Origin of the sequence: Mycobacterium sp. 2YAF39, assembly GCF_052114565.1 — a bacterium.
Lineage (GTDB): Bacteria > Actinomycetota > Actinomycetes > Mycobacteriales > Mycobacteriaceae > Mycobacterium.
This window is the reverse complement of the sequence record NZ_JBFREZ010000006.1, coordinates 1-225,486: the sequence shown is the minus strand read 5'-3', so window position 1 is coordinate 225,486 and position 225,486 is coordinate 1. Positions and strand designations below refer to the sequence as shown.

Annotated in this window: 221 protein-coding genes, 1 tRNA gene and 3 pseudogenes (1 of these 225 only partly in view); 123 read left to right on the top strand and 102 right to left on the bottom strand. The window is 65.9% G+C overall.

Annotated features, from left to right (window positions below; all coding sequences use genetic code 11):
* A protein-coding gene (locus tag AB4Z42_RS18800; RefSeq protein WP_442010903.1) for an HAD-IB family hydrolase crosses the window boundary here: on the bottom strand, window positions 1–685 show its 5' portion. Its footprint begins 173 nt before the window's first position; only the first 685 of its 858 coding nucleotides appear in the window; its start codon is at window positions 683–685; its stop codon lies off the left edge, out of view.
* 473 nt (window positions 686–1,158) lie between these two features.
* Here AB4Z42_RS18800 and ssd point away from each other — a divergent pair, with 473 nt between their 5' ends.
* The 7 genes and pseudogenes from ssd to AB4Z42_RS18765 form a co-directional block, all read left to right on the top strand.
* Window positions 1,159–2,229 carry a septum site-determining protein Ssd gene (gene ssd, locus AB4Z42_RS18795; protein ID WP_442010721.1) on the top strand — a complete coding sequence of 357 codons (1,071 nt, stop codon included), beginning with the start codon at window positions 1,159–1,161 and terminating at the stop codon, window positions 2,227–2,229.
* Entirely contained in the window at window positions 2,226–3,392 is a 1,167-nt protein-coding gene (locus tag AB4Z42_RS18790) for a TadA family conjugal transfer-associated ATPase (RefSeq protein ID WP_442010720.1), read from the top strand. Before ssd ends, AB4Z42_RS18790 begins: the two co-directional genes overlap by 4 nt.
* Window positions 3,389–4,183, top strand: a complete 795-nt coding sequence (locus tag AB4Z42_RS18785) for a type II secretion system F family protein (protein ID WP_442010719.1) — start codon at window positions 3,389–3,391, stop codon at window positions 4,181–4,183. Before AB4Z42_RS18790 ends, AB4Z42_RS18785 begins: the two co-directional genes overlap by 4 nt.
* Entirely contained in the window at window positions 4,180–4,764 is a 585-nt protein-coding gene (locus AB4Z42_RS18780; protein WP_442010718.1) for a type II secretion system F family protein, read from the top strand. The genes AB4Z42_RS18785 and AB4Z42_RS18780 overlap by 4 nt, the downstream gene beginning before the upstream one ends.
* Before the next feature lie 6 nt (window positions 4,765–4,770).
* Window positions 4,771–4,989 carry a DUF4244 domain-containing protein gene (locus AB4Z42_RS18775; protein WP_442010717.1) on the top strand — a complete coding sequence of 73 codons (219 nt, stop codon included), beginning with the start codon at window positions 4,771–4,773 and terminating at the stop codon, window positions 4,987–4,989.
* Between the two features lie 41 nt (window positions 4,990–5,030).
* Window positions 5,031–5,312, top strand: a complete 282-nt coding sequence (locus AB4Z42_RS18770; RefSeq protein ID WP_442010902.1) for a TadE family type IV pilus minor pilin — start codon at window positions 5,031–5,033, stop codon at window positions 5,310–5,312.
* Window positions 5,313–5,322: 10 nt separating this feature from the next.
* A pseudogene (locus AB4Z42_RS18765) lies at window positions 5,323–5,652 on the top strand (Rv3654c family TadE-like protein); the annotation flags it as partial.
* Here the strand turns inward: AB4Z42_RS18765 and AB4Z42_RS18760 are convergent.
* Together AB4Z42_RS18760 and AB4Z42_RS18755 are read right to left on the bottom strand one after the other, a co-directional pair.
* The gene (locus AB4Z42_RS18760; RefSeq protein WP_442010716.1) at window positions 5,643–6,626 is read right to left on the bottom strand and encodes a PAS domain-containing protein; all 984 of its coding nucleotides are present in this window, start codon (window positions 6,624–6,626) and stop codon (window positions 5,643–5,645) included. The pseudogene AB4Z42_RS18765 and the gene AB4Z42_RS18760 overlap by 10 nt on opposite strands.
* Before the next feature lie 308 nt (window positions 6,627–6,934).
* Entirely contained in the window at window positions 6,935–9,277 is a 2,343-nt protein-coding gene (locus tag AB4Z42_RS18755) for a DEAD/DEAH box helicase (protein WP_442010715.1), read from the bottom strand.
* Window positions 9,278–9,552: 275 nt separating this feature from the next.
* Here AB4Z42_RS18755 and AB4Z42_RS18750 point away from each other — a divergent pair, with 275 nt between their 5' ends.
* The 3 genes from AB4Z42_RS18750 to topA all read left to right on the top strand — a co-directional run bounded on the left by AB4Z42_RS18750 (window position 9,553) and on the right by topA (window position 13,382).
* Complete coding sequence (locus AB4Z42_RS18750; RefSeq protein WP_006243848.1) at window positions 9,553–9,756, top strand: cold-shock protein; 204 nt, start codon at window positions 9,553–9,555, stop codon at window positions 9,754–9,756.
* Between the two features lie 125 nt (window positions 9,757–9,881).
* Window positions 9,882–10,460, top strand: a complete 579-nt coding sequence (locus AB4Z42_RS18745; RefSeq protein ID WP_442010714.1) for a hypothetical protein — start codon at window positions 9,882–9,884, stop codon at window positions 10,458–10,460.
* Window positions 10,461–10,595: 135 nt separating this feature from the next.
* Entirely contained in the window at window positions 10,596–13,382 is a 2,787-nt protein-coding gene (topA, locus tag AB4Z42_RS18740) for a type I DNA topoisomerase (RefSeq protein ID WP_442010713.1), read from the top strand.
* On the opposite strand, the gene AB4Z42_RS18735 is transcribed toward topA, so the two are convergent.
* Window positions 13,379–13,990 (bottom strand): dihydrofolate reductase family protein, encoded by a 612-nt coding sequence (locus tag AB4Z42_RS18735; RefSeq protein WP_442010712.1) that lies wholly within the window; start codon window positions 13,988–13,990, stop codon window positions 13,379–13,381. The genes topA and AB4Z42_RS18735 overlap by 4 nt on opposite strands.
* A gap of 60 nt (window positions 13,991–14,050) precedes the next feature.
* Window positions 14,051–15,658 (bottom strand): adenylate/guanylate cyclase domain-containing protein, encoded by a 1,608-nt coding sequence (locus AB4Z42_RS18730; RefSeq protein ID WP_442010711.1) that lies wholly within the window; start codon window positions 15,656–15,658, stop codon window positions 14,051–14,053.
* A gap of 92 nt (window positions 15,659–15,750) precedes the next feature.
* Here AB4Z42_RS18730 and AB4Z42_RS18725 point away from each other — a divergent pair, with 92 nt between their 5' ends.
* Both AB4Z42_RS18725 and AB4Z42_RS18720 read left to right on the top strand, forming a co-directional pair.
* Complete coding sequence (locus tag AB4Z42_RS18725; protein ID WP_442010710.1) at window positions 15,751–16,959, top strand: DNA polymerase III subunit delta'; 1,209 nt, start codon at window positions 15,751–15,753, stop codon at window positions 16,957–16,959.
* 85 nt (window positions 16,960–17,044) lie between these two features.
* A tRNA-Thr gene (locus AB4Z42_RS18720) sits at window positions 17,045–17,120 on the top strand.
* A gap of 7 nt (window positions 17,121–17,127) precedes the next feature.
* Here AB4Z42_RS18720 and AB4Z42_RS18715 read toward each other — a convergent pair.
* From AB4Z42_RS18715 to galE, 3 genes are read right to left on the bottom strand one after another with little or no spacing between them, the layout of a single operon-like run.
* Window positions 17,128–17,505, bottom strand: coding sequence for a carboxymuconolactone decarboxylase family protein (locus AB4Z42_RS18715; RefSeq protein ID WP_442010709.1), 378 nt, complete (start codon window positions 17,503–17,505; stop codon window positions 17,128–17,130).
* Window positions 17,506–17,531: 26 nt separating this feature from the next.
* On the bottom strand, window positions 17,532–19,316 hold the full coding sequence (locus AB4Z42_RS18710; protein ID WP_442010708.1) for a hypothetical protein: 1,785 nt from the start codon (window positions 19,314–19,316) through the stop codon (window positions 17,532–17,534).
* On the bottom strand, window positions 19,313–20,290 hold the full coding sequence (galE, locus tag AB4Z42_RS18705) for a UDP-glucose 4-epimerase GalE (RefSeq protein ID WP_442010707.1): 978 nt from the start codon (window positions 20,288–20,290) through the stop codon (window positions 19,313–19,315). Before galE ends, AB4Z42_RS18710 begins: the two co-directional genes overlap by 4 nt.
* Window positions 20,291–20,353: 63 nt before the next feature.
* Between galE and AB4Z42_RS18700 the strand changes: the two genes are divergently transcribed.
* On the top strand, window positions 20,354–22,135 hold the full coding sequence (locus AB4Z42_RS18700; protein WP_442010706.1) for an N-acyl-D-amino-acid deacylase family protein: 1,782 nt from the start codon (window positions 20,354–20,356) through the stop codon (window positions 22,133–22,135).
* A 1-nt stretch (window position 22,136) separates the two neighbouring features.
* Window positions 22,137–22,739: a TetR/AcrR family transcriptional regulator gene (locus AB4Z42_RS18695; RefSeq protein ID WP_442010705.1), complete on the top strand. Its 603-nt coding sequence runs from the start codon at window positions 22,137–22,139 to the stop codon at window positions 22,737–22,739.
* Here the strand turns inward: AB4Z42_RS18695 and AB4Z42_RS18690 are convergent.
* From AB4Z42_RS18690 to AB4Z42_RS18680, 3 genes are read right to left on the bottom strand one after another with little or no spacing between them, the layout of a single operon-like run.
* A complete protein-coding gene (locus tag AB4Z42_RS18690; protein ID WP_442010704.1) occupies window positions 22,708–23,973 on the bottom strand; it encodes a hypothetical protein in 1,266 nt (421 codons plus the stop codon). The genes AB4Z42_RS18695 and AB4Z42_RS18690 overlap by 32 nt on opposite strands.
* The gene (locus AB4Z42_RS18685; RefSeq protein ID WP_442010703.1) at window positions 23,970–25,304 is read right to left on the bottom strand and encodes a M1 family metallopeptidase; all 1,335 of its coding nucleotides are present in this window, start codon (window positions 25,302–25,304) and stop codon (window positions 23,970–23,972) included. The genes AB4Z42_RS18690 and AB4Z42_RS18685 overlap by 4 nt, the downstream gene beginning before the upstream one ends.
* Window positions 25,301–29,227 (bottom strand): Pls/PosA family non-ribosomal peptide synthetase, encoded by a 3,927-nt coding sequence (locus AB4Z42_RS18680; RefSeq protein WP_442010901.1) that lies wholly within the window; start codon window positions 29,225–29,227, stop codon window positions 25,301–25,303. The genes AB4Z42_RS18685 and AB4Z42_RS18680 overlap by 4 nt, the downstream gene beginning before the upstream one ends.
* A 294-nt stretch (window positions 29,228–29,521) precedes the next feature.
* Between AB4Z42_RS18680 and AB4Z42_RS18675 the strand changes: the two genes are divergently transcribed.
* Together AB4Z42_RS18675 and AB4Z42_RS18670 are read left to right on the top strand one after the other, a co-directional pair.
* Complete coding sequence (locus AB4Z42_RS18675) at window positions 29,522–30,550, top strand: TerC family protein (protein ID WP_442010702.1); 1,029 nt, start codon at window positions 29,522–29,524, stop codon at window positions 30,548–30,550.
* 46 nt (window positions 30,551–30,596) lie between these two features.
* Window positions 30,597–30,992 (top strand): hypothetical protein, encoded by a 396-nt coding sequence (locus AB4Z42_RS18670; protein WP_442010701.1) that lies wholly within the window; start codon window positions 30,597–30,599, stop codon window positions 30,990–30,992.
* Here the strand turns inward: AB4Z42_RS18670 and AB4Z42_RS18665 are convergent.
* Window positions 30,974–32,125: a serine hydrolase domain-containing protein gene (locus AB4Z42_RS18665; protein ID WP_442010700.1), complete on the bottom strand. Its 1,152-nt coding sequence runs from the start codon at window positions 32,123–32,125 to the stop codon at window positions 30,974–30,976. The genes AB4Z42_RS18670 and AB4Z42_RS18665 overlap by 19 nt on opposite strands.
* A 115-nt stretch (window positions 32,126–32,240) precedes the next feature.
* Here AB4Z42_RS18665 and AB4Z42_RS18660 point away from each other — a divergent pair, with 115 nt between their 5' ends.
* Together AB4Z42_RS18660 and AB4Z42_RS18655 are read left to right on the top strand one after the other, a co-directional pair.
* On the top strand, window positions 32,241–32,474 hold the full coding sequence (locus tag AB4Z42_RS18660) for a hypothetical protein (RefSeq protein WP_442010699.1): 234 nt from the start codon (window positions 32,241–32,243) through the stop codon (window positions 32,472–32,474).
* The gene (locus AB4Z42_RS18655; protein WP_442010698.1) at window positions 32,453–33,004 is read left to right on the top strand and encodes a hypothetical protein; all 552 of its coding nucleotides are present in this window, start codon (window positions 32,453–32,455) and stop codon (window positions 33,002–33,004) included. The genes AB4Z42_RS18660 and AB4Z42_RS18655 overlap by 22 nt, the downstream gene beginning before the upstream one ends.
* Before the next feature lie 4 nt (window positions 33,005–33,008).
* On the opposite strand, the gene AB4Z42_RS18650 is transcribed toward AB4Z42_RS18655, so the two are convergent.
* Window positions 33,009–33,524, bottom strand: a complete 516-nt coding sequence (locus AB4Z42_RS18650; protein ID WP_442010900.1) for a 2-oxo-4-hydroxy-4-carboxy-5-ureidoimidazoline decarboxylase — start codon at window positions 33,522–33,524, stop codon at window positions 33,009–33,011.
* 93 nt (window positions 33,525–33,617) lie between these two features.
* Window positions 33,618–34,106, bottom strand: coding sequence for an inorganic diphosphatase (locus AB4Z42_RS18645; RefSeq protein WP_442010697.1), 489 nt, complete (start codon window positions 34,104–34,106; stop codon window positions 33,618–33,620).
* Between the two features lie 83 nt (window positions 34,107–34,189).
* Here AB4Z42_RS18645 and AB4Z42_RS18640 point away from each other — a divergent pair, with 83 nt between their 5' ends.
* From AB4Z42_RS18640 to AB4Z42_RS18615, 6 genes are read left to right on the top strand one after another with little or no spacing between them, the layout of a single operon-like run.
* On the top strand, window positions 34,190–35,044 hold the full coding sequence (locus tag AB4Z42_RS18640; protein ID WP_442010696.1) for a DUF6159 family protein: 855 nt from the start codon (window positions 34,190–34,192) through the stop codon (window positions 35,042–35,044).
* 26 nt (window positions 35,045–35,070) lie between these two features.
* Window positions 35,071–36,450, top strand: coding sequence for a D-alanyl-D-alanine carboxypeptidase/D-alanyl-D-alanine endopeptidase (gene dacB / locus AB4Z42_RS18635; RefSeq protein ID WP_442010695.1), 1,380 nt, complete (start codon window positions 35,071–35,073; stop codon window positions 36,448–36,450).
* A complete protein-coding gene (locus AB4Z42_RS18630) occupies window positions 36,438–37,508 on the top strand; it encodes a zinc-dependent metalloprotease (RefSeq protein ID WP_442010694.1) in 1,071 nt (356 codons plus the stop codon). The genes dacB and AB4Z42_RS18630 overlap by 13 nt, the downstream gene beginning before the upstream one ends.
* The gene (gene tilS / locus AB4Z42_RS18625; protein ID WP_442010693.1) at window positions 37,487–38,449 is read left to right on the top strand and encodes a tRNA lysidine(34) synthetase TilS; all 963 of its coding nucleotides are present in this window, start codon (window positions 37,487–37,489) and stop codon (window positions 38,447–38,449) included. The genes AB4Z42_RS18630 and tilS overlap by 22 nt, the downstream gene beginning before the upstream one ends.
* Window positions 38,450–38,489: 40 nt before the next feature.
* Window positions 38,490–39,053, top strand: a complete 564-nt coding sequence (gene hpt / locus AB4Z42_RS18620) for a hypoxanthine phosphoribosyltransferase (protein ID WP_442010899.1) — start codon at window positions 38,490–38,492, stop codon at window positions 39,051–39,053.
* Between the two features lie 18 nt (window positions 39,054–39,071).
* Complete coding sequence (locus tag AB4Z42_RS18615) at window positions 39,072–41,291, top strand: molybdopterin-dependent oxidoreductase (RefSeq protein WP_442010692.1); 2,220 nt, start codon at window positions 39,072–39,074, stop codon at window positions 41,289–41,291.
* On the opposite strand, the gene AB4Z42_RS18610 is transcribed toward AB4Z42_RS18615, so the two are convergent.
* Window positions 41,288–42,043: an SIMPL domain-containing protein gene (locus tag AB4Z42_RS18610; RefSeq protein ID WP_442010691.1), complete on the bottom strand. Its 756-nt coding sequence runs from the start codon at window positions 42,041–42,043 to the stop codon at window positions 41,288–41,290. The two genes, AB4Z42_RS18615 and AB4Z42_RS18610, sit on opposite strands and share 4 nt — an antisense overlap.
* Before the next feature lie 24 nt (window positions 42,044–42,067).
* Window positions 42,068–42,979, bottom strand: a complete 912-nt coding sequence (locus AB4Z42_RS18605) for an alpha/beta fold hydrolase (RefSeq protein ID WP_442010690.1) — start codon at window positions 42,977–42,979, stop codon at window positions 42,068–42,070.
* A gap of 83 nt (window positions 42,980–43,062) precedes the next feature.
* Here AB4Z42_RS18605 and ftsH point away from each other — a divergent pair, with 83 nt between their 5' ends.
* From ftsH to AB4Z42_RS18550, 11 genes are all read left to right on the top strand, one after another.
* Window positions 43,063–45,405, top strand: a complete 2,343-nt coding sequence (gene ftsH / locus AB4Z42_RS18600; RefSeq protein WP_442010689.1) for an ATP-dependent zinc metalloprotease FtsH — start codon at window positions 43,063–43,065, stop codon at window positions 45,403–45,405.
* A 27-nt stretch (window positions 45,406–45,432) separates the two neighbouring features.
* Window positions 45,433–46,041 (top strand): GTP cyclohydrolase I FolE, encoded by a 609-nt coding sequence (gene folE, locus AB4Z42_RS18595; RefSeq protein WP_442010688.1) that lies wholly within the window; start codon window positions 45,433–45,435, stop codon window positions 46,039–46,041.
* 8 nt (window positions 46,042–46,049) lie between these two features.
* Entirely contained in the window at window positions 46,050–46,853 is an 804-nt protein-coding gene (folP, locus tag AB4Z42_RS18590; protein WP_442010898.1) for a dihydropteroate synthase, read from the top strand.
* Entirely contained in the window at window positions 46,846–47,229 is a 384-nt protein-coding gene (folB, locus tag AB4Z42_RS18585; protein ID WP_442010687.1) for a dihydroneopterin aldolase, read from the top strand. The genes folP and folB overlap by 8 nt, the downstream gene beginning before the upstream one ends.
* Window positions 47,226–47,738 (top strand): 2-amino-4-hydroxy-6-hydroxymethyldihydropteridine diphosphokinase, encoded by a 513-nt coding sequence (gene folK / locus AB4Z42_RS18580; RefSeq protein WP_442010686.1) that lies wholly within the window; start codon window positions 47,226–47,228, stop codon window positions 47,736–47,738. Before folB ends, folK begins: the two co-directional genes overlap by 4 nt.
* Window positions 47,738–48,214, top strand: a complete 477-nt coding sequence (locus AB4Z42_RS18575) for a DUF3180 domain-containing protein (protein ID WP_442010685.1) — start codon at window positions 47,738–47,740, stop codon at window positions 48,212–48,214. Before folK ends, AB4Z42_RS18575 begins: the two co-directional genes overlap by 1 nt.
* A gap of 76 nt (window positions 48,215–48,290) precedes the next feature.
* On the top strand, window positions 48,291–49,568 hold the full coding sequence (locus tag AB4Z42_RS18570; RefSeq protein ID WP_442010684.1) for a DUF6779 domain-containing protein: 1,278 nt from the start codon (window positions 48,291–48,293) through the stop codon (window positions 49,566–49,568).
* An 89-nt stretch (window positions 49,569–49,657) separates the two neighbouring features.
* Window positions 49,658–50,581, top strand: a complete 924-nt coding sequence (locus tag AB4Z42_RS18565; protein ID WP_442010897.1) for a Rossmann-like and DUF2520 domain-containing protein — start codon at window positions 49,658–49,660, stop codon at window positions 50,579–50,581.
* Window positions 50,581–51,513, top strand: a complete 933-nt coding sequence (panC, locus tag AB4Z42_RS18560) for a pantoate--beta-alanine ligase (RefSeq protein ID WP_442010896.1) — start codon at window positions 50,581–50,583, stop codon at window positions 51,511–51,513. Before AB4Z42_RS18565 ends, panC begins: the two co-directional genes overlap by 1 nt.
* Window positions 51,513–51,920, top strand: coding sequence for an aspartate 1-decarboxylase (gene panD / locus AB4Z42_RS18555; RefSeq protein WP_442010683.1), 408 nt, complete (start codon window positions 51,513–51,515; stop codon window positions 51,918–51,920). Before panC ends, panD begins: the two co-directional genes overlap by 1 nt.
* Window positions 51,921–51,924: 4 nt before the next feature.
* Window positions 51,925–52,740: a type III pantothenate kinase gene (locus tag AB4Z42_RS18550; RefSeq protein ID WP_442010682.1), complete on the top strand. Its 816-nt coding sequence runs from the start codon at window positions 51,925–51,927 to the stop codon at window positions 52,738–52,740.
* A gap of 6 nt (window positions 52,741–52,746) precedes the next feature.
* Here the strand turns inward: AB4Z42_RS18550 and AB4Z42_RS18545 are convergent, their stop codons facing one another.
* Window positions 52,747–53,982 (bottom strand): alanine racemase, encoded by a 1,236-nt coding sequence (locus AB4Z42_RS18545; RefSeq protein WP_442010681.1) that lies wholly within the window; start codon window positions 53,980–53,982, stop codon window positions 52,747–52,749.
* 23 nt (window positions 53,983–54,005) lie between these two features.
* On the opposite strand from AB4Z42_RS18545, the gene lysS reads away from it, so the two are divergent.
* The 6 genes from lysS to AB4Z42_RS18515 all read left to right on the top strand — a co-directional run bounded on the left by lysS (window position 54,006) and on the right by AB4Z42_RS18515 (window position 60,566).
* Window positions 54,006–55,514, top strand: a complete 1,509-nt coding sequence (lysS, locus tag AB4Z42_RS18540) for a lysine--tRNA ligase (protein WP_442010680.1) — start codon at window positions 54,006–54,008, stop codon at window positions 55,512–55,514.
* A gap of 99 nt (window positions 55,515–55,613) precedes the next feature.
* Complete coding sequence (lsr2, locus tag AB4Z42_RS18535; RefSeq protein ID WP_442010679.1) at window positions 55,614–55,955, top strand: histone-like nucleoid-structuring protein Lsr2; 342 nt, start codon at window positions 55,614–55,616, stop codon at window positions 55,953–55,955.
* Window positions 55,956–56,209: 254 nt separating this feature from the next.
* Window positions 56,210–58,750 (top strand): ATP-dependent protease ATP-binding subunit ClpC, encoded by a 2,541-nt coding sequence (clpC1, locus tag AB4Z42_RS18530; protein WP_442010678.1) that lies wholly within the window; start codon window positions 56,210–56,212, stop codon window positions 58,748–58,750.
* A 214-nt stretch (window positions 58,751–58,964) separates the two neighbouring features.
* The gene (locus AB4Z42_RS18525; RefSeq protein ID WP_442010677.1) at window positions 58,965–59,189 is read left to right on the top strand and encodes a CbtB domain-containing protein; all 225 of its coding nucleotides are present in this window, start codon (window positions 58,965–58,967) and stop codon (window positions 59,187–59,189) included.
* A gap of 22 nt (window positions 59,190–59,211) precedes the next feature.
* A complete protein-coding gene (locus tag AB4Z42_RS18520) occupies window positions 59,212–60,018 on the top strand; it encodes a CbtA family protein (RefSeq protein ID WP_442010676.1) in 807 nt (268 codons plus the stop codon).
* Window positions 60,015–60,566, top strand: coding sequence for a histidine phosphatase family protein (locus AB4Z42_RS18515; RefSeq protein WP_442010675.1), 552 nt, complete (start codon window positions 60,015–60,017; stop codon window positions 60,564–60,566). The genes AB4Z42_RS18520 and AB4Z42_RS18515 overlap by 4 nt, the downstream gene beginning before the upstream one ends.
* Here the strand turns inward: AB4Z42_RS18515 and AB4Z42_RS18510 are convergent.
* Together AB4Z42_RS18510 and mhuD are read right to left on the bottom strand one after the other, a co-directional pair.
* Window positions 60,563–61,930 (bottom strand): serine hydrolase, encoded by a 1,368-nt coding sequence (locus AB4Z42_RS18510; protein WP_442010674.1) that lies wholly within the window; start codon window positions 61,928–61,930, stop codon window positions 60,563–60,565. The genes AB4Z42_RS18515 and AB4Z42_RS18510 overlap by 4 nt on opposite strands.
* On the bottom strand, window positions 61,911–62,234 hold the full coding sequence (gene mhuD / locus AB4Z42_RS18505; RefSeq protein ID WP_442010673.1) for a mycobilin-forming heme oxygenase MhuD: 324 nt from the start codon (window positions 62,232–62,234) through the stop codon (window positions 61,911–61,913). Before mhuD ends, AB4Z42_RS18510 begins: the two co-directional genes overlap by 20 nt.
* 25 nt (window positions 62,235–62,259) lie before the next feature.
* Between mhuD and AB4Z42_RS18500 the strand changes: the two genes are divergently transcribed.
* Window positions 62,260–63,030, top strand: coding sequence for an alpha/beta fold hydrolase (locus tag AB4Z42_RS18500; RefSeq protein WP_442010672.1), 771 nt, complete (start codon window positions 62,260–62,262; stop codon window positions 63,028–63,030).
* On the opposite strand, the gene AB4Z42_RS18495 is transcribed toward AB4Z42_RS18500, so the two are convergent.
* A complete protein-coding gene (locus AB4Z42_RS18495; RefSeq protein WP_442010671.1) occupies window positions 63,004–63,255 on the bottom strand; it encodes a hypothetical protein in 252 nt (83 codons plus the stop codon). The genes AB4Z42_RS18500 and AB4Z42_RS18495 overlap by 27 nt on opposite strands.
* Window positions 63,256–63,326: 71 nt before the next feature.
* On the opposite strand from AB4Z42_RS18495, the gene AB4Z42_RS18490 reads away from it, so the two are divergent.
* Window positions 63,327–64,307 carry a helix-turn-helix domain-containing protein gene (locus AB4Z42_RS18490; RefSeq protein ID WP_442010670.1) on the top strand — a complete coding sequence of 327 codons (981 nt, stop codon included), beginning with the start codon at window positions 63,327–63,329 and terminating at the stop codon, window positions 64,305–64,307.
* Between the two features lie 54 nt (window positions 64,308–64,361).
* Here the strand turns inward: AB4Z42_RS18490 and AB4Z42_RS18485 are convergent, their stop codons facing one another.
* Together AB4Z42_RS18485 and AB4Z42_RS18480 are read right to left on the bottom strand one after the other, a co-directional pair.
* On the bottom strand, window positions 64,362–65,720 hold the full coding sequence (locus AB4Z42_RS18485) for an adenylate/guanylate cyclase domain-containing protein (protein WP_442010669.1): 1,359 nt from the start codon (window positions 65,718–65,720) through the stop codon (window positions 64,362–64,364).
* Window positions 65,721–65,733: 13 nt separating this feature from the next.
* On the bottom strand, window positions 65,734–66,603 hold the full coding sequence (locus AB4Z42_RS18480) for an A/G-specific adenine glycosylase (protein ID WP_442010668.1): 870 nt from the start codon (window positions 66,601–66,603) through the stop codon (window positions 65,734–65,736).
* On the opposite strand from AB4Z42_RS18480, the gene AB4Z42_RS18475 reads away from it, so the two are divergent.
* Both AB4Z42_RS18475 and AB4Z42_RS18470 read left to right on the top strand, forming a co-directional pair.
* Entirely contained in the window at window positions 66,602–67,222 is a 621-nt protein-coding gene (locus tag AB4Z42_RS18475) for a carbonic anhydrase (RefSeq protein WP_442010667.1), read from the top strand. The genes AB4Z42_RS18480 and AB4Z42_RS18475 overlap by 2 nt on opposite strands.
* 93 nt (window positions 67,223–67,315) lie before the next feature.
* On the top strand, window positions 67,316–68,080 hold the full coding sequence (locus AB4Z42_RS18470) for a hypothetical protein (protein ID WP_442010666.1): 765 nt from the start codon (window positions 67,316–67,318) through the stop codon (window positions 68,078–68,080).
* On the opposite strand, the gene disA is transcribed toward AB4Z42_RS18470, so the two are convergent.
* From disA to AB4Z42_RS18455, 3 genes are all read right to left on the bottom strand, one after another.
* Entirely contained in the window at window positions 68,077–69,195 is a 1,119-nt protein-coding gene (gene disA, locus AB4Z42_RS18465; RefSeq protein WP_442010665.1) for a DNA integrity scanning diadenylate cyclase DisA, read from the bottom strand. The genes AB4Z42_RS18470 and disA overlap by 4 nt on opposite strands.
* A gap of 10 nt (window positions 69,196–69,205) precedes the next feature.
* The gene (gene radA, locus AB4Z42_RS18460; protein ID WP_442010664.1) at window positions 69,206–70,588 is read right to left on the bottom strand and encodes a DNA repair protein RadA; all 1,383 of its coding nucleotides are present in this window, start codon (window positions 70,586–70,588) and stop codon (window positions 69,206–69,208) included.
* A gap of 68 nt (window positions 70,589–70,656) precedes the next feature.
* Window positions 70,657–71,220 carry a hypothetical protein gene (locus tag AB4Z42_RS18455; RefSeq protein WP_442010663.1) on the bottom strand — a complete coding sequence of 188 codons (564 nt, stop codon included), beginning with the start codon at window positions 71,218–71,220 and terminating at the stop codon, window positions 70,657–70,659.
* A gap of 260 nt (window positions 71,221–71,480) precedes the next feature.
* On the opposite strand from AB4Z42_RS18455, the gene carD reads away from it, so the two are divergent.
* The 4 genes from carD to rlmB are packed head-to-tail and all read left to right on the top strand — an operon-like array spanning window position 71,481 to window position 74,816.
* Window positions 71,481–71,969 carry an RNA polymerase-binding transcription factor CarD gene (carD, locus tag AB4Z42_RS18450; RefSeq protein ID WP_014210625.1) on the top strand — a complete coding sequence of 163 codons (489 nt, stop codon included), beginning with the start codon at window positions 71,481–71,483 and terminating at the stop codon, window positions 71,967–71,969.
* A 5-nt stretch (window positions 71,970–71,974) separates the two neighbouring features.
* Window positions 71,975–72,454 carry a 2-C-methyl-D-erythritol 2,4-cyclodiphosphate synthase gene (gene ispF, locus AB4Z42_RS18445; protein ID WP_442010662.1) on the top strand — a complete coding sequence of 160 codons (480 nt, stop codon included), beginning with the start codon at window positions 71,975–71,977 and terminating at the stop codon, window positions 72,452–72,454.
* Window positions 72,455–72,474: 20 nt separating this feature from the next.
* Complete coding sequence (gene cysS / locus AB4Z42_RS18440) at window positions 72,475–73,875, top strand: cysteine--tRNA ligase (RefSeq protein ID WP_442010661.1); 1,401 nt, start codon at window positions 72,475–72,477, stop codon at window positions 73,873–73,875.
* The gene (gene rlmB, locus AB4Z42_RS18435; RefSeq protein WP_442010660.1) at window positions 73,875–74,816 is read left to right on the top strand and encodes a 23S rRNA (guanosine(2251)-2'-O)-methyltransferase RlmB; all 942 of its coding nucleotides are present in this window, start codon (window positions 73,875–73,877) and stop codon (window positions 74,814–74,816) included. The genes cysS and rlmB overlap by 1 nt, the downstream gene beginning before the upstream one ends.
* On the opposite strand, the gene AB4Z42_RS18430 is transcribed toward rlmB, so the two are convergent.
* The 5 genes from AB4Z42_RS18430 to AB4Z42_RS18410 form a co-directional block, all read right to left on the bottom strand.
* A complete protein-coding gene (locus AB4Z42_RS18430) occupies window positions 74,813–75,616 on the bottom strand; it encodes an SGNH/GDSL hydrolase family protein (RefSeq protein WP_442010659.1) in 804 nt (267 codons plus the stop codon). The two genes, rlmB and AB4Z42_RS18430, sit on opposite strands and share 4 nt — an antisense overlap.
* A 105-nt stretch (window positions 75,617–75,721) precedes the next feature.
* On the bottom strand, window positions 75,722–76,441 hold the full coding sequence (locus AB4Z42_RS18425; RefSeq protein ID WP_442010658.1) for a TMEM165/GDT1 family protein: 720 nt from the start codon (window positions 76,439–76,441) through the stop codon (window positions 75,722–75,724).
* A gap of 306 nt (window positions 76,442–76,747) precedes the next feature.
* A complete protein-coding gene (locus AB4Z42_RS18420) occupies window positions 76,748–77,989 on the bottom strand; it encodes an SLC13 family permease (RefSeq protein WP_442010657.1) in 1,242 nt (413 codons plus the stop codon).
* Window positions 77,980–78,900, bottom strand: a complete 921-nt coding sequence (locus AB4Z42_RS18415; RefSeq protein WP_442010656.1) for an MBL fold metallo-hydrolase — start codon at window positions 78,898–78,900, stop codon at window positions 77,980–77,982. Before AB4Z42_RS18415 ends, AB4Z42_RS18420 begins: the two co-directional genes overlap by 10 nt.
* A gap of 17 nt (window positions 78,901–78,917) precedes the next feature.
* Window positions 78,918–79,316 (bottom strand): VOC family protein, encoded by a 399-nt coding sequence (locus AB4Z42_RS18410; RefSeq protein WP_442010655.1) that lies wholly within the window; start codon window positions 79,314–79,316, stop codon window positions 78,918–78,920.
* Between the two features lie 59 nt (window positions 79,317–79,375).
* Here AB4Z42_RS18410 and AB4Z42_RS18405 point away from each other — a divergent pair.
* Window positions 79,376–80,417, top strand: a pseudogene (locus tag AB4Z42_RS18405) (CobW family GTP-binding protein).
* Here the strand turns inward: AB4Z42_RS18405 and AB4Z42_RS18400 are convergent.
* Both AB4Z42_RS18400 and bluB read right to left on the bottom strand, forming a co-directional pair.
* Window positions 80,414–81,178 carry a LamB/YcsF family protein gene (locus AB4Z42_RS18400; RefSeq protein WP_442010895.1) on the bottom strand — a complete coding sequence of 255 codons (765 nt, stop codon included), beginning with the start codon at window positions 81,176–81,178 and terminating at the stop codon, window positions 80,414–80,416. The pseudogene AB4Z42_RS18405 and the gene AB4Z42_RS18400 overlap by 4 nt on opposite strands.
* Window positions 81,166–81,840, bottom strand: coding sequence for a 5,6-dimethylbenzimidazole synthase (gene bluB, locus AB4Z42_RS18395; protein WP_442010654.1), 675 nt, complete (start codon window positions 81,838–81,840; stop codon window positions 81,166–81,168). The genes AB4Z42_RS18400 and bluB overlap by 13 nt, the downstream gene beginning before the upstream one ends.
* A 30-nt stretch (window positions 81,841–81,870) precedes the next feature.
* On the opposite strand from bluB, the gene AB4Z42_RS18390 reads away from it, so the two are divergent.
* Window positions 81,871–82,677 carry a sulfurtransferase gene (locus AB4Z42_RS18390; RefSeq protein ID WP_442010653.1) on the top strand — a complete coding sequence of 269 codons (807 nt, stop codon included), beginning with the start codon at window positions 81,871–81,873 and terminating at the stop codon, window positions 82,675–82,677.
* Here the strand turns inward: AB4Z42_RS18390 and AB4Z42_RS18385 are convergent.
* Genes AB4Z42_RS18385 through AB4Z42_RS18375 form a run of 3 tightly spaced genes read right to left on the bottom strand, consistent with a single transcriptional unit; the run spans window position 82,651 to window position 85,251 of the window.
* A complete protein-coding gene (locus AB4Z42_RS18385; RefSeq protein WP_442010652.1) occupies window positions 82,651–83,526 on the bottom strand; it encodes a metal ABC transporter permease in 876 nt (291 codons plus the stop codon). The genes AB4Z42_RS18390 and AB4Z42_RS18385 overlap by 27 nt on opposite strands.
* Window positions 83,519–84,331, bottom strand: a complete 813-nt coding sequence (locus AB4Z42_RS18380; protein WP_442010651.1) for a metal ABC transporter ATP-binding protein — start codon at window positions 84,329–84,331, stop codon at window positions 83,519–83,521. Before AB4Z42_RS18380 ends, AB4Z42_RS18385 begins: the two co-directional genes overlap by 8 nt.
* Window positions 84,332–84,339: 8 nt before the next feature.
* Window positions 84,340–85,251, bottom strand: a complete 912-nt coding sequence (locus AB4Z42_RS18375; protein WP_442010650.1) for a metal ABC transporter solute-binding protein, Zn/Mn family — start codon at window positions 85,249–85,251, stop codon at window positions 84,340–84,342.
* Window positions 85,252–85,348: 97 nt separating this feature from the next.
* Here AB4Z42_RS18375 and AB4Z42_RS18370 point away from each other — a divergent pair, with 97 nt between their 5' ends.
* Window positions 85,349–86,449, top strand: coding sequence for a LacI family DNA-binding transcriptional regulator (locus tag AB4Z42_RS18370; RefSeq protein ID WP_442010649.1), 1,101 nt, complete (start codon window positions 85,349–85,351; stop codon window positions 86,447–86,449).
* Here the strand turns inward: AB4Z42_RS18370 and otsB are convergent.
* Complete coding sequence (otsB, locus tag AB4Z42_RS18365) at window positions 86,446–87,195, bottom strand: trehalose-phosphatase (RefSeq protein ID WP_442010648.1); 750 nt, start codon at window positions 87,193–87,195, stop codon at window positions 86,446–86,448. The genes AB4Z42_RS18370 and otsB overlap by 4 nt on opposite strands.
* Before the next feature lie 3 nt (window positions 87,196–87,198).
* Window positions 87,199–87,804 carry a cholesterol catabolism transcriptional regulator KstR gene (gene kstR, locus AB4Z42_RS18360; protein WP_260992074.1) on the bottom strand — a complete coding sequence of 202 codons (606 nt, stop codon included), beginning with the start codon at window positions 87,802–87,804 and terminating at the stop codon, window positions 87,199–87,201.
* A gap of 263 nt (window positions 87,805–88,067) precedes the next feature.
* On the opposite strand from kstR, the gene AB4Z42_RS18355 reads away from it, so the two are divergent.
* Window positions 88,068–90,173, top strand: coding sequence for an acyl-CoA dehydrogenase family protein (locus AB4Z42_RS18355; protein WP_442010647.1), 2,106 nt, complete (start codon window positions 88,068–88,070; stop codon window positions 90,171–90,173).
* On the opposite strand, the gene AB4Z42_RS18350 is transcribed toward AB4Z42_RS18355, so the two are convergent.
* Both AB4Z42_RS18350 and AB4Z42_RS18345 read right to left on the bottom strand, forming a co-directional pair.
* A complete protein-coding gene (locus tag AB4Z42_RS18350; RefSeq protein ID WP_442010646.1) occupies window positions 90,170–90,718 on the bottom strand; it encodes a hypothetical protein in 549 nt (182 codons plus the stop codon). The genes AB4Z42_RS18355 and AB4Z42_RS18350 overlap by 4 nt on opposite strands.
* An 87-nt stretch (window positions 90,719–90,805) precedes the next feature.
* Window positions 90,806–91,885, bottom strand: a complete 1,080-nt coding sequence (locus tag AB4Z42_RS18345; protein WP_442010645.1) for a 2Fe-2S iron-sulfur cluster-binding protein — start codon at window positions 91,883–91,885, stop codon at window positions 90,806–90,808.
* 152 nt (window positions 91,886–92,037) lie between these two features.
* Between AB4Z42_RS18345 and hsaA the strand changes: the two genes are divergently transcribed.
* From hsaA to hsaB, 4 genes are read left to right on the top strand one after another with little or no spacing between them, the layout of a single operon-like run.
* The gene (gene hsaA, locus AB4Z42_RS18340) at window positions 92,038–93,222 is read left to right on the top strand and encodes a 3-hydroxy-9,10-secoandrosta-1,3,5(10)-triene-9,17-dione monooxygenase oxygenase subunit (protein WP_442010644.1); all 1,185 of its coding nucleotides are present in this window, start codon (window positions 92,038–92,040) and stop codon (window positions 93,220–93,222) included.
* 12 nt (window positions 93,223–93,234) lie between these two features.
* Window positions 93,235–94,125 (top strand): 4,5:9,10-diseco-3-hydroxy-5,9,17-trioxoandrosta-1(10),2-diene-4-oate hydrolase, encoded by an 891-nt coding sequence (gene hsaD / locus AB4Z42_RS18335; RefSeq protein WP_442010643.1) that lies wholly within the window; start codon window positions 93,235–93,237, stop codon window positions 94,123–94,125.
* The gene (gene hsaC, locus AB4Z42_RS18330) at window positions 94,122–95,021 is read left to right on the top strand and encodes an iron-dependent extradiol dioxygenase HsaC (protein ID WP_442010642.1); all 900 of its coding nucleotides are present in this window, start codon (window positions 94,122–94,124) and stop codon (window positions 95,019–95,021) included. The genes hsaD and hsaC overlap by 4 nt, the downstream gene beginning before the upstream one ends.
* Entirely contained in the window at window positions 95,022–95,585 is a 564-nt protein-coding gene (gene hsaB / locus AB4Z42_RS18325) for a 3-hydroxy-9,10-secoandrosta-1,3,5(10)-triene-9,17-dione monooxygenase reductase subunit (protein WP_442010641.1), read from the top strand.
* On the opposite strand, the gene AB4Z42_RS18320 is transcribed toward hsaB, so the two are convergent.
* Window positions 95,582–95,833, bottom strand: a complete 252-nt coding sequence (locus AB4Z42_RS18320; protein WP_442010640.1) for a fibronectin-binding protein — start codon at window positions 95,831–95,833, stop codon at window positions 95,582–95,584. The genes hsaB and AB4Z42_RS18320 overlap by 4 nt on opposite strands.
* A 194-nt stretch (window positions 95,834–96,027) precedes the next feature.
* On the opposite strand from AB4Z42_RS18320, the gene AB4Z42_RS18315 reads away from it, so the two are divergent.
* A complete protein-coding gene (locus AB4Z42_RS18315; protein WP_442010639.1) occupies window positions 96,028–96,195 on the top strand; it encodes a hypothetical protein in 168 nt (55 codons plus the stop codon).
* A 23-nt stretch (window positions 96,196–96,218) separates the two neighbouring features.
* Here AB4Z42_RS18315 and AB4Z42_RS18310 read toward each other — a convergent pair whose 3' ends face one another.
* Window positions 96,219–97,163, bottom strand: coding sequence for a LysR family transcriptional regulator (locus AB4Z42_RS18310; protein ID WP_442010638.1), 945 nt, complete (start codon window positions 97,161–97,163; stop codon window positions 96,219–96,221).
* Window positions 97,164–97,271: 108 nt separating this feature from the next.
* On the opposite strand from AB4Z42_RS18310, the gene AB4Z42_RS18305 reads away from it, so the two are divergent.
* From AB4Z42_RS18305 to AB4Z42_RS18290, 4 genes are all read left to right on the top strand, one after another.
* Window positions 97,272–98,645, top strand: a complete 1,374-nt coding sequence (locus AB4Z42_RS18305; protein ID WP_442010637.1) for an MFS transporter — start codon at window positions 97,272–97,274, stop codon at window positions 98,643–98,645.
* Window positions 98,642–99,388: a 3-hydroxybutyrate dehydrogenase gene (locus AB4Z42_RS18300; protein WP_442010636.1), complete on the top strand. Its 747-nt coding sequence runs from the start codon at window positions 98,642–98,644 to the stop codon at window positions 99,386–99,388. Before AB4Z42_RS18305 ends, AB4Z42_RS18300 begins: the two co-directional genes overlap by 4 nt.
* The gene (locus AB4Z42_RS18295) at window positions 99,385–101,280 is read left to right on the top strand and encodes an acetoacetate--CoA ligase (protein ID WP_442010635.1); all 1,896 of its coding nucleotides are present in this window, start codon (window positions 99,385–99,387) and stop codon (window positions 101,278–101,280) included. Before AB4Z42_RS18300 ends, AB4Z42_RS18295 begins: the two co-directional genes overlap by 4 nt.
* A 232-nt stretch (window positions 101,281–101,512) precedes the next feature.
* Entirely contained in the window at window positions 101,513–102,916 is a 1,404-nt protein-coding gene (locus AB4Z42_RS18290; protein WP_442010634.1) for a DUF222 domain-containing protein, read from the top strand.
* Here the strand turns inward: AB4Z42_RS18290 and AB4Z42_RS18285 are convergent.
* Together AB4Z42_RS18285 and AB4Z42_RS18280 are read right to left on the bottom strand one after the other, a co-directional pair.
* Window positions 102,913–104,067: a pyridoxal phosphate-dependent aminotransferase gene (locus tag AB4Z42_RS18285; RefSeq protein WP_442010633.1), complete on the bottom strand. Its 1,155-nt coding sequence runs from the start codon at window positions 104,065–104,067 to the stop codon at window positions 102,913–102,915. The genes AB4Z42_RS18290 and AB4Z42_RS18285 overlap by 4 nt on opposite strands.
* Window positions 104,067–104,804 carry a phosphate/phosphite/phosphonate ABC transporter substrate-binding protein gene (locus AB4Z42_RS18280; RefSeq protein WP_442010632.1) on the bottom strand — a complete coding sequence of 246 codons (738 nt, stop codon included), beginning with the start codon at window positions 104,802–104,804 and terminating at the stop codon, window positions 104,067–104,069. The genes AB4Z42_RS18285 and AB4Z42_RS18280 overlap by 1 nt, the downstream gene beginning before the upstream one ends.
* 48 nt (window positions 104,805–104,852) lie before the next feature.
* Between AB4Z42_RS18280 and AB4Z42_RS18275 the strand changes: the two genes are divergently transcribed.
* A complete protein-coding gene (locus AB4Z42_RS18275; RefSeq protein WP_442010631.1) occupies window positions 104,853–105,668 on the top strand; it encodes an alpha/beta fold hydrolase in 816 nt (271 codons plus the stop codon).
* On the opposite strand, the gene ipdE2 is transcribed toward AB4Z42_RS18275, so the two are convergent.
* The 4 genes from ipdE2 to fadD3 are packed head-to-tail and all read right to left on the bottom strand — an operon-like array spanning window position 105,665 to window position 110,243.
* Complete coding sequence (gene ipdE2, locus AB4Z42_RS18270) at window positions 105,665–106,606, bottom strand: acyl-CoA dehydrogenase IpdE2 (protein WP_442010630.1); 942 nt, start codon at window positions 106,604–106,606, stop codon at window positions 105,665–105,667. The two genes, AB4Z42_RS18275 and ipdE2, sit on opposite strands and share 4 nt — an antisense overlap.
* Complete coding sequence (locus AB4Z42_RS18265; RefSeq protein ID WP_442010629.1) at window positions 106,603–107,556, bottom strand: acyl-CoA dehydrogenase family protein; 954 nt, start codon at window positions 107,554–107,556, stop codon at window positions 106,603–106,605. Before AB4Z42_RS18265 ends, ipdE2 begins: the two co-directional genes overlap by 4 nt.
* Before the next feature lie 9 nt (window positions 107,557–107,565).
* Window positions 107,566–108,708, bottom strand: a complete 1,143-nt coding sequence (locus tag AB4Z42_RS18260; protein WP_442010628.1) for an acyl-CoA dehydrogenase family protein — start codon at window positions 108,706–108,708, stop codon at window positions 107,566–107,568.
* A complete protein-coding gene (gene fadD3 / locus AB4Z42_RS18255) occupies window positions 108,708–110,243 on the bottom strand; it encodes a 3-((3aS,4S,7aS)-7a-methyl-1,5-dioxo-octahydro-1H-inden-4-yl)propanoate--CoA ligase FadD3 (RefSeq protein ID WP_442010627.1) in 1,536 nt (511 codons plus the stop codon). The genes AB4Z42_RS18260 and fadD3 overlap by 1 nt, the downstream gene beginning before the upstream one ends.
* A gap of 47 nt (window positions 110,244–110,290) precedes the next feature.
* On the opposite strand from fadD3, the gene ipdE1 reads away from it, so the two are divergent.
* The 7 genes from ipdE1 (at window position 110,291) to fadA6 (ending at window position 117,357) form a co-directional block, all read left to right on the top strand.
* Window positions 110,291–111,442, top strand: coding sequence for an acyl-CoA dehydrogenase IpdE1 (gene ipdE1 / locus AB4Z42_RS18250; protein ID WP_442010626.1), 1,152 nt, complete (start codon window positions 110,291–110,293; stop codon window positions 111,440–111,442).
* Window positions 111,439–112,227, top strand: coding sequence for a (5R,7aS)-5-hydroxy-7a-methyl-1-oxo-2,3,5,6,7,7a-hexahydro-1H-indene-carboxyl-CoA reductase (gene ipdF / locus AB4Z42_RS18245; RefSeq protein WP_442010625.1), 789 nt, complete (start codon window positions 111,439–111,441; stop codon window positions 112,225–112,227). The genes ipdE1 and ipdF overlap by 4 nt, the downstream gene beginning before the upstream one ends.
* A gap of 80 nt (window positions 112,228–112,307) precedes the next feature.
* On the top strand, window positions 112,308–112,973 hold the full coding sequence (locus tag AB4Z42_RS18240; RefSeq protein WP_442010624.1) for a response regulator transcription factor: 666 nt from the start codon (window positions 112,308–112,310) through the stop codon (window positions 112,971–112,973).
* Window positions 112,970–114,001, top strand: a complete 1,032-nt coding sequence (locus AB4Z42_RS18235; protein ID WP_442010623.1) for an ATP-binding protein — start codon at window positions 112,970–112,972, stop codon at window positions 113,999–114,001. The genes AB4Z42_RS18240 and AB4Z42_RS18235 overlap by 4 nt, the downstream gene beginning before the upstream one ends.
* Entirely contained in the window at window positions 113,998–115,569 is a 1,572-nt protein-coding gene (locus tag AB4Z42_RS18230) for a DUF4153 domain-containing protein (protein WP_442010622.1), read from the top strand. The genes AB4Z42_RS18235 and AB4Z42_RS18230 overlap by 4 nt, the downstream gene beginning before the upstream one ends.
* A gap of 32 nt (window positions 115,570–115,601) precedes the next feature.
* Entirely contained in the window at window positions 115,602–116,216 is a 615-nt protein-coding gene (gene kstR2 / locus AB4Z42_RS18225) for a TetR family transcriptional regulator KstR2 (RefSeq protein WP_442010621.1), read from the top strand.
* The gene (fadA6, locus tag AB4Z42_RS18220) at window positions 116,209–117,357 is read left to right on the top strand and encodes a steroid 3-ketoacyl-CoA thiolase FadA6 (protein ID WP_442010620.1); all 1,149 of its coding nucleotides are present in this window, start codon (window positions 116,209–116,211) and stop codon (window positions 117,355–117,357) included. The genes kstR2 and fadA6 overlap by 8 nt, the downstream gene beginning before the upstream one ends.
* Here fadA6 and AB4Z42_RS18215 read toward each other — a convergent pair whose 3' ends face one another.
* The 5 genes from AB4Z42_RS18215 to AB4Z42_RS18195 all read right to left on the bottom strand — a co-directional run bounded on the left by AB4Z42_RS18215 (window position 117,358) and on the right by AB4Z42_RS18195 (window position 125,268).
* Window positions 117,358–118,473, bottom strand: a complete 1,116-nt coding sequence (locus AB4Z42_RS18215) for an NDMA-dependent alcohol dehydrogenase (RefSeq protein ID WP_442010619.1) — start codon at window positions 118,471–118,473, stop codon at window positions 117,358–117,360.
* 57 nt (window positions 118,474–118,530) lie between these two features.
* Window positions 118,531–119,448, bottom strand: coding sequence for an alpha/beta fold hydrolase (locus AB4Z42_RS18210; protein WP_442010618.1), 918 nt, complete (start codon window positions 119,446–119,448; stop codon window positions 118,531–118,533).
* A 120-nt stretch (window positions 119,449–119,568) separates the two neighbouring features.
* The gene (locus AB4Z42_RS18205; RefSeq protein WP_442010617.1) at window positions 119,569–122,439 is read right to left on the bottom strand and encodes an MMPL/RND family transporter; all 2,871 of its coding nucleotides are present in this window, start codon (window positions 122,437–122,439) and stop codon (window positions 119,569–119,571) included.
* A 10-nt stretch (window positions 122,440–122,449) separates the two neighbouring features.
* Window positions 122,450–123,811, bottom strand: coding sequence for a hypothetical protein (locus AB4Z42_RS18200; RefSeq protein ID WP_442010616.1), 1,362 nt, complete (start codon window positions 123,809–123,811; stop codon window positions 122,450–122,452).
* Between the two features lie 14 nt (window positions 123,812–123,825).
* A complete protein-coding gene (locus AB4Z42_RS18195; RefSeq protein WP_442010615.1) occupies window positions 123,826–125,268 on the bottom strand; it encodes a condensation domain-containing protein in 1,443 nt (480 codons plus the stop codon).
* Window positions 125,269–125,428: 160 nt separating this feature from the next.
* Between AB4Z42_RS18195 and AB4Z42_RS18190 the strand changes: the two genes are divergently transcribed.
* Together AB4Z42_RS18190 and AB4Z42_RS18185 are read left to right on the top strand one after the other, a co-directional pair.
* A complete protein-coding gene (locus tag AB4Z42_RS18190) occupies window positions 125,429–127,117 on the top strand; it encodes an ATP-binding protein (RefSeq protein WP_442010614.1) in 1,689 nt (562 codons plus the stop codon).
* Window positions 127,099–127,800 carry a response regulator gene (locus AB4Z42_RS18185; protein ID WP_442010613.1) on the top strand — a complete coding sequence of 234 codons (702 nt, stop codon included), beginning with the start codon at window positions 127,099–127,101 and terminating at the stop codon, window positions 127,798–127,800. Before AB4Z42_RS18190 ends, AB4Z42_RS18185 begins: the two co-directional genes overlap by 19 nt.
* Here AB4Z42_RS18185 and ipdC read toward each other — a convergent pair.
* Genes ipdC through echA20 form a run of 4 tightly spaced genes read right to left on the bottom strand, consistent with a single transcriptional unit; the run spans window position 127,763 to window position 131,259 of the window.
* Window positions 127,763–128,824, bottom strand: a complete 1,062-nt coding sequence (gene ipdC, locus AB4Z42_RS18180; RefSeq protein ID WP_442010612.1) for a (3aS,4S,5R,7aS)-5-hydroxy-7a-methyl-1-oxo-octahydro-1H-indene-4-carboxyl-CoA dehydrogenase — start codon at window positions 128,822–128,824, stop codon at window positions 127,763–127,765. The genes AB4Z42_RS18185 and ipdC overlap by 38 nt on opposite strands.
* The gene (gene ipdB, locus AB4Z42_RS18175) at window positions 128,821–129,564 is read right to left on the bottom strand and encodes a cholesterol ring-cleaving hydrolase subunit IpdB (RefSeq protein ID WP_442010611.1); all 744 of its coding nucleotides are present in this window, start codon (window positions 129,562–129,564) and stop codon (window positions 128,821–128,823) included. Before ipdB ends, ipdC begins: the two co-directional genes overlap by 4 nt.
* Entirely contained in the window at window positions 129,564–130,463 is a 900-nt protein-coding gene (ipdA, locus tag AB4Z42_RS18170) for a cholesterol ring-cleaving hydrolase subunit IpdA (protein WP_442010610.1), read from the bottom strand. Before ipdA ends, ipdB begins: the two co-directional genes overlap by 1 nt.
* Window positions 130,464–130,500: 37 nt before the next feature.
* A complete protein-coding gene (gene echA20, locus AB4Z42_RS18165; protein WP_442010609.1) occupies window positions 130,501–131,259 on the bottom strand; it encodes a (7aS)-7a-methyl-1,5-dioxo-2,3,5,6,7,7a-hexahydro-1H-indene-carboxyl-CoA hydrolase in 759 nt (252 codons plus the stop codon).
* A gap of 64 nt (window positions 131,260–131,323) precedes the next feature.
* Between echA20 and AB4Z42_RS18160 the strand changes: the two genes are divergently transcribed.
* Genes AB4Z42_RS18160 through AB4Z42_RS18150 form a run of 3 tightly spaced genes read left to right on the top strand, consistent with a single transcriptional unit; the run spans window position 131,324 to window position 134,042 of the window.
* Window positions 131,324–132,097, top strand: a complete 774-nt coding sequence (locus AB4Z42_RS18160; protein ID WP_442010608.1) for an SDR family oxidoreductase — start codon at window positions 131,324–131,326, stop codon at window positions 132,095–132,097.
* Window positions 132,098–132,114: 17 nt separating this feature from the next.
* Window positions 132,115–133,020, top strand: coding sequence for an SDR family oxidoreductase (locus AB4Z42_RS18155; protein ID WP_442010607.1), 906 nt, complete (start codon window positions 132,115–132,117; stop codon window positions 133,018–133,020).
* A gap of 11 nt (window positions 133,021–133,031) precedes the next feature.
* On the top strand, window positions 133,032–134,042 hold the full coding sequence (locus tag AB4Z42_RS18150) for a TAXI family TRAP transporter solute-binding subunit (protein WP_442010606.1): 1,011 nt from the start codon (window positions 133,032–133,034) through the stop codon (window positions 134,040–134,042).
* Window positions 134,043–134,046: 4 nt separating this feature from the next.
* Here the strand turns inward: AB4Z42_RS18150 and AB4Z42_RS18145 are convergent, their stop codons facing one another.
* The 5 genes from AB4Z42_RS18145 to AB4Z42_RS18125 are packed head-to-tail and all read right to left on the bottom strand — an operon-like array spanning window position 134,047 to window position 137,183.
* Window positions 134,047–134,490 (bottom strand): nitroreductase family deazaflavin-dependent oxidoreductase, encoded by a 444-nt coding sequence (locus tag AB4Z42_RS18145; RefSeq protein ID WP_442010605.1) that lies wholly within the window; start codon window positions 134,488–134,490, stop codon window positions 134,047–134,049.
* Window positions 134,491–134,499: 9 nt separating this feature from the next.
* On the bottom strand, window positions 134,500–135,168 hold the full coding sequence (locus AB4Z42_RS18140; RefSeq protein WP_442010604.1) for a mycothiol-dependent nitroreductase Rv2466c family protein: 669 nt from the start codon (window positions 135,166–135,168) through the stop codon (window positions 134,500–134,502).
* Window positions 135,165–135,620, bottom strand: a complete 456-nt coding sequence (locus AB4Z42_RS18135; protein WP_442010603.1) for a nitroreductase family deazaflavin-dependent oxidoreductase — start codon at window positions 135,618–135,620, stop codon at window positions 135,165–135,167. The genes AB4Z42_RS18140 and AB4Z42_RS18135 overlap by 4 nt, the downstream gene beginning before the upstream one ends.
* A gap of 10 nt (window positions 135,621–135,630) precedes the next feature.
* Entirely contained in the window at window positions 135,631–136,020 is a 390-nt protein-coding gene (locus AB4Z42_RS18130) for a hypothetical protein (protein ID WP_442010602.1), read from the bottom strand.
* Window positions 136,020–137,183 (bottom strand): steroid 3-ketoacyl-CoA thiolase, encoded by a 1,164-nt coding sequence (locus AB4Z42_RS18125; protein WP_442010601.1) that lies wholly within the window; start codon window positions 137,181–137,183, stop codon window positions 136,020–136,022. The genes AB4Z42_RS18130 and AB4Z42_RS18125 overlap by 1 nt, the downstream gene beginning before the upstream one ends.
* Window positions 137,184–137,314: 131 nt before the next feature.
* On the opposite strand from AB4Z42_RS18125, the gene AB4Z42_RS18120 reads away from it, so the two are divergent.
* The 6 genes from AB4Z42_RS18120 to AB4Z42_RS18095 are packed head-to-tail and all read left to right on the top strand — an operon-like array spanning window position 137,315 to window position 143,301.
* Entirely contained in the window at window positions 137,315–138,559 is a 1,245-nt protein-coding gene (locus AB4Z42_RS18120; RefSeq protein WP_442010600.1) for a cytochrome P450, read from the top strand.
* Window positions 138,560–138,576: 17 nt separating this feature from the next.
* A complete protein-coding gene (locus AB4Z42_RS18115; protein WP_442010599.1) occupies window positions 138,577–139,575 on the top strand; it encodes an acyl-CoA dehydrogenase family protein in 999 nt (332 codons plus the stop codon).
* Window positions 139,576–140,739 (top strand): acyl-CoA dehydrogenase FadE29, encoded by a 1,164-nt coding sequence (gene fadE29, locus AB4Z42_RS18110; RefSeq protein WP_442010598.1) that lies wholly within the window; start codon window positions 139,576–139,578, stop codon window positions 140,737–140,739. It begins immediately after the preceding gene.
* The gene (locus AB4Z42_RS18105) at window positions 140,736–141,707 is read left to right on the top strand and encodes a bifunctional MaoC family dehydratase N-terminal/OB-fold nucleic acid binding domain-containing protein (protein WP_442010597.1); all 972 of its coding nucleotides are present in this window, start codon (window positions 140,736–140,738) and stop codon (window positions 141,705–141,707) included. Before fadE29 ends, AB4Z42_RS18105 begins: the two co-directional genes overlap by 4 nt.
* Before the next feature lie 41 nt (window positions 141,708–141,748).
* The gene (locus AB4Z42_RS18100; RefSeq protein ID WP_442010894.1) at window positions 141,749–142,135 is read left to right on the top strand and encodes a MaoC family dehydratase; all 387 of its coding nucleotides are present in this window, start codon (window positions 141,749–141,751) and stop codon (window positions 142,133–142,135) included.
* Window positions 142,135–143,301: a lipid-transfer protein gene (locus tag AB4Z42_RS18095; protein WP_442010596.1), complete on the top strand. Its 1,167-nt coding sequence runs from the start codon at window positions 142,135–142,137 to the stop codon at window positions 143,299–143,301. The genes AB4Z42_RS18100 and AB4Z42_RS18095 overlap by 1 nt, the downstream gene beginning before the upstream one ends.
* A gap of 12 nt (window positions 143,302–143,313) precedes the next feature.
* Here AB4Z42_RS18095 and AB4Z42_RS18090 read toward each other — a convergent pair whose 3' ends face one another.
* Both AB4Z42_RS18090 and kstD read right to left on the bottom strand, forming a co-directional pair.
* Window positions 143,314–144,174 (bottom strand): MaoC/PaaZ C-terminal domain-containing protein, encoded by an 861-nt coding sequence (locus AB4Z42_RS18090; RefSeq protein WP_442010595.1) that lies wholly within the window; start codon window positions 144,172–144,174, stop codon window positions 143,314–143,316.
* Window positions 144,174–145,856 (bottom strand): 3-oxosteroid 1-dehydrogenase, encoded by a 1,683-nt coding sequence (gene kstD / locus AB4Z42_RS18085; RefSeq protein WP_442010594.1) that lies wholly within the window; start codon window positions 145,854–145,856, stop codon window positions 144,174–144,176. Before kstD ends, AB4Z42_RS18090 begins: the two co-directional genes overlap by 1 nt.
* Window positions 145,857–145,928: 72 nt before the next feature.
* On the opposite strand from kstD, the gene AB4Z42_RS18080 reads away from it, so the two are divergent.
* The 5 genes from AB4Z42_RS18080 to AB4Z42_RS18060 all read left to right on the top strand — a co-directional run bounded on the left by AB4Z42_RS18080 (window position 145,929) and on the right by AB4Z42_RS18060 (window position 151,365).
* Window positions 145,929–146,714 carry a 2-keto-4-pentenoate hydratase gene (locus tag AB4Z42_RS18080; RefSeq protein ID WP_442010593.1) on the top strand — a complete coding sequence of 262 codons (786 nt, stop codon included), beginning with the start codon at window positions 145,929–145,931 and terminating at the stop codon, window positions 146,712–146,714.
* 13 nt (window positions 146,715–146,727) lie between these two features.
* A complete protein-coding gene (locus AB4Z42_RS18075) occupies window positions 146,728–147,657 on the top strand; it encodes an acetaldehyde dehydrogenase (acetylating) (protein ID WP_442010592.1) in 930 nt (309 codons plus the stop codon).
* On the top strand, window positions 147,654–148,709 hold the full coding sequence (gene dmpG / locus AB4Z42_RS18070; RefSeq protein ID WP_442010591.1) for a 4-hydroxy-2-oxovalerate aldolase: 1,056 nt from the start codon (window positions 147,654–147,656) through the stop codon (window positions 148,707–148,709). The genes AB4Z42_RS18075 and dmpG overlap by 4 nt, the downstream gene beginning before the upstream one ends.
* A 63-nt stretch (window positions 148,710–148,772) precedes the next feature.
* Window positions 148,773–150,869, top strand: coding sequence for a RecQ family ATP-dependent DNA helicase (locus tag AB4Z42_RS18065; RefSeq protein WP_442010590.1), 2,097 nt, complete (start codon window positions 148,773–148,775; stop codon window positions 150,867–150,869).
* Window positions 150,870–150,951: 82 nt separating this feature from the next.
* Window positions 150,952–151,365, top strand: coding sequence for a hemophore-related protein (locus AB4Z42_RS18060; RefSeq protein ID WP_442010589.1), 414 nt, complete (start codon window positions 150,952–150,954; stop codon window positions 151,363–151,365).
* A gap of 52 nt (window positions 151,366–151,417) precedes the next feature.
* Here the strand turns inward: AB4Z42_RS18060 and AB4Z42_RS18055 are convergent, their stop codons facing one another.
* A complete protein-coding gene (locus tag AB4Z42_RS18055) occupies window positions 151,418–152,326 on the bottom strand; it encodes an IclR family transcriptional regulator (protein ID WP_442010588.1) in 909 nt (302 codons plus the stop codon).
* Between the two features lie 85 nt (window positions 152,327–152,411).
* Here AB4Z42_RS18055 and AB4Z42_RS18050 point away from each other — a divergent pair, with 85 nt between their 5' ends.
* Genes AB4Z42_RS18050 through AB4Z42_RS18040 form a run of 3 tightly spaced genes read left to right on the top strand, consistent with a single transcriptional unit; the run spans window position 152,412 to window position 155,462 of the window.
* The gene (locus tag AB4Z42_RS18050; RefSeq protein WP_442010587.1) at window positions 152,412–153,539 is read left to right on the top strand and encodes a hypothetical protein; all 1,128 of its coding nucleotides are present in this window, start codon (window positions 152,412–152,414) and stop codon (window positions 153,537–153,539) included.
* A 1-nt stretch (window position 153,540) separates the two neighbouring features.
* Window positions 153,541–154,317, top strand: a complete 777-nt coding sequence (locus AB4Z42_RS18045; protein ID WP_442010586.1) for an SDR family oxidoreductase — start codon at window positions 153,541–153,543, stop codon at window positions 154,315–154,317.
* On the top strand, window positions 154,317–155,462 hold the full coding sequence (locus AB4Z42_RS18040) for a sulfotransferase family protein (protein ID WP_442010585.1): 1,146 nt from the start codon (window positions 154,317–154,319) through the stop codon (window positions 155,460–155,462). Before AB4Z42_RS18045 ends, AB4Z42_RS18040 begins: the two co-directional genes overlap by 1 nt.
* Before the next feature lie 3 nt (window positions 155,463–155,465).
* Here the strand turns inward: AB4Z42_RS18040 and AB4Z42_RS18035 are convergent, their stop codons facing one another.
* Window positions 155,466–156,107 (bottom strand): sensor domain-containing protein, encoded by a 642-nt coding sequence (locus AB4Z42_RS18035; protein WP_442010584.1) that lies wholly within the window; start codon window positions 156,105–156,107, stop codon window positions 155,466–155,468.
* A 119-nt stretch (window positions 156,108–156,226) separates the two neighbouring features.
* On the opposite strand from AB4Z42_RS18035, the gene AB4Z42_RS18030 reads away from it, so the two are divergent.
* From AB4Z42_RS18030 to AB4Z42_RS18015, 4 genes are read left to right on the top strand one after another with little or no spacing between them, the layout of a single operon-like run.
* The gene (locus AB4Z42_RS18030) at window positions 156,227–157,618 is read left to right on the top strand and encodes an MFS transporter (RefSeq protein ID WP_442010583.1); all 1,392 of its coding nucleotides are present in this window, start codon (window positions 156,227–156,229) and stop codon (window positions 157,616–157,618) included.
* Window positions 157,599–158,357, top strand: coding sequence for an SDR family oxidoreductase (locus AB4Z42_RS18025; protein WP_442010582.1), 759 nt, complete (start codon window positions 157,599–157,601; stop codon window positions 158,355–158,357). The genes AB4Z42_RS18030 and AB4Z42_RS18025 overlap by 20 nt, the downstream gene beginning before the upstream one ends.
* Entirely contained in the window at window positions 158,354–159,010 is a 657-nt protein-coding gene (locus AB4Z42_RS18020; RefSeq protein ID WP_442010581.1) for a bifunctional 4-hydroxy-2-oxoglutarate aldolase/2-dehydro-3-deoxy-phosphogluconate aldolase, read from the top strand. The genes AB4Z42_RS18025 and AB4Z42_RS18020 overlap by 4 nt, the downstream gene beginning before the upstream one ends.
* A complete protein-coding gene (locus AB4Z42_RS18015) occupies window positions 159,007–159,966 on the top strand; it encodes a sugar kinase (RefSeq protein WP_442010580.1) in 960 nt (319 codons plus the stop codon). The genes AB4Z42_RS18020 and AB4Z42_RS18015 overlap by 4 nt, the downstream gene beginning before the upstream one ends.
* Here the strand turns inward: AB4Z42_RS18015 and AB4Z42_RS18010 are convergent.
* Genes AB4Z42_RS18010 through AB4Z42_RS18000 form a run of 3 tightly spaced genes read right to left on the bottom strand, consistent with a single transcriptional unit; the run spans window position 159,956 to window position 162,417 of the window.
* A complete protein-coding gene (locus AB4Z42_RS18010; protein WP_442010579.1) occupies window positions 159,956–160,735 on the bottom strand; it encodes an IclR family transcriptional regulator in 780 nt (259 codons plus the stop codon). The genes AB4Z42_RS18015 and AB4Z42_RS18010 overlap by 11 nt on opposite strands.
* Before the next feature lie 51 nt (window positions 160,736–160,786).
* Complete coding sequence (locus AB4Z42_RS18005) at window positions 160,787–161,257, bottom strand: hypothetical protein (RefSeq protein ID WP_442010578.1); 471 nt, start codon at window positions 161,255–161,257, stop codon at window positions 160,787–160,789.
* Entirely contained in the window at window positions 161,254–162,417 is a 1,164-nt protein-coding gene (locus AB4Z42_RS18000; RefSeq protein ID WP_442010577.1) for a Rieske 2Fe-2S domain-containing protein, read from the bottom strand. The genes AB4Z42_RS18005 and AB4Z42_RS18000 overlap by 4 nt, the downstream gene beginning before the upstream one ends.
* 99 nt (window positions 162,418–162,516) lie before the next feature.
* On the opposite strand from AB4Z42_RS18000, the gene AB4Z42_RS17995 reads away from it, so the two are divergent.
* The gene (locus tag AB4Z42_RS17995) at window positions 162,517–163,047 is read left to right on the top strand and encodes a gamma carbonic anhydrase family protein (protein ID WP_442010576.1); all 531 of its coding nucleotides are present in this window, start codon (window positions 162,517–162,519) and stop codon (window positions 163,045–163,047) included.
* A gap of 24 nt (window positions 163,048–163,071) precedes the next feature.
* Here AB4Z42_RS17995 and AB4Z42_RS17990 read toward each other — a convergent pair whose 3' ends face one another.
* Window positions 163,072–163,554, bottom strand: a complete 483-nt coding sequence (locus tag AB4Z42_RS17990) for a hypothetical protein (protein WP_442010575.1) — start codon at window positions 163,552–163,554, stop codon at window positions 163,072–163,074.
* 25 nt (window positions 163,555–163,579) lie between these two features.
* On the opposite strand from AB4Z42_RS17990, the gene AB4Z42_RS17985 reads away from it, so the two are divergent.
* Window positions 163,580–164,560, top strand: a complete 981-nt coding sequence (locus AB4Z42_RS17985; protein ID WP_442010574.1) for an MOSC domain-containing protein — start codon at window positions 163,580–163,582, stop codon at window positions 164,558–164,560.
* Here the strand turns inward: AB4Z42_RS17985 and AB4Z42_RS17980 are convergent.
* The 6 genes from AB4Z42_RS17980 to AB4Z42_RS17955 all read right to left on the bottom strand — a co-directional run bounded on the left by AB4Z42_RS17980 (window position 164,557) and on the right by AB4Z42_RS17955 (window position 169,815).
* Window positions 164,557–165,060, bottom strand: a complete 504-nt coding sequence (locus AB4Z42_RS17980) for a hypothetical protein (protein ID WP_442010893.1) — start codon at window positions 165,058–165,060, stop codon at window positions 164,557–164,559. The genes AB4Z42_RS17985 and AB4Z42_RS17980 overlap by 4 nt on opposite strands.
* 201 nt (window positions 165,061–165,261) lie before the next feature.
* The gene (locus tag AB4Z42_RS17975) at window positions 165,262–165,678 is read right to left on the bottom strand and encodes a nuclear transport factor 2 family protein (RefSeq protein WP_442010573.1); all 417 of its coding nucleotides are present in this window, start codon (window positions 165,676–165,678) and stop codon (window positions 165,262–165,264) included.
* Between the two features lie 3 nt (window positions 165,679–165,681).
* Window positions 165,682–166,560, bottom strand: a complete 879-nt coding sequence (locus AB4Z42_RS17970; protein WP_442010892.1) for a TIGR03619 family F420-dependent LLM class oxidoreductase — start codon at window positions 166,558–166,560, stop codon at window positions 165,682–165,684.
* A gap of 5 nt (window positions 166,561–166,565) precedes the next feature.
* Window positions 166,566–167,747, bottom strand: coding sequence for a thiolase domain-containing protein (locus tag AB4Z42_RS17965; RefSeq protein WP_442010572.1), 1,182 nt, complete (start codon window positions 167,745–167,747; stop codon window positions 166,566–166,568).
* A gap of 2 nt (window positions 167,748–167,749) precedes the next feature.
* Window positions 167,750–168,811, bottom strand: coding sequence for a thiolase domain-containing protein (locus tag AB4Z42_RS17960; RefSeq protein WP_442010571.1), 1,062 nt, complete (start codon window positions 168,809–168,811; stop codon window positions 167,750–167,752).
* A gap of 11 nt (window positions 168,812–168,822) precedes the next feature.
* Window positions 168,823–169,815 carry a Zn-ribbon domain-containing OB-fold protein gene (locus AB4Z42_RS17955; protein ID WP_442010570.1) on the bottom strand — a complete coding sequence of 331 codons (993 nt, stop codon included), beginning with the start codon at window positions 169,813–169,815 and terminating at the stop codon, window positions 168,823–168,825.
* Between the two features lie 58 nt (window positions 169,816–169,873).
* Between AB4Z42_RS17955 and AB4Z42_RS17950 the strand changes: the two genes are divergently transcribed.
* From AB4Z42_RS17950 to AB4Z42_RS17940, 3 genes are read left to right on the top strand one after another with little or no spacing between them, the layout of a single operon-like run.
* On the top strand, window positions 169,874–170,905 hold the full coding sequence (locus tag AB4Z42_RS17950; protein ID WP_442010569.1) for an LLM class F420-dependent oxidoreductase: 1,032 nt from the start codon (window positions 169,874–169,876) through the stop codon (window positions 170,903–170,905).
* Window positions 170,906–170,960: 55 nt separating this feature from the next.
* Window positions 170,961–171,680: an acetoacetate decarboxylase family protein gene (locus AB4Z42_RS17945; protein WP_442010568.1), complete on the top strand. Its 720-nt coding sequence runs from the start codon at window positions 170,961–170,963 to the stop codon at window positions 171,678–171,680.
* Window positions 171,677–172,891 carry a cytochrome P450 gene (locus AB4Z42_RS17940; RefSeq protein ID WP_442010567.1) on the top strand — a complete coding sequence of 405 codons (1,215 nt, stop codon included), beginning with the start codon at window positions 171,677–171,679 and terminating at the stop codon, window positions 172,889–172,891. Before AB4Z42_RS17945 ends, AB4Z42_RS17940 begins: the two co-directional genes overlap by 4 nt.
* 5 nt (window positions 172,892–172,896) lie before the next feature.
* On the opposite strand, the gene AB4Z42_RS17935 is transcribed toward AB4Z42_RS17940, so the two are convergent.
* A complete protein-coding gene (locus tag AB4Z42_RS17935; protein WP_442010566.1) occupies window positions 172,897–173,697 on the bottom strand; it encodes a crotonase/enoyl-CoA hydratase family protein in 801 nt (266 codons plus the stop codon).
* Window positions 173,698–173,766: 69 nt separating this feature from the next.
* On the opposite strand from AB4Z42_RS17935, the gene AB4Z42_RS17930 reads away from it, so the two are divergent.
* Together AB4Z42_RS17930 and AB4Z42_RS17925 are read left to right on the top strand one after the other, a co-directional pair.
* Window positions 173,767–175,419, top strand: a complete 1,653-nt coding sequence (locus AB4Z42_RS17930; RefSeq protein WP_442010565.1) for an acyl-CoA synthetase — start codon at window positions 173,767–173,769, stop codon at window positions 175,417–175,419.
* Window positions 175,419–176,540: an NAD(P)H-dependent flavin oxidoreductase gene (locus AB4Z42_RS17925; protein ID WP_442010564.1), complete on the top strand. Its 1,122-nt coding sequence runs from the start codon at window positions 175,419–175,421 to the stop codon at window positions 176,538–176,540. Before AB4Z42_RS17930 ends, AB4Z42_RS17925 begins: the two co-directional genes overlap by 1 nt.
* Window positions 176,541–176,592: 52 nt before the next feature.
* On the opposite strand, the gene AB4Z42_RS17920 is transcribed toward AB4Z42_RS17925, so the two are convergent.
* A complete protein-coding gene (locus AB4Z42_RS17920) occupies window positions 176,593–177,312 on the bottom strand; it encodes an LpqN/LpqT family lipoprotein (RefSeq protein WP_442010563.1) in 720 nt (239 codons plus the stop codon).
* A 147-nt stretch (window positions 177,313–177,459) separates the two neighbouring features.
* Between AB4Z42_RS17920 and AB4Z42_RS17915 the strand changes: the two genes are divergently transcribed.
* On the top strand, window positions 177,460–177,858 hold the full coding sequence (locus AB4Z42_RS17915; protein ID WP_442010562.1) for a VOC family protein: 399 nt from the start codon (window positions 177,460–177,462) through the stop codon (window positions 177,856–177,858).
* On the opposite strand, the gene AB4Z42_RS17910 is transcribed toward AB4Z42_RS17915, so the two are convergent.
* From AB4Z42_RS17910 to AB4Z42_RS17885, 6 genes are all read right to left on the bottom strand, one after another.
* Window positions 177,795–178,523, bottom strand: coding sequence for a helix-turn-helix domain-containing protein (locus tag AB4Z42_RS17910; protein WP_442010561.1), 729 nt, complete (start codon window positions 178,521–178,523; stop codon window positions 177,795–177,797). The two genes, AB4Z42_RS17915 and AB4Z42_RS17910, sit on opposite strands and share 64 nt — an antisense overlap.
* A gap of 10 nt (window positions 178,524–178,533) precedes the next feature.
* On the bottom strand, window positions 178,534–179,439 hold the full coding sequence (locus AB4Z42_RS17905; RefSeq protein WP_442010560.1) for a glycosyltransferase: 906 nt from the start codon (window positions 179,437–179,439) through the stop codon (window positions 178,534–178,536).
* 203 nt (window positions 179,440–179,642) lie between these two features.
* A complete protein-coding gene (locus tag AB4Z42_RS17900; RefSeq protein ID WP_442010559.1) occupies window positions 179,643–180,254 on the bottom strand; it encodes a TetR/AcrR family transcriptional regulator in 612 nt (203 codons plus the stop codon).
* A 112-nt stretch (window positions 180,255–180,366) separates the two neighbouring features.
* Window positions 180,367–181,887, bottom strand: coding sequence for a long-chain-fatty-acid--CoA ligase FadD17 (gene fadD17 / locus AB4Z42_RS17895; RefSeq protein ID WP_442010558.1), 1,521 nt, complete (start codon window positions 181,885–181,887; stop codon window positions 180,367–180,369).
* Window positions 181,884–182,990, bottom strand: a complete 1,107-nt coding sequence (locus AB4Z42_RS17890) for an acyl-CoA dehydrogenase family protein (RefSeq protein WP_442010557.1) — start codon at window positions 182,988–182,990, stop codon at window positions 181,884–181,886. The genes fadD17 and AB4Z42_RS17890 overlap by 4 nt, the downstream gene beginning before the upstream one ends.
* Before the next feature lie 17 nt (window positions 182,991–183,007).
* Window positions 183,008–184,189: an acyl-CoA dehydrogenase family protein gene (locus AB4Z42_RS17885; RefSeq protein ID WP_442010556.1), complete on the bottom strand. Its 1,182-nt coding sequence runs from the start codon at window positions 184,187–184,189 to the stop codon at window positions 183,008–183,010.
* 159 nt (window positions 184,190–184,348) lie between these two features.
* On the opposite strand from AB4Z42_RS17885, the gene AB4Z42_RS17880 reads away from it, so the two are divergent.
* The 12 genes from AB4Z42_RS17880 (at window position 184,349) to AB4Z42_RS17825 (ending at window position 196,193) form a co-directional block, all read left to right on the top strand.
* On the top strand, window positions 184,349–184,540 hold the full coding sequence (locus AB4Z42_RS17880; protein ID WP_442010555.1) for a ferredoxin: 192 nt from the start codon (window positions 184,349–184,351) through the stop codon (window positions 184,538–184,540).
* Window positions 184,541–184,552: 12 nt separating this feature from the next.
* Entirely contained in the window at window positions 184,553–185,470 is a 918-nt protein-coding gene (locus AB4Z42_RS17875; protein WP_442010554.1) for a 3-oxoacyl-ACP reductase, read from the top strand.
* A gap of 272 nt (window positions 185,471–185,742) precedes the next feature.
* Window positions 185,743–186,504: an MlaE family ABC transporter permease gene (locus AB4Z42_RS17870; RefSeq protein ID WP_442010553.1), complete on the top strand. Its 762-nt coding sequence runs from the start codon at window positions 185,743–185,745 to the stop codon at window positions 186,502–186,504.
* Window positions 186,504–187,358, top strand: a complete 855-nt coding sequence (locus tag AB4Z42_RS17865; RefSeq protein ID WP_442010552.1) for an MlaE family ABC transporter permease — start codon at window positions 186,504–186,506, stop codon at window positions 187,356–187,358. The genes AB4Z42_RS17870 and AB4Z42_RS17865 overlap by 1 nt, the downstream gene beginning before the upstream one ends.
* A gap of 11 nt (window positions 187,359–187,369) precedes the next feature.
* On the top strand, window positions 187,370–188,560 hold the full coding sequence (locus AB4Z42_RS17860) for an MCE family protein (RefSeq protein WP_442010551.1): 1,191 nt from the start codon (window positions 187,370–187,372) through the stop codon (window positions 188,558–188,560).
* Entirely contained in the window at window positions 188,560–189,594 is a 1,035-nt protein-coding gene (locus AB4Z42_RS17855) for an MCE family protein (protein ID WP_442010550.1), read from the top strand. The genes AB4Z42_RS17860 and AB4Z42_RS17855 overlap by 1 nt, the downstream gene beginning before the upstream one ends.
* On the top strand, window positions 189,587–190,633 hold the full coding sequence (locus tag AB4Z42_RS17850) for an MCE family protein (RefSeq protein WP_442010549.1): 1,047 nt from the start codon (window positions 189,587–189,589) through the stop codon (window positions 190,631–190,633). The genes AB4Z42_RS17855 and AB4Z42_RS17850 overlap by 8 nt, the downstream gene beginning before the upstream one ends.
* Window positions 190,630–192,045, top strand: coding sequence for an MCE family protein (locus AB4Z42_RS17845; RefSeq protein WP_442010548.1), 1,416 nt, complete (start codon window positions 190,630–190,632; stop codon window positions 192,043–192,045). Before AB4Z42_RS17850 ends, AB4Z42_RS17845 begins: the two co-directional genes overlap by 4 nt.
* Entirely contained in the window at window positions 192,042–193,253 is a 1,212-nt protein-coding gene (locus AB4Z42_RS17840; RefSeq protein ID WP_442010547.1) for an MCE family protein, read from the top strand. The genes AB4Z42_RS17845 and AB4Z42_RS17840 overlap by 4 nt, the downstream gene beginning before the upstream one ends.
* On the top strand, window positions 193,253–195,016 hold the full coding sequence (locus AB4Z42_RS17835; RefSeq protein ID WP_442010546.1) for an MCE family protein: 1,764 nt from the start codon (window positions 193,253–193,255) through the stop codon (window positions 195,014–195,016). Before AB4Z42_RS17840 ends, AB4Z42_RS17835 begins: the two co-directional genes overlap by 1 nt.
* Complete coding sequence (locus AB4Z42_RS17830; RefSeq protein WP_442010545.1) at window positions 195,016–195,705, top strand: mammalian cell entry protein; 690 nt, start codon at window positions 195,016–195,018, stop codon at window positions 195,703–195,705. Before AB4Z42_RS17835 ends, AB4Z42_RS17830 begins: the two co-directional genes overlap by 1 nt.
* Window positions 195,705–196,193, top strand: a complete 489-nt coding sequence (locus AB4Z42_RS17825; RefSeq protein ID WP_442010544.1) for a mammalian cell entry protein — start codon at window positions 195,705–195,707, stop codon at window positions 196,191–196,193. Before AB4Z42_RS17830 ends, AB4Z42_RS17825 begins: the two co-directional genes overlap by 1 nt.
* Here AB4Z42_RS17825 and AB4Z42_RS17820 read toward each other — a convergent pair.
* From AB4Z42_RS17820 to AB4Z42_RS17805, 4 genes are all read right to left on the bottom strand, one after another.
* Window positions 196,180–197,646, bottom strand: coding sequence for an alpha,alpha-trehalose-phosphate synthase (UDP-forming) (locus tag AB4Z42_RS17820; RefSeq protein WP_442010543.1), 1,467 nt, complete (start codon window positions 197,644–197,646; stop codon window positions 196,180–196,182). The two genes, AB4Z42_RS17825 and AB4Z42_RS17820, sit on opposite strands and share 14 nt — an antisense overlap.
* Window positions 197,647–197,811, bottom strand: a complete 165-nt coding sequence (locus AB4Z42_RS17815; protein ID WP_170311127.1) for a hypothetical protein — start codon at window positions 197,809–197,811, stop codon at window positions 197,647–197,649. It abuts the gene before it with no gap.
* A gap of 52 nt (window positions 197,812–197,863) precedes the next feature.
* Window positions 197,864–198,247 (bottom strand): intersectin-EH binding protein Ibp1, encoded by a 384-nt coding sequence (locus tag AB4Z42_RS17810; protein ID WP_442010891.1) that lies wholly within the window; start codon window positions 198,245–198,247, stop codon window positions 197,864–197,866.
* A gap of 120 nt (window positions 198,248–198,367) precedes the next feature.
* Window positions 198,368–198,718 (bottom strand): intersectin-EH binding protein Ibp1, encoded by a 351-nt coding sequence (locus AB4Z42_RS17805; protein WP_442010542.1) that lies wholly within the window; start codon window positions 198,716–198,718, stop codon window positions 198,368–198,370.
* A gap of 295 nt (window positions 198,719–199,013) precedes the next feature.
* Between AB4Z42_RS17805 and AB4Z42_RS17800 the strand changes: the two genes are divergently transcribed.
* Window positions 199,014–199,937, top strand: coding sequence for an enoyl-CoA hydratase (locus AB4Z42_RS17800; protein WP_442010541.1), 924 nt, complete (start codon window positions 199,014–199,016; stop codon window positions 199,935–199,937).
* A 45-nt stretch (window positions 199,938–199,982) separates the two neighbouring features.
* Window positions 199,983–200,825: an SDR family oxidoreductase gene (locus tag AB4Z42_RS17795; protein ID WP_442010540.1), complete on the top strand. Its 843-nt coding sequence runs from the start codon at window positions 199,983–199,985 to the stop codon at window positions 200,823–200,825.
* On the opposite strand, the pseudogene AB4Z42_RS17790 reads toward AB4Z42_RS17795, so the two are convergent.
* Window positions 200,822–201,828, bottom strand: a pseudogene (locus tag AB4Z42_RS17790) (IS481 family transposase). The gene AB4Z42_RS17795 and the pseudogene AB4Z42_RS17790 overlap by 4 nt on opposite strands.
* Before the next feature lie 115 nt (window positions 201,829–201,943).
* Window positions 201,944–202,426, bottom strand: coding sequence for a hypothetical protein (locus AB4Z42_RS17785; protein ID WP_442010539.1), 483 nt, complete (start codon window positions 202,424–202,426; stop codon window positions 201,944–201,946).
* A gap of 295 nt (window positions 202,427–202,721) precedes the next feature.
* Between AB4Z42_RS17785 and AB4Z42_RS17780 the strand changes: the two genes are divergently transcribed.
* The gene (locus tag AB4Z42_RS17780) at window positions 202,722–203,393 is read left to right on the top strand and encodes a phosphatase PAP2 family protein (RefSeq protein ID WP_442010538.1); all 672 of its coding nucleotides are present in this window, start codon (window positions 202,722–202,724) and stop codon (window positions 203,391–203,393) included.
* On the opposite strand, the gene AB4Z42_RS17775 is transcribed toward AB4Z42_RS17780, so the two are convergent.
* On the bottom strand, window positions 203,347–204,837 hold the full coding sequence (locus tag AB4Z42_RS17775) for a bifunctional phosphatase PAP2/diacylglycerol kinase family protein (protein ID WP_442010537.1): 1,491 nt from the start codon (window positions 204,835–204,837) through the stop codon (window positions 203,347–203,349). The genes AB4Z42_RS17780 and AB4Z42_RS17775 overlap by 47 nt on opposite strands.
* A 61-nt stretch (window positions 204,838–204,898) precedes the next feature.
* On the opposite strand from AB4Z42_RS17775, the gene AB4Z42_RS17770 reads away from it, so the two are divergent.
* Entirely contained in the window at window positions 204,899–205,552 is a 654-nt protein-coding gene (locus AB4Z42_RS17770; protein ID WP_442010536.1) for a L,D-transpeptidase family protein, read from the top strand.
* A gap of 3 nt (window positions 205,553–205,555) precedes the next feature.
* Here the strand turns inward: AB4Z42_RS17770 and AB4Z42_RS17765 are convergent, their stop codons facing one another.
* Window positions 205,556–206,014, bottom strand: coding sequence for a nuclear transport factor 2 family protein (locus AB4Z42_RS17765; protein WP_442010535.1), 459 nt, complete (start codon window positions 206,012–206,014; stop codon window positions 205,556–205,558).
* Window positions 206,015–206,131: 117 nt separating this feature from the next.
* Here AB4Z42_RS17765 and AB4Z42_RS17760 point away from each other — a divergent pair, with 117 nt between their 5' ends.
* Entirely contained in the window at window positions 206,132–207,874 is a 1,743-nt protein-coding gene (locus AB4Z42_RS17760) for an Hsp70 family protein (protein ID WP_442010534.1), read from the top strand.
* A gap of 3 nt (window positions 207,875–207,877) precedes the next feature.
* Here AB4Z42_RS17760 and AB4Z42_RS17755 read toward each other — a convergent pair whose 3' ends face one another.
* The 5 genes from AB4Z42_RS17755 to AB4Z42_RS17735 are packed head-to-tail and all read right to left on the bottom strand — an operon-like array spanning window position 207,878 to window position 213,559.
* Window positions 207,878–208,993 carry a DUF7159 family protein gene (locus tag AB4Z42_RS17755; RefSeq protein ID WP_442010533.1) on the bottom strand — a complete coding sequence of 372 codons (1,116 nt, stop codon included), beginning with the start codon at window positions 208,991–208,993 and terminating at the stop codon, window positions 207,878–207,880.
* Window positions 208,994–209,044: 51 nt separating this feature from the next.
* Window positions 209,045–210,313 (bottom strand): amidohydrolase family protein, encoded by a 1,269-nt coding sequence (locus tag AB4Z42_RS17750; protein ID WP_442010532.1) that lies wholly within the window; start codon window positions 210,311–210,313, stop codon window positions 209,045–209,047.
* A gap of 34 nt (window positions 210,314–210,347) precedes the next feature.
* Complete coding sequence (locus AB4Z42_RS17745; RefSeq protein ID WP_442010531.1) at window positions 210,348–211,154, bottom strand: class II aldolase/adducin family protein; 807 nt, start codon at window positions 211,152–211,154, stop codon at window positions 210,348–210,350.
* Window positions 211,151–212,731, bottom strand: a complete 1,581-nt coding sequence (locus tag AB4Z42_RS17740) for a class I adenylate-forming enzyme family protein (protein WP_442010530.1) — start codon at window positions 212,729–212,731, stop codon at window positions 211,151–211,153. The genes AB4Z42_RS17745 and AB4Z42_RS17740 overlap by 4 nt, the downstream gene beginning before the upstream one ends.
* A gap of 42 nt (window positions 212,732–212,773) precedes the next feature.
* Entirely contained in the window at window positions 212,774–213,559 is a 786-nt protein-coding gene (locus tag AB4Z42_RS17735) for a FadR/GntR family transcriptional regulator (RefSeq protein WP_442010529.1), read from the bottom strand.
* Between the two features lie 141 nt (window positions 213,560–213,700).
* Here AB4Z42_RS17735 and AB4Z42_RS17730 point away from each other — a divergent pair, with 141 nt between their 5' ends.
* On the top strand, window positions 213,701–214,387 hold the full coding sequence (locus AB4Z42_RS17730) for a hypothetical protein (RefSeq protein WP_442010528.1): 687 nt from the start codon (window positions 213,701–213,703) through the stop codon (window positions 214,385–214,387).
* 9 nt (window positions 214,388–214,396) lie between these two features.
* Here AB4Z42_RS17730 and AB4Z42_RS17725 read toward each other — a convergent pair whose 3' ends face one another.
* Window positions 214,397–215,176 (bottom strand): SDR family NAD(P)-dependent oxidoreductase, encoded by a 780-nt coding sequence (locus AB4Z42_RS17725; protein WP_442010527.1) that lies wholly within the window; start codon window positions 215,174–215,176, stop codon window positions 214,397–214,399.
* A gap of 109 nt (window positions 215,177–215,285) precedes the next feature.
* Between AB4Z42_RS17725 and AB4Z42_RS17720 the strand changes: the two genes are divergently transcribed.
* Both AB4Z42_RS17720 and AB4Z42_RS17715 read left to right on the top strand, forming a co-directional pair.
* Window positions 215,286–217,418, top strand: coding sequence for a protein kinase domain-containing protein (locus AB4Z42_RS17720; protein ID WP_442010526.1), 2,133 nt, complete (start codon window positions 215,286–215,288; stop codon window positions 217,416–217,418).
* A gap of 12 nt (window positions 217,419–217,430) precedes the next feature.
* Window positions 217,431–218,759 carry an FAD-dependent oxidoreductase gene (locus AB4Z42_RS17715; protein ID WP_442010525.1) on the top strand — a complete coding sequence of 443 codons (1,329 nt, stop codon included), beginning with the start codon at window positions 217,431–217,433 and terminating at the stop codon, window positions 218,757–218,759.
* Between the two features lie 10 nt (window positions 218,760–218,769).
* Here the strand turns inward: AB4Z42_RS17715 and AB4Z42_RS17710 are convergent, their stop codons facing one another.
* Together AB4Z42_RS17710 and AB4Z42_RS17705 are read right to left on the bottom strand one after the other, a co-directional pair.
* Window positions 218,770–219,144: a DUF2752 domain-containing protein gene (locus AB4Z42_RS17710; protein ID WP_442010524.1), complete on the bottom strand. Its 375-nt coding sequence runs from the start codon at window positions 219,142–219,144 to the stop codon at window positions 218,770–218,772.
* A 53-nt stretch (window positions 219,145–219,197) separates the two neighbouring features.
* On the bottom strand, window positions 219,198–219,518 hold the full coding sequence (locus AB4Z42_RS17705; protein ID WP_442010523.1) for a CD225/dispanin family protein: 321 nt from the start codon (window positions 219,516–219,518) through the stop codon (window positions 219,198–219,200).
* A gap of 224 nt (window positions 219,519–219,742) precedes the next feature.
* Here AB4Z42_RS17705 and AB4Z42_RS17700 point away from each other — a divergent pair, with 224 nt between their 5' ends.
* Entirely contained in the window at window positions 219,743–220,444 is a 702-nt protein-coding gene (locus AB4Z42_RS17700; protein ID WP_442010522.1) for a DUF427 domain-containing protein, read from the top strand.
* On the opposite strand, the gene AB4Z42_RS17695 is transcribed toward AB4Z42_RS17700, so the two are convergent.
* The 3 genes from AB4Z42_RS17695 to AB4Z42_RS17685 all read right to left on the bottom strand — a co-directional run bounded on the left by AB4Z42_RS17695 (window position 220,441) and on the right by AB4Z42_RS17685 (window position 224,181).
* Window positions 220,441–222,387: a SpoIIE family protein phosphatase gene (locus AB4Z42_RS17695; RefSeq protein ID WP_442010521.1), complete on the bottom strand. Its 1,947-nt coding sequence runs from the start codon at window positions 222,385–222,387 to the stop codon at window positions 220,441–220,443. The two genes, AB4Z42_RS17700 and AB4Z42_RS17695, sit on opposite strands and share 4 nt — an antisense overlap.
* A 235-nt stretch (window positions 222,388–222,622) precedes the next feature.
* On the bottom strand, window positions 222,623–223,042 hold the full coding sequence (locus AB4Z42_RS17690) for a hypothetical protein (RefSeq protein ID WP_442010520.1): 420 nt from the start codon (window positions 223,040–223,042) through the stop codon (window positions 222,623–222,625).
* 128 nt (window positions 223,043–223,170) lie between these two features.
* Entirely contained in the window at window positions 223,171–224,181 is a 1,011-nt protein-coding gene (locus tag AB4Z42_RS17685) for an AbrB family transcriptional regulator (protein ID WP_442010519.1), read from the bottom strand.
* Between the two features lie 121 nt (window positions 224,182–224,302).
* On the opposite strand from AB4Z42_RS17685, the gene AB4Z42_RS17680 reads away from it, so the two are divergent.
* Window positions 224,303–225,277 carry a TauD/TfdA family dioxygenase gene (locus AB4Z42_RS17680; protein ID WP_442010518.1) on the top strand — a complete coding sequence of 325 codons (975 nt, stop codon included), beginning with the start codon at window positions 224,303–224,305 and terminating at the stop codon, window positions 225,275–225,277.
* Window positions 225,278–225,486: the final 209 nt, after the last annotated feature.

Sequence of the window (225,486 nt, the reverse complement as noted above, 5' to 3'; positions counted from 1 at the left end):
TGCGCAGCGTGCGATCCGGGTTTACCACGGTCGGGTGTCCGACCACCTCGAGCATGGGCAGATCGGTGACCGAGTCGGAGTAGGCGTAGCAGTGCTCGAGCGCGTATCCCTCGCGTGCGGCGAGTGCGCGAATCGCCTCCACCTTGCCCTCGCCGAAGCAGTAGAAGGCGATCTCTCCGGTGTACTTGCCGTCGTCCACGACCATCTGGGTTGCCATCGCGTGGGTGGCCCCGAGCGCACGGGCGATCGGAGCGACAATCTCCTCGCCAGAGGCCGAAACCACGACCACATCGCGCCCGCACAGCTTGTGGTCGGCGATGAGTTCGGCCGCCTCGGCGAACACGAGTGGATTGACGATGTCATGCAGGGTTTCGCCGACGATCGACTTCACCTGCTCGACATCCCACCCCGTGGCCATGTTGGTCAGATAGGAGCGCATCCGATCCATCTGATCGTGATCGGCGCCCGACATCAGGAAGAGAAATTGTGCGTAGGCGGACTTCAAAACGGTCCGACGATTGATTAGCCCTTGATCGAAGAAAGGTTTGCTGAAAGCCAATGTGCTCGATTTGGCGATGACCGTTTTATCAAGATCAAAGAAGGCGGCTGTCCGGACCGGACGATTTGCCCGCGGCGTAGTTTGCGGAGCACTGGACCCCTCTGCCCCGGGGTGCGATGCGGCCACAGCACCAGCATAGGGGCGGCGGGGTGACACGAGGCGAGAGACGCTTCGAATTGACAGCGCACGACACGTGTCGGTGACTGCATTTTTCCTGCTCTACCGGTGCTTTCAATCACACGTGGCTCTTGCGCCAATCCATAGCCGCGTGTGTATAGTGAGAATCACTCGGCTTATGCTGAGTGTGCATCAGCCCGACCCCCCGGGGCTGATACACGACGACCTCCGCCTCCTCCCCCCCTGGCGGGGGTCGTCCCTTTTTCGGGGGGAGTCTTCGTCTTACGGATATGCCTTCTTTTGGCAAGCCTGTTCCTTCCTCTCTCCAGCGTTCGCCTTTCGGATAGGTCGCCCGAAACGCGGTGGTTGCGGAATCTGATTTTCGTTGCGCGCACCCGCCCGGCTATCCCCATATCGGAGTTCATCCACAGAGCGGCTCGCGACGATGGCGCAGTGTCTGCGACGCCGCGCATGGTGAGCCCATGGGATCTGCCGCCGGAACTCTCGTCCTGATCGGCGACGCCGAGCTGCGCGACGATGTCGATCGCATCAGCGCCGCGGCCGGCGTCCATGTCGTGCACGCGGCCGAACCGTCCGGCCGCAAGGTGTGGACGGGCGCGGTCGCCGTCCTGCTCGACCGCGATGCGGCCCACCGGTGTGCGCAGCGGGCCCTTCCGCGGCGCGGCGGCGTCTTCCTCGTCTCGCAGGCGCAGCCCGGCCCCGCCGACTTCCAGGCGGCCATCGCGGTCGGGGCGCAACAGGTGCTCACCCTTCCCGCCCAAGACGCTGAACTCATGGCTGAACTTTCCGAGGCGGCCGAAGCAGCTATGCAGGACGGTCCGCGCGGCGCGGTTGTCGCCGTCATCGCGGGGCGCGGCGGGGCGGGCGCGTCGATATTCGCGGCGGCGTTGGCGCAGACGGCTTCGGACGCCGGCGATGCGCTGCTGATCGATGCGGACCCGTGGAGCGGCGGCATCGACCTGCTGCTCGGTATCGAAGCCGACTCCGGGCTGCGCTGGCCGGATCTGATGCTGCAGGGCGGACGACTGAACTACACGGCGTTGCGTGATGCACTTCCGCGGTACCGCGGCGTGTCAGTGCTGTCGGGTGGTCGCGGTGGCGATATCGACGCCACACCCCTTGGCGCTGTGGTCGACGCGGGTAGTCGCGGTGGCGCAACGGTGGTGTGCGATGTGCCGAGACGCTCGACCGCCGCCGCCGAAACCGCGCTCGAATCGGCTGATCTCGTGCTCGTGCTGGCTCCCGCCGACGTGCGTTCCTGCGCGGCCGCCGAAGGCGTTGCGCGCTGGGTGTCGACCGTCAACCCCAACGCGGGCGTCGTGGTGCGAGGCCCTGCACCGGGAGGCTTGCGGCCGGCCGACGTGTCTGAGATCGTGGGTCTTCCGCTGCTTGCCTCGATGCGACCGCAGGCCGGTATCGCCGAGAGCCTCGAACGTGGGGGTCTGCGGTTGCGCCGTCGGTCCCCACTCGCCGGCGCCGCTCGCCGGGTGATGTCGGTGCTCCAGCAGCACCCGGTGGTGAGCGCGGCATGAGTGCATCGCTGATCGAACGCGTCCGTGAGCGATTGGCCGCCGAGTCGACACCGCTGCGCCCGACTGCCGTCGCCGCTGCGATCCGTGCCGAGTCCGGCGGGCTGCTGGGGGACGCCGAGGTACTCAGCGGACTGCGGGTGCTCCAGACCGAACTCACCGGTGCAGGCGTGCTGGACCCGCTGCTGCGGGCGGACGGCACCACCGATGTCCTGGTCACCGCGCCCGACTCGGTGTGGGTCGACGACGGCAACGGGTTGCGCCGCACGTCGATTCGGTTCTCCGACGACGACGCAGTGCGGCGGCTGGCGCAGCGACTGGCGCTGTCGGCCGGTCGACGGCTGGACGAGGCACAGCCCTGGGTCGACGGCCAGCTGACCGGGTTGGGAAGCGGGCAGTGCACCGTCCGCCTGCACGCTGTGCTGTCGCCGATCGCGCCCGCTGGCACGTGCCTGTCGCTACGGGTGCTGCGTCCGGCCACCCAGGACCTGGCCGCCCTGATGCGGACGGGAACCATCGAGGCGCCTGCGGCGGGGCTGCTCGACGACATCATCGCCGCGCGGCTGGCGTTCCTGGTCTCCGGCGGCACCGGTGCCGGGAAGACGACTTTGTTGGCGGCGATCCTGGGCGAGGTTCCGGTGCACGAGCGCATCGTCTGTGTGGAGGACGCCGCCGAGCTGGAACCCGCACATCCGCACCTGGTGAAGCTCGTCGCGAGGTGCGCCAACGTCGAGGGCGTCGGTGAGGTCACCGTGCGCGACTTGGTCAAGCAGGCATTGCGGATGAGACCGGATCGGATCGTGGTCGGTGAGGTGCGTGGCGCCGAGGTGGTCGACCTGCTCGCCGCACTCAACACCGGGCACGACGGCGGGGCGGGCACCCTGCACGCGAACAGTCCGGCCGAGGTGCCTGCCCGGCTCGAAGCTCTTGCCGCGGTCGGTGGCCTCGACCGAGGTGCATTGCACAGTCAGCTCGCGGCGGCCGTACAGGTGCTCATCCACGTCAGCCGCGATCACGACGGCAGGCGGCGGCTCAGCGAGATCGCGGTGCTCAGCGCGGCAGGCGACGGCCGAGTGCGCGCAGAGACCGCTTGGCGCACCGGAAGCGGGTTCGATTGCGGGGCTGAGCAATTGCGCAGACTTGTGCGTGAGCGGCGGTCGGGATGACCGTTGCTGCAGTGGCATTGGCTCTCGCCCTGATGACGGCCGAGCGTCCCGGGCGCCGCCTTCGTGCGCGCGGACCCGCTCATCGAAGGGTCTCGGCAGTCCTCCCCAGCGCCTGGGCTGTGGTCCCGGTCGTGGCGCTTGCTGTCGTGTTGGCTGTGACCACCTCGGTCGCGGTCGTTGCCGCCGCGACCATGGTCGGCGCGACTTTCGAGGTTCGTCGGAGGAGCCGGCGGCGGCGCCGGGTCCGTACTGCCGAAGCAGTCGCGCTGCGCGGCGCGCTGGACACCCTGGTCGGGGAATTGCGCGTCGGAGCGCACCCCGTCTCCGCGTTCGGTGTCGCCGCCGATGAGGCCGACGGTGTCGTCGCCGCGGCCCTGCGGACCATCGCGGCGCGAGCCCGGCTGGGCGCCGACGTCGCCGCGGGCATCCTTGGCGTGGCGCACCGCTCATCGATGCCCGGGCAGTGGGAGCGGCTCGCGGTGTGTTGGCAGCTCGCGCAGACCCACGGCCTTGCCATCGGGACGCTGATGCAGACCGCGCAGCGCGATCTGGTTGAGCGGGAACGATTCTCGTCCCGAGTCGATGCCGGAATGGCGGGAGCGCGCGCCACAGCCGCGGTGCTGGCGGGCCTTCCCGGCGTCGGAGTCGGGCTCGGCCAGCTGATCGGTGCTGATCCGTTGGACTTTCTGCTGTCGGCGGGATTCGGTGAATGGCTATTGGTCATCGGGGTGCTGCTCGCGTGCACCGGACTGCTGTGGTGCGACCGAATCACCAGCGGGGTAATGAAATGATCTGGGCTGCAGTGCTGTTGGCCGCTGCGATGCTATTGGGTACCGACAGATCGCGAGCGCGGGTCCATGCGAGGACGCTGGGACTGCGGGCCGAAGTGCGGCCGGCAGGATCTGCCGTCTCCGCCGCGGACCCTCTCGCCGTCGCGTCGACTCTGGAGGTGCTGGCCGCGTGCCTGCGCTCGGGAATGGCTGTGTCAACGGCGGCAGCGGCGACGGCGCCGTCCGCGCCCCCGGAGCTAGCGCGAATCTTGACCCGTGCCGCGGACCTGCTCGCGCTCGGCGCCGATCCGGCGTCGGCATGGTCGGATGCCACTCACCATGTGAGTGGCGAGGCCGAGGCCCTGCTGCGTCTGGCGCGGCGGTCGGCGTCCTCGGGCGCCGCTCTCGCGCAGGGAGTCGCCGAGTTGGCCACGCAGGCCCGCGACGGCGCCGCGGACGCAGCTCGTGCCGCTGCCGAACGGGCGTCGGTCCTGATCGCGGGTCCGCTGGGGCTGTGCTACCTGCCGGCGTTCGTGTGCCTGGGCATCGTCCCGGTCGTCGCGGGGCTGGCAGGTGATGTTTTGCGTTCTGGTGTGTTCTGACGAGTGATGGGAGGAAATCGATTGATACGCAACTGGGTTCGTTCAGTCACGACGAGGATGAACATGCTGGTGGTGGACGAAAGCGGCATGTCCACCGTCGAGTACGCGATCGGCACGATCGCGGCGGCGGCGTTCGGCGCGATTCTGTACACCGTGGTGACGGGCGACTCGATCGTGAGCGCATTGACCAACATCATCACTCGCGCGCTGAACACCAACGTCTAGGCGGCGAGGTCGGCGGTGCCACGGTCGAGGCGGCGTTCGGCATCGCCGGCCTTGTCGTCGTGTTGCTGGTGTGCGTCTCCAGCCTCACCGCGGTGTCGATGCACCTCCGATGTGTCGATGCAGCCAGGGAGGCGGCGCGGCTGGCCGCACGGGGCGACGACGGATCGGACGCCACACGCGCGATCGCGCCGGACGGCGCGGCGGTACAACTGCGGCGCGACGGCGAAAACGTCATCGCCACCGTCTCAGCGCACTCGGCGTTCCTGCCCGGGCTCACCATCGCAGGACGCGCGGTCGCCGCGTTGGAACCGGGTCAGCGCTGATGCGGGCTCGACCACTCCGGTGGCCGTCGCGATGATGGCAGTGCTGCTCGCGATCACCGTCGCCTGCGTGTACCTCGGCTCGGCGGCCGTTGCGCGACACCGGGCCCAATCAGCGGCCGATCTCGCCGCCCTTGCGGCGGCGGGGCGGCTGACGGAGGGCCGCGACGCCGCATGCTCGCACGCCGTCGCGCTGGCGCAGAGGATGCATGCGACGCTCGTGGAATGCTCCGTGATCGGCCTCGATGTCGTTGTCGCCGTTGACGTCACCGCGACACTGGGCCGGCTGGGATCAGGTACGGCTCGAGCCATCGCGCGGGCGGGCCCGGTCGATCACGGTTGACGTAACGTCGCCAATCCGGCGAAGACACCGTCGTCGAGTTCGACGCGGTTGATCGTCACGTGCACAGGCGTCCACCCGCCGTCGTTGGCCACCATCCGCAGGGTGGCCGACGTGCTACCGGTGGCGAATTCCTGTGTCATTCTTGCCATCTCGGCGCGATCATCCGGATGCACCGTATGGTCGCCTGCCAGACTCGCGCGCCAGTCGAAGAACGGGACCGGATCGTCGAGCCATTTCAGCAGCGTCCAGTTCGTCAGGTCGAGAAGCGCGCGATAGGCCCCAGGCTGCGCCAGTCCGTTGAGGATGCGCTGAGCCAAATAGTCGTGACGATCCGATTGGCCGTCACTTTCGCCGCGCCAGTTCATAGCTCGAAGGATCAGCCGCTGACTCCCGTCGTCCTGCTCCTCGGCCAGCACCCGGGCCACGAAGCCGATGGTGATCGGCTCGCCGCGATGGTCGGTGACGTCCCAGGAATTGCAAAGTGTCTGTCCGGGCTCGCGCGTGATGGTCATCGACAGGACGCTGGCCTCACTCGGATTGAGGTCGCGTTTGGGCAGATCCTCGGCGAACGCCCTGCCGTGCGTCACCTGGCTGTTGGGTGCCCACCCCCCGTTGTGTAGAGACTCAGCGGTGTCGGTGGCGGTGCCGCTGGTGAGGTCCCAGAGAAGTGGGCCGGGAACCGGACGGTCGGGCGGCTCCATGTCGGGCGGACCGATCCACACATGCACGCCGTGGATTCGTCCGTCGGACATCTGGATGACCTCGGTGCGGATCACGCGGTCGTTCTTCGGTGTGATGCTGCTCAGACCCTGGCCGGCGCGCACGGTCTCGCCGATAGCGGTCTGAATCGCCATCAGGTGCGGATTTCGACGTAGAAACGCACTGACCGGAACCATGTTCTTGGTTCGGCCACCTTGGGCGACCACGACGGGTTCGCTGCCCAGCGTCTCCACGAGCAGCCAGTCGTGGTTCATGAAAGGCATTTTAGGGCCGGATCGTCGGCCATCCACAGCCAGCACTCAGCTACGGAATCAGTGGTCTTGCGCATTTTAGACCCCATTTGGCGATATTTTCGCAGACGTCAGCAAACTATGCAAAAGTTGCGATACCGGCTCTCACAAGGTAGTTTGCAGCTGCACCCGACTTGTCCGGGATTGGGAACGGATCGCGTTGTCCGGCCGTTCACCGCATCCGTGGTGGTGGGCGTTTCCACAGTTCACTGCTCAGCCGCGGGCCCGTGGGGGCGACCGTACGAGGGGTCGGTCGCCCCCCGCGGGCAAACTCAGTGCGCCACGTCGCCGAGTTCGTTCAGAACCAGTCGCAGCACCTTGATCGCGCCCTGCTTGTCGAGTGGGTCGTTCCCGTTGCCGCATTTGGGCGACTGCACGCACGACGGGCACCCAGACGGGCACTCGCACGACTCGATCGCCGCCGCGGTCGCCGCCCACCACGTGTCGATCCTGCGGAAGCCGCGATCGGCGAATCCGGCGCCGCCGGGGTAGCCGTCGTAGACGAATATCGTCGGCAATCCCTGCACCGGACCGATCGCCGTGGACACCCCGCCGATGTCTCCGCGGTCGCAGCTGGCGACCAGAGGCAGCAAGCCGATGGCCGCGTGTTCGGCCGCGTGCAGCGAGCCGGGCACCCGTAGCGGCTCTATCCCGTTGTCCTGCAACGCCTCAGGTGTGATGGTGCACATCACCGCGGTCGTCTCCAGGGTGCGTGTCGGCATGTCGAGTTCGACGAAGTCGATGACCTCACCGGTCAATCCGCGGCGCAGATAGCCGATCACGGTGTTCGTCACGGACACCGGCACCAGTCCAACTGTCACCGGCCCGTAGGTCTTTCGTTCGCCCTCTCCGGTGACGGCGATATCGGTCAGCTCGCGGGCGAAGGTCGTGTACCCCGGGTCCTCGGCGTGGACGAACGCGACGCCGTCCTCGAAATCGAGCGAGTCGACGACATAGCTCTCGCCCTGGTGCAGATAGACGGCCCCGGGGTGAACCGACGCCGGTGCCTGGCCGGCGCCCGCACTGCCCAACATCCGACCCGTTCCTGCTTCCAGAATCGCGATCTGGCCGCCCGTCGAGCCGCGGATGTCCACAGCCGGATGCGGATCCACGCCGGGAGTCGCGAAGTAGCCGGTGGGTCGTCGGCGCAGCAAGCCGTCGTCGACGAGCGACTCCGCGACCGCTTCGGCATTCCACATCCGCACCTCCGCTTCGGTGAGCGGCAGTTCGGTGGCGGCGCAGAGAAGCTGCGGTCCAAGGACATAGGGGTTGGACGGATCGATGACGACACGCTCGATCGGCTTGTCCAGCAGTGCCGAAGGGTGATGGACGAGGTAGGTGTCGAGGGGGTCGTCGCGGGCGATCAGCACGATCAGTGCGCTCTGCCCCCGACGGCCCGCGCGGCCCGCCTGCTGCCAGAACGATGTCACCGTCCCCGGAAATCCCGCCAGCACGACGGCGTCGAGGCCCGCGATGTCGACCCCGAGTTCCAGGGCGTTGGTCGTCGCCAGGCCCCGCAATTCGCCGTCGGCCAGTGCGCGTTCCAACGCGCGTCGGTCTTCGGCCAGATAGCCCGCCCGATAAGAGGCCACCTTCTCGGCGAGCTCCGGCGCGAGTTCCTCCAGCCGTGCGCGCGCGCCGAGCGCCGTGAGTTCGGCGCCTCGGCGCGAACGCACGAACGTCAGCGTGCGCGCGCCCTCGGCGATCAGATTCCCCATCACCCGTGCGGCGTCCGCGCCCGCCGAACGTCGTACCGGAGCGCCGTTTTCACCGAAGACGTCGTCGAGCAGCGCCGGCTCCCATAGCGCGACGGTACGAGCGCCCTGCGGTGACCCGTCCTCGGTGACCTCGGCGACGGTTTGCCCGATCAGCTCTGAGGCGGTGATCGCCGGTGCCGCGGTGGTGGCACTGGCGAAGATCACCGTTGGCGTCTCGCCGGTTGCCGAATAGCGAGTGCTCAACCGCAGCAATCTGCGCAGCACCATGGCCACGTTTGACCCGAAAACACCTCGGTAGTAATGACATTCGTCGATGACGACGTATCGAAGGTTGCGAAGGAACACCGCCCAGCGCGCGTGGTTTCGCAGCAGCGAGAGGTGAATCATGTCGGGGTTGGAGAAGATCCACCGCGACCGCTCCCTGGCAAAGCGGCGCACTTCGGTTGGGCTGTCGCCGTCATACGAGCTCGGGGCGACGTCGCGCAGCGTGGGCACCGCTTCGGTGAGCGCCACCGCGGCGCGCAACTGATCGTGGCCGAGTGCCTTGGTGGGCGACAGATAGAGCACCCTGGCGCGCGAATCAGCCTTGAGCGCCGTCAGTACCGGCAACTGGTATGCCACCGACTTACCGGATGCCGTGCCTGTGCTCAGCACGACGTGGCGGCCGGCGTGCACAAGGTCGGCGGCGGCGAGCTGATGCGACCACGGCGCCTCGATGCCGCGATCAACAAACGCCTGCACCACATCTGGATCGGCCCACTGCGGCCAGTCCAGTCGGCGTCCTTGCCGCGGAGGGAGATCGGCGACGTGTCGCAGGGGGTCGTGTCCGCCGGGACTGGCGCCGTCGACCGCGCAAGCGAGCAGCTCGCGGCCGAAATCCGCCTCCGATCCCGACATGTACGACCCTCCTCACACCTCTCGGAGTGAATTGTTCCCCAATCGATTGCTCCTCCACTGTCGCCGCAGCGCAGAACGTGATTGACTGACGGCGGTCGCAGCTTCTGTGTTCGTGTATATGCACTCGCAGGATCGACGTTGCGCCCGCGGTTCCTGCGAGGGTTGTAGGTCGGGTCAAGTTCCGGCGACTCCACGAAGGTATGGCGGTCGGAACGGGCCCGGTACACCGGAAGTCGGTGAACCGTACCCGGTATAAGAGAAGGAAAGTACGAGAGATGCCACAGGGAACTGTGAAGTGGTTCAACGCGGAAAAGGGTTTCGGGTTCATCGCTCCCGAGGACGGCTCCGCCGATGTGTTCGTCCACTACACGGAAATCCAGGGGAGCGGCTTCCGCACCCTTGAGGAGAACCAGAAGGTCGAGTTCGAGGTTGGCCAGAGCCCCAAGGGCCCGCAGGCCACAGGCGTTCGCGCCGTCTAACCGACATACCTAGAGGAAACCCCCCGCACAGCTCCGACAACGAGCGCAGCGGGGGTGTTTTCGTTTGTGGGGTCGCCCGGCCCGGCGAAGTCTCGGTCGGGCGGTCGGGGGCTTAGTGTCGAACCGTGAGCCAGCTGTCTTTCTTCTCGGCCGAGTCGGTGCCGCCTGCGGTGGCCGACTTGACCGGAATGCTCGCCGCACCGGGTCAGGTGGTGCTTGTGGGTTCGGGGGCTCGGCTGTCGGTTGTGGTGGAGGACCTGTGGCGCGCTGAGGCGCTCGCGGAGATGATCGTCGAGGCAGGCCTGGTGCCCGAGATCGCCCGCACCGACGAGAACAACCCTCTGGTGCGCACTGCCGTGGATGCTCGCCTGGTCGGTATTGCGGGCGATTGGACGCGTGGCGCGGTCAAGACCGTCCCGCCGCAGTGGTTACCCGGGCCACGGGAGTTGCGTGCCTGGACGCTGGCAGCAGGCACCCCGGAGGCCGATCGCTACCTACTTGGTCTGGACCCCCACGCGCCCGACACCCATTCGCCACTCGCGTCGGCCATGATGCGGGTCGGGATAGCTCCGACTCTGATCGGGACCAGAGGGTCCCGTCCAGCGCTGCGGATCAGCGGTCGTAGGCGGCTATCGCGCCTGGTAGAGAACGTGGGGGAACCCCCGGGCATCGTGGACGCGTTTGACCAGTGGCCCCGCCTCTGACACGCAGGAACCGGGGGGCCAGTTTGCGTCGGCTCGCGCAGAGTGCGAAATTGTCAGTTGCCGACGAGGCCTTGTCGAACGCTGAGTGCGGTTCGGGGCGTTGTAGGCAGCAGAAGAAGTGGAGCGTAGGCACTGGTGGCAGACGGGGACAGCGGCCGTAATGGCAACGTGCGGCGACTGGTCATAGTCGAATCGCCTACCAAGGCGCGCAAAATAGCTGGTTACCTGGGCTCCAATTACATTGTGGAGTCGTCCAGGGGACACATCCGCGACCTGCCGCGAAACGCCGCCGACGTGCCCGCCAAGTTCAAATCGGAGCCCTGGGCGCGCCTCGGCGTGAACGTCGAAGACGACTTCGAGCCGCTCTACATCATCAGCCCGGAGAAGAAGAGCACCGTCGCCGAGCTGAAGGACCTGCTCAAGGACGTCGACGAGCTCTATCTGGCCACAGACGGTGACCGCGAGGGTGAGGCCATCGCGTGGCACCTCCTGGAGACACTGAAGCCCCGCATCCCGGTCAAGCGGATGGTGTTCCACGAGATCACCGAGCCGGCCATCCGGGCCGCCGCAGCGGATCCCCGGGATCTGGACAACGATCTGGTCGATGCGCAGGAGACCCGGCGCATCCTGGACCGGTTGTACGGCTACGAGGTCAGCCCGGTGCTGTGGAAGAAGGTCGCGCCGAAGCTGTCGGCAGGCCGCGTGCAGTCCGTCGCGACCCGCATCATCGTGTCGCGCGAACGGGAGCGGATGGCGTTCCGCAGCGCGGGCTACTGGGATGTCACCGCCGAACTCGACGCCAGCGTCTCCGACGCGCAGGCGTCCCCACCCACCTTCACGGCCAAGCTCAACTCGGTCGACGGGCGCCGGGTCGCGACCGGACGTGACTTCGACTCGCTGGGCGGGCTGAAGAAGCCCGACGAGGTGCTCGTGCTCGACGAGTCCGCGGCCGGTGCACTGGCCACCGGACTGCGCGGCGCGCAACTCGCGGTGTCCTCCGTCGAGCAGAAGCCTTACACCCGTAAGCCTTACCCGCCGTTCATGACGTCGACGCTGCAGCAGGAAGCGGGCCGCAAGTTGCGGTTCAGCTCGGAGCGCACGATGAGCATCGCGCAGCGGCTGTACGAGAACGGCTTCATTACTTATATGCGTACCGACTCGACGACGTTGTCGCAGTCGGCGATCAACGCCGCGCGCAACCAGGCCAGCCAGCTTTATGGCCAGGAGTACGTGCACCCGCAGCCGCGGCAGTACACCCGCAAGGTCAAGAACGCACAGGAGGCACACGAGGCCATCCGCCCCGCGGGTGACGTCTTCCAGACTCCCGGGCAGCTGCACGCACAGCTGGACACCGACGAGTTCCGGCTCTACGAACTCATCTGGCAGCGCACGGTCGCATCGCAGATGGCCGACGCGAGGGGCACCACACTGTCGCTGCGGATCTCCGGCCAGTCCAGTGCCGGGCAGGACGTCGTGTTCAGCGCCAGCGGCCGCACCATCACGTTTGCGGGCTTCCTGAAGGCCTACGTCGAGAGCATCGACGACCAGGCAGGCGGCGAGGCCGACGACGCCGAGAGCCGGCTGCCGCAGCTCGAGCAGGGCCAGCGGGTGGACGCCAAGGAGCTGACCGCCGACGGCCACAACACGTCACCGCCCGCCCGCTACACCGAGGCGTCGCTGATCAAAGCGCTCGAGGATCTCGGGATCGGTCGGCCGTCGACGTATTCGTCGATCATCAAGACGATCCAGGACCGCGGCTACGTGCACAAGAAGGGCAGCGCCCTGGTGCCGTCGTGGGTGGCGTTCGCCGTCACCGGCCTGCTCGAACAGCACTTCGGTCGGCTCGTCGACTACGGGTTCACCGCGGCGATGGAAGACGAGCTCGACGAGATCGCCTCGGGCAACGAGCAGCGGACGAACTGGCTGAGCAACTTCTACTTCGGTGGCGAGCACGGGGTCGAGAACTCGATCGCGCGCTCGGGCGGACTCAAGAAGCTCGTCGGTGTGAACCTCGAGGGCATCGACGCCCGAGAGGTCAACTCCATCAAGCTGTTCGACGACGCGCAGGGCACGCCGATCAACGTCCGGGTCGGGAAGAACGGACCGTATCTGGAACGGATGATCGCCGATCCGGACAATCCTGGTGAGCTCAAGCCGCAGCGGGCGAACCTGAAGGACGAGCTCACCCCTGACGAGCTGACGCTCGAACTGGCCGAAAAGCTTTTCAGCACACCGCAAGAAGGTCGCTCGCTCGGCATCGATCCGGCGACCGGACATGAGGTCGTCGCGAAGGACGGCCGGTACGGGCCGTACGTCACCGAGGTGCTCCCCGCGCCGGACGAACCCGATGACGGCGCCGGCTCGCCCGCGAAGAAGAGCAAGAAACCGACGGGTCCCAAGCCGCGTACCGGCTCGTTGCTGCGGACGATGGACCTGGAAACGGTCACGCTCGAGGACGCGCTGCGGCTGCTTTCGCTGCCCCGCGTGGTCGGGGTCGACCCGAACACGAACGAAGAGATCACCGCGCAGAACGGACGGTACGGCCCGTACCTCAAGCGCGGCACCGACTCTCGCTCGCTGGCCACCGAAGAGCAGATGTTCGACATCGGCCTCGACGAAGCCCTGAAAATCTATTCGGAACCCAAACGCCGTGGCGGACAGGGTGCTTCAGCGCCGCCGCTGCGCGAGCTGGGCAACGATTCCGCGACAGGCAACCCGATGGTGATCAAGGATGGCCGCTTCGGGCCCTACGTCACCGACGGCGAGACCAATGCCAGCCTTCGCAAGGGCGACGACGTGATGTCACTGACCGACGAGCGAGCCGCGGAGCTGCTCGCCGACCGCCGCGCGCGCGGTCCGGTCAAGCGCAAGAAGGCGGCAAAGAAGGCACCTGCGAAGAAGAGGGCCGCGAAGAAGTCCTAACCGGCGGTGCTCATGTCACCCGTGCCGGGTATGCCCTCGGCAAGCCCGTAGCGCAGGTACACGATGCCGTTCGGACTGGCTGTCGGCGGCTCGAGCAGTGCGATGTTGGTGGGCACGGCGCCGTCGTCGAACACCCTCTTGCCCGCACCGAGCACGATCGGGTGGATCCAGAGATCCAGACGGTCGAAGAGCTTCTCGCGCAACAACGTTTGCACCAGATTCAGGCTCCCGACGACCTTGATGTGCTCATGCCGATCGCGGATCTCACGCACCGCGCCTGCCAGGTCGGGGCCGAGGTGCGTCGACCCGGCCCACGACAGGTCCGGCGTGCCGCGCGACGCGACGTACTTCGGGACGCGATTGAACAGTGCGCCGAACTCGTCGTCCTGGTGCGGCCAGTACGCGGCGAAGATGTCGTACGTCCGCCGACCGAGCAGCAGTGCGTCCGTGCCCTCATAGGCGGCACCGACCTGAGCGCCGGACACGTCGTCGATCAGCGGGGCCTGCCAGCCGCCGAAGTCGAACCCGTCCGGATCCTCGTCGGGACCGCCGGGTGCCTGCCCGACGAGGTCGAGGGTCGCGAACATCTCGATATGGATCTGTCCCATGGCTTACTCCCGATAGGCGGTTGGCTCAGTCGGTGAATAGACCCGTCGGCGCCGCAGAAGTCATCGCTCGGCCTGCGCCTGGTTGCTTACCTGGTCCGGGATAACCAGATTCAGCGGCCGTGCCAGCTGGGTGGGAGCGATGCGCCCGCGCAGCTCGACGATCTCACCGACGTCCCAGCACAACGCCTCCGCGTCGAGCGCACCGCTGACCGCGATGGCCGAAGCGAGCACGTGACCCGCCTCGAGCTTGGCCAGTTCGGTCAGCCGCGCCGCCTCGTTGACCGGGTCGCCGATGACGGTGTACTCGAACCGGGCCTGTGCGCCGATGTGCCCGGCGATCGCGCGCCCTGCCGACACCCCGATACCGAACTCGGTCTGTCCCAGCACCTTGATCACTTCGTCGTGGAGCTCACGCGACGCCGCAAGCGCCGCCCCGCACGCATCGGGGTGCTCGATCGGCGCGCCGAAGATGGCCAGCGCCGCGTCGCCCTGGAACTTGTTGACGAACCCGCCATGGCGGTTCACGGTGTCGACGACCACCCGGAAGAAGTCGTTGAGGAGGTTGACGACCTCGCCCGCGGGGATGGTGGCCGCCAACTGTGTCGATCCGACGAGGTCGACGAACAGCACGGCGACATCGCGTTCCTGGCCGCCGAGTTCGGTGCCGCGCTCCAGCGCCCGGCGGGCGACGTCCTCGCCGACGTAGCGGCCGAACAGGTCACGCAGCCGCTGCCGTTCCGCGAGATCGCGGACCATGTCGTTGAAGCCGGCCTGCAACAGGCCCAGCTCACTGGCGTCATAGATCTGCATGTGGGCGTTGTAGTTGCCGCGCTGCACCTCGCCGAGCGCCCAACGCAACTGGCGCAGCGGGTCGGCGATCGACATGGCCACCAGCACCGTGCCGAACAGGCCGATGATCAGCGCGGCGATGGCCAGCAGGAGGATCGGGGTGGTCAGCTTGTCCGCAGGCGCGGTGAGGACCTCGAACTTGCTGGCCACCAGTGCCAGCACGATCGCCAGGATCGGCACGCCGGTGGACAGCACCCACGTCATCACCTGGCGCTGGATCACCCCGGGGGCGCGGAAATTCTCGGGTACGCCGCCGCGCAGGGCGGCCACGGCGACGGGCCGCAGCACCCGCTCCGACTGCAGGTAACCGATGATCGCCGTCGCGGTGGCGCCAAGGCCGCTGGCGACCGCGACGACCGGCGCCGACTTGCTGGCCACCGGCCAGCTGGCGACGATGAACACGACCGACCCCAGCATCCAGTTCGCGACGTTGATCATCGTGCGGTAGTAGGGCATTTTGAGCGCGCGGACCCGGGCCAACTCCGTGACGGCCGGGTCACTGTCGGTGAGCAGTGTGTCGCGGCGCTGCCAGCGGATCACCGGGATCAGCAGCCGCAGGCTCAGGTACGACGCGGTCGTGAACGAGACGAACAGGAAGCCCAGGAACACCGTCAGATTGAAGGCGGGCAGATCCTGCAGCTGAATGCGGTCCTCCGGAGGGAGGCCGAAGCGCAGGAAGCTCAGGACCAGGAGGGCGCCGATGATGTCGGCCTGCAGCATCCCGAGCGTGAACACCGGCCACGGCGTGCGTGCGACCCAGCGGACGAATGCACTGATTCGCCTGATGGGTATGGCCTTCGAGACGGCCCCGGTGGTCACTGGTCAACCGTATCGGTCGACACGGACTCCAAAAGGCGCAAACGAGCCCTGTGGGACGGACGTGTCGCTTCGCAGCACTACTGTTATCTGCAATGACCGGTGTCTTTTCGCGTCTGGTGGGTCAGCAGGCCGTAGAAGCCGAGTTGGTGGCCGCGGCGCAGGCTGCGCGCGGTGATTCGGCTCACAACGGCCTCGCGACGGGGACCATGACACACGCATGGTTGATCACCGGGCCGCCCGGGTCGGGTCGATCGATCGCGGCGCTGTGCTTTGCGGCCGCGCTGCAGTGCACCGATGACGGTGTTCCCGGCTGCGGTGAATGCCGGGCCTGCACGACGGCAATGGCAGGCACCCACGCCGATGTGCGGCGGATCGTCCCCGAGGGCCTGTCCATCGGCGTGGACGAGATGCGCGCCATCGTGCAGATCGCGTCAAGGCGCCCGGGGACCGGCCGCTGGCAGGTGGTGCTGATCGAGGACGCCGACCGGCTGACCGAAGGCGCAGCGAATGCGCTGCTGAAGGTCGTCGAGGAGCCGCCGCCGTCGACGGTGTTCCTGCTCTGCGCGCCGTCCGTCGACCCCGAGGACATCGCAATCACGCTGAGGTCGCGCTGCCGGCATGTGGCGCTGGTGACGCCTACTGTCGACGCCATCGCACAGGTGCTGATCGACAACGACGGGCTGAGCGAGGAGGACGCCCGCTGGGCGGCATCGGTCAGCGGCGGCCATGTCGGCAGGGCACGGCGGCTGGCAATCGACGAGGAGGCGCGTGAGCGCCGGAAGCGGGCGTTGTCGCTCGCGCGTGACGCCGCGACGCCGTCACGTGCGTACGCGGCCGCGGAGGAGCTGGTCGCCACCGCGGAGGCGGAGGCGGTGTCGCTGACGGTCGACCGCAACGAGGTCGAGGCCGAGGAGTTGCGTACCGCGCTGGGGGCCGGTGGCACCGGCAAGGGCACCGCGGGCACGATGCGCGGTGCGACCGGCGCGCTCAAAGACCTTGAAAAGCGGCAGAAGTCGCGGAAGACGCGGGCATCGCGCGACGCGCTCGACCGGGCGTTGATCGACCTGGCCACGTACTTCCGGGATGCGCTGCTCGTCTCTTCGGGGGCCGGCGACATCGCACCGAACCATCCCGACATGAGTGACCGGGTCGCCGCGATGGCCGCGCATGCTCCGCCGGACAAGCTGTTGCGGTGCATCGAGGCGGTTCTGGACTGCCGCGAGGCGCTGGACACGAACGTGAAGCCGAAGTTCGCGGTGGACGCGATGGTCGCCACGGTGGGACAGGCCCTGCGTGACTGAGTTGGGTGGGCGCTAGGCCCTGTCGTAGACTCGTCCCGCCCCAAAGTCGATGCTCTTCGCGCAAGCGCTCATCGGCGAGGGGCACGCCACCTTAGCTCAGTCGGTAGAGCGATTCACTCGTAATGAATAGGTCAGGAGTTCGATTCTCCTAGGTGGCTCCACGCGTGGTCAGCCGGCGATCACCTCGCCCGCTATGCGCATCGCGGAGTTGGCCGCCGGGAATCCTGCGTATCCGCTGGAGTGGTAGACGACCTCCGCGATCTCGTCTTCGGTCAGACCGTTGTTGCGCGCGATCTGGACGTGGATCTTCAGCTCGTCGGTCGCGCGTAACGCGATGAGGATGCCGAGCGTGACAAGGCTGCGGTCGCGACGGCTCAGACCGTCGCGTGTCCACAGGCGGCCGAAGACGTTGTCCATCACGAGCGGAAGCATCTCGCTGCCGAATGATCCTTCAGCGATCTCGAGATCTCCGTCGGGCAGCACACCGGGAAGCAGTTCGCGGAAGACCTGTACACCTTGCTCACGCACATCAATCTTGGGGGCCATGGGAACCAGCGTGGCATGCGGCGCGACTATTTGGGTGCGACGAATCCGACCGGTCCCGCCGCGATGCACACCGAAAGCGCCGCCGTGTTCGCCCGGACATCGATCGCATCGCCCGCGCCGGGGAGTCGGACGAAGACCCGGTTGAGCCCGGGCCGCACCGGCACCTTCACCTCGACACCCTCGGCCAGCGCCATCGTCAGCGATCCGTCGCTGTTGGCCAGGTAGTTGATCTCCGCGGTCCAGTCGGCGGGCAGCAGCGGACCGTCGAGCGGCATGCGCACGGGGAAGTCGGGCTGGACCAGATAGCCGCACTGCGGAGCAGGGCCCTCGACGATGCTGCGCACCCATGTGACCTTCGCGTCGACCAACCGGCCGGAGCTGTCGAGCATGCGTAAGTCGGTTGTGGCCGAAGCGAATTCGGGCCTGTTCCGCAGCAGGGCGAACATGTGGCTGGCCAGGCTCTCGGGTCCGACCACGCGCTGCAGGACCATCGGGTCGACCTCCTGGTCGAGCATGACGGCGCTGGATTCCTGTGCGGCGGTGGCCAGTCCCGCCATGGCGTTCTGCAGGTACGACTGGGCCGGGTTGTCACGCCAGCTCGTCAGGAACGTCGCGGTCGAATACAGGCTACTCGCCATGAATGCGGCTGTGGCGACGACGATTACGGTCGTCCGCGCGCGGGATGCGTCCAGCCACTGCGCGCCTTCGCGGTTGGGCGCACACAGACCGACGGCAGCCAGGAGTGCCAGCACGACGGCGAGATCGGGGAGGTACCGCAGGGTCTGCGCCAACTCGAGCGCGGTGAACTGCGACGACCGCAGCAGGTAGATCGGTATCTGGCATGCCACCGCGTAGCCGAGCGCCGTGAGCCACACCACACCGATGCGCCGCTTCCGCATGACGGTCACGGCCACCACCGCCGCCAGCGCCACCCAGCCCAGAATCATGACGGTCGGCGGCGGCGTACCCCACGGCGATGCGGGCGCCCAGCGCTGCCAATCCCAGGGGCCGCCGACGAGCCCGGGCACAATCCCATGGGTTACCGAGCGCGCCAGAAGATCCCATGTCATCGACCAGTCAAGGCTCCACCGCTTATGGTCGACGACCGCGAGGTACACGGCGATCCACCCGGCTGTCACCGCCAGCGACGACACCCACAGCCGAATGCCCCGGCGCCACACCAGCATCGGTGAGCCCGTGCCGGTGACGTGGGCCAGCAGGGCGGTTATCGCGAACGCGATGAACGGGATGACGGCCGCTTTCTCGAAGAACAGCAGACCGCCGAGAAATACCAGTAGACCCGTGACGGCGTAGCGCTGATTGCCGGTACGCACCAGAAGAACAGCGTCGCCGCACACCCACGCCAGCGCTGCCAGCATCGGCAGCGAGTTCAACGCGGCCGCCCACCATGCGAAGCCCGGTACGGCCAGGGGAGTGAACAGCGCGAACGTCAACGGGATCAGCAGCACGGGCCGCCAGCCGAGAATCACGTGCAGTGCCCGCAGCAGCGCCAGCGATGCGAGCACCTGCAGCACGATCAGGCTGATCGCAGGTAAGAACCACTGCAGCGGGGCGAGTCGGGTGATCCCACCGGCGACCAGAAACGCGGCGGGCATGACGTGACCGTCGTGGTCGTCGAACAGATAACCTGCCGAGAGGAGGTCCTGGGTGCCCGCCCGGCCGATGAGGATCAGGTCATCCCAGTAGAAGTAGCCGCCGAAGGCGAGCACCGCCCGTATGATCAGTTGCACCGCGATCAGCGCTACAGCGGCGCGGGCGACCCAGTTGAGTTGGCGTGTAATGCTTTTCACGCGGGATAGTTGTCGCCGGCCCGGCTTCGAGCGGCCCACGCGGAGGCCACCATGTCCTCGAGCGAATGCCGCATCTGCCAGTCCAGGTCGCGGCCTGCCAGATCGCCGGACGCGACGATCCGCGCCGGGTCTCCCGGCCGCCGGGGTTGGACCGTCGGTTCGAAGTCGATTCCGGTCACTGTCCGGATGGCCGTCATGATCTCGCGGACCGACGTGCCGTCGCCACTGCCGAGGTTGTACACGGGCTCGACCGGCTGCTGGGCTGTCAACCGCAGCGCGGCGGCGACGTGCGCCAGGGCCAGATCGGCGACGTGGATGTAGTCGCGCACGCATGTTCCGTCCGGCGTCGGATAGTCGTCACCGTTGATATGTGGCGTCTCACCGCGATACAGCATGTCGAAAACCAGCGGGAACAGATTGTGTGGACTGACGTCGAACAGCTCCTCGGACCCCGAGCCGACCACGTTGAAGTAGCGCAGGCTGGTGTGTCTGAGGCCCGACGCACGCCCGGCGTCGCGCAGGATCCATTCGCCGATCAGTTTGGTTTCACCGTATGGCGACTCCGGTGCGGTCGCGGTGTCCTCGGTGACGATGTCGACGTCCGGCGTGCCGAAGGTGGCCGCGCTGGACGAGAACACCATCTTGTCGACACCCGCGGCGTCCATCGCCTTGAGCAACGTCACCATCGCCGAGACGTTCTGCTCGTAGGTGTGCAGGGGGCGCCGGACCGATACGCCTGCGTACTTGAATCCGGCGATGTGGATGACGCCGTCGACGTCGTGGTCTGCCAGCGTGCGCGCGATCAGGTCACCGTCGAGGAGGCTGCCGCGGACGAACGGCACCGATGCGGGGACGAACTGCTCCAGCCCGCTGGACAGGTCGTCGATGACGACGACGTCGATGCCGGCGTCCAGCAGGGCTCGGACCACGTGAGAGCCGATATAGCCCGCCCCACCCGTCACCATCCATGCCATCGGCGTGAGTCTAGTGGCAGAAAAAGATTGCGAGTACTTACTTTCTATTGTAGGCTCGCTGCCATGACCTACGACGTGATCGTTCGCAATGGCCTCTGGTTCGACGGCACCGGCGCGGCCCCGCAGGTCCGCTCGCTGGGCATCCGTGACGGAATCGTCGCGAAGGTGTCCGCAGGACCCCTCGACGAGGCGGGTTGCCCCGACGTCATCGACGCGACGGGTAAGTGGATCGTCCCCGGATTCATCGACGTGCACACGCACTATGACGCCGAGGTGCTGCTCGATCCGGGCCTGCGCGAATCGGTACGCCACGGTGTCACCACCGTGCTGCTCGGAAACTGCTCACTGTCGACGGTCTACGCCGACACCGAGGACGCCGCCGATCTGTTCAGCCGCGTCGAGGCCGTACCCCGCGAGTTCGTCCACGGCGCACTGGAAGCCAAGAAGACGTGGTCCGAACCGGCCGAGTACGTGCGCGCCCTCGAGGATCTGCCGCTCGGCCCGAACGTCGGGTCGATGCTGGGACATTCGGACCTTCGCACCAGCGTGCTGGGGCTGGACCGCGCCACGACCGAAGGTGTCAAGCCGACGCCGGCCGAGCTGGACCGGATGACGGAGATGCTCGAGAAGGCGCTAGACGCAGGGCTTCTCGGTATGTCGGGCATGGACGCACCCATCGACAAGCTCGACGGCGACCGGTTCCGCTCGCGGGCCCTGCCGTCTACGTTCGCGACGTGGCGCGAGCGCCGCAAGCTGATCTCGGTGCTGCGCAGGCGCGGCCGCATTCTGCAGAGTGCGCCCAACACCACGAAGCCGCTCGAGGCGTTGAACTTCTTCCTGACCAGCAGTCGGATGTTCGGTCGGCGGCCCGGTGTGCGGATGAGCCTGCTTGTGTCCGCCGACGCCAAGTCCATGACCGGCGCGGTGCACGTATTCGGGCCCGGCACACGGCTTATCAACAAGGTGTTCGACTCGCTGGTGCGGTTCCAGCATCTGCCGGTTCCGTTCGAGCTGTACTCCGACGGCATCGACCTGCCGGTGTTCGAGGAGTTCGGCGCAGGCACCGCCGCGCTGCATCTGAAAGACCAGTTCGAGCGCAACGAGCTGCTCGCCGACACCGAATATCGCCGCCGGTTCCGCAAGTCGTTCGACCGCAAGAAGCTGGGTCCGTCGTTGTGGCACCGTGACTTCCATGACGCGACGATCGTCGAGTGCCCCGACAAGACGCTGATCGGCAAGAGCTTCGGTCAGATCGCCGACGAGCGCGGACTGCATCCACTCGACGCATTCCTCGACGTGCTCGTCGAGAACGGCGAGCGCAACGTGCGGTGGACGACCATCGTGGCGAACCACCGCCCCAGGTATCTCGACCGCCTCGCGGCCGAACCGTCCATCCACATGGGGTTCTCCGACGCCGGCGCCCACCTTCGCAACATGGCGTTCTACAACTTCTCGCTGAAGTTGCTCAAGCGTGTCCATGACGCCGACAGGGCGGGCCGGCCCTTCCTGTCGGTGCAGCGGGCGGTGTACCGGCTCACTGCCGAGGTCGCCGAATGGTTCGGCCTCGAGGCGGGCACCTTGCGTGAGGGTGAGCGTGCCGACTTCGTCGTCATCGACCCCGAGCGCCTCGACGAATCGGTGAACGCGTACCACGAGGAGACCGTCCCGTTCTACGGTGGGCTGAGCCGCATGGTCAATCGCAACGACGACACAGTGGTGGCGACCGCGGTCAACGGCACGGTCGTGTTCCGCGACGGCGAGTTCTGCGACGGCTACGGTACGACGCTGAAGTCCGGCCACTTCCTGCGCGCTGGAAACGCCCAACCGGCGAAAGCGCTTGTCTGACATGGCAAGAACGCAACAGCAGCGCCGGGAGGAGACCATCGCACGCCTGCTCGACGCCAGCATCGACACCATCGTCGACGTCGGATACGCGAGGGCGTCGGCGGCGGTGATCGCAAAGCGTGCGCAGGTTTCCGACGGCGCGCTGTTCCGGCACTTCCCGACGATGGGCGATTTCATGGCGGCTACCGCGAGGGAGGTGATGCGGCGGCAACTTGGTCTGTTCTCGAAGCAGGTCGCCGAGATCCCGGCGGACAGGCCGGCTCTCGAAGCCGGGCTGACCATCCTGCGCGACGTCACGGGTAACTCCACCAACACCGTGATGTACGAGCTTCTCGTCGCGGCGCGCACCGACGAAAAGCTCCGGGCCACATTGAAAGACGTCCTCACCGAGTACGCCGCGAACATCTATGAGACGGCCAGGGCGCTCCCCGGTGCCGAGCAGTTCTCGGCGGAGACCTTTGCCGCGCTGGTCGCGATCCTCACCAACACCTTCGACGGCGCGGCGATCGTACGTGCGGTGCTGCCGCAGCCGGAGCTCGAGGACCGGCGCATCGAGCTGCTGACGGCCCTACTCAGCGGCCAGTCACCGGCGCAGGAGGGCTGACGCCGCGCGCCAGCGCGACGAGGTGCACCGCAATCCCCACCAGCGGTCCGCACATCAGCGCGACCACGGTGCGAGTCTCGAGGCTCAGCGGTAACAGCAACAGCGCCGTCGACGCGATCGTCGCCGAGACCCACCCCATCGAATACGAACGGTGCAGCGCCGCGGCCACCGTCGCGGCTCCGGTCAACGTCAACAACGCGATCATGATCGCCGCTGCGGTCAGCCACGCCAATAGTGCACCGCCGGCGCGGTATTCGGCGCCGAACCCGGTGCGAAGCAACCAAGGGCCGAATACCCCCGCGGCCAGCACACCGAGTAAACCGATCGTCACCACCAGGGCGGTCGGCGCGATGAGCGCTCTCAGCCGGTGCGTGCGTTTGTCGACGAAATAGGCGATCAGGTTCCCCTGCATGGCCGACAGCGGCACCAGCAGCGGAGCGCGCGTCAGCGTCACGGCCAGAATCACCACCCCGCCCGTGGTGCCCAGATCTCCCGAGGTCGCCTTGAGCAGAACCGGAAAGCCCATCACGAGGATCGCACCGGCGCTTGCGGCGGCGATCGAATGCGACGCCCCGCGCAGAAATGTCAGTGTGCTGCCCGGCGTCAGCAGCCGTGCGGCGGCCCGCGTCGTCGGTGAGACGATCAACATGATCAGCCACGCGATCGAGCCCGCCACGGTGGCCCACAGGTACCCGACCAGCCCCCAGCCCACAGCGAACGTCGCCACGGCGACCGTCAGCCGCATGCCGGCGTCGGTCACCATCACCAATCCGTACTGACTCCACCGGTCCACCCCGGCGAGCATCCCGAGCAGCGTCGCATGCATGCAGAAGCAGAAAAGTCCGAAGCACAGCAGCGCCACGCTCAGCCATCGCGATTCGGAGAACACGTGCCCCGACCACAGCGGTGCGGTCGCGGCGATCACCGCCGCCGCCACGATGCCGACCATCGCCGCGACCCGCATCGGATGCGTATGCGGCCCGGCGGCGACGTCGGTATCGCGTGCCGAACGCACCTCCCGCGTCGCCTCCTGCAACAGCCCGGATGTCGCGCCCGTCATCAGGCCGACCGCACCCCAGAACACCCCGAAAACCGAGAAGCCCGCGGGTTCCAGGTCTCGGGCGGCCAAATAGAGCATGCCGTAGACGAACAGCGCGGTCAGTGCCGTCGCGATGCCGATGCGGGTCACGCTCGCCCGGGTGGTCGGGCCCGTTCCCAGACCGGCCTCGGTCATGGGAAGTCCAGGTCGGGTAGCTCTGTGGAGTACAGCCACGCCGCCCACAACGGCCGCAGGGATTCGTTGGTGTAATTCGAAGCGAGCCCGGTGAAGTCGTCGGTGACCACGGTGCTGTGCCGGTGCCGCCCCGTCCAATCACGCAGCAGCGCAAAGAAGTTGTCGTCACCGATGCGCCGTCGCAACACGTGCAGGGTGAGTGCGCCCCGCTTGTACACCCGGTCGTCGAACATGTCGCGCGCGCCGGGGTCCGCCAACAGTAGGTCCTCCGGCGAGTCGGCGAGCCGCTGGTAGTAATGGCGTGCCCAGTCGTCGGCGCTGCGACCGCCCGAGTGCTCCGACCACAGCCACTCCGCGTAGCACGCGAAGCCCTCGTGCAACCAGATGTGCCGCCAGCGCTGAGCCGTGACGGAATTACCGAACCATTGGTGAGCCAATTCGTGCGCGATCAAACGCTCGGCACTGCCATTCCCGTCGCAGTGATTGGCGCCGAAGATCGAAATACCCTGCGCCTCGAGCGGTATCTCCAGATCGTCGTCGGTGACCACGACGGTGTAGCCGGTCGCCAGTGGATACGGGCCGAACAGTTTGACGAACAGCTTCATCATCTGGGGCTGATCGGCGAAGTCCTGATTGAAGTTGCGCCGCAACCGATCCGGCAGGACTGCGTGCATGGCAACGCCGTTCTTGGCCATGCGGTGCCTGTTGTAGACCCCGATCTGCAACGTCATCAGATATGTCGACGTCGGCTCAGCCTGCTCATAGGTCCAGGTGGTCATGCCTGCCCGCGCGCGCCGCGACACCAGCTCGCCATTGGCCAGGGCGTAGTACGGGGTCTCGGTGCTGATCCGGATGGAGAAGCTGGCCTTGGCGCTGGGGTGGTCGTCACATGGAAACCACGACGCCGCGCCGTTCGGTTGGCCGGCCACCAGAACCCCCTCGGTCAATTCTTCGAAACCGACATCACCCCAGTGGGAGTGGATCGGCTTCGGAGAACCGCCGTAGCGCACGACGATCGACATCGCCGCGCCTGCGGGCAGGTCGTCGGCCAGTCCGATCTGCAGCTTGTTGTGCGCCGACCTGAACTGCGCGGGCCTGCGCCCATTGACGGTCACCTTGGTCACTGTGAGCGCATGGGACAGGTCGAGGGTGAAGCTGCCCAGCGCGGCAAGCGTCACCGCGGTGATGGTGGCCGACCCGGTCAGCCGGTTGATCGCCACCTTGTATTCCAGGTCGAGTTCGTAGCGCGACACCCGGTAGCCGAAGTTGCCGTTGGCCGGGATGTATGGATCTATGACGGGCGCAGGTCCCTTCTTCTTGCCTCGTGTCACGCGGCGACGTCTTTTGGCTTCTTGGGCGCCGGGTCCGGTGTGTCCCCGCCGCGCTTCTTACGGAACAAATTCCACGGCGCGATGGGATTGCCGAACCAGCGGGTCGAGGGCGGCACCTCGTCGCCACGCATCACCAAGGAGGCCGGGCCGACCGTAGCACCCGCTCCGATCCGTGCGGCGGGCAACGCGACGCAGTGCGGCCCGAGCGTCGAACCCTCCTCCAGCACAACGGTGTCCATCCGCATGATGCGGTCGTGGAACAGGTGTGTCTGAACGACGCAGCCCCGGTTGACGGTCGACCCTTTGCCGAGGGTGACCAGGTCGGCCTCGGGCAACCAATACGTCTCACACCACACGCCGCGCCCGATCGACGCGCCGAGTGCGCGCAGCCAGAGGTTCATCACCGGCGTGCCCGTGGCGGCGCGGGCGAACCACGGTGCTGCGACGGTCTCGACGAAGGTGTCCGATACCTCGTTGCGCCATACGAACGCAGACCACAGCGGATGCTCGATCGCCCGAATGGGGCCCACTACAACCCATTTCGCGATCACCGCGATGCCACCCGCAATGGCGCCCGCCACCAGCAGGACGATGCCGCCGGCCAACGCGGACCACAGCCAGCCGAAGGTGACGGCGAGCCACTGCAGCGCCAACAGCACCGCGACGCCGATCGCGAACGTCACGATCAGCGGGATGATCCGGCAGGTTTCCACCATGGCGCGCAGGACCTTCAGCCGCAGCGACGGATGAAATGTGCGCAGCGTGTCCGCAGCGGTCGGCTTGCGCCGCAACCGAACCGGCGGGCTACCGAGCCAGGATGACCCTGCCTTGGCTTTGTGCGGCGTGGCGGACAGCACCGCGACCAACCCGTCGTCGGGCACCTTTCGCCCGGGTTGCGTGATGCCGGAGTTGCCGAGGAACGCGCGCTTACCGATGGTGGCTTTCGCGACGTGGATCCAGCCGCCACCGAGTTCATAGGACGCCACCATGGTGTCGTCGGCCAGGAACGCTCCGTCTTCGATCACGGTGAACTTCGGTGTCAGCAGCGCTGTCGAGATCTCGGTGCCGCGGCCCACTTTCGCGCCGAGCACGCGCAGCCACCACGGTGTCAGCAGGCTGGCGTACAGCGGGAAGAGGTAGTTGCGCGCGGCATCCATCAGACGTTCGGTGGCCCATATCTGCCAGCCGATGCGGCTGCGTACCGGGTGATAGCCCTCGCTGAGCCAAAGGGAGAGCAAACGGACCCCGACCACCGTCAGCAGTGCGTACGTCAGCACCGCGGCCACGGTCGCCACCGGAGTCCACAGGGCCGCGGGTGCGATCGCCGTTGTAACCGTGTCAGCACCACGGATACCCCACGTGATAACGGCGAGGCCGACACCGAGCGCCAGCAGCGGCACGGCGCCGAGGAGCATCGACGTCACCCCGTAGACCGTCACCCACAGCGGCGCCCTGCGGGGGCGGTGATCCGGCCACGGATGGCGGGCCTTGCCCGATTTCACCGCGGGTGAGCCTTTCCAGTACTGGCCGTTCTTGACCTTCCCGACGACCCCCGAACCCGGAGCGACGTCGGCGTTCTTGCCGATCACCGCGCCGGGCAGCAGTGTCGTGCGGGCACCGATGGTGGCGTCGTTGCCTACGCTGATCCGGCCGAGGTGGAAGTGGTCGCCGTCGATCCAGTGACCCGTGAGGTCGACCTCGGGTTCGACCGAGCTCCGGTGCCCGAGCTTCAGCATGCCGGTCACAGGCGGGGACGAGTGCAGGTCGACGCCCTTGCCAACCGTGTTGCCGAGCGCGCGGGCGTAGTACACCAGCCACGGCGCCCCGGCCAGGTTCTCCGCGCCGCTGGCCTCCGCGAGGCGTTCGGCGAACCACACCCGCAGATGTTCCGGCCCACCCCGGCGGTAGGTGCCGGGCTCGAGCCCCGACAGCAGCGTCCGCGCGAACAGCACCGCGATGCCCATCCGGCCCAGCGGCGTGACGAACAGACCGAAGCCCGCCGCGAGCCACCACCAGCCGATGGGTGTCGCCCACGGCAGCAGGTCCAGTTCGGCGGCCACGTTGTTGGCCAGCGCCAGCCAGACAACCCATTGCAGCGCCGTGAGCGTGGCCAGCGGAAGCGTAAGGGCCACCTGGACGGCCTGGGTGATCCGCGAAGTCGGTTTGACCACACGGGTTTCCACCCGGGGTGGCGGGTCGAGGTCGTCGAGGTATCCGGCCAGCGACCCGAGCCGCGGATGGTCGTACAAGTCGGCGACGGTCACCTGCGGATACCGCTGACGCAGCGCGGCGACCAGTTGAGCGGCCGACAGCGACCCTCCACCGAGCGCGAAGAAGTCGGCCTCCGGACCCTCGATCGGGGCGGCGAGGACGTCGCGCCACAGACCCGCCAGCCAGCCCATCGTTCCGGCAAGGTCGGGCGCGTCGGCGCCGATCGGTTCGCCTGGCGCCGGCCACGGCAGCGCGTTGCGGTCGACCTTGCCGGACGTCCGGGTGGGCAGTTCGTCCACGAGCACGAGGCGCGGCACCAGCGCTGCGGGCAGCGCTTCGGCCAGGGTCGCGCGCGCGGCAGACAGGTCGAACGACGGATCGGCGCTGGCGATGTAGCCGACCAGCAGAGGGGTGCCGCTGGCCGTGCGCCGCACCGCGGCCGCGCCGCCGCTGACGCCGGGCAGATTGACCAGCGCCGAATCCACCTCGCCGAGTTCGATCCGCCGGCCGCCGACCTTCACCTGGTCGTCCGCGCGACCCTGGAAGTAGAGGCCGTCGTCCTCGAGGCGGACCAGATCACCGCTCCGGTACGCGCGACTCCACCCCAGAGTCGGCATCGGCGCGTATTTCTCGGCGTCCTTTTCCGGATCCAGATAGCGGGCCAGTCCGACACCGCCGATGACGAGTTCGCCGACCTGGCCCAAGGACACCGGCGCACCGTGCTGGTCGACCACCGCCAGATCCCAGCCGGTCAGCGGCAGCCCGATGCTCACCGGTCGCTTGTTTTTTCCCGGGTCGCTGCGCTCCTGCCCTCCGACCCCGCGAAGCCGCGCCGCGCACGCCACCACGGTCGCCTCGGTGGGGCCGTAGGTGTTCCACACCTCGCGGCCCTCGACCGCGAGCCGCTCGGCCAGCTCCGGCGGGCAGGCCTCACCGCCGAAGATCAGCAGCCGCACCGCCTCCAGTGCCTCGGCCGGCCACAACGCCGCGAGCGTAGGCACCGTCGACACGACCGTGATGTCGCGGGACACCAGCCACGGACCCAGGTCCATGCCGCTGCGCACCAGCGACCGAGGCGCAGGCACCAGGCACGCGCCGTTCCGCCATGCCAGCCACATCTCCTCGCACGACGCGTCGAATGCCACCGACAGACCGGCGAGTACTCGGTCGTTTGGCCCGATCGGACTGTCCTGCAGGAACATTCGTGCTTCCGCGTCGACGAACGCGGCGGCACTTCGGTGCGTGACAGCAACACCCTTGGGGGTACCGGTGGATCCCGAGGTGAAGATGATCCACGCGTCGTCACGGCCGAGTGGGGCGGCGGCGCGCCAGCCGCGGGAAGAACCCTGCGCGCGGATCAGGCCCGCCTCGGTGATGATCGCCACCACTTTGGCCTCGCTGAACACCAACTCGGCGCGCTCGTCGGGGTCGTCCGCGTCGACCGGGACGTAGGCGGCGCCGCTGGCGAGTGTCGAGAGGATCGCCACGTACAGCGCGTACGTGCCCGACGGCATCCGGATTCCGATGCGGTCGCCGCGACCGATGCCCCTGGTGGCCAGCCATTCGACGCTGTCTTCGATATCGGCGATCAGCTCGGCGTAGGTGAGCTGCACCTCGCCGTCGTCGATGGCAGGCGAATCGGGATGCCGGGCCGCCGTGTCGTAGAGGATGTCGATGAGCGTGCGGGGTTCGGGCGCCTGCGGCGACAGCATGTACTGCGCAGGTACCTCCGGCGGAACGGCCCCAGTCACGGCTACAAAACTACTAAGTGCCGGCGTTTGCGCATACGCGCCGCACGCGGGTTTGGTTTCCCCGATTTCGGGCAATCGCGGTTACCTGGCAGAATCATGAGCGGAGGGGAGTATTCCTTCGCCGCAGTGTCGTCATCACGTCGACCTCCATCGGACGACCGGTGCTGCGGACCACGCGGTTATCCGCTGTGGTGGGAGAGACCTCCGGCGTTTTTCGGGCTGCATCCGCGGCTCGCCGCGACGACCGGAGGTTTTGTGAACGTTTCTCAACTCGAGTGGATCATCACGCTGGGCGTGACGATCGCGATTCTGTTGTTCGACGTCATCGTGATCGGGCGGCGCCCGCACGAACCGTCGAAGCGCGAAACCGGGACGTACCTGACGATCTACATCGGGCTCGCCGTGGCATTCGGGTTGTGGGTGTGGTTCTTCCACGGCAGCCAGTTCGGTCTCGAATTCTTCGCGGGCTGGCTCACCGAGTACAGCCTGTCGGTGGACAACCTGTTCATCTTCCTGATCATCATGGCCAGCTTCAATGTGCCGAGGAAATTCCAGCAGCAGGCGCTGTTGGTCGGCATCATCCTGGCGCTCATCTTCCGCGGCATCTTCATCGCGCTCGGCGCCGTCGCCATCAACCAGTTCTCTTGGGTCTTCTACGTTTTCGGGGCGTTCCTGGTCTACACCGCGATCAACCTGGTGCGTGACACCGACCACGACGACGACGCCGACAACTTCGTGGTGCGCTTCGCCCGCAACCACCTGAGCCTCACCGAGAAGTGGGACGGCCTGAAGCTGTGGATCAAGGAGGACGGCAATCGGCTGATGACGCCGATGTTTCTCGTGATTGTCGCGCTGGGTACCACCGACCTGCTTTTCGCGCTGGACTCCATTCCCGCGATCTATGGCCTGACCCGCGAGCCCTACCTGGTGTTCACCGCGAACGTGTTCGCGCTGATGGGTCTGCGCCAGCTGTACTTCCTGCTGGGTGATCTGCTCAAGCGGCTGGTCTACCTGTCGCAGGGCCTGGCCATCATCCTGGCGTTCATCGGCGTCAAGTTGGTCCTGCACGCGCTGCACGAGAACGAGCTGCCGTTCATCAACGGCGGTGAGCACGTGCCGGTGCCGGAGATCCCCACGCTGGCCAGCCTCGGCGTGATCATTGTGACGTTGCTCATCACCACCGCCGCCAGCCTGTACAAGACGCGGGTCCACGATGCGAAGAACGGCCAGGCCAAGGACGCTCAGGGTCCGGAGGAGTCCGAGGAGAGCTTGGACTCGCGCTGACCGTAAGTATCGACGGCAGCTGGGGCACGGGCCTAACGTGGCGGTTGTGCGGCTATTCGTGGCAGACGGCGCTGACGGGCAATGGAGCGAGTTGACCGACGGTGCCGCGCCGGCCGTGCGAGTCGCCGCGGACGATCTGTTGCAGGCGAAGCGGGCCCGCACCCGTATCCGGGCGGATTCCGACGAAGTCGCCGTCATCCTCGACGTGACCGTGGCGGTGGCGGCCGATTTCCGTTCGGCACGCAACGAACTCGAATCCGTCGACGGTGTGCGCTACGCGGGCACGGTCGGCGGCCTGGCGGGGTTGATCGCCGATATCGAATCGGCAGGAGTGGCAGACGGTGTCACGTTGATCGCGGCGACACCGCACCAGGATCTGCGCGCGCTTGGTCTGGACGTGCTCGACTGGCTGGCCCTTCGCGGTCAGGCGAGGGCTTCGTAAAACAGGCGCGCATACCGGTTGGTGCGGTCGGTGCCGACTGTGCCGGGACCCATCCTGTTCATCACGTAGGCAAACGTGGCTCGATGTTCGGGGTTCATCACGATCGCCGAACCACCCCAACCGCCCCACCAACAGATCTTGCCCTCCGGGACGGCGGGAACACTCTCAGGAGTGGGCAATCCGAAGCCGATGCCAAACCGTAGTGGGGTGAAGAGTACCTGGTCGACGCCGCTGGATTGCTCCTGGAAGATCAAGTCGATGGTTGCAGGGCTGAGCACCTGAACGCCGTTTGCCTTACCGCCCAACGAGATCGGCGACAGTGCGCGCGCGAGTGCCCGTGCATTGCCGTGCCCGTTCGCGCCACCGATATCCGCACGCCGCCACGCTGTGGTTTCAGCGATCGCTGCGAAGTCCGGGGCAGCCCGGAACGCCGCGAATGTTCTCAGCATCGGGTGATCCGCGGGCAATGCGTCGTACGGCAGATCAAGAGCCGGCGGCGGAATCAGTTCAGCGATGCGGTGGTCGTCTTCGGCGCGGGCGCCGATCTGGACGTCCGCGTCGAGGGGATCGGCGATCTCCTCGCAAACGAACGCCTTGAGCGTCTTGCCGGTGATACGACGGATCACCTCGCCGATCAGATGACCGTAGTTGATGGCGTGGTATCCCGAGGCCGTGCCGGGCTCCCACCACGGCGCCTGTCCGGCGAGGAGGCTGGTCGACTTCTCCCAGTCGTAGATGTCATCGACGTCGAACGGCATGTCCCACCCCGAAACCCCCGACGTGTGAGCCAGGAGGTGGTGGACTTCGATGTCCCGCTTGCCGTTCTCGGCGAATTCCGGCCAATACTTGGCGACGGGAGCGTAGGGGTCGAGCAGACCTCGGTCGATGAGTATCAACGCCGACAGCGCGGTGAGTGTCTTCGTGCATGACCAGAAGTTGACGATGGTGTTCTCGGACCACGGCACGGTCTTGGCTCGGTCCGCATGTCCGCCCCACATGTCGACGACGTACTCGCCGTCGATGTCAATGGCGATCGATGCGCCGAGTTCCTCACCGCGGGTGATCTCGTCGGCGAGCGCCTCGGCCACCTTGTCGAACTGCGGATCGCAGTGCCCGTGCAGTACCTCATGCATCGGACCATCATGCGGCGTCTGACGTGGCTTTGTTCCGGCAATTGCAAAGTGGCGTCCACGTCAGGGGAGTACGTTCTGCATGTCCGAGAGTCAATGTCGAGGAGAGAGAGCAGGCATGCGCAGACTCACCATGGCGGTCGCCGTAGCCGCACTGATGACAGGGCCGATACTTACCGCACCGACAGCCGGGGCGGGTTCGGTTCCTGATACGACCTACACCCAGCCTTCGGTCCCTGCGGTTCCCAAGGTGATCGCCCTCGACTGCTACGGCACCACGGGCAACATGGGCTGCGGCCCCGGCTGGTTCTGGCGGGACGGATGGCGCGGATGGGCGTGCTACCCATGCTGACGATGAACACGTATGCGAAGGCGGCGGCGATGTTCGCCGCCATGGCCGTTGCGGCGACGATCGGCGGGTTGGGTTCTGCCGCAGCGCAACCCGACCTCAGCACGCTACCCGTGGACCCGAACCTCCTCACGGACTCGCTGGCGTACAGCTCGGCTCCGTTCATCATCAACCCGAACGGTCAGCAAGGTGTGCAGGCGGAGTACACCCACCGCGAAGGCGGTACCCGGTCAATCACCACCAGCATCCTGCTCTATCCCAACGAGCAGGCCGCGCTTGCTTCGTTGTCGTCGGCTGCGGATCAGGTGGCCATGCCGAGGAAGGTGGCCGCGGCGGTGGGCGCCAACGGGAATTTGGTCGCGGGAACGACGAACAATGGGACGCAGTCGACAAGTGTATTGACATTCACCCAGGGCAACGCGGCGACGACGATCGAGTTCGACGGTCCGGTCAACGATCCTGCACCGGACGACTTCGTGATCGACCTCGGCAAGAAGCAGGACACGGCAATCCTGGACTGGCAAGGAGTCTGACTCCTCACCAGTTGTCGTAGCCGCCCTCGGGGCCCAGCATGCGCTCGAGGCGGGTGCGGTTGATGCGCGCCAACTCGTTTCGCACGATCTTGCGCTCGGTGTCGGCGTCGTTGTGCAGACGGTCCGACATGGTCGCGAGCACATCGTGTGCGGTGAAGCCGTTGATGAACATGACGAAGCCGAAGCCGAAATGCTCCAGATAGCGCTTCGACGCCTGCGCCAGCCGCTCCATCACCTCGGGCTCGTCGCACCAGATGGCGCACTGCTCTGCCGCTGACTTCTCGCTGCCCGGTCTGCGCCCGATGTCCGGGTAGGCCTGCAGGATCGTGTCGACCGATTCCTCGGAGAGCCCGAACAACAGTGCGTCGGCCGCCCGGTAGAGCTCGTCGTGGCTGGAGAATGCCCGACCGCGGCACAGATCGGCCGCCAGCGGCACGCTGTAGCAGCATTCATAGATCGCGTGCACGGCCCGTCGCATCGGCATTGCGTTGAACGCCTCGAGGCCGATCCCCTGATGCATCAACACGTCGTCATCATCGAATCCGCACGGTACGCGCGCGTTACCGAATGTTACGGCGATGAAAATTTAGGGCCTGGAAAATGGTCCGCAGAATCAGTGGCCCGCAGCTTTGAACCGCTCGACCGACGCCTGGAGCTCCGCCTCGGCTTGTTCGCGTCCTACCCAGTCCGCGGCCTTGACGTACTTACCTGGTTCGAGGTCCTTGTAGTGCACGAAAAAATGCTTGATCGCCTCGAGCTCGTAGCTCGGCACGTCGCCGAGATCCTGGATGTGGTCCCAGCGCACGTCGCCCGCGGGCACGCAGAGGAGTTTGTCGTCGCCGCCTGCTTCGTCGGTCATCTGGAACATCGCGACCGGCCGTGCCTCGACGATGCAGCCGGGAAAAACGGACTCCGGGAGCAGCACCAGCGCATCGAGCGGATCGCCGTCCTCGCCGAGCGTGTTCTCGAAGAAGCCGTAATCCGCGGGATACGCCATCGCCGTGTACAGGTAGCGGTCGAGCTTCACCCGCCCGCTGTCGTGGTCGACCTCGTACTTATTGCGCGATCCCTTCGGGATCTCGATGACTACGTCAAATTGCACGGCATCACCCTAATCCAGGCTGATTCTCCATTCCCCGCCACGGTCAGCCGCCTACGATTCTGGCGACCTACCCGGGAGGCGCGATGGGCAGAATGGCGAACGGCTGGGCTCTGGCGAAGCAGAGCTGGGCGGTTCTGAAGAAAGACAGGTCGCTGGCGATCTTCCCGATCCTGTCGACGATTTTCGCGATGATCGCCGTCGTCGCGATCATGGTGCCGACCGCGTTGGTCACAGGCACGTTCGTGAACGGAACGGTCGAACAGAACAATCCCGTGATTGCCGTCGTGGCGGTCGTGACCATATATGTGTCGACGTTCATCACGATCTTCTTCAACGTGGCGCTGGCCGCATGTGCCGCGCGCTCGTTGCGTGGCGAGGACACCACGGTCGGCGAGGGTATCGCGGCCGCGACGCGCCAGCTCGGGCCGATCCTGGGCTGGACCCTCGTCGCGGGCACCGTCGGGCTGATACTGCAGATCCTCGAGGACCGCTTCCCGCTGCTGGGCAGGATCGCAGTGTGGATCGCCGGTGCCGCGTGGGCGGTGGCGACATATTTCGTGATCCCTGTGATCGCGCTGGAGGGAACCGGCCCGATTCGTTCGCTGAAACGATCGGTACAGGTCGTCAGGGCGAAGTGGGGTGAGGGTGTGACCGGGCAGGTCGCGATCTCGGGGGTCACGGGTCTGATCGTGTTCGGGATGGTCCTCGTCGGTGGCGGCGTCGCGTACGCGCTCGTCGCTGTCGGACTCACGCCGTTTGCGATCGCTGTCGGCGCCGTGACGGTGGCCGCGGTGATCGTCGTCGCCATCATCGCCAGCGCGCTCAACTCGATCTTCCGCGTGGCCGTGTACGAGTACGCGGCCACGGGTCAGGCACCTGCCGCGTTCGACAGCGGGCTCGTGCAGGCGGCGTTCGGCGGGCGCACTCGGCGGGCGTGACACAGCGCAACGGATACCCTGCATATATGCGGCCGACGACGTGGGGGCGATCCACCCATGCGTTGATCGCGGTGGCGGTGCTGGTGGTGGTTGCCGCTGTGGTGGCGGTGTCGGCCGTGATGACCGGCGAGGGCTCCACCGAGGCGGCAGCGGCCAAGCCGACCCCCGCGGCAGCGACCGCGAACCCTGGTGTCGTGCCCGTCGCCGACTCTGCCGAAAAGCCCACTCCCGACCGGCTGGCCGCCGTGCTCGCGCCTGCGCTCGCCGATCCCAACCTCGGCAAGTTCACCGGCCGAATCACCGATGCGATCACCGGGGCCGAACTCTGGTCGCAGGGCGCGGACCTGCCGATGCAGCCGGCGTCGACGAACAAGACCCTGACCGCCGCGGCGGCGCTGCTGACCCTCGACCGCGACGCCCGGCTCACCACCCGGGTGTTCAGCACGACCAAGCCCGGCGTCGTGGTGTTGATGGGCGGCGGTGACCAGACGTTGTCCGCGGCCCCGGCTGGCGAGGCGACGTGGTACCGCGACGCGGCGCGGATCAGCGACCTGGCCGACCAGGTGAAAGCCGCCGGTATCGACGCCAAGTCGGTGCAGGTCGACGTGAGCGCCTACACCGGTCCGACGATGGCGCCGGGTTGGGATCCGGCAGACGTCGACGGCGGCGATATCGCGCCGATGGAGTCGGTGATGCTCGACGGTGGGCGCACCCAACCCGTGAGCGTCGATTCCTGGAGATCCAAGACGCCCGCGCTGGACGCCGGGCGCGCGCTGGCCTCGGCGCTGGGCGTCGACCCGGCGAAGGTGACCGTGGTCCCGGGGGCCGCGCGCGGCGGCCAGGAGATCGCGTCGGTGCAATCGCCGCCGCTCATCGACCGGCTGCGCGACATGATGAACGCCTCGGACAACGTGATGGCCGAGTCGACCGGCCGCGAGGTCGCCGCCGCACTCGGCCGCCCGCAGAGTTTCGCCGGTGCGGTTCAGGCGGTGCTCGGCCAACTCGACGCCGCCAAGATCGACACCACCAACGCCAGGCTCTTCGACTCCAGCGGGTTGTCCATGGATGACCGGCTCACCGCGGAGACCCTCGACGAAGTCATCAACGCCGCCGCGGGCAGCGCCCAACCCAAGATGCGATCGCTGGTCGAGTTGCTGCCCATCGCAGGTGGCAGCGGCACCCTGTCCAACCGCTACCTCGACACCGACGCAGGCCGGTCCGCCGCCGGATTCCTGCGTGCCAAGACGGGATCGCTGACCGGCGTGAACTCGTTGGCGGGCATCATCACCGACGCCAGCGGGCGGGTGCTCACGTTCGCCCTGATCTCCAACGACGCCGGACCGACGGGCCGTGTCGCGCTCGACACCTTCGCCGCGGTCCTGCGGTCGTGCGGATGCAGCGCATGAGCACCGAGACGCAGCCATCGCCCAGCGTCGGACGGGCCGTCGACTGGAAGTTCGCCGCCGAAGTCGGGGAAAAGCTCGTGCGGCCGGGCCCTGCGGCCTCCGACTACACCCGCCGCCAGGTCATCGAGCAGCTGGCCGAGGCGTCACGCGACGCCGAGGTGCCGGTGCGTGAGGTCACCGGCCTCAACGAGGGCGGCGCGATTCCCGAGGCCCGCATCGTGGACCGCGCGCAGTGGATCAACGCGGCGACGAAGTCGATGCGGGTGATGACCGGCGGCACGGAGGAGCCGAAGGGTTTCATCAGCGGGCGGATCACCGGCGCGCAGACCGGGGCGGTGCTCGCGTTCGTATCCCAGGGCATCCTCGGCCAGTACGACCCGTTCGGTCCCGACGGTGGCGAGCTTCTGCTGGTGTACCCCAACGTGATCGGCGTGGAGCGCCAATTGCGGGTTCAGCCAACTGATTTCAGGCTCTGGGTGTGTCTGCACGAGGTCACCCACCGGGTTCAGTTCCGGGCCAACCCGTGGCTGGCAGACCATATGTCGCAGTCACTCGCGGTGCTCACGCAGGACGCCGGCGACGACGTCGGCCAGATGGTGGGCAGGCTCGCGGCGTTCGTCCGCAGCCGCCGCGACTACGTCGTCGACTCCGAGACAGATCCCAATTCGGCGGGGATGATCGGCCTGATGCGCGCCGTTCAGGCCGAGCCGCAGCGGCGGGCGTTGGACCAGTTGCTGGTGTTGGGCACGCTTCTCGAGGGTCATGCCGACCATGTGATGGATGCCGTCGGGCCCAAGGTGGTGCCGTCGGTGGCGACCATCCGCAGGCGCTTTGATGAACGGCGTCAGCGCAAACAGCCTCCGCTGCAACGGATCATGCGGGCATTGCTCGGTTTCGACGCCAAGCTCAGCCAGTACACCCGCGGCAAGGCGTTCGTCGACCACGTGGTGTCCCGGGTCGGGATGACACGGTTCAACACCGTCTGGTCCAATGCGGAAACACTGCCGCAGCCAACGGAAATCGACAAGCCACAGCGGTGGATCGACAGAGTGCTGTAGCCGCGCTGCATGCGGCGGTGAAGACCTTCGAACGCGAGCATGCGGTTGCCGACCAACGCTGGTGTGTCGCGCTGTCGGGGGGTGCCGACTCGCTGGCACTGACGGCGATTGCGGCCAACGCCAAACCGACGACGGCGCTGATCGTCGACCACCGATTGCAGACCGACTCCGACAAGGTGGCGACAACCGCGCGCGAACAGGCGCTCGCGTTGGGATGTGTTGAGGCTCAGGTGCTTCGCGTCGACGTGGGCACCGCAGGCGGTCCCGAGGCCGCCGCGCGCACCGCACGCTACCGGGCGCTGGACACCGCACGGGCCGGGGCGTCGGTACTGCTCGCGCACACACTCGACGATCAGGCCGAGACCGTGCTGCTCGGCCTGGGCCGCGGTTCGGGGGCCCGCTCCATCGCCGGGATGCGCCCGCACGACCCGCCGTGGTACCGCCCGCTGCTCGGTGTGCGACGCGAAGTGACGCATGCGGCGTGCGCCGAGCTGAACCTGACACCGTGGCAGGACCCGCACAACGTCGATCGCCGGTACACCAGGACGAGGCTGCGCGGCGAGGTGCTCCCACTGCTTGAGGACGTGCTCGGTGGCGGCGTCGCCGAGGCGTTGGCGCGCACCGCCGCCGCGCTGCGCGAGGACACCGAGGCGCTCGACGATCTGGCGGGCCATGAGCTCGGCGAGGTATCGACCGCAGCAGGCCTCGACACCTCGCGCCTGCGCGACCTGCCGGAGGCCGTTCGGCGGAGGGTCATTCGAGGCTGGCTGCTGGCAGGCGGCGCCAGCGGACTGACCGACAAACAGATCCGCGGGGTGGACACCCTGGTGACCGCATGGCGCGGACAGGGTGGGGTCGCGGTGGGATCGCCGCTGCGCAGCCGGCGGCTGATCGCGGGCCGGCGCGACGGGATGCTGACCCTGCACACCGAGCCTGTGTGAAACATGGCACGCTGTGCACGTGGCCGCGCACACCACCGAGATGTACTCCGGAGACATCAAGTCGGTGCTGCTCTCGTCTGAGGAGATCCAGGCGAAGGTCGCCGAACTCGGGGCGAGGCTCGGCGACGACTACCGCGATGCCATCGCCGAGAATGGCCAGGATCTGCTGCTCATCACGGTGCTCAAGGGCGCGGTCTTCTTCGTCACCGACCTGGCCAGGGCGATCCCGGTGCCCACCCAGCTGGAGTTCATGGCGGTCAGTTCCTACGGCTCGTCGACGTCGTCGTCGGGCGTGGTGCGCATCCTCAAGGATCTCGATCGCGACATCAACGACCGTGACGTGCTGATAGTCGAGGACATCGTCGACTCCGGATTGACGCTGTCCTGGCTGCTGCGCAACCTCGCGACCCGGCATCCGCGTTCGTTGAAGGTCTGCACGCTGATGCGTAAACCCGATGCCGTGCGCGCCGACGTCGAGATCGCCTACGTCGGTTTCGACATCCCCAACGAGTTCGTCGTCGGCTACGGCCTCGACTACGCCGAGCGCTATCGGGACCTGCCCTACATCGGCACGCTGGACCCCAAGGTGTACGAGGAGCTGTAGTCGGCGCAAGATGAGGGCGTGACCGAAACAGCCCTTCGGATCTGTCCTTTGTGCGAGGCCACCTGCGGCCTGACCCTGACGATCGACGACGGCAGGCTCACCGGCGCCCGCGGCGATCGTGACGATGTGTTCAGCCACGGGTTCATCTGCCCGAAGGGTGCGAGTTTCGCCGAACTCGACAACGACCCCGACCGGTTGGCGCGGCCGCTGGTGCGGCGCGACGGCGTGCTGACCGAGGCCACGTGGGACGAGGCGTTCGCAGCGGTCGCCGAAGGCCTCAACGCCGTCATCGCCGAGCACGGCGGAACCTCGGTCGGTGTGTATCTGGGCAATCCGAGCGCGCACACGGTGGCGGGCGCGCTGTATCCGCCCGTGATCATCCGCGCCCTCGGCACCAGGCAGGTATTCAGCGCGAGCACGCTCGACCAGATGCCCAAGCACGTCGCGCTCGGGCTCATGTTCGGCAGCCCGGTCGCGTTCACCGTGCCCGATCTCGACCGCACCGACTACCTCGTCGTCATCGGCGCGAATCCCCTTGTGTCCAACGGAAGTCTGGCCACCGCCGCCGATTTTCCCGGCAAGTTGCGGGCGCTGCGCAAGCGCGGCGGCACGCTGGTCGTCATCGATCCCGCGCGCACGCGCACCGCCGAACTCGCCGATCGTCACATCGCGGTCCGCCCGGGTACCGACCCGGCGCTGATGCTCGCCGTCGTGCATGTGCTCTTCGACGAGGGCCTTGTCGACCTCGGCACAGTTGCCGGCCATGTCAACGGTCTCGATGAGGTCCGCGCCGTCGCGGCGGACTTCGGCCCGGACACGGTCGCCGAATACTGCGGGGTCGCCGCCGATGAGATCCGGTCGCTGGCCCGTGAACTCGCCGCCGCGCCGACCGCCGCCGTCTACGGCCGAATCGGCACCTCCACCGTCGAATTCGGAACGCTCGGCAGCTGGCTGGTGGACGTCATCAACGTCCTGACGGGCAATCTCGACCGTGCGGGCGGGGCGATGTTCCCGCTCGGCGCGACGGCACCCGCACCCCGTCCGCCGAAGACAGGGCGCGGCTTCCGGATCGGACGCTGGCACAGCCGCGTCTCCGGTCACCCCGAAGCGCTGTCCGAATTTCCGGCGGCCGCACTCGCCGAGGAGATCGACACACCCGGCGACGGACAGATCAAGGCGACGATCACCATCGCCGGAAACCCCGTGCTCTCCGCCCCCGACGGCGACCGCCTCGACCGTGCGCTCGACGGCGTCGAGTTCATGGTGAGCGTCGATCCGTACCTCAACGAGACGACGCGTCATGCCGACGTCATCCTGCCGCCACCACCGCCCTCGCAGACCGCCCACTTCGACTTCGCACTCAACAACCTCGCGGTGCGCAACAACGTCCGGTATTCGCCGCCGGTGCTGCCCGCGGCCGGTCGACCCGACGAGGCGGAGATCCTGTCGCGGATCGCGCTCGTCCTCTTCGGCTCCGGCGCCGACGGCGATCCCGCTGTCGTCGACGAACAGGTCATCGCGATGGCATTGGCCAAGGAGACCGCCGATCCCGGCTCGCCGGTCGCAGGCCGTCCCGTCGCGGAACTGACCGCGATGCTCGCGCCCGGGCCCGGGTACGAGCGCCGCCTCGACATGATGCTGCGACTGGGGGCGTATGGCGACGCGTTCGGCGCCAAGCCCGACGGTCTGACACTGCAGCGACTCAAAGAGATGCCGCACGGTGTGGACCTCGGCCCGCTGCAGCCGCGCCTGTCCGAGGTGCTGCGAACCCCAACGGGGCGAATCGAACTCGCGCCGCAGCCGCTCATCGAGGACGCGGCGCGACTTCGGGAGTCACTCCACCGGCGCGCCGATCGATTCGTCCTCATCGGACGACGCCATCTGCGTTCCAACAACAGTTGGATGCACAACGTGCCCGCGCTCGCAGGTGGCAGCAACAAGTGCACGCTGCGGATCCACCCCGACGACGCCGCCGATCTGGGCTTGACCGACACCGCGGTCGTGAAGGGCCCCGGCGGCGAACTGCTGGCTCCGATCGAGATCACCGACAGCATGCGGCGCGGGGTGGTGTCTCTTCCACACGGGTGGGGTCATGACCGCGGCGGCACCGGCCAGGAGATCGCGGCGCGAGATCCCGGGGTCAACGTCAATCAGCTCAACGCAGGCAATCAGCTCGACCGGCTGTCGGGCACCGCCGTGCTGAACGGGATACCGGTCGACATCGCTCCCGCCGGCTAGGTGAGCTCCCAGATCACCGTCACGTTGAAACTGACGGTCTGCTGGCCCGGTTCGACCGGCACCGGTGCGGCCATCGCCATCTCGGCGCCGCCGCGCGGCATCGGAACCGGCGGCGCGGATCCGGGCGCCTCCGAGATCGAGATGACCTTGCCGAGAGTCAGACCCGACAGTCCTGCGTACTGACCGGCGCGATCCTTTGCATCGTTGAAGGCACGGCTGCGGGCGTCGCGGACGAGTTGACTGTCGTCGTCGATCGAATAGTTCACATTGTTGATCCGGGTGGCGTTCCCGCCGGTGCTGATGATGAGCGCGAGCGCCTGCGATGCCGCGTCGAGCTGGCGGATCTTCACGTCGATCGAGTTGCTCGCCTGGTAGCCGACGATGGTGGTGCTGTCGGTGGTCGGCGAGAACTGCGGCTGCAGGCTCACTTGCGTTGTGCTGATGTCTTTCCGGTCCACACCAGCATCCACCAGCGCGTTGATCACCCCGAGCTGACGATCGCTGACCTGGTTCATCGCGCCGGTGACGTCGGGGGCCGTGAACTCGATCGACGCGTTGACGTTCAACGTGTCCGGTGTGCCCTTGACTTCACCGGAGCCGACGACGGTGACCTGTCGGACGTCGGGGTCCGGGGTCGTCAGAGTGCTGATCGGTCCCGAGGTCGAATCGCAACCCGACAGTGTGGCAACAAGTCCTGCGGCGGCGAGAACGAGGAGTCGGGTGGGCAACTTCGCCCGGGCAGCGATCGGCATGAGAGGCACCATACCGTCAGGGCGTCACCGGATTTCCTCGTCCAGGAATGCCAACAGGATCGTGTTGACCTCGTCGGCGCGCTCCTGCTGCACCCAATGTCCGGCACCGTCGATCCACCTCTCGGTGTACGGGCCCGCAGCGACTTCGCGTGCGCGGGCGGGATTCATCGTCGGGCCGACCGGGTCGGCGGTACCGCCGACGAACAATGCGGGCGCAGTGGTCTGTGCGCCGGCCAGCTGTGGCGTCGACTCCCAGTTGCGGTCGTAGTTTCGGTACCAGTTCAGTGCGCCGGTGAAGCCGGTCCTGGAGAACTCGGTGACGTAGTGGTCAAACTCGTCGGAGCTGATCCACTCGGGCAGCGGCGCGTCGCCCGCGACCAGTCCGGCGAACATTCCCCGCATGGTGACGGCCACATCGGCCTCCATCTCCGCGTCGGCCACGCCGGGCTCCTGGAACCGCAGCATGTAGAAGTCGTCGCCGAACTTCTCCCGCCAGCGTTCGGTAGGGCGCGAGCGTGCCCGCGGGATGGGCGGCACGCTGAGACCGGCAACCGCCCGAACCCGGTCGGGATGCAGCAGCGCGGTGTGCCATACGACCATGGCGCCCCAGTCGTGACCGATGAACGCGGCCTGCTCCACTCCGACGTCGTCGACCAGGCCGACGAGGTCGCCGGTCAGCGCATGAATGTCGTAGTCCTCGACGGCATCGGGTCGGCTGGAACCGCCGTACCCGCGCTGGTCGGGGGCCAGCACGTGATACCCGGCGTCGGCGAGAACCGGAATCTGGTGCCGCCACGAATACGCCAGTTCGGGGAATCCGTGGGCCAGTACGACGAGAGGCGCACCACGATCCCCGGCTTCGATGACCCGAAGCGCCACCCCGTTCGTCTCGACTATCCGTTCGGCCGAGCTGTGCACGAGGTCAGCCAAGCACACCGGCGGGAACCTTGGTTCGTTGGTCTAGCGGTAGCCTGGTGGTTTCTGACTGCGATCAAGAGGAAGTCGACGACGGACATTCGATGAACCGTAAAAATGTGATCCGCACGCTCACCGTGATAGCGGTGGTGCTGTTGCTGGGTTGGTCGTTCTACTACTTCAGTGACGACACTCGCGGATTCAAACCCGTCGACACCTCGGTGGCGATGTCCCAGATCAGCAGCGACAACATCAAGAGCGCGCAGATCGACGACCGTGAGCAGCAGCTTCGCCTGGAGCTGAAGAAGGGCAACAGCGACACAGAGGACAGCGACAAGATCATCACCAAGTACCCCACGGGGTACGGAGTGCAGCTGTTCGACGCGTTGAGCGCCAAGAACGCCAAGATCAATACCGTCGTGAATCAGGGCAGCATGCTGGGCTCGCTGCTGATCTACCTGCTGCCGCTGCTGCTGCTCGTCGGCCTGTTCGTGATGTTCTCCCGCATGCAGGGCGGCGGCGGCCGGATGGGCTTCGGTTTCGGCAAGTCGAAGGCCAAGCAGCTGGGCAAGGACATGCCCAAGACCACGTTCGCCGACGTGGCGGGTGTCGACGAGGCGGTCGAGGAGCTCTACGAGATCAAGGACTTCCTGCAGAACCCCACGCGGTATCAGGCGCTCGGCGCCAAGATCCCCAAGGGCGTCCTGCTCTACGGCCCGCCGGGCACCGGCAAGACATTGCTGGCACGCGCCGTGGCGGGGGAGGCCGGGGTGCCGTTCTTCACCATTTCCGGTTCGGACTTCGTCGAGATGTTCGTCGGCGTCGGCGCGTCCCGCGTGCGCGACATGTTCGAGCAGGCGAAGCAGAACAGCCCATGCATCATCTTCGTCGACGAGATCGACGCCGTCGGACGCCAGCGTGGTGCAGGCATGGGCGGCGGTCACGACGAGCGCGAGCAGACGCTGAACCAGCTGCTGGTCGAGATGGACGGGTTCGGCGACCGCCAGGGCGTCATCCTGATCGCGGCCACCAACCGGCCCGACATCCTCGACCCGGCACTGCTGCGGCCGGGCCGCTTCGACCGCCAGATCCCGGTGTCCAACCCCGACATCGCCGGCCGCAAAGCGGTGCTCAAGGTGCATTCGCAGGGCAAACCTATGGCCGACGACGCCGATCTCGACGGGTTGGCCAAGCGGACCGTCGGCATGTCCGGCGCGGACCTGGCCAATGTGATCAACGAAGCGGCGCTGCTGACTGCCCGTGAGAACGGCACCGTCATCACGGGTGCCGCGATGGAGGAGGCCGTCGACCGTGTCGTCGGCGGGCCGCGACGCAAGAGCCGCATCATCAGCGAGCACGAGAAGAAGATCACCGCCTATCACGAAGGCGGACACACTCTGGCGGCGTGGGCGATGCCCGACATCGAGCCGATCTACAAGGTGACGATCCTCGCCCGTGGTCGCACCGGTGGCCATGCGGTCGCGGTGCCCGAGGACGACAAGGGTCTGATGACCCGCTCGGAGATGATCGCGCGGCTGGTGTTTGCGATGGGTGGCCGGGCCGCCGAAGAGTTGGTGTTCCGCGAGCCGACCACAGGTGCGGTATCCGACATCGAGCAGGCCACCAAGATCGCCCGCGCGATGGTCACCGAGTACGGCATGAGCTCCAAACTCGGCGCTGTTCGTTACGGCACCGAGCACGGCGACCCGTTTCTCGGCCGCACCATGGGCACCCAGGCCGATTACAGCCACGAGGTCGCGCAGATCATCGACGACGAGGTCCGCAAGCTGATCGAAGCGGCGCACACCGAGGCGTGGGAGATCCTCACCGAGTACCGCGACGTGCTCGACACCCTGGCCGGTGAGCTCCTGGAGAAGGAGACGCTGCACCGCGCCGAGCTGAAGGCGATCTTCGAGGACGTCAAGAAGCGGCCGCGACTGACGATGTTCGACGACTTCGGTGGTCGTGTCCCGTCGGACAAGCCCCCTATCAAGACGCCGGGCGAGCTGGCGATCGAACGCGGAGAGCCGTGGCCCAAGCCGGTGCCCGAGCCCGCCTTCAAGACGGCCATCGCGCAGGCGTCGAGGGCCGCCGAAGCCACCAAGGTCGCCGAGGGTCAGACGAACGGCGCAAACGGCAACGGCGCCAACGGAACCGGAGCCAACGCGCCGACGCAACCGGACTACGGCGCTCCCGCAGGATGGCACGCTCCCGGCTGGCCACCGCAGGCACAGCCGCCGCAACAGCAGCAACCGCACGGTCAGTGGTATCCGTCGCCGCCGCCCAATCAGTCCGGGTGGCAGAACCCCAATGTCGCCGGCGCGGCTCCGCCACCGTATCCGCCCTATCAGCCCTACCCGCAGCCCGGCCATCCCCAGCAGGGTGGTCAACCGAACCCGAACGACGATTCGGGGCAGGAGAACGGCCGGCAGAATCCGCACGGCTGACAGGCTGCCGGTTCACAGGAGGCTCCAATGACGAAGTCGCAGAACAACTCTGTCAAATTCGAACCCGCGAAGTTCGATCAGGCGCGTGCAGAAGCGGCCGTGCGCGAGTTGCTGGTCGCGGTGGGAGAAGATCCCAATCGGCACGGCCTCGAAGACACGCCTGCGCGCGTAGCGCGCGCGTACAAGGAAATGTTCGCCGGTCTGTACACCGACCCGGACACGGTGCTGGACACCACCTTTGACGAACAGCACGACGAACTGGTGCTGGTCAAGCAGATACCCATGTACTCCACCTGCGAACACCATCTGGTGTCGTTCCACGGGGTGGCACACGTCGGCTACATACCCGGCGAGGACGGCCGGGTCACCGGGCTGTCGAAAATCGCGCGGCTGGTGGATCTCTACGCCAAGCGGCCACAGGTGCAGGAACGGCTGACCGCGCAGATCGCGGATGCGTTGATGCGCAAGCTGAACCCGCGTGGCGTCATCGTGATCGTCGAGGCCGAACATCTCTGCATGGCAATGCGCGGCGTCCGCAAGCCTGGTGCCGTCACTGCGACGTCGGCGGTGCGTGGCCAGTTCAAGACCGACCACGCGTCCAGGTCGGAAGCACTGGATCTCATCCTGCGCAAGTGATTCCGAGGATGCAGGTCATGGGGGTTGTGAACGTCACCGACGACTCTTTCTCCGATGGTGGCCTGTTCCTCGACCGTGACCGCGCCGTCGCCCATGGTGTTGCGCTGGCCGCCCAAGGCGCCACGATTGTCGATGTCGGAGGTGAGTCGACGCGGCCGGGCGCCACGCGTATCGACCCGCAGGTGGAAACCTCGCGAGTGTTGCCGGTAATCAAAGAGCTTGCCGAACAAGGTATTACGGTGAGTATCGACACAATGCACGCCTCGGTGGCACAGGCCGCGCTGGAAAGCGGCGCCCGGATAGTCAACGACGTATCCGGCGGCCGCGCCGACCCGGGCATGGCTCCGCTGCTCGCCGACGCCAAGGTTCCGTGGGTGTTGATGCACTGGCGGTCGGTCGGCGCGGTTCGCCCGCACGACGCGCCCGTATACCTCGACGTGGTCACCGAGGTGCGCGAGGAACTCATGGAAAGTGTCGACGCCGCGGTGTCCGCGGGCGTGGATCCGGCGAACGTGATCATCGACCCCGGCCTGGGATTCGCCAAGACCGCAGAACATAATTGGACGCTTCTACGAGCACTGCCCGAGTTCGTCGGCACCGGAGTGCCGGTGCTGGTCGGCGCGTCCCGCAAGCGATTCCTCGGCACGCTGCTGGCCGGCCCGGACGGCGACCCGCGCCCGCCCGACGGCAGAGAAACCGCGACCGCGGTGATCTCCGCGCTCGCCGGACTGCATGGCGCATGGGGGGTGCGCGTGCACGACGTGCGTGCCTCCGTCGATGCGGTGAGGGTGTTGGAGGCTTGGCGTGGCTGATCGAATCGAGTTGAAGGGGTTGACCGTTCGGGGCAACCACGGAGTATTCACCCATGAGCGCCGCGACGGCCAGGACTTCATCATCGACATCACGGTGTGGGCTGACTTCGACATCGCGGCGAAGACCGACGACCTCGCCGACACCCTCGACTACGGCGCGCTGGCGCAACGTGCCGCCGATATCGTGGGGGGTCCGCCGCGCAACCTGATCGAGACGGTGGCAGCAGAGATCGCCGAGGACGTGATGTCCGACGAGCGGGCGCACGCCGTCGAGGTGGTGGTGCACAAGCCCGCCGCACCGATCCCGTTGACGTTCACCGACGTGGCGGTCGTGGCACGACGGTCGCGGCGCGGCGGCGGGCGGGGTAATCCGTGACCTCGGTCGTCTTGTCCATCGGCTCGAACCTCGGGGACAGGTTGGCGCGGCTGCAGTCGGTCGTCGACGGCCTTGGCAGCACGGTGCGCACCGTATCGCCGGTGTACGAGACCGATCCGTGGGGCGGCGTTGACCAGGGCCCGTTCCTCAACGCCGTGGTGCTCGCCGACGATCCGACTCTCGACGGCCACGGGTGGCTGCGACGCGCGCAGGAACTGGAACGCGCGGCCGACCGGGTGCGCGATGAACGCTGGGGCCCCCGCACCCTGGACGTCGACCTCGTCATGTGCAGCGCCGACGGTCGTGAGGTCACGTCGTCAGACGAGGACCTGACGTTGCCTCACCCGCTGGCGTATCAGCGGGCGTTCGTGCTCGTACCGTGGCTCGCCGCCGACCCCGGCGCGGCGCTGACCGTTGCGGGGGAGCGGCGACCCGTCGGACAGCTGCTCGCCGAACTCGAACCTGCCGACCGTGATGGCGTGCGATTGACCGACTTGGTGCTGGCCTGATGGGTCCCACGCGCAATCGCGACCTCACCGCGGCGACGGTGCTTGCTGCCGTGGCGAGCTATCTGCTCGTGCTGCTGCTGTACCGCTTCTTTCCGCCCATCACCCTGCTGTCGGGAGTGTCGTTGCTGGCGGTCGCCTTCGCTGAGGCGGGGTGGGCCTTCTACATACGGGCCAAGATCAACGACGGGAAGATCGGCGACGGTCCCGGCTGGCTGCACCCGCTCGCCGTTGCCAGATCCGTGTTGATCGCGATGGCTTCGGCGTGGGTGGGGGCGCTGGTGCTCGGGTGGTGGCTCGGCGTGCTTGCATACCTGCTACCGCGGCGTTCCACGTTGCGCATCGCGGGCGAAGATACGGCAGGCGCCGTGGTGGCCGCCGTATGTGCATTCGCACTTGTGGCCGCCGCGGTGTGGCTACAGCATTGCTGCAAGTCTCCGCCGGAGTCGCCCGACAACCCTGATGGCGCAACGGAGTAACTGTTTGTGGCGCCTCTGCGCCGAATCGCCGAAGAGGTCGACACGCTGAGTGACCTGTGGCGGGTATTGTCGCCCCATGACCGAACCGGCTCGCAGCGCCAGGCCTCGGCGCAGCGCGCGCCGGCCGGGCTGGGTGCTGCTGACGGTGTTGCTGGTGCTCGCCATCGGGGCCAGTTCGGCCCTGGTGTTCACCGACCGGGCGGAGTTGCTGAAGCTCGCTGTCATCCTGGCGCTCTGGGCCGCAGTGGTGGCGGCGTTCGTATCGGTCATCTATCGCAGGCAGAGCGATATCGACCAGGCGAAGGTCAGAGACCTCAAGCTCGTCTACGACCTGCAGCTGGATCGTGAGATATCCGCGCGCCGGGAGTACGAGCTGTCTGTGGAGACGCAGTTGCGTCGCGAGTTGGTATCGGAGCTGAGGGCGCAGGCGGCTGACGAAGTTGCAGGCCTGCGGGCCGAACTGGCAGCGCTGCGGGCCAACCTGGAGATCCTGTTCGACGCCGACCTGTCGCACCGGCCTGCGCTGGAAACCGACCGGGTCGGTGCCGGCTCCTACGACGACTGGACACCGACCCCCGAGTCCGCCGGTCGGGTGACCGCCAGCCGCATCGATACCGAGGACGACGACGAGACCGATTTCCGCACCGACGAAAGCCCGATCATCGACGTGCATGAGGAACCGCACGTGCCCGAGTCCGAGTGGGTGCCGTCGGTGAATCCGGGCGGAGCGCACCGCAGGGGAGCTGCTCCGCCGGTGGTCCCGCCGCCGACCGATAACGAGCGCACCACCCAATTCAATTGGCCGCCAGGGCAAGAACCACCCGCGCCCGCGCCGCCACCGCCCGCGCCGGAGCCGGCCCCACCGACATCGCCACCGCCGCAGCCGGATCCCGTACCCGTATCGGATTGGCAGCCTGCGCCCGCCGAGGGACGGTTCGTTCCGGCGGGGACGCCGGGCAGCAATTGGGGGACACCGCCGGAGACTCCGACGGACCAGCCGACTGCCGACAACGGCTCTGCCGCCGAGTACGTGGGCAGGCGACGTGCACCGGCGCCTGGCGCGCATTCGCAACCGGCGATGTCGGTGCCGCCCCCCGAACCGCCACTGCGTGGCCGCCATTCGGTGGGCCCCGGGGCCGTCGACCCCGGCAAGCCCCCGGCAACGCCCACCTTGGCCGCCGAATCGGCCGAGCCACCTCCTCATGAGGAGCCTGAGGCGGCCGAGGAGTCGGCGGGGTCGCGGCATCGCAGCTCTGAGGACGCGGAGACCGGTGGCCAATCTGTGGCCGACCTTCTGGCGCGGCTTCAGGCCGCCCCGTCCGGGGGCGGCCGTCGCCGACGTCGCGAAGATTGAGTTAGGCTTTATCGACCGTCCGGTACCTGCATCGCAGGACTGGAACGTAGAAACTTTCGACATTCAGTGAGGTCGACTTCGTGACTTCGATGGGGAACCCCCCTGACGGATTCCGCCCGGCGCGGCTGACGATCGGCATCATTTCGGCTGGTCGGGTGGGTACGGCGCTCGGCGTCGCGTTGGAGCGCGCCGAACACGTCGTGGTCGCCTGCAGCGCCATTTCGCACGCGTCGCGCGAGCGGGCGCGGCGTCGCCTGCCCGACAGCGCCGTGTTGCCGATCGACGAGGTCGCCGTTCGCGCCGAACTGCTGCTGCTCGCTGTGCCCGACGCGGTACTCCCTGAGCTGATCTCAGGTCTCGCGGCCACGCGGGCGGTCCGCCCGGGCACGATCGTCGCGCATACCTCGGGCGCCAACGGCGTCGGTGTGCTGGACCCGCTGACCGAACAGGATTGCATTCCGCTGGCGATTCATCCGGCCATGACCTTCACCGGTGCCGACGAGGACATCGCGCGTCTGTCCGAATCATGCTTCGGGGTCACGGCCGCCGACGAAATCGGATACGCGATCGCGCAGTCGCTGGTGTTGGAGATCGGCGGCGAACCGTTCCGCATTCGTGAAGATGCGCGGACCCTGTACCACGCGGCACTGGCACATGCGAGCAATCACGTCGTGACCGTGCTTCTCGACGCGGTCGAGGCACTGCGCTCGGCACTGTGGGGTCAGGAGCTGCTCGGGCAGGAAATGGTCGGCGAGGCACCCGGCGGCATCGCCGAGCGGGTCATCGGTCCGCTGGCTCGTGCATCCCTTGAGAATGCGTTGCTGCGCGGTCAGGGTGCGCTCACCGGTCCGGTAGCGCGCGGTGATGCTGGGGCGGTGGCACGCCATCTGGTGGCGTTGACCGAAGTCGATCCCGAACTCGCACAGGCGTATCGGGCGAACTCGTTGCGCACCGCGCAGCGCGCGCATGCCCCCGCCGAGGTGTTTGACGTGGTCACGGGGACGGGCCGATGATCACCGCGCCCAGGCCACAGTTCAACGCGGGCGAACTGAATGTCTACTCCGCACCGCGCGACATCTCGACCGTCAGCAAGGCGCTTCGTGCGACCGGTCGCAGGGTGATGCTGGTGCCGACCATGGGCGCTCTGCACGAGGGCCACCTCACGCTGATCCGTTCGGCGAAGAGAGTTCAGGGCGCGGTCGTGGTGGTGTCGATCTTCGTGAACCCGTTGCAGTTCGGGGCCGGTGAGGACCTCGACGCATATCCGCGCACACTCGACGACGACCTTGCCGCCCTGCGCGACGAACGGGTCGAAATCGCATTCACCCCGACCGTCGCCGACATGTACCCCAACGGCACCCGGACCTCGGTACACCCGGGTCCGCTCGCCGGGGAACTCGAAGGTGCAATGCGGCCAACCCATTTCGCCGGGGTACTGACTGTCGTGCTGAAGCTGCTGAACGTCGTGCGCCCGGACCGGGCCTTCTTCGGCGAGAAGGATTACCAACAGCTGACGCTGATCCGGCAGATGGTCGCCGACCTCGATGTCGACACGCAGATCGTCGGCGTACCGATCGTGCGCGAACCCGACGGCTTGGCGATGTCCTCCCGGAACCGCTATCTCACCGACGACGAACGCGAACAGGCCGGCGCCCTTTCGGCCGCGTTACTCGCCGGAATGTACGCAGCGGGAGGGGGAGCGGCGGCCGCGCTGGACGCGGCACGCGCTGTGCTCGACGAGGTACCGGCCATCGACGTGGACTACCTGGAAGTGCGCGATCCGATGATGGAGCCCGTGACGTCCGAGGGGACTGCGCGCATGCTGGTCGCCGGCCGGCTCGGACGCACCCGGCTCTTGGACAACATCACCATCGACGTCGGAGTGCCCTCTGGCACCGGGCCCGATGTCGAGTACGACAAACACGAATTGCCCTGGAGGAATTGATGTTACGGACAATGCTGAAATCCAAGATCCACCGTGCCACGGTCACCAAGGCCGACCTGCACTACGTCGGCTCGGTGACCATCGACGCCGACCTGATGGACGCGGCCGACCTGCTGGAGGGTGAGCAGGTGACGATCGTCGACATCGACAACGGTGCGCGATTGGTGACCTATGCGATCACCGGCGAACGCGGCAGCGGTGTGATCGGCATCAACGGCGCGGCAGCACATCTGGTGCATCCAGGCGATTTGGTGATCCTTATTGCATACGGCTCGATGGAGGACGCCGAGGCACGCAGGTATCAGCCGCGGGTGGTGTTCGTCGACGCCGACAACAGGCAGATCGATCTCGGTCACGATCCGGCCCACGTGCCCGCCGACGCGTCCGAACTGATGTCGCCGCGGTAAGCCCATGCTGCTCGCAATCGACGTTCGCAACACCCACACCGTCGTCGGACTGGTGTCGGGTTCTGGCGACCACGCAAAGGTAGTGCAGCACTGGCGGATTCGTACCGAATCAGAAGTGACCGCCGATGAACTGGCGCTGACGATCGACGGTCTCATCGGAGATGACGCCGAGCGCCTGACGGGCGCCGCGGGTCTGTCCACGGTGCCGTCGGTGCTTCACGAGGTACGCCTGATGCTCGAACAGTATTGGCCGACGATGCCACACGTACTCATCGAGCCGGGCGTGCGCACCGGGATCCCGCTGCTGGTCGACAATCCCAAGGAGGTCGGCGCCGACCGGATCGTCAACTGCCTGGCCGCCTTCCACAAGTACGGCACCGCGGCCATCGTCGTCGACTTCGGCTCCTCGATCTGTGTCGACGTGGTCTCGGCGAAGGGCGAATTCCTCGGCGGCGCAATCGCACCCGGCGTTCAGGTGTCTTCGGACGCGGCCGCGGCACGATCGGCCGCGCTGCGCCGTGTCGAGCTGACCCGGCCGCGGTCGGTCATCGGCAAGAACACTGTGGAGTGCATGCAGGCCGGCGCGGTCTTCGGATTCGCGGCTCTGGTGGATGGTTTGGTGAACCGCATCCGCGCGGACGTCGACGGATTCGGTGGTGACGACATCACAGTGGTGGCCACCGGGCACGGAGCGCCGTTGGTCCTGGAGGATCTGCGCACCGTCGAGCAGTACGACCAGCACCTCACCTTGGACGGGCTGCGGTTGGTGTTCGAACGCAACCGCGACAGCCAGCGCGGCCGGCTCAAACAGGCCCGCTAGCGCTGCCTAGAAGAAGGTGCGGATCAGGTCGACGACGCGGCCGTCCCCGTCGAGCATCGGGATCATCGACCACTTGTCGAAGACCGTGCACGGATGGCTGATCCCGAATTCCAGCCAGTCGCCGACCTCCGCCGGCTCGTCGCCGAGTCGCAGGTACGCGTGCTGGTCGTTCAGCTTGACGACCTGGGCAGTGGCCATCCCGTACGGAATCGGCAGATCCTGGTCGAACGACACGTCGCGGCGTCCCATCGCCAACACCGCGAGATCTGGTTCGGGCCGCGACACAACCTGTGACCACACGCGCAGAGCGGGGCGTAGGCCCTCCCGCAGCGGCGATGTGCGGCGGTAGAGACCGTCGTCGTGGGTCAGGTAGCAGCCGCTGCGCAATATCGTCCGCACACACATATCCGCGGGCCATCCGGTGAGCACCTCGGCGACCGTGTCGAAGTAGGTGCTGCCGCCCGCAGTCGCGATGACGCGGTCGGTCTCGATGATCGGCGCCAGCCGCAGCACGGCGGCGCGGATGTCGGCCAGATACGTTCGGACCACCCCGACGGAGTCGGGGGCCAGGTCGTGTCCGAGCGCCGCTTCGTAGCCGGCCACACCGACGAGCCGCAGCCGTGGGGACGCGACGACCGCGCGGGCCACCTCGTCGACGGAATCCGGTGTGCGGCACCCCGTGCGCCCGCCCGCCATGCCCACCTCGACGCAGACGTCCAGCGGCCGGCAGGCACCCGCGGCGGTCAGCGCCGCCGTCATCAGTTCAACCCCGCGCACCGAGTCGGCCCAGCACACCAGCGTGAAGTCGGGGTGTGCATCGAGTTCGGCTGCCAGCCAACGCAATCCGGCAGCATCGACCAGCTCGTTGGCGAGCACGACATCGCGCACGCCGAACGCACGGAAGATTCGGACCTGACTGATCGTGGCGGCTGTGACGGCGGACGCCCCCGCGTCGAACTGCCGTGCCAGCAGCTGGGGGGACATGTGAGTCTTGCCGTGCGGCGCCAGCTCGACGCCACGCTCGGCGCACCATCGCGCCATTTCGGCGAGGTTGTGAGTCAGCGCATCGTCGCGCAGAACGCACACCGGGCTGAGCGCACCGTCATCGAACAGGTGCGGTGAATCGGCGCACACGTTCGCAGGTGTGCGACCCCACCACGACGCAGGCAGTCCCTTGAAGCGCCAGTCGAGCGGCTCCTCGGACAGCGCGGCCACCGCCGCTGCGTTGATGGGGCCGGCCATGAGTTCATTTAAGCTGGCACGTCGTGACGACACCTGACCCGCCTGAAAGCGACATCCCCGAGCAGTACCGGATCCGCCAGGGCAAGCGGGACCGTCTGCTGGCCGAGGGACGAGATCCGTATCCCGTGGAGGTCGCCCGCACGCACACGCTGGCAGAGATTCGCCAGACCTACCCCGATCTGGAGGCCAACGCCGAGACCGGGCTCATCGTCGGGGTCGCAGGTCGCGTCATGTTCGCCCGTAATTCCGGCAAGTTGTGCTTCGCCTCACTCCAGGAGGGCGACGGCACGCAGCTCCAGGTGATGATCAGCCTCGACCGGGTCGGCCAGGAGTCGCTGGAATCGTGGAAATCCGACGTCGATCTCGGTGACATCGTTTTCGTGCACGGTGAGGTGATCAGCTCCCGGCGCGGAGAACTGTCCGTGCTCGCGGATTTTTGGCAAATTGTGTCCAAAGCATTACGGCCGCTACCGGTGGCCCACAAGGAGATGAGCGAAGAATCTCGGGTGCGGCAACGCTATGTCGATCTGATCGTCCGGCCGGAGGCTCGCGCCATCGCGCGCCAGCGCGTAGCGGTGGTCCGTGCCGTCCGTTCGGCACTGGAACGACGCGGTTTTCTCGAGGTCGAGACGCCGATGCTGCAGACGTTGGCCGGTGGAGCGGCGGCGCGCCCGTTCGTCACCCACTCGAACGCACTCGATGCGGACCTCTACCTTCGTATCGCGCCGGAACTGTTCCTAAAGCGTTGCCTCGTGGGCGGATTCGAGCGCGTCTTCGAGTTGAATCGGGTGTTCCGAAACGAAGGTGCAGATTGGACGCATTCACCTGAATTCGCGATGCTCGAGACATATCAGGCGTACGGAACTTACGACGATTCCGCCGTTGTCACTCGGGAGATAATTCAAGAGGTCGCCGATGAGGCGATCGGCACCAGAAAGGTGCCATTGCCAGATGGCAGTGTCTACGATCTCGACGGTGAATGGCAAACAATACAAATGTATCCGTCGCTCTCCGAAGCGCTTGGTGAAGAGATCACGCCGGACACGCCCGCCGAACACTTATGGGCCATCGCCGACCGGCTCGATGTCGAGATTCCACGGGATCGCGGTTACGGGCATGGGAAATTAGTCGAGGAGCTGTGGGAGCACGCGGTCGGAAACAGTCTGTGGGCGCCCACCTTCGTCAGGGACTTTCCCGTCGAGACAACTCCCTTGACCCGCGCACATCGCAGCATCGCAGGGGTGACTGAGAAGTGGGACCTCTACATCCGGCGCGTCGAGCTGGCGACGGGTTACTCCGAGCTCATCGACCCGGTGATTCAACGCGAACGGTTCGAAGCGCAGGCGCGCGCAGCGGCCGCCGGCGACGATGAGGCCATGGTTCTCGACGAGGATTTCCTGGCCGCCCTGGAGTATGCGATGCCGCCCTCGACAGGGACTGGAATGGGTATCGACAGATTGCTGATGGCATTGACGGGTCTATCGATTCGAGAGACAGTTTTGTTCCCGATTGTTCGTCGCCATGTCATGTGATCCGCCGGATTTCTTATCTTGTTGAATGGTTAGTCTTTGTATGGCACATTGGTGCGGGGGCCCGAACCTTTATGCTCCCGAGAAGGGCAGAGTGGACTAATGGCGAAGAAAGTGACCGTCACGCTGGTCGATGATTTCGACGGCGAGGGCGCGGCCGATGAGACGGTCGAATTCGGGCTCGACGGGGTGAGCTACGAGATCGATCTTTCTTCGAAGAATGCCGCAAAACTGCGTAGTGACCTGAAGCAATGGCTCGAGGCGGGCCGTCGGGTCGGCGGTCGCCGACGCGGACGCTCGGCGGGCTCAGGCCGCGGACGGGCGGCCATCGATCGCGAGCAGAGCGCCGCGATCCGGGATTGGGCCCGTCGAAACGGGCACAACGTGTCCACCCGTGGGCGCATCCCGGCAGACGTCATCGACGCGTTCCACGCGGCGACCTAGACGTGCGGCGAGCAGTTCGCTGGACGCGAACGGCCCGGCAGCCAATGACGGAAACAAACGTGGCGTTCGAGCGTTTCTAACAGATAGCCCATGGGTGCAGCCGCGGTGCGGTTTCCTACCGGCAGCGCTGTCCGCTTACAGCGGACCGGCAGGCGGGGCACCCGGGACCGCCGCCCATTACAGTGGACGGCAGGTGCGATGCACTTCTTCAAGTGCAAAGGCGCCGAGTCTATTGATGGAGAGCAGGTAACCCGATGTTCGAGAGATTCACCGACCGCGCCCGCAGGGTCGTCGTCCTGGCTCAAGAAGAGGCCCGGATGCTCAACCACAACTACATCGGAACCGAGCACATCCTCTTGGGACTCATTCACGAGGGCGAGGGTGTAGCAGCCAAGTCGCTGGAGTCGCTGGGGATCTCGCTCGAGGGCGTCCGCAGCCAGGTCGAGGAGATCATCGGCCAGGGGCAGCAGGCGCCGTCCGGTCATATCCCGTTCACCCCGCGGGCCAAGAAGGTCCTGGAACTGTCGCTGCGCGAAGCGCTGCAGCTCGGCCACAACTACATCGGCACCGAGCACATTCTGCTCGGCCTGATTCGCGAGGGCGAGGGCGTGGCCGCTCAGGTGCTCGTGAAGCTGGGCGCCGAGCTGACCCGGGTCCGTCAGCAGGTGATCCAGCTGCTGAGCGGATACCAGGGCAAGGAGACCGCGGAAGCCGGTACGGGCGGCCGGGGCGGCGAGGCGGGTAACCCGTCCACGTCCTTGGTGCTCGACCAGTTCGGCCGCAACCTCACCGCGGCCGCGATGGAAGGCAAGCTCGACCCTGTCATCGGCCGCGAGAAGGAAATCGAGCGCGTCATGCAGGTGCTGAGCCGTCGCACCAAGAACAACCCGGTGCTGATCGGCGAGCCCGGCGTCGGCAAGACGGCGGTCGTCGAGGGCCTGGCTCAGGCGATCGTGCACGGCGAGGTTCCCGAGACGCTCAAGGACAAGCAGCTGTACACGCTTGACCTGGGTTCGCTGGTGGCGGGCAGCCGCTACCGCGGTGACTTCGAGGAACGCCTCAAGAAGGTGCTCAAGGAGATCAACACCCGCGGTGACATCATCCTGTTCATCGACGAGCTGCACACGCTCGTCGGTGCGGGCGCCGCCGAGGGTGCCATCGACGCGGCGTCGATCCTCAAGCCCAAGCTGGCCCGTGGCGAGCTGCAGACCATCGGCGCAACCACGCTCGACGAGTACCGCAAGTACATCGAGAAGGACGCCGCCCTGGAGCGCCGGTTCCAGCCCGTGCAGGTTGGCGAGCCGACCGTCGAGCACACCATCGAGATCCTCAAGGGACTGCGCGATCGCTACGAGGCACACCACCGTGTCTCGATCACCGATCCCGCGATCGTGGCCGCGGCCACCCTGGCCGACCGTTACATCAACGACCGGTTCCTGCCGGACAAGGCGATCGACCTGATCGACGAGGCCGGTGCCAGGATGCGCATCCGCCGGATGACCGCTCCGCCGGACCTTCGCGAGTTCGACGAGAAGATCGCCGAGGCGCGTCGCGAGAAGGAATCCGCGATCGACGCGCAGGACTTCGAGAAGGCCGCCAGCCTGCGCGACAAGGAGAAGACCCTCGTCGCACAGCGCGCAGAGCGTGAGAAGCAGTGGCGCTCAGGTGATCTCGACGTGGTCGCCGAGGTCGACGATGAGCAGATCGCCGAGGTGCTCGGCAACTGGACCGGTATCCCGGTGTTCAAGCTGACCGAGGAGGAGACCACTCGGCTGCTGCGCATGGAGGACGAGATCCACAAGCGGATCATCGGCCAGGAGGACGCCGTTAAGGCGGTCTCCAAGGCGATCCGGCGTACCCGCGCCGGGCTGAAGGATCCCAAGCGGCCGTCCGGCTCGTTTATCTTCGCCGGCCCGTCCGGTGTCGGTAAGACCGAGCTGTCCAAGGCACTGGCCAACTTCCTGTTCGGTGACGACGACGCGCTCATCCAGATCGACATGGGCGAGTTCCACGACCGCTTCACCGCCTCGCGGCTGTTCGGCGCCCCTCCGGGCTACGTCGGCTACGAGGAGGGCGGTCAGCTCACCGAGAAGGTGCGCCGCAAGCCGTTCAGCGTCGTGCTGTTCGACGAGATCGAGAAGGCCCACCAGGAGATCTACAACAGCCTGTTGCAGGTCCTCGAGGACGGCCGTCTCACCGACGGTCAGGGTCGCACGGTGGACTTCAAGAACACCGTGTTGATCTTCACGTCGAACCTCGGCACCTCTGACATCAGCAAGGCGGTCGGGCTCGGCTTCACCCAAGGTGGCGGCGAGAACAACTACGAGCGGATGAAGCAGAAGGTCAACGACGAGCTGAAGAAGCACTTCCGGCCGGAGTTCCTCAACCGCATCGACGACATCATCGTCTTCCACCAGCTGACTCGCGAAGAGATCATCCAGATGGTCGACCTGATGATCGGCCGGGTGGAGAAGCAGCTCAAGGCGAAGGACATGGCCATGGAGCTGACCGACAAGGCCAAGTCCCTGCTGGCCAAGCGTGGCTTTGACCCGGTGCTCGGTGCGCGGCCGCTTCGCCGCACGATCCAGCGCGAGATCGAGGACCAGCTGTCCGAGAAGATCCTCTTCGAAGAGGTCGGTCCCGGCCAGCTCGTCACCGTCGACGTCGACAACTGGGACGGCGAGGGTGCGGGTGAGGATGCGGTGTTCACCTTCGTCGGCAGCAAGAAGCCGGCCAAGGTGGAGGAGCCGGACCTGGCTCAGGCCGGTGCGGCCGGAGCGACCAGCGCCGAATAATCCAACGACACAAAGACCCCGAAACCTCAAGGTTTCGGGGTCTTTGTCTGTCCTCATCACGCGAACGCTGGACCCTTTGCTTAGGATGCTGATGTAATCGACGGGCGAAGGAATCTGGTCATAATCCAGAACGGTCGCGCCACTGTGAAGTCAGACCCGACGTCCGTCGTCAATACCTGAAACTGGGACGCGAAATCCCGGGAAGGACCTGACAATGACATCTCCAGAGGCCCGCAAGGGCGCCTTGTCTGTGGCGAAGCCGATCGACTTCTCCGCCACCAAGGCCGCTGTCTGGCTGACGCTCACCGCTTTCCTCGCACTTCTGGTCATCTACTTCATCGGGATGGATCAGGGCGCCACATCGGTGTTCGGAAACAACACCGTCATCCACGAATTCGTGCACGACGCCAGGCACCTGCTCGGCTTCCCCTGCCACTGATCGCGCAGCGGAACCCAACACAATGGAAAAGCAGATCATTTGGCGCGGCCTGCTGGCCGGCGCCCTTGCCGGCGTACTTTCGTTCATCTTCTCCCGGATCTTCCTCGAGCCGGTCATCGACAAGGCCATCGGATATGAGGACGGCATCGGTGCCGCCCACGAGGCGATGGCGGGGGCGGCGGCCGGTCATGAGCACGGCGGCGAGGGCGGGTTCGAAGGCTTCACCCGCGCCGTTCAGATGAACATCGGGATGGGGTTCGGCGTCCTCCTGTTCAGCGTGGCGATCGGTGCGATCTTCGCCGTGGTGTTCGCCGTGGCGTACGGCAGGGTCGGTGACGTCTCCGCGCGCCTGCTCTCGCTGTACGTGGCGGGCGGAATGCTGGTGAGCCTCTTCATCGTTCCGGCCCTGAAGTATCCGCCGAGCCCACCCGCACTCAGCCTCGACGAGACGATCCGTCAGCGCACGCTGCTGTACCTGTTGATGGTGGTTCTGTCGGCGGCGCTCTTCGTCGCCGCGGTGTATCTGGGCAGACGCCTGTCCGAAAAGCTCGGTGCGTGGAACGCGACACTCGCGGCAGCGGGCGCGTACGTCGCGGCGTCCGCCATCGTGATGCTGGTGCTTCCTACCATCCACGAGACGCCGGGACCGCTGCTCGACGACGCGGGCACCATCGTCTACGAGGGCTTCCCCGCCGATGTCCTGTATGACTTCCGGCTGTTCTCACTGGGGAATCAGGTGGTCATCTACGCGACGATCGGCGTGGCGTTCGGTGTGATGGCGGCCCGGTTGTTGGGTCAGAGCAGGCGGCAGGAGAGCATTCCTGCGTGAGTGAGGTCGTCCGGCTTACGCTTGTATCGCATGCCATGACCGATGCGATGGCAGCCGGACGATTCCCCACTGACGAACCACTCAACGCCGTCGGCCACCGCCAGGTCGACGCCTCGATCGAACTGGGCGTCACCGAGCAGTCCTTCTCCGGGCCCGAGAAGCGCGCGAGGCAGACCGCCGAACTACTCGGCCTGCAGGCGGAGATCGACACCCGGCTGGCAGATCTGGACTGTGGCCGCTGGCGGGGCGATGTCCTCGGCAGGGTGGATTCCGCGGACCTCGCGATCTGGCTGACGGACCCTACGCGCGCACCCCACGGCGGCGAGTCGGTCGTCGATCTGATCGAAAGGGTGCGTGGCTGGATGGAGTCGCTGACGTCCCGCCACTCCCGGCTGGTCGCCATCAGCCATCCCGCCGTGATCCGTGCCGCCATCGTCATCGCGCTGGATGCGCCGCCGAAGTCGTTCTGGCGCATCGACATTGCACCGGCGAGCCGGACGGTCATGCACTTCCGGGGACACGCATGGACACTGCGGGCCAACCGCTAGCCGATCGGGATGATTCCGAACGTCTGGCGCGCGATCGCCAACAGCCAGCCGGCAGCGGTCTGACTGCGGAAGCTGGGCCAGTTCATCTGGAAGCTGACCACCCAGGGCTGGCCGGTGCGATCGACGGCGTACCAGCTGAATGTCAGGTCCCCCGGCAGGTTTCCGCCCTTGGCGCCGATGTAGGGCCACTGCGTCTCGTCCAGCGAGATACCGGGAACCGCCGAAAGTATCTCCCTCACCGGGGCGGCCTCGCCGACGGCGGCGGTCTGCAACGCGGCATGCACGCGGCAGATGTCGGCGGCGCTGCCGTACCACTCGGCGCCGTACTGCGATGCGGGAGTGGTGTTACGTACTGGATCCGGTTGGAACGGACGGGAATTCGTCTCTTGCAGAAGATGTGCGCGACCCTGGGGAGTCGCCTGCTTCCACTGCTCGCGAAGGTCGGGCTTGCCCCAGCCGATCGAGAACAGCTCGTGCATGGTCGGGAACGGCGTCATACTCGCCGGGTCGTGATGCCCCGCGGCCACCAGCGCGCGCTCGACGGCGCCGGGGCCCAGTCGCTCGATCAGCAGGTCGGTAGCCATGTTGTCGCTCGCCGAGATCATTTCCTGCGCAGCCTTGCGCACCGACACCTGCGCGCCGGGTGGGAGGTCGTGAAGGCTGGCGGATCCGACTGCCTTCGCCTCCTCGGTGATCGTGAGTGGATCGCTCCACTCCACGGTGTCCGCCTTGACGGCGTCGGCAACCGCAAGCAGCACATAGAGTTTGAAGATCGACGCCAGCGGCAGCGAGAGGTCGGTGTTCGCGCCCGCGATTGGGACGCACTTGCCGGCCGGCCCGTCTGGGATGACCTTCGAGACCTGGTAGGAGTACCGCGCGCCGGTCTTCGACAGTTCGGCGTCGATATCGTTCCACGTCTTGATGTCCGGTTGTTTCAGCGACACCTCAAAACGGTCGACGAGGCCCGCGACGTTGGTGCGAAGCGAGATGTCCTGTGCGACGCCGTAGGACGTGAGTACATGCAGTGTCGCCTGACCCGCTCCGATATCGATTCCCGCGACGGTGATCGGGCGGTCCAGCCACAGGTTGCCCATCGCGGACGTGACGCCGTCCACCTGCTGGGGTGCCGCGAGCGTACGTACACCGACGGTCCCGATGGGCCACTCGGAGTTGAGCATGTCGATGGTCTGCTTGGCGCGCAGGCCCTGCGGCGTATTGACCTCGATGGGCACGCCGTAGGTCGCGTCCGCCGCCGGCACCGGGACTGCGCTGTTGGTACAGCCGCACGCCAGCGCCACGACCACCGCGGCGACGATGACCGTCAGGCGCGCCGCGCGGCGTGGCCTACTTACTGTCGCCCGCAACGTCCAGGACAACCTCGAACTCCAGCAGCGATGCGCCGGTCGCCACGGGGTTGGCGGCCTGTCCCTTGTGTGCCTCGATGGCCGGGCCCTTCGCCCAGGCCTGGAACGCCTCTTCGGACTCCCACTGCGTCACCACGAAGTAGCGGTCTTCACCCTTGATCGGGCGCAGCAGCTGGAAGCCGAGGAAACCGGGCTGATTGTCGACGGCGTGCGCGCGGTGCGCGAACCGTTTCTCCAGCTCCGGGCCTGCGTCGGGCGGCACCTCGATTGCGTTGATCTTCACCACGGTGTTTGGGGAGGACATGCGGTTCAGGTTACCGTGCGCTCCCATGGCCCCCGTCTTGCTGACGCCCCGTGGCGGCGAGGGTGAGCCGCTGGTACTCGTGCACGGCCTGATGGGCCGGGGCAGCACGTGGTCGCGGCAGGTGCCGTGGCTGGCTCGTCTCGGGGCGGTGTACACCTACGACGCTCCATGGCACCGCGGCCGCGACGTGGACGACCCGTTTCCGATCAGCACCGAGCGGTTCGTCGACGACCTCGGCGCGGCAGTCGAGGAGCTGGGCGCCCCGGCCGTGATGGTCGGCCACTCGATGGGCGCGCTGCACTCCTGGTGTCTGGCGGCGAGCCGGCCAGAGCTGGTTCGCGGACTCGTCATCGAGGACATGGCACCGGATTTTCGCGGTCGAACCACCGGACCGTGGGAACCGTGGCTGCATGCGCTACCAGTCGAATTCGACACCGCGCAAAGGGTTTACGACGAGTTCGGGCCGGTGGCCGGCCAGTACTTCCTCGAGGCGTTCGACCGCACCGCCACCGGATGGCGGCTGCACGGCCACCCGAAGACCTGGATCGAGATCGCCGCCGAATGGGGTAACCGCGACTACTGGCACCAGTGGTCGCAAGTTCGGGTGCCCTCACTGTTGATGGAGGCGGGCAACTCCGTGGCGCCAGCGGGGCAGATGCTCACGATGGCGGAAACCGGCTACCGGACCACGTACGTCCACGTGCCAGGAGCCGGTCACCTGATCCACGACGATGCGGCGCAGGTCTACCAAGACGCGGTCGAGTCGTTTCTAGCGGCCCTCGCTGATCGCGCCTGAGGTCGGCCAGAACGGCTGCTTCTCGAAGCGCGTGCGGACGGCGTCGATGTCGTGCTCGACACGGTAGGCGTCGCGGTCGTCCTCGAACCGGCCTGACATCGGGCCGGCCATCCGGAACTGGTCGAGTCGCAGTCGCAGCGAACCGGTGCTGTGTGCGGCCCACATGAGCGCCGCTGCGATCGCAAAGGGGGAGATCAATATGAGAAAGGCGAGTGCAGTGGTCATGGCAGTAATGCTCCGCTGCGAAAGATCCCGCCAACAGTGGCAGGAAGGACACCTTAGGATAAAATGCTGCCATGGCATTGAAGAGCGTATCGACGCTGGTGCTCGGCGGTCTTGCGGTATTCGAGTTCGGCGTCATCTGCGAGGTGTTCGGAATCGACCGCTCCGCGGATGGGGTGCCGAACTTCGACTTCAAGGTGTGCGGACCAGAGGCAGGCAAGCCATTACGGACCTCCGTCGGCGCCACGATCACCCCTGATCACGGGCTGGACGACCTGCTGGGCGTCGACCTGGTGGCGATCCCCGCGATCGCCGGAACCGATTACCTGCCCGAAGCGCTCGAGGCGGTGAGGGCGGCCGCGGAATCCGGGTCGATCATCCTCACGGTGTGCTCGGGGGCGTTCGTCGCGGGTGCCGCGGGCCTGCTCGACGGCAGGCCGTGCACCACGCACTGGATGCACGCGGACGACCTGGCCCGTCAGTATCCGACCGCGAAGGTCGACCGCAACGTGCTCTTCGTCGATGACGGGAACCTGATCACCAGCGCCGGTACCGCGGCGGGCATCGACGCGTGCCTGCATCTGGTCCGTCGCGAACTCGGCAGTGACGTCACCAACAAGATTGCGCGCCGGATGGTGGTGCCACCGCAGCGCGACGGCGGCCAACGGCAGTACATCGATCAACCGATACCAGTGCGGTGCTCGGAACGCTTTGCGCCGCACCTGGACTGGCTCCTGTCCAACCTCGACCAGCCGCACACCGTCGCCACTCTTGCCGACCGCGCGCACATGTCGGCACGCACGTTCGCGCGCAGATTCGTCGAGGAGACCGGCCGCACACCGATGCAATGGGTGACCGACCAGCGCGTGCTCTATGCACGCACCCTGCTCGAGGAAACCGACCTGGACGTCGACCGCATCGCCGAGCGTTCCGGCTTCGGCACTGCCACGCTCCTTCGTCATCACTTCCGCCGGGTCATCGGGGTGACGCCGTCGGACTATCGGCGCAGGTTCTGCTGTGCAGGCGACGACGGGGCGGCCGCGGCTTCCGCCTGAGGCATGAATCGGTGCCGATCGGCGGATTCCAGCTCAATCCGACGCTAGCCTGAACTATTCGCGCACCAGGGCGTACACCCGCCAGTGCCCCGGCACACCCTTGAGGTCGTGCTCGCCGCGATCGTCGAACGCCTGCCGCGAGCCCGTGACTATCTCGCGGACCGTCGAGGACACGAGCACCTCACTGGGTCCGGCCAGCGCCCCCACCCGCGCGCCGATGTGCACGGCCATCCCGGCGATATCGTCACCACGCACCTCGACCTCGCCCGCGTGGATGCCGACCCGAACCTCGATGCCCAGTACCCCGACACAGTCGACGATCGCGGACGCGCACTGGATGGCCGCGCTGGGACTGGGGAACATAGCCACGAATCCGTCGCCGACGGTGTTGACCTCGATTCCCCGGAACCGCTCGAGCTCGCGTCGGACGAGGCTGTCGTGGTTGTCGAGCAGGGCATGCCAGCGATCGTCGCCAAGGGCCGCCGCGCGCTGAGTCGAACCGACGATGTCGGTGAACACGATTGTGGTCAGGACTCTTTCGAATTCCGCACCGCCGCGGGTCCCCGTGATGAACTCTTCGATCTCGTCGATGATCGGCGCACTGTCGCCGACCCAGTACAGTGCGTCCGCGCCCGGCAATTCGACGTAGCGGGCGCCTGCGATGTGTTCGGCCAGATACCGGCCGTGCCCGACAGGGACGAACGCCGTATCCCTGCGATGCAGGACCAGCGTCGGCGCGATGACGTGTGCCAGCTTGTCCCGCACGTCGCCCTCGGCGAGCGCCTGGCTCGATCTGCGCGCCATACTCGGCGACGCCGCACGGTTACCCGCGGCGTCCCACCAGGTGCGGAACGCGCCGTCGTCCGCGATCGACGGCGCGAGGTAGGCCAGCACATCGAAGCCCTGCTCCACAGCGTCGGGTTCGATCGCCACCGTGGTGAACGGATTCGTCACATGCGCGCGCGATCCCACGTCGTAGTCCGGCGCCCACAGCGCCCGCGCGGCACCGTTGACGATCACCAGCTTGGACACCCGCTCCGGTCGGTCGCCCGCCAGAAAGAGCGCGCTCATCGCCGTGAATCCCGAGGCGAAGATCGTCGCCTGCTCGGAGCCGACGGCGTCCATCACCGCGACGACGTCCTCGGCCCAGCAGGCCGGGGTGATCTTGTCGGCCCCGATCCGCGAAGACATCCCCATACCGCGGTGATCGAACCTGATCAGCCTGCAGAACGACGAGACCCGACGGTGAAAGCGGTACATCGAGGGCTCGGCGTCGATGGAGTCGATCGGGATGAAGGGCCCCGGCATGACGACCACGTCGAAGGGTCCGTCCCCGAGTACCTGATACGCAATGTCCAGGTCGCCACGCGATGCGTAGCGAGTCCGCGGCGCCCCCGAACCGGTCACAGCCACAGGACAAGGTTAGCTAGTCGCCTTCTCCCGCAAGCGCAAACCGCCCGTCTGCGGTCTGCTCGACCAGGCCGTCGATCAGAAGCGAATCCAGGGCACGATCCCGCTGAGCGGTATCGGTGAGCCACGCCACGTCGAGCTGCGCCCTCGATACCGGAGAGTGGTTGCCGCGCAACACATCCAGCAGTCGCCCGCGCACCTGACGGTCGGTCCCGGCATACCGCTGAGCCCGTCGGACGGGAGCCGCGGCCGCCGGGTAGCCGGCCGAGCGCCACGCGCAGACGCTCAACGGACACAGTCCGCACCGGGGCGCGCGCGCCGTGCACACCGTCGCTCCGAGCTCCATCAGAGCCACCGAAAACCGTGGCGCGTCGGGGCTATCGGGTAGCAGGGCCGCGACGTCTTCGAGGTCGCGGACGGACGCCGGGGAGTCCGCGCGGCCATGCACCACGCGGGCCACCACCCGGCGGACGTTCGTGTCGACGACGGGCACCCGCTTGCGGTAGGCGAAGCAGGCGACTGCCCTGGCGGTGTACGTACCGACGCCGGGAAGTGTCAACAGGGTTTCGATGTCGGACGGCACCGCGTCACCGTGTTCGGTCGCGATCACCGTCGCGCACTCGTGCAACCTCTTGGCGCGGCGCGGGTAGCCGAGTTTGCCCCACGCGCGCAGCACGTCAGCGGCGCTCGCAGCGGCGGTTGCCGAGGGGGTCGGCCAGCGCGCGATCCACGCCAGCCAGATCGGCTCGACACGGGCGACAGGTGTCTGCTGCAACATGAATTCGCTGACCAGAATTTGCCAGGGCGTGACGCCTGGTCGCCGCCAAGGCAGGTCGCGCTGCTCGCGGTCATACCAATCGAGCAATTGCGGCAGAATGTCGCTCATGCCCAACACCAGCCCAGTGACCGCGTGGAAAGCACTCAAAGAGGGTAACGAGCGTTTCGTCGCGGGTAAGCCCGAGCACCCGAGCCAGGGGATCGAGCACCGGGCCAGCCTGGCCGCGGCACAGAAGCCCACCGCGGTGGTGTTCGGATGCGGAGACAGCCGGGTGGCCGCCGAACTCATCTTCGATCAGGGTCTCGGCGACATGTTCGTGGTCCGGACCGCGGGCCACGTCATCGACTCGGCCGTGCTCGGCTCGATCGAATACGCGGTCACCGTGCTCAACGTGCCGCTGATCGCGGTGCTCGGCCACGACAGCTGCGGCGCGGTGAAGGCGACGCTGGACGCGCTCGACAACGGCGCGGTACCCGGCGGCTACGTCCGCGACATCGTCGAGCGCGTGATGCCGTCGATCCTGTTGGGGCGCCGCGACGGCTTGAGCAGGGTCGACGAGTTCGAGGCCCGGCACGTCACCGAGACCGGCACACAGCTGGTGGCCCGGTCGACGTCCATCGCCGAACGGATCGCATCGGGCGGCCTGGCGATCGTCGGGCTGACCTACCATCTGGCCGACGGCCGTGTTGTTTTGCGGGACCACGTCGGCGACATAGGTGAAGCCTGACGCCCGCTGTTTGCTCTTCGCGCAAGCGCTCATCGCGCGACACGCCGAGCGACCTCGGACGAACAGGCATGACCTGGGCTTACCGTTTGGATTGTGCTGGATCTAGAACCGCAGGGCCCGCTACCCACGCAGATTTACTGGCGTCGCCGAGCTTTGGCGTTGGGCATCGCGGTAGTAGTGATCGGCGTCGTCGCCGCGCTGGTGGTCGTGATCGTGAAGACGACGGGCGGTTCGTCGAGCCCCGAGAACACGAGCGCTGAACAGTCTCAGCCCGCAGCGGCCCCACCGACACCGCTGCCGGGGGAGAACCCCGAAGTCAAGACACCGATTGTGCCGCCGCCGCAGAACGCGCCGCCGCCCACCCCGACGCCCACCGCGGCCGTTGCACCGGCGCCCGTGCTCAACGAGGGTGACGACTGCCCGGATTCGACGCTGGCGGTCAAGGGCATTACGAATCAGCCGCAGTACGTCGTCGGCGATCAGCCGAAGTTCACGATGGTCGTGACCAACATCGGCCTGGTGGCATGTAAGCGCGATGTGGGCGCAGCGGTACTGGCCGCGTACGTCTACGGGCTGGATAACGTTCGGCTGTGGTCGAACCTGGACTGTGCGCCGTCCAACGAGACACTGGTCAAGACGTTCCAGCCCGGTGAGCAGGTGACGACAGAGGTGACCTGGACCGGCATGGGATCGGCACCGAACTGCCCGCTGCCGCGTCAACCGATCGGGCCGGGGACGTACAACCTCGTGGTCCAGCTGGGCAACCTGCGCTCGGCGACGGTCCCGTTCATGCTCGCCCAGCCCGCTCCGGCGCCACCGCCGGCTGAGGGTGCGCCGCCGCCTGCCGCGGTCGGCTAGGCCAGCCGATCGGCGATCGTCGATTCGGCCAACTGCGACAGCCCTTCTCGGATGTGGCGTGCCCACATCGAGCCGATGCCCTCGACGTTCTGCAAATCGCCCGCACTCGCGGCCAGCAGGCCCTGCAGGGAGCCGAATGAGCGCACCAGCAGGTCGACGTGGGCGAACTGCAGCCTCGGAATGCCCGCCATGGCGCGATAGCCGCGCGAACTCATCGCGGAATCCTGCGCCTCAGCGGTCGAGGGGTAGCCGAAAACCCTTGCCAGAGTGGTGAAGTCAAGCAGCTCGTTATCGGAGAGCTGATCCAGCTCCTCCAGCGTTGCGCTCACCTGCGCTGCGGTCGGCGGGTCGGGGTTGGCGTGATAGTCGCGCACGATCAGCTCGCGCGCGGTGTCGTTGTCGCCGACCAGCTCCTCGAGCTGCAGCCGCAGCTGGCGCCCGTCGGTGCCGAGTTCGACCACGTCGCTGTCGAGTTCGAGGCTGATGCGCCGGACCATCTCCTGCCGCTGCACCAGTGTCATCACGTCGCGCAGCGTGACGAAGTCTTCGATCTCTGCTGTCGACAGCTGCCTGCTGACCTCGTCGAGGCGGGTCTTGTAGCGCTCCAGCGTGTCGATGGTCTGGTTGGCGCGCGAGAGGATGGTCGCGGAATCGGGGATCACGTGGCGCTCGCCTGCCACGTAGACGGTCACGATGCTCATGGAGTGGCTCACCGAGATCACCGGATAGCCGGTCTGGATGGCCGTGCGCTCCGCCGACCGGTGCCGGGTGCCCGATTCTTCGGTGGGGATCGACGGATCGGGCACCAACTGGACGTTGGCCCGCAGGATGCGGCTACCGTCGCTGGAGAGGACCACAGCGCCGTCCATCTTCGAAAGCTCGCGCAGTCGCGTTGGCGCATAACGGACGTCGAGCGAGAAGCCGCCGTCGCAGATCGCCTCGACGCTGTCGTCGTAGCCGACGAGGATCAGGGCGCCGGTGCGGCCGCGAAGGATGCGCTCGAGCCCGTCGCGCAGCGCGGTCCCCGGGGCAAGCCGGGAGATCGTCTCGCGCAGCGTCGGCCGGGCCAGCTGCACAACGGTGCGGCTCGACCGCCCACCCGCCTTCACGGCCATCGTTCCCCTCCTAGGATTGGCCGCTATTGTGCGCGATCTGCCGCAACACCCGCAATGCCGCCCCGATATCGTCCGCCGGAATCGCACGCAGCCCGGCAGGCACGGTCGTCACGCCAGGAGGCACCACCGCCGAGGTGAAGCCCAGCCGGGCGGCCTCGGCCAGCCGCCGGTCCATACCCGCGACGCGGCGCAGGTCGCCGGCAAGGCCAACCTCTCCGATGGCCACCGCCGCGGCGGGCATGGGCAGGTCCATGCACGACGACGCGATCGCCAGCGCCACCGCAAGATCCGCCGATGGATCCGTCAACCGCATACCCCCCACGGTCGACAGATAGATGTCGTTGGCGCCGACGGGAAGCTTCGCCCGCTTCTCGAGCACCGCGGTGATCATGGCCGCGCGCGACGAGTCGATGCCGCTGACCGCGCGCCGCGGCGAGCCGCTTGCGGGTGATCCGAGCAGTGCCTGCACCTCGCCGATCAGCGGACGCTTACCGTCGAGCGCGACGGTGACTGCGGTACCCGACACCGGCTTGGGTCGCTGATCGCGAAACAGCGCCGACGGATCGGAAACACATTCGATTCCGTTGTCGTGCAACAGAAAACAACCGACCTCATCGGCGGCGCCGAACCGGTTCTTCACGCCGCGGACCATGCGGAGCGACGACTGCCGATCGCCCTCGAAGTGAAGTACGACGTCGACCAGATGCTCGAGCGAGCGCGGCCCGGCGATCGCGCCGTCCTTGGTGACGTGGCCGACCAGGATCATCGCCACGCCAGAGGTTTTCGCGGCCATGGTCAGCGTCGTGGTGACCGCGCGCACTTGTGTGACGCCGCCGGTGACGCCGTCGGCTTCCGTCGTGGACATGGTCTGCACCGAGTCGACGACCACGAGGCTGGGCTGCACCGCGTCGATATGGCCAAGTGCCATCTGCAGATCCGATTCGGCGGCGAGGTAGACCTCGTCATGGGTACAACCGGTGCGTTCGGCGCGCATCCGGATCTGCCCAGCCGATTCCTCGCCCGACAGATACAGCGAGCGCTTGCCGGCCTCCGCCCACCGGTGCGCGACCTCCAGCAACAGCGTCGACTTCCCGACCCCGGGGTCACCCGCCAGCAGCGTCACCGACCCGGGGACGACCCCGCCACCGAGAACCCTGTCCAGTTCGGTGATGCCGGTGTGGAAATGCCGGGTGTGGCCGGGATCGATCGAGCTGATCGGTACGGCGGGCGAGGTCGGGGCGACCGCACGCCGCATCGATGAGCCGTTGACCGCGGCGAGCACCGCCATTTCGTCGACCGTGCCCCAGGTGCCGCAGTCCGAACAGCGGCCCACCCACTTCGCGGTGACGTGGTGGCATTCCGAGCAGCGATACTGCGAGCGTGCTTTGGCCACGACCAGACGGTAGCCGCAGGGACTGACAGAAACGCGTGGTGAGGAGCCGTGTCGCCGGAGTTCTGCGGTCAGTGACCGCCTTCGCCGCCCTCGGAGTGATCGGCCTCGATCGCTTCTTCACGGCGGGGGCTTTCACCGGCCGAGATCGGCACGGACACCGTGCCCTCGCCGCTCTTCTCGAACGTGAAGGTGAAGTTGTAGGTGAGGCCGTTGGTGATCGGTTTGGACAGCTGCACCGTGGCCTGTGCGGCTTCGGCGGTCTCGATGGCGTCAAGCCCGGTGATTTGCCCGTCGGGCGCCCCGACGACCAGCGTGCCCGACGCTGGCAGGCTGGTGTCTCCGGTCAGCGACACGGTTCCGACGTCGGAGGTGATCGACACCAGCTTGTCGTTGACGTCCGGCGAGTCGTTGGAAGCGACGAAGAGCAGTTCGACCTCACGGCCCGGCTCGACGTAATCCGTCGTCTGCGTGGCCCGGATGTGAGCGTTTCGCACCGCGACTGTGCCGATGTTTGCGCTGGTGCCGTTAACCGCGGCCTGCTGGGTGGCGGTCTGGGAAACCTGCCCGGCTCCGCAGCCGCTCAGCACGACGGCGGCGGCCAGTCCACAGGCGGCCAGTTTGAAGCGGTCCACACGTGCCTCCTGCTCGACCGGCGAGGCGACCGAGACACCGGTCGCGAGGTTCGACTATGAACTGTAGTAGGTGCGCGTTGTGGGCGGTAGCTGAGGGGCGACGCACGGTCCACAGTTTCGGTAATGGCGCCTGCGTGTGGCACGTATTTATCGCCCTGTCAACCCCCCGCGTTCACCTGCAGTGCCCCTGACCTGCACCGTTGTTCCACGTCTGTCTGGGCACCGTGCTAACATTGAGTTGTGAAAGGGGCTCTAATCTGATGATTTTCAAGGTCGGAGACACCGTCGTCTATCCACACCACGGTGCCGCATTGATCGAGGCTATTGAAACCCGGACCATCAAAGGCGAACAGAAGGAATACCTCGTCTTGAAGGTTTCCCAGGGAGACCTCACCGTCCGAGTCCCCGCCGACAACGCCGAGTACGTGGGCGTTCGCGACGTGGTCGGGCAAGAGGGCCTCGACAAGGTGTTCCAGGTGCTCCGCGCCCCGCATACCGAAGAGCCGACCAACTGGTCGCGCCGCTACAAGGCCAATCTCGAGAAGCTGGCCTCCGGCGACGTGAACAAGGTGGCCGAGGTCGTCCGCGACCTGTGGCGTCGTGATCAGGAGCGTGGGCTGTCCGCAGGCGAGAAGCGGATGCTGGCCAAGGCGCGTCAGATCCTCGTCGGTGAGCTTGCGCTGGCGGAGAACACCGACGACGAGAAGGCTGCGACCATTCTCGACGAGGCACTTGCTGCCGCCTCCTGACGGCCATGACGAGCCTGCCCAGAGTCGGGCTCGGTACCGACGTACACCCGATTCAGGCCGATAGGCCCTGTTGGTTGCTGTGTCTGTTGTTCGCTGACGGGGACGGCTGCGCCGGACATTCCGACGGCGATGTCGCAGCTCATGCGTTGTGTGATGCCCTGCTGTCCGCGGCCGGACTCGGCGATCTCGGTGAGGTGTTCGGCACCGGACGTCCCGAATGGCGCGATGCCAGCGGCGCGGACATGCTCAGGCACGTGCGTGGGCTCCTGACGGAGCAGGGGTATCGCGTCGGCAACGCCGCCGTACAGGTCATCGGCAATCGGCCGAAGGTGGGCCCGCGCAGGGCCGAGGCGCAGACGTTGCTGTCCGAACTCATCGGGGCCCCGGTTTCGGTGTCGGCGACCACGACCGACGGCCTGGGACTGACGGGCCGGGGTGAAGGTTTGGCCGCCATCGCGACCGCCTTGGTCGTTGGCCCCGAATAGGCCCGGTAAGCTGGCCCGTCGTGACCGACCTGCGGCTATACGACACGATGACGGGCGCCGTCCGTGACTTCGTGCCGGTGCGGCCCGGGCACGTCTCCATCTATCTCTGTGGTGCCACCGTCCAGGGCCTGCCCCATATCGGGCACGTCCGCAGCGGCGTGGCGTTCGACGTCCTGCGCCGCTGGCTGATGGCGAAGGGCTACGACGTCGCGTTCATCCGCAATGTCACCGACATCGACGACAAGATCCTCAACAAGGCCGCCGACGCGGGCAGGCCGTGGTGGGAGTGGGCGGCCACCTACGAGCGTGCGTTCTCGGCCGCGTACGACGCGCTGGGCGTGCTTCCGCCGTCGGCAGAGCCGCGGGCCACCGGACACATCACCCAGATCATCGAGTTGATCGAGCGCCTGATCGAGCGCGGGCACGCCTACGTCGGGGGCGGGGACGTCTACTTCAACGTGCTCAGCCTGTCCGACTACGGAAAACTCTCGGGCCACCGGATCGACGACGTGCATCAGGGTGAGGGCGTCGCGACCGGCAAGCGCGATGAACGCGACTTCACGCTGTGGAAGGGCGCGAAACCGGGCGAACCGTCCTGGCCGACGCCGTGGGGTCGTGGCAGGCCGGGCTGGCACACCGAATGCGTCGCCATGTGCGAGGCATACCTCGGTGCCGAATTCGACATCCACGCGGGCGGTATGGACCTCGTGTTCCCGCACCACGAGAACGAGATAGCGCAGGCCGAGGCCGTCGGCGATCCGTTCGCACGGCTCTGGTTACACAACGGCTGGGTGACCATGGGCGGCGAGAAGATGAGCAAGTCCCTGGGTAACGTCCTGGCGATACCGGCTGTGCTGCAACGTGTTCGGGCCGCAGAACTTCGCTACTACCTCGGCAGCGCGCATTACAGGTCGATGCTGGAGTTCAGTGAGACCGCACTGCAGGACGCCGCGAAGGCCTACTCGGGTATCGAGGATTTCCTGCACCGCGTGCGGAACCGGGTGGGCGCGGTGGTGCCGGGCGAGTGGACCCCGAAATTCGCGGCGGCACTTGACGACGATCTCGCGGTGCCGATCGCGCTTGCAGAGGTCCACGCCGCCCGTGCCGAGGGCAACCGCGCACTGGACGCCGGCGACCACGAAACGGCACTGGCCCAGGCGATGTCGATCCGCACCATGATGGGCATCCTCGGCGCCGACCCGCTCGACGAGCGCTGGGAGTCCAAGGACGAAACCTCTGCCGCACTTGCCGCCGTCGACGTGCTCGTGCAGGCCGAGGTGCAGCGACGGGCCGACGCCCGGACACGGCGTGACTGGGCTGAGGCCGACGCGATCCGCGACCGCCTCAAGGAGGCCGGGATCGAAGTCACCGACACCGGCGACGGACCGCAATGGACACTGTTGGACGGTTACACCAAGTAATGGCCGGAAACTCCAAACGCCGTGGCGCCATACGCAAACCCGGCACCAAGAAGGGGCCGACCGTCGGATCGGGCGGTGTACGCCGACGCGGTCTCGAAGGTAAGGGCGCGACGCCGCCCGCCAAGGATCGCGCCCATCATCCAGCGGCGAAACGCGCCGCGAAGGCTGCCAGACAGCAGCGCGGCCGTCAGCGCAAGACAGACGACGTCGAACTGGTGCTCGGGCGCAACCCCGTTTTGGAATGCCTGCGCGCGGGTGTTCCCGCCAGCGCGCTCTACGTCGCGCTCGGCGCTGAATCCGACGAGCGTCTCACCGAATCCGTAACGAGGGCAGCTGATTCCGGCATAGCAATTCTCGAGGTGCCGCGGATCGATCTCGACCGGATGAGCACCAACGGTTTGCACCAGGGCATCGCGTTGCAGGTGCCGCCGTACGTATACGCGCATCCCGACGACATGTTGAAGACGGCGACGACGGACGTGTCGCCCGCGCTGCTCGTCGCCCTGGACAACATCTCCGACCCGCGCAACCTCGGCGCCATCGTGCGGTCGGTATCCGCATTCGGCGGCCACGGCGTGCTGATCCCCCAGCGGCGATCGGCATCGGTGACCGCGGTCGCATGGCGCACCAGCGCGGGTGCGGCGGCGAGGCTGCCGGTTGCCAGGGCAACGAATCTCAATCGCACGCTCAAGGATTGGGCCAACGCGGGCCTGCAGGTGGTGGGACTGGACGCCGAAGGTGACATCACGGTCGACGAACTGGACGGTTCGGGCCCGATACTCGTCGTCGTCGGTTCCGAGGGCAAGGGACTGTCCCGGCTGGTCCGGGAGAACTGCGATGCCATCGTATCCATCCCCATGGCGGGCCCGACGGAATCGCTGAATGCCTCGGTGGCCGCAGGCGTGGTCCTCGCCGAGATCGCCCGCCAGCGCCGGAGTTAACGCGCGGGCGCGAACACCTCGGTCAGCGCAGGCAACTTCGGTTCGATGCCGGCGCCCGGCGTGACCCGCCGTAGCCGACGTGCCACCCATGGCGCGGCGAACGCCGTGGCCCATCGCAGGTTCTGCCACCAACTGCGTGCCGGCGGTGACGACGCGAGAAGCGCGGCCGAGCGTGAGGTGAGGTTGTGCGGAACAGTCAGCGTGTCAAGCACTTTGGCGGCCATCCGTTCGTGGCCCAGCTGCGAAAGGTGGATGCGGTCGCCGTCCCACAGTCGGGGGTCGCGAAATTCTGCGAATCGCCAGAAGTCCACCAGCTGCAGACCGAGGTCGTCGACGACGGTGCGCAGCAACTCGTTGTAGATCGCGGCGCGGCCGCGCAGCCGGCGGAACAAGGGCACTGTGCCCAGGTCGGCTGCCGTGAAGGTGAGCACCACCGCGCCGCTCTGCTGAAGCGTCTTCAGCGCATCCGCGAAGCGCGCCATCATCGCGTCGATGTCGTTGCGCACCATCAGCAGATCGTTCATGCCTGCGTAGATCGTGACGATGTCTGGTTCGAGCATCACCGCGGCCTGGATCTGCTCGTCGAGGATCTCGTCCATGGTGCGACCACGCACCGCCAGATTGGCGTAGCGCATCTCGGGATTGCCCTGTGCGAGCACCTCAGCCACCCGATCGGCCCATCCGCGCAACCCGTTCGGATGGGTAGAGCTGGGGTCGCCGCAACCCTCGGTGAACGAATCTCCGAGTGCCACGTACCTGCTGAACACCGCCGGCGGAGCTGGCGATTGAGACACAGCCATGACACCAATTTGACGGATGCTACGGCCGCGCGCACCCCGCAGCGCCGGTGGTGGCCGAATCGACGTTCAGTGTCCGCCTGTTGTTTGGACTGCGGTAACCGGGAGCTACTCGCTGTGCGGCAACGACTCTCGCGCTGGCTCCTTGGCCGGCTTCATAACCGCGGGGCGCCACCGCTCCGGCAGTGCGCGCAGGATCCCGCCGAACAGAATGACCGCGGTGATCGCGGCCCCCGCGATGACGAATACCGATGCCGACGGGAATGCGGCTTCGGCCAGCATGTAGATACCGAAGACAAGGAACAGGGCGGCGGCGACGACCTGGATGATCCGCTCGGGCAGGTGCTTACCCGCGACCACGCCCACGAGTATCGCCAGCCCGTCGGCGACCACCATGCCCAACGTCGAACCCAACCAGACGCCCACCCAGTCCCGATCCGCGGCCAGGGTGACGGTGGCGAGCATCGTCTTGTCACCGAGCTCGGCGAGCACGAACGCGGACACGACCACGAAGAATGCAGGTGCGGTGGCGCGTTCGGCGCGGCTGGTCTCGCTCTCACTCAGGCTGTCCCCGCGCAGTGTCCATAGGCCGAAGAGCAGGAACGCCACACCGGCGAGGATCCCGAGCAGATGCGTCGGCAGGGCAGCGCCCAAATAGTGGCCGATGGCAACGGAAAGCAGATGTACCGCGATGGTCGCCGTCGTGATTGCCGACAGCACGACCCACCAGCGGTAGCGCAGCGCGAACATCATCGCCACGAGCTGGGTCTTATCACCCAGCTCGGCGACGAAGATCACGGCGAAACTGAACAGCAGAGCGGCGATCACCAGCAACTCCTACGTCTCTGGCTGCCTCCGGGGGATTCGATATGACGCCTCCGGCCGGCAACCACAATGGTCTATACGGCCGAAGGTCTCGCCCACCGGTGAATATCGCCGGTTCGAGTGGCCGGGCTTCGCGGATTTCGCCGCAAGGCCAGTGTGTCGACCATTCGATTGGGGGCTACTCCCCTTCGCTATTAGGCAGCCTAACCGCCGTGGGGGCCGCACGCAACCTTGGTGAGCTGAATTACGTTATCCACCAGTAGTATTGGCGTCCGATCAACAAATTTCGGCAACCCGAAAGCGGTGTGATCAGACGCCGAATATCTTGATTCCCAGCCACAAACCCACCACGGACGCCATAAGCGTGAACGGCACGGTACATGCGCCGATGCGGGTGAACTCGGCGAATCCGGCGGGCATCTCCCGGCGAACGACTCCTCGCCACAACAGGTTCGCCAATGAGCCGACATAAGTCAGGTTCGGGCCGATATTGACCCCGATCAGGACGGCGAGCACGGCGGCAGGACCCGAGGCCGCGACAAGTGGAAGCATCACCAACACCGCCGGCAGGTTGTTGACCAGGTTGGACAACACGGCGGCGATCGCGGCGAACCCGAGGAGCGCGGGCAGTGTGTTGCCGCTGGGCAGCACATCGCGCATCGCGGAGTCCAAGCCGTGGAGCATCACCGCATTGACGACCACACCGAGGCACAGCACGAATGCCAGGAACGGAAGATCGACCGCGGCGACGATCCGTGTGACAGTCGTGTCGCGCCGGGCGAGTGCGCGCACGCCGAGGATCGTTGCGCCGGCCAGGGCCGCCCATGCCGGGGAATGTCCGAGCAGAGAGGTTACGGCGAATCCGACGAGAGTGAGCGCGAGGACAACCAGAACGAAAACCGGCACATCGGTAGGTTCGCTGGCATCGACGCGCTCCGGTTCGGTCGCCAGGTCTCTGGCGAAAAGCCAACGCAACAGCAAGAATTCGACGGCGATGGCCGCCAACCAGGGCAGCGTCATGACCGCGGCGAAATGCAGGAACGACAGTCCGGCGGCGGTGAACGCCAACAGGTTGGTGAGGTTCGACACCGGCAGCAGCAGCGACGCACTGTTGGCCAGGTGCGCCGTCGCATACGCGTGTGGTCTCGCGGGCACCTTCATTGTGCGTGCCGTCGCGAGGACGACCGGAGTCAGGAGCACGACCGTGGCGTCGAGGCTGAGGATCGCAGTTGTCGCAGCGGCGATGACGAACACCATGGACAGCAGGTGTCGGGGGTTGCCCGCGCTGAACCGCGCCATCGCCACCCCGGCCGCCCGGAACAGGCCCTCGTCGTCGCACAACCGCGCCAGCACCAGGATCGCGGCGAGGAAGCCGACGACCGGCAGCAGTCGGCGCACCTCGGCCAGCGCCTCGGGTACCGAGATCACGTCCGTCGCGATGAGCGTTGCAGCGGCCGGGATCGCGACGACGGCCTCAGGCCAGCCGTGCGGCCGGATGACAGCGAAAAGCAGCACGACAGCCAGTGCGACGAGCGCCAGGCTCAATTCCACGGGTCTGCGCGCTGCCAGAGTGTCGGTAGATGCAGCGCGACTCCGTCCTCGCGCGCCAGTCGGGACAGCACCCGCATCGTGACGTCCAGGTCGTCACCCGCGTACGGCAGTGCGCGTAGCGGCTTGTGCAGCGGACGGAAGAAGTCGTCCCAGTGAATGAGCACGACGCGGCGGGCACCTACAGTCCGTACAGCTTCTGTCCAGTAGTCGACCAGATACCGCTCAGGCTGGACGCCGAGTTGCCCGACGCCCAGGTACACGACGTCGGCGCGCTGTCCGGCGAGCGCGCCGGGAACGAAGCCCGCGCTGCCGACGATCAACAGCCGACGGTCGGACGGTCGGTGGTGCACGAGCGTCGACCACGCTTCACCGCATTTGTACGCCGAGGCTCGCACCGGCGGTACGACCGGTTCGGTAATGACGCCGGGAAATCGATCGGGTGGGCAATGCGCCCCCTCCAACAGCGTGACGTCATAGGCGCCAAGGCTTATCGGTTCGCCGGGCGTGACGACGACGAGGCGATCCTCGGCCAACCCGTGGCCGCGGCCCACCTGAGCCGCGGACGTTCCGCCGACCAGCTTGGCGCCGGTGCGTTCGGCGACCACGGCGGTGTCCATCGCATGGTCGAAATGGGTGTGCACCGGCATCACCGCCTCCAGTCGCTGCACCCCGATCCGCGCAAGGGATCCGTCGATGCGGGGCGCCGACGGCGACAAGGACCGCAGTCCGACCTCGGCGAGGCTTGGCCGCGAGAAGAAGCCGTCGGTCATCAGGGCCGATTCGCCGTCGTCGACGAGCAGCGTGGTGACCCCCACCCACGTGATGGTCAGCGGTGCGCCGTCGGACGCAGCGGGGGCGTCGAAGTAATCGGCGTAGTCGGCCAGATCAGGCCTGCCGAGTTTGAGCCGCATGGCGCCACCCTATGGGGTCAGAACACCCGCCCGGGAACCAGGACGACACGCCAGCCGTCGGGATCCTCGAAGGTCAACGCGCCGACCTCGGCCCAATAAGGGTTCTCGGCGGCGACGGGTGCGTGGCCGGTCTTTGCGAGTCTGTCGACGACCACAGACATCTGTGCGCCGCTGTGAAAATAGAGGACGAGCAGATTCTCGCGCGACGGTGCCGGGCCGGGACTGCCGTCTACGTGCGAGGTGAACTCGAGGTGGCAATCGGTGTCGGGAAGTCCGATCATCACGCCGTTGTATCCGGTGTGGTCCTCGAACCGGTAGATCACCGGCAACCCGAGGGCCTGGGTGTAGAACTGTTCGACGTCGGCGAGTCGGTCTGTGGGCCGGGCGATCCGCACCTGCGTCAATGAGGTCGTCATGACGAGAGTGTGCAACCTCAACGCAGCTTGAGGTCAACGACGACCGCTAGAGTGCCAGGGTGTCGCGCGTCGAGAACATTCCCGTCATCGCACTGACTGGTTATCTCGGCGCGGGTAAGACCAGCCTTCTCAATCACGTCCTTCGGACTCCGAGAGTGCGAGTTGGCGTGGTCATCAACGACTTTGGTGCACTGAACGTGGATGCCGGACTTGTCACCGGCCAGATCGACGAGCCCGCCTCGATCACCGGCGGCTGTGTGTGCTGCCTGCCGGACAACGGGGGCCTCGACGACGCGTTGACCAAGCTCGCCGACCCACGGCTTGACCTCGACGCGATCATCGTCGAGACAAGCGGCTTGGCGGACCCTGTCGCTGTCGCGCAGCTGCTCCGTTTCAGCGGTGTTGCCGGCGTGCGGCCCCGGGGGCATCATCGATGTCGTCGACGCCACCACCCACTTCGACGTCGTGGATCGAGAATCGAGTCCGCCGGCGCGGTATGCCGCCGCATCGTTGGTCGTCGTCAACAAGCTGGATCAACTGCCCACCGCCGACCGGCAACCGATGCTCGAGCGAATCGAGCAACGCGTCCGCGAACGGAATCCCGTTGCTCCCATCGTCGGTACGGTCGGCGCGCGAATCGATCCCGCCTTGTTGTACGACCTGCCGGGGTCGGGTGACGAACCGGGACAACTTTCTTTGCGCGAACTCTTCTTCGACTCCGACGCGGTGCCGTCCGCTCACGCCGACGACGGCCATACCCACGCCGACGCCGTCACCGTGACGGGCGCTGGATGTATCGACCCTGGCAAACTCCTTGATCTGCTTGAGGATCCGCCGTCGGGGGTGTACCGACTCAAGGGCACGATCGCCGTGCGATATCGCTCGGCGGTGCGGACATACGTCGCCAATCTGGTCGGCCCGAACATTCACATCGCCACCGCGCCGACGACGGCTACGCCCAACAGTCTCGTTGCCATCGGGATGGATCTCGATACCGAGCGCGTGCGCGCCCTACTCGACGATGTGCTCGACCCAAAGGATGGCAACGCCCCGGCCGACGCCCTCCGCCGCCTGCAGCGCTATCGCCGGCTCAGCCTCTAGGTGAATGCCTTCAGCTCGACACCGTCGGAGGCCAGGCGCGCGCGAACCGCGTTGGCGATCTGCACGGCTCCCGGCGAATCACCGTGCACGCACACCGATTCGACGGTGATCGGAATCATCGAACCATCGGCAGCGGCCACCCTGCCCGCGGTCACCATCGACGACACCCGGTCCGCGATCTCGTCGACGTCATGCAGCACGGCGTTCTGCAGCCGACGGGACACCAGCTGTCCGTCGGAGCGGTACGCACGGTCCGCGAACGCCTCTGGCACAGTGCGCAATCCGAGGTCGGTCGCCTCGGCGAAGAACACCGAATCCGAAAGGCCGAGCACCGGAAGCGCCGGGTCGACGGCGTGTACGGCCTCGGCGACCGCTCGTGCCTGACCATGATTGGTGACGATCGTGTTATACAGCGCGCCATGGGGTTTGACGTAGCTGACCGTCGAGCCGGCGACATGGGCGATAGCCTGTAGCGCGCCGATCTGGTAGATCACGTCGGCTTTCAGATCCTCCGGATCGGCATCGATGAAGCGCCTGCCGAATCCGGCGAGATCGCGGTAGCTGACCTGCGCACCGATCCGCACTCCGCGTTCGGCGGCGGCCCGGCACGTCCGCACCAACAGTGCGGGGTCGCCGGCGTGGAAGCCGCAGGCGACGTTGGCGCTGGTGACGACGTCGAGCATGGCGTCGTCGTCGCCGAGGGTCCACACTCCGAAGCTCTCACCCAGGTCGGCGTTCAGATCGACGGTCACGTCGACCAGCCTACGATCGGCGCGGGCCCGCCCCAGCTGTTCTCGGACACGAATTCGCCCAGCGGCCGGCCAAGAGCCCAATGGTCGATCTCGAGCTGCGGGCGATCGGGAAACTCCGGCACTGGGCCGAGACACAGAACGGCGACGGCTTCGGCATCGCCGGGCAGACCGAGCAACTCCTCGAGCCGCTGCGGATCGAAGATCGACACCCACCCCATCCCGAGGCCCTCGGCGCGCGCGGCCAGCCACAGGTTCTGGATCGCGCACGACACCGACGCGAGATCCATCTGCGGCAATGTGCGCCGGCCGAACACGTGAGCTTCCCTGCCGTCACCCAACGCGACGACGAACAACTCGGCGCATTCCAGGATCCCCTCGACCTTGAGCGCCAGGAACTCCTCGCTGCGTGCCCCCAGCGCTTCGGATGTGCGCAGTCGCTCCTCGTCGACGACGTCGTGGATGCCTGCGCGCAGCGCGGGATCGGTGATCCGGATGAACCGCCACGGCTGCATCAGCCCGACGCTCGGCGCGGCGTGTGCGGCCTGCAACAGCCGGACCAGCACCTCCTCGGGTACCTCGGCGTCGGGGACGAAGCGGCGCATATCGCGGCGCTCGGCGATCACCCGGTAGATCGCGTCTCGCTCCGCAGGGCTGAACGCGTGATCGGTCACGCCGGTCAGCTTAGGTGGCACGATCGAAGGGTGACTCGTGACCAGGTGCTGATCAGCGGCGCCGAACTGGAGCAGCGGTTCGGAGACGGCGACCGGCCGACGATCCTCGACGTGCGCTGGCAGCTCACCGAACCCGATGGCCGTGCCGCCTACGAACGCTCGCACATTCCCGGCGCCATCTACGTCTCGCTCGAAGATGAGCTCAGCGACCACACCGTCACCGGACGCGGACGCCATCCGCTGCCGTCCGGTCGTGACATCGAGGCGGCCGCGCGGCGCTGGGGTGTCCGCGACGGGGTAGCGGTTGTCGTGTACGACGACTGGAACCGGGCAGGCTCGGCACGTGCGTGGTGGGTGCTGACCGCCGCCGGCATTCCGGATGTGCGAATCCTGGACGGCGGACTGGCCGCATGGCGAGGTCCGCTCGAAAGTGGTGCGGTGACGCCGCAACCAGGCGACGTCACGGTGCCCCATGACGACCTGTATGCCGGCGCGCTGCCCACGCTCACCGCCGAACAAGTGACGGCGCCGGATGTGACGCTGCTGGACGCCAGGGCGCCCGAACGTTTCCGCGGCGACGTCGAACCCATGGATCCGATCGCGGGCCACATTCCCGGGGCGCGCAATGTGCCGAGCACCAGCCTGCTGGACAGCGATGGGCGCTTCGTGTCCGATACGCCCGAGTTGACCGGTGCGGTGGGCGCGTACTGCGGATCGGGTGTCACGGCCTCGGTCGTGGTCGCCGCGCTTGCCGCGGAGGGTGTCGACGTCGCGTTGTATCCGGGCTCGTGGTCCGAATGGTCTTCGGAATCAACCCGTCCCGTTGAGCGCGGTTGATTTTCCACGGCGGCCGACGAGCCAGCACAGCAGGAAGATCGCAAACGAGATCGTGGTGACGAACACCGATACCGGCACGCCGGGGGCCAGCGACAGCATGATTCCGCCGACGGCCGACACTTCGGCGAAGACCACAGAGGCGACGACGGCTGCGGCAGGGGAGACGAACACCCGTGCTGCGGCCGCCGCGGGCGTGATCAGCAGGGACATCACCAGCAGCGCCCCGACGATCTGGACGCCCTGTGCGGCCACCACGCCGACAAGTGCCGCGAACACAATGCCCAACGCCCGCACCGGAACTCCGCGTCCGGCCGCCACCTCGGGATCGACGGTGGCGAACAGCAGCGGACGATAGGAGACCGCCAGCACCACGATGACGACCACCGATACCACGGCCAACAGCGCCAGTCCCGAATACCCGACGCCGACGATCTGGCCCGTCAGCAGTGCGAAACTAGTCCCGGTGCGACCGGGGTAGAGGTGGATGAACAGCACCGCAAGGCCGAGCCCGAACGCCAGCACCACACCGATCGCCGAATCCCGTTCGCGGGCGCGCTGACCCAGGATGCCGAACAAGACCGCCGCCAGCGCACACCCGATGAGTGCGCCGATCCCGACGTTGAATCCGGCGAGCAGTGCGAAGGCCGCGCCGGTGAGGGACAGCTCGCTGGATCCGTGCACCGCGAACGACATCTGCCGCATCACGATGAAGGGCCCGATCAATCCGGACACCAGAGCGAGCAGTGCGGCGGCGAGGAGCGCCTGCTGAACGAAGTCGCGGCGCAACAGGTCCAGCGTGATGTCGAACGAGAACAGGTGGGCCAGCAGTTCGGAGAGTCGGTCAGTCATGGGCGTGTCCGCTCGCATGGCCGGAGTGATCGAGGTGCTCACCGACGATGACGTAGCGGCCACCGACCTTCACGACGTCGATGTCGGCGCGATACAGCTCCGACAGCGTCGCCGAGGTCATCACCTCCTCGACGGTGCCGACCCGGAATCGGCCGTCGACCAGATACAGCACCCGATCTACATACGGCAGAACAGGATTGACCTCGTGGGTGACGAAAAGCACCGCGGTGTTCGCCTCGCGACGACGCACATCGATGAGGGCCGATACCAGTCGCGCGTTTGCGGGGTCGAGGTTGAGCAGGGGCTCGTCGCACAACAACAGCACCGGATCGGTGGTCAGCGCCTGCGCGATGCGCACCCGCTGGAGCTCGCCGCCTGACATCACGCCGACCGGCACACCCGCAAGTGCCTGCCCGTTGACCTGATCCAGCGCCCTGCGTACTGCTGCGCGTTTGGCCGATCGGTCGCTGAGCGTCGTGAGTCCCCATCGGTGACCGTCGAAGCCAAGGCCGACGAGGTCACACCCGCGCAGCGACAGCCCGTTGTCGACGGCGCGGTGCTGGGGCACGTAACCGATTCGCCGACTGCCCTTTTCGACCGGCTGCCCGCACACCGTCACTGTGCCCGAGGTCAGAGGCAGCTGGCCGAGAAGCACCTTGAGCAGGGAGGTCTTTCCCGTGCCGTTGGGTCCGAGCACGGCGATGAATTCACCGGCGTGCACGGTGAGGTCGAGTGCGTCCCAGAGCGCGCGTTCGCCGAACGCCAGCCGGGCACCGGTCAGTTCGGCGACGACATCAGCAGGCACAGGACTGATTATCTGTTCGCCTGCGGTGCCTTATCCAACTGGCTCGCCAACTGTTCGGCGGTTTGGCGCTGCCAGGTCAGATAATCGGTGCCTGCCGGCAGGGTCTCCGTGACGGTCACCACGGGTATCGATGCGCGCGCGGCGGCGTCTTGAAGCTGTTTGGTCACCGCGGTCTCGGTCTGGGAGTTGTACAACAGGGCGGACACCTGCCGCTTGCTGATCAGGTCGAGCATGGCCGCCAGGTCGGCAGGCGACGGGTCGGTGTCCTCCTCGATGGCGTTCGAGAAGCCTTCCGGCGTCTTGTCGGTGATGCCCGCGTTGGCCAGCAGATAGTGCGCGACGGGCTCGGTCGCCACCACCGAGGCGCCGGGGTGGGCGCGGCCGATGCCTTGCTCCAGCGTCAGGACCTGGTCGGCCTTCCTGGCGAATTCCGCTGCGTTGGCGCGGTAGGTGTCGGCGTGGACGGCGTCGATGGTGGACAGTCGGTCGGCGATCTGCGCGGCCACGGCCTTGGCGGTCGCCGGGTCGTAGAAGACGTGTTCGTTGGCGTTCGGCGAGGCATTGGGCAGCAGCTTGTAGGCGTCGACGGTCGGCACATCCGGATTGTTGGCCAGCACGTCGTCGACCCAGTGGTCATAGTCGCCGCCGTTGAAGACCATCAGCGACGCATCGGCGATGGCGGCGGCGTTGGCCGGCGTCGCCTCGTAGGAGTGGGGATCGTCGACCGCACTGTCGAGGATCGACGTCACAGTCGCGTGATCGCCCGTGACTGCGCTGGCCACATTGCCCCAGACGTCGGTGGAGGCGACGACGGTCGGGGTGCCGTGGTCGGGTTGCGACGATTCCTGCTGGGCGCAGCCGGCGACTCCGATCGCCACCGCCACCGCCGTGGCCGCCGCAAAACTGGCACGCATGCGCATACTCGCGTGAACCCTCCGAATAGAAATGAAAACCGTTTCCAATAACTCTAACCCACAGCATCCCGGGGAAGGCAACTCGATCCGCTACCGTCACAGCATGTCCAGGAGTCCAGCGCCACGGCGCCGGGCGACACTGGCCTCGTTGGCCGCCGAACTGAAGGTTTCGCGGACCACCATCTCCAACGCCTACAACCGGCCCGACCAACTGTCGCCCGACCTGCGTGACCGCGTGCTGGCCACCGCGAAGCGACTGGGCTACCCGGGGCCGGATCCGGTCGCCCGCTCATTGCGCACTCGTAAAGCCGGGGCGGTCGGACTCATGATCACCGAGCCGCTCAACTATTCGTTCAGCGATCCGGCCGCGCTGGACTTCGTTGCGGGCCTTGCGGAGTCATGCGAGGAGGCGGGCCAGGGGCTGTTGTTGGTGGCGATCGGGCCGAACCGCAGTCTCGACGAAGGCGCCTCCGCTGTGCTCGCGGCGGGTGTAGACGGGTTCGTGGTGTACTCGGCGTCCGACGACGATCCCTATCTCGCGGTGGTCCTGCAGCGGCATCTCCCGATCGTCGTCGTCGATCAGCCCAAGGATGTTCCCGCCACCTCGCGGGTGTGCATCGACGATCGCGAAGCCATGCGCCAGCTGGCCGAACACGTTGTGGGCCTTGGTCACCGGGAGATCGCTCTGCTCACGATGCGGCTCGGCCGCGATTGGCCGCACGGGGGACCGCGGCCCGCGCTGGCAGACCCCGAGCGCGTCAAGACTCCGCATTTCCACGTTCAGCGCGAGCGCATCCAGGGTGTGCGCGACGCGATGACGGCCGCCGGCCTGGACCCGGAGTCGTTGACCGTCGTCGAGAGCTATGAACACCTGCCGACGTCGGGAGGCGCCGCCGCGGAGGTTGCGCTCGGTGCCAACCCCCGCATCACCGCGCTCATGTGCACGGCGGATGTGCTGGCGCTGTCGGCGATGGATTATCTACGCGCACACGGGATTTACGTGCCCGGCCAGATGACGGTCACCGGCTTCGACGGGGTGCCGGAAGCGCTGCGACGCGGCCTGACGACCGTCGTCCAGTCGAGCCTGGAGAAGGGCCGCAGTGCCGGCCGCCTGTTGCACAACCCACCACGCTCGGGTCTACCGGTCATCGAGGTCCTGGACACCGAGGTGGTCCGTGGCCGCACATCCGGCCCGCCGTCCTAAGTCTGTTCGCGGCGCTTGTCCAGCAGGTAGGCCAGCGCGGCCGCGACGTCGTCGGGCGAATCGACGCGGAAGCCGGCCACTGTCTCGCCCGGGCCGACCTTGACGCCGATGTCGCCGTCGCGCATCCGGGCGAATGCCTTCTCGTCGGTGACGTCGTCACCGAGGAACACCACCGCCGTCGAGGCGGTCTGCTCGCGCAGGATATCCACGGCCTCACCCTTGTCCGTCGAGATGACCGCGAACTCGAGCACCGCCTTACCCGCCGTGGTGTGTGCGTCCCAGGCAGCCGCGGCGCGACGGGCCTCCTCCAGCGCCGCCTCGCCGTCGGCGGGACTCGCGTTGCGCACGTGAAGAGCTACGGAGGCAGGTTTGGTCTCCACGGTGACGCCGGGCCTGCCCGCCGCGATCTCGTTGAGCTCGGCGACGATTCGCGCCAGCAGACCCTCGTCGATGTCGTGGGCGAAGCCGGTGTCGAACTCGGCCCCGTGACTACCGACGAGATGGACGCTCGACGGCATCGCCGAGAGTTCTCGCAGCACACCGAGAGCGCGCCCCGACACCAGGGCCACGGCGGTGTCGGGGAGGTCGGCGAGCGCGGTCAGTGCATCGGCTGCATCCGGCAGCATCCGCGCATCGGCGGGATTGCCGACGATGGGCGCGAGGGTTCCGTCGAAGTCGCAGGTGACGAGCAGCTTGGGAAGCCCGGAGATCGAGTCGAGCGCGCGCTGCAGATCGGCCGGGAGCACGCCCTAGATCTTAGGGTGCTCTCCGTCGCCGATCAGCAGGCGTACGGCGAGATCCAGTCGTTTGCTGACGTCGGTCGCCGAAGCCCGCCGGGTTAGCCAGGCAAGCAGATTCGACAACCACACATCGGAGATTACCCGCGCGATGTGGTACTGGTCCTCGGTCGGTTCGCCGTCGCTCATCGCCCTGGCGAACATAGAATCCATCAGCTTGCCGACGTGATCAACCTCACCTGCCGCGGACGCGTCGGCGAACACGAATGCCCGCGTCATCGCCTCGGTCAGCAGCGGATTGCGCTGCATCGCGCGGTTGAGCTTGCCGACCATGATGTTCAGCCGCTGATAGGGGGTTCCGCCGGACAGCGCCGCGCGGTCGGTCTTGGCGTCGATGCGTTCGAACTCCCTGCCCAGCGCCGAGACCAGCAGGTGCACCTTCGACGGGAAGTAGCGGTACAGCGTGCCCACGGCGACATCGGCCCGTTCGGCGACGGCGCGCATCTGAACTGCCTCGTAGCCGCCCTTGGAGGCGATCGCCAGGGTGGCGTCGAGGATTCGCTTGCGGCGTTCCCGCTGAGCTTCGGACCCGAGCTCGGACTCGGCAAGTACCGCCACGTTCATCACCTGACGCGGTCGCGTATCCGCCCCCGAACCCGCGTTGGGCTGTGCTGGCGATGACATGTGGTCAGCTGCTCCTTCATCGATGCGTACCCGCCAAAACGATACGCATGCCAGACTCGATTTTCTCACTCCAGCGCCCCCACGGCACCATCGTGTCCTGCTGCGATGGCGGTCGACTTGACGCTCGATCGCTGGCACTATTAGAACACGTTCTAGTGGGAAGCATCGTCTTCTCGCCCAAACGCTAGGAGCAGACGGTGTCAGCCACAATTACCGACGAACAGTTTGCCGCGCGCGAACTGGTCCGTAGCTGGGCGGCCGCTTCCAGCGTCGCCGAGGCGGCACGCAACGTCGAGCAAGGCCAGCCGGACGCGTGGCGAACCGCCTACGACGGCCTGGCCCAACTGGGAATCTTCGGCGTTGCGCTCGCCGAGGACCTGGGCGGTGCTGACGGCACCGTCGAGGATCTGTGCGCGATGATCGACGAAGCGGCCGCGGCCCTCGTCCCCGGCCCCGTCGCGACCACGGCGCTGGCCACACTTCTGATCGAGCGGTCCGATGTTCTGGAGTTGCTGATCGCCGGCGAGCGCGTTGCGGGTGTGGCCTTGTCGGCCGATATCCAATTCGACGGCACCGTTGCGTCCGGCACCGCCGAATACGTACTCGGCGCCGATCCGGCCGGGTTCCTGCTGCTGCCCGCCGGGGATTCCGTCGTACTGATCGACGGTAGCGCCGACGGCGTCGCGATCGAACTGCTGAAGGCGACCGACTTCTCGCGGCCACTGGCTCGCGTCGTGCTGGACTCCGCGCCCGCAGAGGCACTGTCCGTATCGCCTCAGCGTTTCGCCGACGTGGCCGCCACCGTGCTCGCGGCCGAAGCCGCCGGGTTGGCGCGCTGGGCGCTGCAGACCGCGACGGAATACGCGAAGGTGCGCGAGCAGTTCGGCAAGCCGATCGGCAGCTTCCAGGCCATCAAGCACATGTGCGCCGAGATGCTTCTGCGTTCCGAACAGGCCTCGGTCGCTGCGGCCGACGCGGCGAGAGCGGTGAGTGATGCCGACGAGCGGCAGCTGTCCATTGCGGTGGCGGTGGCCGCGGCCGCCGGCATCGACGCTGCGAAGGCGAATGCGAAGGACTGCATTCAGGTGCTCGGCGGCATCGGAATCACCTGGGAACACGACGCGCATCTGTATCTGCGGCGCGCGTACGGCATCGAGCACTTTCTCGGCAGTGCGCATCGGTGGCTGAGTCGCGTCGCAACACTCACCCAGGAGGGTGTGCGACGCGACCTGCGCATCGATCTCGAATCGGTCGAACATCTGCGGCCCGAAATCGCTTCTGCGGTAGCCGAAGTCGCCGCACAACCCGTCGAGAAGCGGCAGGTCGCATTGGCCGACTCCGGGTTGCTCGCACCGCACTGGCCACGCCCGCACGGCCGCGAGGCCGGTCCGGCCGAGCAGCTGCTGATCGACCAGGAACTGGCCAAGGCCGATGTCGTCCGGCCCGATCTGGTCATCGGGTGGTGGGCGGTGCCAACCATTCTCGAGCACGGCAGCCCCGAGCAGATCGAGCAGTTCGTGCCCGCAACGCTGCGTGGCGAATTCATCTGGTGCCAGTTGTTCAGTGAGCCCGGCGCGGGGTCTGATCTGGCCGCACTGCGCACCAAGGCGGTCCGTGCCGACGGGGGTTGGAAGCTCACCGGGCAGAAGGTGTGGACGTCTGCGGCGCACAAGGCGGCCTGGGGTGTGTGCCTGGCGCGTACCGACCCCGATGCGCCAAAGCACAAGGGCATCACCTATTTCCTGGTCGACATGAAGTCCCAGGGCATCGACATCCGGCCGCTGCGCGAGATCACCGGCGACAACCTGTTCAACGAGGTGTTCTTCGACGACGTCTTCGTGCCCGACGAGATGGTGGTGGGACCCGTCAACGACGGCTGGCGACTGGCGCGCACGACGCTGGCCAACGAGCGGGTCGCGATGTCTCACGGCACCGCGCTGGGCAATCCGATGGAGGAGTTGTTGCGCACGGTCGCCGACCTCGATCTGGATCCGACAGGACAGCATCAGCTCGGCGCGATGATCCTGGCGGCTCAGATCGGGTCGTTGATGGACCAGAAGATCGCGGAACTGGCTGTGGGAGGCCAGGATCCGGGACCACAGGCCAGCGCGCGCAAGCTGATCGGTGTGCGGTACCGACAGGGGCTGGCCGAACTGCGGATGGAACTCTCCGAAGGCGCAGGCGTCGTCGACAACAAGACTGTGTTCGACTTCCTCAACACCCGCTGCCTGACCATCGCAGGCGGTACCGAGCAGATCCTGCTCACCATGGCCGGTGAGCGGCTACTCGGGCTCCCGCGTTAACTGAAGCTGGCCTGCGCGCAGGCGTCGGGCGTCGTCAGGTTGACGCCTGAGTACACCGCCTGAATGTGCGCGCACACGATCAACGGAACATCGGTGCGGGGCTGGCCGGTGCGCGCGTCCACCGGGAACGCGTTTCCGTGCCACGTGAACTTCTCCGGTGGTCCGCCGCCGAAGAAGACCGTCTGGAACACGACGTCGGTGGGAGACTTGAACGAACGGGTGTTGACCAGGTCGTAGTCGAAGTTGATGTACACATTGCGATCCATCGTGCGCAGCGTCGTGGACTGCCGGCCGTAGAAGTCGCCGGGGAATCCGATCACGCCTTCCGGTGCACGAAGGTTGGCCGCGGTTTCGAAGGCGCACCTGCCTTCGGCCGCTATGCAATTGGCTGTCGCGTGCATTTCGATGCTCTGCGCGGGGTTGACCGGAATGGATGAATTCGCGGTATTGACCGCCGCGTTCGCGGGCGCAGTGGGCGTGACGAGTGCGAGCGTCAGACAACTCGCCGAGATAACCGCAAGCATGCCGGCCAACCGGTTCGTCACATTGCTCCCCTCCGAGGCGGCGACATCCAAACCCGGAGCCGCTGGCGGCGACATCGAAACCCGGTGCCGCGAATGGTAGCCCGCGGGTTACTCGTCGTAGGTGACTTCGACCGAATCGGATCGCGGCTTGGCCTGGCAGCCGAGGATCAGGCCTTCGTCGAGGTCGGACTGCTCGAGCACGTCGTTGATCTCCATCTCGACATCGCCGGTCTTCTTCAGCACCGCGCATGCCCCGCAGTGGCCCTCGCGACAGGAGAACGGTGCGTCGAGGCCCTTGTCTAGCAGCACATCGAGCAACTTCGCGTTGCGTGGCCACGTGATCTCATGCTTCTCGCCGTCGAGCGTGACGAGGGCGGTGGCGGGCCCCTCGTCGCTGTCGTCTGGATCATCGGCGTCAACCACGACCCGCGCGAACGGGTCGGACTCCAGCGACTTGAACACCTCGATGTGGATGCGTTCGGCGCCGACGGCCTTGAGTGCTTCCTCGGCCGCGACCATGAAGGGGCCAGGACCGCAGATGTAGGCGTCGTGGCCCGAATACGGTTCTGCAAGCCCGGCAAGCGCCGCCGCGCTCGGCAGCCCCTGCACACTGACGAGCCAGTGCACGACGGTGAGCCGGTCCGGGTACTTGACGGTCAATTCGCGCAGCGCGTTGCCGAAGATCACCGAGTTCTCATCCTGATTCGCATAGATCAGGACGACCTTGCCGCTGCCCTCCGCGAGTGCCGACTTGCAGATCGACATCATCGGCGTGATGCCGCTGCCCGCCCCGAGCAGCAGGAAGTCCGTGTCGAGGGTCTTGGGAACGAAGGTTCCCGACGGCGCCAGAACATGGATCTTCATGCCGGCGTGCGCATGGTCGCAGAGCCAGTTCGACGCGTAGCCGTCCTCGGTGCGCTTGACGGTCACCGTCAGCGGATCGTCGGTGAACGGCGAACTGCACAGCGAGTAGCAGCGGGCGACCGACCCGGTGCGGTCGCTGGGCACGCGCAGCGTCAGGAACTGGCCTGGTGAGTAGCGCAACCGGTCGGCCGGAATTTCGGGAGCATCGGGGCCGTCGGGCACCGTGAACACCAGCGAGCGCGCGTCGTCGGTCTCCTCGACGACATCGGCCAGCTGCAGCTCGAGCACATGGCTACCGAGCGGCTCGTCCGTCACGACCTGCACCCTTCCTCATCGGCCAACAGGAGCAATAACTAGAACAGGTTACAGAAATGCATGTGCCCAGGTCCAGCCCCCGCAGGTATGCCCTTCTCGACACAAATCGTAACGTGTTCTAATCTCCTTCTAGGCCCAAACGCTTCCGGGAGGCAAATCCAGTGACGTCCATTGAACAGCGTGACGTGCAGTCGGTCCTAGCCGGCATCGACGATCTGCTGCCGCTGATCGCCAAGCGGGCGCAGGCAACCGAGGATCTGCGCCGCCTGCCCGACGAGACCGTCGCCGAACTCAACGAGGTGGGGTTTTTCAAGCTTCTGCAACCCGAGCAGTGGGGCGGCCTGCAGTGCGATCCGACGGCGTTCTACGAAGCCGTGCGCCGCATCGCGAGCGCCTGCGGATCGACCGGATGGGTCAGCTCGATCATCGGCGTGCACAACTGGCACCTCGCATTGTTCGACCAGCAGGCCCAGGAAGACGTATGGGGCGAGGATCCCGCGACCCGGATCTCCTCGTCGTATGCGCCGATGGGGGCGGGCACCGTCGTCGACGGCGGCTACCTCGTCAACGGCTCGTGGAACTGGTCGTCGGGATGTGACCACGCTACGTGGACGTTCGCAGGCGGCCCGGTGATCAAGGACGGCAAGCCGGTCGACTTCGGCAGCTTCCTGATGCCCCTCGGCGACTACAAGATCGACGACGTCTGGCATGTCGTCGGACTCAAGGGCACCGGAAGCAACACGTTGGTGGTCAAGGACGTGTTCGTGCCACGCCATCGCTTCCTGTCCTACAAGTCGATGAACGACCGCACCGCGGGTGGTCTCACCACCAACACCGCACCGGTGTACAAGATGCCCTGGGGCACAGTGCATCCCACCACCATCTCCGCGCCGATCGTCGGCATGGCCTACGGCGCCTACGACGCCCACGTCGAGCACCAGGGCAAGCGTGTTCGCGCCGCGTTCGCAGGCGAGAAGGCCAAGGATGATCCGTTCGCAAAGGTCCGTATCGCCGAGGCCGCCAGTGATATCGACGCCGCGTGGCGACAGCTGATCGGCAACGTCAGCGACGAGTACGCGCTGCTCAAGGAGGGCCAGGAGATTCCGTTCGAGCTGCGTGCCCGCGCGCGCCGCGACCAGGTGCGTGCCACGGGCCGCGCCATTTCGTCGATCGACCGGCTCTTCGAGGCTTCAGGCGCGACAGCGCTCAACAACGACGCTCCGGTGCAACGGTTCTGGCGCGACGCGCACGCAGGCCGCGTGCACGCTGCCAACGATCCAGAACGCGCCTACCTGATCTTCGGTAACAACGAGTTCGGCCTGCCGCCGCAGGACACGATGGTTTAACTGGATCCCTTGATGACCTCCTTCGCCGCCGAAGCTGCCCAACAGCAAGAGATCACGTTCGAGTCGACTTCGCGCTACGCGCAGGTGCGGGACGACATGCGCCTGCACTACCACGAGGCCGGTATCGGCAACGAGAAGACGATCGTGCTGCTGCACGGCGGCGGTCCGGGCGCGTCGAGCTGGTCGAACTTCGGCCGCAACATCTCTGTGCTGGCGCAGCACTTTCATGTCCTCGCGGTCGATCAGCCGGGCTACGGGCACTCCGACAAGCACGCCGAGCATGAGCAGTACAACCGCTACAGCGCGACCGCGCTGCTGAATCTCTTCGACCACCTCGGCATCGAAAGCGCCGACCTGGTGGGCAATTCGCTCGGCGGTGGCACCGCCGTCAGGTTCGCACTCGACAACGGCAGGCGCGCCGGACGGTTGGTGCTGATGGGCCCCGGCGGATTGTCGGTGAACCTGTTCGCGCCGGATCCCACCGAGGGTGTGAAGCTGCTCGGCAAGTTCACCGCCGAGCCCACGCGCGAGAACATGGAGAAGTTCCTGCGCATCATGGTCTTCGACCAGAAGCTCGTGACACCGGAGTTGATCGACGAGCGGTTCGCGATCGCGAGTCAGCCCGAATCGCTGGCTGCCGCCCGCGCAATGGGAAAGTCGTTCGCAGGCGCGGACTTCGAACTCGGCATGATGTGGCGCGAGGTATACAAGCTGCGCCAGCGGGTACTTCTCATCTGGGGCCGTGAGGACCGGGTGAACCCGCTCGACGGAGCACTGGTTGCACTCAAGCAGATTGCAAAGGTTCAGCTGCATGTGTTCGGGCAGTGCGGCCACTGGGCGCAGCTGGAGAAGTTCGACGAATTCAACAAGCTGACCATCGATTTTCTGGGGGATGGGTCATGAGCATCAAATCTCTTGGCTACCTGCGCATCGAATCCACCGACGTCGGCGCGTGGCGTGAATACGGCCTGAAGGTGCTCGGCATGGTCGAGGGATCCGGGCAGACCGAAGGTGCGCTGTATCTGCGGATGGACGAGTTTCCTGCCCGCCTGGTCATCGTCCCCGGCGAGCACGACCGGCTGTTGCAATCCGGCTGGGAGACACCCAATGCCGCTGAGCTGCAGGACATTCGTCAGCGCCTCGACATCGAGGGGACACCGTACAAGGAGGCTTCGGCCGCCGAACTCGCCGAGCGTCGGGTCGACGAGATGATCACGTTCGACGACCCCTCGGGCAACACGCTCGAGGTCTTCCACGGTGCCGCTCTGGAACATCGCCGTGTCGTCAGCCCGTACGGCCACAGGTTCATCACCGAGGAGCAGGGTCTCGGTCACGTGGTGTTGACCACTCGCGACGACGCGGACACGCTGCACTTCTACCGCGATGTGCTCGGCTTCTTCCTGCGCGATTCGATGAAGCTGCCCCCGCAACTCGTCGGAAGGCCCGCCGATGGTGCGCCGGCATGGCTGCGCTTCCTCGGCGTGAACCCGCGCCACCACAGCCTGGCATTCATGCCTGGTGAAACGCCAAGTGGCATTGTGCATCTGATGGTCGAGGTCGGTGAGGCCGACGATGTCGGGCTGTGCCTGGACCGCGCACTGCGCCGCAAGGTCCCCATGTCGGCGACCCTGGGCCGCCACGTCAACGACAAGATGCTGTCGTTCTACATGAAGACTCCGGGCGGGTTCGACGTCGAATTCGGTTGTGAGGGACTGCAGGTCGAAAACGACGGCTGGGTCGCCAGAGAGAGCACAGCTGTCAGCCTGTGGGGCCACGACTTCAGCATCGGCTTCAAGTAAGTGGCTGAGCCCCTAGATCCCCGCACATTCCGAAATGTGCTGGGACAGTTCTGCACGGGCATCACCGTGATCACCACCATGCATGACGGCGAGCCGGTCGGGTTCGCCTGCCAGTCGTTCGCCGCGCTGTCGCTCGAGCCTCCGCTGGTGCTGTTCTGCCCGACGAAGGTGTCGCGATCCTGGAAAGCGATCGAGGCGAGCGGTCACTTCTGCGTCAACGTGCTGCACGAGAAGCAGAAGGATGTCTCGGCGCGGTTCGGTTCCAAGGAACCCGACAAGTTCGCCGGACTCGACTGGCACCCTTCGAAACTCGGATCGCCCGTCATCAAGGACACGCTCGCACATATCGACTGCACGGTGGCATCTGTCCACGACGGGGGTGATCACCTCGTCGTGTTCGGGGCGGTGCACTCGCTGTCCGATGTCCCGCACAAGAAACCGCGGCCACTGCTGTTCTATCGAGGCAACTACACGGGTATCGAACCCGACAAGACGTCGCCGGCGCACTGGCGTGACGACCTTGAGGCGTTCCTCACCGCCACCACAGACGACACCTGGCTCTAGATACAGCCCGCCGAACACGGGTCGAGCGGCGGCAGTGTTTCCGGATTCGGCGCGTTCGGATCAGCCGGCGGCTGTTGGTCGGTGAGATCCACGTCGTGATCGAGCTCGGGCGCCATCGGGATGATGTTGCAGATGAACGTCAGCGCCAAGTCGCACGAAGGCCGGTCCTGTTGCGCCGCGGCAGGGACGGCGAGCGACACCGCCGCACCGCAGGCGGCGGCGGCCACGAGGATCGCCCTGATCATCATCAGGATGACTCTAGCGCGCAGCCGTCGATGAAATCGATGATCGATGAACGGCATGCCCAAGCCTGTCTCAGTGGAGCGAATCTGCCAACCGTCGATCAATTGCTGCCAATGGAATTAAAGCTCTGACCTGTCCGTTTAGACCATCAGAACCGGCGAGAAGAACCACCGGCAGAGCAACAGAAGAAGGCAACAAGATGAAGAAGTTCGGATTCGCCGCAGCGATCGCAAGTGGTCTGACCGCCGCCGTCATCGGCCTCGCGGGACCCGCGCAAGCCGAGCTAGTGCACTACCAGTGGCTCGACCAGATTCAGCCCCAGGTGAGTGTGCCCCACGTGGATACGACGGTGCACCAGAGCCGCTGACAGTCAATAATCGAAAAGGGCACTCACTGCGGTGGGTGCCCTTTTCCGTGCGCACCCAGCAGTACGTCGCGTTGTTCGGTCATCCGGTGTTGGATCGCGTTCACGACGGCCGCGACCTCGGGTCTGCGCAAGGTCTCCGCTCGGGTGACGAGCCAGTACGTCAACCGGACCGCCACCTCGTCACCAAGAACGCGGACGAGATCGTCGTGGCGATCGGCCATGAAACACGGCAATAGTCCGATGCCCGCAGCCGCTCGTGTCGCCTCGACGTGTACGAAGACGTTGGTGGAGGTGACGGATTCGCGCATGGCGGGTGCGAAACTGGTTGCCACGTCGAGGTCGTCGACCTGCAGCATCGAGTCGATGAAGTACACCAGCGGATAGCGGGCGAGGTCAGCGATAGTCGTCGGAGTTCCGTTGTCCACCAGGTACTCGCGCGCGCCGTAGAGACCTAGGCAATAGTCGCCGAGCCGAATCGCCTTAGCGCGGTGGACCTTCGGCTCACCGACCACCACCTCGACGTCAAGGCCGGAGCGTTGTTGTGTGGCGCGCCGGGTCGCGGCGACGATCTCGACCGCGACGTTGGGATGACTCCGTTGCACCTGAGCGGCAGCCGGTGCGGCGATGTAGGCGGAAAAGCCGTCGGTCGCCGATATCCGGACCACACCCTCGAGCGTGCGCTCGCCGCCGGTCCGGACGGTCAGCGAGCGTACGGCGGATTCGACGGCCTCGGCGGCCGACAACGCCTCACGCCCGAGGTCTGTGAGCTCCCAACCGCCGGCCACACGGGCCAGCACCCGGCCGCCGACCGACTGCTCCAATGCGGCGATGCGGCGCGAGATGGTGGTGTGGTTGAGGCCGAGTTCTTCCGCGGCGATGTTGTAGCGGCCCGAGCGGCCGACGGCAAGCAACACGAGAAGGTCGTCGGCGCTGGGCTGGCGGCCCGCCGAGCGAGATGACACGGCCATATCTGCATTTTTGCAGATAGTTCCTGCAGTTTTGATTATTGCAGGTAGGGGTACCTGCGTGAATACTCACAATGGCCTGTGCGGTGCATCACAATCGAGGAGCGTGCAATGACGATTCACCACGAACCGCCGCCCGCGAGCAGTGCAAGCAGTGCCGTTCCGACGGGCCTGAAGCGTGTGGTCGTCGCCTCGATGGCCGGCACCGTCGTCGAGTGGTACGAATTCTTTCTCTACGCCACCGCGGCAACCCTTGTCTTCAACAAAGTCTTCTTCGCCGAGGGCTCGGGTGACAGCGCGCTCATCGCCGCACTCCTGACTTACGGCGTCGGATTCCTGGCACGCCCGCTCGGCGGCGTCGTGTTCGGACACTTCGGCGACAAGTACGGCCGCAAGAAGCTGCTTCAATTCAGCCTCCTGCTCGTCGGTGGTGTGACGTTCCTGATGGGCTGCCTGCCGACCTACGGCCAGATCGGAGTCTGGGCGCCGATATTGCTCGTGGTTCTGCGGTTCATGCAGGGCTTCGCCGTCGGCGGGGAGTGGGGTGGCGCCGTTCTGCTCGTCGCGGAGCACAGCCCGAACCGCACCCGCGCCTTTTGGGCCAGCTGGCCGCAGGCGGCAGTCCCCGTCGGCAACATGCTGGCGACCATCGTGCTCCTCGTCCTGACCGGGACACTGTCCGATGCCGCGTTCCTGTCGTGGGGCTGGCGAGTCGCGTTCTGGCTTTCGGCGGTCGTCGTGTTGATCGGCTACTACATCCGCACGAAGGTGACCGATGCGCCGATCTTCATCCAGGCACAGCAGGAGGTCGAGCGGGTCAAGGCCGTGTCCTACGGCGTGTTCGAGGTGCTGAAGCGTTATCCCCGTGGCGTTTTCACGGCGATGGGCCTGCGGTTCGCGGAGAACATCATGTACTACCTCGTCGTCACGTTCTCGATCGTCTACCTCAAGAATCACGTCGGCGCCGACACCGGCGACATCCTGTGGTGGTTGTTGGCCGCCCACGCAGTGCACTTCCTCGTCATCCCGCAGGTGGGACGGCTCTCCGACCGGTTCGGGCGCAGGCCCGTGTACATCGTCGGCGCCATCCTTGCGGGCACCTGGGGCTTTTTCGCGTTCCCCCTGATGAACACGGCCAACTATCTCGCGATCATGGCCGCGGTCATAATCGGTCTGGTCATCCACGCGATCATGTACGCACCGCAGCCGGCCATCATGGCCGAGATGTTCCCCACGCGCATGCGGTATTCCGGAGTGTCCCTGGGCTATCAGGTGACGTCGATCGTGGCGGGATCACTGGCTCCCGCGATCGCCACCTGGCTTCTGGGTGAGTTCGGCACCTGGGTGCCGATCGCGATATATCTGGCCGTCGCCGCCGTAATCACCCTTGTGGCAGCGTTGTTCATGCGCGAGACGAACGGCATCGATCTGGAAAGCCTTGACGAGGCCGACCGCGAGGATCTCGCGAAGGCGGGTGTCGTATGACAGAACTCGCGGGTCGTACCGCGCTTGTCACCGGTGGTGCGGGCGGCATCGGCGAGGCGTGTGCGCGGGAGCTGGCCGCGCGGGGAGCGGTGGTCACCGTCGCCGACCGCGACGACGTTGGCGCGAAGTCCGTTGCGCAGGACATCGGCGGAAAGTCCTGGGCAGTAGACCTTTCCGATGTCTCGGCACTGGAAGAGCTAGAGCTCGACGCGGACATTCTGGTCAACAACGCCGGAGTGCAGCACGTCAGCCCGATCCCCGATTTTCCGCCGGACCGCTTCCGCCACATGATGACGCTCATGGTGGAGTCGCCGTTCCTGCTCATTCGAGCCGCACTGCCACACATGTACCGGCAGAACTTCGGCCGGATCATCAACATCTCCTCGGTGCACGGCATCAGGGCGTCCGAGTACAAGGTCGCTTACGTGACCGCCAAGCACGGCCTCGAGGGACTTTCGAAGGTGACTGCTCTCGAAGGGGCACAGCACGACGTGACGAGTAACTGCGTGAACCCCGGCTATGTGCGAACGCCACTGGTGGCCAAGCAGATCGCCGATCAGGCCAAGGTTCACGGCATCGCGGAGGATAAGGTGGTGACCGACATCCTCCTGAAGGAGAGCGCTATCAAACGTCTGGTGGAACCCGAGGAAGTCGCGGGCCTGGTGGGGTGGCTGGCCTCACCGGCGGCGGGAATGGTCACCGGGGCGTCGTACACCATGGACGGGGGCTGGAGCGCGCGATGACCGGTGCCACACCGCAATGGGTGCCTACGGATGACGACGTCGCCAGGGCACGAGTAACCGACTTCGCGCGCTTCGTGGCTGACAAGACCGGCGTGACGATTACCGACTACACGTCATTGTGGCAGTGGTCGGTCGATGATCCCGCCGCATTCTGGGCGGCGATGTGGGACTACTTCGGGTTCGGTGACCGCCCCGACAATGTCCTAGAGCACGCGGCGATGCCTGGGGCGCAATGGTTTCCGGGTGTCACGCTGAACTACGCGGATCAGGTCGTCCGCAATGCGCGGTCCGATCGGCCTGCGATCATCCATGTCATGGAGGACGGCGCGGCCGTCGACGTGTCGTGGGCCGAATTGCTCGGACGCACTGCGGCCTTCGCAGACAAGCTGCGCTGCCTCGGGGTCGGTTTGGGCGACCGCGTGGCGGGCTACCTGCCGAATATCCCCGAAGCCGTCATCGCATTCCTGGCCACAGTGAGCATCGGTGCGATCTGGAGCGCATGCGGACAGGACTACTCGGCCAAGGCCGCGCTCGACCGTCTCGGGCAGCTGGAGCCGGTGGTGCTGGTGACGGCTGAGGGCTACCAATTCGGTGGCAAGACCTACGACAAACGCGAGGATATCGAGGCCCTGCGCGCGGGACTGCCTACGCTGAAGGCGACGGTGCTGGCATCTGAACTCACCGAGTCGGGTGGTGAGCTGCAACCCGTGCCCGTCGACTTCGATCACCCGCTGTGGATTCTGTACTCGTCGGGTACGACGGGTAAGCCCAAGGGAATCATCCACGGACACGGCGGCGTGGTTCTCGAGCACTTGAAGGCCGTTGCGCTGCAGTCGGATATCGGTCCGGACGATACATTCTTCTGGTACACCAGCCCGAGCTGGATGATGTGGAATTTCCAGGTCGCCGGCCTGTTGGTCGGTGCGACGATCATCTGTTACTCGGGCAGCCCGAACGCTCCGCGGCCAGACGCGTTGTGGGACATCGCCGGGCGTCTCCGGGTGACGGTCCTCGGCGCCAGCCCCGGATACGTGCTCGGATGCGCGAAGGCGGGCGCCGTCCCGCGCAAGGACCATGACCTGTCAGCGCTGAAAACCGTCGGCATCACCGGATCGTCGCTGCCGCCGTCATCGTCATTGTGGTTGCGTGACAACGTCGGTGAACATGTTCAAGTCGCGTCGATCAGCGGCGGCACGGATGTGGTGTCGGCGTTCATCGGCGGTGTGCGCACCGTGCCGGTGTGGCCGGGCGAATTGTCGGCACCGTTCCTGGGATGCGCGCTCGACGCCTGGGATGAGTCGGGCAACCCGGTGCGCGGTGAGGTCGGCGAGTTGGTCATCACCAAACCGATGCCGTCGATGCCGATCGGCTTCTGGAACGACCCCGACGGAGAACGTTATCGCAGTGCGTATTTCGAGATGTTTCCCGGCGTGTGGCGCCACGGGGACTGGATCACGATCACCGATCACGGCAGCATCATCGTGCACGGGAGGTCGGACTCGACACTGAACCGGCACGGCATCAGAATGGGCAGCGCCGACATCTATCAGGCGGTGGAACGGCTGCCCGAGGTTGCCGAGGCGTTGGTGATCGGCTGTGAGCAGGAGGACGGCGGCTATTGGATGCCGCTGTTCGTCGTCCCCGCGGAGGGTGTCGCGCTCACCGACGAGGTGCGTGAACGGATCAAGAAGACGATCCGCGACGAGGTGTCCCCGCGCCATGTGCCCGACGAGATCATCGAGGCGCCCGGCGTGCCGCACACCCGCACGGGTAAAAAGCTCGAGGTGCCGATCAAGAAACTGTTCGCCGGCGCGGACGCGGCGAAGGTGGTGGAGCGCAGCGCGGTCGACGACCCCGAGCTGCTGGACTGGTACGCCAACCTGAAGCGCTAGGGATCAATTCTCCGATCTGATGATGTGGTCGTCGGCTTCGTCGGTCGGTCTCACGGTGGTGGTCATGTGAATACTCCTTTCTGAGTGGGCAGTTGGCTCTGCTACTTCGTTGCTACTTCCCAAGTTATGGATCAGCCTTGGAACTTCCTTGGCGATTCCCGAGCTAGGGAGCCCCTTGGAGTGCCTGGGATAACTGATTCAGCTGTCGGTGAGCAGGTGCATAATCGAATGTATGTTCGATGGCATCGATGAGGCGGGGTTGGTCGCCACGATCGAGGAGGCCGCACGTGCAGAGGCCGCGGCCGGGGCCTTGCGGTTATCTGCGATCGGGGAGTTGACCGCCCGCCGAGTCGGCGCGGATGCCGAGGATCCGCGCGCGTTCTGGGCGTTCGATCCGTGGGATTGCGCGGCTGCGGAGGTGGCCGCGGCGATGAATATCAGCCCCCGCAAGGGCTCGGGTCAGATGCGCATAGCCAAGGCACTGCGTGAGCATTTACCCGCGGTGGCCGAGTTGTTCGGGCGCGGTGATTTGAGTGCGCGGGTGGTGGGTGCGATCACCTGGCGTACGCAGTTGATCACCGATGACCCGGTCTGGGCGGTGATCGATCGGGCTATCGCGGATCGGGCAGGCAAGTGGGGTCCGTTGGCCGAGGACAAGCTGCTCGCCGCCGTGGATGCGTTGGTGTTGGAATTCGATGCCTCGGCGCTGATGGTGAGTAAGACCGTGCACCGTTCCCGTGACTTCGTCGTCGGCGATCTCGAGGACGATGCCGGCACGACGTCGGTGTGGGGGCGGCTCAATGCCGCGGATGCGGCGGTGTTGAAGAAGAAGATCGCGGGGATGGTGGCCACGGTGTGTGAGAACGATCCCCGCTCGGCCAACGAACGCCGCGCGGATGCGTTGGGCGCGTGGAGCCACGGCAATGATCACCTGCCGTGCCTGTGTGAATCACCGAATTGCCCCGCGCGCGAAGGGCAGCCGGCGCCGAAGTCCTCGGTGGTCGTCACGGTGTACACCGACCAGGCCACGATCGACGGTCTGCAGAACACCGCATCCTCCTTTGGCACGGCGATTCTGTCGGGTACTGAGGTGCTGCCCACACCGCTGCTGACCGAGTTGTTGCGCAATGGCGCCAGGCTACGACCCCTGGGCACTCCGGCCGAAGAGCCGGAGTCGGGGTATCGGCCGTCGGCGAGGTTGGCGCGGTTTGTGCGCGCGCGTGATCTGACGTGCCGATTCCCCGGGTGCACCGCGCCTGCAGAGGTCTGCGATATCGACCATGTGATCCCGCATCCGCTGGGGGCCACACATCCGTCGAACCTGGCGTGTCTGTGCCGAAAACATCACCTGCTCAAGACCTTTTGGACCGGGGACTGGGAGCTGAAACTGCTGCCTGACGGTGCGGCGGTGTGGACCTCGCCGACCGGTCGCACCTATACGACCCATCCGGGTTGTCGAAGTTACTTTCCCGACTGGGACACCAACACCGGGGAACTACCACCCCCACCGCAGTCGGGGACGTTCAGCACCGACCGGGGCCTGATGATGCCCCAACGCAAACGCACCCGCGCACAAGACCGCGCCGCACACATCAAAGCCGAACGCGAACACAACAACTCGCCACCGCCCTTCTAGCCCAGCCAGATGCCGATGCGGCGCACCGCCTCCTCGATATCGTCCGAGGGGCCCGCGAAGGACAGTCGTACGAACGATCCGCCGTGCACTGTGTCGAAGTCGATGCCGGGCGCGATCGCAACGCCGGTGTCGGCCAGAAGCTTTGAGCAGAACGACAGCGAATCGGTGGTCAGATGCGATACGTCGGCGTATACGTAGAAGGCCCCGTCGGTAGGCGCCAGTTTGTCGATGCCGATTCCCCGCAGTCCGTCGAGCAATAGTCGCCGATTGTCCGCGTAGTGGTTTAGCAGTGCATCGGCCTCTGCGATCGACTCGGGCGTGAAGGCCGCGACCGCGGCGACCTGTGCCAGCGCCGGCGGACAGATGGTGAAGTTTCCGGTCAGGCGGTCGACGGCGCGCTGCAATTCCTGCGGTACGAGCAGCCACCCCAGCCGCCAACCGGTCATCGCGTAATACTTCGAAAAGCTGTTCACCACAACGGCTTCCCGCGACGTCTGCCATGCACAGCTCGTCGCGGGCGCACCCTCGTACACCAGTCCGTGGTACACCTCGTCGCTGATCAGCCGCACGCCCGAGGACGCACACCACGACGCGATCGCCGCCAGTTCCTCCGGCGGGATCACCGTGCCCGTCGGATTGGCGGGACTGGCGACGATAACGCCCTGCACGGGCGGATCGAGTTCGGCGAGCATCTGCGCGGTCGGCTGGAAACGGGTGTCGGGCCCGCACTGGATCTCGACGACGTCACACCCCAGCGCCGAGAGGATGTTGCGGTAGCAGGGATAGCCGGGGCTCGCGATGGCCACTCTGTCGCCGGCGTCGAAGCAGGCCAGGAAAGCCAACAGGAATCCACCGCTCGAACCGGTCGTGATCACCACATCTGCCGGGTCGACCGCGAGGCCGTGCCGGGCCTGATACGACGACGCGATCGCGACGCGCAACTCCGGAATGCCGAGCGCCACGGTGTAGCCGAGCACGCTGTTGTCCAGCGCCGCCTTCGCCGCAGCGCGCACCGCCTGCGGGGCCCCGGCGCTTGGCTGGCCTGCCGACAAGTTCACGAGATCGCCGTGACTGCGCTGACGCTCGGCGGCCGCCAGCCACACATCCATCACATAGAACGGCGGAATGCCTGCCCGTAACGCAACGCCCATCACATATCGCCCGGAAGTTGATCGAGGTCGTGGAAGAACGGGTGCACGTCGGCGTAGTAGTACGGCTTGAGTCCGCCGAAGATGCCGTTCCAGTCAGGCTCCCAGGCGACCAACGCGTCGAGAAGCGTTTCGCGAACTCCTTTGTCGAGGGTCTTGCTCGCGATCACCACCGGCGGTTTGCAGTTGTCGTAACGGCCGATGATCTTCGTCGTCTCCGCGTTGTCGGGAGTTGCTCTCCACACGTCTTCGAGGACCATGGTCGCCCGGACCTTCTTGGACACAACGGCATCGATCTGCCCTTGCCACGGCGGGACCGGGATGAAGTTCAGGAATTTGTCCCACGTCTTGCCCTGCTGGGTCAGCAGGATGGCGGGGGAGAAGTAGCTCGACGTGCACGAGGTGTTGATGTATCCGTAGTCCGCGCCGGCCAGGTCGTCGAGCCCCGTTGCGGAGTCGTCGTGCCGGACCACGAGCAGGCTGCTCTGTCGTGGGTCGCCGGTGAACTTCGACGTTGCGATCGCCAGACCGCGGTAGTACTGGTCGCCGCTTCGGACCAATCGATGAAAGTCTGCAGTCGGCACATACGCGATATCCGGCTGATGTTCGGCGAGCGCCTGGTCGATCGCGGCGAGGTCGGCGGTCTGGTGTGCGGTGACGTCGGCTGCACTGAGAATTGTCTTCCACGGCTCGTCGCCCGAGGGCAGGCCGAGATTCTGGTCCAAGACGAAGCTCACCATTTTCGCGAGCCTACGTCGCGACCCGCAGGATCAATGCAGAATTCTTGCGTGGACGTTCAATGGGAGTCGCGGGTGGTCGCGGTCGACGGCGTCCGCAGTCCGGTTTGGATCGGCGGACCCGATTCGGGCAGTCCGGTGCTCTTCGTCCACGGCAACAACGCCGGTGCCGATTGGGGCCCGTTGACGAATCCGGTCGCCGAGTTCGCCCGCGTCATCGCCCCCGAACTGCCGGGGTTCGGCGCCGCCGACAAGGCCCCCGACTGGGGCTACACCGTCGCGCACTACGCCGCGCACCTCGAAGGACTGCTCACCCAGCTCGAAACGCGACCGGTTCATCTGGTGGCGCATGACTTCGGCGGACCGTTCGCGCTCGCGTGGGCCGCCGACCATCTGGACCGGACGGCCAGCATCACCCTGATCAACACCCCGCGGCGGATCAACCACACCGCCGCGAAGATCTGGCGAACCCCGATCCTCGGCGAACTGTCCGGCATGATCGCGAACGCCCCGATGCTCCGAGCGGTGATGAACCGCACCGACGCCGGGCTTCCCGAAGAGCACCGGGACCGGATCATCGAACACATCCTCGTGCCGGGCACCAAACGCACCGTCGTCGAGCTGTACCGGTCGACCGGTGAGCACGCCATCGAGCCGTACGTTGACCGGCTCGCGCAATTCACCGGCGACGTGCTCATCATCTGGGGAGACAACGACGCCTACATCGGGCCGGAGCAAGCGGAGGAACAGCGGCAGATCTTCCGCAATGCCCGGGTTAGAGGGATTGCGGGAGCAGGGCATTGGCCGTGGCTCGAACAACCCGACGTGGTGGCCGGGCATCTGACCGGCTTCCTTCGCGGCGGTTAAAGCACTTCGGACTCGAGTCGGCGCAGGTGTTCCCGCGGCGGCCCGAGAAGCTGTGCGCTGCTCTGCGCACGCTTGAAATACAGCTGTATGTCGTGTTCCCACGTGATGGCGATACCGCCGTGCATCTGGACAGCCTCACCGGCGACCTTCGAGAACGCCTCGCTGGCCGAGAAGCGCGCCAGCGCCGCCGACGTCGGCGACGGCTCGGCGACCGCTTCGTTCACCACCGCACGCGCGGACTGCACCGCGACGTACAGATCGGCCATGCGGTGCTTGAGTGCCTGGAAGCTGCCGATGGGCCTGCCGAACTGCACCCTGTCCTTCGTGTACTCGACCGTGAGATCGAGACAGCGTGTGGCCGCGCCGATCTGCTCGGCTGCCAACAGGATCGCCGCAGTATCGGTAAGTCCCGGATCGGCGCCGATGCCGGTCCCTTCTTGGGCCTCGATGCGGGCCAGCCGCCGAGTCGGGTCCATGGCGTCGAGGCGGTGCGCGGTGAACTGCGTAAGTCGCTTGAGCTGCTGACCGTCGGTGGCGATGACGATGTCGGCGACGTCGCCGTTGATCACGACGTCCGGATCGAACGCGACGGCGCCGATCTTCGTGCCCGCCGCAAGTTCCTCGAGTGCATCGCCGTCCGGTTCGTCGACGGCGAGCAGCGCCAGTTCAACCAGCGTCGTGCCGAGCAGCGGTGTCGGCACGAGGCCCTTGCCCAGTTCCTCGAGCACGACGGCGGCATCGGCGAGTTCGCCGCCCGCGCCGCCGAGCTCCTCGGGTACCACCAGTGCGGCGGCACCGACTTGCTCGCACAACAACTTCCAGAGCGACTCGTCGTAGCCGCGCTCGGACTCGATCGCCGACCGTACAGCGGCCGGTGACGCATGCTTCTCGACAAGCGCGGCTACCGTGTCGCGCAACAGTTCGCGTTCTTCACTCACAATGCCTCCAATAGGCGTCGACGGTGCAGTGCGGGGTCGCCCCACGCCGAGCGCAACGCCTGCACCCGCAACAACCACAGCGACATGTCGTGCTCTTGCGTGAACCCGATGGCACCGTGCGTCTGCAGCGCGGAGCGCGCCGCCAGCAGCGCGGCATCGGAGGCCGCCACCTTGGCGGCACTGACGTCCCGCGCGGTGTCGGGTGACTGGTCGGCCACCGACAGCGCAGCTCCGTAAACGAGGGGCCGTGCCAGCTCGAGCGCGATGTGCACGTCGGCGAGTTTGTGCTTGATCGCCTGGTACGAACCGATGGTCCTGCCGAACTGGCTGCGCTGCTTGGCGTACTCGACGGACATGTCGAGCAGGGCCTGCCCCGCGCCGACCAACTGCGCCGCCGTCGCCAGTACCCCGAACTCGTAGGCGCGTGCCACATCGGCGGTCGTGCCCTCGTCGGAGACGGTGACGTCGAACAGTTTTCGGCTGGGATCAACCGATTCCACCTGCTCGCCCGCGGTGCCGTCGGTGACTTTGCCGTCGGCCGCCACCAGAATGAGCCCGGCGGTATCGGCGTCGACGGCACGCGGGACCTGCGGAGGCAGCGCGACGGTGGCGATCAGCTCACCCGAGGCGAGCGCCGCGCTGCGCTCATCGTCAGCGAGCAGAACCGGTGCCACCGCGATGGATTCGGTCACCGGGCCCGGGACGCACCACCGGCCCAGCCGCTCTGCGGCGACCGCAAGGTCGACGGGATGCGCCTCGATGCCGTCGAACTTCTCGGCAACCATCAGTGCGGTCACTCCGAGGTCGGCCAACTGTGCCCACACCTTGCGGCCCGGTGCGGTGTCGCCTGTGGCCCACGCCCGAATGGCCGCGGGCAGGTCGGCCGCCCCGAGCGCGGCGTCGATGCTCGCCGCGAAGTCGCGCTGTTGTTCGTCAATCTCAAAAAACATGGCCGGACGTCACCCCTTAGCTTCCCGTGGTAGGCCCAGCAGCCGTTCGGCGATGATGTTGCGCTGAATCTCGTTGGTGCCTGCGTAGATCGGGCCGCCCAGCGCGAACAGCAGACCCTCGGTCCACGAGTCAGCGAGTTCCCCATCGGCGCCGCGCATGTCGAGCGCGGTCTGATGGATCGCCACATCGAGGTCCGACCAGAACACCTTGGTCACCGACGCTTCGGCGCCCAGCTCACCGCCGGCGCTGACCCTGGTCACGGTGCCGAACGTGTGCAGACGGTATGCCTGGGCCTTGATCCACGCGTCGGCCACCCGGCCTGCGAAGGGCTCAGCGGAGTCGGCTTCCAGTGTTTTCCATTGCGACACCAGCCTTTCGGCCGGGGCAAGGAAACGTCCCGGGCTGCGCAGCGACATACCGCGCTCATTGCTCGACGTGCTCATCGCGGCACGCCAGCCCTGGTGCACCTCGCCGATCACGTCGTTGTCGGGAACGAACACGTCGTCGAGGAAAATCTCCCCGAATCCGGTGTCGCCGCCCAGCTGTGCGATGGGGCGAACCGTGACGCCCTCGGCCTTCAGATCGAACATGAAGTAGGTCAGCCCCTTGTGGCGCTGCGCTTCGGGATCAGAGCGGAACAAACCGAACGCGCGCTCGCCGAACGGCGCTCGCGAGCTCCAGATCTTCTGGCCGTTGAGCAGCCATCCACCGTCGGTCCTGGTGGCGGTCGACCGCAGGGAGGCGAGGTCGCTGCCCGACTCCGGCTCGGACCAGGCCTGCGCCCAGATCTCCTCGCCGCTGGCCATTTTCGGCAGCACTCGGTCGAGTTGCTCCTCGGTGCCGTGCGCGAACAGAGTCGGGGCGAGCATCGAGATGCCGTTGGCACTCGCCCGGCCAGGGGCGCCTGCGCGGAAATACTCCTCCTCGTAGACGATCCACTGCAGCAGTGACGCATCCCGGCCGCCGTACTTCTCGGGCCACGTGATCACCGACAAGCCGGCGTCGAAGAGCACCTTGTCCCAGCGGCGGTGCTGTTCGAAGCCCTCGGCGGTGTCGTAGGACTTCGTTGGAAACGCGTCCTTGTTCGCCGCGAGGAATTCGCGCACCTCGGCTTGGAAGCCGAGCGTCGCGTCGTCGAAGTTGAGATCCATCAGATCCTTTCCCGCAGAGCTGGCTTGATCACTTTGCCGCCCGGATTGCGTGGCAGCACATCGAGGAACTCCACCGATCGTGGTGCCTTGAAGTTCGCGAGATGCTCACGCGTGTAAGCGATTACCGCACTTTCATCCAGCTCCGCGCCTGGCTTGAGGACCAGAAAGGCCTTGCCGACCTCGCCGAGCCGCTCGTCGGGCACGCCGATGACGGCCGACTCGGCGACGCCGTCGAGCCGAGCGAGCACCTGTTCTATCTCGGCGGGATAGACGTTGAAGCCACCGCAGATGTACATATCCTTGAGCCGGTCGGTGATGCTCAGATTGCCGTGCTCGTCCAACCGGCCTACATCGCCGGTGTGCAGCCAGCCCTCGGAGTCGATGGCCGCGGCGGTCGCCTCGGGGTCGTCGAGGTAACCGAGCATGACGTTGGGCCCGCGCAGCAGCACCTCACCCGAGCCATCGTCGGCCGGGGCGTCGATGCGCAGCTCGAAGTCGGCGATCGGGCGGCCGCACGTCGTGGCCACGGTGACCGCATCGTCTTCGGCGCGGCACATCGTGCCGAAACCACTGGCCTCGGTCAGGCCGTATGCGGTCAGCACAATGTCGATGTCCAATTCGGTCTGCATACGTTCGATCAACACCACCGGGATCGTCGCCGCACCGGTGACCGCGAACCGCAGCGATGTCAGGTCGTAGTCGCCACGCTTCGGATGGTCGAGAAGGATCTGGTAGATCGTGGGCGGCCCGGGCAGCACGGTGATGCGGTGTTCGGCCACCGCGGCCATCGCCTTCTCGGGGTCGAACGTCAGCTGCGGGATCAGCGTCGCGCCGGTCTGCAGGCAGGCCAGGATGCCGGCTTTGTAGCCGAAGTTGTGGAAGAACGGGTTGATGCACAGGTAGCGGTCGGCGCTGGTGAGCTCCCCGCAGGCCGCCCATGCCGCGGGGGCGTCGAGTGATTGACGATGTGCGCACAGCGCGCCCTTGCTGCGGCCCGTGGTGCCGGATGTGAACAGGACGTCGGAGACGTCGTCGGGCTGCACGGCTGCCGCGCGGGCATCGACCGCGTCGAGATCTGTGCCGCGGCCCACGAACTCATCCCAGGTGCCGTCGTCCGTCTCGATCGGGACGCGGATGACGTGCCGCAGGTCGGGCAGCGCCTCGCGGTCGATCGACGCGGCCTTGTCGACGCGGAGGAATTCGCCCGCCGCGAAGAGCAGCGGAGCGCCGGTGCGGGCGAGGATGTCGGCGGCCTCGCTGGCCGTGTAGCGGGTGTTCAGCGGCACCATCACGCCGCCGGCATAGTGCGTGGCCAGGCACGCGACCACCCAGTGCCAGGTGTTCGGCGACCAGATGGCGACCCGGTCTCCGGCCTGCACGCCGAGGTCGAGCATCGCTGCAGCGGCCTGCCGCACCTCGGTCCGCAACTGGGCATAGGTCAACGCACGATCGTCGGTGACCAGGGCGTGGTGATCGGCGAATTGATCAGCAATCCGGTCCAAGACCTGCGGAATCGTCCGCGGACCGTCCCTCATTGATGCTCCTCTAACAAAGCAAGTGCTTGGTAGGTTAGCCTACAGGGGTGATAGAGGTCCAGGAGTTCAGGGCCGAGGTCCGCGACTGGCTCGCCGAGAACCTCACCGGCGAATTCGCCGCGATCAAAGGCCTCGGCGGCCCCGGCAACGACAACGTGGCGTTCGAGGAACGGCTCGCGTGGAACCGGCATCTCGCGGCCGCGGGCTATACATGCCTCGGGTGGCCCGAGGAGCACGGCGGCCGCGGCCTGTCCGTCGCGCATCGCGTCGCGTTCTACGAGGAATACGCGATCGCGAACGCACCCGCGAAGGTGAACCACTTCGGTGAGGAACTGCTCGGGCCGACGCTGATCGCCTTCGGCACTCCCGAGCAGCAGCAGCGGTTCCTGCCGAAGATCCTCGATGTCACCGAACTGTGGTGCCAGGGCTATTCCGAACCCGGCGCGGGCAGCGATCTGGCCAACGTGTCGACGACCGGCGAGCTCGACGGCGACGCGTGGGTGGTCAACGGGCAGAAGGTGTGGACGTCGCTGGCGCACTGGGCGCAGTGGTGCTTCGTCGTCGCGCGCACCGAAAAGGGCTCGAAACGGCATGCGGGCCTTTCGTATCTGCTCGTTCCGCTGGACCAGCCGGGTGTGGAAGTACGGCCCATCGTCCAGCTGACGGGTGACTCGGAGTTCAACGAGGTGTTCTTCGACGACGCCCGCACCGACGCGTCGCTGGTCGTCGGTGAGCCCGGCGATGGTTGGCGGGTCGCGATGGGCACGCTGACGTTCGAACGCGGGGTGTCGACTCTGGGTCAGCAGATCGAATACGCCCGTGAGCTTTCCGGTGTCGCCGACCTCGCCAAGAGCAACGGCGCCGCCGACGATCCGCTGATTCGCGAGCGGCTGGCCAGGTCTTGGGCGGGCCTTCGCACCATGCGGTCATACGCGTTGGCGACAATGGACGTCGAGCAGCCGGGACAAGACAACGTCTCGAAACTGTTGTGGGCCAACTGGCATCGCGAACTCGGCGAGATCGCCATGGAGGTGCTGGGCCGCGACGGCCTGACGTTGACAGACGGCGACTTCGACGAATGGCAGCGGCTGTTCCTGTTCTCGAGGGCCGACACGATCTACGGCGGTTCCAACGAGATCCAACGCAACATCATCGCCGAGCGCGTGCTCGGCCTACCCCGTGAGGTGAAGGGCGCATGAGTCTGGCCGAAACCCCGAAAGAGATCGAGGGGCACGGACTTTTGACCGGAAAGGTGGTCGTGGTGACCGCCGCGGCAGGCACCGGTATCGGTTCGTCGGTGGCGCGGCGCGCGCTCCTCGAGGGCGCTGATGTCATGGTCTCTGACCACCATGAGCGGCGGCTGGGCGAAACCCGCGACCAGTTGCTCGAACTCGGCCTTGGCCGGGTCGAGAGCGTGGTGTGCGACGTGACGTCCACCGCGCAGGTAGACGCGCTGATCTCGTCCACGACCGCCCGGCTGGGACGGCTCGACGTCCTGGTCAACAATGCGGGCCTTGGCGGCGAGACGCCCGTCGTCGACATGACCGACGAGGAGTGGGACCGTGTCCTCAATGTGACGCTGACGTCGGTGATGCGTGCGACGCGTGCGGCGCTGCGGTATTTCCGGGAGGCCGACCACGGCGGTGTGATCGTCAACAACGCCAGCGTCCTCGGCTGGCGGGCGCAGCACTCGCAATCGCACTACGCCGCGGCCAAGGCGGGGGTGATGGCGCTGACGCGTTGCAGCGCAATCGAAGCCGTCGAACACGGTGTGCGAATCAACGCGGTATCGCCGAGTATCGCCCGGCACAAGTTTCTCGAGAAGACCAGCAGTTCGGAACTGCTCGACCGGCTGTCGGAGGGTGAGGCGTTCGGACGGGCGGCCGAGCCGTGGGAGATCGCCGCCACGATTGCATTCCTGGCCAGCGATTACTCCAGCTATCTCACTGGTGAAGTGATTTCGGTGTCGAGCCAGCGCGCCTGACAGGCTCATCTCTCACATCTCCACAGTATCTTCACATTCGCTGACCGGAACGACCACACTCAGCACCTACAGTCTGATGTGTGAAGCGAATTCTGGTGGTCGACGACGAGCCGACCATCCTCGCTGCTGTCGCCACGAGGCTTCGCGCGGAAGCGTTTCTGGTCGAAACCGCCACCGACGGGCCGTCGGCGGTGGAGACCGCGACGGCCACCGATCCCGACTTGGTCGTACTCGATGTGATGCTGCCCGGGTTCGACGGTCTGGAAGTGTGCAGGCGTATTCAGGCGAAGCGGTCCACGCCAGTGCTGATGCTGACCGCTCGAAGCGACGAGACGGACATGCTGATCGGCCTCGGCATCGGCGCCGACGACTACCTCGCGAAGCCGTTCAGCATGCGCGAACTCGTCGCTCGGATACGGGTTCTGTTGCGGCGGGTGGATCGGATGTCGGAGCCGTCGTCAATGTCGGTCGGTCGGTATCGAATCGATCTGGACGGGCGCAGAGTCTACGAAGGTGATGACGAAGTCCGGCTCACCCGAACCGAATTCGACCTACTCGCCTTCCTGGCGGGACGACCCGGCGCTGCGGTCGCCCGCGAGACACTGCTCGAACACGTGTGGGGCTGGGCGTCTGATGTCGAGACCCGCACGGTGGACAGCCACGTCAAAGCTCTGCGGCGAAAGCTGGGCGCAGGTCTGATCCGTACGGTGCACGGCGTCGGCTATGCACTGGAAATTCCGCGATGAGCGGATTCGGTTCGCTGTGGGACCGGCTACCGCGTCCGCTGGACCCCTTCGCATCCTTCAAGGTGAAGACGGCGTTACTCGTTGGCGGAGCAATCACTTTGGCAGCGTTCACCTTTTGGGTCGGCGCGAGCTGGCAGTTCCGGTACGCGTTGCTCGCGGCGCTCGCCACCTCACTGGTCTTCACCCAGTTCGTGGCCCATGGGATGACCTCACCGCTGCGGCAGATGACAACCGCAGCCCGCGCGATGGCGCGCGGTGACTACAGCATCCGGGTCCGGGCCACCTCCCGCGACGAAATCGGGCAGCTGGCAACAGCCTTCAATCAGATGTCCGCCGACCTCGGTGCCGCGGACGAGTTCCGGCGCGGTCTCATCGCTAACGTCTCGCACGAACTGCGCACCCCGATCACTGCCCTGCGGGCGTTACTGGAGAACGTGGTCGACGGTGTGGCTGAGCCGGATGCACAGACAATGCGGATGGCGTTGTCGCAGACAGAGCGACTCGGCGAACTCGTGGCCAATCTCCTCGATCTTTCGCGTGTCGAGGGCGGCGCAATTCCACTGCAGATCAGCAGGTTCGGCGTCGACGAATTCCTTCGCGACGCGATCGAACACGTCGCGGTCGCGCCGAGCGAGGCCCAGGTGGCTGTGCGAGTCCTACCGGCCTCCCTCGTAGCCGTCGCCGATCCGGCGCGGTTACGCCAGGTGGTCGTCAATCTGGTCGACAACGCTGTTCGGCACAGCCCCAAGGGTGGTCAGGTCTCGGTTCTGGCGTGCGCCGCCGAACCCGCCGGTCTCCGACTGGAGGTGTCCGATCATGGCCCCGGCATTGCGCCTGCGGAGCGGGAACGGGTCTTCGAACGTTTCACCCGTGGAGCGACCTCAGAGGGGGGCACCGGCCTGGGTCTGGCAATCGCACGGTGGGCCGTCGAATTGCACAGCGGCACAATTGAAGTGATGAATGCGCCGCAGGGATGCCGGATTGCGGTCATCATCCCGGACCTATCGGTAGTGGAGGATGTGACATGACGACGATGTATCCGGGCTGGTACGGGACTCCGCCCCCGACACCTCCACCGCCGCTCGGCCCGATGCCACCGCGGCAGGGCGAGGCGGGCTGGACGATATGGCCGAGGCGGATCTGGCCGATCGACCCGCTGGCCGTTGCGCCCCGACGCTTGTTGCTCGCCGCGTTGATTGCGGGCGCGATCGGTACCGCGTTCTGGCGGCCGACGGTGCTGAGCGTCGGTTACCTCGTCGTCGGGGTCATGGTCTTTTCCGTCGTGTACGGCACAGCGGATCGTCGACCTGCTCGTGACGAATGGGTCGGAATCGGCCTGACTTTGGCGCTGCTCTCGGTTTCGGCGATGTTGGCCGCAGAATGGGTCGGCGGCCTTTGCCTCATCGCGGCGTGGGTGGTCGGCTGGTGCACGTTCGTCGGCGGCCAGACCTGGACTGCGGTGTTCACCGCCCCGTTTCTGCCCTGGCTCTTGCCGGGACGCGTGCGGGGCTGGGTGGGCCGTGCTCTTCGCGGTCCGGCACCGAGCCGCCCCGGCGGCGACATCGGGACAACGCGCCGTATCGCCCTGCCTAAGCTCGGCCGGGTTGCGGCCGTCATCGGCATCACGGTGGTTCTTGCGCTTGTGTTCGGTGGCTTGTTCGCTGCGGCGGACCCTGCGTTCGCTCACCTTGCCGACAACGTGGTGCCTGAATTCGATGGCGGCGATATCGCTGCGCGGCTCGTGGTGGCGGGGCTCGTGATCGGTTTCATCTTGGCGGGTGGCTACCTGATCCGTTTCAGGCCACGGCTCGACAAGATGGCTCCTGCGCCGATGACGCCGGTACCGCGGTGGGAATGGGCATTGCCGCTCGGCGTACTCGACGTGTTGTTCATCGCCTTTGTCGCCGTGCAGGCCAGCGTTCTGTTCGGTGGACACACGCATGTGTTGGAGACCGAGGGGCTGACCTACGCCGAGTATGCGCGGCAGGGGTTCTGGCAGCTGTTGTGGGTTTCCGCCCTGACGATGCTGGTGTTGAGTGTTGTCATCCGGGTGGCGGGACGAGCCACGGCGGCCGATCGCCGGCTGCTGCGGGTGTTCGTCGGAATACTTTGCGCCACTTCGGTTGTCGTGGTTATTTCGGCGATCCATCGAATGTGGGTGTACCAGCAGGCATACGGGTACAGCACAGAACGGCTGATGGTCATCACCATCGAGGTGTGGCTCGGTTCGGTGTTCCTGCTCGTCGCCGCCGCCGGAATTCGGATGAGCGCCCGGTGGCTGCCGCGCGCGGTGTTGGTGGCCGGTGTGCTTGCGCTCCTCGGTCTGGCCGCGCTCAATCCTGAGCGACTGATCGCCGATCGCAATATCGACCGCTTCGAGCAGATCGGCGCACTCGACGCCGACTACCTGTCGACGCTTTCGGCGGATATCGACCCTGCGTTGCACCGACTGCCCGATCGGATCCGGGCGTGCGTCACGAGACCGGACAGGGTCGACGACCCGTGGTACCTCTTCAACCTCTCCCGGTCGCGCGCCGATCGTTCCGTCGAGGACTACGACGCCGACTTCTGCGCAGCGTTCCAGCCCCAAAGGTGACCTAGCAAGTGCTTGGTTGGTAAGCTGGCGGGATGGTGGCGGAATCGTCGAGCCCCCCGACGAGCAGGCGTGACGAGCTTCTCGAGCTCGCCGCGAAGATGTTCGCCGACCGCGGACTGCGGGCCACCACGGTCCGCGATATCGCGGACTCCGCGGGAATCCTCTCGGGCAGCCTCTACCACCACTTCTCGTCGAAAGAAGAGATGGTCGACGAGCTGTTGCGGGAGTTCCTCGACTGGCTGTTCACCCGATACCAGGAGATCATCGCGATCGAACCCGATCCGCTGGAACGGCTCAAAGGGCTGTTCATGGCGTCGTTCGAGGCGATCGCCGACCGTCACGCCCAGGTGGTGATCTACCAGGACGAGGCGAAACGGCTGCTCGGTCAACCGCGGTTCGCGTACGTGGAAGAACGCAACAAAGAACAGCGCAAAATGTGGGTGGACGTGCTCAACCAGGGCATCGAGGAGGGCTGCTTCCGGCCCGATATCGACGTCGATCTGGTGTACCGGTTCATCCGCGACACCACATGGGTTTCGGTCCGCTGGTATCAACCGGGCGGACCGCTGACGGCCGACGAGGTCGGCCGGCAATACCTGTCCATCGTTCTCGGCGGTATCACGAAAGAAGGAGCTTCACATGCCTGAGGCATACGTCATCGAAGCCGTACGCACCGCTGTCGGTAAGCGCAACGGCGGGCTGTCCGGCGTGCATCCCGTCGATCTGGGCGCCGCCGCGTGGCGCGGATTGTTCGACCGTACCGACGTCGATCCCGGTGCGGTCGACGACGTGATCGCCGGATGCGTCGACGCCATCGGCCCCCAGGCAGGCAACATCGCCAGGCTGTCGTGGCTGGCCGCCGGCTTCCCCGAAGAGGTGCCGGGTGTGACCGTCGATCGCCAGTGCGGCTCGAGCCAGCAGGCGATTTCGTTTGGCGCACAGGCAGTCATGTCGGGCACCGCCGATCTGATCGTGGCGGGCGGCGTTCAGAACATGAGCCAGATCCCCATCTCGTCGGCGATGACGGTGGCAGAGCAGTTCGGGTTCACCTCACCGACCAACGAATCCAAGAGCTGGCTGCACCGCTACGGCGATCAGGAGATCTCGCAGTTCCGCGGTTCGGAGCTGATCGCCGAGAAGTGGAAGCTCTCGCGCGAGGAGATGGAGCAGTACTCGCTGACCAGCCACCAGCGCGCGAAGGAGGCGATCCGAGCGGGGCACTTCGAGAACGAGATCATCGGCGTCGACGGCTTCGTCATCGACGAGGGTCCGCGCGACACGTCGCTGGAGAAGATGGCCGGCCTCAAGACGCTTGTCGACGGAGGCCGGCTGACCGCCGCGATGGCCAGCCAGATCTCCGATGGCGCGAGCGCCGTGCTGCTCGCGTCCGAGCAGGCGGTCAAGGATCACGGGCTGAAACCGCGGGCACGCATCCACCACATCAGTGCCCGCGGCGCCGACCCGGTCTTCATGTTGACCGGTCCGATCCCCGCGACGGCCTACGCGCTGGAAAAGACCGGCCTGTCGATCGACGACATCGACACCGTTGAGATCAACGAGGCCTTCGCACCGGTGGTCATGGCGTGGCTCAAGGAGACCGGGGCCGATCCCGCCAAGGTCAACCCCAGCGGCGGCGCGATCGCTCTCGGACACCCGCTGGGTGCGACGGGCGCCAAGCTGTTCACCACGATGCTGAACACGTTGGAGCGCACCGGCGGTCGCTACGGTCTTCAGACGATGTGCGAAGGCGGCGGTACCGCCAACGTCACCATCATCGAGCGCCTCTAGCTAGTGGTCGTGGATGATCACACCGCGGATGTTGCGTCCCGCGAGCATGTCGTCGTAGGCGACATTGATGTCGTTGAGCTTGTACTCGGCCGTCACCGTCTCGTCGAGAAGTAGCTTGCCGTCGCGATAGAGGTTGAGTAGCCGCGGGATGTCCGCGCGCGGATTCGCCTCGCCGTAGAGGCTGCCGAGCAGCCGCTTCTGGAACAGCGTCATCATCGCCATCGGCAGTGTCGGCGTCACGTCGGCCATCGAGGCGATGGCGGTCATCACCACCGCGCCGCCCTTGCGGACGATGTCCATGGCCTCGTTGATCATCGGCCCCTTCAGCAGGCCGACCGTCAACAAGGCGGAATCGGCCATCACCCCGCGCGTGAGTTCGGCGACCAACGCCGTGGCTTCGGGCATCGACGTCACGAAGTGGGTGGCGCCGAACTCGAATGCCTTGTCCCGCTTTGATTCGACGATATCGACGACGACGATGTGCTCGGCGCCCGCCAGCCGGGCACCCTGGACCGCGCCGCTGCCGATGCCCCCGCATCCGATCACCACGACGGTGTCACCCGGCGCCACGTCGGCGGTGTTGACGGCCGAACCCCACCCGGTCATCACGCCGCAGCCGAGCAGGCACGCGCGGGACAGCGGCAGGTCGTCGTCGACCTTGACCAGCGAGGTCTCCGACACGGTGCTCAACTCGGAGAAACTTCCGACGCCCACCATGACGCCGATGTCCTTACCCTGCGCCCTGCGCCGGTAGGTGCCGTCGGCCTGGATGCCCAGCAGGATGATCGCGCCCATATCGCACAGGTTCTGATGTCCGCTGGCACACCAGCGGCAGCGCCCGCAGGCGGGCAGGAACGACGCCACCACATGGTCGCCCACTTTCAGGTCCCTCACGCCGGGACCGACTTCGGCCACGATGCCCGCGCCCTCATGCCCGCCGATCATCGGAAGCGTGACTCCGGCCAGGTCGCCGGTCTGCACATGGTGATCGGAATGGCACAGGCCTGTGGCCTCGAACGAGACGAGGACCTCGCCCTCCTTCGGCCCGTCGAGGTCGATCTCCTCGACGCTCCATTGCTCGTTGAGTCCCCAAAGCACGGCGGCGTTCGTTTTCATGCGCCAGAGCTTAGGGATATCGGAGCGTGGTTTGGGCTGAATCGAAAGCCTTACCGTTCATGCCGCGGTCAGAAATTGGTCGATGAGGCCCGCGACCTTCTGAGGCTCCTCGGTGGGCGGGTGATGATGCACGCCGGCCAAGACGTGAAGACGACTGTTCGGCATCGTGGCGTGCGCGGCACGCGCATGCTCGACGGGGATGATCCGGTCCTGGTCGCCGCTGATGATCAGCGCAGGCAGATCGTCGCTGCAGCACAGCCGGTTGAGGGCCGACACCGCCTGCCCGCGGTAGTCGACGACCGAGCGCAGCGTGCGCAGGAACGCCCGCCTGTTCTCACGGTTCGACAGCGGCGGCCGCGCATCGAAGCGGTCGTCGGACCCCAGCAGTGCACGCAGCGCGTTGCCCGCCAACACGGCAGGCCTCGACGCGATCATCGGCAGCACGAACTCCGAGCCGGGCAGCGACAGCAGCCGGAACACGCGGCTGACGTCGTCACCGAATCCTCCGCTGCTGACCAGGACGATCCGATCGCAGTACTGACGATGTTGATGGGCGAACTGCATGGCGATACCTCCGCCGAGCGAGTGGCCGACGACCGTGACCCGGGTGATGCCCAACTCGTCCAGCAGATCGCGCAACACCACGGCGAGTGCGCCGACCGAGTAGTCGCCGCGTGGCTTGTCGGATTGCCCGTGGCCCAACAGATCTGGGGCGATGACGCGATACTTCTTGGCGAGCAACGGGATCACAGCGCTCCAAGTGCTCGAGCTGCCGCCGATACCGTGGATGAGCAGAACGACCTCGCCGCGGCCTTCGTCGCGGTAAGCGACGCGGTCGCCGTGCACGGTCATCACCTTGACGCCCTTGGTGTCATCCGTCGCGCCGTCACCCGCGGTCGCCGGCACGAAGGCGGGCGCGGTCAGGACGGCGGCGCACGTCGCTGCGCCGACCAGAAGGGCTTTCAGGGCTTTCATCTCGTTGCTCCGGGGTAGTGGGTTGATCTCTAGAAATAGGTTAAGCCCCGGTGTAGCAGCATTTCTCGCTTGTGCTCACTACTCACACAAGCGACGATTTGACCCTTGTGCGCATTCTGCTCAGCGTGCTGCTCTGGATGGCCACCAGTTCGCACGTCCGACGAGCGAGGCCATGGCAGGCACCGTGATGGTGCGAACGACGAACGTGTCGATCAGTAGTCCCATGCCGATGATGAAACCGGTCTGGACCATCGTGGACAGGCTGCCGAACAGCAGGCCGAACATCGAGCCGGCGAAGATGATTCCGGCCGAGGTGATCACACCGCCCGTCGAACGGATGGCGCGAATGATGCCCGAGCGGATGCCGTAATGCGATTCCTCGCGGATGCGGCTGATCAGCAACAGGTTGTAGTCCGCGCCGACGGCGACGAGAACGATGAAGGCGGTCGCCGGGACGTTCCAGTAGATGTGCTGGCCGAGGATGAATTGGAAGAAGAGGACACCAAGGCCCAACGCCGACAGATACGAGATCACCACCGAGGCAATGAGATACAGCGGTGCGACAAGAGCTCGCAGCAAGGCCACCAGGATGAGGAACACCACGGCAAGGGTCATGACGACGATCAGGCGGACATCGTGGTCGTAATAGCTGCGAATGGTGGCGTACATCGGAGTCGTTCCGACCATCGAGATCGTCGCACCTGCCAGCGTGGTGTTCGGCTGTGCCGCGATGGCCGTGTCGAGGATCGGCTGCACCTGATCCATCGCCTCGGTGCTGAATGGGTCGAACTTGGACTCGACGAGATAGCGGGCCGAATGCCCGCCGGGTGAGATGTAGAGCTTCGCAGCATTTTTGAAGTCCTGCGTCGTCAGGATGCTCGACGGTACGTACATGCCCGCCATTGACGGTTGGGACGCGTCCTGCTTGATCGAGTTCAGTAGGTCGGCGGCTTGGTTCATGCCCGCGCCCATCCGCTTGGTTTGATCGACCAGTGTCTTCACGCCGGTCGCGAGCTGCTGACTGCTCTCGGCCAGTGCATTCGCGCCCTGCTCCATCTGCGCGATCTTCTGCTGGGCGGCAGCGGGATTGCCGACGCCTTGGGACTGTAGGTCGGTGCCAGCCGACTGCAGCAGATTGCTCAGCTGTTCCACTTTGGCCAGCACGTCCTGGGCGGAGGCGCCGGGACCGGCGGAGGCGAGTTGGGCCAGCGTGGCGCGGCCGTTGCTGCAGGCGGGGTCCGCGTCACACTGTGGGCTGTTGTTCAGCGCGTCGAGCATCGCCTTGGCGTTGTCGGCCACGCCATCAACCGCGGCCTGGTCGTTCGCATACGACCGGATGGTGGCGAGCACCTGTGCGGTTTGCGGGCTGGACAGTTGTTGCTGCACTTTGGTGAGTGTGCCCGTCATCGCGGTCATCGAGCTCGCGGTCGTATGAATCTGATCGCGAACGTCTGACAGGCTGTCGGCCAGTTTCTGGGCGCCGCCGCTGAGTGCATTGAGATCGCTTGTCTTGCTGTTGATCTGTGAGGAGGCGTCCGCCAGCTTCGAGCCGACCTGCCCCGCTTGATAACTGACTTTGGTCTGATCGAGTGGCTGCCCTGTCGGGCGGGTGATACCACGCACCGCCGTGACATTCGGCAGCTGCGCGACGCGCTGCGCCAACTGCTCCATATCGGCAAGGGACTGCGGGTTGCGCAAATCGTGCGGGGATCGGATGTAGATGTATTCCGGCAGCAGCGCACTTGTCGAGAAGTGCTGGGCCATCTCGGAGTACCCCTGGTTGCTCTCCGCCGAGGCGGGCAGCTGCATGCGATCGTTGAAGGTCGGATGCATCATCAGCGCGCAGGAACCGAGCGCGAGTAGAACACCCAGGCTGACGAACAGATGGGACTTGGGCCGCCGGACAAGCTGGACCGCCGAGCGCTGCCACAGTCGACTCGTCAGCGGGGCGCGAGGGCTGACCCATCCGCGGCGGCCCGCAAGCACGAGAATGGCGGGCAGCAGTGTGACCGCTGCGAAGAACGCCACCGCGATCGAAACCGCAAGCCCGGGGCCGACACTGGTGAACGCGGGCAGCTGGGTGAAGATCATGCCGAGGAACGTGACTGCCACCGTGGCTGCGGATGCCGCGATCACCTTGCCGATGGATTCCAGCGCCTTGCCCACCGCCTCGTCCGAGTCGACACCCGAACGGAGGTATTCGTGGTAGCGACTGATGAGGAACACCGCGTAGTCGGTGCCCGCACCGACGATCATCGCCGTCATCAACACGACGGTCGTCGCAGTGACGTTGAGCCCCAACGTAGTAAGAGCGGACACCACACCTTGTGCGGCTGCTACCGAGACGGCGATGGTGATCAGTGGCAAGAGGGCGGTGACCGGCCGCCGGTATATCACCAGCAGGATGACCATGACCATCACCGCCGTGGCGATACCGATCAGTTGCATATCGCGGGAGCTGACGATCGACATGTCGCCGACCACCGCCGCCTGACCCGTCACGTGGGTGGTGAGGTCTGAGCCGGCGGTGACCTGCTCGATGATCTGGCTGACCCGTTTGTAGGCATCCGACGATTCCGGCGAGCCTGCGGGCGCCTTGAGCGTCACCGCCAGGTAGAAGGCCTTGTTGTCGTTGCTGACCATCAGCGCTCGCAACGGCGGAGTACTGACGAAGTCCTCCACCGTCGCGACATCCTGACCGTCGCCGCGCAGTTTGTCGGCCAGCGTTCGGTATGTCGCGTCGTCGGCGGGCGTGAGACCGTGATCGTCGCTCATGACGACGACGAGGATGTTCTGGGCGGTGTCCCCGAAGTCCGTCGCCATCTGCTGAGTGGCCGCCATCGCCTGTGGCGGCAGCGGTTGCATCGTCTGGTTCTCGACGATCTTCGTCAGAGGCGGGAACGCGATCGCCAACACCACGACCAGGGCCACCCAGGCCGAGATGACGAGCCAGGGCGCCCGGACCACGACTCGACAGAACTTCTGCACCACGTGAGTACCTCTACTTCGCGATGATCTCGTCGACCTGAGAATCCCACTGCATCGTCGCAGTGAGCGAGAAATCTGCCAGAGTGCTGAAAATCGCCTCCTGTAATTGCTGATTCGAGCCGGGGCGAGCCGGATCGCAGGCGAGCACCGACACGAAGACCTCGCCGTTGACGCGCCCCGACAGCATGCCGAGCACCCCGCCTGCGCGATGCATCATCGCGCGAGTCGCGCGGGGATACAGCGACCGCATGGAGAAGTGGTCGGCGTCCGTGCCATCCGGCCGATTGGCGGCGGCGGCGACGTCACCGAGATTGGACGAGCAGACGGTCGTCGTGCACCCCGCGGCCACGCCGATCATCTTCCTGACGAGCCACTTCGGCAGGAAGGGGACGAGCGGCAGCAGGGCGAACCGTTCGTCGGGGGCGTCCTGGACCCGGATGAGGGCGCCTTTGACGGCGGCGCGGACCTCGCGGAGGTCGGCGGTCACCTTCGTCGGATCGACCGTCACGTCGGCGTTGCCCACCGCGTTGGCCCTGGTGTCACCGTCGATGCGGTCGTTGATCGGCATCGCCAAGGTGGCCAGACCTTCACCGGCCGTGACGCGGCCGGCCCGTTGTGCGAACTTCGCGGCGAATCCCGCCAGTAGGGAATTGGCGGTGCCGCCGAGCGACTTCGCGCGGGCATCCCACTCGTTCGCGTCGATGAAGACGGTCGCGGCCGGGATGTCGATCGGTTCGTTCAGGCCCGAGATCGGCCGCGTCACTGCCGCGGGCGTTGAGGCAGCGGCATCCCGCCGGGCGCACCGGACCATCCGCGCCCCGGCCACGATCGCCCGGCCCACCGAGCGTGTGTCGCGGGCAGTCTGGCGGGCGTCCTGACGGAGCGCGCGCCACCGGCGCCGAGACCCGGCGGGCGGCCAGCTGATCGGGTCGTCACGGCCGGCGGCCGCATCCGCCAGCGCTGTGGTGAGCCCGACTCCGTCGGCCAGGCCGTGGGAGACGATCAGGCTCAGCCCGGTCCCTCCGTCGGTGAACGGCAGCACCGCGAGATGCCATGCGGGCCCGTGCTCGTAGTCCAGCGGGATCTCGGTCTGCTCACGCAGCCACGCACCGAATTCTCCGCGGGGCCGAGCAAAAGCGATCTCGATGGCGGGTGCGTCGTCGGGCGACACCCACCGATGGCGACCGAACGGCAGCGGTGAGCGTTCGACGTGCCGGGACAACCGGCCCGCCAACAGATGACGGTGGAAGCGTCGCAGCCCATCCATGTCGACGGCACGGTCGTACGTCCACACACACTGGAGCAGGTTCGTCGCCCCCGTCGCGCGTTCGCCGAGAAAGACGAGCTGGTCGTTCAGATCGAGCATGGTGTCCATGTCCTCGGATCCCTTCAGTTCAGGTGAGCGGCGGTTGAATTGGCGTGGCGGGCAACCTCTTCGATCCAGTCCTCGAAGGCTGTCTTCGCGACGTCGGTGAACGCCTCGGTCAACGCCGCGATGTAGCGGTGAACCGAATCCCGAGCGACGGAGTTGTCGGGAAAGGAGACGGTGACCGTGGTGCGACCAGCGTGCCGGTTGACCCACATGTTGACACCGCCGTGGGACAGGCTGTCGCCGTAGGTACCGAAGTTGGTCTCTTCCCACAGGGCCGCGACGGGAATCTTGCGGAAGTCCATGAAGGACACCATCATCGAGGCCTTGCTCGGCAGTTTGATTCCCAGCTGGTTCACCGGCGCGACCTCCAGCACCCGCTCCAGAGGAACACTCGCCAGTCTCTTGTTGGAGTCGAACGATTTCTGCGCGGCGCGGGCGGCATCCCCGAAGCACCCGTCGCCGATCGGCACGGTGACTCCGAACACGCCGGCGAACCAGCCGACGCTCAGGGTCTCGGTACCCGCGACACGGGTATCGGATGGAGTGAAGCCGTGATAGGTGGTTGTGCCGGTGAGCTGGTGTTCGGCCAGGGCCGCGCACGCCATGACGCCGCCCGAGAAGCGCGCGCCGACGGCGCGGCACGCGGCATCGAAGGCCTCGGTCTCCTCGCCGTTCAGAAGCTCGACGGTGATGAAGTCACCCTTGTTGTTCGACCAGGTGTCGCCCAGCTCCAGCGGAAAGCTCGGCCAGTCACCATCGGTGTCCTGGGCGAAGGTGATCCAGTCCCGGATCTCCGGGGAGGACAGGTCCATGGCAGCGATCTCCTCGCCCTGCCGAACCGTGTGGGCGCGGTACCCGCCGACGTCCGCCTGCGTCACAGGCCGGCCGGCGACCAGATCCTGATACGCCAGGTGCATATCGAGGAAGATGATGCCCGCCGACATCCCGTCGATGTGCAGATGGTCGGCACTGGCGTAGAACGTGAAATGGTCGGGCTTCTGGATGATGCCGAACGTGAAGCAGTCCCAATCGAGCGTGTCCGGCGTCGACGTCAGGGCGTGCTCACGAATATCGTCGGCAGCCATTTCGCCGTAGGAAAAGGGCACGAATTCGATTTGTGCCGGATCGGTGATTGTGCGGCGGAAGATATTGCCGTTCTCGAATCCGAATGCGCTGTGATAGGTGTCGTGGCGGCGAACGTGCGTGTTGATCGCGGTGGTCATCGCGACGATGTCGCACGTCCCCGGAATGTCCCAGGACACCACCATCAAGCGGGGTAGTTGGCGTCCAAGCGCTCGGCTGTAGAACGCGGCACGCAGATGGGAGGCCTGCTGGAAGCTCGGGGGCAGGGGATCGCGGTCCGCGTTCGCCATGATCTCCCGCGACGCGTCCGAAGCGGTCCACGTGGTGACCGGACCCTGTGCCGGCTGCCATGAATTGATGGGTCCCAGTGCGACCATTTCGAAAACTCCTTTTGTGCTCGATGACGTTTTCCGTCATCCGTTGCATTTGAAGTTACGGAGCGCCAGAGCCAATGGCTCGCTTGTGCGCACTAGTCGCGAAGTGAGCGATTTGCCGCTTTTGCGCATTCTGCTCACGCACCGGCCGTAGGCTCGATGCATGGCCTTCAGGCCCAGCTTCGACGCGCGGCTCGCCACCCAGGTGCTGCTGCTGCAAGCCGCCGTTATCGTCCTCACGGTCGGTCTTGCCGGCGGGTTGCTGGCGTTCCTCAGCCATCAACGGATCCATGCCGAAGTCGGTACGCGCGCGCTCGATATCGCCCGGGTGTTGGCGGACGCACCTGCCGTCCGGGCGGACGTCGCGCACTACGACGACACCAAGCTGCCCCAGGGCCCAGCCCTCACCCAGGAACTGGCCAACGGTCAGTTGCAGCTCATCGCGTCGGAGGTGCAGAAGCGCACGCATGTGTTGTTCGTGGTCATCACCAACGACAAGGGCATCAGGCTCACGCACCCGGACATCGACGAACTCGGTAAGCCGGTGAGCACCGATCCCGACGAGGCGCTGGCGGGACACGAGTCGGTGATGGCCGAGTCCGGCACCCTCGGACCGTCGGAGCGCGCCAAAGTGCCTATTCTGCGGCCGAATTCGCAAGAGGTGATCGGAGAGGTCAGCGTAGGCGTCTCGACATCGGCCGTGCACAGGCAGCTGTGGAAGGACGTCCGGGCGGCGGCGGTGCTCGTCGGCGTGGCCCTGTTGATCGGGATCGTCGGCTCCTATCTACTGGCCAGACGCTGGCGCACACTGACATTGGGGCTCAAGCCCTCCGAGCTGGCCGAGATGGTCCGCGGTCAGGCGGCAATCCTGCACGGTATCGGCGAGGGTGTGGTGGCCGTCGACACCGCATGGAACACGGCCTTCGTCAACACCGAGGCGCGCCGCCTGCTCGAGATCACCGGCGGGCGTGGCCGTCCGGTGGATGAGATCGGGCTGACGCCCAGGGTCCTCGACGTTTTGAAGTCGGCCAGCCCGAAGCCGACCATCGCCACCGTCGGAGACCGCATCGTTGTCGTGTCCGCGCGAACCGTGTCGCGTGACGGACACGACCTCGGAACCGTGCTCGTGGTGCGCGATCGCACCGACGTGGAATCACTTACCCGCCAACTCGATGCGGTGCAATTGATGAGCACGGCGCTGCGCGCGCAACGTCACGAATTCGCCAACCGACTGCATCTGCTCAACGGGTTGTTGCAGATCGGTCATATCGAGGAGGCCGAACAGTATCTGCTGGAGCTGCTGGGATCGGGCCCGCTGGGATCGGCCTTGCCCGGCATGGATGCCGTCCGCGACGCATTTCTGCAGGCGTTCCTTGCCGCAAAGGCCGCGACCGCACGAGAGGCCGGCGTGACCCTGCGAATCGGCGAGAACACGTGGGTGTCCGGCAGGCTCGCGCTGCCAGTCGACGTCACCACGGTGCTCGGCAATCTGATCGACAATGCGATCGACGCGGCACGTACGGGAGCCGATGAGGCGAAGATGGTGGAAGTCGAACTGCTGCAGGAGGGTTCGACGCTGCACATCACCGTCGCGGACAGCGGCGACGGCGTCGCGGCCGACTTCGTCGAGCATGTGTTCACCGAGGGTAGGTCGACGAAGCCCCAATCGGGGATACCCGGCGGCCGCGGGATCGGGATGGCGCTGTCCCTTCAGATCAGCCGTGCTCTCGGAGGAGACGTGCGACTGTCCAGTACGGGTGATCCCGATGCGGAGTTACGTGGAGCAGAGTTCATCGCCCGGCTGCCGGGTGTGATGGTCGAGGAGGAAGCCCAATGGGTGACGCAGAACTGACAGTGCTGGTGGTCGACGACGACTTCCGTGTAGCCAACATGCACGCCGGTATCGTCGACGCCCTTCCCGGCTTCACGGTGGCCGCCACTGTGAACAATCTGGCATCAGCACGCGAGGCCGATCCCGTGGACCTCGCCCTGGTTGACGTCTACCTGCCCGACGGGTCCGGTGTCGACTTCGTTCGTGAATTGCAGTGCGACAGTTTCATTCTCAGCGCGGCTACCGAAGCCGAGACGATCAGAGCGGCCATGGCCGCCGGTGCGCTGAGCTACCTGGTCAAACCGTTCGTCCCCGCCGATCTGGCGGCCAGGCTGGCCGGTTACGCGCGCTACCGCTCGATTCTGTCCGGATCGAACCTGAGCGCACAGGATGTGGATGCGGCGCTCGACGCGCTGCGCCCGAGAGTCGCCGCACAACAACCGTCGGTCACCGCCACGTCGCCCACCAAACAGCTTGTCCTGAAGGCATTGCGTGCCGCCGACGGGCCGATGTCCTCAGCGGAGGTTTCCACCGCCATCGGCGTGTCCAGGGCAACGGCGCAGCGGTACCTGGCCACGCTGGCGGCCGCGGGCGAGGTAAAGACGAGACTGCGCTACGGCACCACGGGCCGTCCCGAACAGGAATTCGTGGCGGTCGCCTCCGAAGCTATTCGATCAGTGCGGCGGCCGCCTGCAGGTGGTTGACCGCCTCGCTCACGATGGACTCGACCAACTCCGCACAGGACGGCAGATCGTCGAGGATGCCTGCGACCTGGCCTGAGGCCAGTACGCCTGCGGCCGTGTTGCCCTCCACCAGTCCGGCCTTCAGCAGCATCGGGGTGTTGGCGGCCATCACGACCTGCGACCACGTCAGCTCCTTGCCGTGCCGCATCTCCAAACCGTCGCTGATCATCGAACGCCAGCTCATACCCGACATCTTCTTGAACTTCTGGGCATTGCGGATCGCCGCCGAAAAGCCCCGCAATCGCGAACCGCTCTCCAGTTTCTCGACGAGTCCGGTGCGCAGCACGCGATGTGGCATCCCGTCGACGCGCGTCGACACGACGGTGCCGTCCAGTCCGGACTCGAGGTACCGCCGCTTGACCGCATCGGGCACCGTCGAATCCGACGTCAGCAGGAATCGGGTGCCCATCGCGACACCCGCCGCGCCGTAGGACAACGCCGCCGCCAGGCCGCGACCGTCGAAGAACCCACCGGCCGCCACAACGGGGATGTCGACCGCATCGATGACGGATGGCAGCAGGAGTGTGGTCGCGATCGGGCCGGTGTGCCCGCCGCCCTCACCGCCCTGGACGATCACCGCATCCGCACCCCACCCGGCGACCTTCTTGGCATGTTTGGCCAGGCCGACCGACGGAATCACCACCACGCCGGCATCTTTGAGTTTCGCGATCAAGTCGGGTTTGGGCGCCAGTGCGAATGACGCGACCCTGACGCCTTCGCGGATCAGCAGGTCGATGCGCTCGTTCGCGTCACCGGCGTCGGCACGGATGTTGATGCCGAACGGCTTGTCGGTCGCAGCTTTCACCTTCGTGACCGCCGTCGCGAGTTCGTCGAGCGTCATGGTCGCCGATGCGAGGATGCCCAGACCGCCAGCGTTCGAGGTGGCCGCGACCAGGCGTGCGCCCGCGACCCAGCCCATCCCGGTCTGCACCACCGGATGCTCGATGCCGACCAGTTCGGTCAGCGGCGTACGGAGCCTACTCACCGTATTTCCCTGTCCCGCAGAGATTTCGGATCGATCACCTCGCGGATAAGTCTCTGCTCTTCCTCGGTGGGAAGCCGCGACGTATCGGCGGATTCCAGACCGTGCACCTCGAAGGAGGTGTTTTCGGCGACCTGTTCGGCCTCGACGCCGGGATGTAGCGACACCGCGCGCATCTGATGGTCGGGTCCGTTGAAGTCGAACACGCCGAGGTTGGACACCACCCGGAACACGTTGACGAACCGGTATGCGGGGTTGTCGGCGTCGACCTTGTCCCAGCCGATTCCGGACACCACATCGACGGAATCGCCGAACACTCGCTTGGAATGGCTGCCGACCCAGTAGCTCGTCGCGTGGTTGATGGTGTTCCCCGGTGCACCGCGCACCCCGAACATCTGGCGGGTCGGATGCTGAAGCGGACCGAAGGCCGACAGGTTCTGATTTCCGTACCGATCAACCTGATTGGCGCCCATGACGACATGGCGCCTACCCCAGGCCAGCGTCTCGAAGACGCGGCCGAAGGGCATCCAGCCCTCGATCGCGCCCGACGCGCCGAGCGCGGGAGTGTCGGCCAGCAGCCGCGCCTCGCCGTCGGTCAGCAGGATGTCGGGGGAGAAGGTCAGACGCGCGAGACGGGCTCCGACGGAGACCATGTTCGCCATCGGGCTGACCATGATCTCGCCCGCATCGCGGAAGAGTTCGGCGCATGCGACAGCGCACACCTCGGCACGGGTCACTGACATCACTTCGACGCCTCCTTGGCCGCCTTGGCCTCTTCTGCGAATTTCCCTACGGCCGCTTGGTAATCCGCCTCGCTGCCCGACAGATAGGTCGTGACGAACTCCTGCCACGACTCGTCGGACGCCGCTGCCTCGGCGTAGTGCCGCTGGAACTTCTCGTCGCGGCGGTAGTCCGGCTCCGCCATGGTGAAGTGGGCACCGTTGGGGGCCTCGACGACTGAGTCGACCATCATCCGGTTGATCAGCAGCGCCTGCGGCGGCACCGACTTGATCAACTCCTCCGTCGGCACCACCCGCTCGACCGACAGGAACCGCTTCTGAGCGGCCATCAGGAACAGATCGTCGAAGTACGGATCGATACCGGTATATGCCGCATTGCCCTGGGCGTCACCGAGATTCAGATGGACGAACGCCGCGTCGAGGTTCAGCGCGGGCATCGCGATGAGTTCCTCGTAGCCGGACCCTGTGGGGTAGGGCGACGTCACGGTCTTGAGCTCATCGCCCCAGAAGGCGCGGACGTCGCTGCCCAGCCCGGCACGGATGGGTAGGAACGGCAGACGCTGCGCGGCGGCCTGCAGTCCGCAGCGCACCATGCCCTCGTCCATCTCGCGAGCCTCTATGGCGCCGCTCGTGCGTGCCTTGGCGAACCACGGGTCATAGAACGGCGGGGAGTCCAGGGACACGAAGCCGTAGTAGACACGCTTGACCTTGCCCGCCGAGCACAGCAGCCCCAGATCGGGTCCGCCGTAGGTGACGACCGTCAGGTCCTTCACATCGGTGCGCAGCAGGGCCCGGACGAACGCCATCGGCTTGCGCCGTGATCCCCAGCCGCCGAGGCCGATGGTCATACCGCTCTCGATGGACGAGACGGCCTCGTCCAAAGTCGTTCTCTTGTCTGACATTATTTCCCTGCTCGCTTCGCTCGTGCCCGCCGAACCATTATTTGTCGGCGCCCTTCTTCGTCCCTGCGAACGCGTCGCGGTGCTCGTCGGAGACGCCGGACAGGTTCAGCTCGAATGTGAAGCCCTGTTCCATGCGATAACGGGCATTCGGTGGCTGGGTGTCGATCAGGTTGAGCGCTTCCTTGGCCGCCCGGATCACCCGGGTGTCCTTGGCGGCGATGTCGCGCGCCACCCGCAGTGCCGCCTCGTCCAGCTCGGCGCGCGGCACCACTTCGTGCACCGATCCGAAGTGGTGCAGGGTCGCCGCGTCAACGGTGGCCGCGGTGAAGAAGAGTCGCCGCATCATGTGCTGGGGCACGAGTCTCGACAGGTGCGTCGCCGCGCCCAGTGCGCCGCGCTCGACCTCGGGCAGACCGAAAGTCGCGTCGTCGGAGGCGACGATGACGTCGGAGTTGCCGACGAGTCCGATGCCGCCACCGACGCAGAAACCGTTGACCGCCGCGACCACGGGCACCTCGCACTCGTACACCGCGCGGAAGGCGTGGAAGCATCCGCGGTTGGCGTCGATGAGCGCGGTGAAGCCCTCGGTGTTCTGCATCTCCTTGATGTCGACACCCGCGTTGAAGCCGCGGCCCTCGGCCCGCAGAATCACGACGTGGGTGCTGTGGTCACGTCCGGCCGCGGTGATCGCGTCGCCGAGCTCGAACCAGCCGCGCGACGGAATCGCGTTGACCTTCGGATAATCGACGGTGACCGAGACGATGCCCGGCTCGACCGTCGTAGTGGTGATCGTCATGGGGATACCTCGGTTACTCTGGGGGTCTCTACCTAAGCAAGCACTTGCTTGGTACGCTAGCACAGTGACCGACCGCCCAGAGATAGTCCTCGGACTCCAAGACAGGGTCGTTCTGGTGACCGGAGGGGTACGCGGCGTGGGCGCCGGCATCAGCTCTGTGTTCGCCGCCCAAGGCGCGACCGTGGTGACGTGTGCGCGCAGGCCGGTGGAGGGATCGCCCTACGAATTCCACAGCTGCGACGTGCGCGACGACGAGTCGGTGGCCGCGCTGATCGAGGCGGTCATCGCGCGCCACGGCCGCCTGGACGTCGTCGTCAACAATGCGGGCGGATCGCCCTACGTGCTGGCCGCCGAATCGTCGGCGAAGTTCAACACGAAGATCGTCGAGCTCAATCTCCTCGGACCACTTTCGGTGTCGATCCACGCCAACGCGGCGATGCAGACACAGCCCCGGGGCGGCTCGATCATCAACATCGCCAGCGTCAGTGGACGCAGGCCGACACCGGGCACCGCCCCCTACGGTGCGGCCAAGGCGGGCATGGAGAGCATCACCAGCACGCTGGCCGTCGAGTGGGCGCCGAAGGTGAGGGTGAACTCGGTGGTCGTCGGGATGGTGGAGACCGAGCAGTCCGAGTTGTTCTACGGCGACGCCGATTCCATCGCCGCCATATCGCGCAACGTCCCACTGGGTCGTCTCGCGAAGCCGGACGACGTCGGCTGGGCAGCGGCGTTCCTGGCCTCCGATGTCGCGTCATACATCAGCGGCGCCTCACTAGAGGTGCACGGCGGCGGCGAGCCTCCGCACTACCTGGCAACTACCACTGCTGACATCAAGTAACAAGGGAGAGAAAGAATATGGGACTGCTCGACGGCCGTGTGGTCATCGTGACGGGTGCTGGCGGCGGCATTGGACGCGCACATGCGCTTGCCTTCGCCGCCGAGGGTGCGCGAGTGGTGGTCAATGACATCGGTGTCGGGCTGGACGGCTCGCCCGCGGGTGGCGGCAGCGCGGCACAGGGTGTGGTCGACGAGATCACCGCTGCCGGAGGCGAAGCCGTGACCAGCGGGGCCAACGTCGCCGATTGGGCGCAAGCCGAAGGCCTCGTGCAGACAGCGGTCGACTCATTCGGCGGACTCGATGTGCTCGTCAACAACGCAGGTATCGTCCGCGACCGGATGTTCGCCAACACCAGCGAGGAGGAGTTCGACGCCGTCATCGCCGTCCACCTCAAGGGTCACTTCGCGACCATGCGCCACGCGGCCTCCTACTGGCGCTCCCAGTCCAAGGCAGGCAACACCGTCGACGCCCGGATCATCAACACCAGCTCAGGAGCCGGGCTGCAAGGCAGTGTGGGACAGGCTAATTACAGCGCAGCCAAAGCGGGCATCGCCGCGATGACGCTGGTGGCCTCAGCGGAGATGGGCCGCTACGGCGTCACCGTCAACGCCATCGCACCGTCGGCCAGGACCCGCATGACCGAGACGGTGTTCGCCGAGATGATGTCGACCCAGGGCAGGGACTTCGACGCGATGGCGCCGGAAAACATTTCGCCGCTGGTGGTTTGGCTCGGCAGCGTCGAGTCGAAGGATGTCACCGGCGCCATGTTCGAGGTCGAGGGTGGAATCATCCGCGTCGCCGAAGGGTGGGCGCACGGCCCGCAGGTCGACAAGGGCGCGCGGTGGGATCCAGCGGAGCTGGGGCCCGTCGTCAGCGACCTGCTGTCCAAGGCTCGCGTACCTGTGCCGGTCTACGGGGCCTGAGCACCCGCGCCATGGTGAGACCGTACGCAGTGGGCGCCGCCTGCGGCGCAATCCTGTTGGTGGTGGCCGGTTGTGGCGGTCAGCGTGACGGCGACAATGCAGCGACGGCCACCGAAGAACCGACATCATGTGAAGTGACGGCCGATGCCACGCTGAGCATCGCGACGGGCAACACGACCGGCGTCTACTACGCACTCGGCGGCGCCTACGCGGAGGCCATCGAGCAACAGACCGGCGGCACACTCAAGGCCACCGCTGCAGAGACCACGGCCTCGTTGCAGAACATCCAGCAGCTGGTGGCCGGCACCAATCAGGTGGCGTTCTCACTCGCCGACACCGCGGCCGACGCGGTCAACGGGATGGCGGCCTTCGACGGGGACCAGCCCATCGCGGCGCTCACCCGCCTGTATCCCAATTACACCCAGGTGATCGTCCGCAACAACGCGGGCATCAACGCGATCCGCGACATGCGCGGAAAGCGGGTGTCCATCGGATCGCCGAACTCCGGCACAGAGGTCATCGCCAACCGCATGCTGGAGGCAGCCGGACTCGACCCGAGCACCGACGTCCAGTCACAGCGCATTGAGCTCGGCAAGACGGTCGAGGGTATGAAGGACGGCTCGCTCGACGCCATGTTCTGGTCAGGAGGCCTGCCGACCGGCGGGATCACCGACCTGTTCGTCAGCCAACGCGACAACGTCAAGTTCATCGATGTGACTGCAACTCTGCCGAAGCTTCAGAACATCAACCCGATCTACGAGGACGGTGTCATCCCGGCGAGTACGTACCAGACACCCGCCGACGTGCCGACCGTCGTGGTGCCCAATCTGCTTCTCGTCAGGAACGACATGGACGGCAACATCGCGTGTGTTTTGACCAAGGCGCTCTTCGAGCACAAGCAGGAGCTGGCCGAGGTCAACAAGGCGGCCGAAGACATCTCACTGGACACGGCGCGCGAGACCTTGCCCGTCCCACTGCATCCCGGCGCCAAGCACGCGCTGGACGACCTCGGCGCGCGCTGATCCGTCAGGGTTCGCAGACCACCATCGGTATCACCCGGTCTGCCGCCTGCTGGTACCCGCGATACGGTGGGTACATCTTGATCAGCCTGGGCCAGTAGCGTTTACGTTCGTCCTCGGTCGCGTCGCGGGCGGTCAGATCGAGATGGCGGGAGCGAATCTGCACGTGCACCTTGGGATTCGACTCGAGGTTCAGATACCACGCGGGATCGGTGTCACGCCCACCGAACGACGCGGGCAGAATCACCCGGTCGCCGTCATCCAGGTACAGGGTCGGCGTGGTGCGCGGACGGCCGCTTCTGCGTCCCGTGGTCGTGATCAGCGCCGCCGGAAACCAGAGCAGTTTGGCGCCGATGCGACCGTTGGTGTGTTGGTAGGTCCAGATGTGTGCGCGGGCGAAGTACTTCATCGCCAGCCGAAGCGTCCGTGAATTGCGGATGGCGCCTGCCATACGGCGTGTCTAGCCGTCGCCGAAGGCAGCCAAACGTGGTCGCTCCCGCAGGCTCCGCTTGATCTCGGCGAAGCCGCCGAATTCGGCCAACCCGATGACGTGGTCCCACAGGTCGACCGCGTCGTCGGGGGACGGCAACCTGCTGATGACCGGACCGAAGAACGCTGTTCCCGTCGGCGGCCTGAAATGCAGGATCGGCGTGCCGACGTCACGCCCGGTCAGTGCGAGTGCCTCCTCGGTCTCGCCGCGGATCTCGTCGTCCAGCGATGCGTCGTCGAGTGCATCGGCCATGTCGGCGGGAAGTCCGGCGTCGACTAGCGCGGGCTCGACCAGCTCGCGAGCGGCCTGGTCGGCCGCCTGCAGCCGCTGCTCTCGCACCGTGTCGAACAGTCGGGTGCCGATCGCCTCGTAGAGCGGTCCCACCGCATCTCGCCCATGCTCGGCGCGCACCTTGGCGGCAACGCGCAGCAGCTTCAGGCCGGCGGTGTGGCCCTCCTCGTAGTACGACGGAAAGTGTGTCGCGTAGTCGATGTGGGCGTTGAGGATTCGCAGCGAGATGAACCGCCAGTCCACGCGGTAATCGCGCTGAGCCGCCACCATGCGCACCCACTTGCTGGTGATCCACGCGAATGGGCAGACCGGGTCGAAATAGAAGTGCAGATCGTAAGTGCTTGTCACGGTTCGCAGATCACGAGCGGGATCACCCGGTCGGTCCAGGACTTGTAGTCCTCGTACGTCGGATACATCTCGACGAGCCTCGGCCAGTACTTCGCGCGCTCCTCCTCGGTGGCGTCGCGCGCGGTGAGATCGAGGATCTCCTTCTTGATCTGAACCTGCACCTTCGGATCGGCCTTGAGGTTCAGGTACCACATCGGGTGCTTGTCGCTGCCGCCCTTGGACGCGGCCACGACCACGGTGTCGCCGTCGCGGTGAAAATACAGCGGGCTGATCCGCGGCTCACCGCTCTTGCGGCCGGTGGTGGTCAGCAGCGCCACCGGGATCCCCTGGAAATCGCTGCCGAAGCCTTCACCGCCGCTGCGGCGGTACATGAAGGTGTTGATCTTCGACATCCACTTGATGAGGATGTCCGACGCCTTCGTATCCATGAAGCGGGGGCGGGAATTGGCCATGGCCTGAATCCTAGGACGCGGTGACGAAGGGGCGGATCCCTGCTCGAATGTGGTGGATCAGGCCGTCACCGGCGATCTGGAAGGTCTCATCGATGTGGGCGCCGACCTTGCGTCCCAGCAGCGACGGCTTCGTCACGAGGTCGAACTTCGCCCGGATGGTGTTGCCGTCGACGACGGTGAACTCGGGCACCGTCGTGGCCTGGATGACCCGGTACTGCATACCGCGATTCAGGCTGCGGCGCAGGTGATCTCCGGAGAACCCGGTCTTGAGCCCCACCTCGATGCGCGTGCACCCAGGGGCGAACGGCACCTTGTCGGCGTCGTGGGAGACCAGCGCGTCGATGTAGGCCTGCGCGGCCGCGATGCGGTCGGCATCCGTGACGGCCGGGGACGCGGTCATCAGATCCGCTCGATGATCGTTCCGGTGGACAGCGCGCCGCCGGCGCACATCGTGATGAGCGCGGTGCTCTGATCCGTGCGCTCCAGCTCGTGCAGCGCGGTGGTGATCAGGCGGCTGCCGGTGCTTCCGACCGGGTGCCCGAGCGCGATCGCACCTCCGTTGACGTTCACCTTGTCCATGTCCGGGTTATGGACCCGCGCCCACGACAGCACGACGGACGCGAACGCCTCGTTGATCTCGGTGATGTCGATGTCGCCCATCTTCATCCCGGCCTTCTCGAGCACCTTCGCCGTCGACTGCACGGGACCGTCGAGGTGGTAGTACGTCTCGGAGCCGACGAGTGCCTGGCTGACGATCCGCGCCCGCGGCTTTAGGCCGAGTGCCTTGGCCTTGTCCTCGTCCATCCACAGGACAGCGGCCGCGCCGTCAGAGATCTGCGACGACGTGCCGGCGGTGTGAATGCCGCCGTCGATCACGGGCTTCAGGCTGGCAAGGCCCTCGAGGGTCGTATCGCGCAGACCCTGATCGCGGGTGACGACGTGCCGGTCACTGGTCGGCTGCTTGTTCTCGTCGAGCACCGGCGCCTCGATACCACTGATCTCGCGGTCGAAGCGGCCCTCGGCCCACGCCTGAGCCGCCTTGCGCTGGGAGTCGAAGCCGAACTGGTCGATGTCCTCGCGGGTGATGCCGCGGCGCTGCGCGATGCGCTCGGCGGCAGTGAACTGGTCTGGCAGGTCGATGTCCCATGAGGCCGGCCGCAGAATCCCGCGATCGGGGCCGGCGTTGGCGCCGAGTCCGACGCGGCTCATCGCCTCGATACCGCAGGCGATGCCGATGTCGATCGCGCCCGCGGCGATCAGCCCGGCGACCAACCCGTTCGCCTGCTGCCCGCTACCGCACTGGCAGTCGACCGTCATGGCACCAACCTGCTCGGGCAGTCCGGCGACGAGCCAGCTGACTCGGGTGATGTTGTTGGACTGCTCGCCGAACTGCGTGACGCAGCCGCCGATGACCTGCTCGACATCGCCGGCATCGATGCCGGCCTTCTCCACTAGTGCCTTCTGCGTCAGCCCCAGCAGTTCGGTCGCATGGAGGCCGGAAAGCCATCCCATGCGCTTACCGATGGGGCTCCGGGTGGCTTCGACGATGACAGGGTTACCCATTCCGTCAGGCTAGAACACGTTTCATTACTCTGACAAGCGAGGATGATGACCTGCCTTTTATCTGCGAAGAAGGCATGTTTTACTGAGACTAGAACACGTTGCAATTAACGTTTCAGAGGAGCGCACAGCACATGGCACCCCCCAACATCCCAGCCGATTTCGACTTCCTGGACCCCGACGTCAACCTCGCGGGTCTGCCCGTCACCGAGCTCGCCGAGCTCCGCAAGGCCGAACCGGTGCACTGGGTCGACGTACCCGGCGGCACCGGCGGCTTCGAGGACAAGGGCTACTGGCTCGTGACCAAGCATGCCGACGTCAAGGAAGTGTCGCGGCGCAGCGACGTCTTCTCCAGCTGGCAGAACGGCGCCATCCCGACCTGGCCGCAGGAGATGAAGCGCGAGCAGGTCGAACTTCAGCGCAGCGTCATGCTCAACATGGACGCGCCGCACCACACCCGGCTGCGCAAGATCATCTCGCGCGGATTCACCCCCCGGGCGATCGGCCGCCTGGAGGCCGAGCTCGCCGAGCGCGCCGAGAACATCGCCAAGACCGCAGCCGCGGAGGGCACCGGCGACTTCGTCGAACAGGTCTCGTGCGAGCTGCCGCTGCAGGCCATCGCAGGCCTGCTCGGTGTGCCCCAGGAGGATCGCGACAAGCTGTTCCGCTGGTCCAATGAGATGACCGGTGGCACCGATCCCGAGTACGCGACCGTCGATCCCGCACAGTCGTCGATGGAACTGATCATGTACGCCATGGCGATGGCCGACGAGCGGGGCAAGAACCCCACCGACGACATCGTCACCACCCTCATCGAGGCCGACGTCGATGGCGAGAAGCTCTCCGACGACGAATTCGGGTTCTTTGTAATCATGCTCGCAGTCGCCGGCAATGAAACCACCCGAAACTCGATCACCCACGGCATGATTGCTTTCTCGCAGAATCCCGATCAGTGGGAACTGTTCAAGAAGGAGCGCCCGGCGACTACGGCCGACGAGATCATCCGTTGGGCCACACCGGTTTCCGCATTCCAGCGGACCGCCAACGAGGACGTCGAGCTGGGTGGCGTCACGATCAAGAAGGGCCAGCGGGCGGTGATGTCCTACCGTTCGGCCAACTTCGACGAAGAAGTTTTCGAACAGCCACACAAGTTCGACATCCTGCGCGATCCGAATCCCCACGTCGGCTTCGGCGGCACCGGCGCTCACTACTGCATCGGTGCCAACCTGGCCCGCATGACGATCAACCTCATCTTCGGTGCCGTCGCCGACCATATGCCCGACCTCAAACCCATCGGCGAGCCCGAGCGGCTACGGTCGGGTTGGCTCAACGGGATCAAGCACTGGCAGGTCGACTACACCGGCGCAGGCGCGCAATAGATTTCAGGAGGACTCGGGTGGACTTCAGTCCAGACGAAGGGCAGCAGGCTGTCGCCGATGTGGTGACGTCGGCGCTGGGGCGGGACAACAGCTGGGGTGCACTGGTCGACGGCGGGGTCGTCGCGTTCGGCGTTCCCGAACGCCTCGGCGGCGACGGCCTCGGCCTGGCCGAGGTGACCACGGCGCTGACCGAGGTCGGCAGGCACGGCACCGTGAGTCCCGCGCTGGCGACCCTGGGGCTCGGGCTGTTGCCCCTTCTCGACCTGTCCACCGACGAGCAGCAGGACCGCTATCTGGCCGGTGTCGCCAAAGGATCGGTGTTGACCGCCGCGCTCAACGAACCGGGTGCGCCTCTTCCCGACCGCCCGGCCACCACGTTCACCGGTGGCAAGCTCAACGGCACCAAGGTCGCGGTTCCCTATGCGGAACAAGCCGATTGGATCGTTGTCACGACGGAGAATGCCGTCGTCGTGATCTCCCCGAAGGCCGATGGGGTTCAGGTCACCAAGACCCCGACCTCCAACCACGGCGATGAGTATTCGGTGACGTTCACCGACGCCGAGGCCGATGGGGTGCTCGAAGGTGCCCAGCCGCGACGGGTGAATCAGCTGGCGCTGGCCGCCATCGGCGCGTTCGCCTCCGGCCTGGTCGCCGGAGCGTTGCGCCTGACCGCGGATTACGTGGCGGCCCGTGAGCAATTCGGCAAGCCGCTGTCGACCTTCCAGACGGTTGCCGCCCAGCTTGCTGAGGTCTACATCGCCTCTCGCACGCTGACATTGGTGGCGACATCGGTGGCGTGGCGACTCGCCGAGGGGCTCGACGCGGATGAGGACATCGACATCCTCGGCTACTGGCTGGCCTCCCAGGCGCCGCCGGTGATGCAGCTGTGCCACCACCTGCACGGCGGTATGGGCATGGACATCGACTACCCGATGGACCGCTACTACTCGGGCATCAAGGATCTGACCCGGCTGGTGGGCGGGCCTTCGCACCGACTGGATCTGGTGGGAGTGTAAATGTACATCGAACTGACCCCGGAACAACGGCAGCTGCAAGCCGAACTGCGGCAATACTTTTCGAACCTCATCTCCTCCGAGGAATACAAGGAGATGGAGGCCGACCGGCACGGCAAGGCCTACCGGGCGGTGATCAAGCGCATGGGCTCGGACGGCAAGCTCGGCGTCGGATGGCCCAAGGAGTTCGGCGGCCACGGCTTCGGCCCCATCGAGCAGTCGATCTTCGTCAACGAGGCACATCGTGCCGACGTACCGCTGCCTGCGGTCACGCTGCAGACCGTCGGACCGACACTGCAGGCTTACGGAACCGAACTGCAGAAGAAGAAGTTCCTGCCCGGCATTCTCGCCGGCGAAGTTCACTTCGCGATCGGCTACACCGAACCGGAGGCGGGTACCGACCTCGCGTCGTTGCGCACCACGGCGATCAAGCAGGGTGACGAGTACATCGTCAACGGGCAGAAGGTCTTCACGACCGGTGGCCACGACGCCGACTTCGTCTGGCTGGCCTGCCGTACCGATCCCGAGGCCGCCAAGCACAAGGGCATCTCGATGCTCATCGTCGATACCACCGACCCTGGATACTCGTGGACGCCGATGATCCTGTCCGATGGCGCGCACCACACCAACGCCACGTACTACAACGACGTGCGCGTGCCCGCCGAGATGCTGGTCGGTGAGGAGAACGGCGGGTGGCGGCTGATCACCACGCAGCTCAACAACGAGCGCGTGATGCTCGGGCCCGCCGGGCGGTTCGCGGCTCTCTACGACCGCATCCACGACTGGGCCGCGAAGCCGGGGAGCAACGGTGACACCCCGCTGGACCACGACGACGTGAAGCGCTCACTCGGTGAGCTCAAGGCGATGTGGCGGATCAACGAACTGCTCAACTGGCAGGTGGCCGCCTCGGGGGAGACCATCGACGTCGCCGACGCCGCTGCCACCAAAGTATTTGGCACAGAGCGCATTCAGTACGCCGGACGGCTGGCCGAAGAGATCGTGGGCAAGTACGGCAATCCGGCCGACGAGGGCACTGCAGAGCTTTTGGAGTGGCTCGACAGCCAGACCAAACGGAACCTGGTGATCACGTTCGGCGGAGGTGTCAACGAGGTGATGCGGGAGATGATCGCTGCGGCGGGCCTGAAGGTTCCGAGGGTTCCCCGGTGAGTGTCGAGGAAATCCAGAAGGCCGCAGAACGGGTCAAGAACGAAGGCAAGAGCAAGCCGCGCGCCGGACGCCATGCGATCAACCAGCCGATGGTCGACCACTGGCTCGACGCGATGGGTGACAAGAACCCGATCTACGTCGACGAGTCCGCGGCGAAGGCAGCCGGTCATCCGGGGATCGTCGCGCCGCCCGCGATGATCCAGGTCTGGACGATGGGCGGTCTGGGCGGACAGCGTGCCGATGACGATCCGCTGGCCAAGATTCTCGGATTGTTCGACGACGCCGGCTACATCGGCGTCGTCGCCACCAACTGCGAGCAGACCTACCACCGCTACCTGCGCCCCGGCGAGGAGGTCAGCGTCGCAGCGGAGCTGACCGACGTCGTCGGGCCCAAGCGGACCGCGCTCGGTGAGGGTTTCTTCATCACGCAGAAGATCTCGTGGACAGTCGGCGACGACGTAGAAAACCCCGTCGCCGAGATGATGTGGCGCATCATGAAATTCAGGCCCGCCGACGCTGATCAGCCGGCCGCCACATCGGTACCCGACGACCTGGACGCGGACAGCATGATGCGGCCCGCGTCGTCGCGTGACACGAAGTTCTTCTGGGACGGCGTCAACGCCCACGAGCTGCGCATCCAGAAGCGCGGCGACGGCACCCTGGTACATCCGCCGGTGCCCGCACTGTGGCAGGACAAAGAGAAGCCGAGCGACTACGTCGTCGCGTCCGGCAACGGCACGGTGTTCAGCTTCGTGGTGCACCACGCCCCGAAGGTGCCCGGGCGCACACTTCCCTTCGTCATCGCGCTGGTCGAACTCGACGAGGGCGTGCGGATGCTCGGTGAGCTCCGCAACGTCGACCCCGCGAGCGTGAAGATCGGATTGCCTGTCCGCGCAACGTATATCGACTTCCCCGACGGGGATTCGGGGCCGGCCTGGACCAACTACGCATGGGAGCCCGCGAAGTGAGCGCTGGATCTGATGTCGCCGCCGGAGCGGCTCCGGCCGCGATCGAGGTGGGCACGAAGCTGCCCGAGCTGTCGCTGTACGGCGACCCGACGTTCATCGTGTCGACGGCGATCGCCACGCGTGACTACCAGGATGTCCACCACGACCGCGACAAGGCGCAGGCCAAGGGGTCCAAGGACATCTTCGTCAACATCCTCACCGACACCGGGCTCGTCCAGCGCTACATCACCGACTGGGCCGGACCGAACGCGTTCATCAAGACGATCGGCCTGCGGCTGGGTGTGCCGTGGTACGCCTACGACACCGTGACCTTCAGAGGAGAGGTGACCGCCGTCGAAGATGGCGTGGTCTCACTCAAAGTGACTGGCAGCAACAGCCTTGGCGACCACGTGATCGCCAACGCGACTCTCACGATCGGAGATGCCTGATGCCGGGTGAACTGTCCGGTAAGGCCGCCATCGCCGGGATCGGCGCCACCGACTTCTCCAAGAACTCGGGCCGCAGCGAACTGCGGCTGGCCTCCGAAGCCGTGCTGGACGCGCTCGACGATTCCGGGCTCACGCCTGCTGACGTCGACGGCATGGTGACGTTCACGATGGACTCCAACACCGAGGTGTCGATCGCGCGCGCCACCGGGATCGGGGACCTGAAGTTCTTCTCCAAGATCCACCACGGCGGAGGAGCGGCCTGCGCCACGGTCCAGCAGGCGGCGATCGCGGTAGCCACGGGTGTCGCGGATTGCGTTGTGGCATACCGGGCTTTCAACGAGCGGTCGGGTATGCGCTTCGGCCAGGTGCAGCTGCGGTTGGTGGAGAACGCGGACTCGACGGGTGTGGACAACTCGTTCTCGTACCCGCACGGTTTGTCGACACCGGCCGCACAGGTGGCGATGATCGCCCAGCGGTACATGCACTACTCGGGTGCGACGAGCAAGGACTTCGGCGCCGTGTCGGTCGCCGACCGTAGGCACGCCGCCAACAATCCGAAGGCGTACTTCTACGAGAAGCCGATCACCATCGAGGATCACCAGAACTCGCGGTGGATCGCCGAGCCGCTGCGGTTACTCGACTGCTGCCAGGAGACCGATGGCGGTGTGGCACTGGTGATCACCTCTGCCGAGCGGGCCAAGGACCTCAAGCACCGGCCGGCCGTCATCGAAGCGGCGAGCCAAGGTTCGAGCCCCAACCAGTACTCGATGACGAGCTACTACCGGTCCGAGCTCGGCCTGCCGGAGATGGGGCTGGTGGGCAGGCAGCTCTGGGAGCAATCCGGTTTGACACCCGCCGACATCCAGACCGCGATTCTTTACGACCACTTCACCCCGTTCACCTTGATCCAATTGGAGGAGCTCGGGTTCTGCGGTCCCGGCGAGGCCAAGGAGTACATCGCCGACGGTGCCATCGAGATCGGCGGCAGGCTCCCGATCAACACCCACGGTGGTCAGCTGGGCGAGGCGTACATCCACGGTATGAACGGCATCGCGGAGGGTGTCCGTCAGCTGCGTGGTACGTCGGTGAATCCGGTACCCGATGTGGAGCACGTCCTCGTCACGGCAGGCACCGGAGTGCCGACGTCGGGGTTGATCCTCGGCTGACGGGCGGCCGGGTCAGGCCGGGATCAACTCCACGCCGGCCAGCGCCACGGCGTCATCGCGCTCAGGAGCGGTGACGACAGCGGTGAAGCCGTCGCCCTCCTTCCAGATGCTGGCCCGCAGTGTCTCGCCGGGGAACACCACGCCCGCGAACCGGGCGCCGTAGCTGCCGACCCGGGCGGTATCGCCGTCGAGCAGCGTGTCGACCATCGCCTTGCAGGTCATGCCGTAGGTGCACAGACCGTGCAGGATCGGCCTCGGAAAGCCTGCGGCGGCCGCGAAGTCAGGATCCGAATGCAGCGGGTTGCGGTCGCCGCACATGCGATACAACAACGCCTGTTGCGGCGAAACCGCGATGGCCAGCTCGAAATCCGGTGCGCGCTGTGACGGCTCCGAGGATGTCGAGGGTCCGCGTTCGCCGCCGAAGCCGCCCTCGCCGCGCGCGAAGATCGACCGCTTCTGCTTCCACAAGACCGTGCCATCAGGCGCAGAAACTGTGGTCTCCGACCAGATCACCGCGGCTTTGCCCTTGTCCCAGATGTCGGTGAAGCGGGTGACCGCGATACCGGTGCCCGACGGTGGGATCGGCCCTGGCGCAGACACCGCTTCGCTGGCGTGCAACACCTTCGAGAGTTCGATGTCGATGCCGGGGAACTGAACGCTGGGCGGTTCGGTCATGTGGAAGCTCTGCGCCACGTTGGCGAACGTCGGCAGCACCTGTGGGGTGCCGTCCGTCAGATAGCGCAGTTCGCGCTTGTCCATCGGGTCGGCGCCCGCGCCGAGGCCGAGGTGATAGAGCTGGATGTCGCTGCTCGTCCACGAGAATTCGGCGGGCGGAAGCTCGGCGGCGAGCGCCTCGTCGAGATTGATCGGCATCAGTTCTTCCCCGCAATATGCAGTGCTGCCAGGTATCCGAATGTCATGGCGGGACCGATGGTTCCGCCGGGTCCCGGATAGGTGTGCCCCATGACCGGTGAGCTCACGTTACCCGCGGCGTAGAGACCGTCGATCACGGAACCGTCATCGCGCAACGCGCGCCCGTTGATGTCGGTCCGTACGCCACCCTTGGTGCCCAGATCGCCGGGCACCATCTTGGCGGCGTAGTACGGAGCCTGGTTGATCTCACCGAGATTGGGGTTCGGCTTGTTCGTCGGGTCGCCGTAGTAGCGGTCGTACGCACTCTCGCCCCGCTTGAAATCCTCGTCGACACCGGAACGTGCTAACCCGTTGAAGCGATCGATGGTCGCGGTCAGCGCATCGGCGGACAGCCCCGTCTTCTCGGCGAGTTCGGCGATCGTATCGGCCTTGACGATGACGCCGGATTCCATCCACTTGTTCGGAATACGTTGTCCGGCCTGCAAACCCGCGAAAATGTAGCGATCGCGGTAGCGCTGGTCGAAGACCAGCCATGCCGGGATGTTCTCACCGGGACCCGGGCCCTGGCCGAACTCGCCGCCGTACATGTGGTGGCACGCCTCGACGTAGGGCATCGACTCGTTCATGAACCGCTTGGCCGCCATGTTCACAATGATCGACCCGGGGGAGTTGCGCTCGGAAAGCGCGAACCACGGTGCGCCGACCAATGGAACCGTCGGCCCCCACCAGGCGTCTTCCATGATCTCCAGTGCGGCGCCGAGCTTTTCGGCGGCCAGGATCCCGTCACCGGTATTGGCGACAGCGCCCACCGTCCACTCGGTGGTGATCGGCGCGCGCTGATACTTCACCCGCATCTGCTCGTTGTGCTCGAAGCCACCCGAGCCGAGAATCACCGCGCGGCGGGCCCGAATCAGTTCGGGCTCAGCATCGGCGGAGTCGCGGGTATCGACGACGTAGACGCCGCGGACGACACCGTCCTCGACGTAGAGGTCCGTCAGCGCGGTGTTGAGTCGCACCGGAACGCCGGCCTTCTGCAGCCCGATGCGCAGCGGTGCGATCAGTGCGCGGCCCATGCCGACGAGGTTCTTGCGGGTCACGTTGGCCCATACGGAACGCACGCCGACCTTCACACTGCGCAGCACTCCGCGGGGGTGACGCTTGAGCTGGTTCAGCCGGACGTAGTCCTGCTGCATGACCACCATGTTCAACGGCACCTTGCCGTACGCCGGCTCCAGGCCTTTCTCGTCGGGCCCCAGCTTGCGCGCATTGAACGGCTTCGGCTCGATCGAACGGCCCGCCGGCCGGCCGCCGGGCGTCTCCGGGTAGTAGTCGGAGTATCCCGGCACCCAGCACATCTTCAGCGGTGAGTTCTTCAGCACGAACGACAGCATCTCGGGGCCGCGCTCGAGGTAGGTGTCGATCTTCTCGGGCTCGACGGCATCGCCGATGATCGTGTGCAGGTATTTCCGCGCGGCCTCGGGGGTGTCGCTGACGCCGTCACGCCGCAGAACCTCGTTGTTCGGAATCCACACGCCGCCACCTGACCGCGCAGTGGAACCGCCGTAGTGTGCGGCCTTCTCGACGACTAATGTGGAAAGTCCCTGGTGGGCCGCGGTGAGGGCGGCGACCATGCCGGCTGCGCCGCTACCCACCACGACGACGTCGTACTCCTTACCCGTCATGTAGAACACGTTATAGAATTGCCCGGCCGCAGGACAACTGTGCCGGTCAACAAAACGAGGGGACTTCGCAAAATGCTTAGCGTCGAGGTGCGTGACCAGCTGGCGGCCGACCTCGCCCAGGCCGAACGCAGCCGCGTGCCCATCAGCCCGTTGACCGACGGAAACCCCGATATCGACGTCGTCGACGCCTACGAGATCCAGCTGCTCAACATCCGGCAAAGGGTCGCCGAGGGGGCGCGCGTGATCGGACACAAGGTCGGCCTCTCGTCGGAGGCCATGCAGAAGATGATGAACGTCGACGAGCCCGATTACGGGCATTTGCTCGACGAGATGCAGGTCTACGAGGACAAGCCGGTTCCGTCGGCCAATTACCTTTACCCGCGGGTGGAGGTCGAGGTCGGGTTCATCCTTGCCGACGACCTGCCCGGCGCCGGCTGCACCGAGGACGACGTGCTCGCGGCGACGGCCGCGTTCGCCCCCGCGATCGAGCTGATCGACACCCGCATCACCGACTGGAAGATCAAGCTCTGCGACACGATCGCCGACAACGCCTCGTCGGCGGGCTGGGTGCTCGGAGAAGCGCGGGTGTCGCCCAAGGACATCGACATCCGCAATATCGATGCGGTACTGACCAACAACGGCGAGGTCGTCGCGGAGGGCCGCAGCGATGCGGTGCTCGGAAACCCGGTGACGGCGGTGGCATGGTTGGCCCGCAAGGTGGAGGGCTTCGGGGTGCGTCTCAAGGCCGGTGACATCGTGCTGCCGGGGTCGTGCACGCGTGCGATAGATGCACCGCCGGGCAGCAATTTCGTCGCGGACTTTACCGAGTTAGGTTCAGTCCACCTGAGTTTCGAGTAGTAGGGAAATCACAATGACCGGAAGGTCCGAGAAGAGCACAGTCGCGATCGTCGGGTCGGGAAACATCAGCACCGACCTGCTGTACAAGCTGCTGCGCTCGGAGTGGCTCGAACCCCGTTGGATGATCGGGATCGATCCGGAGAGCGAAGGCCTCGCGCGGGCGCGCAAGCTCGGCCTCGAGACGTCTCATGAGGGCGTCGACTGGCTGCTGGCGCAGAGTGAGAAGCCGGATCTGGTGTTCGAGGCCACGAGTGCGTATGTGCACCGAGACGCCGCACCGCGCTACGCCGAGGCGGGTATCCGCGCAATCGATCTGACTCCCGCCGCCGTCGGCCCCGGCGTGATCCCGCCGGCCAACCTGCGCGAGCACCTGGATGCGCCGAACGTCAACATGGTCACCTGCGGCGGCCAGGCCACCATCCCGATGGTGTACGCCGTCAGTCGTGTCGTGGACGTGCCTTACGCGGAGATCGTGGCATCGGTGTCGTCGGCGTCGGCCGGTCCCGGTACTCGCGCCAACATCGACGAGTTCACCAAGACGACGAGCGCAGGTGTGCAGAACATCGGCGGCGCCAAGCGCGGCAAGGCGATCATCATCCTCAACCCGGCCGATCCGCCGATGATCATGCGCGACACCATCTTCTGCGCGATCCCCGAGGACGCCGACCACGACGCGATCACGCAGTCGATCAAGGACGTGGTAGCCGAGGTGCAGACCTACGTGCCGGGGTACCGGCTGCTCAACGAGCCGCAGTTCGACGAACCGACGGTGTACAACGGTGGCAACCACCTCGTCACCACATTTGTGGAAGTGGAGGGTGCGGGCGACTATCTGCCGCCCTACGCCGGAAACCTGGACATCATGACCGCCGCGGCGACGAAGGTCGGCGAAGAGATCGCGAAGGAGCGGGCGTCTGCGACGGCCGGAGGAGGCCAAGCATGAGCATCGACGACATCTACTTCGACCCGATGTGGGACATCCGGATGACGGACACCTCCCTGCGGGACGGGTCGCACCACAAGCGTCACCAGTTCACCAAGGACGAGGTCGGTGCCATCGTCGCGGCGCTCGACACCGCGGGTGTGCCGGTCATCGAGGTCACCCACGGTGACGGGCTCGGCGGATCCAGCTTCAACTACGGGTTCTCCAAGACCCCCGAGCAGGAGCTCATCAAGCTCGCCGCCGAGACGGCCAAGGAGTCCAAGATCGCCTTCCTGATGCTGCCGGGTGTGGGCACCAAGGAAGACATCAAGGAGGCGCAGAACAACGGCGGCTCGATCTGCCGGATCGCCACCCACTGCACCGAGGCCGACGTGTCGATCCAGCACTTCGGGTTGGCCCGCGAACTCGGCCTGGAGACCGTCGGCTTCCTGATGATGAGCCACACCATTCCGCCGGAGAAGCTGGCCGCGCAGGCCCGCATCATGGCCGACGCGGGCTGCCAGTGCGTGTACGTCGTCGACTCGGCGGGCGCGCTGGTACTCGAAGGGGTGGCCGACCGGGTCGCCGCGCTGGTCGCCGAACTCGGTGACGACGCCCAGGTTGGTTTTCATGGCCACGAGAACCTGGGCCTCGGTGTCGCCAACAGCATCGAGGCGGTGCGGGCGGGCGCCAAGCAGATCGACGGATCGTGCCGCCGCTTCGGCGCCGGTGCGGGCAATGCGCCCGTCGAGGCGCTGATCGGGGTCTTCGACAAGATCGGCGTCAAGACCGGTATCGACTTCTTCGATATCGCCGACGCCGCCGAAGAGGTGGTCGCGCCCGCGATGCCGCAGGAGTGCCTGCTGGACCGCAACGCGCTGATCATGGGTTACTCCGGCGTGTACTCCAGCTTTCTGAAGCACGCCATCCGTCAGTCCGAACGCTACGGCGTGCCCGCGCATCAGCTGTTGCACCGGGCGGGCCAGCGCAAGCTGATCGGCGGCCAGGAGGATCAGCTCATCGACATCGCGCTGGAGATCAAGCGCGAGCAGGACGCCGCGCCCACGAAATAGCATTCGCGCCGAACGTTCGGCGGTGATTGGTGACTCGTGGACCCGACCTGCACGATGGTGTGCATGGCAACACAGGCGACGCGCGAGCAGGCCCAGGAGATCCTCGAAAAGCTGGCCGGACCGACGGCGACGCTGCGTGACGACCAGTGGGCGGCCATCGAGGCCCTGGTGGTTGCGCGCCGACGGGCGCTCGTCGTCCAGCGCACGGGCTGGGGCAAGTCGGCGGTGTACTTCATCGCCGCCAAACTTCTTCGTGAAGCGGGCCGCGGCGCGACGGTGATCGTGTCCCCGCTGCTGGCGCTGATGCGCAACCAGGTGGCCGCCGCGGAACGGGCCGGGGTCCATGCCGCCACCATCAATTCGAGCAACGTCACCGACTGGGACGAGATCCACGAGCGGGTACGCCGCGGCGATCTCGATGTCCTGTTGGTCAGCCCGGAACGGCTGAACAACCCCGACTTTCGCGATCAGGTGCTGCCCGCGCTGGCCCACGACGCCGGACTCGTCGTGGTCGACGAGGCGCACTGCGTTTCGGACTGGGGCCACGACTTCCGGCCCGACTACCGGCGTATCCGCACGCTGATCGGCGAACTCGGCACCGACGTTCCGGTCCTGGCCACCACGGCGACCGCCAACGACAGAGTCGTCGACGACGTCGCCGCCCAGCTGGGTGTCGGGGGACACGACACGCTGGTGCTGCGCGGCGGACTGGATCGCGAATCACTGAGGCTGTCGGTGGTCAAGGCGGGCAATCCGGCCCAGCGCGCGGCTTGGCTTGCGGCGCATATCGATTCGCTACCCGGATCCGGGATCATCTATACGCTCACCGTCGCGCAAGCGCATGACGTCGCGGCACTGCTGCGCGAGCAGGGCCATGAGGTCGCCGCCTACACCGGGTCCACCGAAGCGGCCGAACGCGAACAGCTCGAGGCAGATCTGCTCGCCAACAGGGTCAAGGCGCTCGTCGCCACGTCCGCGCTCGGGATGGGTTTCGACAAGCCCGACCTCGGCTTCGTCGTGCATCTCGGTGCGCCGTCCTCGCCGATCGCCTACTACCAGCAGGTCGGTCGTGCGGGACGGTCCACGGAGCGCGCGGAGGTCATCCTGCTCCCCGGTCACGAAGACCAAGATGTCTGGCGGTATTTCGCCTCCGTCGCATTCCCGTCGGAGGCGATGGTGCGCAACGTGATCGGCGCGCTGGAACCCGAGCGTCCGCAGTCCACACCCGCGCTGGAGCCGCTCGTCGACCTGGGTCGGTCCCGGTTGGAGATGGTGTTGAAGGTCCTCGACGTCGATGGTGCGGTGCGGCGCGTCAAGGGGGGCTGGATCGGCACGGGAGCAGCGTGGGAATACGACGAGCCGCGCTATCGGAAGCTCGACGAGGCTCGCAAGCGAGAGCAGCAGGCGATGCTGGACTACCAGAGCACCGGCCAATGCCGGATGGCGTTCCTGCGTGGCCAACTCGACGATCCATCACTGCGAGACGGCGAACGGTGCGGCCGCTGCGACAACTGCACGGGCGAACACGTCAACGCCGACGTCGACGAGAATACCGCCGAGGCCACCAGACAACGGCTCATGCGGCCGGGGGTCGAGCTCACACCGCGCAAGCAGTGGCCGTCGGGGCTGGCCAAACTCGGCGTCGACCTGAGCGGGAAGATCGGCGACGGCCCGGCTACCGGACGCGCAATCGGACGACTGACCGACCTCGGCTGGGGTGCGCGGTTGCGGCGCCTTCTCGACGAACCCGACGGCGAAGCGTCCGACGACGTGGTGGCCGCGGCGGTGAAGGTGCTGGCGTCGTGGGACTGGGCCGAAAGGCCGACGGCGGTGATGGCGCTCGATTCGGACCGCCATCCGCTGCTGATCTCGTCGTTGTGCCGCGAACTGGCGCGACTCGGCAGGCTGACCGACCTGGGCACCCTGCAGTACGCGCCGACGCGGCGTGCGGTGACCGCGGCGAACTCGGCGTACCGCGTCGCCGCCTTGCACGGGGCGTGGACACCGCCCGATGCGGATGTCGTCGGATCCGCAGGCGGACCGGTGCTGCTCGTCGACGACCTGTCCGACAGCGGCTGGACGCTGACGATGGCCGCCAGAGTCGTACGCGAGGCCGGGGCGCCCGAGGTCCTGCCCTTCGCGCTGGCGAGCACCAGCTGAGCTGGGGTTTGTTTAAGCCCGCCCCCAGACCGGTTACGCCCTTCGCAGCGACCGAACGGTTGCCCACTGAAGGAGTGATTCGATGAAGATGTCCGAAACGACCGTGCGACGCGGCCTGTACGGCATGTTCGCGGGGGGTCTACTTGCTTTCGGTTCCGCCGCGATCGTGCTGCCGGTCGTGAGTGCGCAGCCCGCACCCGGCCCTGCACCGGAACCACCGAACTGCAGCATCAGCACGATCGCCGACACCTCACGCATGGTGTCGGAGTCCACGAGCACCTACCTGGCCGGCAATCCCGCGGCGAATACCGCACTCACGGACATCGTGGCCAAGTCGCCCAACGAGGTGACGCAGGAATTCCGCGCGTACTTCGCGGCGAATCCGCAAGTCGAAACCGAGCTGATGACGATCAACCAGCCGGCCATCGATCTGGCCAGCCAATGTGGCGTCGAGGTGGCACCCACTCCGATCACTGCGGCACTGACCGACCTTTAAAACGTTCGAACACGCACCGCGCCGGACCTCCACACCGGCGCGGTGAGTGCGTTCAGCGGGTGGGTTTCACGCCGCCCAGCTGCGCGCTGACCGCGTCGGCAGTGGCCACCAGAGCGCGCGCGCGTTCGACAATCTCGTTGTCCGTCAACGATTTTCCGATGTGCATCGATGCCACCATCACCTGTCGCTGGTAGTGGTCGTACACCGGAGCCGAGATCACGCTGATGTCGTGACGTTTGCGCCCGCCGCTTGCGTTCTCGTCGCGCAGGTACACCCGTTCGCCGATGTCGGAAACCAATTCGCCGAGCAGCGCCCGTAATTCGTCGGGCAGTGTGCTCGACATGCCCGCCATCAACGAATACAGCCGTCGCCCACCCGGGGTCAGCCGCTCGACGAGGTACCCGTCGTGGCGGCACCTGGCGATCACCCGATTGCGCCGGTCGGATTGGGTGCGCAGCGGGATCGTGGGCTCTTTGGCCAGCCAGTTGCGTTCGGCCTCCTCGTCCCACAGCACGAACATCAGCCCGACGGGCGGGGCGAAGGGGTAGCTCTGTCCGACTTCGACGCCGGGCCGTGCGCCCGCGGGCGCCACCAGGTCGAGCAGCGTGATGCGGTCGTCAATGACGCCAGATAACGCCGCGGTGACCCCGAAGCGGGCCGAAAGGCGGCGGAGTTCCTCGCGCGCCGCCGGACTGACTCGCATCGACTCCTGCGCCTTGTGTCCGAGCGTGATCAGGGACGGGCCGAGGCGATAGGTCTTGTCGGCGGTGTCGCGCACCAGATAGCCCGCGTCCGCGAGCGAGGTGGCGATGCCAAGGCACGTCGGCTTGCTCAGCCCGACCCGGCGGGCCAGCTCCGAAACCCCGAAGCGTTCCTGGGGGCGCTCGGCGAGGAAGTCGAGAATGCGCACGACCCGGTCTGTCGGCGGCGATGCGCGGCCGGAAGACTCGGGAGCGGACACCTCTGCAGAGTACCTGCCGTTCCATATATGGACCGCGTCGGTCGATATATTGACTCTTGCTAGAACGCGTTCTAGTTTCAGTGGTGTGTACTCACAGCCATTGGCCGAGGCCATCGCCGAGGCCGAGAGCCTCGTCGCCGCCGCGCCCTTCATCGAAACCGAAGCAGATCTCCTCGAAGGTCTGCAGTACCTTGCGGGATGCATCGCGGCGTGCACGCACGTCGCATTCGACTACGACCGCGACCACCCCTTCCTCCACAGCGGGACCGGTCCGTTCACCAAGATGGGGCTGGACAACCCGGACACCATGTACTTCGGAACGCGGGTGCAGCCTGGCTACGAATACGTGGTCACCGGCACGCGTGGCACGACGACGGATGTGAGTTTCCAGCTGCTCGGCGGTGAGTACACCGATGCCAACGTGCCCGACAGCGAGACGGCGTTCGACGACCGCAAGCTCGACATCGCCGCCGACGGCACCTTCGAGTGGCGGTTCACTCCGCCCGGGCCATCCCAGCTCGTCATCCGCGAGGTGTACAACGACTGGTCTGCCCAGCGCGGGACCTTCGCCATCGCGCGCACCGACACCGAGGGCACAGCGCCGCCGCCACTGTCCACCGAACTCATCACGAAGCGCTACGCCGTCGCGGGTAAGCAGCTCGTCCAGCGGGTCAAGACCTGGCTGCAGTTCCCCAAATGGTTCTACGACGACCTGCCCGTGAACACGCTGACGGCACCCCGCCTCACCCCTGGCGGGCTCGCCACCCAGTATTCATCCGTCGGCCACTACGACCTGTCGCCGGATCAGGCCATCGTGATCACGCTGCCGGTCTCCGACGCGCCCTATCTCGGCTTCCAGCTCGGCAGCTTCTGGTACATCTCGTTGGACTACATCAACCATCAGACGTCGCTGAACGGGACTCAGGCGCAGGCGGATCCGGATGGCAAAATCAGGATTGTGGTGTCCGATGCCAACCCCGGCGTGACGAACTGGTGCGAAACACTCGGCCACGCCAAGGGCTATCTGCAGTTCCGCTGGCAACGAGTCTCGCGCGAGCTGACCGAGGCCGACGGACCGACGCTCGAAGTGATCGATATCGACAAGGTCGCCTCCGCGCTGCCGCACTACGAGTCGAACAAGATCTCGGACGAAGACTGGCGCGCGCGAATCGCGCTCCGCCAGAAGCAAATCGGCGAAAGAATGGTGGGATAAAGTGCTGCTCGAGAACAAGGTTGTCGTCATTTCCGGTGTCGGACCGGCGCTGGGCACCACGCTGGCCAAGCGATGTGCGGAGGCGGGTGCGGATCTCGTGCTGGCCGCCCGCACCGTGGAACGGCTCGATGACGTCGCCAAGCAGATCACCGACATCGGCAGGCGCGCGGTGACGGTCGGCACCGATATCACCGACGACGCCCAGGTGAACAATCTCGTCGAGCAGACCCTCGAGGCATACGGCAGGGTCGACGTGTTGATCAACAATGCGTTCCGCGTGCCGTCCATGAAACCGTTCGCCAACACCACGTTCGAGCACATGAAAGACGCGATCGAACTGACGGTGTTCGGCGCGCTGCGGATGATTCAGGGATTCACGCCCGCTTTGGCCGAGTCGAAGGGCGCCGTGGTCAATGTGAACTCGATGGTCGTGCGCCACTCGCAGGCCAAGTACGGCGCGTACAAGATGGCCAAGTCGGCGCTGCTGGCGATGTCGCAGACGCTGGCGACCGAACTCGGCGACCAGGGTATCCGGGTGAACTCCGTTCTGCCCGGCTATATCTGGGGCGGGACCCTGAAGGGCTACTTCGAACACCAGGCCGGCAAGTACGGCACCAGTGTGGATGAAATCTACAACGCTGCGGCGGCGGGGTCTGACCTCAAGCGCCTCCCCACCGAGGACGAGGTCGCCTCTGCCATCTTGTTCATGGCCAGTGACCTGTCCAGCGGCATCACCGGTCAGGCGCTGGACGTCAACTGTGGGGAGTACAAGGCCTGATGACTGCGCGGACCGATGTCGGCACCGTCGAGGACCTGCACGCTTCGGCGATAAAAGCCTGCGGCCTCGACGATTTCGGTGTCGACGACGACAACTATCGCGAAGCGCTGTCCGTGCTGCTGGAGTCGTTCAGGCGCGACGCCGACCTGACCGAGATCGGCAGCAAGATGAACCGGTTCTTCGTGCGCAATGCGCTCGTGGCCCGGCTGGTGTCGGAGGCGGCGTTCAAGCAGTACCCACAGCATGCCGACATTGCCGTCGAACGGCCCATCTTCGTCACCGGGCTGCCCCGTACGGGCACCACCGTCATCCACCGCCTGCTCACCGCCGACCCGCGGCACCAGGGTCTGGAGCTGTGGCTGGCAGAGTTCCCGCAACCGCGCCCGCCACGTGAAACGTGGTCGGATAATCCGGTTTTCAGGCAGATCGACGCGCAGTTCGCCAAGGCACACGAGGAGAACCCGGATTACACCGGGCTGCACTACATGACCGCCGACGAGGTCGAGGAGTGCTGGCAGCTGCTGCGCCAGTCGCTGCATTCGGTGTCCTACGAGACGCTCTCCCATCTGCCCACCTACTCACAGTGGCTTGCCAAGCAGGACTGGACGAAGTCGTATCAGCGGCATCGAAAGAATCTTCAACTGATCGGGCTCAACGAACCCGAAAAGCGTTGGGTGCTCAAGAATCCGAGTCATCTGTTTGCACTCGACGCGTTGTTCGCGGCTTACCCCGATGCGCTGGTGGTGCAGTGCCACCGGCCTGCGGAGACCATCATGGCGTCGATGTGCTCATTGGCGCAACATACGACCGAAGGGTGGTCGAACTCGTTCACCGGGGCGCAGATCGGTGAGGACGCCATGGAGACGTGGTCACGAGGTCTCAAGCGGTTCAACGACGTTCGCGCCGATCACGATCCCTCACAGTTCTGCGACGTCGACTACTTCAAGTTCGTCAAGGATCCGATCTCGGCCGTCGAGGACATCTATGAACATTTCGACATCGAGTTCACCGGCGAGGCCCGCGCGGCGATAGCCGACAGTCATGCCGAGAGCCAGAAGGGTCCCCGTGCGCCGAAGCACACCTACTCGCTGGCCGACTACGGCCTGACCGACGAACAGGTCAAGGAACGCTTCAAGGGGCTGTGACGGTCAGGCCGTCGTATTGGCCAATGCCTCAATGCGATTCAGCGCCTCTGTGGCCAGGGTGTGCACCGGGTAGCCGCCGTACGCGCCACACGTCGAGATCTCGATCGCCGCGTTGTGAGACGCGACGAATGTGCTGTCACAGGCCCAGTCGCTGGCTCTGAAGGACCACAGCAGGATGTTGGGTGAGCTGGCTGGCACGGGCGGCAGCAGCGTGAAATCGTATGAACGGCCGTGCATATCGGTGACGGTGAAGGGTGCGTTCGCGCAAGCGGCCAAGGTGCTCTTCGCCTGCGACAGCGCGTTCTTCGCGTCGTAGTCCGCGTGGTAGACGCCGACCATCTCCTCGATGTAGATCTGGCGTCCAACATCGTCGACCATCCAGTGCCCACCGTCCGTCGCCGCCGGGTCGAGGTCGAAGATGAAAGGCGGGTCCACCTCCTTGGCAACGCCGCTGCACTCCTCGGGTTCGACGGTGGAAAACAGGTTGCCGTCGTACTTCTCGACACTCGGGCTCAACAGGTCGACGACCTGTCCTGCGGTGATCGGCGCCACCGGCGCAGTCGCATTCGGGTGGGGGTTGTCGACCACCCGGGTGCAGCCTGAAACAACGAAGACGAGCAGAACGGCGAGCGCTCGTTTTCGCATGTCGGCAGTTTAAAGACCCCTACGCAGTCAATACAGGGGTGTTGTCGGTCACACGTTTGCGTTAGGCTGGCACAGTAATTGGGATAGTATCCCTAAAATCGGGATAGGCGGTGACCGCCATGGCAGACAAGAGCATCGACGGCGACGACATCGACGGCCAGGTCGCCGTCGACGGAATGAAGTCGCCGGATCAGCCGGCCGACCAGCGGACGGTGCGAAGAGCGGCGTGGGCCGGGCTCATCGGCACCGCGCTGGAGCAGTACGACTTCGTCATCTACGGCACTGCCGCCGCGCTGGTGTTCAACGACATCTTCTTTCCCGAGGTCTCACCGGCCGTCGGTTTCATCGCGTCCTTCAGCACCTACGCGGTGGGGTTCGCGGCGCGACCGCTGGGCGGCCTGTTCTTCTCTCACTTCGGCGACCGGTTGGGACGCAAATGGGTCCTCGTTGCGACGCTGTTCTTGATGGGCATCTCGACCTTCTTCATCGGACTTCTGCCCACCTACGACCAGGTAGGGCTGTGGGCGCCGATCCTGCTCGTGTTTCTGCGTGTCCTGCAGGGCTTTGGCGCGGGCGCCGAACAAGCAGGCGGCATCGTGCTTCTCACCGAAACGGCGGCGAAAGGCAGGCGTGGGCGCTACGCCTCGCTCGTGTACGTCGGCGCCGCGGCCGGAACGGTGCTCGGGGCGGTGATCTGGATCCTCGTCCAGCTGTGGCCAGAAGACGACGTCATGAACTGGGGCTGGCGGCTGGTGTTCTTCTCGTCGGTCGTCGTGACCGTCGCGGCGTTCATTATCCGGCGCAAGATGTCCGAGTCGCCGGTGTTCAAGGAGCTCAAAACGGAGGGGGTCGTCGAGCGGCAGAAGGCGCCGATCAGCGACGTCCTCAAACACGGAAGGTTCGGCGTCGCGCGGGTGTTCTTCATGAACCTCGGCACCAACGCGCATTCCTACGTCTTCCAGGTGTTCATGGCGAGCTACCTGATCAGCCAGCTCGAGATCGACAAGGCGTTCATCCCGAAGGTGCTCTTGATCGGCGCACTCTTCGCGTGTGTGTCGGCCTACGTCTTCGGCACGCTGTCGGATCGCTTCGGCAGGCGCCCGATGTATCTGATTGTTACTGGATTCCTACTGATCTTCCCGGTGCCGGCATTCATGCTGATTGGTACCCAGAACCTGGTGTTGATCGGGCTCGTGATCGTGCTCGGCTTCGTCTTCGCCGGGTACGGCTCGGTCGGAGTGCAGGCCGCATACTTCCCTGAGCTCTTCGGGTCGCGCTACCGCTACGCCGGCGTCGCGCTCGGTCGCGAGTTCTCGGCGGTGTTCGGCGGCGGAATCGCACCGCTGATCTGTTCGGCGTTGGTGACCTGGGCATCCGGATCATGGTGGCCGGTGGCGATTTACATGATGGCGATCATGGCGATCTCCCTCATCGCCACCATCGTCTCGCCGGAAACCGTCGACCGCGATCTGCTCACCCAAGAGGACGCCGGTGCACGAGTGTCAGTCTGACCTGACCGGGCAGACCGCGGTCGTCACCGGCGCATCACGTGGCATCGGGAATGCGATCGCCGAGGGTTTGTTGCGCGCCGGCGCAGATGTCGTGACGCTGCAGCGCGCGAACCCGGCACCCGAGCTGGAACTCATTGCGAACGACTGCGGCCGCCGGTTGACGCACCACAGCGTGGACCTGGCGTCAGAGGCATCGATCCGCGAAGTGGCCGAGACCGTGCTGGCCGAGCAGCCGGTCGACATTCTCGTCAACAACGCCGGAGCCCAGATACGCAACGATGCAATCGATTTCCCGTTGAGCGACCTCGATGTCACGATGAACATCAACGTCCGGGCGGTGTTTGCGCTCTGCCAGCTTTTCGGCGCACCAATGGTCGAACGCGGGCGCGGCAAGATCATCAACCTCGCGTCGATGCTGAGCTTTCAAGGCGGATATCGAACATCCGCGTACGCAGCCTCCAAGGGCGCAGTCGTACAACTGACCAAAGCGTTGTGCAACGAATGGGCGGCGCACGGCGTGAACGTCAACGCCGTCGCGCCGGGGTATCTGGCCACCGAGATGACCGAGGCGCTCAGGGCCGATGCCACGCGTAGCCGCGAGATCTCGGCGCGCATCCCTGCCGAGCGGTGGGGCACTCCGAGTGATGTGGTCGGCCCCGTCGTATTCCTCGCGTCCAACGCAGCGGACTACGTCCACGGTGCAGTGATACCGGTGGACGGCGGATGGCTGGCGCGATGACGAGGGTCGATTTCTCACCACTTCTCGCCGACGATCCGGTGATCGCGGTGCTGCGTGCCGACCATGCGCGCGAGTATCCACCCGTCATCGCCGCACTTCTCGCAGGTGGTGTGCGCGCGATCGAACTGACGCTCAGCACGGCCGGGGTATTCGACCACATGAAGAGCCTCGTCGCCGAATTCGGCGATGCAGTGGTCGGGCTGGGCACCGTCACCACCGGCGCCCAAGCCGAGACCGCGATCGAGAACGGCGCGAAGTTCATCGTCACCCCGACGGTGGAGCTGGATGTGATCCAGGCTGCGTGCGATGCGGGAGTACCCGTCTTTCCGGGCGGGTTGACGCCGACCGAGCTGTACCGGTGCTGGGAGGCGGGTGCCTCGGCGGTCAAACTGTTTCCCGCCTCCACGGTCGGCCCCCGCTATATCGCCGACATCGGCGGCCCGTTTCCGGATATGAGGATCATCCCCAGCGGCGGTGTCGGTTTGGATGACGTCGATGCGTGGATCGCCGCGGGTGCACCTGCGGTCAGCATCGGCGGCCCTCTGTTGGGTGATGCGTTCAAAGGTGGCGATCTCGACGCGCTGAGCGCGCGGGCGCGACAGTTCAGGGCCGCTGCAGGCGAGGCGCTCGCGCAGCGGAAGGCAGTGCAATGACCGAGAACTCAGTCAGCGACGTGGTCACGCTGGGGGAGACGATGGCACTTTTCCGTGCCACTCACCCCGGACCGTTGATGCATGCGTCGGAGATGACCCTCGGCATGGGCGGATCAGAGTCGAACTTCGCGATAGCCCTTCGCCGGCTTGGTTCGACAGTCACCTGGGTCGGGCGGATCGGCGTCGACAGCTTCGGCGAGTACATCCGCCGCGAACTCGCCGCGGAGCAGGTGGATGCGGCCATCGTGGCCGATCCGGGTGCGCCGACCGGCTTGATGATCAAGGAGCGGCGCACCGCGTCGACGCAGAAGGTGTGGTACTACCGGGCGGGCAGTGCGGGTTCGCGCCTTTGTCCCGGAGACCTTCCGCTCGAGAAGATCCGCAGCGCCCGCGTTCTGCATGTCACCGGAATCACCCCCGCATTGTCCGAATCGGCCGCCGACACCGTCGACTACGCGATCGAGGTGGCCCGCGGTGCGGGGGTCATGGTGGCGTTCGACGTCAACTACCGGGTGGGCCTGTGGTCACCCGACGTCGCCGGGCAGACGCTGCGCAAGTTGGCCGGGCGCGCCGATGTCGTCTTCGCGAGCGACGACGAGGCGGCTCTGATCGCCGGCCCCGCCGCCGATGCCGCCGACCTCGCGCACCGGATCGCCGAACTCGGACCCGCACAGGTGATCATCAAACTCGGCGCACGCGGGTGCGCGGCGCTCATCGACGGCGTCGAGCACCGCACCGATGCCGTCAGCGTCGACGCACTGGACACCGTCGGAGCGGGCGATGGATTCGTCGCCGGTTACATCTCCGAACTGCTGGCGGGCTCGAAGCCAACGGCACGGCTCGACACGGCGGTGCGGGTCGGAGCATTCGCCTGCCTCGTACCAGGCGACTGGGAGGGAATGCCGCGGCGCTCCGAGCTGGGACTGCTCGACTCCAGCGAACCGGTCACCCGTTAGGGATTGCGCCCCAATAGGTTTCCAAACCGGTGGCAAGTAGTGGAGACAGCGCGCGTTCCGCGTCGCGCAGGTACTCGACCACCTCGGCGCTTCGTGTCGCCGGCATATGCACGCTCGGAGCCGACACGGATATCGCGACCGTGGTCCGACCGTGCGCATCGGGGATACCGATTGCCACACAGGTGATTCCGAGCTCGTTCTCCTGATCCTCGACCGCGTACCCACGCTCGCGAGTCTGCGCCAAGCCGGCCAAGAACTCGTCGAGCGAACGGACGGAGTGCGGCGTGGGTGTCGCCTTCGCGTCGAAACGGGCCGCCGCCTCGTTGTCGGGTAGCGCGGACAACAGGGCCTTACCCATGGCCGTATTCTGTGCGCGCAGCCGGATGCCCGGACGCGACATCATCTCGATGCCGCGACGGCCGCGGGCCTTGGCGAGATAGAGAATGTCGGTGTCGACCAGCACACCGAGATGTGTGGCATCGAGTGTGCGCGCCGATACCGCCTCCAGCTCCGCCTGTATCGCGCGGGATACATCGATGGATGCCTGTGCGTGGCTGCCCAATTGGAGCAACTTGATTCCCAGCTGATACTCGTGATTGGCGCCAAGGGTGAGAAAGCCGGTATCGACCAACGTGGTCAGCATGCGGTGCGTCGATGAACGGCTCAGGCCCGCAGCACGGGCGATGTCATCCAGGCGGGTGATGCCCCCGGCGACGTGGTCGAGCAACCCGAGTCCCCGTTCAAGCGTCTTGGCTCCGCTGTCTGCCACGCGTCAAGTATCCCCGAAATTCGGGCAGCGTACCGGATATCGGGATAGGACTCAGCCGTCGCCGGGGGACGGTGCCGACGACATCTCCTCCAGGCAGCCTTCGGCGACAGCGTGTTTGATGCTGCCTGCGAGCTTCGGGCAGGACTTCTCGCGGGCGGGGTCGCCGCCCGACTCGCGGATGTCGGCGAAGTAGGCGCAGCGTCGGGTCGCCTCGCTGCTCCACTGCACCGACGTGTGCGCCGGCCCGAGCTTCTTCACGTCGACCGCAACGTGGCAGAACCTGCAGTCGACCGACACCAGACCCGACGTCAGATAGCGCTCGCGGTCACGCGCAGTGGCCTCCCGCAGGGCCTCGGCACGATCGTCGCCGAAAGCCGGTGCCTTAGACCAACTTCGAGCCCCGGTTTCCTTCGAATCCCCAGTCTCGCCATGGGCATGGTCGTCGTCGTCGTGAACGCCGTGCAGAAGCAACATCGACCTCGCCAGCTGGTCGACGTCCGGGGCGTCCTTACGCGGGGTCATGAGCTCGCTTGCTCTGCCTTCTCCTGCTCGTCCTGCTCAGCGGCCTTCTTGAGGTTCTCCTCAACCTCGACGTGCCATTTCTCGTTGGCCGCAGTGGTGTCGACCTCGATCTCGAAGCGGTCGGTCATATCCGGAGTCACATCGGCGACGTCGACATAGAACTGCTGGTACCAGCGGCGCATCTGGTAGACGGCACCGTCCTCCTCGACGAGCAGCGGATTGTCGATGCGCGTCTTGTGCTTCCAGATCTCGACGTCCTGCAGGAAGCCCTTGCTGACGCCCTCGGTGAAGACGCGGGCGAGCTTGTCGGTGGTGGCCTCGTCGAGGCCCTTGGGCTTTTCGACGATGACGCCCCACTGCAGCACGAAGGAGTCCTGGCTGACCGGGTAGTGGCAGTTGATCAGGATCGACTCGGCCTTGAAGCCGCCGTAGTTGTTGTGCAGCCAGTTGATCATGAAGGACGGGCCGAAGTAGGACGCCTCCGAATCCAGGTGCGCCTCGCCGTACGAGGTACCCAGATCACTGACGTCCGGCCTGCCGACGTTGTGCAGATACTGCGACGCGATGTGGCCCTCGAACACGTTCTTGAAGTACGTGGGCAGGCCGAAGTGGATGTAGAAGAAATGCGCCATGTCGGTGACGTTGTCGATGATCTCGCGGCAGTTGCTGCCCTCGATGAGCATCGTGTTCCACCGCCACTCGGTCCAACCATCGTCGGCAGCCTCGGCGATGTCGGGGATGCGCACCTCTTCTTGCGGTGGGTTGCCCTCGTGGTCATGCCAGACGAAGAGCAGACCGCCGCGGACGTCAGTGTGCCACGCCTTGGTGCGGGCCAGGCGGGGGGTGCGCTTGGCATACGGCACCAGCTTGCACTTGCCGTCGCCACCCCAGCGCCAGTCGTGGAACGGGCATGCGATCTCGTCGCCCTTGATCGTGCCTTGCGACAGGTTGCCGCCCATGTGGCGGCAGTAGCCGTCGAGCACGTTGAGCTCGCCGTTGGAGTCCGCGAACACCACGAGCATGGTGCCGAAGATCTCCACGCCGCGCGGCTTGCCGTCCAGGTAATCCTTCACAGGGCCCAGGCAGTGCCAGCCCCGCGCAAACCGGTCTGGAAGTGCTCCGGTGTCGATTTCGCGAACGGCTGCAGTTTCGGTAGTCACGGTGGGCCTCCCGTTTTTGTGGCTCTAACTAGAACACGTTACAGTTTTCCCCTGCTGCCGCGCAATCTAAACGCCTCTACCTTGCGGTATATCTAGACGATGCCGTTGTACTCGTTCGAGGGGCGGTCACCGACCGTCGACCCCACCGCTTTCATCGCGCCTACCGCCACTTTGGTCGGTGACGTGCACGTCGAAGCGGGTGCGTCGATCTGGTTCAACGCGGTACTCCGGGCCGATTACGCCCCGATCGTGGTTCGCGAGGGCGCGAATGTCCAGGATTGCTGCGTACTGCACGCTCCACCGGGCATTCCGGTCGACGTCGGACCGGGTGCCACGATCGCGCACGGATGTGTGGTGCACGGGGTGCACATCGGCGCACAGGCGGTACTGGCCAACCACTGCACCGTTCTCGACGGCGCTGTCATCGGCGCCCGCAGCCTGATCGCCGCGCATTCGCTGGTCATCGGTGGTACCAAGATCCCCGACGAGGTGGTCGCGACCGGTGCTCCCGCGAAAGTCCGAGGACCGGTCGCAGGCACGGGCGCCGAGATGTGGGTGAACACCAACCCCGGCGCCTATCAGGATCTTGCCCGTCGCTACTTGACAGGTCTGCAACCGATACCCGACTAGGTGATGGCCCCTGACGTCTCGGAATCAGTCGCTCAGCTTGACCAGCAACAGGAAGGCGCTGGCCAGTCCGCCGACCATCGCTGCGCACACGGTGGGGACCAGGACCAAATCCGCCCAGCTGACCCCACACAGCAGCAGTACGCCCGTGCCTGCCACACCGCCTGCGGTCAGGGTCGACGGATTGACGAGGTCGAGCGTGCGGGCCATCGGGGTGCGTGAATCACTCTGTCCAGCAAGGCGATCCAGGATGATCAGCACTACGGCGACGCACACGGCCAGGGCCAGCAGTTCCGCTCCGAGGACCCAGTCCGGCTGCAGAGGAATCGATAACAGCACCGCGAGCAGCAACAATGCGGCAAATATCACGAGCGTCTGCGCGGCCCTGCTGCGCAGGTCGGCCGATCCGGCGATCCGTCCTGCATGGATCGACATAGCCACGAAAAGGAGGCCGACGAGCGCCCCTGCGGATCCTCCGACGACGACGGCGAATGTGTCCCATTCATGCATCCTGCAAAGCTAGTACCGTATTCGCATGTCGTTGGGTCAGGTCAGCGCGCTGTGGCGCTATCCGGTGAAGTCCCTCGGGGGTGAGCAGGTCGAGCAGATCGACATCGGCACCCGCGGTCCACATGGCGACCGGCTCTGGGCGGTACGCGACCTCGAACGGGACGTCACCGCGACGGCCAGGCGCATCCCCGCGCTGTTGGGGGCGACGGCCCGTTACGTCGCTCCGTTGGCTTCCGATGCCGGCCCCGGCAACGCGCCCGAGGTCGAGATCACCTTCCCAGACGGCACTGTGCGCTCCAGCAGTGATCCCGATGTGCACAAGACGCTTTCCGAGTTGGCCGACCGCGATGTGCGACTCACCGCGTTGCCGCCCGCCGATGACACCAGCCTGCACAAGCTGAGCCGCGACGAGCGCGAGAACATGTCGATCGCCGCGTTGCGCAAGGATTTCGGGATCGCCGAGGGGGAGAAATTCCCGGACATGTCGATGTTCCGGGTCACGGACCTCACGATGCTCGGCAAGTATTCGACGCCGCCGGGCATGTTCGTCGATCTGGCTCCGGTGCACGTGATGACCAAGACGAGCCTGGAGACCATCGGCGCCGAGCTCGGCGGTGACGACGTCGATGTGCGCCGCTTCCGGCCCAATATCCTGTTGGCACTGGAGAATCCGGAAGACGGGCTGCCCGAGTCGAACTGGAGCGGCGGTCGCCTCTCACTCGGCGGGGCCGTGCTCGACGTGACCATGCCGACCATCCGGTGTGTCGTACCGAGTCGCGCGCAGCCCGGCTTCGACGTCGACCGTCGAATCACCAAGGCGGTCGCCGGCCGGGCGAACCGTTGCCTGGGCGTCTATTGCTGGGTGGGCACCGGCGGCGCGGTGAGTGTCGGCGACGAGGCGACGCTGAAGGCAGGCAAGAACCGCGCGCTCGCCGAGGCCGCCCGCCGCACGAAGCGCTTCGCGTTTGGTGTGGCGACCGGCGCCATGGAGCGATTGGGGCGCTAGGCGCTCGGTGGGAGCCCGGTCCTCAACGCGATCTGCTGCATCTTGCCGATGTTGATGACGAACTGGTCTGTGGTGACGTCCCCCGGTGCGCTTTGGAACTCCAGGCGCACCAACGCGGGACCCTCGGTGAACAGCAGCAGCGTGACTGCCTTGCTGCCGTCCTTCGACATGCCGACGGCCATCGTGCCGTCGGTGCCGACAGGAGCGGGTCGTGACGTGGCGCCGGTCAGCGTCGACCCGAGCGCGGGCAAGGCGTCACGTAACGTGGCGGCCGCCGTCTCGGCATCCGGATAGATCACGATGGTGTCGGCGATGGCCCGGGTGTCGTCCTGGTTGACGTATAGGGCACTCGCACCGGGCAGTCCGTCCGGGCCCGACGGGGTGCTCGATTGTTCCGTGAACGTGTCTTCGTCGTCGCTGACGTCGGCCGGCTGGAGCAGTAACCGGCTGTAGTCGACCACCTTCTTGTCGTCGGTCGTCTGTGTGGTGGTCGGAGTCATCGGCACTGAAGGGATCGTCGCGGCGGGTTGGCTTCCGCCGCTGCCCCCCTGGTCGATGCCCGATGAAGAATCACAGCCGATCGCTGCGGCGCACACCAGCGCTGCTATGGCGACGGTCGATCTGGCTTTGGAAACTTTTAACAATGTGATGTGACTTGGCTCTCGTGTTGGTGCGTGCGGTCGCCGCCCAACCTACCCGCGCTAGACCTTTCGCGCGCTCGCCGTCGCCTTGTCGACTTCCCAGAACGCCCGCAGCGCAACGATCTTGCCCTCGGAATTCACGCGATAAGTGAAGATGCCCTCGGCCTTTACCTCGTAGCCTGCGGCCCTGATCACAATGTGACCGACGTTGGCCTCCTCGTTGCCGCACTGATACGTCTGCTGGAAGTTGAACGTCAGGTCACTCGGTGCGATCGCCATGTCGTAAAACTTGGCGATCGCCTCCTTGCCCCGGTGGCCCTTGCCCTCGGGGTCGAAATGCGACGGTCCGATCGGATCCTCGATGATCGCATCGTCGGCGAAGTTCGCCAGCCACGCGTCCTTGTCGTGGGCGATCGCCGCCTCACGTGAGCGCTTACCCGCCAGGTGAACCGCTGCGTTCGGATCCGTGACGGTCATGTCTCAGTCCTGCCAGCCCGACTGGATGTAGGTCTCGGCGAAGCGCTTCATCGAATCGATCTTCTCGTCCACCGGGGCGTCGAAGGCGAGGCCCTCGAACACCCACGGAATCCCGATGTAGTCGGTGACACCCGCCGCGACCAGGTCGCGGTGGCCGTCGACACCGAACTTGTCGATACACACGGCCTGGTATTCGAACGGATCGTCGGCTCGGCCGTTCTCAGCCAGCAGCTTCTTCAGCTTGGCGATCGTTTCGGCCAGCTGGTCGCACGTCATCATCGCGCTGGTCCAGCCGTCACCGATCCGGACGGCGCGTTTGAGCGCGACGTCGGTGTGCCCGCCGACGTAGAACGGCACCGGCACGGCCGGTGCGGGGCTCATCTGCAGCCGGTCGAAGTCGTAGAACTCACCGTGGTGTTCGACCATACCCCCGGCGAGCACCAGCTTGATGACGTCGATCATCTCGTCTACACGCTTGCCGCGCTTCGCGTAGGGCACCCCGCACCACTCGAATTCCTCAGGTGCCCAGCCGATCCCGACACCGAAACCGAACCGGTTGTTGGTGAGGTTCGCCACCGACCCGACCTGTCGGGCCAGTAACAACGGATTGCGCGAGCCCAGCTTCATCACGTTGGTGTAGAAGCGCAGTCTCGAGGTCACCGCACCCAATGCACCCGCGAGGATCAACGGATCGACCCATGGCGAGTTCTCATCGAACATCCGCTTGCCGTCGGCAGTGTAGGGATAGTCGACGGATTGCTTCTCGAAATAGAAGATCGAGTCCGGCAGCGCGATGCTGTCGAAGCCGAGTTCTTCAGCCGCTTTAGCAATTTCGATCAGCTGGTCGAGTGGGGTGAACGCGATGCTGACGGTGTACTGCATGCGTGTCATGACTTGGCGGCCGGCTTGTCAGCCCCGACGACCCACATCGAGTAGTACTGCGAACCGCCGCCGTAGGCGTGGCCCAGCGCCTTGCGGGCGCCTTCTACCTGATGCTCGCCTGCCTTGCCCATCACCTGAATCGCAGCCTCGGCGAACCGGATCATGCCGGATGCGCCGATCGGATTGCTCGACAGCACACCACCAGACGGGTTGAACGGTATGCGACCGCCGATCGCGGTTTCACCGGCCTCGGTGAGTTTCCAGCCCTCGCCCTCGGGCGCAAAGCCCAGATTCTCCAGCCACATCGGTTCGAACCACGAGAACGGCACGTACACCTCCGCGACGTCGATCTCGTCGATCGGGCTCGTGATCCCCGCGTCGCGCCACAGTGCGGCTGAGGCGTCGCGCCCGGCCTGCGGGTTCACCTGATCGCGGCCGGAGTAGGCCAGCGGTTCGGTGCGCAGCGCGGTGGCGTGCACCCATGCGACGGGATGGCCTTCTGCCACACGGGCGTCGGCGATCTCCTCGTTGCCGATCACCAACGCGCAGGCGCCGTCGGATGACGGACAGGTCTCGTCGAACCGGATCGGGTCCCACAGCATCTGGGACTCCATCACCTTCTCCAGCGTGATGTCGGGCTGGTGCAGGTGGGCCAGCGGGTTCTTCGCCCCGTTGAGGCGGTCCTTGACCGCGACCATCGCGCCGATGTGCGTCGGTGCGCCCGAACGCCGGATGTAAGAGCGCACGTGTGGGGCGAAGTACCCACCCGCGCCCGCGCCCACCGGCTTGGTGAACGGCACCGGAATGCTCAACGCCCACATGGCATTGGACTCCGACTGCTTCTCCCACGCCATGGTCAGCACGCGGTTGTACTTGCCGGACTGCACCAGACTGGCCGCCACGACCGCGGTCGACCCGCCGACCGAGCCCGCGGTGTGTACCCGGATCAGCGGCTTACCGGTGGCGCCCACGGCGTCGGCCATGAACAGCTCGGGCATCATGACGCCCTCGAAGAAGTCGGGCGCCTTGCCGACCACCACGGCGTCGATGTCGTCGAACGTCGAGCCCGAGTCCGCGAGCGCCTTGTCGATGGCCTCGCGCACCAGGCCGTTCATCGAGACGTCTTTGCGTTTGGCTACGTACTTCGTCTGCCCGGTGCCCAGCACCGCAGCGAGTTGGCCCGCCATGATTATTTCCCTTCCAGCACGGCGACGAGATTCTGTTGCAGCGCAGCACCACTGGTGGCGTGCGCCAGCACACGCTGCGCGGAGCCGTCGAAGATGTGCCTGGCCGCGAAACCGATCCGCTCCAGGCCCGCGGAGAACATCGGGTTGGCGGCCAGTGCACCACCCGATGGGTTGATCTTCGTCGACTCACCAAGGCCGATCGCTTCCTTCAGGATCAGCTGCTGGTGGGTGAACGGTGCATAGAGTTCGGCGACGTCGATCGATCCGGTGTCGCCGCCCGTGGCCGCCGCGGCCGACGCCGCCGTCGACGCCGATGTGGTCAGGTCGCGCGCACCGAGCACGGGGGTCTCGATGCGGTGCTCGATACCGGTGATCCATGCCGGGTTCTCCCGGAGCTCCCTGGCCCGGTCACCCGCGGCGAGCACGATCGCCGACGCGCCGTCGGTGATCGGTGCGATGTCGTGGCGGCGCAACGGATCTGCGAAGTATGGCCGGGAGAGCAGCTCTTCGATGCTCTTGGCCGGCTTCTCCGAGTCGGTGCGCTCGGAGGCCGCGAAGGAATCCAGCGCGACCTGCGCCATCTGCTCGACGGTCCACTTCCCGGAGTCCAGTCCGAGTCGTGCCTGCAGGCCTGCGGTCGAGACGGCGTCGGGCACCAGCGGCGCCACCGTGTACGGGTCGGTTTGCATCGCCAGCACCCGGCGCAGCACCCCGGCGCTGGACTTGCCGAAGCCGTAGACCAGCGCGGTGTCCACCGAGCCGGTCAGGATCTTGATGTAGGCCTCGTAGAGCGCCCACGCCGCGTCCATCTCCACGTGCGATTCGTTGATCGGCGGAACCGCGCCGATCGAGTCGATCGCGGAGAGGAACGAGAATGCGCGTCCGGCAAGGTAATCCGAGGAACCGGAGCACCAGAATCCGATGTCGGTCTGCTTGATACCCAGATCCTGGTAAAGCTCGGCGAAACAGGGCATCAGCATTTCGACGCCGTTGGTGGTGCCTTCGGTGCGGCGCACATGCGGAGCATGGGCGAAGCCCACGACGGCAACGTCATGAGAAGTCATGTGGGCATCCCTTACTGGTGGTGCTTGTAGGTTTCGTAGTCGGCGTCGGGTTCACCCGTCGGCCGGAAATAGTCGATGTTGTCGATGCCGAGACCCCATTCCTCGCGGGGCTTCCACACCGCCTCGACCCGCATGCCCATCCGCACGTCGGTCGCGTCGATCTCGGTGACCAGATGCAGGAACGGGATGTCTGCGCCGTCGAGCAGCACGTACGCCGCGACATACGGCGGCTTGATGCGCTGGCCTGCGAACGGGATGTTGATGATCGCGAACGTCGTCACCGTGCCCTTGTCGGGGAGCTCGATGAACTCGTCGAGCTGCTTGCCCGTCGCCGGATCCGCCTCCCGCGCAGGGAAGTAGACCTTCCCACCCTTCCCGGTACGCGCCCCGAGTAGCTTGCCCTCCTCGAGCGCACGCAGGAACGCACTCTCGGGAAGTGAAGCGGTGTGCTGGATTTCGATCGTCGTCGGAACGACGAGCATCGTGACCGGGTCGCGGTCATCGGTCGCCTCGGTGACAGGCTCGGCCTGATCGCCCAATGCGAAGTAGGCGATGTCGGTGATCGCACCGACCGGTTCGTCGGCCCAGTGCACGTGCACCCGGGCGCCGGTGCTGATCTCGTCCGACGAGCCGGCATCGACAGCGTGAAGCATCGCGGTGTCGGCGCCGTCCAGCTTCACCATCGCCCACGCGAACGGGCGGTCGAGTGGTTGGCCCTCGAGAGGCTCCGGCTGCCAACTCCAGGACAGCACGGTCCCGACGCTGCTCACCGGTACGATTTCGGTCAATTCCTCATAGGTGACCGGGTCGTATTCGGCAGGCGGCACGTGCACCCGACCGTCCGAACCGCGCACGCCGACGACGCGTCGCTCGCGCAGGGCGGTGAAGAACTGGGACAGGAGTGGTCCGACTGAACGGGTGTAGTCGAATGAGAGCCTCAACGGTGCCGAAAGAGGCGGCTCATGCGGATCGATCTGCACCGGGCTGCTTTGGCTGGTGGTCACGGCATCGAGTAGAACAGGTTCTAAGAATGGTTTCAACCATGGGTCGAGAGGCGGGCTAATGAAGCTAGGACTGCAGCTGGGTTATTGGGGGGCGCAGCCGCCGGAGAACCACGCCGAACTGGTCGCAGCGGCCGAGGAGGCCGAGTTCGACACTGTCTTCACCGCGGAGGCCTGGGGTTCGGACGCGTTCACGCCGCTTGCCTGGTGGGGTCGTGAAACGACCAAGATGCGGCTCGGTACGTCTGTCATCCAGCTGTCGGCCAGGACGCCGACGGCATGCGCGATGGCCGCCCTGACGCTGGACCACCTGTCCGGCGGCAGGCACATTCTCGGGCTCGGCGTCTCCGGACCGCAGGTGGTGGAAGGCTGGTACGGCGCCAAGTTCCCCAAGCCACTGGCGCGCACCCGCGAGTACATCGACATCCTCCGTCAGGTGTGGGCGCGAGAGGCACCCGTGCACAGCGATGGCCCGCACTACCCGCTGCCGCTGACCGGGGAGGGCACCACTGGTCTCGGCAAGAACCTCAAGCCGATCACCCACCCGCTGCGCGCGGATATCCCGGTGATGCTGGGTGCCGAGGGGCCGAAGAACGTCGCGCTGGCCGCCGAGATCTGTGACGGCTGGCTGCCGATCTTCTACTCACCGCGGATCGCAGGCATGTACAACGAATGGCTCGACGAGGGCTTCGCCCGGCCCGGCGCGAGGCGCAGCCGGGAGGACTTCGAGATCTGTGCGACGGCGCAGGTGGTCGTCACCGACGACCGCCCGGCGGTGATGGAGTTGATGAAGCCGCACCTGGCGCTCTACATGGGCGGTATGGGCGCCGAGGACACCAACTTCCACGCTGACGTCTACCGGCGGATGGGCTATGCCGAGGTGGTCGACGACGTCACCAAACTGTTCCGCAACGACCGCAAGGACGAGGCGGCCAAGATCATTCCCGACGAACTCGTCGACGACTCCGCGATCGTGGGCGACCTCGGCTACGTGCAGGAACAGATCAAGGCGTGGGAGGCCGCGGGTGTGACGATGATGGTGGTCGGCGCGCGGTCGCCCGAGCAGATTCGTGACCTTGCTGCACTGGTATAGAGCTCGGGTAGACACTTCCTTGCTAGTTGTCTAGTCCGCGTTCTAGATTGACCCGATGACTGCTAGCCAGCACACGGTCGCCGGCACCGTTCTGACCATGCCGGTGAAGATTCGCAAGGCCGCCCAGCACATGGCGATGTTCTCGGTCGACGCCGACGCCGCGCAGGCGATGATCGACTACAGCGGACTTCAGGTCTGCCGCTACCGGCCAGGCCGCGCGGTCGTCGTCCTGATGCTGATGCGCTACATCGACGGTGATCTGGGCGAGTACTACGAGTACGGCACAAATGTGATGGTGAACCCGCCGGGATCGGATGCCAAGGGGCTGCGCGCCCTTGGTTCGGCGGGCGCCTTCATCCACCATCTGCCCGTCGACCAGGAGTTCACCCTGGAAGCGGGGACCACGATCTGGGGCTTCCCGAAGGTGATGGCCGACTTCACGATTCGCGACGGCCACCAGTACAGCTTCGATCTCACCGTCGATGGCCAGTTCGCGCTCGGGATGGATTTCAGCCCCGGCCTGCCGGTTCCGCTGTCCGGACGCACCCAGGAGCAGACGTCGTACTCGCACCGCGACGGCGTCACCCGCGAGATCCCCTTCGAGATGACGCCATCGAGCCTGCGCTACCGGATCGGCGGTGCCCGTGTGCGGCTCGGCGAACATCCCTACGCCAAGGAACTCGCCTCGCTAGGCTTCCCGAAACGTGCGCTGATCTCCGGATCGGTTGGCAACGTGCAGATGTCGTTCGACGACGCGCAGGAGGTGTCACGATGACAGCTATCGAGGCAACGACGAAGCCGGACGTGGACCTCGCCGACGGCTCGTTCTACGCCGATCGTCCGACGTCCCGCGAAGCGTACCGATGGATGCGGACCAACGAGCCCGTGTTCCGTGACCGCAACGGGTTGGCCGCGGCAACTACATACGAGGCCGTGATCGACGCCGAGCGCAATCCCGAGTTGTTCTCGAACGCCGGTGGCATCCGCCCCGATCAACCAGCCCTGCCGATGATGATCGACATGGACGATCCGGCACATCTGTTGCGCCGCAAGCTCGTCAACGCCGGCTTCACCCGAAAGCGCTTGAAGGTCCAAGGCGATTCCATCGGCACGCTGTGTGACTACCTCATCGACCGGGTGTGTGAACAGGGTGAATGTGACTTCGTCACAGACATCGCCGCGCCCCTGCCGATGGCGGTCATCGGCGACATGCTCGGTGTGCTGCCCGACGAGCGGGAGCTGTTCCTCAAGTGGTCTGACGACATGATGGAAGGTCTGAGTTCCACTGTGTCCGAGGCCGATATGCAGGTCACCCTGGATGCCTTCATGGCGTACAACGAGTACACCATGAACAAGATCGAACAGCGTAGGGCCGAGCCGACCGAAGACCTGATCAGCGTTCTGGTGCACGCGGAGGTCGACGGTCAACGCTTGTCCAACGACGACATCCTGCAGGAGACCCTGCTGATCCTCGTCGGTGGCGACGAGACGACGCGCCACACGATCTCCGGCGGAACCGAACAGCTGATCCGCCACCCCGAGCAGTGGGAACTGCTGCAGCGCAATCCCGATCGGGTCCCGACCGCGATCGAGGAGATGCTGCGCTGGACGTCACCGTTGAAGAACATGGCGCGCACGATCACTGCCGACACCGACTTCCACGGGACGCAGCTGCGCGAGGGCGAGAAGATGCTGCTGATGTTCGAATCGGCGAACTTCGACGAAGCCGTCTACGGCGATCCCGACACCTTCAACGTTCAGCGAGATCCTAACAGCCACTTGGCATTCGGCTTCGGTACGCACTTCTGCCTCGGTAACCAGTTGGCCCGAATCGAGCTGATCAACATGATCAGCGCGGTCCTGCGGCGCCTGCCCGATCTGCAGCTTGCCGACGCGTCCGCAACGCTGCCATTGCGGGCGGCCAACTTCGTCAGCGGCCTCGAGGCGATGCCTGTGACGTTCACGCCCACCAAACCCGTGGGCTGAGGCGCCTACTTCATCTGGAAGTTCGGCGCGCGCTTCTCCTTGAATGCCAGCGGGCCTTCCTTGGCGTCATCGCTCAGGAACACCGGGATTCCGTTGGCGGTGTCGGGTTTGAACGCATCGAGCTCGTGCATTCCCTCCGCCTCGCGGATCGTCTTGAGGATCGCCTGCACGGCCAGCGGGCCGTTGTTGTTGATGACGTCGGCGATCTCGAGAGCCTTCTCGAGCGCGGTGCCGTCTGGGACGACGTAGCCGATGAGGCCGTAATCCTTGGCCTCGGCGGCGGTGATGTGGCGTCCGGTCAGCAGCATGTCGCAGGCGATCGTGTACGGAATCTGGCGGGGGAGTCGCACCGCGGAGCCGCCCATCGGATACAGGCTCCACTTGGCCTCCGAGATGCCGAACTTGGCGCTCTCGCCCGCGATGCGGATGTCGGTGCCCTGCAGGATCTCCGTCCCGCCTGCGATCGCGGGCCCTTCGACGGCTGCGATCAACGGCTTGGTGAGCCGCCGGCCCTTCAAGAGGCCCTCGATCTTCGTCGGGTCGAACGCGCCGCTCTTGAACGAATCTCCAGGTGGCGCCTTGGTCGCGGTCTTGAGGTCCATGCCCGCGCAGAAGTACCCGCCGGCGCCGGTCAGGATGCAGGTGCGGATCTCGGGATCCTCGTCCACCCGGTTCCAGGCGTCGACCATGATCGAGAGCATCTCGGTGGAAAGCGCGTTACGTGCCTCCGGCCGGTTCAGCGTCAGGATCAAGGTGTGTCCGCGCTGCTCAATGAGGGCGTCGGGGCCTTTCTGAGGGTCGCTCACGGGGGTCCGCCTTCCAGCGTCGATGCCACAGACTTGTCTGGAAATGTAACACGTTCTAGTTTAGGTCTCGTGGCCCTGAACATTGCCGATCTAGCAGAGCACGCCATCGACGCCGTGCCAGACCGTGTCGCCCTCATTTCGGGCGGCGAAGAGCTCACCTACGCCCAGTTGGAGGACAAGGCCAACCGCTTGGCCCACTACCTCCGCGACCAGGGCGTCAAGAAGGACGACAAGGTCGGGCTGTACTGCCGCAACCGCATCGAGATCGTGATCGCGATGCTGGGCATCGTGAAGGCGGGCGCCATCCTGGTCAACGTCAACTTCAGATACGTCGAGGGCGAGCTGAAGTACCTGTTCGAGAACTCGGACATGGTCGCGCTCGTGCACGAGCGCCGGTACGCCGACCGGGTGGCCAACGTGCTGCCCGAGACGCCGAACGTCAAGACCATCCTGTCGGTCGAGGACGGTAGCGACGACGACTACCAGCGCTACGGCGCCGTCGAGTTCTACTCGGCGCTCGAGCAGGGTTCGCCCGAACGCGATTTCGGTGAGCGCAGCGCCGATGACATCTACCTGCTCTACACCGGCGGCACCACCGGATTCCCCAAGGGCGTGATGTGGCGCCATGAGGACATCTACCGGGTCCTGTTCGGCGGCACCGACTTTGCGACCGGCGAGTTCGTCAAAGACGAGCACGACCTGGCCAAGGCCGCCGCGGAGAATCCGCCGATGATCCGTTACCCCATCCCGCCGATGATCCACGGCGCGACGCAGTCGGCGACCTGGATGTCGATCTTCTCGGGCCAAACCACCGTGCTGGCACCGGAATTCGATGCCGACGAGGTATGGCAGACGATCGAGAAGCACAAGGTGAATCTGCTGTTCTTCACCGGGGACGCGATGGCGCGCCCGCTGCTTGACGCATTGACCAAGCTGCATGACGGCGGACACGAGCCCGACCTGTCGAGCCTGTTCCTGCTCGCCAGCACCGCGGCGTTGTTCTCGACGAGCATCAAGGAGAAGTTCCTCGAACTGCTGCCCAACCGGGTGATCACCGATTCGATCGGCTCCTCGGAGACGGGCTTCGGTGGGACCAGCGTCGTGGCCAAGGGGCAGTCGCACACCGGCGGCCCGCGCGTGACGATCGACCACCGCACCGTAGTCCTCGACGAGGACGGCAACGAGGTCAAGCCGGGCTCGGGTGTGCGCGGAATGATCGCCAAGAAGGGCAACATCCCCGTCGGCTACTACAAGGACGAGAAGAAGACCGCCGAGACGTTCAAGACGTTCAACGGTGTGCGCTACGCGATTCCGGGCGACTTCGCCGAGGTCGATGAGGACGGCTCCGTGACGATGCTCGGCCGCGGTTCGCAGTCGATCAACAGCGGCGGCGAGAAGATCTACCCCGAAGAGGTCGAGGCCGCGCTCAAGGGCCACCCGGACGTGTTCGACGCGTTGGTGGTCGGCGTTCCCGACGAGCGCTTCGGCAACTGTGTCGCCGCCGTGGTGCACCGCAGGCCGGGAACCACGCCGACGCTCGCAGAGCTCGACACGTTCGTGCGCAACGAGATCGCGGGATACAAGGTGCCCCGCAAGGTGTGGTGGGTCGACGAGATCCACCGCACGCCTGCGGGTAAGCCCGACTACCGCTGGGCCAAGGACACCACCGAGGAGCGCCCGGCCGACGACGCGCACGCCAGCCATGTGGGATCCGCGAGTTGATGCGCACCGAACTGTGTGACCGCTTCGGCATCGAATATCCGATATTCGTCTTCACGCCGTCGGAGAAGGTCGCGGCCGCGGTCAGCAAGGCCGGCGGCCTCGGTGTTCTCGGCTGTGTGAGGTTCAACAACGCCGACGATCTCGAGAACGTGCTGTGCTGGATGGACGAGAACACCGACGGTAAGCCCTACGGTGTCGACGTCGTGATGCCCGCCAAGATCCCTCAGGAGGGCACGGCCAGCGATATCGACAAGCTCATCCCGCAGAGCCATCGCGACTTCATCGCCAAAACCCTTGCAGACCTCGGTGTTCCACCATTGCCCGACGACGAGGAGCAGAACGCTGGTGTGCTCGGCTGGTTGCATTCGGTGGCCCGCTCGCACGTCGAGGTGGCGCTCAAGCATCCGATCAAACTGATCGCCAACGCGCTTGGTTCGCCTCCGAAGGATGTCATCGACCAGGTGCACGCGGCCGGTGTGCCGGTGGCGGCCCTTGCCGGTAACGCCAAGCATGCGCAGCGCCATGTCGAGAACGGGGTGGACATCGTCGTGGCGCAGGGCCACGAGGCAGGCGGTCACACCGGCGAGATCGGCTCGATGGTGTTGTGGCCGGAAATCGTTGACGCGCTTGGGGGTAAGGCTCCTGTGCTGGCGGCCGGCGGTATCGGTACCGGTCGACAGGTGGCCGCGGCGCTCGCGCTCGGCGCACAAGGTGTGTGGATGGGCTCGGCGTTCCTGACCTCAGCCGAATACGATCTGGGCCACCGCAAGCCATCCGGGATGTCGACAATCCAGGAGGCGATGCTGCGTGCCGGCTCGAGCGACACCGTGCGCCGACGCATCTACACCGGTAAGCCGGCGCGGCTGCTGAAGTCGAAGTGGACGGATGCCTGGGATGCCGCCGATGCGCCCGAGCCGCTGCCGATGCCGCTGCAGAACATCCTCGTCAGCGAGGCTCATCAGCGGATGAACGAGTCGGACGACCCCGACACCGTCGCGATGCCCGTCGGGCAGATCGTCGGCCAGATGAACGAAATCCGGCCCGTCGCAGACATAATCGCCGAGTTGGTCTCCGGTTTCGAAGACGCCACCAAGCGTCTGGACGGTATCCGCGAGTCGTAATAGCAAACGCCGCCAAAGCGCTGTGGCACTTTGGCGGCGTTGCGTGTTACTGCTACGGCGTGATCTTCGTCTGCTCGTCGATCACGTTGGTCGCCGCACCCACGATGTCGCCCTGGTTCTCCAGGCCGTCAGCGTTGAGCTGCAGCACGTAGAGTCCGTCGGCGCCGGGGATCACCACGGTCTTCTGGGCGACGATCTTCCGCTGCCCATCGGATTCCCAGCTCCCACCGAGCTGGAAGGCCGGGTACTCGCCGAGGGTGCTGTTCTCACCCTCGTTCGACGCTTCCCAGCCCGCCAGGTTCTGCAGTTCACCGGGGGCCAGATCGATGATCTTCTGCGGGTCGACGTTGCCGGTCAGCTTCGACAGCAGCGCGACGATGCTCGGCGAATACTCGGCGGCTTCGGGCCCCGTGTAGATGATGGCGCCATAAGCCCACTCCGGGGTGTTCTCGCCGGCCGGCTCCCAGCCCGGGGGGATCGGCAGGTCGATGGTCGGCGCACCGGGGTCGCCCTGCTTGACCGGCGTCTCCTGGATGTTGTTCTCGGCGATGTAGCTGGCGATCGTCGGATTCGGGCCCGCGGCATCCTCGTCGCGCGGCGCGACCTTGGGTGTCGATGCCGGTGCAGCCTTCGCGCTCGTCGTCGTGGTGGTGGTCGTCGATTCCGACTTGCTCGTGCTCGGTTCGGTCTTGGTATCCGAGCCGCAGCCCGATAACACGAGAGCCAGAGCAGCGGCCAACGCGGCCGCTCCGGTGATCGCCGTGCGCCTCATCAGTCAACTCCTGTCGTCGTGGTCACAAATGCCGTAGCGAAGCGTAGTCCAAAAAGGCCGCTATGACGGGAGAGTGGATCTACTCGATCCAAATGGTGTCCGATTTGTTCACGACACCTCTGCAGTGCCCGACATAGCGTCGTTGACATGGACATTCGCCTGACATCAACCGTCTTCCAGGTATTCGCCGGTGACCTCGCGCGATCGCTGGACTTCTACCGCCTGATCGGCCTGCCGGTGCCCGACTCCGAGGCACCGCATGTGGCGGTCGAACTGCCGGGTGGCAACACGCTGGCATTCGACAAGGAGGAGACCATCGCCGCGATGCATCCCGGCTGGGCTCCGCCATCGTCGCCGGAGAGCAGGCTCGCGCTGGCCTTCGGCGTCGACGCACCCGGCGAGGTCGACGCGCTCTTCGAAAAGATCACCGCAGCAGGCTTTTCCGGGTTGCTGAAGCCCTACGATGCGCCGTGGGGCCAGCGCTATGCGACCGTTGCCGACCCCGATGGCAACTGGGTGGATCTGTTCGCCCCGCTCGCGTCCTGACGAAACCACGCCAACGGAACGCCGGCGAGCGTGCGGACCTCGCGGTGCAGATGCGGTTGGTCCGCATAGCCCGCGCGGGCGGCGACCTCGGTGAACGGGAGCCCCGCATCAAGCAGTCGCCGGGCGTGGCGGAAGCGCAGGACGCGCCTCAGGGTCGCGGCGCCGTAGCCGTAGACAGCGGTGCTGTGCCGTTGCACTGTGCGCGGGGACCAGCCGTGGACGCCGGCCAGGTCGGCGACGGTCGACCCGGCGGCGAGGCTGTCGGTGACGTGCCTCAACTGCGGCAACGTCCACGGCGCGGTTTCGCCCCGCGGCGCTTCGGCGGCAAGGTGGGTGGTCATCTCGGTCAGCGAATGGGCCCGTGGCGGCAGCCGTCGCAGATCTGAGAGGGCCACCCGGCGGTTGCGCAGCTCGACCGCCGGAATTCCGAGCAGCCGGGGCAGGATGCCGGGCCGAAACCGAAGGCCGACGTAAGGATCTCCGTCGCGCTCCGCCACCGACGCGGCCGTGTCCGGACCTGCGACGACGATACGATCGTCCATCGAGATGAGGTCCATGCACCCGTCGGGCAGCACCCGCACAGCCGCGGGCGGCCCGTCCACCGCCCACGCGGACTCGACCAGGTCGGTCAGCTCGGTGGGTGGTGCGAATTCGCGGTACCCCACGTCCGCCAGGTTACCGATATCGGCTGGACGCCCGTGAACCCAGAAACTCTTCGATCGCATCCGCTGCCGCGTCCGCGCCGTCGCGCTCACGGATACGGGCTCCGATGCTGGTGGCCGCGGCGCGGTACGTGGGGTCACCCAATGCTTTTTTTACAGCTTCGCGAATTCGTTTACTGCCAGCCCGTTTCGGTAACAAAATGGCTGCACCGATTTTCGCGAGTTGTGCACCGACCCGCTTTTGGTCGATGAGCGGATTGGCCGGCATGACGACCAGGGGGACACCGAACGACAGGGCCCGCATCGCGGTGCTGTGGCCACCGTGCCCGACCACCAGCGACGCGCCGGCGAGCACCTCGTCGTGGTCGAGCCATGAATGCATGGACGCGTTGGGCGGTACTCGCAGACCGGCGGAGTCGATGCCGGGCCCGACGGTGACGATCGCCTCCACGGCCAGCGGTTCGACGGCGTCGAGGATGTTTTGCAACATGCGGCTTTGGCCGGCGTAGGCGCAGGTACTCAGGCTGATCAGAATTCGCGGCGTCGGAGCAGGAATCGCTTGTGTCGGCGTGCCTTGCCACACCACGCCGACGTGCTGGGCCGTCGGAATACCCCGCATTGGATCGAGATCCGCACGGGCAGTGACGATTTGCAAAAGATCCCTGCGGTCAGCACGCAGCGGGGTGATGCCGCGCAAACGCTGCATCCATCCAATGGGGCTCGACTGCATGTCCTGAACACCCCGGTAGAAGCAGTGCACGAAGGCCACTGCAGGGATTTTGGCTGATACGACCTCGGTGATCGCGGCGGCGAATACGACATCGACCACCACGGCATCGACCCCGATACGCCGAGCCACGTCCACCGCGCAGAGCCCGTAACGCCGATCAAGGGTCACCTTGGCGAAGTCGGTCATCATCGCGGGTAGTGAGCGCCGAGCGATCGGATTGAAGCGGCGTCCTTCGGCGAACTCCTCGAACGGAAGCCCCTCGGTTTCGATCCGTTCCCGAATTCCCCGATGGCCGAGGACGTGGACGTCGACACCGCGGTTCCTCAGTGTGCGTGCGACTTTCGATTGCGGAGGGATATTGCCGCCGCCGTCGAACATGACGAAGAGAACTTTCATCGGCCGCTGTTCTCTATATCGCGATGTGCAGGCGCGGTAAGCAGTGCTTCGGCCATCAGCAGCATGCGATCGGAGACGTCGCCCACGGACAATCCGCGATCGTGGCGCAAGAGTTTCCAGGTGTAGACGTCGGTCGCCACCACGAGCACGTCGACCAGCCGGGTGCGTTCGGCCGGTTGTTCGGGCAACCGGGTATCGAAAACCTTCTCAACCCATGCGCGATGGCCAAGGCGGCCTGCGCTGTTCATCCGTTGCGCTCGGGAGTCTTTGTCTTCCTGGGCCAGCGTCGCAAGCACCATGGTGCCGCGACGCTCGTAGTGCGCGATCAGAAGATTCAGCGCAGATGTGGGATCGTCCGGCGGGGGCTCACGCTCGGCGCGGATGTTGTCGAACAGCCGCTGCCACGCGGTGTCGATCAACGAATCGCGAGTCCCGAAATGACGGAGCACAGTCTTGACTGTGACGTCGGCCCGCTCAGCCACCGCCGGCAGAGTGATGGAGTACGTTCGCTCTGCCTCGAACGCGCTGATGGCTGCGTCGATGATCGCGTCGCGAGTGGCATCTTTGGCCAGCTGACGTGCGCGCATGTCGTACTTGCGAGCTTTCATGTCCATGGCAATGTACATCAAATTTGCTTTTGGTGTACATGCCAAGAGACACCAATTCTTGCCGATGCAACGAGGTCCACTCACCCGATGTGTGCTGCGGCATCAAACGTAGTCAGCGGCGGATGTCGAACACCGGGTCTGCGCAGTCGGTCGCTTCGGCCTGCAGCTGGCGTTTGATCACCTTGAACGTTTCGGTGCGCGGCAGATCGGTGCTGACCCGCACGAGGGACGGCCACTGCTTGGGGCCGAGGTCGGGTTGTTCGGCGAGGAATGCGCGGAATTTCTCCGGGTCGAACGGCGCACCATCGGTCAAGAGCACCGCCGCCATCACCTGATCGCCGACGTCGGGCGCGGGAATCCCGTACACCGCCACCTCGACGACGTCTGGATGGCGCAGCACGACCCGCTCGATCGGCGCCGAGCCGAGGTTTTCACCGTCGACCCGCATCCAGTCGCCGAGCCGGCCCGCGAAGTACGCGTAGCCGTCTTCGTCGCGGTACGCCAGATCGCCGCTGTGGTAGGCCCCACCGCGCATGCGCTCGGCGTCGGCGCCTGGATCGTTGTAGTAGCCCTCGAAACGTCCAGCGTCAGAGGTGTTCACCAGCTCGCCGGTGACGCCGGGCGGGCAGGGCTCACCGGTGTCGACGTCAAGGATCTCGGTACCGGGCGGCAGCGGGCCGAGTGAGCCCGGTGGGGTGTCGGGTGTGCGGCCGATCGCGATACCGCCCTCGGTCGAACCGAAGCCGTCCATCACCAATGTGTTGAACCGGCGACCGAACCTCTCGACGTCGGCCGGTGCACCCTCGTTGCCGTATACCGCGCGCAGTGGATTGTCGGCGTCGTCGGGTTGTTCGGGGGTGGCGAGCACATACGACAGCGGCTTGCCGACGTAGTTGGCGTACGTGGCACCGAATCGGCGGACGTCCGGGAGGAACTGCGACGCGGAGAACTTGCGCCGCAACGCCAGTGAGCTCCGCGACGCCAATGCCACCGACCAACCCACCAGCACCGCGTTGGAATGGAACAGCGGCATCGACACATAACAGATGTCGCTTGGCCCCAGTTCGAAACGCTGCGTCATCATCTCACCCGCGATGGCGACCTTGCCCTGGCTGCACTTGACCGCCTTGGGGTCGCCGCTGGTGCCCGACGTGTAGATAAGCATGAAGAGGTCGTCCGGACCGGAGTCGTACGCGACCACCGGCTCGTCCGCGTACTGCGCGACCTCGGCGGCCCACTCCGGGGAGTCGACGTCGATGTGGTCGATGTCGCCGACGACGGATGCAGATGCCGAATCTGCCAGCACTACTTGGCAATCCGCGTGCGTGACGTCACGCTGCAGCGCTGAGCCGCGACGGACGGGGTTGAGCCCGACCGGCACGATGCCCGTCAAACCCGCCGCCACCAGAACCGCGGAGAAGAATGGGGTGTTCTGCAACAGGACGCCGACATGCTGCGGCCGAGAAGGATCCATGCGGGCCCGCAGCGCCGCAGCCACCGCCGCGCCGTGCCTGATGTGCTCACGCCATGGTGTGAACGTGTCCTCGAAGTAGACCCCGCGGTCGTCGAGGTCGACCAGAGGGCGCAGCAGCGAGGTTACGGTGGGGAGCTCGGTCCCGGTCGCTGGATTCAAGCCGGTGTGTCGGCCAGGTCACGGCCGATCTGCAGCAGCTGCCCGGTGGCGCCGCCAACCGCGAACTCAGTTTGCTTGGCCGCCAAGAAGTATCGGTGCACCGGGTGGTCGGTGTCGATCCCGACGCCGCCGTGCACATGCACCGCGGTGTGAGCGACCCGGTGGCCGGCCTCAGCCGCCCAGAACGCCGCGGTGTTGACCTCGACGTCGGCGGGAAGGTCCTCCGACAGTCGCCACGCCGCCTGGGTGAGGGTCAGCCGCAAGGCCTTGACGTCGATGTAGCCATCGGCCAGTCGCGCGGACACGGCCTGGAAGCTGCCGATGGGCCGGTCGAACTGCTCGCGTTCGCGGGCATATTCGGCGGTGAGCTCCAGCGCACGCTCCACTACGCCCAGCTGAAATGCGCTGCGCAAGAACGTGAGGCGGGTCGTCAACCACGCCAGCACGTCATCACCCTGGTCGCCGCCGACGAGCCGGTCGGCTCCCAGTTCGACGCCCTTGAGGTCCAGATGCCCGATGCTGCCGAAGCCCGTGGTGTTCAGCGATTCGACCGTCACACCCGGATCGCCGGATGCGACTACGAAAACCTTGGTGCCCGAGTCGGTTTCGGCGGGGACCAGGAAAGCGTCGGCGACCGGGCCGTACGCGACCTGGGTGCGGGCACCGGTGAGCCGGTAGCCGTCACCATTGGTCTGAGCCTGCACCGGCCCGTCGCCCATGCCGCCGTCGAGCGCGACGGTCAGGATCTTCTTCCCGTTGACGGCGGGTACCGCCCATTCCTGCTGCAGGGACTCGGACCCGAACTTCGCAAGGGCTCCGGCCGCCAGCACCGCCGACTCGAGGTACGGCACCGCGGCCAATTGCCTGCCAAGCGCCACCAGGACCGCGACCTGCTCGAGTTCGCCGAATCCGCCGCCGCCCAACGATTCCGGGGCGGTGGTCGACAGGATGTCGGCGTCGATCAGCTTGCTCCACAGCGTCTGATCGAAACGTTCATCGAGGCCGTCGAGCTCACGCTGGCGTTCCGGCGTGGACACCGAATCGGCGATGGTGCGTGCCAGCCCGCCGAGGTCTTCGGAGGCTTCGGTCGTCTTGAAATCCATGGCTCAAATCTCCGTATCTACCGGTTGACCCGGGGCAGGCCGAGCGCGACCATGCCGATGATGTCGCGCTGAATCTCGTTGGTGCCACCGCCGAACGTCAGGATCAGGCACGAGCGGTGCATGCGCTCGATGCGGCCTCGCAGCAGTGCGCCCGGGGTGTTGGTGCGAAGGGTGGCCGACGTGCCGAGCACCTCCATCAGCAGGCGGTAGGCCTCGGTGGCGAGTTCGGTGCCGTACACCTTGGCGGCGGACGCGTCGGCGGGAGACGGTGCGCTGTCGGTCGACGACGCCAGCTCCCAGTTGATCAGCTTGAGCACTTCGGCTTTGGCGTGCACGCGGGCCAGGTTGAGCTGCACCCACTGTGAGTCGATCACCCGGTTGCCGTGAATGTCCTTGGTGTTCTGCGCCCACTCGCGAACCCCGTCGAGTGCCGAGAAGATCGGCTGCGCGGAGACCAGAGCGACCCGCTCGTGGTTGAGCTGGTTGGTGACCAGCTTCCATCCGGCGTTCTCCTCGCCGACCAGGCTGGTGGCAGGCACGCGGACGTCCTGGTAGTAGGTGGCGCTGGTGTCGACGCCCGCCATGGTGTGCACCGGCGTCCACGAAAAGCCCTCGGCCGTCGTCGGCACGATGAGCATCGAGATGCCGCGGTGCTTCTTCGCCTCGGGGTTCGTCCGCACCGCGAGCCACACGTAGTCGGCGTATGCAATCAGGCTGGTCCACATCTTCTGACCGTTGACCACGTAGTCGTCGCCGTCGCGCACCGCGGTGGTCCGCAGCGCGGCAAGGTCGGTGCCCGCGCCGGGCTCGGAGTATCCGATCGCGAAATGCAGTTCGCCCGCGGCGATCTTGGGCAGGAAGAACTTCTTCTGCTCCTCGGTTCCGAAGTGCATGATCGTCGGCGCGACGCTGTTGATCGTCAGGAACGGGACGGGGACGTTCGCGATGGACGCCTCGTCGTTGAAGATCAGCCCCTCCATCGGCGGGCGCTCCTGGCCGCCGTACTCCTTTGGCCACGACAGCGTCAGCCAGCCGTCTTTGCCCATCTGAGCGACGGTGTCGCGGTAGACGCTGCCCCGCCCCATCTCTCCGTCGCTGGAGGCCAGCGCCTCGGCGCGCTCGGGGGTCATCAGCTTGGTGAAGTACGACCGCAGCTCGCGGCGCAACTCCTCCTGCTCCGGGGTGTAGCCGATCCGCATCGCCGTGTCCTAACTTCTCTAGAGGCACCTGTACGTGCACTCAGGCTCGAACCGAAGTCCAGCCCGACTTCACTCCCGGTTGTAACACGTTCTAGTCTTGGGGTCCAGGCCGGTGCCACACTGGCTGCGCAAAGTAGCCCTGAGCGCGAGGAGTGCGTAATGCGAGTGGAAGTGGACCGTGACCGTTGCGAGGGCAACGCCGTATGCGTCGGAATTGCCCCCGACCTGTTCGATCTTGACGACGAGGATTACGCCGTCGTCAAGGCTGACCCCGTGCCGGACGGCCAGGAGGACCTGGCGGAGCAGTCGATAGCCGAGTGCCCGCGAGCAGCCCTGATCCGCAGAGACTAGAGGTATTCATAAATGACTGCAGATGCGACTGATCTTTCCGGCCTTGTCGCGGTGGTGACCGGTGCGGCCGCGGGGCTTGGCCGTGCCGAGGCAATCGGCCTGGCGCGAGCGGGGGCCACGGTCGTGGTGAACGACATCGCAGGCGCGTTGGACAAATCCGACGTGATCGACGAAATCGTCGCTGCCGGTTCCAAGGCGGTCGCGGTCGCCGGTGACATCGCCGAGCGCTCGACGGCGGATGAGCTGGTGACCACTGCAGACGGGCTGGGGGGACTGAGCATCGTCGTCAACAACGCGGGCATCACACGCGACCGCATGTTGTTCAACATGACCGACGAGGACTGGGACGCGGTGATCGCCGTGCACCTGCGCGGTCACTTCCTGCTGACCCGCAACGCCGCCACATACTGGCGCGCGAAAGCCAAGTCCGCCGGAACAGATGGAGCCGGTTCGGTGTACGGCCGGGTCATCAACACGTCTTCGGAGGCCGGCCTGGTCGGCCCCGTCGGCCAGGCCAACTACGGCGCGGCCAAGGCGGGCATCACCGCGCTGACGCTGACGATGGCGCGTGCGCTGGAGAAGTACGGTGTCCGGGCCAATGCGATCGCGCCCCGCGCCCGCACCGCGATGACCGCCGACGTGTTCGGCGACGCGCCCGAGCTGGCCGACGGTGCGATCGACAGCCTGTCGCCCGAGCATGTCGTCACGTTGGTGCGGTTCCTGGCCTCGCCCGCCGCGAAAGACGTCAACGGACAGCTCTTCATCGTTTACGGTCCCACCGTGACGCTGGTGGCTGCGCCCACCGTGGAAGCTCAGTTCAGCGCTCAGGCCGACGCCTGGGGCCCCGCGGAGCTGTCGGAAACGTTGCAGAATTACTTTGCTGGCCGTGACTCGGATGCGAATTTCGCAGCCACGGGGCTAATGACTTAGTGAGACTGACGGTCTACGGTTGTCGGCGACCCAATGGGCTAGAACACGTTCTATAATGACCTGGGTCACACATGCCTTGACCAGCATCGATACTACAATTTCGACTAGTTTTGTAGTTCTTTGACACTGCGAACTTGTTCTAGTTAGTATGATCCGGCTCACCAAGAGCACCGCTTAAACCAGGGGTGAAATGCCCGCCGCCGCGAAGAATTTCGAATTCTTCGCCAACGCGGGCATTGCCGTACACCCCGCCCCGAGAACGGAGCCCGAGGTTGATCGAACAGCTCGCGGCACCGACCCGGGCCGTGGGCGGTTTTTTCGAAATGTCCCTGGACACCTTCATCAAGATCTTCCGGCGGCCCTTTCAGTTCCGTGAGTTCCTCGATCAGACCTGGATGATCGCGCGGGTTGCGCTCATCCCGACGCTGCTGATCTCGATTCCGTTCACGGTGCTGGTCGCGTTCACGCTCAACATCCTGCTGCGAGAAATCGGTGCCGCGGATCTGTCCGGCTCCGGTACCGCGTTCGGCACGGTGACGCAGCTGGGTCCGATCTCGACCGTGCTCGTGATCGCCGGCGCCGGGGCGACCGCGATCTGCGCCGACCTCGGCGCCCGGACCATCCGTGAAGAGATCGACGCGATGCGCGTTCTGGGCATCGACCCCATCCAACGGCTCGTCGTACCGCGCGTGCTGGCGTCGACCACCGTGGCGCTGCTGCTCAACGGTCTGGTGATCGCGATCGGCCTGACCGGTGGCTACGTGTTCTCCGTGCTGCTGCAGGGCGTGAACCCCGGCGCGTTCATCAACGGTCTGACGATCCTGACCGGGTTGGGCGAGCTGGTGATCTCAGAAGTCAAGGCCCTGCTGTTCGGTCTGATGGCGGGCCTCGTCGGCTGCTATCGCGGCCTCACCGTCAAGGGCGGGCCCAAGGGCGTCGGAGAGGCCGTCAACGAGACCGTAATCTATGCCTTCATCTGCCTGTTCGTGATCAATGTGCTCATGACCGCAATCGGCGTTCGGGTTCTCGGCTGATGAGCGAGCTGGGGAACTACGACATCACAGTCCGACTGCGGCGGGCGCTCGGACGGTTTCCGCGGGCCGTCGACGCGTTCGGCGAGCAGGCCTTGTTCTACGCCCAGTCGATCCGATACATCCCAAACGCGTTGCGTCGCTATGGCAAGGAGACGGCCCGGCTGATTGCGGAGATGACGCTGGGCACCGGCGCGCTGATCCTCATCGGTGGCACGGTCGGCGTCGCGGCCTTCCTCACCCTTGCGTCCGGCGGTGTCATCGCGGTGCAGGGCTACGAGTCGCTGGGCAACATCGGCATCGAGGCGCTCACCGGCTTCCTGTCCGCGTATCTCAACGTGCGCATCGTCGCGCCGATCATCGCGGGCATTGCACTCGCCGCCACCATCGGCGCCGGCACCACCGCCCAACTGGGCGCGATGCGCATCGCCGAGGAGATCGACGCCGTCGAAGCAATGGCTGTGCACTCGGTGTCGTACATGGTGTCCACCCGGATCGTCGCCGGACTGGTCGCGATCATTCCGCTGTACTCATTGGCCACGTTGGCGGCGTTCTTCTCGGCACGCACGATCACTGTGTACGTCAACGGACAGTCCGCCGGTCTGTACGACCACTACTTCAATACGTTCCTGATACCGAACGATCTCTTGTGGTCGTTCGCTCAGGCCATCGTGATGGCGGTCGCGGTGATGCTGGTGCATACCTACTACGGCTACAACGCATCCGGCGGACCTGTCGGCGTAGGCATCGCTGTCGGAAAGGCGGTCCGGACATCGCTGATCGTCGTGGTCATCATTACTCTGTTCATTTCCCTGGGCGTGTACGGCGCGACCGGTAACTTCAACCTGTCGGGCTAGAGGGAGACATCGTGTCCAGGACATTCGCGATAAGGATCGCCGCCTTAGTGCTGGCGACCGTCATCGTGGCGTTCACGGTCTTCACCTACCTCGCGTACTCCGCCGCGTTCACGCCGACCGAAACAGTGACGGTGAACTCGTCACGCGCCGGTTTGGTGATGGACAAGGACGCCAAGGTCAAGTACCGCGGTATCCAGATCGGCAAGGTCGAAGACATCGCGTACTCCGGTGACGAGGCGACACTGACGCTCGCGATCAACCGCGACCAGATGCGCTATGTCCCGTCGAACGCGCCAGTGCGTATCGGCAGCACAACAGTATTCGGCGCGAAGTCGGTGGAATTCCTTGCGCCGGAGCAGCCGTCCGGTGCCGGCCTTCGCGCCGGTGCCGTGGTCCAGGCCGAGTCGGTGCAGCTGGAAGCCAACACGTTGTTCCAGACCCTGATCAACGTCCTGGACAAGATCAACCCCATCCACTTGAACGCGACCATGTCGGCGATCGCGGAGGGGCTGCGCGGTCACGGCGATGACTTCGGCAGCACCCTGGCGGGTTTGAATCAATATCTCGCGCAACTGAATCCAAAGTTGCCGACGCTTGAGTCGCTATTCTCGCAGACGGCGACGGTGTCCAACATCTACGGCGATGCCGGTCCCGACCTGGTGACGGTGATCAACAACGTGCCGACGATCAGCAAGACGATCGTCGATGAGCAGAAGAACCTGAACGCGACGTTGCTCGCCGCAATCGGGTTGGCGAACGAGGCAACCGCCACGCTGGAGCCCGGGGCCGACGATTACATCGCCGCGATCCAGCGGCTGCGGGCGCCGCTGAAGGTGCTAGGCGACTATTCGCCGGAACTCGGCTGCATCGTGCAAGGCGTTGCCATCGGTAACAAGCGGGGCACGGCCATTGTCGGTGGCCTCAAACCCGGCGCGATGACCAGTTCCAGTTTCGTGCTGGGCGTGCCGTCATACACGTATCCGGAGAGCCTGCCGATCGTTAATGCGTCGGGTGGTCCCAACTGCCGCGGCCTTCCGAACATCCCCAGCCTGCAATATGGCGGTTCCTACTTCAGGTCACCGTTCCTGGTGACCGACAACGCCTACATACCGTACGAGCCGTTCACCGAGGTTCAGGTCGACGCCCCGTCGACATTCCAGTTCCTCTTCAATGGCGCCTTCGCGGAACGGGACGACTTCTGATGAGCCAGCGCGGGCTCCTGGCCAAGGTGAGCATCTTCGTGGTCGCCATGCTGTTGGTCGCCGCCGGGTTGGTGGTGATCTTCGGCGAGCTCCGGTTCTCATCGACGAACAGTTTCCACGCCACGTTCAGCGATGCCTCGCGACTCGAGGGCGGTAACGACGTGCGGATCGCCGGGGTTCCTGTGGGGACCGTCGACGACATAAAGCTGAATCCCGACAACACCGTCGATGTGGCGTTCTCCCTTGACAAGAAGTACCGGATGTACACGTCGACGCGAGCCGTCATCCGGTACGAGAACCTGGTCGGCGACCGCTTCATGGAGATCACCTCGGGCCCGGGCGAGCTTCGAAAGTTGCCTCCGGGCGGCGTGATGTCGATCAACCAGACCCAGCCGGCACTGGATCTCGACGCGTTGCTCGGTGGGCTACGCCCGGTGGTCAAGGGCCTCAATGGCGACCAGATCAACCAGATCAGTAATGCGATCCTCGAACTGCTGCAGGGCCAGGGCGGCGCCCTGTCCCAATTGCTCTCGGAAACAGGGTCATTCAGCCAGTCCCTAGGTGATCGCTATCAGGTGATCTCGGAGGTGATCCAGAACCTCAACCAGGTGCTGGGGACCATCGACGACAAGAGCGTGGAGTTCAACGCGAGCATCGACGAACTTCAGAAGCTGGTCAGCGGACTCGCGCAGGGCAAGGATCCGATCGCAGGGGCCATACCGCCGCTGGCGTCCGCGGAAAATGATCTGACCGACATGCTGGTCAAATCGCGGCGACCGTTGCAGGGTGTGCTCGAGAACCTGCGCCCGCTTTCGACCGAGCTCGACAACCGCAAGGCCGAGGTCAATCGAGTCATCGAACCGCTGGCCGAGAACTACCTGCGACTCAATTCCCTCGGTTCATACGGGTCGTACTTCAACTACTACATCTGCGCGACGAGGCTCAAGTTCAACGGGCCTGCAGGAAGCGATATCTTCCTGCCGATCGGCGGCGTGCCGGACCCGTCGAAGGGCAGGTGCTCAGACAATGGATAAGACCATCCGGGCGGGTATCTTCGGCATCGCGGTCATCGTGATGGTTGTGATCGTCGCGTTCGGCTACAACACCCTGCCGTTCTATCCGCAGGGCAAGTCCTATGAGGCATTCTTCGCCGACGCGGGTGGCATCGCACCGGGCAGCGACGTCAACGTCTCCGGCATCACGGTGGGCAAAGTGACCAGCGTCGGCCTCGCCGGTGACGTCGCCAGGGTGGCTTTCACCGTCGACCGCCATGTCAGGCTCGGCGATCAGACTCTGGTGTCGATCCGCACCGACACCGTTCTGGGAGAGCGGTCGCTGGGGGTCGCTCCACAAGGCAGCGGGTCGGTGACGTCAATTCCGGTGGACCGCACGACAGTTCCGTACACGCTGAACATGGCGCTTCAGGATCTCGGCGAGAACTCCGGTGCGCTCGACAAGGACCAGTTGACCAAGGCGCTGGGTGTACTGACCGAGTCATTCCGCGATGCGACGCCCGAGCTGCGTCGCACGCTCGACGGCGTGTCCGAGTTGTCGCGCAGCATCAACGCCAATGACGAGGCGCTCGGCCAGCTGTTGGCACGCGCGAAGAAGGTGTCGGGCATACTCGCCGACAGGTCCGGCCAGGTGAATCAACTGATCACCGAAGGCAATTCACTCTTCGCCGCGCTCGACGAGCGACGAGCCGCGCTGAGCAATTTGATCGCCGGCATCGACGATGTGTCACAGCAGATTTCGGGTTTTGTTGCCGATAACCGGCGCGAGTTCGGTCCGGCCCTGAAGAAACTGAATCTGGTGCTGGACGACCTGCTCGAACGCCGCGATCACATCAGTGAGGCGCTGAAGCGGCTGCCGCCCTACGCCACCGCGCTCGGCGAGTCGGTCGGTTCGGCTTCCGGCTTCATGGTCAACCTGCCCAATGCGATACCGAACAATACGCAGGAGGCTCTCCTGTTGGACCTCTACTTCCAACCGGGCAAGATTCCAGACAGCCTCTCTGACCTCCTGAAGGGGTTCATCAACGAGCGCCTGATCATAAGGCCGAAGTCACCGTGAGCCGCTGGATACGTTGGGGCGTCATCACCGCACTGGTGGTGGCGCTGATCGGTGGTGTCTTCGTGATATGGCCGCGAGTCACCTCCTACCGGGTCGTCGCATACTTCCCGTCGGCGGCAGGAATATATCCCGGCGACGAAGTCCGCATCATCGGCGTTCCGATCGGCTCGATCGAATCGATCACTCCTCAAGCCGATTCCGTGAAGATCACCATGTCGGTGAAGGACGACGTCAAGGTTCCCGCCGATGCTCGCGCGGTGATCATGGCGCCGAACCTCGTTGCGGCCCGGTTCGTTCAACTCACCCCCGTCTTCAAAGAGGGCGCCGCGATGAAGGACGGCGGCAGCATCGGGTTGGACCGCACGGCCGTGCCGGTGGAGTGGGACGACGTCAAAACCGAGCTGACGAGGCTCAGCCAGCAGCTCGGACCCGCAGCGGGCCAGGTTCAGGGTCCGTTGAGCGAATTCGTCAATCAGGCCGCCGACACCTTCGACGGCAACGGTAACTCGTTCCGGCAAGCCGTGCGCGAACTGTCGCAAACCGCTGGGCGGCTGGGTGACTCGAGTGCCGACCTGTTCGGCACCGTGAAGAATCTGCAGGTTCTTGTCGACGCGCTGTCGAAGAGCAATGAGCAGATCGTCCAATTCAGCGGGCATCTGTCGTCGGTCTCGCAGGTATTGGCCGACAGCGCTGAGGGGTTGGACGACACCCTGGGTAGCCTCAACCAGGCCCTGTCGGATGTCCGCGGCTTCCTCGACGAAAACAACGAGGTGCTGATCGGCAACATCGAGCGGCTGACCGACTTCACCAGCATCCTGACAAACCAGACCGACGACGTCGAGCAGATCCTGCATGTGCTGCCGAACGCCATGGCGAACTTCTACAACATCTACAACCCGGCCCAGGGCACCGCCAACGGTCTCCTCGGCCTACCGGAATTCGCCAACCCGGTGCAGTTCATCTGCGGGAACTTCGAAGGTGCTGGAACGCCCGACTATGACAAGCGAGCCGAGATCTGCCGTCAGCGGATGGCGCCCGTGCTCAAACGCCTCGCGATGAATTTCCCGCCGTTCATGGAGCACGGGATCAACACGATCACCGCGTACAAGGGCCAGGTCATCTATGACACCCCCGCGACAGAAGCCAAGGCGCAGACCTACATCCCGTATCTCGAGTGGATTCCGGCCGACGGCCGCTTCCCGCCCCGTGCCGGTGGTGACGGCGGAGACCCGAGTGCGTTGCTGCTGCCCCAGAACCCGGCCCCGGGCCCGCCCCCGCCGGCGCAGCCGTACTCGCTCGGTCCGGTAGTACCGCCACCGGGCCCACCCCCAGGCCCACTGCCTGGTCCACCGCCGGGCCCACCGCCCGGTCCGCTTCCGGCCGAGGCCGCTATCCCGGGAGGCGGGGGATGATGCGCAAGTCACTAGGGATCAGGGCTGGGCGGCTCAGGGCCGGACGCGCTACGCGCCGGACCCTGGTCATCGGAACCGGGACGGTACTGCTTGCCGGCTGCCAGTTCGGCGGGCTGAACTCGCTGAACATGCCGGGCACCGCAGGCCACGGCAAGGGTGCCTTCTCGATCACGGTGGAAGTGCCCGACATCGCGACGCTGCCACAGAACTCGCCCGTGATGGTCGACAACGTCACGGTCGGGAGCGTGTCCGGAATCGAGGCCGTTCAGCGGGACGACGGCACCTTCTACGCGGCGGTGAGACTGTCTCTGGACCGACAGGTCAACCTGCCGGCCAACGCAACGGTGAAGGTCGCGCAGACATCGCTTTTGGGGTCGCAGCACATCGAGCTGGCGGCTCCGACCGACAAGCCATCGGTTGGCGAACTGCGTGAGGGACTTCAGATCCCGCTGAGCCAGGGCAGCCGCTATCCAACGACAGAAGAAGTGCTGTCCGCGCTGGGTGTGGTCGTCAACAAGGGCAACCTCGGTGGGCTGCAGGATATTACGCAAGAGGTCTACAACGCGGTGGCCGGCCGCGAGGGCCAATTCAACGGCCTGATCCCGCGGCTCGCTGAGCTGGCGTCCTCGCTGAATCGGCAGACCGATGACATCATCGCGACCGCCGAAGGCCTGAACAGATTTGCGGGCGTCCTCGCCAGGAGCAAGGACAGTCTGGGTCGCGCGTTGGACACCCTCCCAGGAGCCCTGAAGGTACTCAACGAAAACCGTGACAACATCGTCGATGCCTTCGCCGCGCTGCAGAGCCTCGGCAACGTGGCGTCGCGCATCCTGTCCCAGACCAAGGATGACTTCGCCCAGGACTTCATCGACGTGTACTCGGTGATCAAGCCGCTCAACGATGTTCGGTCAGATCTCGTGACAAGCCTGGACAGTTTCGCCACCTTCCCGTTCCCCGGGAAGAACCTGAGCCGGGTGGCCAGGGGCGACTACTTCAACGTCTTCGCCACGTTCGATCTGACGATCCGCCGACTCGGTGAGACCATCTTCACGACGTCATTCTTCGACTCGAACATGAAGCGCCTCGGCGAAGTCGTCAACCCGCCGGAATTTCTCACCGGGGAGATGGCGAACCTGTCAGGGCAGGCGGCAGACCCGTTCCAGATCCCGCCCGGCACCGCGTCGGGTCAGGAGGTGCCGCCCCAGTAATGTTCAATCGAACTGCGCGAATCCAATTGTGGATCTTCGCCGTCGTGACAGTACTTTCCGTCGGCGCGATCGCTCTGTTCTACGTCCAAATCCCCGCACGGCTGGGTCTTGGCACGTACGAGGTGACGGCGAATTTCGTCGCAGGCGGCGGACTGTACGAGAACTCGAACGTCACCTTCCGCGGTGTGCAAGCGGGCCGCGTCGAGTCGGTGCAGCTGACCGACGGCGGGGTCGCCGCGCGCATGCTGCTCAACAGCGATGTCAAGATCCCCTCGAACTCCACCGCCACCGTCAAGAGCGTGTCTGCGGTCGGCGAACAGTATGTGGATTTCGTTCCGCCCGCTGATCCCTCACCGGAGGTGCTCCGTAACGGTGCATCGATCCCGAAGGAGCAGACGGCGATACCGCAGGATGTCGCCGAAATGTTGCGTGAGGCCGACCGGTTGGTGAGCAGCCTGGACAACACCCGGCTCCAGGATCTCCTGCGCGAGGCGTTCGATGCGTTCAATGGTTCAGGGCCCGAACTGGCGCGGATGCTCAGGTCGGCACGAGTGCTGATCGACGAGGCCAACGCAAGCTGGCCGCAGACCTCGGCGCTGATAGATCAGGCTGGACCGCTGCTGGAGGCGCAGATTCGCAGCGGCGACGACATCCGGTCGCTGTCCGACGGCCTCGCGCGCTTGACCAGCGAAGTGGCAGGGGCCGATCCGCAGGTGCGTTCGCTGCTCGAGACCGCGCCGGGCGCGGCGGCCGAAGCCAGCGAAACGTTCTCGGGCATCCGCCCGTCGTTCCCGGTGCTCGCGGCGAACTTGGCCAACTTCGGCCGCGTCGGCGTGATCTACCACAAGTCGATCGAACAGGCGCTGGTCATCTTTCCTGCGCTGCAGGCATCTCTTCTGACGATCGGCGGCCAGCTTCCGGCGGACGAAGGCGGCAAGCAGGACTTCAAGATCTCGATCAACGATCCGCCGCCGTGCAACACGGGGTTCTTGCCGCCGTCGGCAATTCGTTCGCCGGGCGACACGACTTTGCGTGACCTGCCGACGGACCTGTATTGCAAGGTCGCACAGAACGATCCGATGGTGGTGCGCGGCGCGCGGAACTATCCGTGCCAGGAGTTCCCGGGCAAGCGCGCGCCGACCATTCAGTTGTGCCGCGATCCGAACGGCTACGTCCCGATTGGCAACAGCCCGTGGCGCGGTCCTCCGGTGCCCATCGGCACACCGATGGACGTCATGGAGGACGACACACCTGAGGACGGGCGAAACACCCTGCCGCCCAACAAGTTCCCTTACATCCCGCCGCAGAACGATCCGGACCCGGGATATCCCGTCCCGCCGGGTATGGTCCCGCCAGGGGTGCAGCCCGGCCCGGGGCCGGCGCCCCATCAGCCATGGCCGTACATTCCCCCTCCGAACTCGGGACCCCCGCCGCCGCCATACACGGCGTGGATTCCGCCGGCACCGTATCCGAACGCGTGGCCGCCGCCCCCAGTCGGACCGGCGATCGACGGTCCGCGGCCGCCGGTGTTCGCGGGGCCTTACGGCCCACCGCCACCGCCACCGCCCGCGGCACCGCCGCCGCCGGCCGCCCCACCGCCGGCCCAGCCGCAAGCCAGTGGAACCACTTACGGCACCTACGACCAGAACACGGGAGTCTTCGTCGACCCGGCGGGCGGCACCGGTGTTTACGCGCCGGGCGTCGCTGATATGCGTCCGCAAGAGACGTGGGTCGATCTGATGCTCTATCCGAGGCAAACCTGATGGAATCCGATACACCTCCGCGGAAGGCCTTGCGCCGCCGCGCATCCCGTCCTGCCGGTCCGACCACAGGCAAGGCCGCCGAGGCCACCGCCGTGGTCGTGCCGGCAGCGGACCCCACCTTCCCAACGCCTGCTCGCACGGCGAGCAAGATTGCGACCCCGCCGCGCAGGCAGCCGCACCGCCGGCTGGTGGCAATTGTTGCGTGTGTGAGCGCGATCATCGCGACGAGTGGGCTCGGCGCTGTCGTCGCCGTGCTGATCGTGCAGCGGCACAACACAGAAGCGACGCAGGCGCGCAACCAGCGGTTCGTCGACACCGCGACTCAGACCGTGGTGAACATGTTCAGCTTCAAGCAGGACACCATCGATGAGAGTGTCGACCGGTTCGTCGACGGCACCAGCGGGCCGTTGCGCGACATGCTCGCCACCAACGAGAACGTCACAAACCTCAAGGCGATTTTCCGCGATACGGGCGGTAGTTCGGAGACGGTCATCAACGGTGCCGCGCTCGAGAACATGGACGACGTCAGCAAGAAGGCATCGGTATTGGTGTCGGCGCGGGTCACGGCCAGTGACATGAACGGCAACAACCGGCCGTCGCAGCCCTACCGGCTGCGCATCATCGTGCAGGAGGGTGACGACGGGTCGATGACCGCCTACGACCTCAACTACCCCAACGGCGGCAACTGATGCGCTGGATCCTGAGTGGCCTCGCGGCCTTGGGGGCCGTTGTGTTCGTGAGCCTGGCCGCGGTGGGTGGTGGCCTGTACTGGCAGCGAGTGGAGACGCGAAGTGAGCAGGCTGCCCGCGATGAACTCGGACCGCTTGCGCAGCAACAGATTCCTACCGTGTTCACGTACGACTACAAGACCGTCGAGCGCAATCTCACCGACGCGTACCAGATGCTCACGCCCGAGTACCGCAAGGAGTTCGAGGACAGGGCGAACTCCGACATCATTCCGCAGGCCCGGGCGCGGGAATTGGTGAGTCAGGCCAACGTGGTTGGCGTCGGCGTGATGGATGCTCAGCGTGACTCGGCAGCGGTGATGGTCTACATCAACCGCACGGTGTCCGAGAAGACCAACCGCGAACAGCCGATCTACGATGGCGCGCGATTGCGGGTCGACTACAAGCGCATAGACGGCAAGTGGCTGATCAACTACATCACTCCGATGTAGTTGCGTCCTCTCGCGTCGAGGCCAGCGCCTCGAGGAATGACTTCGCCCACAGATCGACGTCGTGCACGAGCACCTGGCGACGCAACGCGCGCATCCGCCGCCTGCCTTCCTCCGGCGTCTGATCCAAGGCCTCTTCGATGGCATCCTTGACACCTTCGAGATGGTGCGGATTCGCCAGGTAGGCCTGGCGGAGTTCGGCTGCGGCACCGGTGAATTCGCTGAGGACCAACGCGCCGCCGAGGTCACTTCGACAAGCCACGTACTCCTTGGCGACCAGATTCATGCCGTCCCGCAGCGGGGTTACCAGCATGACGTCGGCGGCGACGAAGAAGGCGATCAACTCGTCGCGCGGTATCGGCCGGTGCAGGTAGTGCACGATCGGATGACCGATATGGCCGTGCTCCCCGTTGATGTGGCCGACCTGACGTTCGATGCTCTCGCGCATCGCGATGTAGCTCTCGACGCGTTCCCGGCTCGGTGTCGCGAGCTGAACCAGCACAGTGTCATCGGGTTTCGCACGGTTCTCGTCGAGTAGCTCGGAGAACGCCCTGAGCCGCACGTCGATGCCCTTGGTGTAGTCGAGCCGGTCGACACCAAGCAATATCTTGCGAGGATTGCCGAGTTCTTTGCGAATCTCCTTCGCGCGCTGCCGGATCGCCCGCGAGCGCGACTGCTGATCGAGCGCCGCCGAATCGATGGAGATCGGGAACGCGCCCACCTTGACGGTGCGGAAGCCGACGTTGATCTCGCCGAATCGGGAACGCACGCCGATCGTCGCACGCGAGGTGTTGGCGCCCACGAGCCGGCGGGCCAGAATCAGGAAGTTCTGTGCGCCGCCGGGCAGGTGAAAGCCGACCAGATCGGCGCCGAGCAGGCCCTCGATGATCTCGGTGCGCCACGGCATCTGCATGAACAGCTCGACCGGCGGGAACGGGATGTGCAGAAAGAAGCCGATGGTCAGGTCGGGCCGCAGCTGCCGCAGCATCTTCGGAACCAGCTGCAGCTGATAGTCCTGCACCCACACCGTGGCGCCCTCGGCCGCCGTCTTGGCCGTCGCCTCGGCGAAGCGCCGATTCACTTCTACGTACCGGTCCCACCATTCCCGGTGGTAGATCGGCTTGACGATGACGTCGTGATACAGCGGCCACAGCGCGGCGTTGGAGAAGCCCTCGTAGTACTCGGCGATGTCGTCGGCGGACAGGCTCACGGGGCACAGCAGGAGGTCGTCCTGTTCGATCGGGTCGTCGCCGGCGTCGGGAATGCCCGGCCACCCGATCCAGGCGCCCCGTCGGCGGCGCAGAAGCGGCTCCAGGGCGGTCACGAGCCCACCGGGGCTTCGCTTCCACGTCGTGGTGCCGTCCGGCAGCCGCTCCATGTCGATCGGCAGCCGATTGGCCACCACGACGAAGTCAGAGTCCCCGGAGCTGACCTTGCGGCCGCTCCCCGGGCTCACTTACGCCTCAAGCTTCGAGGGTCCAATGCCGAGCATCGACAGGAAGACCCGGCACTCGTCGGCGTCGTTCGCGTATGCGGCTACTACGCGCCTGGCCTGGCGTGCAGTGCTGTCGGCTAGCGGTTCGACGTCGCCGAGCTCGGCGGGATCAGATTTCGCAGGCATACGACAACTCTAGGCGACGTTGCCGTCGCCGCCGATCGGAGGCTTCTGCCGCCTAGTTGGTGACGGTCGGGCTGTGACCCACGGTCGACTGAGGCACAACCGCGGGTCCCTGGGCTTGCTGCTCCTCGGCAAGGCCGATGCACTGACCGGAGTTGGCGCCGGTGCAGGGGATGGAGCCGCCGCCGCCGGGCACAGACACCACCGGCAGATCCGGGTTGCCGGAAGACGTGTTGAAGGGCGAAGGACCGGAGTTGGGGACGGTGTGCGGTACGCACGTGCCGGTGAACGTATCGGCCTCTTCACCGCCGGGGCATCCCTGTGCAACTAGTGCGGCAGTGGGCGCTGCGACGGCAGCGATCGCGGGGGCAACGGCAACTGCGACCGCAAATCCACCGGCAAGCATCAGTCGTCGAGCTGAGAGCTGGGAGGTCGCCATTGTCACGCTTTCTGTTTTGTTAGACCATGTCGTCTTGTTAGACCATGTCGTCGGCATGGATTCTATGGAAGCTGCGAGATTTCTGCACAGCTTCCGCCGGTTCCCTGGCTTCCAGCCCTTTCACGGGCTGGAGCTGATTGTCGAACGGGGCGTGACATTCGGCAGGAGCGACTGATCCTCCGAAAGACCGATGCACGCGCCCGAGTTACCTCCGGTGCATGGAATGCCGTCGATCTCCGGCATATCGGGGTTCGCCGCGGTCGTGGTGAATCCCGAGCCGCCGCTGTTCGGGACCAGATAGGGAACGCAGGTTGTGGTGAACTGGTCGGCTTCCTCGCCGCCCGTGCATTGGGCTTGGGCGATACCGGGTTCGGGCATCGAGAACGCGGCGATCGCAGGCGCCGCGGCCGCCGCGACGACGAAGGCGCCGATCAAAAGTTGTCGCCGTATCGCGAATTTAGGAGTGGCCATTCCCAAATTCTAGAGGTCACCGGGCGATTCGGTGGATCTTCCGCGTGGAGAGCATGCCCTGGCTGCATTCCTCTGAGTTTGCTGAGCGTCGGGATGGCATCTCTGAAAATGCGGCGGGCGCTGCAGTCGTGCTAGATGACGTGTACTCGTAATCAACATAATAGAGAGCAGAGCGTCGTCGAGATAGCTGTGTTCTGTGGAGCTGCTGCGTATTTGCTGTGGCACCGCTGGGCGACTGCTTGGCGCGGCACCGTAATGTGCAAGCTGTCTTATAACGCGAACGAGGTGGTCGGCCGTGGTTAGCCCTGATCAGACAACGGCCGGACCGGCCGGACAACAGGTCACTTACGAAACGCTGGACGAGGGGCGCGTCGCGCGCATCTGGCTCAATCGGCCCGAAGCCCAGAACGCCCAGTCGCGAACTCTGTTGGTACAGCTGGACGAGGCCTTCGGTCGTGCGGAGGCTGACGACGAGGTGCGGGTGGTGATTCTGGCGGCACGCGGTAAGAACTTCTCGGCCGGACACGATCTCGGCTCGGAGGAGGCGCTGTCGGAGCGCAAACCCGGACCCGGCCAGCACCCGACTTTCTCGATCAACGGCGCCACCCGGAACGCCGTCGCGGAGAAGACCTATCTGCAGGAGTGGCACTACTTCTTCGAGAACACCCGTCGCTGGCGGGATCTGCGGAAGATCACCATTGCGCAGGTGCAGGGCAACGCCATCTCGGCTGCGCTGATGCTGATCTGGGCCTGCGATCTGATCGTCGCCTCCGACGACGCCAAGTTCAGCGATGTCGTCGCCGTCAGGATGGGCATGCCGGGGGTGGAGTATTACGCCCACCCATGGGAATTCGGTGCGCGAAAAGCCAAAGAACTTCTGCTGACCGGTGATTCGATCGATGCGGACGAGGCCTACCGGCTCGGCATGGTGTCGAAGGTCTTCGCGCGCGATGACCTGGAGGACAAGACACTCGAGTTCGCCAAGCGCATCGCCGAGCGGCCCACCATGGCCGCGCTGTTGGTCAAGGATTCGGTGAACGCCGCGGCCGACGCGATGGGCTTCACCGAGGCGCTACGGCACGCGTTTCACATCCATGAACTCGGGCACGCCCACTGGGCCGCCGCGAACGAGAACCGGTATCCGGTCGGCCTGCCGCCGGACGTGCCGGACTGGCGGACGTTGGGAGCACCCAAGCTCGCCCGCCGCGACGAGCCGTGACGTATAACTAGAACCTGTTCTAGTTGACGGACGAAGGAGTCTGCGGTGCAGCTGTCATTGGCGGGGCAAACGGTTCTGGTCACCGGTGGCGGTAGCGGCATCGGTAAAGGGGTGGCCGAGGCAGTCGTGTCGGCAGGCGGTAACGCGATGCTGGTCGGCCGCAACGCCGACAGGCTCTCGGCCGCGGCCGACGAGATCGGGGCCAAGGGCGGTCAGGGGTCGGTGCTGTACGAGCCCGCCGACGTCACCAACGAGGAGGAAGTCGCTCGTGTGGTGGAGGCGGCGACGGCGTGGACCGGCCGCTTGCAGGGCGTGGTGCACTGCGCAGGCGGCAGCGAGACCATCGGCCCCGTCACCCAGATCGACTCCGAGGCGTGGCGGCGAACCGTCGACCTGAACATCAACGGCACCATGTACGTCCTCAAGCACGCGGCGCGGGAGATGGTTCGCGGCGGCGGCGGATCGTTCATCGGCATTTCGTCGATCGCGGCGAGCAATACCCACCGGTGGTTCGGCGCCTACGGGGTCTCGAAGGCGGGCATCGACCATCTGATGCAGCTGGCGGCCGACGAACTCGGCGCGTCATGGGTGCGGGTGAACTGTATCCGGCCCGGTTTGATCCGCACCGAACTCGTTGCGCCGGTTCTTGATTCGGCAGAACTGAGCGCCGACTATGCAAAGATCACGCCGCTACCCCGACCCGGCGAGGTCGAGGACATCGCGAACTGTGCGGTGTTTCTGCTCAGCGACGCCGCCAGTTACATCACCGGCCAGGTGATCAACGTCGATGGCGGCGTGCTCGTCCGCCGCGGCCCCGACTACTCGTCGATGCTGGAGCCGTTGTTCGGTGCGGACGGACTGCGCGGAGTCGTCTCGCAAGAGGGCTAGGTGTGATGTCCAGGGAGGTTGGTCAGTCGGGTGACCGGTGGGCGGCCTCCGATAGCGGAGTGGGCTCGGTGGTGATTGTAGAAGTGCAGCCAGCCGGGCAGCGCGGTGTTGCGCTGGTCGGTTGACTCGTAGAACTGGGCGTAGGCCCAACCGTCGCCGAGGGTGCGGTGGAATCGCTCGATCTTGCCGTTGGTTTGGGGCGGTAGGGGCGGGTTCGTTTGTGGGTGATGTTCAGTTCGGCGCAGGCGTCGCGCCAGTCGTAGGACCGGTAGGCCGCACCGTTGTCGGAGAGGACTCGTTCCACGGTGACGCCGTGCTCGGCGAACCACGTCACCGCCCGCTGCAACACACCGATCGCCGTGACCGCCTTTTCGTCGGTACAGATTTCGGCGTAGGCGACACGGGAATGATCGTCAATCACAGTGTGTAGGAATGCGATTCCGATTCGCGGGCGCCAGTTGTGGGAGCGATCACCGCGGTCACCCGTGCGTCGTGCCGTTTGGCGCGCGTTGCGCTTGCCTTGCTGGTGGGTCAAGAACTTGTGCCCGCCGCCGTCGGGGATGTTGGCGAACTTGGTGACGTCGACGTGGATCAGCGAGCCCGGATGGTCATGCTCATAACGTCGTATGGGTTCGCCGGTGACCCGGTCGATGTAGGACAGTCGGTTGATCCGGCACCGGGTCAGCACCGCGTGCACCGTGGACGCCGGCACGCCGAGCTGGCCGGCGATCTGCACCGGCCCGAGCCGCTTTCGCCACCGCATGTCCACGATCCGACGCATCAGCACCGGCGTGGTCTTGGTCGGACTCGTGTGCGGACGTGAGCTGCGGTCGGCCATCCCGGCCTCGCCCTCGACGCGGAAGCGGTCGGCCCACTTCCTGGCGGTTCGCGGGGCGACCATGAACATCTTGGCGGCCGCGGCGTAGGTCCAGTGGGACTCGACGACGAGTCGAGCGAGCCTCAATCGAGCGCGCGGGGTCAGAGCAGCGTTAGCGTGGGACACGAAGGCCTCCTGGTTGGTGAAGCGGTTCCTAGACAGCTCCACTTCACAACCGGAGGCCTTCCCTGTCACACAGGCTCACCGATAACGGGAGGGACAACCTCCCTGGACATCACAGCTAGGGGTGGTACGGCACTCCGACCGCGCGGAAGACATACTCCGGTGGAACGTCGAAAGTCAGTGAGCGTCGCGGCACGCGCGCCAGCACCTCGGGCGGGACAGCCGTCTTGTATTGCAGCGACAGCTGACCTTCGAAATGCGGGTCGACGGCGTTGATGTTGACCTCGATGTGCAGTCCGGTTTCAGACAGATCGGCTGTCACGGCGCCCGACTGCGCGGCGTCCCAACGCTGATCGATGGTGCGGCCGGCCAGCTTCGGCACGGATGACAGCGTGCCGAGTATCCGCTGATTGGTGACCACCAGCGAGCCGACATAACTCGACACGTTGCCGTGTGCGCGCTTACCGGGGATCTTGCCGCTGAACCGCCGAGTGACCGGCACGTACTCGGCGAGATAGATGACGCCTTCGGCCTCGGTCTCGGCCCGCAGTTCGTCGGTCAGTCCGCCGATGCGCAGCAGCTTGCGCAGAAACACCGCCATACAGGCACCGTAGCTCAGCCGCGGGGAATCCCGAGGACGCTGTAGGCAGAGGTCGGTGGGACGTCGAACGCCAGCGTTCGCGTGGTGACAAGACTCAGGACATCGTCAGGCAGAGCAGCCTTGTAGGTCAGCGAGAGGTGACCGCTGAACTCCGGGTCGACCTGTGGTAGATCGGGAATCGCGCGATGACCGCAAGGAATTCGCCCAGGTAGATGACGCCCTCGGATTCGACCTCCGAACGGATGTCGGCCAGCCACCCTAACGGCAGCGGGTGTCGACTGGTAGAGCTATTCCTATGACACCCAGGACGCGCCGGCTCCTGGGCTCCGCTGTAGCGGCGATAGGCGTGTACGCGCTGATGTGGATCGGCTATGTGTCTGGGTGGACGTGGTTGGCCGCGATGGACACGGCGGGCCTGGGGCCCGCGTACCGCTACGGCGAGCTCCACCCGGGCTGGGTGACGTCGTGGGACGTGTTCTGCACCGTGCTCGGGCCCAACGCTTTTCGCCTTGCAGGTCTGGTGGTGGTCGTCGTGGCGTTGTGGCGCCGCAACTGGCGGCTCGCGGGATTTGTGTTACTCACGTCGGGGCTGTCGGGACCGCTGATCGAGCTCGCGAAGCATTTGGCCGATCGCCCGCGTCCGCCAACGGCGCTGGTGTTCGCCTATTCGATGTCGTTTCCCTCCGGTCACGCGCTCGGCGTGATCGTCGGTGTCCTGGTGTTGTTGACGATCTGCTGGCCCGTCGTGCCACCGCCGCTGCGGGGGTGGCTCGCCGCTGTCGGCGCGTTGATCGTCATCTTCATCGGGATCGGCCGCGTCGTGCTCAATGTGCACCACCCGTCCGACGTCATCGCCGGATGGGCATTGGGCTACGCCTATTTCGCCCTCTGTCTACTGCTACTGCCGCCGCGGCGACCGGTCACCGCAGGGGGCGAAAAACCGGAAGTGCGCGATAGCGCACGTTGAAGGCGGCGTCGGTGAATTCCGTGCCGATCTCGCCGTCGTGGGCGAGCACCGTCGGGCCGTCGACGGCGGTGAACGAGAACTCCGGCACGCGCATCTCGTGGTACAGCGGGCTGCGGGTCAGCCGTCCCAGCGCCAGCGCCACCAGGATGCGCATTCTCGCGAGCCGGCGGCCCGTTTCCAGGATGCGGACGTCGAGCAGGCCGTCGTCCATCTGTGTCCGCCGTGACGGCGCGAATCCCGATGGCAGATACACGGAATTGCCGAGAAAGAACAGTGACGTCTGCAACGTCTTGTTGTCGTACTTGATGCGTACCGGTACGCCGTGTCGCAAGGTGTAGAACATCGCGTAGATGCCGGCCAATGGCTTACCGATCTTGTGCTCGTACTTCTCGCGGGTCTGCACGAACATCGGGTAGGCGCCGATGCTCGCCGTGTTGATCACCAACTGGCCGTCGTTGAGGCACACGAGGTCGACACAGGACACGGTCCCCTGCCGAATCGTTTCCACGGTTTTGGCCACGGTCTCGCAGCCGATGTCCTTCGCGAAGTGGTTGAAGGTGCCACCGGGGAAGACCGCCAGTGGAATACCGGCTTTGTCGGCGACACCGGCGGCACACGACACCGTCCCGTCTCCGCCGGCGACGGCGAGCACTTCGGCCCGCTCGGCCGCCGCGCGTAGCTCCTCCTCGATGTCGTCGCTCTCGTCGACCGAGACGATCTCGGTGCGCGGCAACGCATCTCGGACATGCTCGATTACGTCGGCGCCGGTCCCCCCACCGGACGCCGGGTTGACCACCAGTACCACGCCCTCGCCGTCGGGCCGTTGCCGTGTGTCCACCCGCAGTGGATCGGCGGTGGGCAGCCGAGTCGGCACGACCGGCGGCACCACCCGTGAACCGAGGACCGCGACACCAGCCCCGATCCCGAAGCCCGCGAGCACGTCGCCGGGATAGTGCGCGCCCGTGGCGATTCTCGACATCCCGACCAGACCGGCAAGCAGCGCCAGGCCCAGCCCCAGCGCAGGCGTCTCCAGCCCGACGCCGACGGCGAACGCGGCCGCGCTCGCCGAGTGGCCGGACGGCAGTGAGTTCGACGTCGGTATCCGACGCGTCTGCCGGGCCAACGGCACCAGCATCCGCGACGGCCGGGGCCGCTTCCACACCCGCTTGGCCACCTGATTGGTCAGCAGGCTTGTCACCCCGAGGGTCATCACCCCGCGGAACGCACCCCGCTTCATCGACGGCCCGCCGAAGGCCGCCAGCCCCGCGGCGATGGCGAACCACAGCTTGGAGTGGTCCGCGGCACTGGTCAGTCGCGGCATCACCGCGTCGATCAGCGGGCTCGGCGATTCGGCGACAGCCTCGAAGACCTCGCGGTCCAGCGTGCCGAGGCCCTCTCCGATCTGTCGGATGCCTCGATGGCGACGAATGGGCAGGAGGTTCATGTCGCTTAATCTATCCACGCGCCTGCGACAGCAAACCGATAACACCCCCTAGCATGTACGGGTGCGCCGGCTACTGACCCTGTCCTGCGTGGTCGTGTTGGCGCTCGCGACCGCATCCGTCAGCCAGGCGCAGAATGCGCCGTGGTTCGCGCAATCGGTCGGCAACGCCACCCAGGTTATTTCCGTTGTGGGCGTTGGCGGTTCGTCAGCCAAGATGGACGTCTACCAGCGCACCGCCGCCGGTTGGCAGCCAGTCGCAGTCGGAATCCCGGCGTTCATCGGCGCCTCGGGAATGGCGCCGCAGACCCATGACGGCCAGATGAAGACGCCAATGGGTGTATTCACGCTCGACTTCGCATTCGGGACTGAACCCAACCCCGGCGGTGGTCTGCAGTATGTCCAGGTCGGTCCCAATCACTGGTGGGACGGGGATATGAAGAGCCCCACTTACAACACCATGCAGGTGTGCGAGGAAGCGCAGTGCCCGTTCAACACTGATCCGGCCAGCGGCACCGAGAACCTCGAGATCCCCCAGTACGTGCATGCGGTCGTGATGGGGGTCAACAAGGAGCGTGTCCCCGGCAACGGCGGCGCGTTCTTCCTCCACGCCACCGACGGCGGGCCGACCGCGGGCTGCGTGGCCATCGACGATGCGAAGCTGGTCGAGATCATGCGTTGGCTCCGACCCGGGGCGCTCATCGCGATCTCGAAGTAACGGTCAAAGATTGATTGCCCGACCGGCTTTCACCTTGAAGTTGAGATTCTCGGTGGACATCGAGGCGTCGTAGGTACGGTCGTAACCGGTCTCGCTGATCCGCCAGCCGTCGCTGGTCTTGCGGTACCTGTCGTGGTAGAAACCCGCGCCGATCAACATGAAGTTGAAATCCGGCGCGATCACCCGGTCCTGCAGGTACCAGGTGGCGGTCGCCTCATCGCCGTCCACGGCGATCTCGGGGTGGGTGACGCGATGCTCGGTGATGATTTCCGGCCCGAGCGAGGTGCGCATGAAGCTGACCAGTTCATCGCGGTTGGTGAAGTGATGCTCCTCGCCGATCGACTCGCCGTACCGGCCGACCACGTCCTCGGTCAGCGTGTCAGCGAACTCGTCCCAGTGTTTGGTGTCGAGCGCGCGGAGGTAGCGGTACTTGACTTGCTTGATGTCGTCGATGTCACCCATGGCCGACATTGCAGCACACCGTCTACTGCGCCGCACCAAAACCGTGATGGTGGAACGGTGTTGGTACGGAGTGTCTAACGAATATCGGCAGGTCGGACCGCTATGGTGTGGTCCGTTATGAGCGACCCGTTGGGGTTGTCGATCGGGACGACGAACTTGGTCGCGGCGCGTGTCGGCAATCAACCCGTAATACGCCGTTCGGTGGTGGCCCTCGCCGACGGCTCCGTGCTGGGCGGATTCGTCGAACGCATCGGCGACCCGGTTCCGTTGGTCGCCCCGGACGGAACGTCGCACCAGGCCGATCGGTTGTTGGTCGAGGCGCTGGGAGCTATGGTCGGCGCCGCGAGTGGGCAGCCCTCATCCGACGTTGCGATCGCTGTGCCTGCGCACTGGGGGATGGGGACACTGCGCAGTCTGCGCACCGCATTGCGCGCCGATCCGAACCTGGCGTCCAACGGTATGCCCGCGCGACTGGTGTCGGACGCCCTCGCGTCACTGACCGCGCTGAAGAGCAATCCCGGGTTGGCATCGCAGGGTGTGATCGCTCTGCTGGATTTCGGCGGCAGCGGGACGAGCATCACGCTGGCGGACGCCGGCAGATCCTTCGAGCCGATCGATGAGACCACCAGGTATGTGGAGTTCTCCGGAGACCAGATCGACCAGTCGTTGCTCAGCCACATCGTCAACGACCACGCGGCGACAGGTGACGCCGATCCGGCGGCCACCGCCGCGGTGGGATCGCTGGCCCGGCTGAGGGACGAATGCCGTGCCGCCAAGGAGCGGCTGTCCACGGAATCGGTGACCGAAGTCGTCGCGGAGCTCCCGGGTCACCGGTCGACGATTCAGGTGACGCGATCGGATTTGGAGTCGCTGATCGCACCGGCGCTCGGTGGCGTTCTCGCCGCGCTGGATGATACGTTGGAGCGCAACGGAATTGGCTGGCACGACGTCGCTGCCGTCGCGACAGTGGGCGGCGGTGCGGGTATTCCACTGATCGCACAACGTCTTTCGGAGCATTCGAACAGGCCGGTAGTGACGACACCACAGCCCGCATTGGATGCGGCAGTCGGCGCGGCATTGTTCGCGGCATACGGTTCGGCGGCCGATGCGCAGACGGGATTGGCGCCGGCGGTGGCCGATGCCGATACGGGTAGGGCGCGTGCGGCCGATGCGCAGACGGGCATGGCGCCCGCGTCGGAGACTGTCAGTGCGCTGGCGTGGTCCGAAGACGACGACGTCGTCGATGAGCCCGTGCCGTACACCGGCGAGAATCCCTACACCAATCCGTATGACGCAGAAGCAACTTCAATGCGTCAACCGGTGCAGTACGTGCCCGCGACCGGGCCGATAGATGAACCACGTGTGTGGCAACGGGTGCCGCAGCTGGTCTTCGGGGTGGCCGCTGCGATCGCGTTGATCGCCGTCGGCGGAGTGGCGATCGCGTTGACGAGCAACAGCACCCGCGAGACGGATTCTCCTCCCAGCACCGTCGCCCCGGTCAAACCGCCGAGCGCGGAGCCGCCGCCCGCGAGTCTCGAACCACCGGCATCGGTTGCCCCGCCGCCCCGGGAAACTGTGACGGTCACCAGTGAGGCACCTCCTCCACCCACCACCCAGGAGCCGGTCACGACATACGTGACCACCACACCCCCGACGACCACGACGCCGCCGACGACCACGACGACAACCACAACGATGACGACCACGACGACGACGACGACAACGACGCCGACCACCACGACGGTGACCACCACCACGACGCCCGCGATGACGACGAGCTACATCACGGTGCCGTTCGTCCCGGTGCCGATTCCGGTTCAGGTGCCCAACAACCCGTACCAACCGGCCCCTGTGCCGTAGGGATTACGGCGGGGACTGGTATTCCGGTTCGTGGAACCGGTTGATGATCGGAATGCGTTCCAGAATCCGATCGCGCAGCCGTGGCTGCGGAACGATCACGGGCACCGGTGGTGGCGCAATGATCGGCGGTGGCGAATACGTCGGTACGGCGGGCGCGTGTGCCGGGATCGCGGGTGGTAGAGCCTCTGGGACAGGCGGCGCGGCGGCCACGATGGTCTGCGCGACGACGGGGCGTGCCGCCTCCAGCGATTCGGTCAGGTTCGACATCTTCGTCGCGGATTGTGTGTCCGGCGGTGTAGGCACCTCGGCGCTGGGCTCGGTGTTCGCGGCGTGCTGTTCGGCCACCGCCTCGTCGGACAGGCTCGATACAAGTGCGATCGACAGCGACACGACCAACGTCACCGCGGCTGCGGCGACGACCGCAGTCAACGCGCGGACTCTCGACGGCCGATGCGAACCGGCGGTCTCCAGGCCGTTCACTGCGCGGGCCGACGCCAGCGCGGCGCCCCGGGCGAGCGCCAGATCAGCTTCTGCGGCCGAGAAGACGGGGGCATCCGTCACTGCCTCGAGCGTCGATTTGATCAGGTCGAGATCCTCGGCCGAGCCGACCACGAAGATCGAATCGGGACGCCAGTCATCGAGATCCAGCATCGCCATGACCGAACTCGGCAGCTCGACCACATCCGACCCGTCAGGGGGACGGGCGAAGCGGTCGACGCTCACCCCACCGGCGTCGACGATCGCGACTACCGCGCAGTCGGGTTCGACGACGCAGACAGCGATGTCCTCGTAGTCGGCGATGCCTGCGATGCCGGACGCCAAGACGTCGCCCGCCTCGAGTTCCGAGACCGCGATGATGTTGTCGTGGCCCCTGGCCTCCAGAGCCTGCTGAACCCCCGATGCCGCATCTTCTGCCGCATTGGTCCAGGTCAGGCCGATGGCGTGGATATGTCGTTCTGGTTCGGCGACCAGCAGCACATCCAGCAGATCGTCCGGGTCGACCGCGTCGGCCAGGTCGAACGTGCCGCGGTCGATGGTGGCGCCCTCACCCGTGGTGCCCTCGACGAGAACCCAGCGCACGGCTCGCGACGTCATCGAAACGCCGAGCACGACCTCCATGGTGATGCCCCCGATCTTGCCGCAACTCGTACCGAGGGTACCGCTAACGCCTCAGAACGCGTCGGGGTCTTCCTGGACCGCGACGGGGACCGGGTGCTGGTAGAGCCGCGCCGCGTTCTCCCACGTGACTTTTCTGATGACCGACTCGGGCAGCCCGCTGATCTGCTCGTCTATTTTCTTCTGGGTGTGTGGCCACGTGGAGTCGCAGTGCGGGTAATCCGCCTCGAGCAGAATGTTGTCCGTGCCGATTCGCTCATGCTGAATGAATGACGACTGGTCCTCCACCGCGCAGAACCAGAAGTTCCGTTTGAAGACCTCCGCGGGCGTCAGCGTCTCCCCGAGGGCCCGCCATGTTCCGTACATCTCGTGGTAGCTCAGCATGTGGTCGAGTCTGTCGAGAAGGCCAGCCACCCATCCGATGCCGCCCTCTGAAAGGCAGATCTTCAGATCGGGGTGCCGGGTGCACACGCCGGAGTACAGCCAGTCGACGGCCGCGGAGATCGCGTAGGCGAAGAACAGCACGCCTTGCACATCGGGCGGTGCGTCGGCGGTGGTGGACGGTGACGTACCCGACGACCCGATGTGCAGGTTCACCACCGTTCCGGTGTCTGCGCAGGCCGCCATCAGCGGCTCCCAGTAGCCGGAGTGGATTGTCGGGAATCCGAGCAGCGCCGGGTTCTCGCTGAACGACACCGCGTGGAATCCGCGCTCGGCGTTCTCGTAGATCATCTTCGCGCCGACCTCGGGATCGAGGAGCCACGGCAGCTGACACGGGATGATCCGGTCGGGGTAGGCGCCCGCCCATGCCTCGAGGTGCCAGTCGTTCCATGCCCGCACCGACGCCATCGCGAGGTCGCGGTCCTTGGTGACCTGCTGCAGTCGCTGGCCGGCGAAGCCGGGCAGGAAGGACGGGAAGTTCAGCGATGCATATACGCCGTTGACGTCCATGTCCTTGACACGTTCATGGATATCCCATGCGCCACGGCGCATTTCGTCGAACCGGGCGGGTTCGAATCCGTACTCGGAGACCGGCCGGCCGACCACCGCGTTGAAGCCGACATTTGGTAGTGAGGTGCCGTCGTACATCCAGGTCTGGCCGCCGTCGTCGGTGTCGACCACCCGTGGCGCGCGGTCGGCGAACTTGGCGGGCACGCGCCCGGCGAACGTATCGGGAGGCTCGACGATGTGATCGTCGACGGAGATCACGGTGTATTTGCGCTCGGCACGTTCGGGCTCCGGCAGGAAGGTCACGGTGCGCTCATCGCCCGTCTTGGCCGTGGTGAAGTTGAGATTCGCCGCCATGTCGTCGATGGAAGTCATTGGCTTTCCTTACTTCTCGTCATCGGTTGGGCCACTAATTCAGCACGTCGGGGTCGGCTTTGATCGTCATGCGGGCGGCGCCGGCCCAGTAGACATCGGCGGCGCGTTCGATCAGCGATTGCTGCATGCCGACCATGTCGCCGCGGCTCATCTTCGACGGTGTCCGCCCGGTCAGCATCACGTCGTAGGCCAGCCGGCAGACCCGCTCGATGGACACCGCCCGATAGACCGCCTCGGCAAGGTTGCGCCCAGCGGCGATGACGCCGTGATTGGCGAGGACGATGAGGTTGGCGGAACCGATTTGCTGTGCCAGTTCGCTTGCGCGCCAAGGGGCGTCGATCTCGCCGTCGTAGTTCTCGACGAGGTACATATCATCGAGGAACAGCGCTCCGGTCTGATGTACGAGTTCGGGCAGAGTACCCAGCGCCGCGATCAGGCTGACGTAATAGGGATGGTTGTGGATCACCACGCGTGCGTCCGGCCGGATCCGGTGCAGTTCGGTGTGCAGGTGGATGGCGGGTGTGACGTCCCAGCGGCCCCGGACCACACGGGCATCCTCGTCGACGACGCAGATGTCGGATGCGGTCAACTCCTGCCACCACAGTCCCCACGGGTTGACGTACATGTCGGAGCGAGGCTTGTCCGAGCGACCATTCAGCTCGGATTGTCCGTCGGGTTGCCAGGTGATGTGCCCGGCCATGTTCTCGGCGAAGCCGACGTCGGCGAGATGCCGGAAGGCGACGGCCATCAGTTGTCCGTCAGTGAGGTTGTCCCCGATGGGTGGCGTCTTCGACGGCGACCACACGTCGAGGCCGCCGCGCCGAATCTGTTCTGCCGTCATGATCCCTCCCGGATCCGTTCGCGAAGTTGACCTTTGGCGACCTTGCCGCCGGACGAGCGCGGTAGTTCATCGAGTACTTCGAGCCGTTCGGGAAGCAACTCCTTGGAGACACCTTGCGCCAGCAGGTGTTCGACGAGTGTCGGCAGGTCGAGGGCGCCGGCCCGCCGGAGCTCGACGTAGACGCAGACGCGTTCGCCGAAGACCGGATCGGGCATCGCGACCGCCGCGGCCACCGCGACGGCGGGATGTGTCGCCACGGCCTCCTCGACCTGGACGGCGCTGATGTTCTTCCCGCCGCGCAGGATGAAGTCCGATGTCCGTCCGGTCAGCGTGAGATAGCCGTCGGCGTCCAGCTCGCAGATGTCACCCATCCGCATCCACCCGTCCTCGGTGAACAACTGGTCGTGGTCGGTGCCGTTGAGGTATCCCAGGGACAGCGCAGGTCCCCTGCACGCGGGCTGTCCGCGACCGGAGTCGGTGACGTCGCGGTTCCCGTCGAACAAGCGCACCTGCATCTCCGGCACGATCCGGCCCGCGGTGCGCAGTCTGCGGTCGAGCGAGTCCTTCACGGTGGTGGCGCTCAGCATGCCCGTCTCGTTGGAACCGTAGAACTGCAGGATGGTGACGCCGGTCAGTTGCTCGAACCGTGCGGCCTGGGTGTACGGCAGTGGCTCACCGCCGGTGAACACGACGCGCAGACTGCTGAGGTCGTGATCGCGCGATGCAGGATCCGCGAGGATCATCGCCAATTGGGTGCTGACGCAGCACAACACCGTCGCGCGGTGCCGCTCGATCGCCGCGCATGTCGCGGCGGGATCGAAGCGCTCGATGCGCACGGTGGTAGCGCCGAGGTGGATGGGCGTGGTGTGTGAAGTCCAGATCCCGAATCCGAACGGTGTCGGGATGATGGGCAGGAAGACGTCGTCCGCGGCGAGCTCGCCGTTGGCGACCGCCTTGAGGTGGAAGTAGTGCCATCGGTTCTGCGTGTGCACAACGCATTTGGGTGTGCCGGTGGTGCCGGACGTGGAGTTGACCAGGAACACGTCGTCTGGACCGGTCGGCGACAGGCCGGTGTCGGCATGAGGTGCCCGCGTGTCGATGGCGAGTTCGGAACCCAGCACAACGACACGCAGCGACGGGTCGGCGGCCTCGGCAGCGGAGCTCTGCCGTTCGGTATCGGCGACGAGCAGGGCCGGGTTCGTGGTCCGCAGGATCTGCTCGACTTCGCGGACGCCCGCGCGCGATCCCAGTCCCACGACCGTCGCACCGCACCGCTCGATGGCGACCAGCGCCAGGTGGATCGACGCGCTGTCCTTGTGCCACAGGCCGACCCGGTCACCCGGCTGGACACCGAGGCCGCGCAGATCGCAGGCCAGGTTCGTGGCGGCGTGGTCGAACTCCGTCCAGGTGAACTGACGGTCGGCCGAGTCGAGAGTGAAGTCGATGTAGGCCGGTTTGTCCGGCGACGAGGCTGCGTTGCGGTGGACGCAATCGGACAGGGTGACATCCGACCACCACCCGGCGGCTCGATACTGCGCCGCTTCGGCGCTCGTCACGGCGACCCCGTCGACGCCCATCACCAAATCATATGAAAATAAGGACCTTGGTCAACGGTGGGGTCAACGGTCGGATCCCGGTGGGGTGTGCGCCCAGTTGCGCAGCATCGATGGGTTGACGATGCCCGACGACCCCGGGTAGTGCTGCGCGTCGACGAGGTGGGCCGCGGCCAGGTCGTGGGCACGGCGGACATCCCCGTCGGCAATCGCGTCGATGACCTGCAGGTGGTCCTCGAGGACGGCCAGCCGTTCGTCGATCGGCACGATGCTGCCGTCGGCCACCCGGCTCGACCAGCTGGTCTCGTGCGCAGACCACAGCATTTCGAGCGCGCCGGCCAGGATGATCATCGTCTGGTTTCCGCACAGCGACACGAGCGACTCGTGGAACCGCCTGCTCGCCGACGTCACGAGCAGCAGGTCTTCGACAGCCTCGACGGCCTCGGCATGCAGCCGTCGCAGCTGCGGCACCACTGCGCGTCCGCGGTCGCCACGTTGGGCACACAGACCCGCGCATGCCGGCTCGACCTGGAGGAGAGCGTTGCCGACGTCGGAGAGGCCCACCTCCTGGGAGCCGAGCACCAGACCGACCGTGTAGGCGACGTTCGCGGCGTTGGGCCGTCGTACCACCGCTCCGCCGAGCTTTCCGCGCCGCACGCGCAGGAGCCCCTCGGCCTCGAGGATGCGCATCGCCTCGCGCAGCGACGGCTTGCTGACGGGGAACTGGAGGAGAAGCTCGTCCTCCTTGGGCAGGATGCTGCCGTCGGCCAGCTCACCTCGCAGAATGCGCCGCCGGAGCTCGTCTGCGACCTGCTCGGCGAGGCGGCGAAACTGGATGTTCGGGGATGCCACGAGTCGATTGTCCACGTATCAACCATCGACCAGGCCCTTCACCGCCAATAACGGACTGGTAACGAAAGTATCTCGGGCCCGTGACCTGCGGAAACATCGTCGCAGGTCGGACTGTTGCTGTGTTTGTACCGATTTGCGGTTATGGTGCTTGGCGTGGGTCGGCACTCATTAGCCAAAAAGCGACGTAAGTCGCCGGTTGTAGTGGCTTCGGTACTCGGCCCCGCCGCCCTCTGGTTCGCGATAGGTGCCGACGTCCAACCATCCAACGATGCCGTCGCTCACGCGGCCGCCCCCGAGGTCGCGCCGTTGGACGTGGAAATCGTGGCCGTCGGACCGATGGCGCCGATGCCGGCACCGCTCATAGGCCAGGTCAGCCTGAGCTCCGGGGCGGACTCCGGCACCAGCAACGTCATCGCCGCGTCGCGGTATCGGACCGTCGATCGCACCCTGCCCGTCGGACTCGCGCCCGAGAGCGGACTGCAGGTCAAGACGATCCTGGCGTCGCGTGCCATCACCGCGGCCTTCCCCGAAATCCACAGCATCGGCGGCGTTCGGCCCGATGCCCTGCGATGGCATCCGAACGGTCTGGCGCTCGACGTGATGATCCCCAACCCCGGCACCGCCGAAGGGATTGCGCTCGGCAACGAGATCGTCGACTACGTGCTGCGCAACGCGTCGAGGTTCGCCATACAGGACGCCATCTGGCGCGGTGTCTACTACACCCCCAACGGAGCGCAGCGCGGTGGCGGCTACGGCCACTATGACCACGTTCACGTGACCACGACCGGCGGCGGATACCCCACCGGCAACGAGAACTACTACCGCTGAGGCGGATCGTCACGGGCGAAAAGTCACCCCACCGTCGACACTGATCGTCTGTGCGGTGATGAAGCTGCCGTCATCGGAGAGCAGCAGGGTGCCGAGCGCGGCGACGTCGTCCGGATTTCCGAACCGCGACTTGATCATCTGACGGGCCCGCGTCTGCTCGACGATGCCGTCGGGCATCCATTGTTCGTCGAACTTGTAATGCCAGATCAGGCCCGGGGCAATGGCATTGGCGCGGATGCCCTTCGGACCGTACTTGCGGGCGATATGACGCATCAAGGCCAGTTCCGCCGCTTTGCTCATCGCGTAGGAGACGCGAGTGCCTGCGCCGTTGTAGGCGTCGATCGACGCGGTGAACACGATCGACCCGCCACCTGCTTCGATCATCGGAGGGATCGCATGTTTGGCGCAGATCACGAAACCTCTTGTGTTGACCCGCATCACCTCGTCGAATGCCTCCAGCGGCAGCTCGACGACACCACCGGGCAAGTAGGCGTCGGCGGCGTTGGTGAAGTTGACGTGCATACCGTCGAGCCGCCCGAACTTCTCCACCGCCAACCCGACGATCGAGATCACTGATTGTTCGTCGGCGCCGTCGAGTGCGACGCCGAGCACCCGCTGTCCCGACGGGTCGATCTCGGCGGCGACGCGCGACGTCAGCTCGGCATCGAGGTCGCCGACGACCAGCCGGGCTCCCTCGTCGGCGTATCGGCGGGCGAGTCCATTCCCGACGCCGCCCAGCCCGGCGAGGATGACGACCTTGTTTTCTAGCTGTCCCGGCACGTCTGACATATTGCCCGACGCCAACCGGGCCCGTCATACCGCTGTGGCCTTTGCTATCCGCCCATAAGGTGGTCCTGGCGGACTGCGTTTCGCATGCCGCGATCCTCGGGAGGTTGAGTTGGAGGGCACGCCGTTCGGGCGCTACCGGTTGGTCGAGTTGCTCGGTCGTGGCGGAATGGGCGATGTCTGGCGCGCCTACGACACCGTGACCGACCGCGTGGTGGCGGTGAAAGTCCTGCCTGCCCACCTGGCCAGCGATCGGACGTTCCAGGAGCGGTTCCGCCGGGAGGCCAGGGCAGCCGCGGGACTCAACAATCCGCATGTGGTGCCGATCCACGACTTCGGTGAGATCGACGGCCGCCTGTTCGTAGACATGCGACTCATCGAGGGTGAGGATCTGGGCACGGTGCTGGCCTCCGGGCCGCTACCCCCGCACCGCGCCATCAAGATCATCGAACAGATTGCGTTGGCGCTGTTCGCCGCCCACCGGATCGGGCTGGTGCACCGCGACGTCAAGCCGTCGAACATCCTTGTCACCGAGGATGACTTCGCCTATCTGATCGACTTCGGCATCGCTCGAGTCGCCGGCGAAGCGGGGCTGACCGACACCGGCGCCGCGGTGGGCACGTGGGCCTACATGGCGCCCGAGCGATTCTCGGCAGGGTCCGCCGATGCGCGCGCCGACGTCTATGCCCTCACGTGTGTGCTCTATGAAGCGCTGACCGGTGAATCACCTTTTCCGGCAAAGACACTCGAGCAGATCGCCACCGCCCATATGCTCCAGCCGCCGCCGCACCCGTCGACCGTCAGACCGCAGATTCCGCAGGCGATGGACCAAGTCATCACCACCGGCATGGCCAAGGAACCCGACCAGCGGTACGCGTCGACGAAGGATCTCGCGAGCGCCGCCCGGGCTGCGGTCGGTGGGCAATCGGATCAAACCCAAGCCGCACCGCCGCTGTGGACGTCGCAGCGGACCGAGCAGGTGAACCAGCCCGGCCCGACGATGGCGGGCCCGCCGCCAGAACCCACCGAGCGGATGCGTCGACCGGACCCGGCGGCCCTGGCGGCAACCCAGTACCGACCGCCGGCCGACGCGAATCCACCTGAGCAGACCGCGCCGCCATCGGGGCGGCGCAGAAACATTCTGCTTGGCGCCGGCGCCGCTGTGCTCGTCGTGATCGTGGCGGTCGTCGCCACGATCCTGTTCACCGGTGACTCCGACTCGCCATCGAGCGGCACTGCGTCGTCGCCGTCGTCACCGTCCGCGTTGTCGAGATCCTCCGGGGCGCCGCCCGTACCGCCTCCGCCCGGAGGTGCGATGTTCAACGGCGCCCAGCCGTGGACCGTGGACGTCTCCGGAGCCGCGAAGTCCGAACGCAGCGACGCGATCATCGGTGCGCTCACCGCTGCGGGCGGATGGGGTACGGAAAACCGGCTGCAGATCGACTTCTCGAATGCTGTCTTCTACGCCGACGGGAGCACGCCACGGATGCAGGTGGTCGGCGCCGAAGATTACTGCGGCGGCGGTCCGGACTGCGATGCGGTGCCCGCGGAAATGCCGGTGCCTGAGAATGCCAACATCGGCGGGTCCACGGATCTCCAATGCGACCCGTCGGGCAACACAGAGGGTCAGGGCGACTGCCAGCTGCTCGTCGTCGACCGGGACGGACAGAAGCTGTACGAGACATACCAGTCAACAAAAGATGGTGACGCCCTCAAGGCCCAGGGACTGTTCATCTGGGACCTGAATAAGGAGTACCCGGACAACCTGCGCGGTGACCAGTGCACAAGCGCGGACGCGGGGGGTTTCCCGATCGCCGCCATGACCCCCACCGCCGACGAAGTCGCCTCAGGCTCAATCGATCACGCGATCCGGTTCATCCTGCCCAACGACCGGATGCGGGCGGAGGTCTATGTGCATCCGGCGAGCCACGCCGGCGGCCCGGAAAGCACCGATGCCAATGCGCCGCCCTACGGGGTGCGGTTCCGATTGAAGGCCGACTTCGACGAGTCGGGCTACACCGACCCGCAGAAAGTGGTGATCACGGCCCTCAAGACCCACGGGATGCTGCTGGCCGACGGCGGGACGGTGCCGCTCACCTTCGCCGACGATCGCACCAGCACCGCCAAATGGGCGGAGCTGGGTATCGCCTCGGACACCTTCAGCGCCATCACATCCGATGCGTTCGAGGTCGTCGAAATGGGGCCAGACGTGCCGTTGACCTACGACTGCGTCCGTAACCCTTAGGGAACGCAAGGAATGCGTCGCGGGATTGTCGTCGTCGGCAGCGGCCCGATCGGGGCAGTGGTTGCCCGCCGATTCTCGGAGGCGGGGGAGCAGGTGGCACTACTCGAAGCGGGCCGGCCGATCTCGGACCCGCCGGGTAGCCATGTGCGCAACCAGATCCGTTTTCAACAAGACCCGGACTCCTACTTCGCCAGAATTGCCGACCATTTCAGGTATTTCGACGCCGCGGCACCCCCCGCGGGCTTGCCCGGCGCGTCGACGACCATTGCGGCCGGCGGGCAGGGCGTGCTCTGGACGAACAACTGCCCGCGACCCGCCGCGTTCGAGCGGTGGCCGGTGATGCCGGACGCCGAATGGGATCGCTATCTCGGTGACGCCGAACGGTATCTCGATGTCCGCGACGACACGTTCGACGCCTCCGTCCGCCAACGGTGCATCGTCGAGCGACTCCGTGACCGGCTCGCCGAGGACGGCCGCGAAATCGTCGGACAGCCCATGGCGGGAAGGCTTTTGGATCCCGCCACGATCCACTACGTCGCGTCCGCCGACGTCCTTGCCGGTACCGGGGTGAGTATCCGTACCGCCGGGGTGAGTCGCATCGTCGTCGGCGGGCAGCGCGTCTCGGGTGTCGAGCTCACCGGCGGCGAGCACGTCGACGCCGACGTCGTCGTGGTCGCCGCGGGCGCCTTCGACACACCCGCTCTGCTGCACCGCTCCGGATTGGCGTCCCCGGCGCTCGGCAAGCACCTCACCTATCATCCGGTTCTGTTTTCACAGCTGGTGCTCGACGAGAGCCTCTGCCGCGGTGATGGTTACGACATTCCGCCGCGCCTGCAGATTCCGCCGACCACCGCGGCACCCTGGAACACGATGATCCTTCGCGACACCTGCCCGGCACCCGCGGAACCACCCGATGTCGAGGTGGCATCCAATCGGCTCGTTGAAATTCAATCGTTCTGCCCGGTGGACAATCACCCGGACAACACCATGTTCTTCGAGGGGTATCGGGTGTGCTTCGATGTTCCGCTGCGCGCAGCCGACCGGGCGCGTATGGACGCCGTCGCCGCCGACCAGCGCCGCCTTGCCGGCGGCCTCGGTCGATTTCGCGCGGGCGTGGAACCCCAGTGGATGGATCTCGGATTCGCACATGTGATGGGCACCTGCCGCATGGGCGCCGCCGATGACGGGTCTTCGGTGACTGACGAATTCGGCCAGGTATGGGGAACGGATGGCCTCTACCTCGCGACAGTCGGAGTGATTCCGACCGCCCTGGCGGTCAACCCGACGCTGACCGCGGCGGCACTGGCGGTTCGCAGTGTCGATCATGCACTGGGGCAGTAGGTTTCGCGGGTCACACCCGCAGTGCGGTGAACGGCTCGAACGGCAGATTACGCACGACGAACCACACTGTGACGAGAACCATCGTCACCGCGGCGGCCCAGCGGTGGTTCTGCAAGCCTGTGAATTTTCGGCCGACGACGCGACCGTAGGTCCAGACGACGTAGGCGATGAACAAGAATGCGACTGCCGCGACAGCGAGAGCGTTGAAACGCACCGCTGCCAGAAAGTCTCCGTGCAGCAGCGAGTAGATCATCCGAAGTGTGCCGCATCCCGGGCAGTCAATGCCAAGAAGCGCTTTCGTCGGGCACACGGGCAGGAAGCCGCCCGGTGTCGTCGGATCGCCGATCCAGACGGCAGCACACGCACCGGCCGCCAAGGCGCCCACCAGAAGTGGGCCACCGAGGCGGTCAGGCGCGATATGCCGAAGTTGCGTGGGAATCAGTAGTCCGTCGTTGTCGTGGTGCTGAAGTCCGCATTGATGACGCCTGCGGCGATGAGGATGCCGATGACGACGTACACGGCGATGGTGGCAACGATGCTCCAGATCGCCCATTTCTTGGCGGCGGCCGACGATGCCTGCGCCGCGGCGTACTGGCCCTGCGCCCAGAGTCCGCTGACCTGGCTCGCCTTGACGATCGAGATGATGCCGAACGGGAGGCAGCAGAACAGTGTCGTCAGAATGCCGAGCACCAAGTGCGAGCTTGGCTGCGCCCCTTGCGGTTGCGGGGGCGGGTAATTGCCAGGCGGTTGTTGTGTCATCGTCGTCTTCCTTTGAAGGCCGTTAGGACGGAAAGCGGTGCTAACGGTACCGGAGAGGCGTCCCAAAAGACGCGAAAATCAAGATCAATCGGCGGTCACGTAACAGCACCCCGATACCGTCCGTGAGCTGCGCTTTCTGGATGTCAAAGGGGTGGCGAGCACATGCAGAACGCGACCGATGCGCGCATAGTCGAATCAGGCATCGATTCCCGAAGGAGACTGAGATGACGGACGCTGGGCAGCCGGATCCCGATTACCCCCAGATGGCGGCGGTCCGCGGTCGCGTCGAACCGTGTCCTCGTCGGGTACGCGGGTTTCTCGGTTCGGAGCTGGTCTTCGACACTACCTCGGCGCGCTACGTCTGGGAGGTGCCCTACTACCCGCAGTACTACATCCCGGTTGCCGACGTCCGCGCCGAGGCCCTGCGCGACCATCCGGCGGCGAAGGTTTTCGAGCAGGGTGCCTTCGCGGGACTTGTGCGGTTCCGGTGGGACACACTCGATTGGTTCGAGGAGGACGAGCCGATCTACGGGCATCCGCGGAATCCGTATTCGCGGGTCGATGCCCTGCGGTCTCACCGCCACATCACGGTCGCGCTCGACGGTGTGGAGTTGGCCGATACCCGCTGCCCAGTAATGCTTTTCGAAACCGGGCTGCCGACCCGCTACTACATCGACCGCACCGACGTGGCGTTCGACCATCTCGAGCCGTCGACCACGCAGACGCTGTGTCCGTACAAGGGCGTCACGTCGGGTTATTGGTCAGTGCGGGTGGGAGACACCTCTGTCGCCGACCTTGCGTGGACCTACGACACGCCACTGCCCGCGGTCGCGCCGATCGCGAACATGGTCGCGTTCTACAACGAGAAACTCGATATTACGATCGACGGCGTGCAATTGGCACGGCCCACAACGCATTTCAGCTAGCTAGCGGCGAGCGCGGTACGGCACAAAGCCACCGCGGTGATGTCATCCTCGTCGATCAAGTCGGCCCCATCGGCGCACAGGGAGTCAACAACCGACTGCGGGGTCATTCCCTCACGATTGGTGCACCCCGCGATTGCGCCCTCGAGGCCCTCCAACGAGCCGCCCCACCGATCCAGCACTCCGTCGCTGACGAGCAGGATCATGTCTCCCGGGTGCAGGTTGTCGCTGATTTCCAGCCACTCGTCGCCCACTCCCACGGGCATATCGTGGGACACCAGTCGTTCGACCCGGCCCGAGCTGGTGCGGACGACGAAGTGCAACCCGTGGCCGGCGTCGGCGATTTGGAAGTTCCCCGACTCCATGTCGACCAGGACATAGGCGAGTGTGACGAATGCGCTGATGCGGCGCAGATCGCCGTCGAGGATGCCCGCTGCGCGGGTGACGACATCCGATGGGCTGCTGTCGAGATCGAGGGACCTCAGCGCGGTGCGGGTCGCGGCGGCGAGCATGCCTGCGTCGATGCCCTTACCCATGACGTCGCCGAGGCTGAGCGCGATGCAGGGCTGATGTACGCGCACATCGTAGAAGTCCCCACCGATCTGTCTGGCTGGGATCATGGACGCGCCGAATGTCCAACCCGGGGTCGGCGGCAACTCGCCTGGCGCCAGTGCACGTTGGACCTCGGCGGCCCGGTTGATCTCCTCCTGCTCGAGCTGGCGTAGCCGCTCCGATTCGGTGACATCGTGGAAGTGCAGCGCAAGGAGAGTCCCCTCGGGTTGCTCGCCGATGACGGCGATGCTCACGTCGAAGCTGCGGCCATCGGTCAGCGCCAATGTGAGTCGTGCGTTGTCGTCAACGAGAGAATCGGCGGCTTCCGCGAGTCTGGCAACCGCATCCTCACCCATCAAGCTGTCGAGTCGCGTGACTCCCTTTCGCAGTCCGGGCAGCAGGTCCCGCGCCGTGGGGTTGGCGCGTTCGGCAATCCATAGGGTGGATGTGCGGACGACCATCAGCTTGCCTGCGACCGATGCGTTGAAGCTCTTGCGGAACAATTCCTCGCTCTCGTGGAGCCGCGTCGACATGTCACGCTCGGATCCCACCACGATGGACAGCGTGAGAAACACGGCCACCATCGACATTTGATAGACCTGCATCAGGACGGCGCCCGTCGAGATTCCCCACAGCTCGAATGACAACGGGCCCATGCCGAAAACACTGCCGTTGGCCGCGATACTGGCAACGCCGACCATGAGCAGGGACAGCATCCAAGTCGACAACCGAAGCGCCGCCCCCACCAACGGCAGGAATGGCAGCCATTCCAATGGCAACGGTTCGACCGTGAACACCGCGGCCGCGACGCCCAGGGCCGCGACAGCGTGTGCCATCGATTCGGCGAAGCCTGCCTGTTGGTTTCGCAGCGGCGGCGTGATGAACAGCGGAGTGAGTAGCGCGATTCCCGCAGCGTGCTTGAGCACACCGGTCTGCAGCGACTCCAAGGCGGCTACAGGTTGGCCGAAGAGTGAAAAGGCGGCGAATGCGAGCAGGCCATACAGCGCCGTCGATACCAGAGCGATCCCGAGAAACCGGGCCAGATCGGCCGGAGTGGCCAACCGCGGTAGGCGATCCCGGCGGCCGCGCAAGAGCAGCGTGCCGACCACCATCTCGGCGGCCACGGCTACAACCAACACAAGAGCGAGCAGCGGCGGCCGCCCTGCCCACACCAGGACCGGCAGCGTTATCGCCGCGACAGCCGGCGCGAGGAACCACATGTACCGACGTGGAAAACAGACGCCCAAGCCAAGCGCGATGCCGGAGGCCGGCCACAGGGGCGGTGTCGCCATGCCCGCTGGTTGGCTCACGATGCTCAGCACCGCGACCGTCGCCAAAGCGAGCAGGTTGGTCACGATGACTACCGCGTTGGGAGCCCGCCACCCGCTGATCACGAAAGCCTGCGTTTCTGAGGCAATCTCGGCACGCGATAGTCGAGGACTCGACGTGACCGGGTCAGGTGAACCAGCGGTGACCGTCATTGGCTGCCGCGCATACTCATTCAGACTGTCCCCGAATCAGCGTCCAGTTGTTTGCAACGACGTGCGACAGAATAGTTCTTTCCTGGCACGCGGAAAGCAAATCAGGCCGAACTCCGCGACTCTGCCCAGTGGCTGTCTCAGAGACCCGTCAGCCGACCTTTTGCAGCTGGAACGGGCTCTGGGTCACGATTCCGCCCGCGCATCCGTAATTGGAGTCCGTCGACAACACCCCGGCCAGCGTCGCCGGGTCGACGGACATCGACACCACGGCCGGCTCATAGTGCCCGTCGTCGCAGGTGAGACCGCCTGGCTTCGATACCGTGAAGTTCCAGCGGCCGCCGGAGAACGTGGTGGGAGTGGTCCAGCCCTGGTTGCTGGCGACCGTGCCGGTGCAGCCGGCAGCACCGCAGCTCGTCGCGATGGTCCAGACGTTGTAGGGGTCGCCGTCGGTTGCGCCGTAGGTGCCGTTGAGCAGCGGTGGGTCGGCCGCCGCGGTGCCGGCGAGCGCAACGCCCGCGATCGCCGGCGCGGCGAAGGCGACGGCCAATGTGCGCAAGACCTTATTCATAGTGATTCAGCAATTTACGGGCGTATTGCCAGGATCGACGCCGCCCACACCAGCGATTCCCGGTTTGTGCCCAACATGTCGCCGAATCGACATCTGATCCCGCACACCCATCGGCCATCGCTGCAGGCTTATCGGACGTCTGCCGCGATGATCTCGGCACTACGAGGCGTGAACCGCAGGAACACCTTTGCGACCAGAGGCGCGGCGAAGAGCATCAGCACGACGCGGATCACCTGGGATGTCATCACGAACGCGACGTCGGAGTCGGATCCGATTGTGGTTCCGAGTACCGCGTAGATGCCGCCGGGGCTGGTCGCGAGATATCCGTCGAGCTGGCTGAGGCCGGCGACATTTGCCAGCACCGCGCCGAAGCCGGCCACGACGAGGTTGAGCACCGTGATCAACGCCAGCGCGGTGGGCAGGATCCTGCGGATCGCACGAATCGATTCACGATCGAACTCCAGCGCGGTCTGCCAGACGATCATCAGCGCAGCAACCTGGACCACCATCACAGGCACGTCGAGCCCCACCAGCAGTCCGCTGAATTCCCCGACGATGGTGAGCGCCATCGGGCCAAGCAGCCCGGCGCAGGGAAGCCGCACCGCGCGGCCGGCCGCCGCGCCGGCGGCGACGATCACCGCGATCAGCGGCAGGCTGAACAACAACGGCAGCGAGCGTGTGGCGTCGGCAGTAGATGCCCCTGCAGCCGTTCCGCCGTAGACGACCGCGACGACGAAAGGCATTGCGGCGGTGATGAGTACCACGCGTAGGTACTGCACGGCCGCGACGACACGATCGTCCCCACCGAGCTCGCGGGCGATGGACACCACGCCTGCCGAACCGCCCGCGACAAGTGAAAGGGCACCCGTCAGCGGACTGATGCCGCGGTGCATGCCCAGCAGCGCACCGCCCGCGATGCAGACGGCCAGTGTCCCGACGGCGACCGCGAGGACTGCCACCCAGTCCGAACCACCGAGAGAGGCGAACGAAATCTCTCGGACCAGCAGCCCAGTGGCCACCCCCAGCGCACCCTGGACCGCCACCGTCGACGCCGGTAGCGCCCTCGGCGCGTAACGCGCGAGGCTCCAGGCCAGGAAGCCGCAGATAACGGCGGCTGCGATGAGATCGATGGTGGTCACGACGCCTAGCTTCGGACGGCGTTCTTGGCGATTCCTAAAAGCCGACGGTTCCAAGAAACTTTAAAGAATCGGCGGTCAATGTCAGGTCACGAGCCTGGCGACACAAGAAAGGAGACCGCCGATGCTCACGTGGGAGACACGAGACGCGACCCTGAACCTCCGGCCGATGACCGGCCACAAGGTGTGGCATCGGGCCACGTTTGACGACGCGTCATACACGATCGTGGTCGAGCCGCACCAAGCCGAGGCATGTCTGCACATCCGTGATGAGCTGCGGCGACGCGCCAAGCGGATCGATACCGTCGAGGCAGCCGACTTCGTCGAACCCGCACTCGCCGAGATGGCCGAATCCATCGGCAACCATGTGCACTCCGGCGCCGGTTTCATCGTCCTGCGCGGCTTGCCGTTGCACGGATGGACCGACGAGGAAGCCTCGATGCTGTACTGGGGTATCGGGACCTACGTGGGCACGCCGTTGCAACAGAATCGGGCCGGCGAACGCGTCTACCTTGTTCAGGACACCGGCGCGACGCTGATGGAGGCACGCGGGTCGAAGACGAATCTCGGGATGATCTACCACACCGACTCGGCTTCCGCCTTCGTCGGCAGCCGTCCCGACACCCTCGCTCTGATGTGCCTGCGCAAGGGGGTGTCCGGTGGTGAGTCGCTGGTGGTCAGCGGTCACACCGCGTACAACATCCTCTTGGCGACACGCCCGGATCTGGTGGAGGTGCTCTACGGCGAGTTCCTCTTCGACCGGTCGAAGGACACCGCCGACGGCGAGGACCCGGTTTCGCGCGGTCCCGTGTTCGTCGACACCGACAAAGGCGTCCACATCCGGTACAACCGCTTGCACATCGAACTGGGCCACCACCTCTCGGGCCACCCGCTCACCGCGCTGCAGCATGAGGCGCTCGATGCATTCGACGCGATCCTGACCGATCCTGCGAACGCCATCGACTTCACGATGGAGCCCGGCGATGTCCTCTTCGCCGACAACAACACCATGCTCCATAACCGGAATGCCTTCGAGGATGCAGAGGAGGTCGAGAACAGGCGCTGCCTGGTGCGGCTCTGGCTCGCGACAGCGCCCTAGACGTTGCGCGGATGATGGCAGGCCGCGAAGTGCTCCGGCCGGTGGTGTGGAAGCGGGATCGCTTCGTGCGTTTAGCGGGGGCTGTGCGGGTGGGGTAGTTCGTTGCTGCCCTTGTGTCCCTGGCCGTTGTGCTCACTGTGCGGGGCCGGAGTGTTCGGGAACGGGAGGTGCACGCCGGTGGAGGTGCTGCCGGGGGCGGGGACGGGACG

Excerpts from the sequence above, each read along its gene's own strand:
- AB4Z42_RS18570 (WP_442010684.1), top strand. The coding sequence starts at position 48,291 with ATGACCGAACCGGCTCGCAGCGCCAGGCCTCGGCGCAGCGCGCGCCGG.
- AB4Z42_RS18215 (WP_442010619.1), bottom strand. The coding sequence starts at position 118,473 with ATGAAAACGAACGCCGCCGTGCTTTGGGGACTCAACGAGCAATGGAGC.
- AB4Z42_RS18490 (WP_442010670.1), top strand. The coding sequence starts at position 63,327 with ATGGCATTGAAGAGCGTATCGACGCTGGTGCTCGGCGGTCTTGCGGTA.
- AB4Z42_RS18370 (WP_442010649.1), top strand. The coding sequence starts at position 85,349 with ATGTCCAGGAGTCCAGCGCCACGGCGCCGGGCGACACTGGCCTCGTTG.
- clpC1 (WP_442010678.1), top strand. The coding sequence starts at position 56,210 with ATGTTCGAGAGATTCACCGACCGCGCCCGCAGGGTCGTCGTCCTGGCT.
- AB4Z42_RS17920 (WP_442010563.1), bottom strand. The coding sequence starts at position 177,312 with ATGAGGCGCACGGCGATCACCGGAGCGGCCGCGTTGGCCGCTGCTCTG.
- fadD3 (WP_442010627.1), bottom strand. The coding sequence starts at position 110,243 with ATGAGGGACGGTCCGCGGACGATTCCGCAGGTCTTGGACCGGATTGCT.
- AB4Z42_RS18060 (WP_442010589.1), top strand. The coding sequence starts at position 150,952 with ATGAAGATGTCCGAAACGACCGTGCGACGCGGCCTGTACGGCATGTTC.
- AB4Z42_RS17950 (WP_442010569.1), top strand. The coding sequence starts at position 169,874 with ATGAAGCTAGGACTGCAGCTGGGTTATTGGGGGGCGCAGCCGCCGGAG.
- ipdB (WP_442010611.1), bottom strand. The coding sequence starts at position 129,564 with ATGTCAGTGACCCGTGCCGAGGTGTGCGCTGTCGCATGCGCCGAACTC.
- AB4Z42_RS18640 (WP_442010696.1), top strand. The coding sequence starts at position 34,190 with ATGGGCAGAATGGCGAACGGCTGGGCTCTGGCGAAGCAGAGCTGGGCG.
- AB4Z42_RS18695 (WP_442010705.1), top strand. The coding sequence starts at position 22,137 with ATGGCAAGAACGCAACAGCAGCGCCGGGAGGAGACCATCGCACGCCTG.
- AB4Z42_RS17760 (WP_442010534.1), top strand. The coding sequence starts at position 206,132 with ATGAGCGACCCGTTGGGGTTGTCGATCGGGACGACGAACTTGGTCGCG.
- AB4Z42_RS18195 (WP_442010615.1), bottom strand. The coding sequence starts at position 125,268 with ATGGTCGCACTGGGACCCATCAATTCATGGCAGCCGGCACAGGGTCCG.
- AB4Z42_RS18410 (WP_442010655.1), bottom strand. The coding sequence starts at position 79,316 with ATGACGACCTCATTGACGCAGGTGCGGATCGCCCGGCCCACAGACCGA.
- AB4Z42_RS18280 (WP_442010632.1), bottom strand. The coding sequence starts at position 104,804 with ATGGTGAGCTTCGTCTTGGACCAGAATCTCGGCCTGCCCTCGGGCGAC.
- AB4Z42_RS17825 (WP_442010544.1), top strand. The coding sequence starts at position 195,705 with ATGCGCTGGATCCTGAGTGGCCTCGCGGCCTTGGGGGCCGTTGTGTTC.
- AB4Z42_RS18550 (WP_442010682.1), top strand. The coding sequence starts at position 51,925 with ATGCTGCTCGCAATCGACGTTCGCAACACCCACACCGTCGTCGGACTG.
- AB4Z42_RS18230 (WP_442010622.1), top strand. The coding sequence starts at position 113,998 with ATGACGACGATGTATCCGGGCTGGTACGGGACTCCGCCCCCGACACCT.
- folP (WP_442010898.1), top strand. The coding sequence starts at position 46,050 with ATGCAGGTCATGGGGGTTGTGAACGTCACCGACGACTCTTTCTCCGAT.
- AB4Z42_RS17980 (WP_442010893.1), bottom strand. The coding sequence starts at position 165,060 with ATGACTCCGACCACCACACAGACGACCGACGACAAGAAGGTGGTCGAC.
- AB4Z42_RS18780 (WP_442010718.1), top strand. The coding sequence starts at position 4,180 with ATGATCTGGGCTGCAGTGCTGTTGGCCGCTGCGATGCTATTGGGTACC.
- AB4Z42_RS18185 (WP_442010613.1), top strand. The coding sequence starts at position 127,099 with ATGGGTGACGCAGAACTGACAGTGCTGGTGGTCGACGACGACTTCCGT.
- AB4Z42_RS18320 (WP_442010640.1), bottom strand. The coding sequence starts at position 95,833 with ATGATGATCAGGGCGATCCTCGTGGCCGCCGCCGCCTGCGGTGCGGCG.
- AB4Z42_RS18545 (WP_442010681.1), bottom strand. The coding sequence starts at position 53,982 with ATGGCCGGCCCCATCAACGCAGCGGCGGTGGCCGCGCTGTCCGAGGAG.
- AB4Z42_RS17815 (WP_170311127.1), bottom strand. The coding sequence starts at position 197,811 with ATGCCTGCGAAATCTGATCCCGCCGAGCTCGGCGACGTCGAACCGCTA.
- AB4Z42_RS18665 (WP_442010700.1), bottom strand. The coding sequence starts at position 32,125 with ATGCATGAGGTACTGCACGGGCACTGCGATCCGCAGTTCGACAAGGTG.
- AB4Z42_RS18565 (WP_442010897.1), top strand. The coding sequence starts at position 49,658 with ATGGGGAACCCCCCTGACGGATTCCGCCCGGCGCGGCTGACGATCGGC.
- AB4Z42_RS17965 (WP_442010572.1), bottom strand. The coding sequence starts at position 167,747 with ATGGCGGGCCAACTCGCTGCGGTGCTGGGCACCGGGCAGACGAAGTAC.
- dacB (WP_442010695.1), top strand. The coding sequence starts at position 35,071 with ATGCGGCCGACGACGTGGGGGCGATCCACCCATGCGTTGATCGCGGTG.
- AB4Z42_RS18785 (WP_442010719.1), top strand. The coding sequence starts at position 3,389 with ATGACCGTTGCTGCAGTGGCATTGGCTCTCGCCCTGATGACGGCCGAG.
- AB4Z42_RS18265 (WP_442010629.1), bottom strand. The coding sequence starts at position 107,556 with ATGTTTTTTGAGATTGACGAACAACAGCGCGACTTCGCGGCGAGCATC.
- hsaC (WP_442010642.1), top strand. The coding sequence starts at position 94,122 with ATGAGCATCAAATCTCTTGGCTACCTGCGCATCGAATCCACCGACGTC.
- AB4Z42_RS18495 (WP_442010671.1), bottom strand. The coding sequence starts at position 63,255 with ATGACCACTGCACTCGCCTTTCTCATATTGATCTCCCCCTTTGCGATC.
- AB4Z42_RS18075 (WP_442010592.1), top strand. The coding sequence starts at position 146,728 with ATGACCGGAAGGTCCGAGAAGAGCACAGTCGCGATCGTCGGGTCGGGA.
- mhuD (WP_442010673.1), bottom strand. The coding sequence starts at position 62,234 with ATGTCCTCCCCAAACACCGTGGTGAAGATCAACGCAATCGAGGTGCCG.
- AB4Z42_RS17835 (WP_442010546.1), top strand. The coding sequence starts at position 193,253 with ATGTTCAATCGAACTGCGCGAATCCAATTGTGGATCTTCGCCGTCGTG.
- AB4Z42_RS17805 (WP_442010542.1), bottom strand. The coding sequence starts at position 198,718 with ATGGCCACTCCTAAATTCGCGATACGGCGACAACTTTTGATCGGCGCC.
- AB4Z42_RS17990 (WP_442010575.1), bottom strand. The coding sequence starts at position 163,554 with ATGCATGAATGGGACACATTCGCCGTCGTCGTCGGAGGATCCGCAGGG.
- disA (WP_442010665.1), bottom strand. The coding sequence starts at position 69,195 with ATGGCCGTGAAGGCGGGTGGGCGGTCGAGCCGCACCGTTGTGCAGCTG.
- AB4Z42_RS18725 (WP_442010710.1), top strand. The coding sequence starts at position 15,751 with ATGACCGGTGTCTTTTCGCGTCTGGTGGGTCAGCAGGCCGTAGAAGCC.
- AB4Z42_RS17785 (WP_442010539.1), bottom strand. The coding sequence starts at position 202,426 with ATGGCGGTGTTTCTGCGCAAGCTGCTGCGCATCGGCGGACTGACCGAC.
- AB4Z42_RS18210 (WP_442010618.1), bottom strand. The coding sequence starts at position 119,448 with ATGAAAGCCCTGAAAGCCCTTCTGGTCGGCGCAGCGACGTGCGCCGCC.
- AB4Z42_RS17975 (WP_442010573.1), bottom strand. The coding sequence starts at position 165,678 with ATGACCGTCACGGATCCGAACGCAGCGGTTCACCTGGCGGGTAAGCGC.
- AB4Z42_RS18660 (WP_442010699.1), top strand. The coding sequence starts at position 32,241 with ATGCGCAGACTCACCATGGCGGTCGCCGTAGCCGCACTGATGACAGGG.
- AB4Z42_RS17960 (WP_442010571.1), bottom strand. The coding sequence starts at position 168,811 with ATGACTTCTCATGACGTTGCCGTCGTGGGCTTCGCCCATGCTCCGCAT.
- AB4Z42_RS18475 (WP_442010667.1), top strand. The coding sequence starts at position 66,602 with ATGCCCAACACCAGCCCAGTGACCGCGTGGAAAGCACTCAAAGAGGGT.
- AB4Z42_RS17970 (WP_442010892.1), bottom strand. The coding sequence starts at position 166,560 with ATGCAGTACACCGTCAGCATCGCGTTCACCCCACTCGACCAGCTGATC.
- AB4Z42_RS18065 (WP_442010590.1), top strand. The coding sequence starts at position 148,773 with ATGGCAACACAGGCGACGCGCGAGCAGGCCCAGGAGATCCTCGAAAAG.
- AB4Z42_RS18130 (WP_442010602.1), bottom strand. The coding sequence starts at position 136,020 with ATGACCGCGTCCCCGGCCGTCACGGATGCCGACCGCATCGCGGCCGCG.
- AB4Z42_RS17925 (WP_442010564.1), top strand. The coding sequence starts at position 175,419 with ATGCGCACCGAACTGTGTGACCGCTTCGGCATCGAATATCCGATATTC.
- AB4Z42_RS18480 (WP_442010668.1), bottom strand. The coding sequence starts at position 66,603 with ATGAGCGACATTCTGCCGCAATTGCTCGATTGGTATGACCGCGAGCAG.
- lsr2 (WP_442010679.1), top strand. The coding sequence starts at position 55,614 with ATGGCGAAGAAAGTGACCGTCACGCTGGTCGATGATTTCGACGGCGAG.
- AB4Z42_RS17745 (WP_442010531.1), bottom strand. The coding sequence starts at position 211,154 with ATGACGGCAGAACAGATTCGGCGCGGCGGCCTCGACGTGTGGTCGCCG.
- AB4Z42_RS17885 (WP_442010556.1), bottom strand. The coding sequence starts at position 184,189 with ATGCGGATCGGCTACACCCCGGAGCAGGAGGAGTTGCGCCGCGAGCTG.
- AB4Z42_RS17880 (WP_442010555.1), top strand. The coding sequence starts at position 184,349 with ATGCGAGTGGAAGTGGACCGTGACCGTTGCGAGGGCAACGCCGTATGC.
- AB4Z42_RS17985 (WP_442010574.1), top strand. The coding sequence starts at position 163,580 with ATGTCGTTGGGTCAGGTCAGCGCGCTGTGGCGCTATCCGGTGAAGTCC.
- AB4Z42_RS18755 (WP_442010715.1), bottom strand. The coding sequence starts at position 9,277 with ATGTCGGGATCGGAGGCGGATTTCGGCCGCGAGCTGCTCGCTTGCGCG.
- AB4Z42_RS17705 (WP_442010523.1), bottom strand. The coding sequence starts at position 219,518 with ATGACACAACAACCGCCTGGCAATTACCCGCCCCCGCAACCGCAAGGG.
- AB4Z42_RS18750 (WP_006243848.1), top strand. The coding sequence starts at position 9,553 with ATGCCACAGGGAACTGTGAAGTGGTTCAACGCGGAAAAGGGTTTCGGG.
- AB4Z42_RS18775 (WP_442010717.1), top strand. The coding sequence starts at position 4,771 with ATGGGAGGAAATCGATTGATACGCAACTGGGTTCGTTCAGTCACGACG.
- rlmB (WP_442010660.1), top strand. The coding sequence starts at position 73,875 with ATGGCCGGAAACTCCAAACGCCGTGGCGCCATACGCAAACCCGGCACC.
- AB4Z42_RS18290 (WP_442010634.1), top strand. The coding sequence starts at position 101,513 with ATGTTCGATGGCATCGATGAGGCGGGGTTGGTCGCCACGATCGAGGAG.
- AB4Z42_RS18090 (WP_442010595.1), bottom strand. The coding sequence starts at position 144,174 with ATGCCGATCAATCTCGACGAGGCGCTCGCCGCCGAGCTTCCGCCCGCC.
- AB4Z42_RS18235 (WP_442010623.1), top strand. The coding sequence starts at position 112,970 with ATGAGCGGATTCGGTTCGCTGTGGGACCGGCTACCGCGTCCGCTGGAC.
- ipdF (WP_442010625.1), top strand. The coding sequence starts at position 111,439 with ATGAGTCTGGCCGAAACCCCGAAAGAGATCGAGGGGCACGGACTTTTG.
- AB4Z42_RS18020 (WP_442010581.1), top strand. The coding sequence starts at position 158,354 with ATGACGAGGGTCGATTTCTCACCACTTCTCGCCGACGATCCGGTGATC.
- AB4Z42_RS18760 (WP_442010716.1), bottom strand. The coding sequence starts at position 6,626 with ATGAACCACGACTGGCTGCTCGTGGAGACGCTGGGCAGCGAACCCGTC.
- carD (WP_014210625.1), top strand. The coding sequence starts at position 71,481 with ATGATTTTCAAGGTCGGAGACACCGTCGTCTATCCACACCACGGTGCC.
- AB4Z42_RS18040 (WP_442010585.1), top strand. The coding sequence starts at position 154,317 with ATGACTGCGCGGACCGATGTCGGCACCGTCGAGGACCTGCACGCTTCG.
- AB4Z42_RS18575 (WP_442010685.1), top strand. The coding sequence starts at position 47,738 with ATGGGTCCCACGCGCAATCGCGACCTCACCGCGGCGACGGTGCTTGCT.
- AB4Z42_RS18125 (WP_442010601.1), bottom strand. The coding sequence starts at position 137,183 with ATGGGTAACCCTGTCATCGTCGAAGCCACCCGGAGCCCCATCGGTAAG.
- AB4Z42_RS18525 (WP_442010677.1), top strand. The coding sequence starts at position 58,965 with ATGACATCTCCAGAGGCCCGCAAGGGCGCCTTGTCTGTGGCGAAGCCG.
- AB4Z42_RS17810 (WP_442010891.1), bottom strand. The coding sequence starts at position 198,247 with ATGGCGACCTCCCAGCTCTCAGCTCGACGACTGATGCTTGCCGGTGGA.
- hsaD (WP_442010643.1), top strand. The coding sequence starts at position 93,235 with ATGACCTCCTTCGCCGCCGAAGCTGCCCAACAGCAAGAGATCACGTTC.
- fadE29 (WP_442010598.1), top strand. The coding sequence starts at position 139,576 with ATGTACATCGAACTGACCCCGGAACAACGGCAGCTGCAAGCCGAACTG.
- AB4Z42_RS17855 (WP_442010550.1), top strand. The coding sequence starts at position 188,560 with ATGAGCCAGCGCGGGCTCCTGGCCAAGGTGAGCATCTTCGTGGTCGCC.
- AB4Z42_RS17875 (WP_442010554.1), top strand. The coding sequence starts at position 184,553 with ATGACTGCAGATGCGACTGATCTTTCCGGCCTTGTCGCGGTGGTGACC.
- kstD (WP_442010594.1), bottom strand. The coding sequence starts at position 145,856 with ATGACGGGTAAGGAGTACGACGTCGTCGTGGTGGGTAGCGGCGCAGCC.
- panD (WP_442010683.1), top strand. The coding sequence starts at position 51,513 with ATGTTACGGACAATGCTGAAATCCAAGATCCACCGTGCCACGGTCACC.
- AB4Z42_RS18315 (WP_442010639.1), top strand. The coding sequence starts at position 96,028 with ATGAAGAAGTTCGGATTCGCCGCAGCGATCGCAAGTGGTCTGACCGCC.
- AB4Z42_RS17915 (WP_442010562.1), top strand. The coding sequence starts at position 177,460 with ATGGACATTCGCCTGACATCAACCGTCTTCCAGGTATTCGCCGGTGAC.
- AB4Z42_RS17940 (WP_442010567.1), top strand. The coding sequence starts at position 171,677 with ATGACAGCTATCGAGGCAACGACGAAGCCGGACGTGGACCTCGCCGAC.
- AB4Z42_RS18295 (WP_442010635.1), top strand. The coding sequence starts at position 99,385 with ATGACCGGTGCCACACCGCAATGGGTGCCTACGGATGACGACGTCGCC.
- galE (WP_442010707.1), bottom strand. The coding sequence starts at position 20,290 with ATGGCATGGATGGTGACGGGTGGGGCGGGCTATATCGGCTCTCACGTG.
- AB4Z42_RS18650 (WP_442010900.1), bottom strand. The coding sequence starts at position 33,524 with ATGCATCAGGGGATCGGCCTCGAGGCGTTCAACGCAATGCCGATGCGA.
- AB4Z42_RS18030 (WP_442010583.1), top strand. The coding sequence starts at position 156,227 with ATGGCAGACAAGAGCATCGACGGCGACGACATCGACGGCCAGGTCGCC.
- AB4Z42_RS18735 (WP_442010712.1), bottom strand. The coding sequence starts at position 13,990 with ATGGGACAGATCCATATCGAGATGTTCGCGACCCTCGACCTCGTCGGG.
- AB4Z42_RS17750 (WP_442010532.1), bottom strand. The coding sequence starts at position 210,313 with ATGACTTCCATCGACGACATGGCGGCGAATCTCAACTTCACCACGGCC.
- AB4Z42_RS18005 (WP_442010578.1), bottom strand. The coding sequence starts at position 161,257 with ATGACCCCGCGTAAGGACGCCCCGGACGTCGACCAGCTGGCGAGGTCG.
- AB4Z42_RS18610 (WP_442010691.1), bottom strand. The coding sequence starts at position 42,043 with ATGCCGATCGCTGCCCGGGCGAAGTTGCCCACCCGACTCCTCGTTCTC.
- AB4Z42_RS17730 (WP_442010528.1), top strand. The coding sequence starts at position 213,701 with ATGGTGCTTGGCGTGGGTCGGCACTCATTAGCCAAAAAGCGACGTAAG.
- AB4Z42_RS17865 (WP_442010552.1), top strand. The coding sequence starts at position 186,504 with ATGAGCGAGCTGGGGAACTACGACATCACAGTCCGACTGCGGCGGGCG.
- AB4Z42_RS17850 (WP_442010549.1), top strand. The coding sequence starts at position 189,587 with ATGGATAAGACCATCCGGGCGGGTATCTTCGGCATCGCGGTCATCGTG.
- AB4Z42_RS18260 (WP_442010628.1), bottom strand. The coding sequence starts at position 108,708 with ATGGATCTCAACTTCGACGACGCGACGCTCGGCTTCCAAGCCGAGGTG.
- AB4Z42_RS18430 (WP_442010659.1), bottom strand. The coding sequence starts at position 75,616 with ATGGCTGTGTCTCAATCGCCAGCTCCGCCGGCGGTGTTCAGCAGGTAC.
- AB4Z42_RS18150 (WP_442010606.1), top strand. The coding sequence starts at position 133,032 with ATGGTGAGACCGTACGCAGTGGGCGCCGCCTGCGGCGCAATCCTGTTG.
- AB4Z42_RS18385 (WP_442010652.1), bottom strand. The coding sequence starts at position 83,526 with ATGACTGACCGACTCTCCGAACTGCTGGCCCACCTGTTCTCGTTCGAC.
- AB4Z42_RS17725 (WP_442010527.1), bottom strand. The coding sequence starts at position 215,176 with ATGTCAGACGTGCCGGGACAGCTAGAAAACAAGGTCGTCATCCTCGCC.
- AB4Z42_RS18300 (WP_442010636.1), top strand. The coding sequence starts at position 98,642 with ATGACAGAACTCGCGGGTCGTACCGCGCTTGTCACCGGTGGTGCGGGC.
- AB4Z42_RS18095 (WP_442010596.1), top strand. The coding sequence starts at position 142,135 with ATGCCGGGTGAACTGTCCGGTAAGGCCGCCATCGCCGGGATCGGCGCC.
- AB4Z42_RS17700 (WP_442010522.1), top strand. The coding sequence starts at position 219,743 with ATGACGGACGCTGGGCAGCCGGATCCCGATTACCCCCAGATGGCGGCG.
- AB4Z42_RS18520 (WP_442010676.1), top strand. The coding sequence starts at position 59,212 with ATGGAAAAGCAGATCATTTGGCGCGGCCTGCTGGCCGGCGCCCTTGCC.
- AB4Z42_RS18120 (WP_442010600.1), top strand. The coding sequence starts at position 137,315 with ATGGCACCCCCCAACATCCCAGCCGATTTCGACTTCCTGGACCCCGAC.
- ipdA (WP_442010610.1), bottom strand. The coding sequence starts at position 130,463 with ATGTCAGACAAGAGAACGACTTTGGACGAGGCCGTCTCGTCCATCGAG.
- AB4Z42_RS18310 (WP_442010638.1), bottom strand. The coding sequence starts at position 97,163 with ATGGCCGTGTCATCTCGCTCGGCGGGCCGCCAGCCCAGCGCCGACGAC.
- AB4Z42_RS17830 (WP_442010545.1), top strand. The coding sequence starts at position 195,016 with ATGGAATCCGATACACCTCCGCGGAAGGCCTTGCGCCGCCGCGCATCC.
- AB4Z42_RS18145 (WP_442010605.1), bottom strand. The coding sequence starts at position 134,490 with ATGGCAGGCGCCATCCGCAATTCACGGACGCTTCGGCTGGCGATGAAG.
- folE (WP_442010688.1), top strand. The coding sequence starts at position 45,433 with ATGACGAAGTCGCAGAACAACTCTGTCAAATTCGAACCCGCGAAGTTC.
- AB4Z42_RS18285 (WP_442010633.1), bottom strand. The coding sequence starts at position 104,067 with ATGGGCGTTGCGTTACGGGCAGGCATTCCGCCGTTCTATGTGATGGAT.
- AB4Z42_RS18680 (WP_442010901.1), bottom strand. The coding sequence starts at position 29,227 with ATGCTGTCGCCGCAGGCGCCCGAACCCCGCACGCTCATCGACATCCTC.
- AB4Z42_RS18035 (WP_442010584.1), bottom strand. The coding sequence starts at position 156,107 with ATGCGAAAACGAGCGCTCGCCGTTCTGCTCGTCTTCGTTGTTTCAGGC.
- hpt (WP_442010899.1), top strand. The coding sequence starts at position 38,490 with ATGTACTCCGGAGACATCAAGTCGGTGCTGCTCTCGTCTGAGGAGATC.
- AB4Z42_RS18415 (WP_442010656.1), bottom strand. The coding sequence starts at position 78,900 with ATGCGGCTCAAACTCGGCAGGCCTGATCTGGCCGACTACGCCGATTAC.
- dmpG (WP_442010591.1), top strand. The coding sequence starts at position 147,654 with ATGAGCATCGACGACATCTACTTCGACCCGATGTGGGACATCCGGATG.
- AB4Z42_RS17780 (WP_442010538.1), top strand. The coding sequence starts at position 202,722 with ATGACACCCAGGACGCGCCGGCTCCTGGGCTCCGCTGTAGCGGCGATA.
- ssd (WP_442010721.1), top strand. The coding sequence starts at position 1,159 with ATGGGATCTGCCGCCGGAACTCTCGTCCTGATCGGCGACGCCGAGCTG.
- AB4Z42_RS17755 (WP_442010533.1), bottom strand. The coding sequence starts at position 208,993 with ATGGAGGTCGTGCTCGGCGTTTCGATGACGTCGCGAGCCGTGCGCTGG.
- AB4Z42_RS18375 (WP_442010650.1), bottom strand. The coding sequence starts at position 85,251 with ATGCGCATGCGTGCCAGTTTTGCGGCGGCCACGGCGGTGGCGGTGGCG.
- AB4Z42_RS17775 (WP_442010537.1), bottom strand. The coding sequence starts at position 204,837 with ATGAACCTCCTGCCCATTCGTCGCCATCGAGGCATCCGACAGATCGGA.
- AB4Z42_RS18190 (WP_442010614.1), top strand. The coding sequence starts at position 125,429 with ATGGCCTTCAGGCCCAGCTTCGACGCGCGGCTCGCCACCCAGGTGCTG.
- AB4Z42_RS18790 (WP_442010720.1), top strand. The coding sequence starts at position 2,226 with ATGAGTGCATCGCTGATCGAACGCGTCCGTGAGCGATTGGCCGCCGAG.
- AB4Z42_RS18305 (WP_442010637.1), top strand. The coding sequence starts at position 97,272 with ATGACGATTCACCACGAACCGCCGCCCGCGAGCAGTGCAAGCAGTGCC.
- echA20 (WP_442010609.1), bottom strand. The coding sequence starts at position 131,259 with ATGACGATCACCACTACGACGGTCGAGCCGGGCATCGTCTCGGTCACC.
- ispF (WP_442010662.1), top strand. The coding sequence starts at position 71,975 with ATGACGAGCCTGCCCAGAGTCGGGCTCGGTACCGACGTACACCCGATT.
- AB4Z42_RS18630 (WP_442010694.1), top strand. The coding sequence starts at position 36,438 with ATGCAGCGCATGAGCACCGAGACGCAGCCATCGCCCAGCGTCGGACGG.
- AB4Z42_RS17905 (WP_442010560.1), bottom strand. The coding sequence starts at position 179,439 with ATGATGACCGACTTCGCCAAGGTGACCCTTGATCGGCGTTACGGGCTC.
- AB4Z42_RS18700 (WP_442010706.1), top strand. The coding sequence starts at position 20,354 with ATGACCTACGACGTGATCGTTCGCAATGGCCTCTGGTTCGACGGCACC.
- AB4Z42_RS18135 (WP_442010603.1), bottom strand. The coding sequence starts at position 135,620 with ATGGCCAATTCCCGCCCCCGCTTCATGGATACGAAGGCGTCGGACATC.
- AB4Z42_RS17900 (WP_442010559.1), bottom strand. The coding sequence starts at position 180,254 with ATGAAAGCTCGCAAGTACGACATGCGCGCACGTCAGCTGGCCAAAGAT.
- AB4Z42_RS17890 (WP_442010557.1), bottom strand. The coding sequence starts at position 182,990 with ATGGATTTCAAGACGACCGAAGCCTCCGAAGACCTCGGCGGGCTGGCA.
- AB4Z42_RS18655 (WP_442010698.1), top strand. The coding sequence starts at position 32,453 with ATGGGCGTGCTACCCATGCTGACGATGAACACGTATGCGAAGGCGGCG.
- AB4Z42_RS18080 (WP_442010593.1), top strand. The coding sequence starts at position 145,929 with ATGCTTAGCGTCGAGGTGCGTGACCAGCTGGCGGCCGACCTCGCCCAG.
- AB4Z42_RS17995 (WP_442010576.1), top strand. The coding sequence starts at position 162,517 with ATGCCGTTGTACTCGTTCGAGGGGCGGTCACCGACCGTCGACCCCACC.
- AB4Z42_RS17690 (WP_442010520.1), bottom strand. The coding sequence starts at position 223,042 with ATGAATAAGGTCTTGCGCACATTGGCCGTCGCCTTCGCCGCGCCGGCG.
- AB4Z42_RS17765 (WP_442010535.1), bottom strand. The coding sequence starts at position 206,014 with ATGGGTGACATCGACGACATCAAGCAAGTCAAGTACCGCTACCTCCGC.
- AB4Z42_RS17840 (WP_442010547.1), top strand. The coding sequence starts at position 192,042 with ATGATGCGCAAGTCACTAGGGATCAGGGCTGGGCGGCTCAGGGCCGGA.
- AB4Z42_RS17715 (WP_442010525.1), top strand. The coding sequence starts at position 217,431 with ATGCGTCGCGGGATTGTCGTCGTCGGCAGCGGCCCGATCGGGGCAGTG.
- ftsH (WP_442010689.1), top strand. The coding sequence starts at position 43,063 with ATGAACCGTAAAAATGTGATCCGCACGCTCACCGTGATAGCGGTGGTG.
- AB4Z42_RS18015 (WP_442010580.1), top strand. The coding sequence starts at position 159,007 with ATGACCGAGAACTCAGTCAGCGACGTGGTCACGCTGGGGGAGACGATG.
- AB4Z42_RS17945 (WP_442010568.1), top strand. The coding sequence starts at position 170,961 with ATGACTGCTAGCCAGCACACGGTCGCCGGCACCGTTCTGACCATGCCG.
- AB4Z42_RS17680 (WP_442010518.1), top strand. The coding sequence starts at position 224,303 with ATGCTCACGTGGGAGACACGAGACGCGACCCTGAACCTCCGGCCGATG.
- AB4Z42_RS18690 (WP_442010704.1), bottom strand. The coding sequence starts at position 23,973 with ATGACCGAGGCCGGTCTGGGAACGGGCCCGACCACCCGGGCGAGCGTG.
- AB4Z42_RS18155 (WP_442010607.1), top strand. The coding sequence starts at position 132,115 with ATGGGACTGCTCGACGGCCGTGTGGTCATCGTGACGGGTGCTGGCGGC.
- AB4Z42_RS18200 (WP_442010616.1), bottom strand. The coding sequence starts at position 123,811 with ATGGACACCATGCTCGATCTGAACGACCAGCTCGTCTTTCTCGGCGAA.
- AB4Z42_RS18500 (WP_442010672.1), top strand. The coding sequence starts at position 62,260 with ATGGCCCCCGTCTTGCTGACGCCCCGTGGCGGCGAGGGTGAGCCGCTG.
- AB4Z42_RS17740 (WP_442010530.1), bottom strand. The coding sequence starts at position 212,731 with ATGGGCGTCGACGGGGTCGCCGTGACGAGCGCCGAAGCGGCGCAGTAT.
- kstR2 (WP_442010621.1), top strand. The coding sequence starts at position 115,602 with ATGGTGGCGGAATCGTCGAGCCCCCCGACGAGCAGGCGTGACGAGCTT.
- AB4Z42_RS18715 (WP_442010709.1), bottom strand. The coding sequence starts at position 17,505 with ATGGCCCCCAAGATTGATGTGCGTGAGCAAGGTGTACAGGTCTTCCGC.
- fadA6 (WP_442010620.1), top strand. The coding sequence starts at position 116,209 with ATGCCTGAGGCATACGTCATCGAAGCCGTACGCACCGCTGTCGGTAAG.